The following is a 230,686-nucleotide window of genomic DNA, read 5'->3' on the forward strand; positions in this document are numbered from 1 at the left end:
GGGACACCGACCCGACGCACCCCGCGCCGGGGGGCGTGTTCTGGACCCAGGCGACCTGGAGCAGCGACCGCAACACGGTGTCCACGATGCCCGGAGCCCAGCTCGCGACCCGGCTGTACATGATCACGGGTGACGACGAGTACCTGCGCTGGGCCGAGCGCATGACGTCGTGGACGGATCAGCACCTCCTCGCGCCCAACGGGCTGTACTGGGACCACGTCGCGCTCGACGGCACCATCGAGAGGACGCAGTGGTCGTACAACCAGGGCGTGCCGCTCGGCACGTACGCCCTGCTGTACGAGGCGACGGGCGAGGAGGAGTACCTGCGCAGGGCGGAGGCGATCGCCAGAGCCTCGTACCGCTTCTTCGTCACGGAGGGCCGTCTCGAGGACCAGCCGATGTTCTTCAACTCCATCTGGTTCAAGAACCTCCTGCTCCTGGAGTCCGTGACCGGCGGCACCACCTACCGCGACGCGATGGCGGACTACGCGGACGCCCAGTGGCACGACGTGCGCGACCCCGAGACCGGCCTGTTCCCCGTCGAGGGCGGGACCACGGAGCTGCTCGGCCAGGCAGCGATGGTCCAGATCTACGCCACGCTGGCGTGGCCGCGAGGCAAGGCGTCGATCCTGTACTGAGCCCCGTACTGAGCCCTGTACCGAGCGCAGCACCTCGCGCCCTGGCACGCGACCCGTCCCACCGTCCTTCGACGGCGGCGCGGGTCGCGTGCCATGTCGCGCGTACGGGCTCTTGCTGCAATTTTCTGCAACCAGTACAGTCGGCCCCAGCCGTACGCTGAGAAGCGCCCGCCTCGGCCGACGTCGTCCGCTGCTGGTCCCGTCGTCCGACCACGCTCCTCGCGCGGCCCTCTGCACGCATCTCTTCGGACGAGGGAGTCCTCATGACCTCCACGCCGCGTCGTCGCTCACCGTGGCCGACCGCGTCGCCCCATCCGCTTCATCCGCACCGCTCACGGGCCTCCCGGGTGACCGCGTCGATCACCACGCTCGCGCTCGCGGGCTCGACGCTCGCCGGACTGACCGTGGCCGCTCTCGCCGCTCCCGCGGCCGGTGCCGACGCACGCACGCTCGCGCTCGTCGGCGACCTCCAGTCCGAGCTGGGCTGCGGCGCCGACTGGGACCCCGCGTGCGCCGCGACGGAGCTCGCGCCGACCGACACCGCGGGCGTCTGGTCCGCGGAGTTCGACGTGCCCGCCGGGACGTACCAGTACAAGGTCGCGTTCGACGACGCCTGGGACGAGGCGTACGGGCGTGACGGCAGCCAGGACAACGCGCCGCTCGTGCTCGGTGGAGACGCCACCGTGCGCGTCACCTTCGACGAGGCGACGAAGCGCATCGCGCTCACGCCGCTGGGCCTCGCGGGGGAGTACGACGACGCGACCGACGCCGCACTCGTCGTCCCGCCTGTGCGCCAGCCCGGGTCGGACGAGCGGTTCTACTTCGTCATGACCGACCGGTTCGCCAACGGCGACCCGTCGAACGACACCGCGGGGCTCGGCGACGACCCGTTGGTGTCGGGTTTCGACCCGACGAACAAGGGCTTCTACCAGGGCGGCGACATCGCGGGCCTGCGTCAGAACCTGGACTACATCGATGGCCTCGGCACGACGGCGATCTGGCTCACGCCGTCCTTCAAGAACCAGCCCGTCCAGGGCGAGGGCGTGAACGCCTCGGCCGGGTACCACGGGTACTGGATCACGGACTTCACGCAGATCGACCCGCACCTCGGCACCAACGCCGAGCTCGAGGCGCTCATCGACGAGGCGCACGACCGCGGGATCAAGGTCTACTTCGACATCATCACGAACCACACGGCGGACGTCGTCGACTACGAGGAGAATCAGTACTCGTACGTCGACCAGGTCACGTCGCCGTATCGTGACGCCGACGGCACCGTGTTCGACCCTGCGGACCACGCGGGCACTGACGCGTTCCCCGCGTTGGACGCCGCGACGTCGTTCCCGTACACGCCGTTCGTGCCCGCCGGCAAGGAGGACCTCAAGGTCCCGGCCTGGCTCAACGACCCGACGCTCTACCACAACCGCGGCAACTCGACGTGGACCGGGGAGTCGGTGACGTACGGGGACTTCGACGGCCTCGACGACCTCATGACCGAGCACCCGACGGTCGTCGACGGGTTCGTCGACGTCTACCAGGACTGGGTCGACCTCGGCATCGACGGCTTCCGCATCGACACCGTGAAGCACGTGAACTTCGAGTTCTGGGAGAAGTGGACCACCGAGGTCCTCGACTACGCGCACGCGCAGGGCAAGAACGACTTCTTCATGTTCGGCGAGGTGTACGACGCCGACGCGGCGAAGCTCTCGCCGTACGTCCGGAAGACCGACATGAGCTCGACGCTCGACTTCACGTTCCAGTCCGCCGCGACGAGCTTCGCGAGCGGAAACAGCGCCAAGGGCCTCGCGTCGCTCTTCGCGAGCGACGACATGTACACGACGCCGGACACGAACGCCCAGGCGCTGCCCACATTCCTCGGCAACCACGACATGGGCCGAGTCGGCTACATGCTGTCCTCCACGAGCGACCCGCTCGCGCGCGACGAGCTCGCGCACGAGCTCATGTACCTCACGCGCGGCCAGCCGGTCGTCTACTACGGCGACGAGCAGGGCTTCGCCGGCACGGGCGGCGACAAGGACGCGCGCCAGACCCTGTTCGCCACGCAGGTCGACGAGTACGCCGACCAACCCCTCGTCACGGGCGAGCAGGCGGGGAGCGTCGACCGCTACGGGACCGACGCCCCGCTCTACGCCCACATCGCCGAGCTCGCCGCGCTGCGCGAGGCGCACCCGGCGCTCGCCGACGGCGCCCAGGTCGAGCGCTACGTCGAGAACGGCGCGGGCGTGTACGCCTTCAGCCGCGTCGACCGCACGGAGAAGGTCGAGCACCTCGTCGCGCTGAACAACGCGGCCGAGTCGCGCTCGGCGACCTTCACCACGCTCACGCCGGGAGCCTCGTACGAGGTCCTGCACGGCGAGGGAGCGCAGCCCGTCACGGCCGACGCCGAGGGCAGCGTCACCCTCACGGTCCCCGCGCTGGGCGCCGTGGTCCTGCGCGCCGATCGTGAGGTCGGGGCGGGGTCGTCGGGCGAGATCGCGGTGTCCGTCCCGGCCGCCGGCGCCGCGGTGACTGGCGTCGCGCCCGTCGCAGCGGCGATCGACGCGGACGCGTGGGCCGAGACGTCGTTCGCGTGGCGAGAGGTCGGGTCCTCCGAGTGGCACGCGCTCGGTACCGCCGAGGACACCGCACCGCGCGTCTTCCACGACGTCGCCGGTCTGCCCGAGGGCACGCTCGTCGAGTACCGCGCCGTCACGACCGACGCGGACGGCGACCGCGCCGCCGCGTCGACGTTCGCGAGCGTCGGGGTCGACGTGAGCGGCGTCGTGGGCGAGGAGCCCGAGCCGGAGATCGACCTCGTCACCGTCGCCGGCAGCCACAACTCCGAGATGGGCTGCGCCGGCGACTGGGCCCCCGGCTGCGAGGCCGCGAAGCTCACGCAGCGCGCCGACGGCGTCTACGAGGGGACGTTCGACGTCCCGGCCGGGACGTACGAGTACAAGGTCGCGATCAACGGCTCGTGGACCGTCAACTACGGCGTCGGCGGCGTACAGGACGGCGGCAACGCGACGTACACGACGGTCGGTGGCCCGGTGACGTTCTACTGGGACCCGGTGAGCAAGGACTTCTCGAGCACCGCGCAGGGGCCGATCGTCACGCTCGCCGGCTCGTTCCAGGACCAGGTCGGCTGCCCCGGCTCGTGGGCGCCCGACTGCCTCGCGACCTGGCTCAAGGACCCGGACGGCGACGGCACCTACACCTGGTCGACCGACCGCCTCGCGGCCGGTGCGTACGAGGGCAAGGTCGCCCATGGGCTGAGCTGGGCCGAGAACTACGGCGTCGGCGGGGCTCCGGACGGCGCGAACTACCAGTTCTCCGTGGGCGACGGCGAGAACGTGACGTTCTCGTACGACCTCGCCTCCCACGTCCTGACGATCGAGGTCGCGAACCCGCCCCTGCCGGGCACCGGCCAGCAGGCCGCGCACTGGGTGCGCGAGGGTGTCGTCGCGTGGCCGGGCGACCTCGGCACCGGGGACGAGTGGACCCTGTGGGCTGCCCCAGAGGGCGGGCTCTCGGTCTCCCCGGGCAGCGCCGACGGTGAGGTGCAGGCACCGGAGGGCACGGCGTCGTACACGCTCGAGGTCGACCCGTCAGGCCTGCCCGACGACGTCGCGGCCGAGTTCCCTGCGCTCGCCGGGCACACCGCCCTGCGCGTGCTCGACGACGGCGAGCCCCTCGACCGCGGGGCCGTCGAGGCGGCGCTCACGGGCCAGCTCCTCGTCACGCGGGCCGACGACGGTGTGCTCACGGCCGCGACCGGCGTCCAGGTTCCCGGCGTCGTCGACGACCTGTTCGCCGAGGACGCGGCCGAGCGCGAGCTCGGCGTCTCGTGGCACCCGAACGGCAAGTGGGCGTCGTTCGCGCTCTGGGCGCCGACGGCGAAGGCCGTCACCGTCCTCGCCTGGCCCGCGGGGGCGTCGCTCGACGACGACCCGCGCCGGTTCGAGGCCGCGCGACAGTCCGACGGCACGTGGACGCTCGACGGCAAGGCGGCCGACAAGAAGCTCGGTGGCGCGGACGTCGGGTGGAAGGGGACGCGCTACCTCTACGAGGTGCAGGTCTACGTCCCGAGCACGGGGAAGGTCGAGACGAACGTCGTCACGGACCCGTACTCCGTCGGTCTGACGCTCGACTCCACGCACTCGGTGGCCGTCGACCTCGAGGACCCCGCGTTCCGTCCGACCACCTGGGAGGGCACGCCCGCCCCGGTCGTCGAGCGGTCGGTGGACCAGACGATCTACGAGCTGCACGTCCGCGACTTCTCGATCTCCGACGAGACGGTCCCCGCCGAGAAGCGCGGCACGTACCTCGCGTTCGCCGAGAAGGAGTCGGCCGGGATGACGCACCTGCGCGAGCTGGCCGACGCCGGCGTCACCACGGTGCACCTCCTCCCGACGTTCGACATCGCGTCGATCCCCGAGGACCGGACGGCCCAGGCCACCACGGGCGACCTCACCGGGTTCGCGCCGGACTCGCCCGAGCAGCAGGCGGCCGTCGCCGCGGTCCAGGCGCAGGACGGCTTCAACTGGGGCTACGACCCGTGGCACTTCAGCACGCCCGAGGGCTCGTACGCCGTCGACGCGGAGGGTGGCCCGCGCGTCGCCGAGTTCCGCACGATGGTCGGCTCGCTCCACGGCGCCGGGCTGCAGGTCGTGCTCGACCAGGTGTTCAACCACACCGCCGCGAGCGGGCAGGACGCCAGGTCCGTGCTCGACAAGGTCGTGCCGGGCTACTACCACCGCCTGAACCCGACGACCGGGACGGTCGAGACGAGCACGTGCTGCCAGAACGTCGCGACCGAGCACGCCATGGCCGGAAAGCTCATGGTCGACTCGGTCGTCACGTGGGCCAAGGACTACAAGGTCGACGGCTTCCGCTTCGACCTCATGGGCCACCACTCGAGGCAGAACATGCTCGACGTGCGCGCGGCCCTCGACGAGCTCACGCTCGCCGAGGACGGTGTCGACGGGGAGTCGGTCTACCTCTACGGCGAGGGCTGGGACTTCGGCGAGGTCGCGGGCAACGCGCTGTTCGAGCAGGCCACGCAGGGCCAGCTCGGCGGCACGGGCATCGGGACGTTCTCCGACCGTCTGCGCGACGCCGTGCACGGTGGCTCGCCCGTCGACGGCGCGACGACGTTCACGCAGGGCTTCGGCACCGGCCTGGCGACCGACCCGAACGGGCAGCCCGCCCGCTCGGGGGAGCCGGGCACGGTCAACGACGGGTCCGAGGACGAGCTCGCGACCCTCGGGCACGAGACGGACCTCGTGCGCCTCGGCCTCGCCGGCAACCTGCGCGACTACACGCTCGTCACGTCGACGGGCGAGGAGATGCGGGGCGACGAGATCGACTACCGCGGCGCACCCGCGGGGTACGCGGACTCGCCGGAGGAGGTCGTGACCTACGTCGACGCGCACGACAACGAGACGCTGTTCGACCTGCTCGCGCTCAAGCTCCCGTCGGACACCCCGATGGACGAGCGCGTGCGGATGAACACGGTCTCGCTCGCCACAGCGGCGCTCTCCCAGACGCCGTCGTTCTGGCACGCGGGGACGGACCTGCTGCGCTCGAAGTCGCTGGACCGCAACAGCTACGACTCGGGCGACTGGTTCAACGCGATCGACTGGACCGGTCAGGACAACGGGTTCGGCAAGGGCCTGCCGATGGCGGCCGACAACGAGGACAAGTGGCCGCTCATGGCCCCGCTCCTCGCCGACCCGGCGCTCACGCCGTCGCCCGACGACATCGCGACCGCGTCGGCCCAGGCGCAGGACCTCCTGCGGCTGCGGCACTCGACCGACCTCTTCCGGCTCGGCGACGCCGACCTGATCCGGGAGAAGGTCACCTTCCCCGGCGCGGGACCGGACCAGGTGCCGGGCGTGATCACGATGTCCGTGGACGACACGGCGGGTGCCGACGTCGACCCGGCCCTCGACGGCCTGCTCGCGGTCTTCAACGCCTCTCCCGAGCCGGCCACGGTGCCGGTCGCGGCGCTCGCGGGGCGCGACTACGTGCTCTCGCCGGTGCAGCAGCAGGGGAGCGACGCCGTCGTGCGCGAGACCACGTGGGACGCCGCGACGGGCACCGTGACGGTCCCGGCGCGCACGGTCGCGGTGCTCGTCGAGCCGGAGGCGGGCGCCGAGCTGCCCGTCTCGGTCGGCGTGCAGCCGCGGTGCCTCGCGGGCAAGGCGTACGTCGCCGTCCGGGCGACGAACGACGGCGCCGTGCCGGTGGACGTCTCGTTCGCCACCTCGTTCGGCGAGCGGTCCTTCGCCGACGTGGTGCCCGGGAAGAACGCCTACCAGTCGTTCGCGACCCGTGCGCGGTCGGTCGAGGCGGGGGAGATCACGGCGACCGCCACGGCGATGCTCGACGGCGAGGAGGTCACCTCGACCTTCACCGTCGCCTTCGAGGAGCTCACCTGCTCCTGATGCCGAGGTAGAACGCTGGTGAGCCGAGGTAGAGCCCTGGTCGTCGACCGGGGCTCTACCTCGTGCGACCGGAGCCCGCTCTCGTGCCGAGCAGGGGAGCACCACTCGGTGCGACCAGGGCTCGACCTCGAACGGCCGGAGAGTGCCGCCGCGGCTGCTACCGTCGCGAACCGTGGCCAGCTCTCCTGCCCCGAAGCACGCCCTCTCGACCGCGGCCGCCGGCGTCCCCGGCCCGACGGCGGCCCTCGTCTTCCGCGTCGCCGTCGCCACGGACCTGCCGCTCGTCGTCGAGCTCATCGCCGACGACGCGGTGGCAGCAGCGCGGACCGGGGAGCTCGGCCCGGAGCACGAGGCCGCGTTCGCCGCCATCGCGGCCGACCCGAACAACGAGCTCGTCGTCGTGGAGCACGGCGGCGCCGTCGTCGGCACCATGCAGCTCACGGTCGTGCCGGGCATCTCGCGGCGCGGCGCGTCCCGGTTGCTCGTCGAAGCCGTGCGCGTCGACCGGCGTCTGCGCGGCCAGGGTGTCGGTCGCGCGATGATGGCGTGGGCGCACGAGTGGGGCATCGAGCGCGGGTGCACCCTCGCACAGCTCACCTCGGACAAGCGGCGGGGCGACGCCCACCGTTTCTACCGCTCGCTCGGGTACGAGCAGTCGCACGAGGGCTTCAAGCTCGCCCTGGTGCCGCGAGGGAGCGCGGGCAGCGCGAGGTAGAGGCCCGGTCCACGGGATCACGATCGTCGTCTGACGTTCAGAGAGCGCTCCCGCGGATTCAGGTTCTGATCACGTGGGAGCGTTCTCGCCATGTTTGCGCTCACATCCGGGCGTGTTCCCGTGACCAAGGTCGCTGTTTGGTCACGGTTCCCGGAACCTTGCGTTCAGGAGTTGACGCCAAGACGAAGCCAGGAATAGCGTCGGCCCGGCTCGGGCGGCGCTGAGGGTGCCCGGGTACGCGGGCACTGGTGCGCCGCGACGTGTCCTCAGCAGGAGGAGGTCCGATGACGGACGAGCGCGTGATCCTCGAGATGCGAGGCATCACCAAGGAGTTCCCGGGCGTGCGTGCCCTCGACGACGTCAACCTGCGGGTGCGTGCGGGGGAGATCCACGCGATCTGCGGGGAGAACGGCGCGGGCAAGTCGACGCTCATGAAGGTGCTCTCGGGCGTGTACCCGCACGGGTCGTACACGGGCGAGATCCACTACGACGGCGAGGAGGTCCAGTTCAAGGACATCCGGTCGAGCGAGCACGCCGGGATCGTCATCATCCACCAGGAGCTCGCCCTCATCCCCGAGCTCTCGATCACCGAGAACATCTTCCTCGGCAACGAGGTGCGGGGCGCGTTCGGCATCGACTGGGGCGAGGCGCGACGCCGGGCCACGGAGCTGCTGGCGCGCGTCGGGCTGCAGGAGTCTCCGGACGCGATCATCAAGAACATCGGCGTCGGCAAGCAGCAGCTCGTCGAGATCGCCCGGGCGCTGGCCAAGGACGTGCGGCTGCTCATCCTCGACGAGCCGACCTCGGCGCTCAACGAGGAGGACTCCGAGCACCTGCTCGACCTGCTGCGCGGCCTGCGCTCCAAGGGCCTGACGAGCATCATGATCTCCCACAAGCTCAACGAGATCGAGGAGATCGCCGACTCGATCACGATCATCCGCGACGGGCACTCGGTCGAGACGCTCGACGTCGAGGGCGAGGGCGTCAACGAGGACCGGATCATCCGTGGGATGGTCGGCCGGTCGCTCGAGTCGCGCTTCCCCGACCACACCCCCAGCATCGGCGAGACCTTCTTCGAGGTCGAGGGCTGGACCGTCGAGCACCCGCAGGTCCCGGGGCGTCTCGTGTGCAACCGTTCGACGTTCCACGTGCGCCGGGGCGAGATCGTCGGGTTCGCCGGCATCATGGGCGCGGGCCGCACCGAGCTCGCGCGCTCCCTCTTCGGCCGCTCCTACGGCCGCTACCTGTCCGGGACCGTGCGCATGAACGGCGCCGAGATCCGGATGCCCACCGTGCAGTCCGCGATCGACCACGGGATCGCCTACGTCCCGGAGGACCGCAAGTCGCTCGGGGTCAACCTGCTCGACTCGATCCTCGACACGGTCGTCGCGGCGAACCTGCCGAAGATCTCGACCGCCACGGTCATCGACCAGGACGCCGCCTTCGTGGCGGCCGAGTCGTACCGCAAGTCGCTCGGCGTCAAGGCCCGCAGCGTGCACGAGGGGATCGCCAAGCTCTCCGGCGGGAACCAGCAGAAGGTCCTGCTCGCCAAGTGGATGTTCACCGAGCCGGAGCTCCTCATCCTCGACGAGCCCACGCGCGGCATCGACGTCGGTGCGAAGTACGAGATCTACGGGCTCGTGCAGAAGCTCGCCGACGCGGGCCGCGGCGTCGTCGTCATCTCCTCCGAGCTGCCCGAGCTGCTCGGACTGTGCGACCGCATCTACACCGTGTTCGAGGGCCGGATCACCGGCGAGGTGACCGGGGCCGAGGCCACGCAGGAAGGCCTGATGCGCCTCATGACCGGCGCCGTCGGCGACGGCCCCTCCGACGCCGCCGCCTGAGCGCGCCCCCACCACCCGCACACCTCATCGCAACCGAGAAGGAACCACCGACGATGTCGTCCATCAAGCAGCTGCTGAGCGGAGGGGCCCGCCAGTTCGGCATGCTCTTCGCGCTCCTCGCCCTGATCGTCTTCTTCCAGATCAGGACCGACGGGCGCGTCCTGACGCCGAGCAACGCCCAGAACCTCCTCAACGGCAACTCCTACATCCTCATCCTCGCCATCGGCATGGTGCTCGTGATCATCGCCGGGCACATCGACCTCTCGGTCGGCTCCGTCGCCGCGGTGACGGGCATCATCGTCGCGATCGCCATCCGGGACTGGGGCATCCCGTGGTGGCTCGGGATCCTGCTCGGCCTCTCGGTCGGTGCGGTGATCGGCGCGTGGCAGGGGTGGTGGGTCGCCTACGTCGGTATCCCCGGCTTCATCACGACGCTCGCGGGCATGATGATCTTCCGCGGGCTCAACCAGTACATCGGTAAGTCGAACTCCGTGCCGGTGCCCGAGGAGCTGCAGACGCTCGGGGGTGGCTACCTGCCCGAGTGGGGCCCGAACACCGGCCTGAACAACTCCACGCTGGTCCTCGGCGTGCTCGCGATCGCCGCCGTCGTGTGGTCGGAGCTGCGTCGGCGCACGAGCGCCCGCCGCCTCGGCGCGGAGGTGCCGCCGCTCTCCATCTCCGTGACCCGCGTCGTCCTCATCGGCGCCGTCATCGCCTACCTCACGTACCTCTACGGGTCCGGCCGTGTCGGCACGTCGTTCCCGATCCCCGCGGTCGTGCTCGTCTTCCTCGTCATCGTCTACCAGTTCGTCGCGTCGCGGACCATCACGGGCCGCCACGTCTACGCGGTGGGCGGCAACCGGCAGGCCGCCGCGCTGTCGGGCGTGAACATCCGCCGCACGAACTTCTTCGTCATGATGAACATGTCCATCCTCGCGTCGCTCGCCGGCATGATCTTCATCGGCCGCTCGACGGCGTCGGGCCCGTTCGACGGCACGAACTGGGAGCTCGACGCGATCGCGGCCGTCTTCATCGGCGGGGCCGCAGTGTCCGGCGGTGTCGGCACGGTCGTCGGGTCCGTCATCGGTGGCCTCGTCATGGCCGTGCTCAACAACGGCCTTCAGCTCATGGGTGTCGGCTCCGACATGACCCAGATCATCAAGGGCCTCGTGCTCCTCGTCGCCGTCGCGTTCGACGTCTACAACAAGGTCCAGGGCAAGCCGTCGATCATCGGGCTCATCTTCCCGACCCGCCGCGACAAGGGCACCGGCGCGGTGCCCGGTGCGGACGAGCTCAAGCCCGAGGTGCCCGTCGCCGACGGCGCCACGGCCGCGAAGGGCTGACGGCCGTCCGGGCCCCCGAACCGCACCACACCTCCAGCGAGACCCGCATCCGACGACGGATGCCTGACCAGAAAGTTGAACCCATGAAGAAGCTCACCACGGCGCTCCTGGCGCTGACGGCGGCGAGCGCGCTCGCGCTCTCCGGCTGCTCGTCCGACCGCGGCGGCTCGGGCGCCGAGGAGACCGGCGGCGAGGAGGCGGCGGCCGGCTTCGCCGCCGACGCGACCATCGGTGTCGCGCTCCCGCAGAAGACGTCGGAGAACTGGGTCCTCGCCGAGGAGCTGTTCAACGACGGGCTCACCGAGGCCGGCTTCAAGCCGATCGTCCAGTTCGCGAACGGCGGCGTCTCGGAGCAGCAGAACCAGATCCAGGCCATGATCGAGCAGGGCGCCGAGGTCATCGTCGTCGGCGCGATCGACGGCTCGCAGCTCGGCGCGCAGCTCGAGGCGGCTCACGACGCGGGCATCCAGGTCATCGCGTACGACCGCCTGGTGAAGAACACCGAGGCTGTCGACCTCTACGTCGCGTTCGACAACTTCAAGGTCGGCGAGCTCCAGGGCGAGGCGCTGCTCCAGGGGCTCGCCGAGCGCAAGGGTGCCGGCCCGTACAACATCGAGCTCATCGCCGGGTCGCCCGACGACGCGAACTCGACGCCGTTCTTCGAGGGCGCCATGAGCGTCCTGCAGCCGAAGATCGACGACGGGACGCTCACCGTCGTGTCCGGCCAGACCACGATGGAGCAGGCCGCCACGCAGGGCTGGAAGGCCGAGAACGCGCAGAAGCGCATGGACACGATCCTCTCCGGCTCCTACAGCGGCGGCACGGAGCTGCACGGCGTCCTCTCCCCGAACGACACCCTGGCGCGCGCCGCGCTCACCTCGGTGAGCCAGGCCGGGCTGCCCACGCCGGTCATCACCGGCCAGGACTCCGAGGTCGAGTCGGTCAAGTCGATCGTCGCGGGCGAGCAGTACTCGACGATCTACAAGGACACGCGTGAGCTCGTCGCCGAGTCCATCCGCCAGGTCCAGCTCGCCCAGGCGGGCGACGAGTTCGAGGCCAACGACACCGAGTCGTACGACAACGGCGTGAAGGTCGTCCCGGCCTTCCTCCTCGACCCCGTCATCGTCACGCAGGAGAACGCGGCCGAGGTCTACGCGAACGACCCGACGCTCGGCCCGCTCACCGAGGGCTGACAGGTCTGACGACCACAGCACGGCGCAGTCAACGCAGCCCCGCCACGTCCGGCAACGTGGCGGGGCTGCGGCGTGCTCGCGGCTCGGCGGAGCGGTCAGGGTCGGGCGCCGGGTCGACGTCGACGGGGCCGGCTCAGCGGAAGACGACGGTGCGGTGCCCGTCGAGCAGCACGCGGTGCTCGGCGTGCCAGCGCACCGCGCGAGCGAGGGTCTGGCGCTCGACGTCCTCGCCGATCGCGACGAGGTCCTCGACGCGGCGCGAGTGGTCGACGCGCGCGACGTCCTGCTCGATGATCGGCCCCTCGTCGAGGTCGCCGGTCACGTAGTGCGACGTCGCGCCGATGAGCTTGACGCCGCGGTCGTGCGCCTGCGCGTAGGGCCGCGCGCCCTTGAAGCTCGGCAGGAACGAGTGGTGGATGTTGATGATGCGACCCGGCATCTCGCGGCACAGGTCGTCCGACAGGATCTGCATGTAGCGCGCGAGGACCACGAGCTCGACGTCGAGCTCGTCGACGAGGCCGCGCAGCCGCGCCTCGGCTTCCGCCTTGGTGTCCCGCGTGACGGGCACGTGGAGGAAGGGCTTGCCGTAGAACGCGGCGATGTCCTCCAGGTCCCGGTGGTTCCCGACGACGCCCACGACCTCGATCGGCATGCCCTGGGACCGCTCGCGGTACAGCAGGTCCACGAGGCAGTGGGGTGCCTTCGAGACCATGAGCAGCGTCCGCACGCGCCGCCCGACGACGTCGAGCTGCCACGACATGGCGAAGCGGGCCGCGACCTCGGTGACCGCGCGTTCGAGCTCGTCGCGCGGGGCGTCCGCCGTGACCTGGACCCGCATGAAGAACAGCCCCGACAGCGGGTCGCCGAACTGCTGCGACTCGGTGATGTTCCCGCCGAGGCGCGCGAGGGCGCCCGCGACGGCGTGCACGATCCCCGGCCCGTCCGGGCACGAGAGCGTGAGGACCCAGTGGGTGGCGCCGCCGGTCACGGGCTGCTGCGGCGCGGCGCCGGCGACGCCGCGGGGTTCTGTCGTGGACACCCCACAGAGGGTAGTCGCGCGGCGCCGGGCGCGAGGCGGCGTCTCGCACGGGCGCCCGCGGACATCACCCGGACCCGCACGGTCCCGGGTCCTGATGTCTGACACGATGGGCCCATGAACGACGCGCAGATCACGACCCGCCTCGTCACCGACGCCGAGGCCGGGGAGCTCCTGACCCTGCGCCGGGCGGCGTTCGTCACCGAGGCGCAGCTGTACGAGGACCCGAACATCCCCCCGCTGACCCAGACGCTCCACGAGCTGCGCGACGACCTCGCGCGCGAGGACGTCGTGACGATCGGCGCGTGGCTCGGCCCGCGCCTCGTCGGCTCCGTCCGCGTGGAGATCGAGGATTCCAAGGCGACGCTGGGCCGCCTCGCCGTCGCGCCCGACATGCAGGGCCGCGGCATCGGCACGCAGATGCTCTTCGAGGTGCTCCCGTACCTGCCCGAGCAGACGTCGGAGATCTGGGTCTTCACCGGCAAGGACTCGAAGCAGAACCTCGCGATGTACACCAAGCACGGCTACGAGGAGCAGTACGACAAGGCGGCGGGCGACCTCACCTACACGTACCTGCGGCGCATCCTCGGCGCGGCCGAGGTGCGCGACGGCGCGGTCGAGGTCGGCGACGAGGCGGACCGTCGGGTCCCCGGCGTCCAGGACTAGCGTGCGGGTCGTGCGCTAGGATCGTGCGCGTCGCGACTGGCGCACCCCGCACCCACCGAAGCACGACTGGTGGTGGACGGGGAGGGTGGATCACCACCGGGGAGCGGCACGCTGTGCAGACGACGGGTCGTTCGCCTGGGCCCCGGGTCACCCCCTGGTGGGGCGTACCCGGCGAGCCGGGAACGTGACCACCGCCGACAACTGCCAGAACCCCGCGGAGGAGACGCCATGAGCGCCCAGCCAGCCGACAACGTCCTCGACACCCCGCTCGCCGAGCTCGACCCCGAGATCGCCGCCGTCCTCGACGGGGAGCTCGCGCGCCAGCGCGACACCCTCGAGATGATCGCGTCCGAGAACTTCGTCCCGCGCGCCGTCCTGCAGGCGCAGGGCTCCGTGCTCACCAACAAGTACGCCGAGGGCTACCCGGGCCGCCGCTACTACGGCGGCTGCGAGCAGGTCGACGTCGCCGAGAACCTCGCCATCGCGCGGGCCAAGGAACTCTTCGGCGCCGAGCACGCCAACGTCCAGCCGCACTCCGGCGCGACGGCGAACGCCGCCGTCCTGCACGCGCTCATCAACAAGGGCGACAAGATCCTCGGCCTCGAGCTGGCCCACGGCGGCCACCTCACGCACGGCATGAAGATCAACTTCTCCGGCAAGCTCTACGACGTCTCCGCGTACGGCGTGGACCCGCAGTCGTACCGCATCGAGATGGACGAGGTGCGCAAGCAGGCGCTCGAGACGCGCCCCGACGTCATCATCGGTGGCTGGTCCGCCTACCCCCGTCACCTCGACTTCGCGGCGTTCCGCGCGATCGCGGACGAGGTCGGCGCGAAGCTCTGGGTCGACATGGCGCACTTCGCGGGCCTCGTGGCCGCGGGCCTGCACCCGTCCCCGGTGCCCTACGCCGACGTCGTCTCCTCCACGGTCCACAAGACGATCGGCGGCCCGCGCTCCGGCTTCATCCTCAGCAAGGAGGAGTACGCCAAGAAGATCGACTCCGCCGTGTTCCCGGGCCAGCAGGGCGGCCCGCTCATGCACGTCGTCGCGGCCAAGGCCGTGTCGTTCAAGATCGCGGCGTCCGACGACTTCAAGGACCGCCAGGAGCGCACGCTGCGGGGCGCGAGCATCATCGCGGACCGCCTCGCACAGGCCGACGTCGCCGAGGCCGGCGTCTCCGTCCTCACCGGCGGCACCGACGTCCACCTCGTGCTCGTCGATCTGCGCCACTCCGCGCTCGACGGTCAGCAGGCCGAAGACCTCCTGCACGAGGTCGGCATCACCGTGAACCGCAACGCCGTTCCGTTCGACCCGCGCCCGCCGCGCGTCACGTCCGGCCTGCGTATCGGCACGCCCGCGCTCGCGACCCGTGGCTTCGGCGACGCCGAGTTCACCGAGGTCGCCGAGATCATCGCCGCGACCCTCAAGGCCGGTGCGGCCTCGGACGTCGACGCGCTGCGCGCCCGCGTGCAGAAGCTCACGGCCGACTTCCCGCTGTACCCGGGCCTGCACCAGTGAGCGCCCAGCTCCTCGACGGCAAGGCCACCGCCGCGGCGATCAAGGCCGAGCTCAAGGACCGGCTCGCGGTCCTCGCCGGGAAGGGCGTCGTGCCCGGCCTGGGCACGCTCCTCGTCGGCGACGACCCGGGCTCGCAGTGGTACGTCGCGGGCAAGCACCGCGACTGCGCCGAGGTCGGGCTCGCCTCGATCCGCGAGGACCTGCCCGGCGACGCGACCCAGGAGGAGATCGAGGCCGCCGTCCGCCGCCTCAACGAGGACCCGGCATGCACGGGCTACATCGTGCAGCTCCCGCTGCCGAAGGGCATCGACACCAACCGCGTGCTCGAGCTCATCGACCCGGCCAAGGACGCCGACGGACTGCACCCGACCAACCTCGGGCGCCTCGTCCTGCGCGTCAACGAGGAGGTCACGTCGCCGCTCCCGTGCACACCGCGCGGGATCATCGAGCTCATCGAGCGGCACGGGATCTCCCTCGCGGGCAAGGAGGTCGTGGTCGTGGGGCGCGGCGTGACCGTCGGCCGCTCGATCGGCCTGCTGCTCACGCGCCGCGCCGTCAACGCGACCGTGACGCTCACCCACACCGGGACGACGGACCTCGCCGCGCTCGTGCGGCGCGCCGACGTCGTCGTCGCGGCAGCCGGGGTGCAGGGCATCATCACGCGCGACATGGTCAAGCCCGGCGCCGTCGTCATCGACGTCGGCGTCTCGCGCGAGGTCGACCCCGCGACCGGCAAGAGCCGCGTCGTCGGAGATGCCGCACCGGACGTCGCCGAGGTCGCGGGCTGGATCTCGCCGAACCCGGGCGGGGTCGGGCCGATGACGAGGGCGATGCTTCTGGCGAACGTCGTCGACACGGCGGAGCGCGCTTCCGTCTGAGCCGGGCAACTCTCTCGGGTCACCTTGGCGGGAGGGTGCGGCGGCGCGTCGCGGGTCTACCATCCGGCCGCTCGTGCCTCGCGGCCTCCCGCCAGACCCACCACGACCCGCGACGCGCCGCCGCACCCTCCCTCGTCCATCTCACCTCGTGCGCGGCGTGGGGTGGGCACGGAACACTGCCCCCGCGGCCGTAGCGACGCCGCTGCCACAGGTGCCGACCTCCACGGAGCGCGCCAGCGGGCCGCTGGTCCGGGCGTGACTCGTGAGCGCTAGTCTGCGCGGGTGACGAGGACGCGCATCGCGACGACGGCGGCGTACGCCGTGCAGGGGTTCGGGTTCGCCGTGGTGCTGACCAGCATCCCGGGGTACAAGGACCGGCTCGGCATGGGCGACGACGTCGTGACGCTCGTCGTGCTGGGCGTGTGCGTGCTCGCGGGGCTGGGGAGCGCGCTGTCGGGGGTCCTGGCCGGGGCCCGGGGCGCGCGTTCCGTGGTCGTCGGCGGGCTGCTGCTCGCCGCTCTGGCGATCGCGGGCGTCGGGCTGGCGCCGACCTGGCCCGTGTTCTTCGTGGCGATCGGGCTCTACGGGCTCGCGCTCGGCGCCGTCGACGCGGCGATGAACATGCTCGGGATCGACATCGAGCGCGCGCACGGGCGGAGCCTGCTCGCGTCGTTCTACGCCGGGAACGCCGCGGGCGGGGTCCTCGGGGCGCTCGTCGTCTCGGGCAGCGCCCTCCTCGCGCTCGGCCAACCCGTCGCGCTGCCGGTCGTGGGCGTCGTCGTCGCGGTGACCGCCGTCGTGCTCGCGTCGCGGCTGCCCGACGGCGGCGCACCGGTCCCCGCGGCCGTCACCCCGGGCGGGGCGAGCGCGGGGGGTCCGAGCGGGACCGGCCTGGCCCTCCGGGTGGGCGCGGGCACGATCGCGCTGCTCGGCGCCGGCATGGTGGCCTTCCCGGTCGCGGACTCCGCCGTCTCGAGCTGGAGCGCCACGTTCTTGCGCGACGTCCTCCTGGCGAGCGCCGCCGCCGCGCCGCTCGGCTACGCGGCGTACCAGGCGGCGCTCATCGTGTCCCGCCTGCTCGGGGACCGGGTGGTGGAGCGGTTCGGTCGCGTCCGGGTGGTCCGGCTCGGAGGCGTGCTCGGTGCGTTGGGGTTCGTCGTGGTGGCTGCGGCGTCGGCCTGGCCCGTCGCCGTCCTGGGGCTCGCGGCGACCGGGCTCGGGCTCGGCGTCGTCGCGCCGCTCGCGTTCTCCGCGGTGGGCGACCGCGCGCGCGAGGCCGTCGTGGCCGGGGCGCCCATCCCTGCCGGGGTCGCGGTGGTCACGGACCGCGCGGTCGCACGGCTCAACGTCTTCACGTACGTCGGGGCGGTGCTTGGCGGCGTCCTCACGGGCGTCTTCGCGACCGCGGACCAGCTCCGCCTCGGTTTCGCCGTCCTGGCCGCGCTCGCCGCCGTCTCGGCAGTCCTCGCCGGTGCCTTCCGCACCGCGAGGTCCGTTCCCGCGGCCGTGAGCGAGACCACGCCGACCGCCTGACGTGGTTGTCGGGGGTGTGTGATGGGATGGCCCGCGTGCTGACGATCGCTACGGCGATAGTTCGAGAACGGGACTGTAGCAGGTCAGACGGCCCACTGGTCACCGGACCCTGGAGGTGACGGCCGGACGATCTCGGTTGCGACCTGCTTCGTTGAGCGGGCGCTATCGTGCGACACATGACCACTGGACGATTCCTCTGTGGCGAGCGAGGCTACGATGCTGACGCATCGGTCGCGAGGTCTGACAGTTGAACCGCGTGACGATTCGCGGGGAGCAAGTTCCGGGCGGCAAGCTGAAGGTGGCATGGTTCCACCGGCCGCCGGAGGCTGCGGACAGGGAGCGGCTGCTCGAGTCTGGTCTCGACGGAATCGGCATCGACACGGCCGCGCCACTGGAACGAGATTCGCTGGACTGGTTGGACGAGTTTCGGTGCACGTACCTGCATCTCAACAGCAGGGCTCTTCCGCCGATCCCCCCAGCCACGCAGCGTCGACTTGAGCACCTCTCCGTGTTCGGTCGGCTCGCCCGTCGTGACACGCTCCAGACGGAAGACCTCCGTGCCCTTCGCACGCTCTCGGCGGACGACGTCCATCTCGCCGGAGATTTGTCGCAGCTCGAGAAGCTTGAGGGCCTGCATCTCGGGAAGGTCCGTGACCCTGATCTTGCACGTCTGAGCGGATGTACTGGGTTGCGCCGACTTCGCTTCGAGTGCTCACTCACGAGTCCCAATCGTGTGGCGCGACTTGATCCTGGGACGGAGCTTTCACTTCTCTCAGAGATAGAGATTGATCGGGGACGCATCGTCACTTTGGATGGTGTCGAGCGGCTGCCAGCGCTTCGAGACCTCGTCATCGCCCCCACTTCCGTGCCCGAGGACGCGCCCCGAATCGACGTGAGACCGCTCGCGCGCTGTCGGCAACTCAACTGGCTGGCGATCGGACTGAACGGGCGCCTCGAGGGTGTGCGCTACCTTGAGTCTCTGCCCGACCTTCGACGCTTGACCGAGGTCGAGCAATGGTCCGAGGACTCGGTGCCTGAGTCTGTTAATCGGCGGTGGATCGCGCCACCCAGGCTCGTGCCTGCCGCCCAGGCGTGACACGTCTGCCGCGAAGGTCGCCAGGATCAGGAATGAGCAGCGCCATGCTCCGGGAAGCACGGTGCTTCGGGATGATCGCCTCGTGACGCGCGGTGCCTGGGCCACCCTGCGGCAACGCTGCCGCAATGTCTGAGGGGCCTGTTAGCGTTCGGAAGCTCCTCCGGAGTGCTCGGCGTCGTGCGCCGGGAAGGCCCTTCAGTGACAAGAGCACTGGGTGGGTTGCTCCGTCGTCTACATCGTCATGAAGGAAGATGCCGCTTGCTCGTCGTCGCAACGGCGACAGTGCGTGAACGGGACAGTAACGATCCGTTGGGCGAGGGGACAAAGTTCACGTCCCGCCACACTGGACGGCCTCTTCCGCGACGACGCTGTAACACGAGTGCGGACGCCTCAGCATCATTGATCCGGACCTGCGGTCTGGGCGAACTCCACGCCGGAGGCCGCCCGCAGCCGCACTGGCACGCGCGGGCTCAACGGACTGGTCACTCCAGTAGATCCCGGAGGATTCCTGCCTGTTGCCGGTCAACAGTCCCGTCCTCGAGGAACTCGTCGATCGTCGAGTCGGAGTACGGCCCGTACGAACGCCATGGGCTTGCTATCCCGTTGTCGATAGCGCGGAGGGCGTACTGACCCTTCTTCAGGATGACCTGACCGATGTCCGGGTCTAGTTCCAGAACATGCTTCCAGTGGACGACGATCGGCTGTGAGGTGTCGGGCTCCTGCGCAGAGAGATACATCCAGGTCTCTGAGGTTCGGAAGACACGAAGGATGGGCAGGTGGGAATCGAGGACCTCGGCACTCGTCACGACTGCCTGGCTCGCGATGGGGGTGGACGCGTTCTGGCGCCATCTCATACGGGTTGGCCCCTTCTCGTTGCTGCACTTCTCGCAGAGAGCACGCACTATTCGTTGGGCTGTTGTCTTCGCCCCTTGTGCGTGCCCGTTAGGTGGTGGAGATCGACCAGCCGCATTCCCCGTTCGACGAGGAGGAGCGCGATCTCGACGAGCTTCCGACGCGTTGGCGGCGGTAGTCACGAGAAGCGAAGGAGCCCCCCCGTCGGCGACCATCTCACGACCACGCCGTAGCGCGCGAACGCCGTAGAGAACAGCGTGCCAGTTGCCAGAGTGCAGTGGGAGCGCCGTCGGATCGCTGCGGGCCCGCCGCGGGACCAGCAGGGCGTGAACGGCGCCACCACATCTCTCTGACCGAGGCGTGGGCGGGTCGTGATGGGATGTCCCGGTGCTCACAACGATAGCCACCGCCAACGTGAACGGGATCCGCGCCGCCGTGCGCCGAGGGATGGACGCCTGGATCGCGTCCCGCACCCCCGACGTCCTGCTGCTCCAGGAGGTCCGCGCGCCCGACTCGGTCGTGAACGACCTGCTCGACGGCTGGCACGTCGCGCACCAGGCGTGCGACGTCAAGGGCCGCGCGGGCGTCGCCGTCGCGTCGCGCCTCCCCGTCGCCGCCGTGCGCGTCGGCCTCGGCGCGGGCGAGCCCGAGCCGCCCGCCGACACCGGCCGCTGGGTCGAGGCCGACCTCGAGCTCCCCGACGGCGGCCGCGTCACCGTGATCTCGGCGTACCTCCACTCGGGAACCGTGAGCCAGCCCGAGACGATGACCGCGAAGTACGCCTACCTCGAGAAGGTCACCGCACGCCTGCGCGAGCTCGCGGCGACGGGGGACCGGGTCGTGCTCGCGGGCGATCTCAACATCGCCCACCGCAATGTCGACATCAAGAACTGGCGGGGCAACCTCAAGAGCGCCGGGTTCCTCCCCGAGGAGCGCGCGTACGTCGACACGTGGCTCGACGGGATCGGCCTCGTCGACCTCGGCCGCACCCACGGCGGGGAGGGCCCGGGTCCGTTCACGTGGTGGTCGTGGCGCGGGCGCGCGTTCGACAACGACGCCGGCTGGCGCATCGACTACCAGCTCGCGACGCCCGCGCTCGCGGACCGCGCCGTCAAGGTCGAGGTCGACCGCGCGCCGTCGCACGAGGAGCGCTGGAGCGACCACGCGCCGGTCGTCGTCACCTACGACCTCTGAGGCGACGTCAGGCGACGCGCTCGGCCGGGGCGGACGGGGTGGCGATCAGGAAGCCCGGGGCGCCGAGGCCCTCGCGCTCGAAGGCCGCGCGGACGGCCTCGGCGACGGCCTCGACCTGGTCTGCGCGGACGAGGGCGATCGCGGAGCCACCGAAGCCACCGCCGGTCATGCGCGCGCCGAGCGCGCCGGCCACGCGTGCGGCCTCGACCGCGACGTCGAGCTCGACGCTCGAGACCTCGTAGTCGTCGCGCAGCGAGACGTGCGACGCGTTCATGATGGGGCCGATCGCGTCCGGGCGGCTGTCGCGCAGGAACGCGACGAGGTCGCGGACCCGGCCGATCTCCGTGACGACGTGCCGCACCCGGCGGCGCGCGACGTCGTCGGGCAGCTTCTCCAGGGCCGCCGCGAGGATCCCCGCCGGGTCGTCGCTCGTCGCGACGGCGTCCGCGAGCTCGCGCAGCGAGGTGAGACCCAGGGTGCGGGCGGCGTCCTCGCACGTGTCGCGGCGCGCGGCGTACTGCCCGTCGACGAGCCGGTGCTCCGCGCGGGTGTCCACGACGAGCAGCGCGAGCCCGGCGGCGTCGAGGTCGAACGGCACCTGCTCGGCCGACTCCACCGGGTCGAGACCGGGACGACAGTCGAGCAGGAGCGCGTGGCCGGCCTGCGCCCGCAGGGACGCGGACTGGTCCATGCCCCCGGTCGGGGCCCCCGCGATCTCGTTCTCCGCGCGGATGCTCGCCGCCGCGAGGGTCGCGCGCCCGGCGTCGCTCCTGGCGAGACCGAGGCCCGCGACCTCGTCGAGCGCGACGGCGGCCGAGCACTCAAGCGCGGCGGACGACGAGAGCCCGGCCCCGAACGGGACGCTCGAGTCGACGGCGGCGTCGAAGCCCGTGATCGAGGACGGCTCTGCGCCCTGGGCGCGGAGCTGCTCGCGCAGCGCCCACGCGACGCCCACGACGTACGACCCCCACCCGGCGACGGCGCCTGGGGCGACCTCCTCGAGGCGAGCCGTCCAGACCTCGCCCGGCGCCTGGGCCGACGCGAGACGGACGAGCGAATCGGTGCGCGGGCGCAGCGCGACGTAGGTGCGGTGGGGGAGCGCCATCGGCAGGCACAGGCCGGCGTTGTAGTCGGTGTGCTCGCCGATGAGGTTGACCCGGCCGGGTGCCGTCCACACACCGACGTCACCGCCGGACGTCTCGTCGCTCGCCGCGTCATGGCCGAACGCGTCCCCGAACACCGCGCGCGCCCGGGCGGCGCCGACGTCGTCGGACCAGGCGCGGACCCAGCCGCGCGCCTCGCTCGTCGGCGCGAGCTCCTGCAGCCGGGCGGCGATCCGCTCCGGGGTGGTGTCGCTGATCCACGCGCCCATGCCGGACTCCGACCCCGCGAGGTACTTGAGCCTGCCCGGCGCGCGCAGGACCGAGAAGACCTGCAGGTGCAGGCGCGCCAGAGTGACGTCGTCGGTGCCGCCGTCGGCGACCGAACGCCCCTCGCGCGCGGGTGCCTGGTGCCACGCGGCGATGTACGGGAGCGGGATGGGGTCGCCGTCGGCGGTCTCGAAGAAGCGGTCGAGGCGGCGCAGCAGCTCGAGGTACGCGGTCGCGAGGTCGTCGCGTTCGGCGTCGGTGAGCGCGGGCAGGTCGGGGACGTCGCGGCGCGGGGCGAGGTGCACCTCGACGGGCCAGCGCGCGGCGTACGGGACGTAGGCGACCCAGTGCTCGGTCTCCATGACGACGCGGCGACCGTCCGCGAGCTCGCCGTCGAGCACGTCGCGCAGGAGGTTGCGTCCGGTGCGCTCGTGGTGGGCGCGAGCCTCGGTCAGGAGGGCGCGCGTGCGCGGCGTGACGTACGGGTAGCCGTAGATCTGCCCGTGCGGGTGGTGCAGGGTCACGCCGATCTCCTGCCCGCGGTTCTCGAAGCAGAACACCTGCTCGACCCCGGGCTCGGCACCGAGCGCCGCGGTGCGGTCTGCCCACGCGTCGATGATCGTCCGCACGCGCTGCGGCGACAGCGCGCCGAACGAGGTGTGATGGTCGCTCGCGAAGCACACGACCTCGCAGCGGCCGGCCGCAGGGGCGTGGAGCTGGAGCGGGACGTCCTCCGCGACCTCGTCCGGGACTCCCGGGACGCGCTGCAGGGAGGGGAAGCGGTTCTCGAAGACGACGACGTCGTAGTCGGTGTCCGGGACCTCGCCGTCGGAGTAGGCGGCACCCGGCCGTGCCGGGCACAGCGGGCACGAGTCCGCCGCGGGGAGGAACGTGCGGTTCATCCGGTGCGCGGCGAGCGGCACCCAGTCGCCCGTGAGCGGGTCGCGACGCATCTCGGGCCCGGTGTACGGGCGAGGCGTCCCGTCGGCGCCGGGGACCGGGGCGAACCGGTCCGGCAACGGGCGAGGGTCGTCGAGGCGCCGCGTGCGCTCGCCGGAGACGTACTCGGGCGAGTCGTCGAAGTAGACGAGCTCGCGCCCGTCGGCGAGGCGGGTCGAGGTGCGGCGCAGGTGCTGGTTCATGCGTGCGGGTTCCGATCGCGGTGCTGGTGATGGTGGTGAGAGCGGGGCTCAGGCGACGACGAGCTGCTCGACGAGGTCCTCGACGCGAGCGCGCTCGTCCTCGGCGAGCCCGTCGTCGGTGACGAGCACGTCGACGTCGGCGAACGTCGCGAACACGCGCAGCCCCGTGGTGTGCCACTTCGTGTGGTCCGCGAGGACGACCGTGCGGCCCGCCGCGCGGATGAGGGCCCGGTTGGTCGCGGCCTCCTCGAGGTTCGGGGTCGTGAGCCCGATCTCCGGGTCGACGCCGTGCGCCCCGATGAACGCCAGGTCGACGCGCAGCCCCGCGAGCGCCGCTTCTGCGAGCGGGCCGACGAGCGCGTCGGACGGCGTGCGGCTGCCCCCGGTGAGGATCGTCTCGACCCGCGGGTCGCCCGCGCGGTGCAGCGTGTCGGCGACCGGGAGGGAGTTGGTCACGACGGTGAGCGGGCGCAGCGCGGGATCCGCCGCGATGCGCGCGGCGAGGAGGTGCGTCGTCGTGCCCGCGCTCAGCGCGATCGACGAGCTCGGGGTGATGAGCCGTGCCGCGGCGGTAGCGATCGCCTGCTTCTCCTCCGCCTCGCGCGAGCTCTTCGCCGCGAACCCCGGCTCGTGCGCGGTGGTGTGCGGGGCGACGGCGCCCCCGTGCACCTTGCGGACGAGCCCCTGGTCGGCGAGCTCGACGAGGTCGCGCCGGATCGTCATGTCCGAGACGCCGAGCTCACGGGTCAGGTCACCGATCCGGACCGCGCCGTGGTCGCGGATCTCCGTGAGGATGCGCTCCTGGCGCTGTGAGGCGAGCATGCAGGACAGTATTGTCCAGTTCCCCGAGAAATCCAACACGATCGAACACGACCCAACATCGACGAGTGGATCGACCGGTGCCGGTCAGTTGCGGTCTCAGTAGCGGATGGCGTCGATCACCTTGACGCGGACGGCGACGAGCGCGGGCAGGAGGCCTGCGAGCGCGCCGACTCCGACCGCGGCGAGCATGCCCGTCACGGCGGCGGAGAACGGGAAGCCCGGGCGGTCCTGCACGGCCGAGCCCATGAGCGAGTCGAGGGGAACGTTGTGGAGCACGACGACGGCGACGGTCACCCCGACGACGCCCGCCACGGTCGTAGCGACGACGCTCTCCATCATCACGGCGAAGAACACGCGGCCCGAGCTCGCGCCGAAGCTGCGGCGGATCCCGATCTCGCGGATGCGGTAGCGCACGGTGACGAGCGCGATGTTCACGAGGCCCAGTCCACCGAGCAGGAGCGCGATGGCGCTCACACCGATCACGACCCAGCGGATCGCGCCGTCGACGGTCGCGTACTCGGCCGAGTCGGAGCGGTAGACCTCTGCCTGGACCCCGCTGAGCGCACCCGCGACGTCGCGCTGGATCGCTTCCTGGAGGCCGTCGGCGAGGTCGTCGGGAACCCAGAGCTCGAGGCGCGGCGGCCCGGTCATCTCGAGCGACTCGGGCGTGACCCATGCCGCCTGCGCGTCGACGAGCACGTACGCCTGGGGCTCGGCGCCCGGCCAGTCGTCCGGGAAGGCCCCGACGACTGTCGCGACGACCGGGTTGTCGCCCCCGATGGTGACGGTCGGGTGCTCGGCGACGGTCCGGCCGCCGAGCGCGTCGAGGAAGGCCTGGTTGACGACGAGGGCGGGCGCGAGACGGTCGGCGTCGGCGTCGGTGAACCAGCGGCCGGACGTGACCTCGAACCGGTGCATCGTGGCCCAGTCGGCCTCGACGCCCGTGGTGTAGACCTCGCGCGTGCCGTCCGGGAAGCGCACCGGAGCCGGTGCGTCGCGCAGCATCGACGAGTGCTCGACGGCGTAGCGCTCGACGATCTCGTCGAACACCCGTGTGTACTCGTCGGGCGACGGCATGACGCTCCCGCCCTCGCCCGTGGGCCAGGCCGAGACCTGGAGGGTCGCGGCACGGCCCTGCCAGCGGTCGTTCTGCTCGGCGGAGACCTGGCGCAGCATCTCCCCGGCCGCGGAGATCGCGGTGATCGCGCACACCGCGACCGCGACGCCGACGAGCGCGAGCAGGACGCGCACCTTGTGGATGCGCAGCTCGTCCCACGCCTCGAGGACGGCGCCGACGAACCCGGTCACGCGGCGTCCCCCTCGTGCGACGGGCCGGCCGTCACGAGCGGTCGCGCGACGTGCTCGGCCTGCTCGTCCCCGGCCCTCCCCGGGCCGTACGGCCCGACACCGGCGCTCGGAGCACCGGTGCGCTCGCCGAGGGCGTCGAGCGCCGTGAGCGACCCTGCGCTGCGCGCGCTGATGGAGATCGGGGTGAGCACGCCGTCGGCGAGGCGGAACTGCCGGGCGGCGCGCGAGGCGACGGCGAGGTCGTGCGTGATGGCGATGAGCGCCGAGCCGTTCTCGCGCGCGATGGTGTCGAGCAGGTCCATGACCTCGGTGCCCGTGTCGACGTCGAGCGCGCCCGTGGGCTCGTCGGCGAGGATGACGCGCGGGACGCGGACGAGGGAGCGTGCGATCGCGACGCGCTGCTGCTCGCCGCCGGAGAGCTTCTCGGGGCGCGTGTCGAGGCGGTCGCCGAGGCCGACGCGCTCGAGCATCTCGGCGGCCAGGGTGCGCCGCTGCCAGAACTGCCGGCCGCGCGCGTACAGCAGCGGCGCGACGACGTTCTCGAGCGCGGTGCGGCCCTGGAGCAGGTTGAACTGCTGGAACACGAAGCCGAAGTCGGCACCGCGGCGCCGCGCGCGTGCGCGGCCGGAGAGCCGGCCGATGGGGACGCCGTCGAGCAGGTACTCCCCGGCGGTGGGCGCGTCGAGGAGGCCGAGGATGTTGAGGAGCGTGGACTTGCCGGTACCCGAGCGGCCGACGACCGAGACGTGCTCGCCCGCGGCGACCGTGAGGTCGATGCCGCGCAGGATCTCCAGCTCGCGGTCGTCGGGCAGCAGGACCGAGCGCGTCACCCCGCTCAGCTCGAGGAGGGTCATCCGACGAACACCTCGCCGCTCATCGGGTCGACGACGGGCTCGACGTCCTGACCGGGCACGAACTCGAGCACCTGGTCGCCCTCGGCCAGGCCCTCGGTGACCTGCACGACGGCGCCGTCGGTGATCCCGAGCGTGACGGCCCGCTCCTCGGCCTCGCCGTCCTCGCCGACGACCCACACCTTGCCCTGCTCGACGCGCCCGAGCACGGCGGTCACGGGCACGACGAGCGCGCCCTCGACGGACCCCGCCGTGACCTCCAGCTCGGCCGCGAGGCCGGCGAACACGGTGACGTCGCCGGGGACCGCGCACGTGATGCTCGCCGACGAGCCGCCGGCGGCAGGGTCGCCACCCGCGCCGTCCTCCGGTGTCCCGACCGGAGCCGCCGCCGCGCCCATGCGCAGGTTCGTGCACGTGAACGGTGCGGGGCCGCCGGTCACGGTGACCGTCGCCTCGGCGGGGATCTGCAGCAGGCGGAACTGCTGCTCGGCCACCATGCTCCCGGTCACGGACAGCGTCCCGGGCGAGATCGTCGCGAAGTCGTCGCCGACGGAGACCTCCTGGTCCTTGAGCGCCGTGTAGGTCGCGACGGTGCCGGCGACCGTGGCGGTGACGGTCTCCTTGGTGACCTTGGGCCGTCGCTCCGTGACGGTGACCTCGCCGGTCTCGAGATCGGTCTTCGTCAGCGGCTCCTGCGGCTCGGTGAGCGTCACCTCGAGCAGGGGCGCCCCGGCCTCGACGACGTCGCCGGGCTTGGCGAGCACCTCCGTGACCGTCCCGCGCTGGGTGACCTTCTGCGGCGCGGCCGGGTCGGCGACGACCTGACCGGTGACCGTCACGGTGTTGGTGACGTCGCCCGTGGTCACGGCGACCTGCGGCTCGACGAGCTCGGCGGACGGCACCGCCGGGTCGTCGGCGGGCTCGGGCGCGGAACGGAAGGCGATGACGGCGAGCGAGGCGGCGATGACGCCCCACACGAGGATGCGGAGGGCGGGGAAGACGAACCGGCGGGTGATACCCACGTGGGGGCTCCTGAGGGCGCTGGGCGACGGCGGACGAGCGTCGGGGTCGGGCGGTTGCTCGGGGACGGCCCGAGGCTAGGGCGGTCCGGGAGGCGCCGTCGTCATCCCTGGGGAGGAGTCTCGCCGCTTGTTCTCCCCCATGAGGTCACGGAGCGGTAACGCCGCCGTCGGTCGGGTGGTGGACGCACGTCGCCGGTGACAGCGGGAGCCGAGCGAGGCGGTGCAGGGCGACGGTGCACGTCGGAGCAGGAACAGGGCATGGCGGAGCGGCGGCATTGCCACTGCGTATCCCCCTCACCGGCCGGCCGGCCGTCCCCCCGGGACGAGATGCGGGCGAGACTATACCGTGGCGTGAGGAAAAGACAGGGAGCCTTCGAGAGGGCGGGACCGGTCGGGCCGCGCCGTGCGGGGCGTCGTGCTCCGCGTCGTGCTGTGAGCCGAGCTCAGGACGACACGACGGTGACGCCGAGCGAGCGCCCCGCGAGCCCGCGCGGGCGCCGCGCGAGGCGGAGCGCGACGTCGCGCAGCGCGACCGCGGCGGGCGCCCCGGGGTCGGAGAGGACGACCGGCGTCCCGCCGTCGCCCGCCTCGCGCAGCGTCACGTCGAGTGGCACCTGCCCGAGCAGCGGCACGTCCGTGCCCGTCGCGCGGGACAGGTTCGCGGCGACGCGCTCGCCGCCGCCCGCGCCGAAGATCTCCAGGCGCGACCCGTCCGGCTGCTCGAGCCACGACATGTTCTCCACGACGCCGACGACGCCCTGCTGCGTCTGCAGCGCGACCGACCCTGCACGCTCGGCGACCTCCGCGGCGGCGACCTGCGGCGTCGTGACGACGACGATCTCGCTGCCGGGCAGGAGCTGCGCGACGGAGATCGCGATGTCGCCCGTGCCGGGCGGCAGGTCGAGGAGCAGCACGTCGAGGTCGCCCCAGAAGACGTCGGCGAGGAACTGCTGCAGCGCGCGGTGCAGCATCGGCCCGCGCCACACGACCGGCTGGCCCGCGGGGACGAACATCCCGATCGAGACGACCTTCACGCCGTGCGCGATCGGCGGCAGGAGCATGTTGTCGACGCGCGTGGGCTGGCGGTCGACGCCGAGCATCCGCGGGATCGAGAATCCGTAGATGTCCGCGTCGACCACGCCGACGTCGAGCCCTTCCGCGGCGAGCGCGACCGCGAGGTTCGCCGTCACCGACGACTTGCCGACGCCGCCCTTGCCCGACGCGATCGCATACACCTTGGTGAGCGACTCGGGCTTGGCGAACGGGATCTCGGGCTCACCGACGCCGCCGCGCAGCATCGAGCGCAGCTCCGCGCGCTGCTCGGCGCTCATGACTCCGAGCTCGACCCGCACGTCCGCGACCCCGTCCACCGCGCGGACCGCGGCCGCGACGTCGCGCGTGAGCGTGTCGCGCATCGGGCACGTCGCGACCGTGAGGTCGACGCCCACCACGACGGTGGCCCCGGGCGCCCCCGGTTCGACGTCGACCGAGCGCACCATCCCGAGGTCCGTGACGGGCCGGCGGATCTCCGGGTCGAGGACCGTGGTGAGGGCGTGGCGGACGGCCTGCTCGAGCGGGTGCGCTGCGGGGTCGGGCATGGCTCCATCGTAGGCGCGGCGTGCGCCGGTCCCGCCGGGTCGTTGGTCCCGCGGGTGGTCGGTACTACGGTGCTCGGATGGACGCCCTCTCGTCGCTCGCGCGCGACAGCGAGCTCTTCGGTGACGCCGCACGCAGCGCGCCGCCCGACGCCCGCGTGCCGTCGTGCCCGGAGTGGACCGGGGCGGACCTGATCTACCACCTGGCCGAGGTGCAGGACTTCTGGTCGCGCGTCGTCGGGCCGGCGCCCGGGCAGGGCCTCGACGGCGACGACGTCCCGCCGTTGCCGCGGCCGGAGTCCGACGCGGAGCTGCCCGCCCTCCTGCAGCGCTCGACCAGCCGGCTCGTCTCCGCGCTGACCGGACGTGACCCCGCCGAGCCGTGCTGGTCGTGGCACGACGACGGCCGCCACGTGGGCTGGGTCGTGCGGCGCCAGGCGCACGAGGCGCTCGTCCACCGGGCCGACGCCGAGCTCACCGCCGGCCGCGACGTCACCCCCGCGGACCCGGGCGTCGCGGCGGACGGCGTCGACGAGGTCCTGACCGTCATGGTCGACGGCGTGCCCGGCTGGGGCGTCTTCACGCCCGACGGCGCGACGATCTCCGTGGTCGTCGACGGCCCGGCGGAGACGCCGCGGAGCTGGGAGCTCGCGTTCGGGCGCTTCACCGGCACGGGCCCCGAGTCGGGGACGGCCTACGACCTCGATGCCGCGCAGCTCGTGGACCTGCCCGGATCGACCACCACGCAGGTCGCCGGTCCGGCGTGGGCGCTCGACCTGTGGCTCTGGGGCCGCGGCACCGCGGACGGGCTCACGGTCGCGGGTGACCCAGCGCTCGTCGACCGCCTGCGCCGCGTCGCGGCCGAGGGCACCCAGTAGCCGGAACCGGTCAGTCGCGCGGTGCGGGTTCCTCGTCCTGGCGGGCGGACTTCTCCTCGAGCTCCTCGAGGAGGTTGCGGATCTCCGAGCGCACGAAGTCGCGCGTCGCGACCTCGCTCAGCGCGATGCGCAGGGCCGCCATCTCGCGCGCGAGGTACTCGGTGTCGGCGAGGTTGCGCTCGGCGCGCTGGCGGTCCTGCTCGGCGGTGACGCGGTCACGGTCGTCCTGGCGGTTCTGCGCGAGCAGGATGAGCGGCGCGGCGTACGACGCCTGGAGCGAGAGCATGAGCGTGAGCGCCGTGAAACCGAACTCGGCGGAGTCGAACCGCAGCCCCTCCGGACCCCACGAGTTCCAGATGATCCACACGGCGCAGAACACCGTGAGGTAGACGAGGAAGCGCGGCGTGCCGAGGAACCGCGCGATCCCCTCCGTCGCCGCCCCGACGGCGTCCTGGTCCACGCGGACCCGGGGGATGAGGGAGCGCCGGGCCGACTTGGGCGTGTCGAGGCGGTCAGCCACGGGCCACCCCCGACCCGTCGTTCGCGACGGAGCTGCGGGCGGCGTCGGTGTCGACGTCGTCGTCCGTCTCGCGCCAGTCGTCGGGGAGCATGTGGTCGAGCACGTCGTCCACGCTGATCGCGCCCAGCAGGCGCTTCTGCGGGTCGAGCACGGGGACGCACAGCAGGTCGTAGGTCGCGAGGATGCGCGTCACGCGGCCGAGCGGCGCGTCGGGGGTGACGCCCTCGACGTCCGAGTCGAGCACCGACCCGACGGCGGCGTGCGGGGGCTCGCGCAGCAGGCGCTGGAAGTGCGCGACCCCGAGGAACCGCCCGGTCGGGGTCTCGAGCGGCGGTCGGGCCACGAACACCATCGAGGCGAGCGCGGGCGCGAGGTCCTTGCGCCGGATCTGCGCGAGCGCCGTGGCGATCGTCGTCTCGGGGCCGAGCACGACGGGCTCGCTCGTCATGAGGCCGCCCGCCGTGTCCTCGTCGTACGCGAGGAGGCGGCGCACGTCGCGCGCGTCCTCGGGCTCCATGAGCTCGAGGAGCTGGGCCGCCTGCGCCTCGGGCAGCTCGTGCAGGAGGTCGGCCGCGTCGTCGGGCTGCATGGCCTCGAGCACGTCGGCCGCGCGGTCGTTGTCCAGCCCCGACAGGATCGCGACCTGGTCGTCCTCGGGAAGCTCCTCGAGCACGTCCGCGAGCCGCTCGTTGTCGAGCGCGCCCGCAACCTCGAGGCGGCGCGTGTCGCCGAGGTCGTGGATCACGTCGGCGAGGTCCGCGGGCTTCAGGTCGTCGTACGCGGCGAGCAGCATCGCGGCGCCCTGCGCCTGGGTGCTCCCGGCGAGCCCGGTGACGGCGTCGGCGTCGACCACGAACGCGTCACCGCGCCGGCGCAGGCTCAGCCCGCCCTTGTGCGGGGTCTGACGGCGCACGTAGAGCTTGGTCACGAGCCAGTCGCCGGTGCGCTGACGCTCGATCGCGAGGTCCTCCACCGTCGCCGAGCCGGACCCGTCCGCGAGCTGGACCGTGCGCTCGAGCAGCTCGCTCACGGCGAGCGACTCCATCGCGCGCTGCTCGAACCGGCGCATGTTCACGAGCCCGGTCGAGATGACCTGGCCGGAGTCGATGCTCGTCACGCGTGTGAGCGGCAGGAACACGCGGCGCCGCCCCGGCACCTCGACGACGAGCCCCACCGCGCGCGGCGCCCCCTTCGGGCGCAGCAGGACGACGACGTCCCGGACGCGCCCCACCTGGTCGCCGATGGGGTCGAACACGCTGGTCCCGGCCAGGCGCGCGACGAAGACGGTGGTGGCTGCACTCACGCGGCCAGCCTACGCACGCGCCGCCCGTGCCGCCGGACGCGTCGCGGCGCGCCCCTCGCGCCCGCGTGCGCAGTAGGACAGACTGGGCGAATGAGCATGACACGCCCGGGTGCCGTCCCCCGAGTCCCGACCCCGCCACGTGGTGAGCAGATCGCGTCGTACGCGACCTACCTCGAGGCGCAGAAGGCCGTCGACTACCTCTCGGACAACAAGTTCGCGGTCGAGCTCGTGACGATCGTCGGCACCGACCTCAAGATGGTCGAGCGGGTCACGGGGCGCCTCACCTACGGGCGCGTCGCGATCGCGGGCGCGGCGTCGGGTGCGTGGTTCGGCCTCTTCGTCGGCGTGCTGCTCTTCCTGTTCTCCGGCGACGGCGCGTTCGTCCTCACGGCGATCGGGATCGGCGCGGGCTTCGGCCTGCTCTTCTCGGTGCTCTCCTACGCGCTCACGCAGGGCAAGCGCGACTTCACGTCGCAGAGCCAGATCGTCGCGTCGGCCTACGGGATCCTCTGCGCGCCGGAGCGCGCCGGCGAGGCGCGCCAGCTCCTGTCCCGCATGCCCGAGGGTGCGGGCGGCGTCCGGGCCGCCGCCGCCCCCGCCAACCCGACCTGGGGCACGCCCGCGGGCCCGCAGGCGCCCGGTCAGGGTGGCGCCCCGACGGCGCCGCCTGCCCACGACGCGCCTCCCGTCCCCGCCGCGCAGCCGCAGTCGGGCACCGTGCCGCCCGCGGCACCGCCCCAGCCGGCCGCGCCGGCCCAGCCCACCCCTGCCCGGACCCCGGACCCGCGCTGGACCACTCCCTCGGGCGAGCCGCGCTACGGGGCGATGCGGCCGGCGTCGGACCAGCCGACCGAGCCGCCCCCGGCCCCGGAGCAGCAGTCGGACCAGCCGGAACGACCCGCCTGACGACGGCGAGGGCCGGGAGGCGGACACCTACGTCCGTCGCCCGGCCCTCGTCGCGCGCGTCAGCGCTCAGCCGCGGAGGCGGGCCATCCAGGCCTCGACGTCCTCGGGGCGGCGGGGGAGCGCCGCGGAGAGGTTCTCGTTGCCGTCCGCGGTGACGAGCACGTCGTCCTCGATGCGCACACCGATGCCGCGGTACTCCTCGGGGACGGCGAGGTCGTCGGCCTTGAAGTAGAGCCCGGGCTCGATGGTGAAGACCATGCCCGGCTCGAGCACGCCGTCGAGGTAGAGCTCGCGGCGAGCCTGCGCGCAGTCGTGCACGTCGAGGCCCAGGTGGTGGCTCGTGCCGTGCACCATCCAGCGTCGGTGCTGCTGGCCCTCGGGCGACAGCGACTCCTCGGCGCTCACGGGGAGCAGCCCCCACTCCTCGAGCCGCGCCGCGATGACCTCCATGGCCGCCGCGTGGATGTCGCGGAACCGCGCGCCCGGGACGGCGACGGCGAACGCGGCGTCCGCGGCGTCGAGCACCGCCTGGTAGATGCGGCGCTGCACCTCGGTGAACTCCCCGTCCACGGGCAGCGTGCGCGTGACGTCCGCGGTGTACAGCGAGTCGACCTCGACGCCCGCGTCGAGCAGCACGAGCTCTCCGGACCGGACGACGCCGTCGTTGCGGATCCAGTGCAGCGTCGTCGCGTGCTCGCCCGCGGCGGCGATGGTCTCGTAGCCGACCGTGTTGCCCTCGAGGCGCGCGTGCGCGTCGAACGTCGTCTCGATCACGCGCTCGCCGCGGCGGTGGCCGAGCGCGCGCGGCAGGTTCCGCACGACGTCCTCGAAGCCCGCGATGGTCGCCGCGACGGCCTCGCGCATCTGCTCGACCTCGTGCGCGTCCTTGACGAGCCGCAGCTCGGAGACGGCCTCGACGAGCGCGGCGTCGGTGCGGCGGTACGCCGCGTGCGCGCGCTCGAGCCACTCGGCCTCGGTGAGCTGCTCGTCCTGCGCCGCCTCGGCCGCCACCTCGCTCGACTCGGCCTCGTCGAGACCGGCCTCGGCGCGGATCGCCTCGACGAGCGCCTCGACGGCCTCGTCCGCGCCCGCGACGACGAGCAGCGTCACGCCGCCGGGGCCGACGTCCTTCGCGAGCGCGTCGCGCAGCTCGTCGACGTGGCGGGCGTCGATCCCGGTGGCCGTCGCGACGTCGTCGAGCGACGGACGCGCGCCGACCCAGAACTCGCCGTAGCGCGAGTCGGCGTAGAACTCCTCGGTGTCGCGCGCGGCGAGCGGGCGGACGTACAGCACGGCGTGGTGGTCGCTGCCGCCGTCGCCCGTGCCGGGCTCGACCGGGTGCAGCACGAGCACGGCGTCGGGCTCCTGGTCCGTGCCGTAGCCGGTGAGGTGCGCGAACGCGGAGTGCGGCCGGAACCGGTAGTCGGTGTCGTTCGAGCGCGTCTTCAGCGGGCCGGCGGGCACGACGAGGCGCGCGCCGGGGAACCGTGCCGAGAGCGCTGCACGCCGCTCTGCGGTGAACGGGGCGGCGGGGAGGGGCTCGACGTCGAGCTCCTCGCGCGGCGCCCAGCCGCTCGTGATGAAGGCCTTGAAGGCGTCGGAGTCCGGTCGCTGCGAGCGGTTGCTGCCGCGCGCGGCCAGGTCCTGGCCCTCGACAGGGCTGCCGTGCTCGGGGGACTCGGGAGTGACGGGGGTGGCGTCGGTCATGCACCCAGTCTCGCACCGCGCGCGCGGCCGAAGTCCGCGAGCGCGCGCCCGAGCACGTGGTTGAACGCGTCGGGAGCCTCGCTGTTGACGTCGTGGCCGGCCCGCGGGACGACGACGAGCGCGGCGTCCGCGGCCGCCGCGAGGTAGCGCTGCTCGTCGAGGCGCAGGTGGTCGCGCGCGCCGTTGACGAGCCACACGGGGACGTCGACGTCGCGCACGTGGGCGAGCCACGAGCGTCCCGCGAGCTGGGTGAGCGCGTCGGTGACGACGTCCCAGCCGGGCCGGTGGGCGGACGCCCGACCGGCGTCCGCGGGCCCCGAGAGCAGGTACGACGACGACGCGCCGCCCGGGAGCGTGCGGCCGGCCCGGGCGATCGTCCCCCACGCGCTCGTGGTCGTGCGCGCCGCCCAGCGAGCGCCACGACCGAGGCCTCCGCCGCCCGCGACGACGAGGCGGGCGACGTCGCGGAACAGAGCGACGGGCTTGCCCTTGGGGTCCGACGTGCACGCGGCCGCGACGACGCCCGCGAGGTTCGTCGGTCGGCGCGCCGCCCAGGCGAGCGACGTGTAGCCGCCGAGCGAGAGGCCGACGAGCACGACTCGCCGGTCCGCCCCGAAGGACGCCGCGGCGTCGTCGAGCACCTCGAACGAGCGGTCGAGCGTGAACCGCTCGTGCGCCCGCGTGCCGTGGGCGGGAAGGTCGACGGCGACGGCGTCGTGCCCGAGGTCCCGGACGTGGGCGACCTGGCGGTCCCAGATCGCCCCGGAGGTGCGCATGCCGTGGACGAAGACGACGGCGGGCGGCTCGGCCGAGGCGACGGCGGGGACGGGGGCTGGGGTCATCGAGGTCAGGCTCATCGACGACGACTGTGGCACCCCAGCCTGGGACGGCCATGATGAGGGGCGGTGGCCCGTGTGCACATCGTGTGCGGGTCCGGTGGCGCCCCGTCACTATCCTGGGGCTCGTGCGCATCGACCTCCACACCCACTCGACGGCGTCCGACGGCACGGACGCGCCGGGGCAGGTCGTCGCCGACGCGGCCGCTGCCGGGCTCGACGTCGTCGCGCTCACGGACCACGACACGACCGCCGGCTGGGCGCAGGCGACCGACGCGGCGCTGCGCCACGGCGTCGCGCTCGTGCGCGGCGCGGAGATCTCCGCACGCTCGGGCGGCATCAGCGTGCACGTGCTGTCCTACCTGCACGACCCGGCGCACGAGGCGCTGCTCGCCGAGCTCGACCGCACGCGCGACGCGCGCACGAGCCGCGCGCGCCGCATGGTCGACCTGCTCGGCGAGGACTACCCGATCACGTGGGAGGATGTGCTCGCGCAGACCGTCGAGGGCACGACGATCGGGCGGCCGCACATCGCGGACGCGCTCGTCGCCGCCGGGCACGTGGCCGACCGCTCGGCCGCGTTCGCGACGATCCTCGCGCCCGGCACCCCGTACTACGTGCCCCACTACGCACCCGGCGCGGTCGCTGCCGTGCGCGGCGTGCGTGCCGCGGGGGGAGTGCCCGTCTTCGCCCACCCGGGCGCGGACGGTCGGGGGCGCGTCGTCGCCGACTCCGTCATCGAGGAGATGGCGGCGGCGGGGCTCGCGGGGCTCGAGGTGTTCCACCGCGACCACGACGAGCGGCAGCGCACACGGCTCGAGGACCTGGCCCGCACCCTGGGCCTGTTCGTCACCGGGTCGAGCGACTACCACGGGGCCGGCAAACCGAACCGGCTCGGGGAGAACACGACAGCACCGACCGTGCTGGCGCAGATCGAGGAACAGGGACAGCTGGACGTGATCAGGTGAACGACTTCTTCGACGTCCGGCTGTTCACGGAGGTCTTCGTCACGCTGTTCGTCATCATGGACCCACCCGGCACGGTGCCGGTGTTCCTGGGCCTGACGAGCGCGATGGGCGCCAAGCAGCGCAACCAGGCCGCCCGGACCGCGATCCTCGTTGCGTTCGGCGTGATCGTGGCGTTCGCGGTGTTCGGCCAGCAGATCCTCAGCTACATGCACATCTCGCTGCCGGCGCTGCAGACGGCGGGCGGGCTGCTCCTCCTGCTCGTCGCGATGGAGCTGCTCACCGGCAAGATGGAGGAGCCGCAGCCGTCGGGCAACAAGGGCGTCAACGTCGCCCTCGTGCCGCTCGGGACGCCGCTGCTCGCGGGCCCGGGCGCGATCGTCGCGACGATGGTCTTCGTCCAGCGCGCGGGAGAGCGCGGCGGCGGGGTCGCGGAGTGGGTCGCCATCGTCGCGGGCGTCGTCGCCGTGCACCTGTGCCTGTGGCTGTCCATGCGCTTCGCGAACGTCATCAACCGCGTGCTCGGCGACTCGGGCACCATCCTCGTGACCCGCATCGCGGGTCTGCTGCTCGCCGCGATCGCCGTCCAGCTCGTCGCCGACGCGGTCACGCAGTTCATCGAGGCCGCATAGCCCGTCACGCGCCCGGGCGGCGCTCCGGACACAACGAAACAGGGGATGTTAGGTTCTTTCGGTGACCCAGCCGATCCTCCCTCCCCGCAAGGTCTCCGAGCTCGTCGTCGAACGCCTCAGCGAGCGCGTGGCGAGCGGTGAGTGGCCCGTGGGCACCCGCATCCCGCCGGAGCCGGAGCTCGTGGCCGAGCTCGGCGTCGGGCGCAACACCGTGCGGGAGGCCGTCCGGGCGCTCGAGCACGCCGGCATCCTCGAGCCCCGGCGCGGCGACGGCACGTACGTCCGCGCCGCCGACGGTCTCGACGCCGCCCTGACGCGCCGCGCCAGGACCACCGACGCGCTCCAGGTGCTCGAGGTGCGCGGCATCCTCGAGCGCGGGGCGGCACGAGCCGCGGGCGAGCGGTGCGACCCCGACGCCGTGGCGAGGCTCGAGGCGGCGCTCGCCGCGCAGGTCGCCGCGCGCGACGCCGACGAGGACGCGTTCCAGGCCGCCGACGTCGCGTTCCACGCCGAGGTCGTGCGCGCCGCCGGGAACCGCCTGCTCGCCGACCTCTACGACGGGCTGGACCACGCCCTCGTGCGGACGTTCCCGTCGGGCGAGCGGCGGCGGCACGATCGTGACGTCCCCGGCCACGAGGAGGTGGTCGCGGCGATACGGGCGCAGGACCCGGACGCGGCCGAGGCGGCGGTGGCCGCGACGATCGACGCGGTCCGGGCGCACCTCGTCGAGGCGGTCGCGCGCGGCGGGGCCGCGTGAGCGCGCTGCGCCGGCCGCTCGGCGTCGGCGCCGTCGTCGCGATCGTCCTCGCGGCGCTCAACCTGCGCCCGGCCGTCGTCGCGATCTCCCCGCTGCTCGGCGAGATCCAGGCCGAGGAGGGCCTCAGCGCGACGGCGGCCGGGGTGCTCACGACGCTTCCCGTCCTGTGCTTCGGGCTGCTCGCGCCGGTCGCCCCCGTGCTCGCGCGGCGATGGGGTCTGGAGCGTGCGCTCTTCTGGAGCCTCGTCGTGCTGTGCGTGGGCTTCGCGCTGCGCCTCGTCCCCGAGACGTGGGGGCTGTTCGCCGGGACCGTCGTCGCGGGCAGCGCGATCGGGCTCGGGAACGTGCTGCTGCCCGCGCTGATCAAGCGCGACTTCGCCGACCGCGTCGGTCTCATGACGGGCCTCTACTCGATGGCGCTCTCCGGCGGCGCGGCGCTCGCGGCGGGCCTGACTCTGCCCGTCGCGGCAGCGGCGGGGCTCGACTGGCGCGGCGCGCTGGCGAGCTGGGGCCTCCTGGCGGTGCTCGCCGTGGTGGTGTGGGTGCCGCGCGCGCTGCGTCCCGACCCGGTCGGCGCGACGGCGTTCCGACCGGTGCACGCCCCGGGCGGTGCCCGGTCCGTGTGGCGCAGCCCGCTCGCCTGGGCGGTGACGGTCGTCATGGGGATGCAGTCGCTGTCCTTCTACGCGGTCAACGCGTGGCTCCCGGCGATCATGGTCGGGCTCGGCCGGACACCGGAGGCGGGCGGCTGGCTGCTCGCGCTGTGCAACCTCGCCGGGATCGCAGGGTCGTTCGTCACCCCCGTCCTCGCCGGCCGGATGCGTCGTCAGCGGGGCATCGGCGTCGTGCTCGTCGTCCTGGTCGGGACCGGGCTCCTCGGCCTCGCGCTCGCGCCGGGGGCTGCGGTGGCGTGGGTCGTGCTCGTCGGTCTCGGGCAGGGCGGCGGCATCAGCCTCGCGCTGACCCTCATGGCGCTGCGCGCGCGGGACGCCGCCCGCACGTCCGAGCTCTCCGGCATGGCGCAGAGCGCCGGGTACCTCCTGGCGGCGGGCGGCCCCATCGGCCTGGGGTTCGCGCACGACGCCACGGGCTCGTGGACGCTCCCGCTGCTCCTGCTCGTGGCGGCCGCCGTCGTGCAGGGCGTCGCGGTCTGGTTCGCAGGGCGGGACCAGCATGTCGGCTAGGGCGGAATGACTGATCGTGAACGATTAGACGTCGTATCAGTCAGATATTGACACGCGACGCGTGCTCGGGCGAGGATGCCGGGAACCACGCCGACTCGACGAGGAGTGCCCGTGAACCCCCTGAACAGACCTCCCTCCCCTTCCCGACGACGGCCCGGGGGGCCGGCCGTTCGGGGGACCCGAGCCCTCGGCGCCGGGATCGCCGCCGTGCTCGCTCTCGGCCTGGCGCCGGCCGTGGCGCCCGCTACAGCGGCCGACGAGCCACCCGCCTCGGCGACCGAACTCGCCCTCGTCCCGCGCCCCGCCGAGGTGGCGGTCGGGGACGGGCCGGCCTTCGTCGTCGGCCCGACGGCGCACGTGGTCGCCCCCGGGGACGCCGCCCCGGTCGGGAAGTACCTCGCCACGCTCCTGCGACCGGCGACCGGGTACGAGGTCCCCGTGACGGACGCGGCCGGGGACGGTCCTGCCGTCGAGCTCTCCGTCGAGCCGGTCGCAGGCCTCGACGAGACGGAGACCGAGCGCTACACGCTCACGGTGACGGACGACGTCGTGCGCCTCGTCTCGCCGAGCACCGCGGGCCTGTTCCGCGGCGTCCAGACGCTGCGCCAGCTCCTGCCCGCGGCGATCGAGGCCGACACCGTCCAGGACGAGGACTGGTTCCTCCCGGCCGTCGAGATCACGGACGAGCCGCGGTTCGCGTACCGCTCGTCGATGCTCGACACGGCGCGCCGGTTCTACCCGGTCGAGGACGTCAAGCGCTACATCGACCAGATGGCGCTGTACAAGCTCAACACGCTGCACCTGCACCTCACGGACGACCAGGGCTGGCGCATCGTCGTGGACGAGCTGCCCGCGCTCACCGAGATCGGGGGACAGACGCAGAGCGGCTGGGCGCCGGGGACCAACTCCGGGGACCCGTGGTTCTACTCCAAGGCCGACTACGCCGAGATCGTCGACTACGCGGCGTCGCGGTACATCGAGGTCGTGCCCGAGATCGACGGTCCGGGGCACACGCTCGCCGCACAGGCCGCGATCGGGTCCCTCAACTGCGACGGCCGGCCCAGGGCGCCGTACTACGGGTTCGACGTCGGCAATCCCATGGTCTGCGCGACGCCCGAGAACGCCGCGAACGTGCGCGACTACCTCGAGAAGGTCATCGCGTCGGTCGCGGCGCAGAACCCCGGCCGCTACCTCCACCTCGGCGGTGACGAGGTGCCGGACCCGCCCGCCGGCTGGTACGAGGCGTACACGGCGATGGCCAACGAGATCGCCACGGCGCACGGGAAGACGATCGTGGGCTGGCACCAGTGGGCGCAGGGCTCCACGCTCCCGGCCGGCAGCCTCATGCAGTACTGGGGCGTCGCGTCCCGCAACCGCCCGACGATCGGCACCGCGAACGAGTCGGTCGACGTGCGGGAGGTGCGCTCGGCCCTCGAGGCCGGCGCGCGTCTCGTCGTCTCGCCCGCGGACCGCGCGTACACGGACATGAAGTACGACGCCTCGACGCCGTACGGCCTGCAGTGGGCGGCGATCGTCAACCTCCGTCGCGCCTACGACTGGGACCCGCTGACCGAGCTGTCGAGCACGGACGGCACCGTCCGGCTCGCCACGGAGGAGCAGGTCGCGGGAGTCGAGGCGTCGCTGTGGGCCGACCGTGCGTACCGGGGCAGCAGCAGCCTGCCGACGAGCCTCGACCAGTTCATCCCGCCCGCGGTCTACACCGACCACATGACGTTCCCGCGCATGCCCGCGATCGCCGAGGTCGCGTGGTCGCCCGCAGGACGCGACTACGACCAGTTCGTGCAGCGTCTCGTGCCGCACGGCGAGCGCTGGACCGAGCTCGGCTACGGCTGGTACCGGGCGCCCGACGTCGCGTGGGAGCCGGTCGAGCCCGTCGACCCGGAGCTCGCCCACCACTGGACGTTCGACGAGGGCGACGGAACGACGGCGCTCGACGCGGTCACGGGCGCGCAGGCCGCCGTCGACGGCGCCGGATGGGTCGAGGCGCAGCAGGGCGGCGGCATCGCGCTCGACGGCGTCGACGACGGCGTGCGGCTCGGGGCAGCAGCGGTCCAGGGACCGTGGACGCTCGCGGCCTGGGTGAAGCGCACCGACGCCCGTCGCAGCTCGGTCCTCGTCTCGGACACTACCGCGGGCGTCCGGACCGCCGTGAAGCTCGAGCAGTACCCCGACACCGGACGGATCGGGATCACCCAGCTCGGGGTCGCCGACCACGCCTCGCCGTACGCGACGCCGGTCGGCGAGTGGGTGCACCTCACGCTCACGGCGGACGGCGGCACGACCCGGGTCTACGTCGACGGCGTCGAGGTCGGCCAGGTGCCGGCGTCGCCTGCCCTGGGGATCGACCAGCTCGGCCGGCTCTGGGACGCGCCGGGCTGGCCCGGGGCGACCGACTCCGCCGCGGTGGAGGTCGACGACCTGCGCGTGTACACGGGCGCTCTCGGGTCCTCGGACGTGGCCGACCTGTACGCCGCGGTGCGGCCGGAGGACGGCCCCGACGTCCAGGTCGACGCGCAGGTGCGCTGCCTCGCGGGCCGCGCGGGCGTCGCCGTGCGGGTACTCAACACGGACGACGTCGCGCTCGACGTCGTCGTTACGACACCGTGGGGGACGCGGACCTTCGGGGACGTCGAGCCGGGGAGGTCGGCCTACCAGACGTTCACGGCGCGGTCGACGTCGGTCCCGGCGTCGACGGCGACCGTGACGGCGACGGCGGCGGGCGCGTCCGACGGGCCCGCCACGGCGGTGGACGTCGACTTGGCCGCGACCACCTGCGGCTGAGCCGGAGACGACGAACCCCGGGTCGCTCCCCACCGGTCGGTGACGGTGGGGGACCCGGGGTTTCGTCGTCGTACGGGCTACTCGCCGGGGATCGGCGTGGACGCCGGGGCGCCGCCCTGCTGCTCGACCGGCTTGCCGCCGCGCGTGCGACGACGGCTGCGCGAGCGACGACGGCGCTCGCCGCCCTCGGCGGACCCGCCGGGGTTCTCACCGGTCGCGGCCGCCCGGTCGCCGTCGGGACGCTCGGTGCGGGCCTGCTCGGCCGGACGGCTGCGCTCACCGCGGCCGCCACGCTCGGAGCGGCCGCGGTCGCCGCCACGCTCGCCCGAGCGCTCGCGCCCGCCACGGCCGCCCTGCTCGGACCGGCCGCCGCGCGACCCGCCCGCGGGCGTGTGACGCTTGCCCGTCTCGCCGAGGTCCTCGATCTCCTCCGCGTCCAGGCCCGCGAGCGTCCGCTGGTCCTTCGGCAGGCGACCCTTCGTGCCCTCGGGGATGTGGAGGTCGGTGTACAGGTGCGGCGAGCTCGAGTACGTCTCCGCCGGCTCGGGGATGCCGAGGTCGAGCGCCTTGTCGATGAGGCCCCAGCGGGGGAGGTCGTCCCAGTCCACGAAGGTCACCGCGGTGCCCTTGTTGCCCGCGCGGCCGGTACGACCCGTGCGGTGCAGGTACGTCTTCTCGTCCTCGGGGCACTGGTAGTTGACGACGTGCGTGACGTCGTCGACGTCGATGCCGCGTGCCGCGACGTCGGTCGCGACGAGCACGTCGATCTTGCCGTTGCGGAACGCGCGCAGCGCCTGCTCGCGCGCGCCCTGGCCGAGGTCGCCGTGGATGGACCCGGCCGCGAAGCCGCGGTCGACGAGCTCGTCCGCGACCTTCGCCGCCGTGCGCTTGGTGCGCGCGAAGACGATCGTGCGACCGCGGCCCTGGGCCTGGAGGATGCGCGCGAGGACCTCGACCTTGTCGAGCGCGTGCGCGCGGTAGACGACCTGCTCGATGTTCTTGACCGTCTGGCCGCCGTCGTCGGGGTCGTTCGCGCGGATGTGCGTCGGCTGCTTCATGTAGCGGCGGGCCATCGACACGACGGCGCCCGGCATGGTCGCGGAGAACAGCATCGTGTGCCGCTGGGCCGGCGTGCGGGCGAGGATCTTCTCCACGTCGGGCAGGAAGCCGAGGTCGAGCATCTCGTCGGCCTCGTCGAGCACGACCGTCGCGGCACGCGTGAGGTTGAGGTGCCCCTGGTTCATGAGGTCGATCATCCGGCCGGGGGTGCCGACGACGACCTCGACGCCGCGCGTCAGCGCCTCGACCTGCGGCTCGTACGCGCGCCCGCCGTAGAGCTGGACGATGCGCACCGAGCGGCGCCTCGACGCCGTGGCGAGGTCGTTCGCGACCTGGACCGCGAGCTCGCGCGTCGGGACGACGACGAGCGCCTGCGGCTTGCCGGGGGACGGCAGCTCGTCGAAGCCCGGCTCGCCCGGCGCGACGACACGGTGCAGGAGCGGGACGCCGAAGCCGAGGGTCTTGCCCGTCCCCGTCTTGGCCTGGCCGATGATGTCGTGGCCCGACATCGCGACCGGCAGCGTCATCGCCTGGATGGGGAAGGGGTGGGTGATGCCCGCGTCGGCGAGCGCCTCGACGATCTCGGGGCGCACCCCGAAGTCGGCGAAGGACGTGTTCGCGGCCTGCACGCTCGCGGCGACGGCGGTCGCGTCGGCGCTGACGTCAGGGGTGGCGTCCGTGGTGGACGCGTCGGTGGTGGTCACTGGGTGCCTCTGTCTCGTTCGGGCACGCGCGACCGTCCGCGGGCCCTCAGGCCCGGTCCCGGGAGGCTCCCGGTCGCGGTCGTACGCGCCTCGTGGCCGGCAGCCGATCGCGGGATGTCGTGGCGGGTCCGCGAGGCGGACCCGGCCTGCCGTCGTCGGGCGTCGTGCCGGACGACTGGAGTTCCTGGCGTGTGAGGTCTGGACGACCGGGCAACCGATGTACGCGGGCCATGATATCCGAGAACTATCCTGGCGGGATGAGCGACGCCGAGCACGCGACCGAGACGACCCTGCCGTCGGCGGAGGCCACCGACGTGACCGAGCTGCTCGGGCTCGTCGCGTACACCGAGCTCGCGGGCTTCGGCCGCCTCGCGGGAGATGCCGCGCACGCGCCGACGCTGCGCCAGCGCCAGGCTCTGTCCCGCCTGGCCGCGGCCATGCTCGACCGGCAGGAGTCGGTCCTCGACCGCGTGGCCGAGCTCGGGGGAGACCCCACGACGTGCATGGCCCCGTTCGACGGGATGTTCGACGACTTCGACGCGCGCACCCGGCCGAGCACGTGGTGGGAGGGCATCCTCAAGGGCTACGTGGGCCAGGGCGTCGCCGACGACTTCTGCCTGCTCGCGGCGCAGGGGCTCGACGAGCGGTCGCGCGGCGTCGTCGTCGACGCGCTCACGCAGGACACGCCGTCGCAGCGGTACGCGCCCGTCATCGCGGAAGCGGCGCAGGCGGACCCGGTGCTCGCGTCGCGCCTCGCGCTGTGGGGCCGGCGCCTCGTCGGGGAGGCGCTCGGCGTCGTCGGCGTGGTGCTCGCCGAGCGGCCCGCGCTCGCGCGGCTCGTCGCGCTGGGCGTCACCGAGGGCGACGCCGCGGCGGGCGTGGGCGCCGGCGGGACGAGCGGCCCGGCCCCGGCGACCCAGTCGTGGGTCTTCGCGCGGCTCACGGCGGAGCACACGCGGCGCATGGACCGCCTCGGCCTGGCGGCCTGACCGCGCCGGGCGCGGCCAGGCCACCTTCCTGACGGGTGCGCTCAGAGCGAGCCGAAGCCCACCCTGCGCTGCTCCTCGGTCCCGATCTCGACGTACCCGAGGGACGTCGTCGGGACGATCACGCGGCGACCGCGCGAGTCGGTGAGCTCGAGCGCGGGAGCGCCGCCCAGGGCGTCCGCGACCGCGGTCGCCACGTCCTCGGCGGACAGGTCCGTGTCGACGACGAGCTCGCGGGCCAGGTTCTGCACACCGATCGTGACTTCCACTTACATCTCCTCACAGTGGCCGCGCGCGACGCGCGGCGATGACGGCCCGGTGACGGACTCGACCGCCCGGAGGGCGGTCCCACCGGCGACAACGCGAACGATAGTAGTCAGATTCCCTCGGCACCGGCCGCGTCGGGCGTACCCGGGCGGTCCCGGCGCAGCATGCCGTGCACCCCGCGCCACACGAGCCGGGGGACGAGCCGCGTGACGTCGTCGGCGGTGGCGACGCCGTCGGGGCGCACGGCCTCGGTCGCCGCGGCGCGCCCGACCGCCGTGCACGTGCGCGCGACGACGAGCGCCTCGTCGGCGTGGAGCTCGGTGATCCGTGCGAGCACGTCGGCGAACGCGCCCGCGATGTGCGTGTCGGGCGCGAGCACCCGGGCGCGCACGACCGGGTCGCGCATGACGTCCGACTCGAAGAGCAGCGCCGCCGAGCGCCCGGCGGACCGCGCGTACGCGACGTAGGCGCGCACGATGCCCTCGATGACGGCGAGGCCGTCCACGGCGAGCGCGTCGAGGTCGCCGGGAGCCGTCCCGGGCGGGGCCTCGCGGAACGGGTCGAGCGTCGTCTCGACCGACCGCACGAGACGCTCGCCCTGCTCGTCGACGATCGCGAGGTAGAGGTCGAGCTTGGACGGGAAGTGCCGGTAGAGCACGGGCTTGCCGACGCCGGCGCGGTCGGCGATGTCGTCCATCGAGATGTGGTGGTAGCCGTGGGAGGCGAAGAGCTCCTCGGCGATGCTCAGGAGCTGCGTGCGACGCTCGTCGCGCGGCATCCGGGTGCGGGCGCCCGGCACGACGGTGGCCCGCGTGCCCCGCTCGTCGGCTCCCGTCATGGGGGGAGGATACGGAAACGGGCCGCGGTGTCGACCGGGCGTCGCGAGGAGTGGGACGATGGGTCGGTGCCCGACAGACATACCGTCCCGAACCGCCCCATCGGCACCGTCACCGGTGCTGCGCGCAGACCCGCACGGCGTCTCCGGCGGCTCACGGCGGTCGCGGCGTGCCTCGCCGTCGGGTTCTCGGCCGGTGCCGCGACGGCCGAGGTGTGGGACGTCCCGGCGCGTGCGCCAGGGCCCGTGGAGCCGGTTCCTGTGACCGCCGGTCGGGAAGCACCGCCGGAGCGTGACGACACCGTGGCGGCGAGCCGCTCGGGCGTGGAGCGCGCCGAGCACGAGGGCGACGGGCCTGGGCTGGTCGACCTCGTGTCGCCTCGACCGCAGCCGCTCGTCGCGCCGACGCCTCCTCCGTCTCCCGCTCCGACCGCCACACCCGAGCCCGCCCAGCCGACGGCTCCGGTCGTGCCGCTCCCCGAGCCGGGTTCGGGGCTCGTGGGCGACGTCACGGTCGTGCCGGACGTGGGCGGCGCGCTCGCCGCCGTGCCGGGCGAGGTGCCCGCCCCGGGAGCCGGCACCGTGCGCTCGGTCCGTGTCGAGGTCGAGGCAGGCCTGCCGGTCGACGGGGAGACGTTCGCGACCGCCGTCCTCGCCACGCTCAACGACCCTCGGGGCTGGTCCGGCCCCGACGGGGTCACGTTCTCCCGGACCGCCGCCGACGACGCGTCGATCCGCGTCGTCCTCGCGAGCCCCGCGACGACGGACCGCCTGTGCGCGCCCCTCGCGACCGAGGGGAAGTACTCGTGCGGCAACTCGGTCGCGGGTGTCGCGGTGCTCAACTTCGAGCGCTGGGTGGTCGGCGCGCCGGACTTCGGCGACGACGTCGCGACGTACCGCCAGTACCTCGTCAACCACGAGGTCGGGCACGTGCTCGGGCACGGGCACGAGGCGTGCCCGGCACCGGGCGCGGTCGCACCCGTGATGGTGCAGCAGACGATCTCCGCGGAGGGCTGCGTCCCCAACGGCTGGCCCGTCCCGTAGCGCCGCGCGCGGCGCTCCCACCGGTGGGCGTGCCGCGCCCGCGCGTGTGGGTGGCCCGTGATGGGATCGGGACCGTGCTCAGGACCCGACCCCCGCAGGGGCTCCGCCTCGTCGCGAGGCCCGGCGACCACGAGGCCGGCGTGGAGCTCGACGCCTCGCAGCGCGCCGCCGTCGCGGCGGCCGCGGGACCGGGAGCCACCCTGGTCGTCGGTGCGCCGGGGACGGGCAAGACGCTCGTCGCGCAGGAGGTCGTGCTCGCCGCGCTCGCCGATGGCGTCCCGCCCGAGCGCGTCCTGCTCCTCGCCTCGTCGCGCCGTGCCGCCGCGGCGCTGCGGGACCGCCTCTCGGCCCGGGCGCGCCGCACGGTGGGCGCCCCGATGGTCCGCACCGCCGCCTCCGTGGCGTTCGCCGTGCTGCACGAGCGGGCGGCCGCGCTGGGCGAGCCGCCCCCCACGCTCATCTCGGGGCCGGAGCAGGACCTCGTCCTCGCGGACCTCCTCGAGGGGCACCTCGAGGGGGAGGGCGCGCCGCTCGCACTTCCCCCCGGCGTCCCGGAGGAGGTGCTCGGCCTCCGCGGCCTGCGCCAGGAGCTGCGCGACCTGCTCATGCGCGCCGCCGAGCGCGGGCTCACGCCCGCCGACCTCGACGCGCTCGGTCGCCGGTACGACCGGCCCGAGTGGACGATGGGCGCGCAGCTGTTCGCGGAGTACCTCGACGTCACCGCGCTGCGCGCCGGCACGCCCGACGCCGGGGCACGGTTCGACCCCGCCGTCGTCGTCGACGAGGCGGCGGAGGCGCTGCTCGCCTGGGACGACGAGGTTCCTGACGCTCCCCGGCCGCGCTGGGACCTGGTCGTCGTCGACGACTACCAGGAGGCGACCGTCGCCACCGCGCGCCTCCTGCACGTCCTGCACGACGACGGGGCGCGGCTCGTCCTGCTCGGCGACCCGGACTCCGCGGTCCAGACGTTCCGCGGCGCGAGCCCCGGCCTCGTCGGCCGCGCGTCGGCGCCCGCGCGCCGGGACGGCGCGCGCCGTGGAGAGCTCGGCGCCCGCGTCACGGTCCTCGGGACGGCGTGGCGTCAGCCCGCCGCGCTGCGGGCCGTGACGCGACGCGTCACGGCGCAGGTCGGCACGGTCGCCGGCGCCCTCCACCGTGGCGCCGCGCCGCACCCCGACCCCGAGCGCACGACGGCGGAGCGCGACGGCACGGGGCACGCCGCCGACGCGGGTGACGACGTCGAGGCGGGTCGGGCGGTCGAGGTTGCCGTGCTCGCGGGCGCTGCGCAGGAGGCCGCGTACGTCGCGCGCGAGCTGCGCGCGGAGCACCTGCTGCACGGCACGCCGTGGCACCGCATGGCGGTCGTCGCCCGCACGGGGACGCGGCTGGCCGCTCTGCGGCGCGAGCTCGTCGCGGCGTCCGTCCCGGTCACGCTCCTCGGGTCCGACGTCCCGTTGCGCGACGAGCCGGCGGTCGCGCCGCTCCTGGCCGCGGTCCGCGTGTGCGTCGCGCCGCGCGCCGACGCGACGGACCCCGTCGGAGCCCTGGACCCCCTGACCGCCGCGGCGCTGCTCACCTCCCCGTTCGGCGGGCTCGACGTCGTCGCCCTGCGGCGGCTGCGCAGGGCGCTCCGCGCGGAGGAGCTCGACGGCGGCGGCGGCCGGTCGTCCGACACGCTGCTCGTCGAGGTGCTCGACGACCCGGCGCGCGCCGCGACGCTCCCCCAGGCGGTACGCCGAGGGCCGGTCGCGGTCGCGCGGGCGCTCGCCGCGGGTCGCGCCGCGGCGGCCGAGCCGGGCGCGACCGCGCAGACGGTGCTCTGGGCCGTGTGGGCGGCGACCGGGCTGGCCGAGCGCTGGCGGTCGACGGCGCTCGACGGAGGGCCCGCGGGTGCGCGTGCCGACCGCGACCTCGACGCGGTGCTCGCACTGTTCCGCGCGGCGGAGACGTTCGTCGACCGCATGCCGGGCGCTCCCGTGGGGGCGTTCGTCGAGTACCTCGCCTCGCAGGACCTGCCGGCGGACTCCCTCGCGGCCAGCGCGGGTGGTTCCGACGCCGTCGCGGCGCTCACCCCCGCGGGCGCGGCCGGGCGCGAGTGGGACGTGGTCGTCGTCGCCGGGGTGCAGGACGGCGTGTGGCCCGACCTGCGGCTGCGCGACTCGCTGCTCGGGTCGCAGGCGCTCGTCGAGCTCGTCGCGGGCCGGGCGCAGGACGCGCACGGCGTTGGTTCCGAGGCGCGTGCGCAGGTGCTCGCGGACGAGCTCCGCGGGTTCGTCGTGGCGACCTCGCGCGCGAGCCGGCGCCTCGTCGTCACGGCGGTCGACGACGCCGAGGAGACCCCGTCGGTGTTCTGCGACCTCGTCGTCCCGCCGGGCGACCCAGAAGGCGACCCGGCTGGCCCAGGAGGCGGGCTGGGCGGCGACGAGCCGGACGGCGGCGACGCGCCGGGCAGGGCCGGAGGTGGCGGACAGGGCAGCGGTGGCCGGCCCGGCCAGGACGTGCCGGGAGACCGCCGCCGGGTCCGTGTGGGCGCACCGCTCGACCTGCGCGGCCTCGTCGCGTCCGCGCGCGCCGTCCTCGTCGCCGACGCGGCCCGCGACCAGGCCGCCGGCCCGTCGGGCAGTGCGGTGCCTGCCCTCGACCCGCGGGCCGTGGCAGCGGCCACGCTGCTCGCCGACCTCGGTGCCCTGGGCGTCGCGGAGGCCCGGCCGGAGTCGTGGTACGGCGTCTCGGGCGTGTCCAGCACGGCGGCGCTGCGTCGCGAGGACGAGACCGTGACCGTCTCGCCCTCGAAGGTCGAGACCGTGACGACCTGCCCGCTGCGGTGGTCGCTCGAGGCCGCGGGCGGGACGGCGCCCGACGCGACGCACCAGAACCTGGGCACGCTCGTGCACTCGATCGCGGAGACCGCGCCGTCGGGCTCCCTGGCCGAGCTGAGGGCCGAGCTCGACCGTCGCTGGTCCGAGCTCGCCCTCCCGGAGGGCTGGCCCTCTCGACAGCTGCGCAAGCGGGCCGACCGCATGATCGAGAAGCTCGCGGACTACCTCGCGCAGGCGGGCGAGCCGCTGCTCGTCGAGCCGACGTTCGACGTGACCGTCGGCCGGGCGCGCCTGCGCGGCACGATCGACCGCGTCGAGGACGCCGGTGACGGGAAGGTCCGCGTCGTCGACCTCAAGACCGGGCGTCGGACGGCGACGAAGGCCGAGGGCGCCGAGCACCCGCAGCTCGGCGCGTACCAGCTCGCGGTCGAGGTGGGCGGGCTCGACGTGCCGGAGGGCACGCGCAGCGCGGGGGCGCAGCTCGTCTACGTGGGCAGCACGCACGTCGGGCCGGCGGTCGTCACGCAGCCCGCGCTCGACCCCGCGCCCGACGGCACGAGCTGGGCGCGCGACCTCGTCGACGACGCGGCAGGCACCATGTCGTCGGCGACGTTCACGGCGCGGGTCAACGGGCTGTGCGAGATGTGCCCCGTGCGCCGGTCCTGCCCGGTGCAGCCCGAAGGACGGAAGGTGGTGGCGTGAGCAGCGAGCTGTTCGAGCTCCCGGAGCCCGAGCCGCGGGTGCGGCTCGTGGCGGCGGACGAGGTGGCGGCCGGGCCGTCGACGGGCCCGGCGGCCGACCGGTTCCCGGCGCATGCCGAGCCGGCACGTCCGACGCTCTCCGCGACCCGCATCGCCGACCTGCTCGGCCGCCCGCGCCCCACGCCCGAGCAGGTCGAGGTCATCGAGGCGCCCCTCGAGCCCGCGCTCGTGGTCGCGGGCGCCGGGTCGGGCAAGACCGAGACGATGGCCGCGCGCGTCGTCTGGCTCATCGCCAACGGGCTGGTCGCGCCCGACGCCGTGCTCGGCCTGACGTTCACCCGCAAGGCGGCGGGGGAGCTCGCCGAGCGCGTCCAGGTGCGCCTCGCGCAGCTCGCGCGGGCCCGTGGCGGCGCGACCTCGGCGCTCTCGTTGCTCGACCGCCCGACCGTCGCGACGTACAACGCCTACGCGGCCTCGCTCGTCGCCGACCACGGCCTGCGGGTCGGCATCGAGCCCGGCTCCCGGCTCCTGGGCGAGGCGCAGCAGTGGCAGCTCGCCTCCGAGGTCGTCGAGGGCTGGGACGAGGACCTCGGCACGGACCGCGCGGTGAGCACCGTGGTGGCCGCGGTCCTCGGGCTCTCGGGCGCGCTCGGCGAGCACCTGCTCGAGCCGGGCGAGGCTCGGGACCGGCTCGTGGGGATCGTCGGGTCGCTCGACGCGCTGCCGCTCGCGCCGCGGCAGCGGGGGCGCACCAAGGAGGTCGAGAAGCTGATCGGCGACGTCGCGGAGCGGGTCCGGCTGCTCGACGTCGTCGCGGAGTACCGCCGGCGCAAGCGGGCGACGGACTCGCTCGACTTCGGCGACCAGGTCGCGCTCGCTGCGCGCCTCGCGCGCGACGTCCCGGTCGTCGGGACGACGGAGCGCTCGCGCTTCCGCGTCGTGCTGCTCGACGAGTACCAGGACACGTCCCACGCCCAGGTCGAGCTGCTCGCCGGCCTGTTCGGCGACGGGCACGCCGTCACCGCGGTGGGCGACCCGCACCAGTCCATCTACGGCTGGCGCGGCGCGAGCGCGGGCGGCCTCGCGCGGTTCCCGGAACGGTTCCGCCGGGAGGCGGGCCGTCCGGCCGCCGTGCACTACCTGTCCACGTCGTGGCGCAACGACGCGGCCGTGCTCGCGGCGGCGAACGTCACGGCCGCGCCCCTGCGCGCCGCCGCGGGTGACGTCGGACGCGACGGGGCTCCCGGTGCCCGGGTGGACGTCCCGCCGCTCGCGCTGCGCCCGGACGCGGGTCCGGGGGCGGTCACCGCGCACGTCGCCGCGACCGCCGAGGAGGAGGCGGCCGCGGTGGCCGAGTACGTCGCCGACCGCTGGCGCCCCGCGGGCGCTCCCGGCGGCCGGGTGACGGCCGCCGTCCTGTGCCGCAAGCGCAGCCAGTTCGCCGCGGTGGAGGTCGCGCTGCGCCGCCGCGGACTCCCCGTCGAGGTCGTGGGCCTCGGCGGGCTCCTGACGACGCCCGAGGTCGTCGACGTCGTCGCGCTCCTCGAAGCGGTGCACGACCCGTCGCGGGGGGACGCGCTCGTCCGCCTGCTCACCGGCCCTCGGGTCAACCTCGGCGCCGCCGACCTGCACGCACTGGGCAGCCGCGCCGCCGACCTCGCGAGGCGCGAGGAGAGGCTCGGCGCTCGCCGCTCGTCCGGTGCCGGGAAGGACGAGGGCCTGGTCGTCGTCGAGGGCGACGTGGCCGACCACCGGTCGATCGTCGACGCGCTCGACGACCTGCCCGAGCCCGGCGAGGCGGCGGGCGACGGGCGCACGCTCACGCCCGACGCTCACGCGCGGCTCACGGCGCTCTCCTCGACCCTGCGCACGCTGCGCGGGCTGACCTACCTCTCCCTGCCGGAGCTCGTCGTCGAGGCGGAGCGTGCGCTGGGTCTCGACGTGGAGGCCGCGACGAACGCGGCGCTCCTGCAGACGCACCGGCTCGTCGATCCCGACGCCGTGAGCGACCGCGCCCGCGAGCACCTCGACGGCTTCCGGGACGTCGCGGCGACGTTCGCGCAGACCGCGGACGTCGTGACGCTCGGGGCGTTCCTCGCGTGGCTCGGCGTCGCGGCGAACCGCGAGAACGGCCTCGACCTCCCGGTGCGCGAGCCGGACCCCGACGCGGTGCAGGTCATCACGGCGCACGCGGCGAAGGGTCTCGAGTGGGACGTCGTCGCGGTCCCCGGCCTCGTCGACGGGGTGTTCCCCACGGTCGCGCAGTCCTCGACCGGCGTCCGGGCGGACAGCGGCTGGCTGACCGACGTCTCCCAGCTCCCGTACCCGCTGCGCGGGGACGCCGCCGACCTGCCCGCGTTCCGGCACGACCTCGCCGGCGACACGAAGGAGCTCGTGACGCGCCGGGACGAGTTCCGTGCGGCGTGCGGCGAGCACCAGCTCGCCGAGGAGCGCCGGCTCGCGTACGTCGCGTTCACCCGCGCGCGCCGCGAGCTGTTCCTCACCGCCTCGTGGTGGCAGGGCGGCTCGCGGCCCCGCGTCGTGTCGCCGTTCCTCCTCGAGCTCGCCGAGGCTGGCGTGGTGCGGACCGACGGCTGGTCGGCGCCTCCCGGCCCCGACGACACGAACCCGCTCGAGGACGTCGAGGTCACGGGCACCTGGCCCACGCCCGACGACGCGGCGCCGGGTACGGCACGGTCGGTGCTCCGGGCGACCGGCCAGCGCGTGGAGAGCGCGACGCGCGAGCGTGCCGAGGGCACGGGCGACGCCCTCGGAGTCACGGCGCCCGAGGGGGTGCTCGTCGACGGTGACGGCCGCGACCTCGTCGCCCTCGCGCGGGTGCTCCTCGCGGAGCGGGCGGAGCGGTCCGGCCGGGACGTCGAGATGCCCGCGCACGTGTCGGCATCGGGGCTGGTCCGCCTCGCCGCCGACCGCGACGAGTTCGCGTTGCACCTGCGGCGACCGGTGCCCGGCGAGCCGACCGTGCACGCGCGCCGCGGCACGCGCTTCCACCTGTGGGCCGAGCGCTACTTCACGACGTCGTCTCTCCTCGACGTCGAGGACCTGCCCGGCGCGGACGACGAGGACCTCGACCCGGACCTGGACCTCGACCGGCTGCAGCGCACGTTCCTCGCGTCCGAGTGGGCGGCGCGCACGCCGATCGCGGTCGAGGTCGACGTCGAGACGCCCGTCGGGGTGACCGTGCTGCGCTCGCGCATCGACGCCGTGTTTCCCGAGGTGCCCGAGCACGCGCACGGGGCGCGGGACGCCGTCGTCGTCGTCGACTGGAAGACCGGCCGGGCGCCGTCCGACCCGGCGGCGCGCAGCGTGCGGGAGGTCCAGCTCGCCGTCTACCGGCTCGCCTGGTCGCGCTGGTCGGGGCTCCCGCTCGAGAAGGTGAGCGCGGCGTTCTACTACGTCGCGTCGGACGAGACGGTGCGACCGGAGCGGCTGCTGGGCGAGGCGGAGATCGAGGCCCTGCTGCAGACCTGAGCGGGTGTCAGTCCTCGACGGAGCGGGTCGAGTCCTCGAGGTCGGCGAGCATGTCGAGCGCGTCGGCCACGACGTCGTCGAGCCGGTGGCGCACGCCGTGCAGGAGCCAGCGCGCGAGCGCGAGCTCGCCCACGAGCAGGGCGCGCTCGACGAGGTTCTTGTCGGTGAGCTCGGTGCGGCGCAGCTGGTACGCCTCCATGATCGAGTCGATCGCCTCCGGGGGCGCGGAGACGAGCAGCCACGCGAGGTCGTCCGCGGGGTCCGCGACGCGTGCGCTCGCCCAGTCGGTCACGGCCGCGACCCGTCCGCGCGTCACGAGCACCTGCTCGGGACCCAGGTCGCCGTGCACGACGACAGGCTGGAACCGCCACAGCGACACGTCCTCCAGCGCCGACTCCCAGCGGCGCAGCAGGGCGGGCGGCACCTTGCCGGTCGCGGCCGCCTCGTCGAGCTCGGCCATGCGCCGTGCGCGGTACTCCTCGACGTCGTACCCCGGGAGGCCGGCGTCGTCGACGATCGCGCGGGGAAGCTCGTGGATCGAGGCGAGCACGCGACCGAGGTCCGCGGCGAGACCCGGGCCGGGCCGCAGGGTGTCGACGTCGAGCGGTGTCCCGTCGAGCGCCGGGTGCACGACGGCGCGCCCGCCCTCCGGCAGGAGCGCGGACCCGCTCACGCGGGGAACGGTGAACGACAGCACCCCCGCCTCGGCGTACAGCTGGAGCGACGCGAGCAGCTCCGCCTCCGCCTCGAGGGCGGCGCCGGCCTGGAGGCTCCGGGGCGCGCGCACGGTCCAGCGCGTGCCGTCGGCGTCCGTCACGACGGCCGTGTCGTAGTCGCCCGGGTCCTCGACGGGCTGCGCGGTGCGGGCGTCGAGGCCGGGGACGGCCGCCGTCGCGAGCGCGGCCAGGGTGAGCGGTGAACGAGGCACCCGACCACGGTAGTCGGTGCCTGGCGACTCCTCCCGGCCCCACGCCGGACCTGCCGTGGCCTACGGTCGGGGGGTGAGCTCCCCACGTCCCAGGACTCTGCCCCAGACCCCGCTGCTCGACCTCCCGATCCCGCTCGACGGCGCGGTCGTCGACCGTGCCGCGCACCGCCGGACCGAGCCGCACCTCGTGCGCGCGCTGCGCGCGGAGCCCACCACACGGGTGCTCCTCGTGCACCGCGGGCGCCTCGCGCTGGACGGCGACGGCGGGCTGGCCCTCCTCGCGCCGGGGGCCGTCGCGGTCGTCGACCCGGCGACGGACGACGAGCCGGCGCGCTGGCTGTTCCTCGGCCAGGAAGAGGGGACGTCGTACCTGGCTCTCGTGCTGCCCGAGGACGCCGACGCCGAGGAGGTGGACATCGAGGGGGTCGACGCGTCGGACCCGGCCGCGGTCCTCGTGCGCGGGCACGCCTGGTCGGGACTGCGCGAGCTCGTCGGGAGCCTCGGGTCACCGTCCGCGGGGCTCGCCACCGAGGCCGTCGCGCTCGCGGCGTGGCACGCGAACCACGAGCGCTGCCCGCGCTGCGGTGGGCGCACGACCGTCGAGAACGCCGGGTGGACGCGACGGTGCGTCGCCCAGGGCATCGAGATCTACCCGCGTACGGACCCGGCGGTGATCATGACGGTCGTCCACGGCGCGGGCGACGACGAGCGCCTCCTGCTCGGGCATGCCGCGCACTGGCCGGAGCGGCGGTTCTCGACGCTCGCCGGGTACGTCGAGCCGGGGGAGTCGCTGGAGAGCGCCGTGCGGCGGGAGGTGCTCGAGGAGGCGGGGGTCGTCGTCGGCGACGTCGTGTACCGCGGCAGCCAGCCGTGGCCGTTCCCCGCGTCGCTCATGCTGGGGTTCACGGCCCGGGCACGCACCAGCGAGATCCACGTCGACGGCGTCGAGCTCACCGACGCACGCTGGTTCACGCGCACCGAGCTCGACCGGGCCGCGCGCTCCGGCGAGGTGCTGCTCCCGGGCCGGACGTCGATCGCGCGCTCCCTCGTCGAGGACTGGTTCGGCGGTCGGCTCCCCGACGCCTGAGCGCGACCGGCCTCAGGCGGCCAGGCGCTGCTTGACCTCGGCGAGCGACGGGTTCGTCGCGGCCGACCCGTCCGGGAAGACGACGGTCGGCACCGTCTGGTTGCCGTCGTTGACGGACTCGACGAACTCCGCGGTCCCCGGCGTCTCCTCGATGTTCACCTCGGTGTAGCCGATGCCTGCCGAGTCGAGCTGCGTCTTGAGACGACGGCAGTAGCCGCACCAGCTCGTCGAGTACATGACGATCGAGCCGGACTCGGGAAGGGCGGGGGCGGCGGGCATCGGGAGCTCTCCTGGTTCGGGGGCGGACGGCGCCGGCCCCGCGTGAGGCGCGGGGCCGAGACGTGAACGTAACACCGGTACCGGGTGCGCTGTTCCCGGTGGACCGCGGCGTCCGCGGCGCGGCCGCGACCTGTGGATCCTCGGGGGCCGGTGTCACCGGAGCCTGCGAGAATCGCGGGTGATGTCCACGCCACCGGTCTCACGCCCGCCATCGCTCCGCTCCGCCGACGAGATCCTCGACGCTCTCGACCCGGACCAGCGCGACGTCGCGCTCGCCCTGCGCGGGCCCGTGTGCGTGCTCGCCGGCGCGGGGACGGGCAAGACGCGCGCGATCACTCACCGCATCGCGTACGGCGTGCGCACGGGGGTCTACGCCCCGACGAGCGTGCTCGCCGTGACGTTCACGGCGCGCGCCGCGGGGGAGATGCGCACCCGCCTGCGCGAGCTCGGGGCGACAGGGGTGCAGGCCCGCACGTTCCACGCGGCCGCGCTGCGCCAGCTCGGCTACTTCTGGCCCAAGGTCGTCGGCGGTGCGCCGCCGCGCATCCTCGAGTACAAGGCGCCGGTGATCGCCGAGGCGGCCCGACGCCTGGGGGTGGGCGTCGACCGCGTCGCCGTGCGCGACCTGTCCTCCGAGGTCGAGTGGGCGAAGGTGTCCCTCGTCACCGCGGACGACTACGTGCGCGCGTGCGAGGCGATCGACCGCGAGCCTCCCGCCGGCTACGACCACCAGACGGTCGCGCGCCTCATCACCGCGTACGAGGACGTCAAGACGGAGCGGTCCGTGATCGACTTCGAGGACGTCCTGCTCATGCTGGGCGACATGCTGTCGACGCAGGGCGCCGTCGCCGACGAGGTCCGGCGCCAGTACCGGCACTTCGTCGTCGACGAGTACCAGGACGTCTCGCCGCTCCAGCAGTTCGTCCTCGACCAGTGGCTCGGCGGCAGGGACGAGCTGTGCGTCGTCGGTGACCCGTCGCAGACCATCTACTCGTTCACGGGCGCGTCGCCGCACCACCTCCTCACGTTCTCGCGCACGCACCCGAAGGCCCAGGTCATCCGGCTCGTGCGCGACTACCGCTCGACACCGCAGGTCGTGAACCTCGCGAACCAGCTCCTCGCACGCGCCGGGAGAGCGGGCGGGGCGCACCAGGCGCTCGAGCTCGTCGCCCAGCGGCCTTCCGGCCCTCCCGTCGCCTTCACCGCGTACGACGACGACGAGGCGGAGGCCAAGGGCATCGCGCAGCGCGTCTCCCGTCTCCTCGCCGCCGGGACGCGCGCGAGCGAGGTGGCCGTGCTCTACCGCACGAACGCTCAGTCGGAGGCGTTCGAGTCGGCGCTCGCCGACGCAGGGATCGGCTACCTCGTGCGCGGCGGCGAGCGGTTCTTCCAGCGCAAGGAGGTCCGCGACGCGATCGTCCTCCTGCGCGGAGCAGCCCGCTCGGCCGACCCCGAGGTCCCGATGCCCGAGACGGTGCGCGATGTCCTCGCTGCCGCCGGCTGGGCTGCCGAGCCGCCCGCCGCGCGCGGCGCCGCGCGCGAGCGCTGGGAGTCCACGCAGGCGCTCGTCGCCCTCGCGGACGACGTCGCGGCGCTCGCGCAGGCGGCGGAGGGCCCGACCCCGACCGTCGCGACGTTCGTCGCCGAGCTCGACGAGCGGGCGGCGGCGCAGCACGCGCCGACCGTCGAGGGCGTGACGCTCGCCTCCCTGCACGCCGCGAAGGGTCTCGAGTGGGACGCCGTCTTCCTCGCGGGCATGAGCGAGGGGCTCATGCCGATCTCGCTCGCCGAGACGGACGAGGCGGTCGCGGAGGAGCGCCGGCTGCTCTACGTCGGCATCACCCGGGCGCGCGAGCACCTGGAGGTGTCGTTCGCCCGCTCGCGGAACCCGGGGGGCCGCGCCACGAGGCGTCGCACGCGCTTCCTGGACGGTTTGTGGCCGGACGACCCGAGCAGCGGGCCGACGCGCCGGTCGCGGGCCGGTCAGGCGAAGCTGCGCCTCACGGGCGAGTACGACCGCGAGCTCTTCGAGCGGCTGCGCGAGTGGCGCCTGCAGGTGGCGCAGGAGACGGACAAGCCGGCGTTCACGGTGCTCGTCGACACGACGCTCGCCGCCATCGCCGAGACGCGCCCGACGGACCTCCCCGGACTGGCCCGCATCAACGGCCTCGGCCCGGCGAAGATCGAGCGCTACGGCGCCGCGATCCTGGAGATCGTGGGCCGCGCCGGTTCGTGACCGCGGCCAGGGGCGGGGCCCGAAAAACTTGTCGAAGAAATCTCGGTAAATAAGTTGTGCGCCCCGCGAGGGGCGGCATATGGTCGACGAGTCCTGTTGGGGAGGGGCGCGCCGAGAGGCGGGTCCCTGAACGGAGAGAGGGGGTGGGAAAGCTGATGAAGAACCAGATCGCCATGGCGAACCTGCTGGATAACGCGACCGTGTACACGGGCACGCCAGGAGGACTCCGTCCGCGTGCAACCGCGCACCGCGGCGGCATCTTCGTCACCCGCCCCGCGCCCGACTCCGCCCCCAGGACGTTCCCGGTCTGATCCGACCGGAACCTTCCAGGCCGCGGAGTCCATCTCGGACCCGCGGCCTTCGTTCTCTCCAGAGCACGACTGCCGATGAGGATCACCGGTGTCTCCCGTCTTCACTGACGGGGACCGCGGTCCCTCGGGTCCTGTGACGACGACGTTCACACCCACGACAGGACATCACTGGAGGACATCGTGCGGCTCACCGCGCTGCTCGACAACATCACTGCCCAGGGCGGATCCGGCCCCTGGGTCCCGCACCAACCACTCACCACACCGCTCGGCGAGCAGGACGCCGCCGAGTTCGACCGACTCCTCGCGGGCCTGCTTCCGTGCCGCACGAACGACCCCGAGCTCTGGTTCGCCGAGCGTTCCACCGAGGTCGAGCAGGCCAAGGCCCTGTGCCGCACGTGCCCTCTCGTCGAGGGCTGCCTCGCCGGCGCGATCGAGCGCCGCGAGCCCTGGGGCGTCTGGGGCGGCGAGGTCTTCGTGGACGGCGTCGTCGTCGCGCGCAAGCGTGGCCGGGGCCGCCCGAGCAAGGCCGAGGTCCTCGCCCGCGAGGCCGAGCGCCAGGCTCAGGAGGCGTCCCGCGCCGCCGCCGAGACGTCAGTCGGCGTCGACGAACCTCGGCGGGCGGCGTGACATGCTGAGCGGCGCCCCGTCCGGGGGCGTGCGCGCGATCTCGCCGCACCCGCAGCGCGGGTGGCGTCCGGTCTCGCGCAGCCGCGGCACGGCATCGGGAGCAGGGATCTCGATGCATGCCGTGGCTGTGCGAGGCACCGCCCCGTCGAGGGCGGCGAGCACCTGGCCGGCAGCGAGCGCCGCCGCCGTGGCGGCGAGCACCGTCTCCTCGCGCGCCGGGCGCGCCGACCCGCGCAGCTGCTGAGCGACCTGCGGCCAGCACGGGTCGACGTCCGCCCGGTGCAGGTCGAGGCAGGTCAGGCACGGGCCGAGCCCGGGCCGCACGAACGGGCCGACGAGCACGTCGGCCTCGCGTACCACGACCGACAGGTGCGCCACGCCTTCTCCCACGAGCCGACGGAAGCTCTGCGCGTCCGCCGCGCCGTGCTCCACCACGACGACGACGTCCGGCGCCGGCACTCGGCCCACGTGGTGGCCGTCGGCCCGCGTCCCCTCCGGCGGCGAGGGTAGGTCCACGCCGGGTGCCACCTCGCCCACCACCCGCCGTACGGCGGCCTCACGCGCCGTCCCGACGTCGCGCAGCCGGAACGCCCCGAGACCGACGTCCGCGGCGAGCACCGGTGCCGGGTCGCGCAGCTCGAGGGTCCCGACGCCCGCCGTCGCGAGGGTCGTCGCGAGCGTGGCGCCGATGCGCCCGAGACCCAGGACGCCGACGACGGCGCGCCGCCGAGCGGCGAGGACCCGCGGCCCCGCACCGTCCGGCCGGATCGCGGAGAGCACGTCGAGGTCGGCCTCGCCGTGGCCCGGCGCCGGGGTGGTGGCCCGCCGCCGGCGCGGCACGAGGAGGTGGGCCTCGTCGAGCAGGCGCAGGAGCGCGTCCTGGCGCGATGCCGCGGGGCCGCGTCGCGCGGTCGTCGGGGACGACCGGGAGAGGTCGCGCAACCATCGCTCCTCGTCCGGCGCGAGGCCGACGAGCCGTACCGACCACCGCGGGTCCGTGCCGAACTGCAGTTCGCCGGGAGCGCGTCTCAGCACGGGGATGTCGGGGCGCAGGACGCTGCCTCGGGGCACGGTTCCTCCAGGGTCGACGGTGGGGCGCCCGCGTCGGGGCCCGCGGTCAGCGTGGCACGCGGGCGGTACCGGCCAGGGCTTGTCCACAGCCCGAGGCCAGTTGGTGCTCCTGGGGTGCCTGCTTGACCGTTCCGAGATGCCTCTCCCATGCCAGGCGCGCCGCACGGGGGGCGGATCGTCGTCAGGATGCGCCTCGACCGGCGGCCGCCCGGCGTGGACCCTGCCATTTCGTGGCGTGAACCAGTACGGTCTGAGCGTGGTCCGGGAGACGGTCGTGGAGGTTCGGCGCAGCCGCCGACGCAAGAGCACGGTGAGTGCGTACCGCGACGGCGAGCGCACGATCGTCGCCATCCCCGCGCGCTTCACACGCGCCCAGGAGCAGGAGTGGGTCCAGCGGATGCTCGACCGGCTCGCCGACTCCGAGCGTCGGCGACGTCCGTCGGACGACGAGCTCCACCGCCGAGCCGTCGAGCTGTCCGAGCGGTACCTCGACGGCCGGGCGCACCCGTCGAGCGTGCGCTGGTCGGGCAACCAGGACCGTCGCTGGGGGTCGTGCACGCTCATCGACGGCTCGATCCGCATCTCGACGCGCGTGCGGGGCATGCCGTCGTGGGTGCTCGACTACGTCCTGCTGCACGAGCTCGCACACCTGTTGCACGCGGGGCACGGACCGGGCTTCTGGAAGCTGCTCGAGGCGTACCCGCGCACGGACCGCGCGCGCGGGTTCCTCGAGGGCTTCTCCTACGCGCGCGACGCGGAGGTCGAGACCGACGACGACGCCGCCCTCGGGTCGGTCCGGGACGACGCCGACGTCTGAGCGGGTCGGCTCATCCGCGGCCGTCGTGCGCGTCGTCGTCCGGCTCTGAACCCGGCCCCGAGTCCTTCCCCGACTCCGGGCCCGCGGTGCGGAAGATCTCCTCGAGCGCGCGGTCGACGTCGGCCTCCTCGGCACGCGTCGCGGCGCGGCGGTCGGCGTAGCCCGCGGGGTCGTCGAGGTCGGCCGCGTCGGGCAGCAGGTCCGGGTGGTCCCACACGCCGTCGCGCGCGGCGCTCCCGGAGCGGGGCCCGGGCTGCGCCGCGATGAACGCCCACAGCGCCGCCGCGTCGCGCGACCGTCGCGGCCGCAGCTCGAGCCCGACGAGCGTCGCGAACGTGTGCTCGGCCGGCCCGCCGGCGGCGCGCCGTCGGCGCAGCATCTCCCGCAGCGGGACGGCGTGCGGCAGGTGCGGCAGCGCGGCTGCGGCCGTGACCTCGTCGACCCAGCCCTCGACGAGCGCGAGCGTGGTCTCGAGCCGCAGGAGCGTCGCCTGCTGCTCGGGGGTGTTCTGCACGCCGAACACGCCGCCGGACAGGGCGCGCTGGAGCGCGTCGGTGTCCGTCAGGTCGACGTCGGAGAGCTGCGACTCGAGCGCGGACAGGTCGATCGTGATCCCGCGCGCGTAGGCGTCGACGAGCCCCCGCAGGTGCCCACGCAGCCACGACACGTGCGTGAACAGGCGAGCGTGCGCGGCCTCGCGCAGGGCGAGGAAGAGGCGGACCTCCTCGGCGGGCGAGTCCAGCCCGTCCGCGAACGCCTCGACGTTCGTGGGCAGCAGGACCGTGGCGGGCTTGTCGAGCAGGGGCAGCCCGATGTCGGTCGCACCGAACACCTCGCGCGACAGCGTCCCGGCGGCCTGGCCGACCTGCATGCCGAACACGGCCGAGCCGAGACGCTGCATGAGGGCAGCCGGGTCGCCCGCGGGCATCCCCAGGGCGCCCGCGGGCATTCCCGGCACGGTGAACCCGACGCCGGGCAGCGCCGTCGGGCCGTCGTCGCCGAGTCCCTCGGGCAGCTGGTCGCGCAGCACGGTGGCGAGCGCGTCGACCACGGACGACGCGACCGGCGCCACGAGCTCGTTCCACGCGGGCAGCGTGTGCTCGACCCACTCCGAGCGGCTCCACGCCTGCGCGCGCCCGCCCGACGGCGGCAGGTCGGTCACGGCGTCGAGCCACAGCTCGGCAACCGACAGCGCGTCGGTGACCGCGCGCTGCTGCGCGCCCGTGACGGACGGGTCGCCCTCGGCGACCGCGACCTGGCGCGCGACGTCGTGCGAGACGTCCGTGTTGACGGGGCCGTCGCTCGGCGTCGACAGGAGCCGCTGGACCTGAGCGAGGACGTGCTGGAAGAGCTGGGGGTCGGCGGCGGGGCCGCCCGCGGCGGCGAGCGCCTGCGGGTCGAGGCCGCGGGCGCGCAGCTCGCGCAGCGCCTCGTCGGCGTCGGGGCCGAGCATCGAGCGGAGCAGCTCCTCGAACCGCGGGTCGAAGGGCGTGTCGTCATCCGGTCCGGGGGTGCGGTCCGGGGGCAGGCTGCTCATGGAGACTCCTCACGGTAGCGTCGGGAATCACCGTAACCACGATCGAGCGCCGAGAACGGGGGCTGAGCCATGTCCGAGGGCCCGGTTCGCTCACGGCGCAGCGCCGCGGCCGGCGCGGAGGGCGCACCCCCGCCCGACCCGGGGGACGTCCCCCTGCCCGGCCGCCCGGCGACCGGGCTGGCCCCGGAGCCCGGTCCCCGGGCCGTGGTCGTCGGGGTCGGGCAGGTCGCCGACGCGGTGCGCGCCGGGCTCGGTGCCGCGGAGGCGTCGCCGGTGGACGCCCTCACGTGGCCCGACGGCGCACGGCGGCTCGTCGTGGTCGCGCCCGCCGGGGAGTTCGGCACGCCGCGCGCGCGGACCGACGCCGAGCAGCGCGCCCGCCTCGCTCTCCTCGGCCGTCGGGCGGGGGAGGCCGCGGTCGCCGCCGGGATCGAGCACGTCGTCGCCGTGACGTCGGCCGCCGTCCACGGGGCGGCGGCCGGCCAGGGCGCGATAGACGACGACGCGCCCGTCGCGTCGCTCGACGGACCCGGCTTCGCGGGCGACCTCGTCGCCTTCGAGGACGCGCTGCGCGAGGCCCTCGGCGAGGTGCCGCTCGCGCTCGTGCGCCCGGCCGTCGTCGTCGGCCCGGGGGTGGACACGGTCCTCACCCGGCACTTCGAGGCGCCGCGCCTGCTCACGGTGCGCGGCGGGGAGCGCACGTGGCAGCTCGTGCACGTCGAGGACGTGGTCGGGGCCGTGCGGGTCGCGCTCGACCGGCGTCTGGTCGGCGGGCTCACCGCGGGCCCTCTGCGCGACGGCGTTCCTGACGAGCTCGACACCGAGACCGTCGCCGCCGCGGCGGGGATGCGCACCGTCCAGCTGCCGCCCGCGACGGCGTTCGGCGCCGCCGAACGCCTGCACCGCGTCGGCGTGCTGCCCTCGCCCGCGAGCGACCTCGCGTTCGTCGTGCACCCGTGGTCCGTCACGGCGCGGCGCCTGCACGACGCCGGGTGGTCGCCGGCCTGGTCCGGTGCGGCGGCGCTCGAGGTGCTGCTCGCGCAGGTGCGCGGGCGGGTCGGCGTGGGGGGCCGCCGCCTCGGGGGCCGCGACGCGGCGGCGCTCGGGGCCGCGGGGGCCGCCGTCGCCGTCCTCGGCACGGCTGCGGTGTGGCGCCAGGCCCGGGCGGGGAAATCCCAGCAACCTCGGGGATGATGTCCCGGTGAGCGACAGCCCCTCCTTCGACACCCTCCTCACCGAGGACGACTACGCCCCGCCGCCCGTGACGCGCCGTTCCCTCACCTTCGGGATCTCGCTCCTCGCGACGACGCTGCTCGTCGCGGGTCTCGCGATCCTCCCGGCCCCGTACGCCGTGCGGTCGCCGGGCCCGACGGAGGACACGCTCGGCGAGCAGGGCGGCACGCCCCTCATCTCGATCGCGGGTGCCGAGACGTACGACTCGACAGGCGAGCTGCGCCTCACGACGGTCTCGGTGGCGGGCGGACCGGGGTACCCGGTGAACCTCGCCCAGGTGGTCCAGGGGTGGTTCGACTCGTCGCGCTCGGTGCGTCCCGTCGAGGAGGTCTTCCCGCCGGACCGCACCAAGGAGGAGACCGAGGAGCAGGGCCAGGCGGAGATGATCAGCTCGCAGGAGAACGCGACCGTCGCGGCGCTCACCGAGCTCGGCTACGAGGTGCCGGCCACCCTCACGGTCCAGGACGCCGTGCCGGGGAGCGGGTCGGACGGCGTCGTGGAGCCCGGGGACGTCATCGTCGCGCTCGACGGGGCGCCGGTGCCGACGTACCAGGACCTCATCGACGGCCTCACCGACGTCCCGCCGGGCGACGACGTGACGCTCGGCGTGCTGCGCGACGGCGCCGAGACGGACCTCACGGTCACGACGACGGACGGCGGCGACACCGCCCTGCTCGGCGTGTTCATCGACCCGGCGTTCGAGTTCCCGGTCGACGTGACGATCCAGATCGAGGACATCGGCGGCCCGAGCGCCGGGACGATGTTCGCGCTCGGGATCATCGACCAGCTCACCCCGGAGGACGAGGCGAACGGTGTCGTTATCGCGGGCACGGGCACGATGAGCGTCGAGGGCGACGTCGGGCCGATCGGCGGCATCCAGCAGAAGCTGTACGGCGCCCTGCGCGACGGCGCGACGTGGTTCCTCGCGCCGCAGGCGAACTGCGGCGAGGTCGTGGGGAACGTCCCCGACGGGCTCCAGGTGGCCGCCGTCGCGACGCTCGCCGACGCGCGGGAGGCGATGGAGGCGATCGGCGCCGGCGAGGGTGGCTCCCTCCCGACGTGCGAAACCCGCCCCTGAGCCGCGCCTGCAGAGACCGTGGTTCGTCCCTCGCGTCAGTCCTCGAGGGTCGCGCGGAGCGCGGTGACGAGCCCGGGCACGAGGTCGGGCCCGCCGGCGACGTCCGTGGCGGTATCGTGCGCGCGCGAACGGACGGCGCACCAGCTCGCGCCACCGCGCAGGACGCCGACGGCGAGCCGGACGTCCTGACGGTCGGGGTGGGACGCGAGGTGCTCGAGCGCGGCGGCGGGGTCGTCGGGCACGCCCTCCTCCGCCGCCGGCGGCAGGACGATCCGCTCGACGACGAGCGCGGCGCCGTCGACGGTCGCGGGCCACGCGACGCGCGCGAGCGCCTCCTCGAGGTCACCGTCCGTGCCGAAGCCCTCCTGCTCGACCGAGAGCAGGTGGTGCGGGTCGGCGGCCGCCGCGGCGACGACGTCGGGAGGGAGCCGGTCCGCGAGCGTCGGGTCCGCGGCGAGCGCGCCCGCGGTGGCGACGAGCGCGAACAGGCGCGGCGCGGCGTCCCAGCCGTCGTCCGCGGCGTGCGCCTCGACCTCGTGCACCGCGAGCGCGAGCGCGTGCTGCGGCGTCGGGCCGCCGGGTGCGACGGGGGAGGGGCCAGGGGAGGGGGAGGGGCGCGGTGCGTCGGGAGCGGTCTCGTCGTGGGGCATGGACCTATCGTCGCGCATCGTTCCCCACGCCACGCCACCGCGTGGGAACCTTGGGGGAGGACCGGGCGTTGACCCCGGTGCACGCCCGAGCCACGACCTGAAGAGGTATACCCACCGTGTCATTCGCCGCAGCGCCCCGCCGGCCGTCCTCCGGGGCGCGGCCCTCCCGGCGCCGGAGCCCGATCGGGATCGCGATCGCCGTCGTCGGCGCTCTCGTGGTCCTCCTCCTCCTGCTCGCCCAGTTCTGGACCGAGGTGCTGTGGTTCACACAGCTCGACTTCGCGTCGGTGCTGTGGACTCAGTGGGGCACTCGCATCGCGCTGTTCGTCGGGGGCTTCCTCGTCATGGGCGGGCTCGTGTTCCTGTCGTTCTCGCTCGCCTACCGGTCGCGGCCGATCTACGCGCCGTCGACGCCCGAGCAGGCGACGCTCGACCAGTACCGCGAGGCCGTCGAGCCCCTGCGCAAGGTCGTGATGATCGTCGCGCCCGCGCTCGTCGGGTTCTTCGCCGGCGCCGCGGCCGCCTCGCAGTGGCAGACGGTCCTGCTCGCGATGAACTCGGTGCCGTTCGGCACGAGCGACCCGCAGTGGGGGATCGACCTCTCGTTCTACGTCTTCACCCTGCCGGCGCTGCGGTTCGTCGTGAGCTTCCTCATGGCGGTGGTCATCATCTCCGGCATCGCCGCGGTCGCGACGCACTACCTCTACGGCGGCCTGCGCATCGGCGGCGGCGCCGACGCGGGCCCGCGCACGACGAAGGCGGCGCGCGTCCAGCTCGCGGTCATCGCCGCGCTGCTCATGCTGCTCATCGGTGCGAACTACTGGCTCGACCGGTACTCCATCCTCACCTCGGCCGGCTCCCGGTTCGACGGTGCGTCGTACTCCGACGTGCACGCCGTCATCCCGTCCAAGGCGATCCTCACCGCCGTCGCGGTGTTCGTCGCGGCGCTCTTCGTGGTCGCCGCCGTGCGCGGCAACTGGCGCCTGCCGGCGATCGGCGTCGGCCTCATGGTCGTCTCGGCGATCGCGATCGGCGGCATCTACCCCTCCGTCGTCCAGCGCTTCCAGGTCTCGCCGAACGCGCAGGAGTTCGAGGAGCCGTACATCCAGCGCAACATCGACGCGACGAAGGCGGCCTACGGCATCGCCGACGTCCAGACCGAGGCGTACAACGCCAAGACCGAGGCCGAGGCCGGCGCGCTGCGCGAGGACGCCGACACGACGGCGTCGATCCGCCTGCTCGACCCGGAGGTCGTCAGCCCGTCGTTCAGCCAGCTCCAGCAGAACAAGCAGTACTACCAGTTCTCCGACTCGCTGTCCGTCGACCGCTACACGATCGACGGCGAGAGCCGGGACACCGTCATCGCGGTCCGCGAGCTCAACCAGGAGGGCCTCGGCGCGGACGCCCGCAACTGGGTCAACGACCACACGGTCTACACGCACGGCTTCGGCGTCGTCGCGGCGTACGGCAACCAGATCGGCCCCGACGGCCGACCGGCCTTCTACGAGGGCTCCATCCCGTCGACGGGCGCGTTCACGGAGGCAGGCGGCTACGAGCCCCGCATCTACTTCTCGCCCGAGGCGCCGCAGTACTCGATCGTCGGGTCGCCCGAGGGCACGGAGCCGTGGGAGCTGGACTACCCGGTCGACGACGACGCCGGGCAGGTCAGCAACACGTTCCCGACCCAGGACGTCGAGGCCGGGCCGAGCGTCGGCTCCTTCCTGAACAAGGTGCTCTACGCCCTGAAGTTCGGGTCCGAGGAGATCCTGTTCTCCGACCGCGTCACCGCGGACTCGCAGATCATGTACGACCGCAGCCCGCGTGACCGCGTCGCGAAGGTGGCCCCGTACCTCACGCTCGACGGGCGCGTGTACCCCGCCGTCGTCGACGGGCGGGTCAAGTGGATCGTGGACGGCTACACGACGTCGAACGCCTACCCGTACTCGACGTCGGAGTCGCTCGAGGACTCGACCCGCGACTCCCTGGTCGCGGCCAACTCCGTCGAGGCGCTGGCCCCGCAGCAGGTGAACTACATCCGCAACTCGATCAAGGCGACGGTCGACGCGTACGACGGGTCGGTCGACCTCTACGCGTGGGACGCCGAGGACCCGATCCTGCAGGCGTGGAGCCAGGTCTTCCCCAGCACGGTCAAGCCGATCTCCGAGATCTCGGGCGACCTCATGAGCCACCTGCGCTATCCCGAGGACCTGTTCAAGGTCCAGCGCACGCTGCTCTCGGCCTACCACGTCGAGGACGCGAACGAGTTCTACACGCAGCAGGACTTCTGGCGCATCCCCGAGGACCCGACGGTCGGCGGGACGCCCAAGCCCGCGCAGCCGCCGTACTACCTCACGCTGCAGATGCCGAGCCAGGACGCCCCGACGTTCTCGCTCATGTCGACCTACATCCCGGGCGGTGGCTCGGACCGCAACATCCTCACGGGGTTCCTCGCGGTGGACGCGGAGCCGGGGAGCGAGGCGGGCGTGCGGTCCGAGGACTACGGCACGCTGCGGCTCCTCGAGCTGCCGCGCAACGCGACCGTGCCCGGACCGGGGCAGGTGCAGAACAACTTCAACACCGACCCGACCGCCGCCGACGGCCTGCTCGCCCTGCGGCGAGGCGACTCGACGGTGATCAACGGCAACCTGCTCACGCTCCCCGTGGGCGGCGGCCTGCTCTACGTCCAGCCGGTCTACGTGCAGTCGACCGAGGGCACCCGGTTCCCGCTCCTGCGCAAGGTGCTCGTCTCGTTCGGCGACGAGATCGGGTTCGCCGACACGCTGGACGAGGCGCTCAACCAGGTGTTCGACGGCGAGTCGGGCGCGTCCGCCGGCGACGCGGACGGCGGGGTCGACACCGAGGTGCCGGACCAGCCCGCCGACGGCGGGACGGCCGATCCCGGGACGACCGACCCCGGCACCGAGGAGCCGGGCACCGAGGAGCCCGGGACCGAGGAGCCGGCGCCGCCGGCCGACGGTGGCACGGTCGACGGCGACGCCCGGGCGCAGCTCGACCAGTCGCTGCAGGCGGCGCAGCAGGCCATCGAGGACGGCCAGGCGGCTCTCGCCGAGGGCGACTTCGCGGCCTACGGCGAGGCGCAGACCCGCCTGCAGGAGGCGCTCGAGTCCGCGCTCGCCGCGGAGGAGGCGCTCGACGCCGCAGCCCAGGGCTGAGCGGGCCGCACGGCCGACGACGACGGGCGGGACCACCAGGTGGTGGACCCGCCCGTCGTCCGTCCGGGCGAGTTGTCTTTTCCCTCCCCGCACGCGAGGATCGCTCCTCGTGACCTCTGCAACGGTTTGCAGCAACGCTTTCAGCGTGGCTGATGACATCGTGCCCGCCGGCGGGCCGGACGGCGTCCCCGCCGTGCGCCTCCGACACCCCTCCGGCGCAGAGCTCGTCGTGGCGCTGCACGGAGCGGCCGTGCTCGCGTGGCGTGCGCCGTGGCGCGGGACCGATGGAACCTCGACGATCGAAGACCTCGTCGACGGGTATGCCGACGCGGAGGAGCTGGCGAACCACGACGCGGCGCGCTCCGCGATCATGGCGCCGTTCGTCAACCGCCTCGCGGGCGGTTCGTACGTGTTCGACGGCGTCCGCCACCACGTGCCGCCCGTCCTGCCGTGGGAGCCGCTCACCATGCACGGCTTCGCCCGCACGCTCGACTGGGTCGTCGAGAGCGGTCCGGAGGTCGCGCACGGTCCGGCTGACGGGACCGACACGTCCGTGTCGGTCACCCTGCGGGCCACGGCGACCGCCGAGACCTTCCCGGGCTACCCGTTCGACGTGGTCCTCGCGGCCCAGTACACGCTCCGCGCCGCCGGGCTGGACGTCGTGCTGCGCGCCCACAACGTCGGTGACGTCGCGGCTCCGGTGTCCCTCGGGTGGCATCCGTACCTCCGCGTGCCGGGTCGCACGAGCATCGACGGTCTCGAGCTCACGATCCCGGCCCGCCGGGCTGTCGTGACCGGCGGCGACCTGCTTCCCCTCCCCGGGTCCGCCGCGTACGCGGAGATCGACGGGCTCGGTCCGGTCCCGCTGGCGGGGATGCGGCTCGACGACGCGTTCGGCGACCTGCACCCCGATGCCGACGGCCTCGCGCGGACGCTCGTGCGCGATCCGGCGACCGGGCAGGGGCTGGCCGTCTGGCAGGACCGGGGTCTCGTGCACGTCTACACCGGTGACGGGCTCGAGCGAAGGGAGCGTGCCGCGCTCGCCGTCGAGCCGGTCGAGACGCTCACGGACGCGTTCAACCGTCCGGACTGCGCCGGCGCCGTCCGGCTCGAGCCGGGGGCTGGACGGGCCTTCGCGTTCGGTGTCGAGGTCCTGTCGTGACCCGCGCGACCCGGCGTGACCCACGTCTCGTCCACCCGATTTGGCCGGGTCCGAAACCTCACGTAGAGTAGTGATCACCGACGCGGGGTGGAGCAGCTCGGTAGCTCGCTGGGCTCATAACCCAGAGGTCGCAGGTTCAAATCCTGCCCCCGCTACTCAGGACCGAAGGCCCTCGATCATCAGATCGAGGGCCTTCGGCATGTCCGGGCCACCGCGACGACGAGGTGCGGGGTGCATGCCGCTGTGACGCGGCCCACCTGTCGTCCGGCTCACGCGGGAAGTCCCGGGGTGCGGGTCGGCGTTATCGTCAGTGGCCGGCGTCCCCACCAGTGGGCGCCCGACACCCGGAAGGTCACCATGCGCCGTCTGCGTACCCGTCCCGTCTCCCTCGCCGCGCTCACCGCGGCCACCGCGCTCACGCTCGCGGCGTGCTCGTCCGGCGGCACGGACGGGGGCGACGCCGAGGACCCGGCGGGCGCCGCGTCGTCGGACACCGCGCAGTGCGAGCCCGGTGCTCTCCCCACGCTCACCGACGGCGTGCTGACCGTGGGTGCCGGCGAGGCGTACTCGCCCTGGTACGTGGGCGAGCACGACTCGGGCGAGGGCTTCGAGTCGGCGCTGATCTACGCCGTCGCAGACCGTCTGGGCTACGCCGCCGAGGACGTGCAGTGGGAGGTCGTGACGTTCGAGCAGATCGTCAGCCCCGCCATCAAGCCGTTCGACGTCGCGGCGTACCAGACGTCGATCACCGACGAGCGCAAGCAGGCCGTCGACTTCTCCAGCCCGTACCTCACGACGCGCCAGGGCGTCATCGTCATGGAGGACGGCCCGTACGCGGGCGCGACGACGCTCGCCGAGCTCGACGGCGCGCGCATCGGCGTGACGGCCGCGCAGACGAGCCTCACGCTCACCGAGGCCGCGTGGGGCGAGGACGCCGACATCTCCCCGTACAACGCCGCGGGCGACGGCATGCAGGCGCTGCAGTCGGGCACGATCGACGCGATGGTCATGGACGTCGACCAGGGCGTCGCCGCCTCGACCGAGTACTTCCCCGACTCCGTGGTCATCGGCACGCTGCCCGACCAGGGCGTCGTCGAGCAGTACGGCCTCGTGCTCGACCTCGACTCCGAGCTGACCGAGTGCGTCTCGCAGGCGGTCGACGACCTCGAGGCGGACGGCACGCTCGCCGAGCTGCGCACGACGTGGCTCAAGTCGGACGACGTCCCCGTCCTCGAGTGATCCGGCCGTGACCGTGCCCGACGACGTGTGGTCGCCGTCCCCGCTCGCGCTCGAGCGGGCGGCGTTCCGGCGTACCCAGCGACGACGGTCGCTGCTCGTCGCGCTCGTGAGCACGGTCGTCGTCGTCACCACGGTCGTCCTCGTGGTCGTCAACGCGCCCGGGTGGGAGCGGGCGCGCACGGCGTTCTTCGACCCGGCGAACGCGTGGGAGTCGTTGCCCGCGATCCTCGAGGGGCTGTGGCTCAACCTGCGCGTGTGGGTCGTGGCGGGCGTCGTGGGCACGCTGCTCGGGCTCGGTCTGGCGATCGCGCGCACGAGCCGCATCCCTGCGCTGTTCCCGCTGCGCGCGTTCGCGACCGCCTACGTCGACCTGTTCCGTGGCGTCCCGCTCCTGCTCGTGCTGCTGCTCGTCGGCTTCGGCCTGCCGGCGCTGCGCCTGGAGTGGCTGCCGACGTCGGGTGCGTTCCTCGGCGCGCTCGCCATCGTCCTCACCTACACGGCGTACCTCGCCGAGGTGTTCCGCGCCGGCATCGAGTCCGTGCACCCGTCGCAGGTCGCGGCGGCCCGCTCGCTCGGGCTCACGCGCGCGCAGACGACGCGCCGCGTCGTGCTGCCCCAGGCGGTGCGGAACGTCACCGCGCCGCTCGCGAACAACCTCGTGTCGCTCCAGAAGGACTCGGGGCTCATCTCGGTGCTCGGTGCGGTCGACGCGATCCGCGCGGCGCAGATCGCGACGACGGGCAGCTACAACTTCACGCCCTACGTGGTCGCGGGGGTGCTGTTCTTCCTCGTGTCGTTCCCGCTCACCCGTGCGGTCGACGCCTACCAGGCGCGGCGCGGGTGGGGCCGGTCGCTCGCGACCGTGAGCGGGGCGGGGGACATCCGATGACGGCAGCGGGCCGCGGGGCGGACGGGGCGTCGGACCACCTGCTGTCCCTGCGGGGCGTGCGCAAGACGTACCCGGCCGCGGGCGCCCCCGGCGGGCGGCGGGTCGTGCTGGACGGCGTCGACCTCGACGTCGACGTGCACCGCTGCGTCGTGCTCGTCGGGTCGTCCGGGTCCGGGAAGTCGACGCTCCTGCGCGTGGTGAACCTGCTCGACGAGATCGACGACGGGCAGATCCTCCTCGACGGCGAGGACGTCGCCGACCCGCGGCTCGACGCGAACGCCGTCCGCGCGCGCATGGGCCTGGTGTTCCAGGCGTACAACCTCTTCCCGCACCTGCGGGTGCTCGACAACGTCACGCTCGCGCCGCGCCTCGTGCACGGCCGCTCGCGCGCGGAGGCCGAGGCGGAGGCCGTCGAGATGCTGCGCCGCGTGGGGCTCGCGCACAAGACCACGGCCTACCCCGACCAGCTCTCCGGCGGCGAGCAGCAGCGCGCCGCCATCGCGCGGGCGCTCGTCAACTCACCCGAGCTGCTCCTGCTCGACGAGGTGACGTCGGCCCTCGACCCCGAGCTCGTCGGCGAGGTGCTCGACCTGCTGGCCGAGCTGCGCGCCGAGGGACGCACGATGCTCGTCGCGACCCACGAGATGGGCTTCGCGCGGCGGGTGGCCGACGAGGTGTGCTTCCTGCACGACGGGCGCGTGCACGAGCGCGGTACGCCCGAGCAGGTGCTCGACGACCCTCAGCGCGACCGCACCCGCGAGTTCCTGCGCCGCCTCCACGCCTGAGGACCCCTGCCGTCGCCTGCTAGGGTCCTCGTCAGCGTCGCGTGCCGGTGGCGGACCGCGTCAGGCATGGAGGCGCCGAACCCGGAAGGGGGCACCCGATGGATCGGGCCCTTTCCTCGTTCCTCACCGGTGAGTGAGGACGAGAGGACCAGGCTCGTGGCCTGGTACGACGAGATGGCTGCGGTGCACGGCCGGTTGCGGCGCGCGCTCGCGTTGGTCCGCGAGACGGCCGAGACCGCTGCGACTGCCCCGACGACCGGCGCCGACCCGGCCGCCGACCTGCTGGTCTACTGCCGCGGCTTCTGCACCGCGCTGAGCAGGCACCACCGGGCCGAGGACGTGGTGCTCTTCCCGGAGCTCGAGGCGCGGCACCCCGAGCTCGGCGACGTCCTGCGGCGGCTGCGCCAGGACCACGGCATGATCGGCCACCTGCTCGGCGACCTCGAGCTCGCGCTCGACCGGGCCGGCGACCCGGCGGCGTCGCGCGCCGCCGTCGAGCGCCACCTCGACGGCATCGGGGCGATCATGGAGTCGCACTTCCGGTACGAGGAGAAGGCGCTCGGGTCCGTGCTCGCCGCCCTCGACCTCGACGCCGACCGCGACACCGTCCTCGGTCCGCTGTGACCGCGCGTGCGGGGCACCGCCCGGCGAGAGTGGGGGCATGAGCAACCGCCTCGCCGACGCCGTGAGCCCCTACCTGCGCCAGCACGCCGACAACCCGGTCGAGTGGTTCCCGTGGGGCGCCGACGCGTTCGCGGAGGCACGCCGCCGCGACGTGCCGGTCATGGTCTCGGTCGGGTATGCCACGTGCCACTGGTGCCACGTCATGGCGCGCGAGAGCTTCTCGGACCCGGAGATCGGCGCGCAGCTCGGTCGGCGGTTCGTCGCCGTGAAGGTCGACCGCGAGGAGCACCCCGACGTCGACGCGAGCCTGCTCGCCGCGGCGAGCGCGTTCACGCCAGACCTCGGATGGCCGCTCACGGTGTTCACCACCCCTGACGGCGCGCCGTTCTATGCGGGCACCTACTGGCCGCCCGTGCCGGTCGCCGGGCGACCGGCGTTCCGGGACGTGCTCGACGCCGTCGCGCAGGCCTGGGAGCAGCGGCGCAACCAGGCGCGGGAGACCGGAGAGGCGATCCGTGCAGCGCTGCGCGACGCGGCGGCAGGCCGTCGGCCGGGCGTCCGGGCCGACGGTTCTTCGGGTCTCGTCGACGACCTCTCGCCGCACGCGCGTGCCGTCGTCGACCGGCTTGAGGCCGCCGAGGACCGCGTGCACGGGGGTTTCGGCGGGTCCCCGAAGTTCCCCGTCGTCCCCGCGCTGGAGCTGCTCCTCGACGTCGCGGCGTCCTCGGTCGTCGACGACGACGTGGCGCGCCGGGCCCTCGTGCTCGCCGGCCGCACGCTCGACGCGATGGCGGCGAGCCCGCTGCGCGACGTCGACGGCGGGTTCTTCCGCTACGCGACCCGGCCCGACTGGTCGGAGCCCCACTACGAGCGGATGCTCTACGACAACGCGCAGCTGCTGTCCGCGTGCACGACGCTCGCGGTCCTTCGCCGCACCGACCGCCACGCCGTCCCCCGGCTCGGCGACGATGCGCCGGACGAGGCCGCAGTTCCGGGCGGGACGACCGCCGAGGTCGCGGCCGGCGTCGGTCGCTTCCTGCTCGACGTGCTGCGCCTGCCCGGCGGCGCGTTCGCGAGCGCGCAGGACTCGGAGTCGACGATCGACGGCGAGCGCGTCGAGGGCGGGTACTACCTGCTGCCGCAGGACGAGCGCGCCGGCCACGAGCCGCCGCCGCTCGACACCAAGGTGCTCACCGGCTGGAACGGGCTCGCGATCGAGGCGCTCGCGCGGGCCGGGCACCACCTCGACCTGCCCGAGCTCACGGACGCCGCGCGAGCCGCGGCCGACCACCTGCTCGCGACCCACGTCCGTCCCGACGGGACGCTCGTGCGGGCGTCGGAGCGCGGCGTCGTCTCGGCGGCCGTCGCGACGCTCGAGGACCACGGCACGTTCGCCACGGCGCTGCTGACCCTCGGCGGCCTCTCGGGGGAGGCGCGCTACGTCCGGGAGGGCTTGCGGCTCGTCGGCTCGACGGTCGGGCCGGACGGGCGGCTTCGGGCACCCCAGGGCGCGGACCCCGTGCTCGTGTCGCTCGGGCTCGACGCCGGGGCCACGGCCGACCCGTCCGAGGGTGCCGTCCCCTCCGGCCCGACGGCGGCCGCCCGGGCCGCGCTGCTCGCCCACCTCGCGACGGGAGAGCCGCGCTACCGCGAGGCGGCGCTCGCGCACGTCGCGACGTCCACGCCGCAGGGGGCGAGCGACCACCCGCTCGGCGCGGCCGGGGTGCTGCGCGTCGCCGTCGGGCTCGCCGAGCCCCCGCACCAGCTCGTGCTCGTCGCGGACGACGCACCGCGCGAGCAGTTCCGGACCGTCGCGCGGGACTGGTACCACCCCGCGGGACTGCTGCTCGCGGCTGCGCCGGCCGACGCCGCCGCCCTCGCCGACGAGGGCGTAGGACTCCTGGCGGGACGCGGCCCGGGCGCGTACCTCTGCGCAGACTTCGTGTGCCGCCTCCCTGCACCCGACGCCGACTCGCTGCGCGCCCAGCTCGCCGGCTGACCGCTCCCGGCGACGGAGCGCGAGGGTGCGCCTGGAGACGCCCGGTCGCATGATGGAAGGAGGGGCGCGGGGTCACGACGGGGCGGCTCCGCGGGGCCAACCAGTCGCGGGAGGGGCCATGAGGGCATCGGTCGGAGACAGGATCGTCACCGCCGCGGGGGTCGTCGGCGGCGCGGTGCGCGACGGGGTCGTCGTCGAGCTGCGGCACGACGACGGGTCGCCGCCCTACCTCGTCGAGTGGACGGACACCGGCGAGCGCACGCTCGTGTACCCGGGGTCGGACAGCTACGTCGAGCACGTGCCCGGTGCCGAGACCGGCGCGGGCACGGACGCGACCAAGATGTGGCGCGTGCAGATCAGTGTCGTGGAGTCGGAGGGGCGCACGACGGCGGAGGCCGTCCTCGTCGCGGAGACCCCCGAGCACGTGCGGACCGTGGGCCGTGCGCGCCGTGACCCGCACGACACGGACGTCCCGCTCATCGGCGACGAGATCGCCGTCGGGCGCGCGCTGCGCCGGCTCGCGGACCGGCTGCTCGACGACGCGGAGTCCGACATCGAGTCGTCCACGGGCGCGCCCGCGCACGTGCACCTGTGACCCGAGCGGGCGACGGGCCGACGACGCGCGTGCGCGCCGTCGTGCACGGGTACGTGCAGGGCGTCGGGTTCCGCTGGGCGACGCGCGAGCGCCTCGCCGTCCTGGGACTCGACGGGGAGGCCGTCAACCAGGCCGACGGCACGGTCGAGGTCGTCGCGACCGGCGCTCCGGAGGCCGTCGACCGGCTCGTCGCCTGGCTGCGCGACGGCCCGACGCCGGGGCGCGTCGCGCGCGTCGACGTCGACACGTCTCCGGAGCCCTGAGGCGGTTCGGACGACGTGCGGGCGGTCAGCCGGCCTGGGCGCCGACCCCGTCGTCCACGCGAGCCAGCACGGACTCCCAGTGCCACGGCTCGGGCACGCGCCCGTCGGGCTCGGCGAACTCGGGGTGCGTCCAGCCGAACGCCTCGGCGTTGGCCTTGAGCCAGTCGTACTGGGGTGTGCCGAACGCCTGCACGCCGCCACCGAGGTCGACGGCGAACCCGAGGCCGTGGTTCGAGCAGCCCGGTGGTGCGGCGATCGGCGACGACGGGTCGTAGAGGCCGGCCTGCTCGTCGAACGTGCGGTACGACGAGTTGATCGTCAGGTGCTCGCCGAACCGCGCGGCGTACGCGGCGTCGAGCGCGACCAGCCCGTCGAGCACGTCGGCCCGCACGCGGTCCGTGGGCGACCACGGGATCGCGGCGAGAGCGGAGTCGGGCACGCGACCGCTGTCGGGATCCCACACCTGGTCGGGCGCGGGGCACGAGACGGCGTCCTGCGCGGTGGTGAGCTCCTCCGTCGACACGGCGACGTCCGACAGGCTCGCCTCCAGGTCGAGCACCGCCCGCTCCAGCGCGGCGAGGTCGTCGCCCGCGAGCCCGGACTCCGCGGAGCCGGACGTCGTCGCTGCGGCGTCGAGCGCCTCGCGCAGCCGGGCGCGGACGGCCTCGTCGGCGCCCAGTCCCTCCGTGGCGGCGAAGATCTTCTCGCCCTGCTCCTCGACGGGCGCAAGGCTCGCCCGGGCCGTGGCGACCTCGGACCGCGCGTGCTCGAGCATCGACGCGTGCACGGCGCCCGACGTCGACGCCAAGGACACGCTCGCCTCGGTCGTCCCCGTGGTCATGCGGGTGAGGAACGACGCGTCCAGCAGGTCGCGCGCGTCGTCCACCTCGGTCGCCAGGGTGTCCCGGACCGCGGGATCGGCCACCTTCCCGTCGGAGGTCGCCAGCAGCTCCTGCGCGGACGCGGCCTGGACCGCCAGCTCGTCGTACGTCGACCCCCGGTACCAGACCAGCCCGCCTCCGGCCGCACCCAGGAGCAGCGCGAGCGTCACGACCACGGCGATCCACGCGCCGCGGTGGCGGCGCGAGCCACGAGCGTGCCGTCGCTCCGTCCCGGTCGGGAAGCCCGAGGGGTCGGTGGAGGGCGCGGTGCTCGTCACGGTCACATCGCCAGAACCTACGCCACGGGGCAAGCCCTCTCGGACCGTTCGGCCGGTGATGGCGGACACGCTCACCGAAGGCTCACGATCCCGGCGCACGGACCGCCGTCGTGCATCACCGTGGGTGCCGCTGCACTCCCCACATGATGTCCCTCGGCGACGGTGCCGGGGCGGTCACAGGAGGGGTCATGAAGCGTCTGGTGCTGTGCTGCGACGGCACGTGGAACTCGCCGGTGAACGCGAGCGTGTCGAACATCGAGAAGATCGCCCGCTCCGTCCACACCGGCATCGGTCCGGACGGCGTGCAGCAGATGGTGTTCTCCGTCGAGGGCGTCGGAGCGCAGGGATACCTCGTCGACCGCCTGCTCGGCGGCGCGTTCGGGTATGGCCTCACGCGCAACGTCGTCGCGGGCTACCGGCACATCGCGCTCAACTACGAGCCCGGCGACGAGATCTACGTGTTCGGGTTCAGCCGCGGCGCCTACACCGCGCGCAGCGTCGTCGGCATGATCGCGACGGTCGGGCTCGTCACGCAGGACGCGCTCGTGCGCGACAAGCTGTGCGACGCCGAGCGCATCTACCGGCTCCGTGACCCCGACGAGCGGTCCGTGCGGGCCGCGGAGTTCCGCGCGGAGCACTGCCACCCCCGCGTCCCCGTCGCCTTCCTCGGCGTGTTCGACACGGTCGGCGCGCTCGGGGTCCCCGGCCTGTCGCGACGGCGCAGCAGGTTCCACGACGTGCGCCTGTCGACCGACGTCGAGTGCGCACGCCAGGCGCTCGCCATCGACGACCGCCGCATCACGTTCGAGCCGTGCCTCTGGGACGTCCCTGCCTCGATGGCGTCGCGCGTCAAGCAGGTCTGGTTCCCCGGAGGGCACAGCGACGTGGGCGGAGGCGCGACGGCGCGCGCGCTCTCCGACACGGCGCTGCTGTGGATGGTCGGCGAGGCGATCGCCCGCGGCCTGACGTTCGACGAGGACCACCTGTTCGCCCAGCTCCGCCACGAGGACGAGTTCGTGTGCCGGTTCCGGCCCGGGCTGCTCTTCGGCACCCTCAACCTCGTCAAGCGCGTGCGCCCCCGGCCGCGGTTCCGCGGCGACCGTCGCGTGCTCGCCGGGGTGCCGACGCCCCCGGAGACGGTCGACGCCGTCTACCTCGCGGAGACCGCCGCACGCCTCGTGGTCGACGACACGTCCGAGTACGCGCGGCACGCGCAGAACATCGCGTGGTGGCGCGAGACGGCGGGCACCGACCTCGACTACCTCGTCGAGCCCGTCCCCGGCGCCAGCACGGAGGACCGGCCGCTGATCCTCGCCTGAACGCGCCGGCGCGGCGCGCGTCCGCGCGTGCCATGCTGAGACGCGTGACCGAGCAGACCGACGACCAGGCCCCGATCCCCGCCGACAGGCTCGTCCCCGCCGACGCCCACGTGCTCGGCGACCCGGCCGCGCCGGTGACCATCGTCGAGTTCGGCGACCTCGAGTGCCCCTACTGCGCCGCGGCCGCCCCCGTGCTGCGGCAGGTCGTCGAGTCGTCGGCCGGACGCGTACGCCTCGTCTTCCGGCACTTCCCCCTGTTCGAGATCCACCCGCACGCGCTCAGCGCCGCGCTCGCCGTCGAGGCCGCGGCGGCGCGCGGGCGCTTCTGGGAGATGCAGGCCGCGCTCTTCGAGCACCAGGACCAGCTCGGCGAGGCAGGCCTCGCCGAGCGTGCCGAGGAGCTCGGGCTCGACGGCGCGTTCGTCGTCGGTGACGACGCCCAGCAGTACGCAGGCGCCGTCCAGCGCGACTACGCCGACGCCCTCGCCGTCGGCGTCCAGGGCACCCCGACCCTGTTCGTCGACGGGGTCCGCTACCGAGGCCGCGTCACCCCGGAGGGCCTGCGCGCCGCGATCGAAGCGGCCGCCCCGCCCAAGTAGAACCCCGGTCCGCCGAGGTAGAACGCTGGTCGGCCGAGGTAGAACCGTGGTCTGCCGAGGTAGAACCGTGGTTCTTTGTCGGACGGCGTGTGGTGGGCTTGGGTGTCGGGGTGGGTGGGGGCGCCGCGTCTTCCATCCGCCGCTCGTTCCTCGCGGCTCCCGCCAGGCCCGACCACGACGCGGCGCCCCCACCCACCCCTCCGGCGTCGTCCCACCCTGGTCTTGGCTCACCTGGGCGACCGCCCTCGGGTGTTGCGCCGAGCATGTCGTTGTGGCTCGTCCTGGGCTCCTGACGGGCGACAACCGCATGCTCGACCTGCCGGAACCGCATGGTCGCCACGAGCCCAGGCGCGAACCGAGGCCCGATACGGTCGCCGCACCCGTGCGCGGCGGTCCGGCCGTCGTCGGACAGCAGTTCTACCTTGGCGGACCAGGGTTCCACTTCGCGCGACCACGGTTCTACTTCGCGCGACCACGGTTCTACCTCGGCCGACCACGGTTCTCCTTCGGCGCGACTTGGCCACCTGGCCGGGGTGACGCGGCGGCTGAGCGGGTGGGGCGGCGTCGGATGCGAAGGGCGTCAAGGCCGCGCTCCCCAGACCCACGCCCGACCGACCGCGGTGACGGCGCCGACAGCCCGAGCACCGACGCCGCCCCGCACGCGCACCCGACCACAGCACGCCCAACCCGGCCCGAGCACCGGCGCCGCCCGCACGCGGACCCGACCACAAGCAGCCCGGCGGCCCGCAGACCGTCAGGCGGGGGCTGGAGGGTGCCAGGGGAGGGGTGGGAGCTCGGGCGGGGGGCCGGCGGCGCCGGGGGAGCACAAGGGCCAGCGCTCGCCGAAGAGCCGCAGGGCGAGGGAGCCGAGCACGGCGGCGACGAGCGAGCCGGCGAGGATGCCGATCTTCGCCTGCTCGATGAGCGACTCGTCGTCGAACGCGAGCTCGGCGATGAAGAGGGAGATGGTGAAGCCGATGCCGGCGAGGATGGCGCCGCCCAGGAGGTGCGAGTAGCGCACCCTGCCCGGAAGGTCGCCCAGCCTGAGCCGCAGGGCGAGGGCTGAGGCACCGAAGATGCCGATCGCGTTGCCGGCGACGAGCGCGACGGCGACGCCGATGGTCACGGGCGAGGTCGCGGCGACGCGCAGCGACTCGGCGTCGAGCCGCACGCCGGCGTTCGCGAGGCCGAACACGGGCACGACGACGTACGCGCTCCACGGGTGCAGCACGCGCTGCAGGCGTTCGCTCGTGGGCACGGCCGCGCGTGCGGCGAGCTCGGTGAGGTGCTCGCGCTCCGCCGTCGTCTCCTGGGCGAGGCGCTTGGCGTACTTCGGCACGACGGCGACGTCCGCGGGCCGCGACGAGCGGGAGGGGATCAGCAGCCCGACCAGCACGCCCGCGAGCGTCGCGTGCACGCCCGACGCGTAGACCGCGCCCCACAGCGCGACGCCGACGAGGACGTACGGCGTCAGGCGCCACACGCCGAGCCAGCGCAGGGCGAGGAACACGGCGACGAGCACGGCAGCGACGACCAGCCCCGGGATCCACAGGTCGTCGGTGTAGAAGACGGCCATGACGGTGATCGCGCCGATGTCGTCGACGACGGCGAGCGTGAGGAGGAAGAGCCGGAGCTGGTCGGGGCAGCGCGGGCCGAACAGCGCGAGGATGCCCACGAGGAACGCCGTGTCGGTCGACATGACGACGCCCCAGCCGTGCTGCGCGGGCGACCCGGCGTTGAAGGCGAGGTAGATGAGGGCGGGCACGGCGAGACCACCCAGCGCGCCGAGCGCGGGGACGGCGACGGTCCGGCGGTTGCGCAGCTCGCCGCTCGTGACCTCGCGGTTGATCTCGAGGCCGATGACGAGGAAGAAGACCGCCATCGCGGCGTCGTTGACCCAGTGGTGCAGGTCCATCTCGAACGTCCAGGACCCGACGTGCCAGCCCGCCGTCGCCGACCACAGCGCGTCGTAGGCGCCGGACCACGCCGAGTTGGCCCACACGAGCGCGATCACGGTCGCGGCCAGCAGCAGCATCGCGCCGCCCGCCTCGGTCGCGAGGAACGAGCGCAGCGACGGCGCGACGGGACGGAGCTGGAAGCGTAACGGCGGCCCGGGGTGCGACGGGACGCGCACGATCGGGAACGACGACGGTGCGACGGGTTCGGTCACGGCACCTCCGGGTGGGCGAGCGGGAGGAGGCCCGCCGGTGACAGGCTCCGCCGGGTGACAACTCTCGCGGGCGTGCGATGCTTCCGCAACGGGTCTCCGGACGGTGACGGCCACGACCCCATCCGCCCCGTCCGCATCGTGGAAAAGTTATTCCAAAACTCTTGTGTCCCACGTCACCCGCTGCTAGCGTTCCAGATGCCAACGGCGGGCCCGGGCCGAGCGAGAGCTCGGTGGTCGACACGTTCGACCCGACACCGGCAGCTACCAACCAGGCGGACAAGAACACTCGCCTGCAGCGCCCGCCGCCCGCCCCGGTCTCGACGTCGAGCCCGTCCACCGGTCGGATCCACCGGGTCGCTGCCCGAACCGTGGAGACTCACCATGGACACTCTTGCCGTGGACGCAGCACACCTGGACCGAGCCGTCGCCCTCGCGGTCGACAGCGTCGCGAACGCCGGAGGACCCTTCGGCGCCGTGATCGTGACCGCCGACGGGCAGGTCTTCGAGGGCAACAACCGGGTCACGCAGGACAACGACCCGACGGCCCACGCCGAGGTCACCGCCATCCGGCGCGCGTGCAGCGCGCTCCGGACGTTCGACCTCACCGGCGCGACGCTCTACTCGAGCTGCGAGCCGTGCCCCATGTGTCTCGCGTCGGCCCTCTGGGCGCGCGTGGACGCCGTGTACTTCGCGGCCGACCGTCACGACGCCGCGCACGCAGGCTTCGACGACGCCGCCTTCTACGAGTTCTTCGAGGGCGACCCGGCGGACCGCACGATGCGGGTCGTGCACGAGCGCACCGCGTCCGCCACCGCGCCGTTCGACGCCTGGCGCGTCCTCGAGTCCCGGATCGAGTACTGACCGGCCGCGGCCGGTCGGTACCGACGATCCAGCACCGAAAGGACACAAGGACGTGACCCTCCTCGGCATGCGGCGGGACACCGCCGAGAACGACGACCCCCGCGGCACGACGCAGGCCCCGAGCCGGCTCGACCGCTTCTTCCGGATCACCGAACGTGGCTCGACCACGGGGCGCGAGCTCCGCGGCGGCCTGGTGACCTTCTTCGCGATGGCGTACATCGTCATCCTCAACCCCCTCATCCTCGGCGGCACGAGCGCCGAGAACGCGCCCGTCGACGTCGCGGGCGGGTGGCTCCAGACGGCGCAGGTCGGGGCGATGACCGGTCTCGCGGCCGGTGCCCTCACGATCCTGTTCGGCCTCGTCGCGAACCTCCCGTTCGCGCTCGCGGCCGGGCTCGGCATCAACTCGTTCCTCGCCGTCGCCGTCATCGGCGACGTCACGTGGCCCGAGGCGATGGGCCTCGTCCTGATCAACGGCCTGCTCATCGTGCTGCTCGCCGTGACGGGCGCGCGATCGGCGATCTTCAACGCCGTCCCCCGGGAGCTCAAGGCCGCGATCACGGTCGGCATCGGCCTGTTCATCGCGTTCATCGGGTCGTCGACGCCGGGTTCGTCACCCGGACCCCGGGTGGACCTCCGGTGCAGCTCGGCGACGGCGGGTCGATCACCTCGGTCCCGACGCTCGTGTTCGTCGTCGGCCTGGTCACGATGGGCGTCCTCGTGGCGCGCAAGGTCAAGGGCGGCCTGCTCATCGGGCTCGTCGCGACGACCGTCGTCGCGATCGTCGCCGAGTCGGTGCTGCAGCTCGGGCCCGCCTCGGACGACAACCCTGGCGGCTGGCACCTCACCGTGCCGGCGCTGCCCGGCTCGCTCGTGTCCGTCCCGGACCTCAGCCTCTTCGGGCAGTTCTCGTTCGGCGCGTTCGACCGTATCGGCGCGCTCGCGGCGACGATGCTCGTCTTCACGCTGTTCTTCACGAACTTCTTCGACGCGATGGGCACGATGACGGGGCTCGCCAAGCAGGGCGGCCTCGCCGACGCCGACGGGAACTTCCCGCGGATCAGGTCGGCGCTCGTCGTCGAGGGCGTGGGCGCCGTGGTCGGCGGTGCGACGTCGTCGTCGTCGAACACGGTGTTCGTCGACTCGGCGGCGGGCGTGGGGGAGGGGGCCAGGACCGGGCTCTCCTCGGTCGTCACGGGCGGGCTGTTCCTCGTCGCGATGTTCCTCACGCCGCTCACCGCCGTCGTGCCCATCGAGGTCGCGAGCGCGGTGCTCGTCGTGGTGGGCGCGATGATGATGCGCGAGATCAAGGAGATCGACCTCGGCGACTTCAGCGTCGCGCTGCCCGTCTTCCTCACGATCGTGACCATGCCGCTCACGTACTCGATCGCCAACGGCATCGGCATCGGGTTCGTCACGTGGGTCCTGCTGCGGTTCGCGTGCGGCAGGGCGCGTGACGTCCACCCGCTCCTGTGGGTGGTGGCCGCCGGGTTCGTCGTGTACTTCGTGCGCGGACCGCTGACCGCGGTCGTGGGAGGCTGAGCCTCGACATCGACCGCAGAGGGCACGCACGGCGAGGAGGACCGGACATGGGCGTGGACGCCGCGGCGCGGGTGAGCGTCGACCAGCACCGCGCCGACGTGGCGGCGCTGCTCGCGACGCTCGTGGACGCGGCCCGACGGCGCACGCGCACCGAGGAGGTCGTCCTCGCCGACGCGCTCGGCCGGGTCCTCGCCGGCGATCTCGTCGCACCGGTCGCGATCCCGCTGTTCCGCAACTCCCAGATGGACGGGTACGCCGTCCGGGCCGCGGACGTCGCCGGGGCGAGCGCCGCCGCTCCCGTGCGGCTCGCCGTCGCGGCGGAGATCCCCGCGGCGCCGGGCGTCCCCGCCCCGCTCGCCCCGGGGACGGCCGCCCGCATCATGACCGGTGCTCCCGTGCCCGACGGCGCGGACGCCGTCGTCCCGGTCGAGGACACGGCCGCAGGGACCTTCGCCGGAGCGCCGCGCCCCGATGTCGTGGGTCCTGTCGGAGGTGCCCCGGCCGGCCCCGTCGCGAGCCAGGTCGTCGAGGTCCGCGTGGCACGCTCGGCGGGGGACTTCGTCCGGGACGCGGGCTCCGACGTCCGCCCCGAGGACGTGCTCCTGCGCGACGGCACCGTCCTCGCGCCGCACCACCTTGCCGCCGCGGCGGCGTGCGGGGTGGGGCGCGTGCGCGTGGTCGCCCGGCCGCGCGTCGCCGTCCTCTCGACGGGGTCCGAGCTCGTGGGCCCGGGGGAGACACCGGGGCCGGGGCAGGTCTTCGACGCCAACGCGGACGCGCTGGGCGCCGCCGTGCGGCGCGCGGGCGGAGAGGTCGTGCTGACGGTCCGCTGCGGCGACGACGCCGGACGTTTCGCCGCCGTGCTCGCCGAGGCGACCGCGGCCGCGGACCTCGTCGTCACGTCAGGGGGTGTGTCCCAGGGGGCGTACGAGGTGGTCAAGGACGTGCTCGGAGGCGCTGCGAGTCCCGGCTCTCGCGACGCCGGCCCGGGTCCGTCGTCGGGCGTGACGTTCCGGTCGGTCGCGATGCAGCCCGGCGGGCCGCAGGGGTTCGGCACGGTGCACGGCACGCCCGTCCTCACGTTCCCGGGCAACCCGGTGAGCGCGCAGGTCTCCTTCGCGATGTTCCTGCGCGAGCCGCTCGAGCGCGCGGCAGGGCTGCCCGTCGTCGACAGGGTGCGCACGGCGGTCCTCGCCGACGCTCTCACGTCGCCCGCGGGGAAGCGTCAGCTCCTGCGGGGGGCGACCGGACCCGACGGCACGGTGCGCGTCGTCGGGGGCGCGGGCTCGCACCTCGTCGCGTCGATGGCGCGGGCGGACGTGCTCGTGGACGTCCCCGCCGACGTGACACAGTGGGACGCCGGGACCGAGGTGGAGGTACGAGAGCTGTGAGCGAGACGCAGGACGTGAGCCGCGTGACCACCGACGTGCTCGACGACGCCGTGTCGCGCGCCGTCGAGGACGCGGTCGCGAGCCCGGAGTGCGGCGCCGTCGTGACGTTCCGCGGGGTCGTGCGCGACGTCGACGGCGGCCGTGGGGTGAGCGGCCTCGACTACGAGGCCCACCCCGACGCGAGCGCCGTCATCCGCCGGTGCGTCGCGGCCGTCGCCGCCGAGACCGGGCTGCGCGTCGCCGCCGTGCACCGGTACGGGAGCCTGGGGATCGGTGACGTGGCGCTCCTCGCGGCGGCGGCTGCCGGTCACCGCCGCGAGGCGTTCGAGGCGTGCTCGCTGCTCGTCGAGCGCATCAAGGCCGAGGTGCCGATCTGGAAGCGCCAGCACTTCGACGACGGCGTCTCGGAGTGGGTCGGGCTCTAGCCCTGGGCAGCCGCCGGCACGACGGGCGTCAGCGCGCGGCGGGGCGGTTGTCGAGCAGCATCCCGACGCCGAGGCCCACGGCCGCGCCGAGGACGAGGCCGAACCAGCTCAGCACGACGGTCCCGACGATCGCGCCGACCGCCACGCCGAGGACGCTCTTCGTCCCGGCCTTCCAGCTCTGGGAGCGCTCGTCCTGGCGGTAGATCGGCAGCGCGGAGCTGCTGTTGTCGGGGGTCTCGGGGGAGGTGGTCGTCGGCCGGTTCGTGGGCGCGGGAGAGATCGTCGTCACGACGTCCATGGTAAGGAGCGACGTTTCGCCTGACCTGGGAGAACGCCTCGCGGTGACCGGCTTCACCCTATGACGTGCACGACAGTGGACGGCATCCCCGTGTCGAACCCCGGGCGTGCGTCCGGCGGGTCTAGCCGCCGATGGCGCCCATGCTGCGCGACGTCGGCGCGAACGCGTCGGCGGCGAGGGTCGGGGTGTCGCTGCCGTGGGCGAGCGGCTTGCGCCACATGGCGCCCTGCCACGCCCGGGCGACCGCGTCGTCACGTGCGTCCTCGTCGAGGTCCGGCGAACGCAGGATCTCGCGCAGGTCGGTCTCGTCGTCGCCGAACAGGCACGAGCGCACCGTGCCCTCGGCGGTGAGACGTGTGCGGTCGCACGCGCCGCAGAACGAGCGCGTGACCGACGCGATGATCCCGACCGTCTGCGGGCCGCCGTCGACCAGCCATTCCTCGGCAGGTGCCGACGGGTCGTCCCGGCCGACCTCGAGCAGGTCGAAGCGGTCGCCGAGCACGCCCAGCAGGTCACCGGCCGAGACGAGGTCGTCGCGCGTCCACCGACCGTCCGCGTCGAGCGGCATCTGCTCGATGAACCGCAGGTGGCAGCCGTGCTCGACGGCCCACGCGAGCAGGTCCGCCGCGCCCGCGAGGGTCTCGGGCATGAGGACCGCGTTGAGCTTGACCGGGGCGAGTCCCGCGGCGAGCGCCGCGCGGATCCCCGCCTGCACGTCGGCGAGGCGGTCCCGGCGCGTGAGGCGCGCGAAGTCGGCACGGTCGACCGAGTCGAGCGAGATGTTCACGCGGTCCAGCCCCGCGGCGACGAGCCCGTCGACGCGCTTGTCGAGACCGATCGCGTTGGTGGTCATCGAGAGCGACACGTCGGGGGCTGCCGCGCGGGCGGCCCGCAGGATGTCCTCGAGGTCCCGCCGCATGAGCGGCTCCCCGCCCGTGAACCGGACGTCGGTGATGCCGAGCCGGCCCACGGCGACGCGGACGACGCGCCCGATCTCCTCGGGCGTGAGCAGGTTCTCCCGGGCGATCGACGGCAGCCCTTCGGCCGGCATGCAGTACGTGCAGCGCAGCGAGCACTTCTCGGTGATCGAGATCCGCAGGTCGCGCGCGACGCGGCCGTACCGGTCGACCAGCGCGTCGGTCTCGGGGCGACCCTCGGTGGAGCCGGCGCCGCGCGCGGCCGGGCGCGGTCTGGGCATCCCGAGGGAGACGGCGGTCATGCCCCCGATCGTAGACAGGGTTGCGAGGGTGGCGCCGTACGCCGACGCGGGCTGGGCGACGACGAAGCCCGGGCCGGAGTCGGCGGGAGGTGTCTGCCCGACCATGGGGTCGTGACCTGCGCGTCGCATCGTGCTAGCGTGGACTTCGCTGTGTGGAACCCAAGTTCCGTCCAGCGGAAGTTCGAGTGAAACGCTCGCAAGCAGTCCACAGGCGGATTCAAGCCCTGTGTTTCCGGCGCGTCACAGCGGACGCCGGCCCGGACACGCAGGGGACTCACCGCAAGGGTTCACTGGGAGGACGCCGGTACGCCGGCACCCTGGCGGAAGCGAGATCCACGATGCTCCACATCGTCGACCAGATCGTCCCGTGGCTCGGCCCGGGGCAGCCCCCGTTCGCCGTCGCGACGGTGGTCGCGGCGTCCGGCTCCGTGCCGCGACCCGTCGGCACCGCGATGGCCGTGCGGGCGGACGGCGCCGTCGTCGGCAGCCTGTCCGGCGGGTGCGTCGAGGGCGCGGTGCACGCCGCCGCGCTCGACGCGATCACGTCGGGCGCGTGCCACCGCGAGACGTTCGGCTACAGCGACGACGACGCGTTCGCCGTCGGCCTGAGCTGCGGAGGGACGCTCGACGTGCACGTCCAGCCGGTCTTCCCCGGGGATGACGTCGCGCGCGCCCTCGCCGCGCTCGCGTCTGGTCCTGACGGCGGAGGGGACGCGGGCCCGGACGCCGCCGAGGGGCGTGCCACCGGTGGGGTCGGCGCCGTCCCGGCCGCACGAGCGGTCGTCACCCGCCCGACGGCGGCACTCGTGCGCCGCATCGACGGGCCCCGTCGCACGGCGGTCGTCGTGGACCCACGCACCGTCGACGAGCGCTCGGTCTCCGTCGCGCTGCGGGATCTCGTCGGGCGCGGACCGCTGGACGCGGCTGCCGCCCAGGTCGTGGCCGTGCTCCGTGCCGGCGGCACGGCCACCGTGCACGCGGCGCACGGAGCGCCCGGCGCAGCGAGCACCGGGGAGCGACCGGGGACGGTGTGCGACGACGAGGCCACGGAACCCGTGACTCTGCTCGTCGAGACCCGCCTGCCCGCGCCACGGTTCCTCGTGTTCGGCGCTAACGACTTCGCCGGTGCGCTCGTGCGCAGCGTGCGGCTCCTCGGCTACCGCGTGACGCTCGTCGACGCACGGGAGGTCTTCGCCGACGCGCGCCGCTTCCCCGAGGCGGACGGCGTCGTCGTCGAGTGGCCCGACCGCTACCTCGCGGGCGAGGCAGCAGCCGGACGCGTCGACGCGCGCACCGCCGTCGCCGTCCTTACGCACGACGCCAAGTTCGACGTGCCGCTCCTGCGGCTCGCGCTCGACCTGCCGCTCGCGTACGTGGGGGCGATGGGCTCGCGACGCGCGCACGCGCAGCGCGTGGAGTCGCTCCGTGGCGAGGGCGTCGGCGAGGCGGCGCTCGCGCGGCTGCGCTCGCCCATCGGGCTCGACCTCGGTGCCGTGACGCCCGAGGAGGTCGCGGTGTCGATCACGGCCGAGCTGGTCGCGACCCGCCACGGCCGCGCCGGCGTCGTGCCCCTGAGCAGCACCGACGGCCCGCTCCATGCGTTACCCACCGACCCGCCTCCCACGGCGCCGACAGCCACCGCGACCTCGGAGGAGACCTCCTCATGGACCTGAGCACCGTCACCGACCTCGTCCCGACCGCCGACCCCGCCGACTGGCGCGAGGGCGACGCGTGGCTAGCAGGCGGGACCGTCCTGTTCTCCTACGGCAGCCAGACGCTGCGGCGGCTGCTCGACGTCACGAGCGCCGGCTGGCCCGGCCTCACCGTGACCGACGACGGTCTCGAGATCGCGGCGACGTGCACCGTCGCGGAGCTGTGGGCGTTCGAGGAGACGGCGGCGGGCGCGGCCGCGCGCGAGCGCTGGACGGCGCTCGACCTCGTGCGGCCGTGCTGCGACTCCTTCGTCGCGTCCTTCAAGATCTGGAACACGTCGACCGTCGGCGGGAACGTCTGCACGTCGCTGCCCGCCGGGCCCATGATCTCGCTCACCGCCGCGCTCGACGGCGTCGCCGAGGTGTGGGGGCCCGGTGGCACGCGGCGGACGCAGCCCGTCGCCGAGCTCGTCACCGGGGAGCTGCGCAACACGCTCGCACCGGGCGAGCTCCTGCGCGCGATCCGGGTCCCTGACCACGCCCTGCGGTCGCGCACCGCGTTCCGCCGCCTGTCCCTGTCGAACCTCGGGCGCTCGGGCGTGCTGCTGATCGGGCGCGTCGACCCGCCCGACGGCGAGTCCGACGCCAGGGGAGCCCTCGTCCTCACCGTCACCGCCTCCACGCGCCGCCCCGTGCAGCTCCGGTTCGCCGCGGACGACCCGCCGACCGCGGCGGACCTCGTCGCGGCGCTCGACGACGCGATCCCGTTCGACCTCTACCACGACGACATCCACGGCCTGCCGGAGTGGCGCCGGGACATGACCTACCGCCTCGCCGAGGAGATCCGTGCGGAGCTCGTCGACGACATCGCGGACGGAGGCCCTCGATGACCACGCCCCCCACGACGACCCCGCCCACGACGCCGTCTCTGCCTCCGGGCGCGCCAACCTCGAGCGTGCGGCCGATCGTCGTCGACGGCCGCCCCGTCGAGGCCGTGCCCGGCGCGGGTCAGTGCCTGCGGACGTTCCTGCGCGAGCAGGGCGCGCACGGGGTGAAGAAGGGCTGCGACGCCGGAGACTGCGGTGCCTGCACCGTGCACGTCGACGGCGTCCCCGTGCACTCGTGCGTGTACCCGGCGCGGCGCGCCGCGGGGCACGACGTGACGACGATCCAGGGCCTCGCGGCGTCGGCGTGCCACGGCGACGGTGCCACTGCCGACCGCGACGGCGGCTCGTGCGACCACGCGCCGCACGGCCCGCAGGACGCGCTGCACCCGGTGCAGCAGCAGTTCCTCGACGCGCAGGGGTTCCAGTGCGGGTTCTGCACCGCCGGGATGATCATGACCGCGGCGACGTTCGACGACACCCAGCGCGAGAACCTGCCCCGCAACCTCAAGGGCAACCTGTGCCGCTGCACGGGCTACCGCGCGATCGAGGACGCCGTCCTCGGCAGGGGCGACACGACCGGGACCGGCTCCGGCACGGGCGAGCGGGCGACGTCGGGCGACGGCCAGGGTCCTCTCACGCCGGACCAGGGGTCTCCTTCGGCCGGGCGGGCGTTCGGGTCCGACGTGCCGGCGCCCGCGGGCCGCGGGGTCGTCACGGGGACGGTGCGTTACACGCTCGACGTGGACCCGGCCGACTACCCCGGGCTCGCGCACCTCAAGCTCGTGCGGTCGCCGCACGCGCACGCGCGGGTCGTGGCGATCGACACCTCGGCCGCGCTCGCGGTGCCGGGCGTGCTGGCCGTCTTCACGCACGAGGACGCCCCGACGGCCCGCTTCTCGACCGCCCAGCACGAGCTGTTCACCGACGACCCCGACGACACGCGCGTCCTCGACGACGTCGTGCGCCACGTCGGCCAGCGCGTGGCCGCGGTCGTCGCGGAGACGGTCGCGGCCGCCGAGGAGGGCGTGCGGAGGGTGCGCGTCGAGTACGACGTGCTGCCCGCCGTCGTCGACCCGGAGGAGGCGATGGCCGCCGGTGCGCCGCTCGTGCACCCCGACCTCGACGCGACGCAGGCGCGCGTCTCCAGGCCTGAGGCGAACGTCGTCGCGGAGGTGCACTCCGAGCTCGGCGACGTCGAGCGCGGGCTCGCGGAGGCCGACGTCGTGCACGAGGCGACGTACCGCACCCACCGTGTGCAGCACGCGGCTCTCGAGACCCACAGCTCGATCGCCTCGCTCGACGACGACGGGCGCCTCGTCGTGCGCTCGTCCACGCAGGTCCCGTTCCTCGCACGGCGCCACCTCGCACGCGTCCTCGACCTCGACCCGGAGCGCGTGCGCGTGCACTGCGAGCGCGTCGGCGGCGGGTTCGGCGGCAAGCAGGAGGTGCTCACCGAGGACGTCGTGGCCCTCGCGACGCTGCGCCTCGGGCGGCCGGTGCAGCTCGAGCTCACGCGCTCGGAGCAGTTCGTCGGCACGACGACGCGCCACCCGTTCCGCATCCGGGTGCGCGCGGGCGCGCGCCGCGACGGGACGCTCACCGCGCTGCACCTCGACGTGCTGACCAACACGGGCGCGTACGGCAACCACGGGCCCGGCGTCATGTTCCACGGGTGCGGCGAGTCGCTCGCGGTGTACCGGTGCGAGAACAAGAAGGTCGACGCGCACAGCGTGTACACGAACACGGTGCCCGCGGGAGCGTTCCGCGGCTACGGGCTGTCGCAGATGGTCTTCGCCGTCGAGTCGGCCGTCGACGAGCTCGCACGGCAGCTCGGCATGGACCCGCTCGAGCTGCGGCGGCGCAACGTCGTGCTCGAGGGCGAGCCGATGCTCTCGACCCGGCCCGAGCCCGAACGGGACGTCCTGTACGGCAGCTACGGCCTCGACCAGTGCCTCGACCTCGCCCGCGACGCGCTCGACCGCGGGCGGGCGCGCGACGTCGCGGCGTACGGGGTGGCTCCCGTCCCCCATGGCCGCGACGCCGGAGGGGCCGCGATGCCGTGGCTCGGCGAGGAGTGGGGCGTCGGCGAGGGGGTCGCGCTGTCGATGATCGACACCGTGCCGCCCCGCGGCCACTACTCGCACTCGCGCGTGCGGCTGCGTGCCGACGGCGTCGTCGAGGCCGAGGTCGGGACCGCCGAGTTCGGCAACGGCACGACGACGGTCCACGCCCAGCTCGTCGCGAGCGCCCTCGGGCAGGACGCCGCGGCGGTCGTGGTGCGTCAGTCCGACACCGACCTCCTCGAGCACGACACCGGCGCGTTCGGGTCCACCGGAACGGTCGTCGCGGGCAAGGCGTCGCTCGCCGCGGCGGAGGACCTCGCGGAGGCCGTGCTCAAGGTCGCGGCCGGCGTCGCTGGGACGGCACCCGGTGACTGCCGGCTCGTGCCCGGCGGCGTCGACTGCGCCGGGACGGCGGTCCCGCTCGCGGACGTCGCGCGTGCCGCCGCCGAGGCCGGGATCGAGCTCGTCGCCGACGGCCGCTGGGGCGGCACGCCCCGCTCGGTCGCGTTCAACGTCCACGGCTTCCGCGTCGCCGTCCACCACGGCACGGGCGAGATCCGCATCCTGCAGTCCGTCCAGGCCGCCGACGCCGGCGAGGTCGTCAACCCGCGCCAGTGCCGCGGGCAGGTCGAGGGCGGCATCGCGCAGGCGCTCGGCGCCGCGCTCTACGAGAACGTCGTCGTCGACGAGACGGGCCGCGTCACGACGGACATCTTCCGCCAGTACCACCTGCCGACGTTCGCGGACACCCCACGCAGCGAGGTCTACTTCGCCCGCACGTCGGACAGCACGGGTCCGCTGGGCGCGAAGTCCATGAGCGAGAGCCCCTTCAACCCCGTCGCACCGGCGCTCGCCAACGCGATCCGGGCCGCGACGGGCGTGCGGTTCACCGAGCTCCCGCTCGCCCGGGACCGCGTGTACCTGGGCATCAAGACCGCCACCCCCCGCTGAGTGCATGACATAGCCGCGGCCGAACGCGTTCGGCGCGACCATTTCATGCACTCAGCGATGCCCGGGGTCGAGGAGGTCGAGGTCGGCCTCGGTGTCGAGGTCGCGGCCGTCGCCCGGGTGGTCGACGACGTCGATCAGGTCGGCGTGGGTCCGCAGGAAGTCTCGCGCGCCGTGGTCGCCGTGGGCGCTCGCGGCGGCCGGTGCCGCGAGCGCCGCGTCGAGGACGAGCGGGTGGGCCCAGCCGGGCCGGTCGTGCTCGCCCTGCCCGACGGCGGTCGTCCAGCGCGACGCCGTGACGCGGCCGGGCCGGTGGGTGGCGAGGAGGCGCGCGACGTCGTCGGGCAGGACGCCGGGCTGGTCCACGTGGGCGACCACGACGCGGTCCGGGCCCTGGGCGAGCGCGGCGGTCACGCCGACGCGCAGCGACGTGCCCATGCCCGAGCCCCAGTCCGGGTTGACGACCACGTCGACGCGCGGGCGGTCGAGCTGTGCCTGCGCGCGCACGCGCTCGGCCTCGGCGCCGAGCACCGTCACGACGACGTCGCACCCGCCGTCGAGCAGGACGCGCGCGACGTGCTCGACGAGCGGACGGCCCCGGTGGGGGAGCAGCGCCTTGGGGCCCCGGCCGAGGCGCGTGCCCGCGCCGGCCGCGAGCAGGACGGCGACCGTGCGGGGAGCGGACGGGGACGCCGACGGGGGAGCCACCCGGCCAGGATAGGCCGCCGCAGGACCGCGGAGCGGGCGTCGCGCCGAACCCGGGGTCGGAGGTCACGCCGGAGCCCGGGTGGCGCGCAACCCCGGGTTCGGCGGGAGCGCGCGCCGCGCTGGGACCTGGCGACTTTGCCGATGCTTGGCGTGTTCATCATCGGGCACGGGGGCCGCTATGCTCACCCCGCCGGGACGGTCGCCGCCGCCTGCCAACGACATCGAAGGAGTCCGGATGAGCTTCATGGAGAAGCTGCGTGGACAGCTGATCGACATCATCGAGTTCCTCGACGAGAGCCGCGACACGATCGTCTGGCGGTTCCCGCGGCAGGGCAACGAGATCAAGAACCAGGCGAAGCTGGTCGTCCGCGAGGGCCAGACGGCCGTCTTCGTCAGCGAGGGCCGCCTCGCCGACGTCTTCGGTCCCGGCACGTACACGCTCGAGACGAAGAACCTGCCGGTCCTGTCCACGCTCCAGGGCTGGAAGTACGGGTTCAGCTCGCCGTTCAAGGCGGAGGTCTACTTCGTCGCCACGCGCCAGTTCACGGACCTCACGTGGGGCACCCAGAACCCCGTGATCCTGCGCGACCCCGAGCTCGGCGCGGTACGGCTGCGCGCGTTCGGCACCTACGCGCTGCAGGTCGTCGACCCCTCCGCGCTGCTGCGCCAGCTCGTGGGCACCGACCCGCAGTTCCGCACCGACGAGATCGGCGACTACTTCCGGCGCCTCGTCGTCGGCCAGCTCGGCCCCGCGCTCGCGGAGGCGGACGTCGCCGCGATCGACCTCGCCGCGAACCAGCGCGAGATCGCCACGCGCCTCGCGGGCCAGCTCTCGGAGGACCTGTCGGAGTACGGCATCGCGGTCCGCCGCTTCGTCATCGAGAACGTCTCCTTCCCGCCCGAGGTCGAGGCGGCGCTCGACAAGCGGACGCAGATGGCCGTCGTCGGGAACCTCGACCAGTACACGAAGTTCCAGGCCGCGAACGCTCTCGAGACCGCCGCAGGGAACCCGGGAGGCGCGGGCGACGGACTCGGGCTCGGCGCGGGCATGGGGCTCGGTGCCGCCATGGGCCAGCAGCTCGCCCAGTCCCTCGCGCCGACGGCGTCCCAGCCCGCGCCTGCCGTGTCGCCGCCCACGGCACCTGCCGCCGGGCCGCCGCCCCTGCCCGCCACGGAGTCGCCGTGGTTCTGGGCCGTCGGCGGGACCCAGGCCGGCCCGGGCTCGACCGCGGACCTCACCGCACGGGTCCGCGCCGGCGAGGTCACACGCACGTCGCTCGTGTGGCAGCAAGGCATGGCGTCGTGGACCGCGGCCGGTGAGGTGCCCGCACTCGCGTCGCTGTTCGCCGCGACCCCGCCGCCGCTGCCGTGAGCGACACCCGGGGCGAGCTCGTCCGCACGCGGTGCGACGCGTGCGGGTCGCAGCTCGCGTACGCGCCGGGCACCCGGCACCTGCGGTGCGTGGCGTGCGCCGGCACGGTCGCGATCGTGCATGCGCCGGGCGACTCCGTCGACGAGCACGCGTTCGACGCGTGGGCTGCCGCGCAGGGCGGCGTGCGCGCCGGGATCCTCGACGCCCGCACGCTCACGTGCGACGGGTGCGGAGCGACGACGCAGGGCACCGACCTGTCGGTGGCGTGCCGGTTCTGCGGCGGGCACCTCGTCGCGGCGGTCGAGGCGGACGGGCTGGTGCAGCCCGAGGCGGTCGTGCCGTTCGGCGTCGAGCAGGCGCAGGCGCGCGAGGCGTTCCGGAAGTGGGTGCGCTCGCGCTGGTTCGCTCCCGGCGAGCTCAAGAAGGTCGGCGACACCGAGTCGCTGCACGGCTCCTACGTGCCGCACTGGACGTTCGACGCCCGCACGGCGTCGGCCTACGACGGCGCTCGCGGAGACGCGTACTACGTCACCGTGAAGCACGGCGACGAGGAGCGCCAGGAACGGCGGGTGAGCTGGACGCCGGTGTCGGGCCGTGTCGCGCGGGACTTCGACGACGTCCTCGTGCCGGCCTCCTCGCAGGTCGCCGAGCGGGATCTCGCCCGGCTCGGCCCGTGGCCGCTCGAGCGCGCCGTCCCCTTCCGCCCCGAGTACCTGGCGGGCTTCTCCGCCACGCGCTACGAGGTCGAGCCGCCCGCGGGCCTCGACCGCGCGAAGCAGAAGATGGCGCCGGTCATCCACGACGACGTCCGGAGCGACATCGGTGGAGACGAGCAGCGGGTCGGCTCGATCCGCACCGCCTACGCGGACGTGATGTTCAAGCTCGTGCTGCTCCCACTGTGGATCGCGACGTACGTGTACGCCGGCAAGCAGTGGCAGGTCATGGTCAACGCCAACACGGGCCAGGTCGTCGGCAAGCGTCCCTACAGCGCGTGGAAGATCACGCTCGCCGTGCTCGTCGGGCTGCTCGTCGTCGCGGCCCTCGCCTTCTGGTACGTGCGCTCGCAGACGTGAGAGCCGGCGTGGTCACCGCGTCCCGCGGTCGTCGTACGCCTGCTGGGAGGCGGTGACCTCGTCGACCGCGCCCTCGAGCACGTCGATGAGTCCGGCGAGGCTGTCGGCGACCCGGCGCCCGAGGTCCGTGAGGGAGTACTCGACGTGCGGTGGGATGGTCGTCCGCACCTCGCGGACGACGATGCCGTCGCGCTCGAGGGACTGGAGGGTCTGGGCGAGCATCTTCTCGCTCACGCCGTCGATGCGTCGCCGCAGCGCGTTGAAGCGGACGGCGCCGTCCCGCAGGCCCGCGACCGTCAGAACTCCCCAGCGTCCCGTCACCGCCTCGAGCACGTGCCGGGACGTGCAGCCGCGCTGGAACACGTCGGCCACCATCGCGTCGGTGGGTCCGATGTCCTCGACGGGTCGGGCGTCGGTCGTCATCGGTCCAGGATAGGCCGCAGCCGCTTGGCGAGTGCTGTGATTCATATCGCACACTCTGCCGGTTGGCACTATCGAAAAGTAAGTGCACCCTGGGATGGATGCGCCCGACCGGGCGCGTCGACCACCATCCTGAGGAGCGTCACCATGACCATCGCCGTCACCGGAGCCAGCGGCCACCTGGGCCACCTCGTCGTCGAGTCGCTCCTCGCGCACGGGGCGGAGCCGACCGAGGTCGTCGCCGTCGCGCGCACGACCGGCAGGGCCGCCGACCTCGCCGGGCACGGCGCCGTCGTCCGCGAGGGTGACTACGGTCGCCCGGAGACGCTTGCTGCCGCGCTCGCGGGCGTCGACGTCCTCGTCCTCGTCTCGGGCTCGGAGGTGGGGCGCCGCGTCGAGCAGCACCGCAACGTGGTCGAGGCGGCCCGCGCCGCCGGCGTCTCGCGCGTGATCTACACGAGCGCCCCGCACGCGACGACGTCCGCGCTCGTGCTCGCCCCCGAGCACAAGGCGACCGAGGAGCTCCTCGCCGCGTCGGGTCTCGCGACGACGATCCTGCGCAACGGCTGGTACACGGAGAACTACGCGGCCGACGTGCAGCGTGCCGCCGGGACCGGGGAGATCGTCGCGAGCGTCGGGGACGGCCGGGTCGCGAGCGCGAGCCGCGCCGACTACGCCGAGGCCGCGGCCGTCGTCGCGCTCGCCGCGCACGCCGACGCGTCCGCGCACGCCGGGGCGGTCTACGAGCTCTCGGGCGACGTCGCGTGGACGTTCGACGACCTCGCCGCGGCGGCGGGCGACGTGCTGGGGCGGCCCGTGGCCTACCGGCGGCTGACGCCCGACGAGCACCGCGAGGCGCTCCTCGGCGCGGGGCTCGACGAGGGGACCGCGGGCTTCGTCGTCGCGCTCGACGGCAACATCCGCGACGGGCTCCTCGCCGAGACGTCGGGCGACCTCGCGCGCCTCCTGGGCCGCCCGACGACGCCCCTCGTCGACGGCCTGCGGGCCGCCGTCGCGCAGGGGACTCAGGGCTGACGGGTCGGTGTCGTCACGGGCGGGGAATACCGCCCGTGGCACAACGGTTGAAGATACAACTAACATCGTGCGCTCGAGAGGACCGTCATGAGCCAGCCGTCAGTCGCCCCCGCACCGTCCGCTCACGGACGTGCCGGGACCGCGCCCCGTAGTGCCGCCGACCTCCTCGCCGCCGAGACGCGCATGGACGCCGTCACGCTCCACGTGCGCGACCTCGACCTCATGACGCGCTACTACCGCGACGCGCTGTCGCTCGCCGTCCTGCCGACGCCCGACACGCTCGAGCTGCCCGACGGAGCCCACCGAGCCGAGACGGTCGTGCTCGGACGTCGCGAGACGCCGCTCGTCGTGCTGCACCGCGCGCGCGACCTGCCTGCGCCGGCGCGTGGCGAGGCCGGCCTCTTCCACACGGCCGTGCTGTTCGACGACGAGCCGGCGCTCGCGCACGCGCTGGCCTCCGTGGCGACGACGGCGCCGAGCACGTTCGTCGGCAGCGCCGACCACCTGGTCTCGCAGGCCTTCTACTTCACCGACCCGGAGGGCAACGGCGTCGAGCTCTACGCCGACCGTCCTCGCGAGACCTGGGGCTGGGACCAAGGGGGCGTGCGCATGGACACGATCTACCTCGACCCGAACGCGTTCCTCGCGGACCACCTGAGCGACACGTCGCGCGACGCCCTCGCGGGCGACCGCACGGCTGTCGCGGCCGCCAGCCCGGTGAGCACCGCCGTGGGTACCGCGCCGGGCGCCGGGGCCGTGGTCGGCCACGTGCACCTCCAGGTGGGCGACGTGCCCGCGGCGCGCGCGTTCTACGTCGACGCGCTCGGGTTCGAGGAGACGGCGACCGTCCCCGGGGCGCTGTTCGTCTCCGCGGGCGGCTACCACCACCACATGGCGATGAACACGTGGAACAGCCGCGGCGCCGGTCCGCGGGCGTCGTCGCTCGGCCTCGGGAAGGTCGCCATCACGGTGCCCGGGGCGGACGACGTCGGCGCGCTGCGCGAGCGGCTCGCGCGGGCGGGTGTGGCGGTCCGCGACGACGGCGCGACCCTGCGCTTCGACGACCCGTGGCGCAACCTCCTCGAGGTGCGCGCGGACGGCTGAGCCGGGCGCGTCAGTGCGTCGCCTTGACCACCAGGACGGGGACGGGCGAGTCGAGCAGGACGCGCTGCGTGGTGCTGCCGAGCAGGAACTTGCCCACGGGCGACCGCTTGCGGGCGCCGACGACGACGAGCTCGGGCTGCGTGCGCTCGGCCTCGTCGATGATCGACTCGGCCGGGTCGACGTGCTCGGGGCGGTACGTGATCTCCGGCCGGGCCAGCTCCGACGGCAGGGTGTCGAGGAGGTGTGCGAGGCTCGCGGGCACCCCCGCCTCGGGGTCCTGCGGGGTGAGCACGAGGACCGCGAGCGCGGTCTCGCGGTGGACCGCCTCGGCGACGGCCGCCCGGAGTGCGGTCTCGCCCTGCGGGGAGTCGTTGTACGCCACGAGGACGGTCATCGCACGGGCCCTTCCGTCATTCCGTCGTGCTGCCGTTGAACTCTCTCACACGGCTGCGTCGGTCGCTGCCCGACGCGGGTCGGCGCGACGCGGCGGCAGCGACGTCGGCGGCGAGCTTGCCCGGCACCGCCAGGGTGGCCGGGAGCAGCGGCGGGACGACGTCGCGCAGGATTGCCTCGATCTGGCGCCGGCGGCGGGCGCCGAGCCGCTCGGCCGGCGCCGTCACGCTGACCGCCGCGACCGACTGCCCCCCGCGCAGGACCGGGACGGCGACACAGCTGATCCCTGGCTCGTTCTCCTCGTCCTCGGTCGCGAACCCGTCGGCCCGGACGCCGTCGCAGATCTCTCGCAGCGCGGCGGGGGAGACCGGGTGGTCCTCGGGCGTGGCGTCGGCGTACCAGGCCAGCAGGCCCTCGTCGAGCGGGCGGTAGGCGAGCAGGGCGCGCCCGAGCGCGGTCGTCGCGGCGGGCCTGCGTCGGCCGACCGCCGACCACACGCGCACCGGGCGCGCGGGCTCCACCTTGTCGAGGTAGACGATCTCGGTGCCGGCGAGCGCGCCGAGGTGCACGAGCTCGTCCGTCGCCCGGCACACGGCGACGAGCGCGGGGTGCAGGAGCGCCGGGAGGTTCTCCTCCCCGAGGTACACGGTCGCGAGCGCCGTCGCGGCGGGCCCGAGGCGGTAGTCGCCCGTGACCGCGTCCTGCTCGGCGTACCCGCGGTAGCGCAGCGCCGCGAGCGTGCGGTGCAGCGACGCCTTGTGCAGGCCGAGCGCCCGCGCGAGCTCACCCAGCACGACCCCGCCAGGCCCGGCCGCGGCGAGCGCCTCGAGCACGACGAGCGCCTTGTCGACGCTCCCGAGCGGGCTCCCGAGCGCCACGTCCTCGCCCTTCGTCGTGCTCGACGGCGTGGTCCCGGCTTCCGTCATCGTCGACCCTTCACCTAGAGTGCGTTCCGTAGTGAACAACAGGCGTTCACCATAGCGAAACGGAGTGAGCATGTCACCCCACGGACCCCTCGAGACGATCCGGCGCGCCCGGGTCGTCCCCGTCGTCGTCGTCGACGACGCCGCCCAGGGCGTCGGCGTCGCCACCGCGCTGCGCGACGGCGGCCTCCCGGTCGCGGAGGTCACGTTCCGCACCGCCGGCGCCCGCGCGGCGATCGAGGCGATCGCGAGCGAGGTGCCCGACGTCCTCGTGGGCGCGGGCACGGTCGTGCGGCCGGACCAGGTCGACGAGGCCGTCGCCGCGGGCGCCCGGTTCCTCGTCTCGCCCGGGCTGTCGGCCGCCGTCGTACGCCGCGCCCAGGAGCTCGAGGTGCCGGTCCTGCCCGGCGTCGCGACGCCGTCGGACATCATCGCGGCGCTCGACCTCGGCCTCGACGCGGTGAAGCTCTTCCCCGCGAACGTCGTGGGCGGCCCGGCCGCCGTGAAGGCGTTCTCCGCGCCGTTCCCCGGCCTGCGGTTCGTGCCCACGGGCGGCGTCAGCGCCGCGAACCTCCTCGACTACCTCGCCCTGCCGTCGGTGCTCGCCGCCGGCGGGTCCTGGATGGTCGACGCCACCCTCGTGCGCGCGGGCGACTGGACCGAGGTCGCGCGCCGCACGCGCGAGGCCGTCGACCTCGCCGCGACCCTGCCGACCGCCCGCACCGCCGAAGGAGCCTGACCCGTGACCGACACCACCGCCACCCAGCCCCCGCTCGACGTGCGTCCGGCGGACGAGTGCACCTACGACGTCGTCGCCCTCGGCGAGGTCATGCTGCGCCTCGACCCGGGCGAGCGCCGCATCAAGACCGCCCGCAGCTTCGACGCCTGGGAGGGCGGGGGCGAGTACAACGTCGCGCGCGGGCTGCGCCGCTGCTTCGGGCTGCGCGGCGCCGTCGTCACGGCGCTCGCGGACAACGAGGTGGGGCGCCTCGTCGAGGACCTCATGCTCACCGGCGGGCTCGACACGAGCCACGTGCGCTGGGTCCCCTACGACGGCATCGGCCGCACGGTGCGCAACGGGCTCAACTTCACCGAGCGCGGGTTCGGCGTGCGCGGCGCGGTCGGCGTCTCCGACCGCGGCAACACCGCGATCGCCCAGATGCGGCCCGACGACGTCGACTGGGACGCGCTGTTCGGCCGGGGCGTGCGCTGGTTCCACACGGGCGGCATCTTCGCGGCGCTGTCGGAGTCGAGCGCCGACGTCGCCGAGGCGGCGATGGCGGCCGCGCGCCGCCACGGGACGGTCGTGTCCTACGACCTCAACTACCGCCCGTCCCTGTGGCAGGGCATCGGCGGCGTCGAGCGCGCGCAGGAGGTCAACCGTCGCCTCGCACGCTACGTCGACGTGATGATCGGCAACGAGGAGGACTTCACGGCGAGCCTCGGGTTCGAGGTCGAGGGCGTGGACGAGAACCTCACCGACCTCGACACCGCCGCGTTCCGCGCGATGATCGCGCGAGCGGCCGAGGAGTACCCGAACTTCCGGGTGATCGCGACGACCCTGCGCGGCGTGAGGACCGCGACCGTCAACGACTGGGGTGCCATCGCGTGGTCGCGCGTGCAGGGCTTCGCCGAGGCGACGCACCGTCCGGGCCTGGAGATCCTCGACCGCGTGGGCGGCGGCGACTCGTTCGCGTCCGGCCTGGCGTACGGGCTCATGGAGCTCGGGTCCATCGCCGAGGCCGTGGAGTACGGCGCCGCCCACGGCGCCCTCGCCATGACGACGCCGGGGGACACGTCGACGGCGTCGCTCGCCGAGGTGCGCAAGCTCGCCTCGGGCGGGAGCGCGCGCGTGCAGCGCTGACGCCGACGCCTCACCTCCTCCCCGGCGCGCCGAGGTCTCGGGCTCAGCGCGCCGGGGAGAGCATCCGCCCGGACAGCGTGACGATCGCGCGCGTGGGGGCCAGTCGCGTCGCGAGCGTCTGGAGCCGGTTGCCGAGCCCGGGCACGACGCCGGGGGGAGCGTCGCGGCGGTCGAGCGCGCGCAGGGCGTCGTGCACGACCTGCTGGGCGCTGCGCACCTGGCCGATCTTCGCCTCGTCGGCGCCGACGACTTCGAAGAACTCGGTCGGGACCGGGCCAGGCGACAGGGCGAGCGTGCGCAGTCCCGTGCCCCGTGTCTCGTACCACAGCGCCTCGGTGAAGGAGCGGACGAACGCCTTCGTCGCTCCGTACACCGCCATGCCGGGCGTGGCCTGGAAGGAGGCGGTGCTCGCGACGTTCACGAGCGCGCCGCGCCCGGTCTCGACGAGCTGGGGCAGGAACGCGCGCGTCAGGTCGACGAGGCTCGCGACGTTCACCTGCACCTCCGCCGCGACCCGGTCGGGGTCGGCGTCGGCGAGCGCGCCGTGCGAGCCGAAGCCGGCGTTGTTGACGAGCGTGCCGAGGGTGATGCCGCGCTCCTGGAGCGTCTCGGCGAGCGCCCGGCCGGGCCGGTCCGTCGCGAGGTCGTGCGGGAGCACCGTCACGTCCGCGCCCGTCCGCGAGCGCAGCCGGGCCGCGAGGCCCTCGAGCCGGTCGGCGCGTCGCGCGACGAGCACCAACCCCGCGCCACGCTCTGCCAGACGGGACGCGAACTCGGCGCCGAGCCCGGAGCTCGCTCCCGTGACCAGGGCGGTGGTGCCGGCGTAGTCGATGGGCATGGTGGTCCTCTCGTCGGGTGGCGATAATGGGTGTACACCCGTTCACCTACTATGGTGAACAGGTGTACACCAGTGATGTCGAGGACGCAAGGCTCGGGGGTGCACCATGACCACGACCGAGGGCCGTCGTGCGCCCCACGCGCGTGGTCAGGGTGACCGCCTGCGCCACGAGCTCGTCGAGGCCGCGGCCGCGCTGCTCGCGCGCCCCCGGACCGTGCCGGCGCCGTCGCTGCGTGCGGTCGCGCGCGCCGTCGGGGTCTCGCCCGCGGCGGTCTACCTCCACTTCGCCTCCCAGGCCGACCTCGTGTGGGCCGTCCTCGAGCGCCACCTCGACGGCCTGGCGGCGGCGCTGCACGCGGCCGACGACCCCGCGCTCGACGTCCGCGAGCGCATGCACCGGGGCGCCGCGGCGTACGTCGCATGGGGCGTCGAGCACCCGGGTGCGTACCAGCTCCTCTTCGAGAGCGTCGACTCGCTCGGCATCGACGGCGGGCAGGACGTCCCTGGCGACCGGCTCGTCGAGGAGACCGCCGAGATCCTCGTCGACGGCGGGGTGGCGGTCGACGCTGCGCGCCGCGCCGCGACCCGCACGTGGATGGCACTGCACGGGCTCGTGTCCCTGCGCCTGCACAAGCCGCACCAGGAGTGGCCCGACGGCCTCGACCGCGACCGCCGGGCGCTCGTGGACGCGATGCTCGACACGGTCCTGGAGCGTAGGACCGGCCGATGACCGCGCGGGTGCGCGGCGACATGACCGCACCCGGGGCAGGTCCGGCCGTCGTCCAGCCCCCGGGTTAGGGTGGTCGGACGCATCGGGGGCGGTGGGAGGTGTCGTCGTGTCGGGTAGGCCGCAGGCCGCACGGAGCCTGCCCCGACGGCGCGTCGACCCGGCTCCGGACCTGGCGCGCGCCGTCGAGCACGCTCGGATCCTGCGCGGCGCCGGCGATGCCGCGGGAGCCGCTCGGGTCCTCGACCGCGCGTTCGACGCCGAGGGCGTGCGCGCCCGCACCGTCTCCGAGTCGCTGCGGTTCCGCGCCCTCGTCCTGCGTGCCGACCTCGCGCTGCGCCTGCACGACGACGCCGGCGCCGCCCGGTTCCTCGCCGGTGCCGACGCGCTGCCTCTGCTCGCGGACGCGCTCGCGAGCCTCGACGACGAGGTGCACCGCGCGGAGGAGCTCCGCGAGCAGCTCGTCGGCGAGGGTGACGGTTGAGCACTCGGGAACCGGTTCGGGCCTGCCGGCGTTGGACTGCGCAGCACCATCAGCCGCTCCCGGCAGTGTCCCGGCGGCGATCCGAGCACCATCCGAGCAGGAGGACCCGCATGCTGTGCCCGACCGACCAGACCGTGCTCGTCATGACCGACCGCAAGGGCGTCGAGATCGACTACTGCCCCACGTGCCGCGGCGTGTGGCTCGACCGTGGTGAGCTCGACAAGATCATCGACCGCTCGCTCGAGACCGAGATCGCCGCAGAGGCGGCCGGGCCCGCCGCGGCCGCGCCAGTACCTCCGGTCGCACCCGCGCCGACGTCGTACCCGCCGGCGCCGGCTGCCGACTACGGCACGCCGGGCTACGGCCAGCGTCCGCCGGCGCGAGGCGACGACCGCCGGTACGACGACCGGGACCGCTACCGCGACGAGCGCTACCGCGACGAGCGCTACCGCGACGAGCGCTACCGGGACGAGCGGGACCCCCGCTACGACGGCCGCGACGGCAACCGTGAGGGCTACGACCCGCGCTACCGCAAGCGCAAGAAGAAGGAGTCGTGGCTCGAAGACCTCTTCGACTTCTGAGCCGTCGGTGAGATGGCGCCGTCGTCGCGCGAGCACGACGAGCACGACGCATGACCGGCCGGGTCGGACGACACCGGGGACGCTCACCGTCGTGGTGCTCGTCGACAAGCGGAGGGGGGCCGTCCGCCGTGAGAGCCAGCTCCGGAACCTGCGCAGGATCCACGACATGACGCCGGTCGTCACCGTCGCCGGGGGCTAGGCTCGCTCCTTGTGCGTGCCGTGCTGAGCCGATGGGTCGACCCGTTCGTCGTGACCCTGCTCGTCGTGCTCGTGCTCGGGCTCGTCGTGCCGGTGAGCGCGGAGGCCCAGCGGGTCGTCGACGTCGTCGCGGACGTCGCGGTGACCGTCCTCTTCCTCGTCTACGGCATGCGCCTGTCGACGCGCGAGGTGTGGGCGGGGCTGCGGAACTGGCGGTTGCAGGGCGGCATCCTCGCCTCGACGTACGTCGTGTTCCCTCTGCTCGGGCTCGTCGTGGCCTGGGTGACGCAGCCGCTGCTCGGCGAGGGTCTGGCGGCCGGTCTGCTGTTCCTGTCGCTGCTCCCGTCGACGGTGCAGTCGTCCGTGGCGTTCACGTCGGTCGCGCGCGGCAACGTCGCGGGCGCGATCTGCGGCGCGACGGTGTCGAACGTCGTCGGCATGGTCGTGACGCCCCTGCTCGTGCTGTGGTTCATGACGAGCGCCGGGTCGGGCGCCACCGGACCGGCCGGCGGCCTCGGCGGGCTGCGCACCGTCCTGCTGCAGCTCCTCGTGCCGTTCGTGGTCGGCCAGCTCCTCCAGCCGTTCGTGGGCGACTGGATCCGCGCGCGGCGCTGGCTCACGCTCGGCGTGGACCGCGGGACGATCCTCGTCGTCGTGTTCGGTGCGGTCGCCGCGGCGACGTCCGCGGGTGTGTGGGCGAGCGTGTCCGGGTGGTCGATCGTCGGGCTGCTCGTCGTGAGCGCGGTCCTGCTGGCGGTCATGCTCGCCGTCACGTGGTGGGGCGGCGCGGCGCTGCGACTGTCGACCGAGGACCGCATCGCCCTGCTCATGTGCGGCTCGAAGAAGTCGCTCGCGACAGGGCTGCCCATGGCGAGCGTGCTGTTCCCCGTCGCCGTCGCGGGTGTCGTCGCGGTCCCGGTGATCGTCTTCCACCAGCTCCAGCTCGTCGTGTGCGCGGTGCTCGCGCGCCGGCTCGCGCTGCGCGCCTGACCCCGCGCGGGGGCCGTTCGCACCACGACGCCCGGAAGGCCCGGGAGGCGACGTCGGACTGCCGCCTCCCGGACCTCCCGGACCTCCCGGTCTCCCGTCAGCCGCAGGCGAGCGCGGCGTGCGCGACGTCGGCGGCGAACTCCCGTCCGTCGCCCCCGGCGCTCACGTGCGCCGACCCGGCAGCGACCGACGTGGACCGGACCGCGAACGCCTGGTAGGCGCTCGCCCCCGGCGCGACGCCCGTGACCGTCCGGGTGCCGAACGGCGTCGTGAGGGTGATGTCCGCCGGGACGGTGTCGTCGTTCGTCGCCCGGACCGCCACGTAGGCCTTGCCCGCGAGGCAGCGCGGCTCGACCACGGTCGAGATCGCGAGCTCCTCGGGCGCCGGCTCGACGGAGACGCCGTCGCCGACGAGCTCGAACAGGTTGACGTTGGCGATGTAGTGCGTGCCCGTCGCCCGGAAGACGAGGACGAGCGTGATGGGTCCGCCCGGGTCGGTCACGGGGGCGTCGAACCACCGGTACGACTGTCCGCCGCCGGTGCTGGTGATCGGCACCGAGCCGATCAGCGCGCCGTCCTTCGTCCCCGCACGGAGCTCGAGCGTGCCGCCGATGCTGCTGGAGGCCATGCGGAAGCGGACGGTGTCGATGCCCGCGAGGTTGACGTCCGCGTAGCTGATCGACGCGCCGTCCTTGAGCCAGCCGACGTTGAGCCCGCCGCCGATCGAGTCGCCCGTCGGCTCCGTCCGGACCGTCGAGTCGGCGTGCTCCGCCTCGATCAGCGACGGCTGCAGGCGCACGCTCGTGCGCGCCTGGGCCAGGTTGCGCACCTCGCCGTCGTGCCCGCCGCGGGCGTACACGACCTCGAGCTCGTACCGCAGGCGGTCCGTCGGCCCCGCGTCCTCGGGCCGCTCCATCGTGACCAGGCCCGAGCAGCCGTCGGTCGGCTCGCCGCGCCACGTGCGGTCGCCCGCCGTGACGACCAGGCGGGCGCGGACGTCGGCGCAGTCGGCCCCTGGGTCCGCGACCGCGGCCTCGTACCGCACGGCCCTGCCGAACGGCACGACGCCCCCGAGCGGCGGGTCGCTCAGCGTGATCTGCGGTCGCTGACCGCTCGGGCTCGCGAACCGCACGCTCTTCCAGGGCTCGGCGTTCCCCGCGGTGTCGGTCGAGCGGTACTCGACGACGTGCTCGCCGTCGCCGCTCACCGTCACGGTGCCGTCGTAGGCGACCTCGTCGCCGCCGTCGACCCGGACGGTCGTCGCCGCCACGCCGGACGTGGCGTCCGTCGCGTCGAGCGTGACCGAGACGTCTCCGGTGAAGGTGTCGCCCTCGGTCAGCGCCGTGAGCTCGGCGATCGTCGCCGGCGCAGTCCCGTCGACCTGGACCACGACGGTGCCGCGGTTGGAGACGTCCTCGCCGCGCACGGCCCGGAACGCCACCTCGTAGCGCCCGTCCTCCTCGAAGACCACCGGGTCGGTGTACGGGGTCCAGGCCCCGGTCGCTCCCGCCTGGTACTCGACCGCGTCGCCTGCCGGCGACGCCAGGGAGAGGGTCACGGCGTCGCGGTACCAGCCGCCGGCCTCCGGCTCGGCCGGGGAGACCTCGGCGACCGGCGTCGGCACGACGAGCGGCGGACCGCCTGCCGCACCCTCGCCGACGACGTCGAACCAGTTGAGGTTGAGCAGGTACCCGTCCGCGCCCTTGAACAGCAGCACGAGGTCGAACGTGCCGCCCGGGTCGTCGACCGTGGCCTCGACCCAGTCCCAGGCCTGGAAGCCCCCGGTCCGCGGCACGGCCGCGGTCCCGAGCAGCTCGCCGTCGGCGGAGTCCTTGCGGATCTCGATGCGGCTCGTGTCGTTCGGCGACGCGACCCGGAAGCGCAGGGCGTCGACGTTCGCGAAGTTGAAGCCCTCGTACGTCATCGCGCTGCCGTTGCGGATGAACCCGACGTTGAGGTCGCCGCCGAGCGGGTCGGCCGTCGCCTCGCTGCGGACCTCGGCGCCGAGCGTGTAGTGCTCGGCCTGCTTGCGCGCGGGCTGCATCGCGACGACGTCACGACCGGTGAGCGGCGCGACGACGCCCGCGGGGGAGCCGCCGTCGGTGTACCGGGCCTCGATCGCGTAGGTGATGCGGTCGGTGTCCGTGTGACCGCTGTCGGGCTCGAGGACGAACGAGCCGGAGCAGCCGAACGCCTCCTTCATCGGGTGCCCGTGGTCGTCGTGGCCGAGGATGAGCTCGACCGTGATCTTCGAGCAGTCGATGTCGCCGGCGGCCGTGGAGCCCTCCTCGGCGTCCGTCACCGCGACCTCGAAGTCGACCGTGTCGCCGTAGGTGAAGACGGTCCCGTGGGCGGGCCACAGGACGTCGACCTCGGGCGCCGTGTTGCCCACCGAGATGCTCGTGTTCGCGGTCCCGGTGCGGCCCTGGACGTCCGTCACCGTGAGGACGGCCGTGTAGTCGCCCTCGGCCGTGTACGTGTGCGTGGGGTTCGGGTCGGTCGACGTCGCGCCGTCGCCGAAGTCCCACGCGTAGGTGAGGTCGCCGCCCTGCGGGTGCGCGGTCCCCGCGCTGGAGAACTCGACCACGAGCGGGACGCCGCCCGACCGGGGCGTCGCCGTGACCTTCGCGAGCGGCCGGTCGTTGCCTCCCGTGTAGTCGATGCGCACCACCTGGGCGTCGGGGTTGTTGCCGCCGAAGCCGGAGCCCCACTCGATGAGGTACATCGCGCCGTCGTGCTCGCCGAAGACCATCGCGTGCGGCCGGGTGAGCTGCATGGACGCCAGCACCCGGGTGATGTCCGTCCTCGCGCCGGCCTCGTCGAGGTGCAGCTGGTAGAGGCGGTTCTGGCCCCACTCGTAGAAGAAGGGCTTGTCCGCCATCGACCGCGGCCACTGGCGGTCCGACTCGAGCGTCTCGTCGAACGTGTACGCCGGGCCGCCCATGGGCGCGCCGCCCGTGCCGACGTCCGGGTCGCGCAGCGAGCGCCCGTACGACGTCAGCGGGTCGATGACCGGGGGGAGGTTCGCGAGCCCGGTGTTGTTGGGGGAGTCGTTCACCGGGGCGGAGCAGTCGAACTCCGCGCCCGCGACGTTCGTCGCGTAGTCGAAGTCGACGTACGCGCCCCCGCCGTGGCAGTACGGCCAGCCGTAGTTGCCCGGCTCGGTCATGACGTTCCACTCGACGCGGCCGTCGATGCCGCGGGCGTCGGCGACGCTCGCGTCAGGCCCGTAGTCGCCGAGGTAGACGGCGCCCGCCTGGTCGACGGCGAAGCGGAACGGGTTGCGCAGGCCCATGGCGTAGATCTCGGGACGGATCTTGGTCGTGTCCTGCCCGGCGGCCCACTCGGTGTCGACGAGGTTGCCCGGCGGGACCGTGTACGTGCCGTCGTCGGTCGGGGTGATCTGCAGCAGCTTGCCGCGCAGGTCGTTCGTGTTGGCCGAGCTGCGCTGGGCGTCGTAGACCTCGCTGCCGGGACGCTCGTCGATCGGCGCGTAGCCGCCCGGCGCACCACCGGGCGACGAGTCGTCGCCGACGGAGATCCACAGGTCGCCGTCGCCGTCGAAGTCGAGGTAGCCGCCGGAGTGGCAGCACTCGTCGCGCTGGTGCGGGATCTGGAGCAGGATCTTCTCGCTCGCGAGGTCGAGCGTGTCGCCCTCGAGCGTGAACCGGGACAGCCGCTGGTGCGGTGCGTCGATCAGGTCGCCGTGCGGCGTGTAGAAGAGGTAGACCCAGCCGTTGGTCGCGAAGTCGGGGTCGAGCTCGATGCCGAGCAGGCCGTTCTCCTGCGCGGAGTGGACCTGGAGGCGGCCCGCCGTCGACGTCGTCCCGGTGACGGGGTCGATGACGCGCAGCTGGCCTGCGCGCTCGATGTACAGGACACGCCCGTCGGCGGCGACCTGGAGGCCCATCGGGCTCGCCACCTCGTCGTCGAGGACGACCTTCTGGTAGTTGGCGTCGATGGTGCCGCCGCAGTCGTTCGACGCCGCGCCGGTCGCCCAGAGGATCCCGCCGGTCAGGTGCTCGACGAACGCGGGCTCCACGAAGCTCTCGGGAGTGTGCCCGAGGCCGGTGTACCAGGAACGACCGCCCTCGTGGTACTGGCACCAGGCGAGCGGGTGGTCGGCGCCCATGCCGCCGCCGGAGTACGACGTCTCGTCGAGCGTCAGGAGGACGTGCACGTCGCCCCGCGGGTTGTCGCCGAAGTTGTACCACTCGTCGGTCCGCTCCCAGCGCTGCGGCAGGTGCGCGGTGGACGGGTGGGTGCGGTCCTCCACGTGGAGGGCGGCAGGCTGGACGGCGGGGTGGCCGCTGAAGTACGCGCCGACGAGGTCGCCGTACCAGGGCCAGGTGTACTCGGTGTCGCTCGCGGCGTGCACCCCGACGTAGCCGCCACCCGCACGGATGTACTCCTCGAACGCGGCCTGCTGACCGTCGTCGAGCACGTCCCCGGTGGTCGACATGAAGGCCACCGCGTCGTAGTTCGCGAGGTTCTCGGGGGTGAAGGCGGCGGCGTCCTCGGTCGTGTCGACCGCGATGCCGTTCTCGAGGCCTATCGCCTCGATGGCGGCGACGCCCTGGGGGATCGAGCCGTGGCGGAACGCGGCCGTCTTGGAGAAGACGAGCAGGCGTTGCTCGGCCTCCACCGGCGCCGGGGGTGGGGTGGGTCGTCGGCCGCCGCCGCGGGCGGCGCGAGGAGCGTGCCGACGACGACGAGCGAGAGGGACGACACGAGCGCCAGAGCGCGTCGGACTGGTTGCATGGCGATCGACACCTTTGTGATCGGAACAGCGTGACGACCGCGATAATGTCAATCCGCTGAACTATCCACAAGGCCTATTGTGCGCATTCGCCGAACAATTTCCGTGGAAACCGATGTCGATACCGATAGCTGGGCTCGTCGGCCCCTCCCGCGCAGATCAGCCGCGCGACGCGACCTGCTCGCGGACCTGTCGCTTGGCGCGGGTGAGCATGCCGTTCATGCCGCCGATGCGCAGGGGGCTGACGGCGCGTGTGAGGCCGATCGACATGGGGAAGTCGTCGGGGACGTCCAGAACTTCCTGGACCGTGAGACCGGAGAGGCCCTGCGCGAGGATCGACGCGAAGCCGCGCGTGGTCGGCGCCTCGGCGGGCGCGGTCGCGAAGAAGTGCACGACGCCGTCGCCGTCGACCTCCGCGAACGCACGGACGGGCGACTGGCACTCCTCGATGCGCTCGAGCAGCCCCGGGGCGCTCGCGTACCGCTCCGGGAGGTCGGGGAGCTCGTTCGCGAACTCGAGCAGCAGCTGCAGCCGCTCACGCTCGGGCAGCGCGAGGAAGTCCTCGCGGATCTCCGCGAGGGACGCTGGCAGGGACGGCGAGGAGTCGGCGGAAGAACTCATGGTGTCGATCCTCGCACCGGCACGCGGTGTCGGGGGAGAGGTCCCACGGTGCGGAACGCCGACGGCGCGCGGCCCGGTCCCGTCAGGGAGACCCGGCCGCGCGCCGTCGGGCACGCGGGGCGTGCGGTGCGTCAGCCGAGCGACGCGGGGGCCTCGCCGGCCTCCTCGCCCTTGACGATGGGCACGCGCACGGCGTTGCCCCACTCCGTCCACGAGCCGTCGTAGTTGCGGACCTTGTCGAAGCCGAGCAGGTACGTCAGCGCGAACCACGTGTGGCTCGACCGCTCGCCGATGCGGCAGTACGTGACGACCTCGTCGTCGGTCGCCAGGCCGAGGCCGCCCTCCTGGTAGATCGCCTCGAGCTGCTCGCGCGACTTGTACGTGCCGTCCTCGGCGACCGCCGTCGCCCACGGGACGTTGCGCGCCGTGGGGATGTGGCCGCCGCGGAGCACGCCCTCCTCGGGGTAGTCCGGGATGTGCAGGCGCTCGCCCGTGTACTCCTGCGGGGAGCGGATGTCGACGAGCGGGCCGTTGCCGATGTGCGCGAGGACGTCCTCCTTGAACGCGCGGATCGTCACGTCGTCGCGCTCGACGACCGGGTACTCGACGCCCTCGGGCTCCGGGGCGTCCGTCGTGGTCTCGCGGCCCTCGGCGATCCACTTGCCGCGGCCGCCGTCGAGCAGGCGCACGTCCTCGTGGCCGAACAGCGTGAAGACCCACGCGGCGTACGCGGCCCACCAGTTGTTCTTGTCGCCGTAGACGACGATCGTCGTGTCGCGCGCGATGCCCTTGCTGCCGAGGAGCTGGGCGAAGCCCTTGCCGTCGATGTAGTCGCGCGTGTCCGGGTCGTTGAGGTCGGTGTGCCAGTCGATCTTCACGGCGCCCGGGATGTGGCCGGTCTCGTAGAGCAGGACGTCCTCGTCGGACTCCACGACGACGATGCCCGGCTGCCCGAGGTGCTCGGCGAGCCAGTCGGTGCTCACGAGCCGGTCGGGGTGGGCGTACTGCGTGATCTTCTCGGTGGTGTCGAGCGGTGCAGGCATGGGTTCCTCCGTGCGCGGGCTGATGGGCCGGTCCGAGCGTCAGGCTAGGTCGGGTGTCCGCATCACGGAAGCGCCGTCGCGCATGGTGAGACGGTGTAACGCGCGGCCCGACCCTCCTCGGTCCAGCGCCGCCTCCGTCGGGCAGACTGGCGGACGTGACGTCCTCCGTCCCCGCCCGGATCCTGCGCGCGGTCGACCTCCTCGACCTGCGCGGTGGCGAGCGCGTGCTCGAGATCGGGCCGGGCCCCGGCGTCGCCGCCGAGGTGGTGCTCGCGCGCCATCCAGGAGTGCGGTACGTGGCGCTCGACCGGTCCGCCACGGCGGTCACCCGGACGACGGCGCGCAACCGCTCCGCGGTCGACGACGGCCGGCTCGTCGTGCGGGAGGGCGACGTCGCCGAGCCGGGCCTCGCGGACGCGCTCGGCGGGCCGTTCGACGTCGCCTTCGCGGTGAACGTCAACGTCTTCTGGACCCGGACGGCGCTCGCGGAGGCGAGCGCCCTCGCGGGGCTGCTCGTCCCGCGCGGTGCGCTCTGGCTCGTCTACGAGACGCCGCACGGCGACGACGACCTGCGCGTCGTCGACGCGGTCCGGGCGTCGCTCGCCGTCCCGGGGCTGGGCGAGCCGGTCGTGGTGCGCGACGGCGTGCTCGTCGTCGGCGCCCGCCGCACCCCGGCCTGAGCGGACCTATCCCAGGAGCTCGCGCGACGCGTCGCCGAGCGCCTGGTCGAGGAGGCCGAGGCCGACGTCGAGCTCGTCCTCGGTGATGGTGAGCGGCGGGGCGATGCGGAAGACGCCGCCCATCCCGCGCAGCTGGACGACGTTCATGTGCAGGCCGAGCTCGAGCGCGCGACGTGTGACGAGCGCGCCGAGGGCGTCCGCGCCCTCCTTCGTCCCGCGGTCGAGGACGAGCTCGATGCCCTGGAGCAGACCTCGACCCCGCACGTCCCCGATCACGGCGTGGCGGTCCTGGAGGTCGAGCAGGCCGGCGCGGAGGCGGTCGCCGAGCACCCGGACGCGGGCGTCCATCCGCTCCGTCTCGAGCACGTCGAGCACGGTGTTCCCGACCGCCGCGACGAGCGGGTCGGAGACGTGCGTCGTGAAGAAGAGGAAGCCGCGCTCGTGCGCGCGCTCCTCGATCTCCGCGCTGGTCACGACGGCCGCGAGCGGCAGGCCCGCGCCGAGCGTCTTGGAGAGCGTGAGGATGTCCGGGACCACGGGCTCCTCGTCCGGCCGTCCCTCGAACGCGTACCAGGAGCCGGTCCGGCACAGTGCCGTCTGCGCCTCGTCGAGGATCAGCAGCATCCCGCGCTCGTGGCACTTCTCGCGCAGCGCCGCGAGGTAGCCCGGCGGGAGCTCGACGATCCCGCCCGAGCTGAGGATCGGCTCGACGATGCACGCGGCGAGGCTGCCCGTGGACTGGACGTCGACGAGGTCGAACGCGAGGTCGAGCTGACGGCGCCAGTCATGGTCGCCGTCCGGGGTCAGGTGGTCGGGGCGGTAGGCGTTCGGGACCGGGATGACGAGGTTCCCGGGCGCCGTCGGGCCGTACCCGCGGCGGCCGGCACTGTACGTCGCGGCGGCCGCCGCGTGCGTCATGCCGTGCCACGACCCGGCGAGCGAGACGACCTCGTGCCGGCCCGTGACGAGCTTGGCCATCCGGATCGCGGCCTCGTTCGACTCGGCGCCGGTCGTGAGGAGGAGGACCTTCTCGAGCGGGTCGGGCAGCGTGTCGGCGAGGCGGCGCGCGAGGTCGACGACGGGCCGCGAGAGCATCCCGCTGAACAGGTGGTCGAGCGTGCCCACCTGCCGGCGGACCGTCTCCACGATCGCCGGGTGGCTGTGGCCGAGGATCGCGCTCATCTGTCCCGAGGTGAAGTCGAGGATCCGGCGACCCTCGGCGGTCGTGACGAAGCTGCCCGCCGCGCTCTCGACGATCTCGGGCGTGAACGGCCCGCCGTACCGCACGAGGTGCTGGTCGACGTCGGACCAGAAGCGACCGGGGGAAGTCGCCGGCGCTGCAGGCTCCGGGGGAGCGGCGGCAACGGCGGCGGTGGGCGGGACGGCAGTCATGTCCCGAGCGTAGAGAGCGCCCCTGTGCGCGTACAGCACCGGTTCTCGTACAGTCTGTGCAGGTATTCCCGACAGTGGTCCGGACGACGAGGAGGACCGTGCTCAACGCCGCGCGCCTGGAGATGCTCAGCCGGCTCGAGAGCCTCGGGACCGTGCGCGCCGTCGGCGCGTCGTTGCACCTGAGCCCGTCCGCCGTCTCCGCACAGCTCGCCGCGCTCGAGGCCGAGACCGGCGCGAGCCTGCTGGAGCGGTCGGGGCGTCGTGTCCGGCTGACGCCCGCCGGGCGCACGCTCGCGCGCCACGCACGGGTGATCCTCGACCAGATGGCGCTCGCCGAGGCCGAGCTCGCGCACCCCGACGGAGAACCCGCGGGCACCGTCCGCGTCGCCGCATTCTCCAGCGCGGTACGCGCGCTGGTCATCCCGCTCGCGCAGCGACTGGCGCGGGAGCACCCGCAGGTCGGGATCGACGTCGTCGAGCTCGACCCGCGGGAGAGCGGCCCGGCGCTGCGGCGCGCGGACGTCGACGTGGCCGTCACCGCCGACCTGCTCGAGGGAGCCCGCCCGACCGGCCCCGACGTGCGGACGGTCCCGCTGCTCGACGACCCGATCCTCCTCGTGGCACCGTCGGGCGCGTCGTCGGGCGCGTCGTCGGAGCAGCCGACGGGCGCGGTGGACCTGGCCGCGCTCGCCGACGCCTCCTGGGCCTCCGACCTGCCCGGCACCTACCTGTCGACGCTCGTCGAGAGCGTGTGCCGCGGCGCCGGGTTCGAGCCCCGGGTCGTCGCGCGCCTGCCGAGCCACGAGCTGCTGCTCGCGCACGTCGAGGCAGGGCTGTCCGTCGCGCTCCTGCCCGGGCTCGCGGTCGTCGACCGGTACGGCGTCGTCGCGAGGCCGCTCCGCCCGGCCCGCACCCGCCACGTGTACGCCGCGGTCCGCCGCGGCGCGCCGACCACTACCGCCACCGAGCTCGTGGTCGCCGGGCTGCGCCGCGCCGCGCGCGCCCACCTCGCGCCGACCTGACCGCGGCCTACACTGGCCGCACCATCGCCCGACGAGGCCGGAGACCCCATGCCGCGGACGTCAGAGCCGGCACCGCGCGTGGGTGCGCCCGTGCCCGGACACGATGCGCGCGGGCCGGAGGTCCGACGCGACGCACGCTCCGTCCGGGCCGCGTACGCGTCGTTCCTCGACAGCGGCATCCCGCCCACCGACGTCGACCCGGTCGTCGCCGCCTCCTGGTCGCGTTCCGTGCGCAACGGTGTCGATCCCGACCGCCCGTACACCGAGACATCCTTCTCGGGCGACGACCTCGCCGCGTACCGCGACGCCGACCCGCTCGCCGCCCTCATGCCGGTGGTGCGCGAGCTCGTCGTCGACGTCGCGGCGGACGACGGCCTCGTCGTCGCCGTGTCCGACGACGCCGGCCGGCTCCTGTGGGTCGAGGGCAACCGGGCCGTGCGCGACGAGGCCGCGCGCGTCGGGTTCGTCGAGGGCTCCGTCTGGCGCGAGGACCGGGCGGGTACGAACGCACCGGGCACCGCGCTCGCCGCCCGCAGCCCGGTCCAGGTGCTCGGCGCCGAGCACTTCGCGCGTCCCGTGCAGGCGTTCAGCTGTGCGGCCGTGCCGATCCACGAGCCCGGGACCGGGCGCGTCCTCGGCACGCTCGACGTCACCGGTCGCCGCGGCGCGGCCGCGGGCGCCGCGGTCCTGCCGCTGCTGGGCGCCGCCGTCCTCAGCGTCGAGCGCGAGCTGGCCCGTGGAGCCATCGCGCGCCGGGCAGCCGCAGGCCCGACCGCGGCACCGGCCGGGGAGCGCGGCGCGCGCGTCGCCGAGCTCGACGTGCTCGGCACAGCTCCGGTCCTGCGCCTCCGGCGAGGCGTCCGGCACAGCCTCCCGCTCCTGCACGCCGAGATCCTCGTGCTGCTCGCCGCGCACCCGCAGGGCCTGTCGGCCGACGAGCTCGCCGTGCTCCTGCAGCCCGGCATCCCCTCCGGCGCCGCGATCCGGGCCGAGGTCGCGGCGCTGCGCCGCGTCGTCGGCCCGCTCGTCGTCGGGTCGCGGACGTACCGCCTCGGGCGACCCCTGCTCACCGACGCAGACGCCGTCCGCGACCTCTTCGCCGTCGGGGACGTCCAGGGCGCCCTGCGCCGCTACCGCGCACCGCTGCTCGCCCGGTCCACGGCCCCGGCGGTCGAGGCGCTGCGCTTCGCGCTCGCCGCCGAGGTCCGGGCGGCCGCCGTGTCGTCCGGCGACCCGGACTCGCTCGACGCCTGGACCCGCACCGACGACGGCGCCGAGGACCGTGTCGCGTGGGTACGGCTCGAGCACGTGGCCGACCACGGCAGCCCGCTCTGGGCGCGCGCCCGTGCTCACGCGGAGCTGCTCGACGGCGAGCGCGCCTGACGGTACCGATCCCCGCGGGCCGTTCGGGTCCGTGTACCGTGTGCGCCGGGCGCCGCGTCTCTCGCGATGCGCCCTGCAGCCGGACGGCTTCCCTCAGGGGTCGGCTCCTCCTGCTTCGGCACCGCACCCGAGAAGGAGCCGCATGACCGTCGCCGCGCCGCCCACCGTCGACGACGTCCTCGGGTTCGAGGCCCACCGCGGCCGGTTCACGGGCAACGACCACCACGTCGTCGCCACGCTCGAGCTGCGTGCCCGCGGGTACGACGTCGTCGCCGCGCCGACCGCCCAGAGCATCGCCGTCGACGAGGCCACGGGCGCCAGCAGGGTGGCCTTCGAGGGCCGCACCCTCCGCGCGATCGCCGCCGACTGGGCCGAGCCCGGTGGGCGGCGGCGCGAGTTCGCGCCCCTCTCGACGACGGGTGCGGCCACGCCCCGGGAGGCGCTCGACGCTGCCACCGCGTCGTGGCCCGTGGGGGCGCGGGGCTATCTCGCGGGCACGTGGACGGTCACCTACGGAGCGCGCGTCCTGACGCTCCTCAAGGAGGCCGCGGGCCTGCGCGTCTCCGACGCCCTCGTCGGCCTCACGGACGCGGCACCGTACCTGTCGGCGATGTACTTCGGCCCGCAGGCGGCCCACGTCGGGATCGACCTCGCGGTCCTGCGGGTCGACGACCTCGAGCCGACCGACGCCGTGCTGCGGACCTCGCTCGCCCGCGGCTCCGCCGAGGAGTCGCTCACCGTCGGCTGGGGGGCGCAGCCGGAGACCACGGAGCGGGGCGTGCAGTTCCTGCAGCGCGAGGTCGGGGTCGGGGCTCGTTGGCAGGAGCGCAACGCGGCGCTCGCCGCCGAGCTCGCCGCCGTCGAGGCCGGTCCGGGCACGACCCCTGCGGCCCGTGCGGCCGCGGCCGACGAGCGCACCTGGCTCGAGGCCCAGAGCCGCCGGCTCGCCGATCTCGCGACCTGGCTCGGGGCCGTGATCGCGGGCGACGCGACGCGCGCACCGTGGTGGCTGCGCCCGCGCGAGGCCGCCGCACCGCGCTCGAGCAGCCCGCGCGCACTCGTCGAGAACTGGCTCACCGAGCACCCGCCGGCCCTCGCCGGGACGCTCGCGATCGGCCCCGGATGGTACGAGGACGACGTGTCGTACCTGCCCGTCTGGGGCGCGCGCGAGTTCCTCACCGAGGGACGCGCAGGGTTCGCCCGCCGCGACGACGTCGTGCTCTTCCTCGACAAGCGCACCGGCGAGGTGCGCGTCGACACCCACACGGCGAACGTCGAGCGCATCGCGGCCATGGCACCCGTCGCCGTCGACGCCTGAACCGACGGCGACGGCGTCGACTCAGAACGTCCAGGCGTCCTCGACCGTCGTGTAGACGACGTCGACGTGGTCCCAGTCGACCGAGACGCTCATCGTGAGGTCGGCGGGGTCGCTCACGCCGAACCCCTGCTTCCAGCTGATCGACTGTCCCGGCAGCAGCGGGGCCGTGGGCGCGCCGCCGTAGCCCTGGCCGGAGTCGTAGACCTCCTCGCCCGCAGCGCCGGCGCTCGTGATCTGCGTGTACCCGGACGACGTCCACGTCGTGCTCGTCCCGTTCGTCACGGTGAACGTGAAGCTCAGGTACGTGGGGAAGTCGCCCACCGCCGCCCACTCGCTCGGGGTGAAGTAGCCGTCGTTGGTGACGGTGAGGGTGAGCCCGTCCTCCCACTCCATGGGCGTGCCGAAGGACGTCACGGGGTTCTTCGTGGCGGCCTCCGCCTCGTCCTTGCCCGTCGTGTACCCGGCGTCGTAGCCGTCGCGGAACTCCGCGGTCCGTTCGGACAGGAAGTCCGTGCCGGCCCGGGCGCCGGTGGTGGAGCCGTGCTCGTACCCGAGGTCGTAGCCCTCCTGGTAGGTCCCGATGAGGGTCGCCTCCGGGTCGGCGCTCGCGGGCGTGGTCCGGGTCGTGGCGGTGGACGAGGTGTCGGCGCCGGGGGACGCGGGGGCCACGACGCCGCACGCCGTGAGGGACGCGACGAGCGAGAGTCCGGTCGCGACGGTACGGAGGGTGCGCGGGCGGACGGACAGGGGCTGGGTGTACGGGGACATGGTGGTTCTCCTTCTCGGGAGTGCTCAGTGGCGGGGGAGACGCAGGAGGTTGTCGGACTCGATGCCGTTCGCGACGGTCGCGATGTAGCGGGTGCCGCGGGGGCTCACGCGGGCGACGACGTCGGCCTGGTTGTGGGTGACCTCGTCGAAGGTGCGGAAGCGCTCGCCTCGGCGGATCGCGGCGTGCACGTTCTCGCGGGTGCCGGCGCGCAGCGGGCCGGTCGTGGTGGTCGAGTAGCGGACCTCGACGACGTGCTCGTTGGCGGTACCTGGGTGCGCGACCCGGACGGAGCGGATGAACGGCATGGTGGCCTCCTCGTGGCTGGCTGGCTGGCTGGGTTCGGGTTCAGCTCTCGACGACGTGCTCGACGGGCGGCGTGCGGTCGGGCGGGGCGCTGAGCGACACGCAGCGCGGGCACAGCCCTCGTCCGTCACGGAGCGGGTAGATGAGCCCGCACCGGCACCGCACGTGGCTGACCTGGTTCATGCGTTCCTCCTCGTGTCGCTCTCGACCGCCGTGGTCGGGCAGGAGGAGACTTGCAGCAGGGATCGCGGGCGGACACGAGGAATGGCGATAAGGGCCTATATCAACGCCCCGGCGCAGAGGGAGCGGCAACTCGCTAGAGTCGGGCCGACCGTCCGTCCGAAGGTCCACGTTCCGAGCGAGGAGGCCCCGTGCCCATCCCGACCGCATCGCTGCTCGCGGACCTGCGGCTGACCCTTGCGGACGTCGCGGAGCTCGCTCGCGTCCGGCGGCCGGTGGTGTCCGTCTGGAGGCGGCGGCACGCGAGCGGCCCGACGCCGTTCCCCGCGCCGGTCCCTCCGTCGGTCCAGGTGCCCGGCAGCGCGCCCGCCATGACCCGCCCCGACCCCCTGCGGTTCCGCGCGTCCGACGTGGCGGACTGGATCGAGGCGAGCGGCCTCGGGAACAACCGCGCCTTCCGCGCTGACCTGGCGCTGCGGGCCGTGCTCGACGACGCGGCCGGCCCGCCCGACGACGTCGCCTTCCCGGGTCTCACCGCGCTGCTGCGGCTCCAGGCGTACGCGTCGGAGCCGCTCGCGTCCCTGGATACCGACGAGATCCTCGACCTGGCCGACGAGCTCGACCCCGACGACGACGCGCTCTACGCCGAGGTCGAGGCGCTGGGTGCGCACGTCGAGCGGTTCGGCGCGCTCGCCGACCTCGCCGCCGGGTCCGCGTACACGCCGGGTGCGGCGGTCGAGGCTCTTCTCGCGGACCGGTTCCGCGCGGGCCGTCCCGAGCTCACCCGGTCGGCGCTCGCCCCGGCAGCGCTGGCGCTCGTCGCCGACCTCGCCGGGTCCGTCGTGGGTGACCGCGCGGCGTCGGGCATCACGGTGGCGAGCGCCGTCGCGGACCCGCACCCCGGCTGCGGCGACCTCGTAGCCGCCGTCCTCGGGCGCGGCGAGGTCGTCGAGACCCCGACGGCCTACCTCCCGCCCGGGGACGCGCACCGCCTCGCGCGGCGCCGGCTCGGGGCGCACGGCTGGTCGGTGCGGACGCTGGAAGCCGAGGATGCAGCCGGGTCACGCGATGGCGAGCTGCCGCTCGTGGTGACGCAGGTGCCGCCGGTCGGCTCGGGCGTGCTCGACGACGTCGCCGTGCTCGAGGCCGTGGAGGAGGTCGTGCTGGGTCTCGCGCGGGGTCAGCACGCGCTCGTGGTCGGGCCGGCGAGCGCACTGGTCGACGCGTCGTCGACGCCCGAGGCGGAGTCGGTGCGCTCCGCACTGCTGCGCACGAACCGCCTGCGCGCCGCGGTCCTGCTTCCGGCCGGCCTCCTCGTGGAGCGCTCGCGCGAGCGCCTCGCGCTGTGGGTCCTGGGGGACGGCGACCCGGACGTCGACATCGCGGACCGGTGGACGATCGTCGCCGACCTCTCCGGGGTCCCGCCCGTGGCCGGGGCGTTCCCGCGCGCGGTGGTCGAGGACCTCGCGACGGACGTCGTCGCCGCGCTCGGCACCCGGGACGACGTCGCGCGGCACGCGTTCCGGTTCGCCCGGTTCGTGTACACACGGGAGGTGCTGGCGTCCCGACGCGGCCTCGTGGAGGTCGCGCGCCCGGTCGTGCGGGGCGCCCGCGACGACGGCGGCGCGGCGGCCGTCCGTCTGGGTGAGGTCGTCGGGCTGCTCGACGGCGCCCCACGGCCCCCGCTCGACGTGCGCGTCGAGCGCGGTGAGGCCCGGGCGGTGCGCCGCGCACGGCTGGGAGACCTGGTCGAGCGCGGCGTGGTGCGGCGTGTGCCGGGGAACCGGCTCCGCGAGGCCGACGTGCGGGCGCCGGGAGCCGATCCCGCGCGCGAGTCGCGCGTCCTCGGCGTCCCCGAGCTGTTCGGGGACACGGAGGTCGGGGCTCGGGTCGTCGACCGCTTGGAGTTCGCCGCGCGCTACCCCGCGGGTCGTGTCACCGAGCCGGGTGACGTCGTGTTCTGCACGTCGCCGCGCCCCGCCGCCGTCGTCGACACCGCCGGCTTCTCCGTCGTCGCGTTCCCCGCACGGGTCCTGCGCGTGCGCGGGGCGGAACCGGACCACCCGCGACGACCGGACACCGCGCGGGGCGCCGTGCGGGACGAGGCGCCCGACGCCGTCGGGCCCGGGCGCCTCGTGCCCGACGTGCTCGCGCGCGACGTCGCGGCGCAGGCCCGCGGGTCGTCGTGGCGTTCGTGGGAGGTGCGGCTCGTGCCGGCCGACGAGGCGGACGACGTCGCGGCGGCCCTCGTGCAGGTGCGCGCGCGGCAGGCCGCAGCCCGGCTCGAGCTCGCGCGGCTCGAGGAGCTGGAGCGGGTGCTGGTCGACGGCGTCACGGCCGGTGTCATACGTATGCGCAAGGATGAGCCCGGCTCGTGAGCAGGGCTGTTCACGAGAACCATTCGAGGAAGCGAGCTGAAGTGCCCCCGAGGACGAAGCAGGCGGTGGCGACGCCGAGCACGGCGACCACCATGAAGGAGCTCAAGGACACGCTGTGGAAGGCCGCGGACAAGCTCCGCGGCTCCATGGACGCGAGCCAGTACAAGGACGTGGTCCTCGGGCTCGTGTTCCTCAAGTACCTGTCCGACGCGTTCGAGGAGCGCCGCGCCGCGATCCTCGCCGAGTGCGTCGCGGACGGCCTGAGCGAGGAGGACGCGCAGCCGCTCCTGGAGGACCCGGACGAGTACCGCGGGTCCGGCGCGTTCTGGGTCCCGACGCGTGCGCGCTGGGGCTACCTCGCGCAGCACGCGAAGGGTCGTGCCGCGACCCTGGAGGAGCACGACGCGTCGATCGGCGAGCTCGTCGACGACGCGATGGTGCACATCATGGGGTCGAACCCGTCGCTCGCCGCGACCCTGCCGACGATCTTCAACTCGAACAGCGTCGACCAGCGCCGGCTCGGCGAGCTCGTCGACCTGTTCAGCTCCGCGCGGTTCACCGGCGTCGGCGCGATCCGCGCGCGCGACGTGCTCGGTGAGGTGTACGAGTACTTCCTCGCGAAGTTCGCCGCCGCCGAGGGCAAGCGCGGCGGCGAGTTCTACACGCCCCCCGGCGTGGTGCGCGTGCTCGTCGAGGTGCTCGAGCCCTACTCCGGGCGTGTGTACGACCCGGCTTGCGGCTCCGGCGGCATGTTCGTCCAGGCGGAGAAGTTCCTCGAGCGCCACGGCGCCGACCCCCAGGCGATCTCCGTGTACGGGCAGGAACTCAACGAGCGCACGTGGCGCATGGCGAAGATGAATCTCGCCGTCCACGGTCTCACCGGCCAGCTCGGCGCGCGCTGGGGCGACACGTTCGCGCGTGACCTGCACCCCGACGTGCAGATGGACTACGTCATGGCCAACCCGCCCTTCAACATCAAGGACTGGGCCCGCACCACCGACGACGCCCGCTGGCGGTACGGCGTCCCGCCTGCCGGGAACGCCAACTACGGCTGGATCCAGCACATCCTGTCCAAGCTCGCCCCCGGCGGCTCCGCCGGCGTCGTCATGGCCAACGGCTCCATGTCGTCCAACTCCGGCGGCGAGGGCGACATCCGCGCCCAGCTCGTCGAGGCCGACCTCGTCTCCTGCATGGTCGCGCTGCCCACGCAGCTCTTCCGGTCGACCGGCATCCCCGTGTGCGTGTGGTTCTTCGCCAAGGACAAGGCGGCAGGGGAGCGCGGCTCCGTCGACCGCACAGGGCAGGTGCTGTTCCTCGACGCGCGAAACCTCGGCCACATGGTCGACCGCGCCGAGCGCGCACTGTCCGACGACGACATCGCCAAGATCGCCGGCACGTTCCACGCCTGGCGCGGTACCAAGTCCGCGGTCGACCAGGGGCTGACGTACGAGGACGAGCCCGGTTTCGCCTACTCCGCCAGCCTGGCCGAGATCAAGGACGCCGGCTACGCCCTGACCCCCGGGAGGTACGTCGGCGCCGCCGAGGTCGAGGACGACGGCGAGCCCGTCGAGGACAAGATTGCACGGTTGACGAAGGAACTCTTCGAGCAGTTCGAGGCGTCGGCCCGGCTTGAGCAGGTCGTCCGCGAGCAGCTGGGGCGCGTCAATGGCTAGGGCCACGACGACCGGTGGTCGAGAGGCAACGACAGCGGTGATCCCCGGCAAGTACGCCTTCAGCATCGGAAATCCGGGGACCCCGCCGCCAGATGGATTCGCGTGGCGAGCACTCTCAGACTTGGCTCGCCTGGAGAGCGGCCACACACCGAGCCGAGCCAAGCCCGAGTACTGGGACGGTGAGATTCCTTGGGTTGGCATTCGAGACGCGACCGGGAATCACGGGCTTACCATCCGCGACACTGCGCAGCACGTCTCGCAGCTCGGAATCGAAAACTCCTCGGCTCGGGTGCTCCCGGCCGGAACGGTCTGCCTTTCTCGCACCGCATCCGTCGGGTACGTCGTGACGATGGGTGTCCCGATGGCAACCAGCCAGGATTTCGTCAACTGGGTATGTGGGCCGGAACTGGATCACCGGTATCTGCACTATCTCCTGGTGGGCGAGCAGGAGAGCATCCGGCGGGTCGCGTACGGCTCTGTCCACGCGACGATGTACTACCCAGACGCCAAGGCGGTGCACGTCTGTGTTCCGGACATCCGCGAACAGGGCGCGATCGCGGATGTCTTGAGCGCACTCGACGACAAGATCGCGGCAAACAACCGCCTCGCCGCCACTGCCGACGACCTCCTCCGGCTCTCAACTGAACGGCTCGCGATCTCGGGTGCCCTTGTTCCCCTGAGCTCAGTGGCACGGTTCGTCAACGGCCGAAACTTTACGAAGGACGCGTCCGGAACCGGACGCATGGTGATTCGGATCGCCGAACTCAACTCGGGCCGCACTGGCTCTACGGTCTTCAATGACGTTGACGCCAGTGATGACAACACCGCCCGGCCTGGCGACATCCTCTTTGCGTGGTCCGGTTCGCTGACGCTTCGGCGTTGGTTCCTCGACGAAGGCGTGGTGAATCAGCACATCTTCAAGGTCTTGCCGAACGACGGCGTTCCGCAGTGGCTCGCGCACCAGCTTGTCCTGCAGAAGCTCGCTGAATTCAAAGCGGTCGCTGCTGACAAGGCGACGACGATGGGCCACATCCAGCGCAAGCATCTGGACGAGATGGTTCGACTTCCACGCGCGGCAGATGTCCGTACCCACGATCGAGAACTGTCCGCGCTGTGGGACCGCGCACTCCTGGCTGAACGCGAGAACCTGACGTTGGCGGCGACGCGCGACATGCTGCTGCCGCAGCTCATGTCGGGGAAGCTGCGGGTGCGTGAGGCAGCGGAGATGGCGGGGCTGTGAGCGCGCCGACCGGCCCGACGGCCCCGTCGCGTCGCGGCTGCCCGGTGTGCGGGCGTGCGCTCGCCGCGAACCCGGACGGATCGTGGCCGCCGCACCTGGACGCGGGAGGTACCGCGTTCTGCGCCGGCCCCGCCCGCCGCGCGGGGCGACAGACCTCGGCGGGCGAGGCTGCGTCGTCGGGCACCGGAGCCACCGGCTACCCGGGCCAGGACGCTCTGGCCGAGACCCCGCGCCGTCGTACCCGGGACGAGACCGACGCCGACCGCCCGGCGTACCTCGAGCGCCGGGAGGCGCGGTTCCGCGAGCGCGCGATCCTCGACCTCGACGACGCCCCGGCCGGCGAGGACCTCGACGACACGCTCTACCGCGCCCGCGAGTCCCGCGGCGGCCTCCCGACCCTGGGGAGCCGCCGCCGGTAGCCGCCGAGCGCTGCTGTTCTGCGAAGGGGGAGGAACATGCTGGTCGAGATCGCGTGCCTGGCGCTGGGGATGGCGACGGTCGCCGGAGCCGTCGTCGCCCTGGGGACACTGGGAGGGCTGTACGGGACGCCGTGGAGCCGGGTGCGTCGTCAGGAGCTGCTCCGTGTTGTACTTGCCGAGGGGTTCCGCTGGGAGCCAGGAGACCCGGTCCACGACGGCTGGGCTGCACCGATGAGCCGCGCCTTCCGCGAGCACGAGATCGTGCCGGACGCGGAGGATCGACGGCTACAGCTGATCGCCCTCGGCCTGCGGCTCCAGGGGAAGGAGCCCACCTCGGCCGCAATCAACGAGGTGGCGTACCGCGCTGAGGTGCTCGAGGCCCGAGCACTGAAGCGCGTGGCGGACGCGTTGGTGACGGCGCCGAGCATCTCGGCACTGCTCGCCGCATGGCGGAGGGAGTGCGTGATCGAGGACGTGCGTTCCGTCCTGGGCAGCCTGCGCCTCACGCTGCCGTCGACGCTCCAGCGGATCGGTGTGCGAGCGGCCACGTTGATCGGGCTCGGGAGCGCCGCAGCGGTCGTGGCCGCCGTCATGGCGTGGGCGCTCGTCGAGATCCGAACACCGCTGGTCGACCTCGCCGGGCAGTGGGTCGCTGTCGTGTCGGTCGTCATGGTGGGACTTCTGGTCGTGCTCGAGGCCCGGGACCATCTGCTTCCAGAGCTGGCGCGAGGGGGTCGGTTGGGGGCCTGGATCCTCGTCGTCCCGCTGGTGCTCGGCCTCCCGGCAGCCGTCGCTCTGGCTCAGCGTCGAGGGTGGCTCGCTTCCGCCGCCCAGGTGCTCGATGACCGCGTCGGGACATGGGCGGCCTCGCCGGCCGTCGGGGCCGTCGCCGTCTCCCTCCTCGTGCTGCTCCCCATCGCCGGTGCCATGCAACGGTCATGGCGCTGGCGAGCTTCCCCAGCGAACCGTTCTGCTCCCGGGCAGCGCTCTGATCGAGCCGAGGCGATCGCCACCGCGACGGGATTCGCGTTGCTCGCTGCGCTCGTGATCACCGCGGTGGCCGAGGTCGGGGCGCTCTTCCTTCCCCTCAGCATGGCGTTCTTCGGCGTCGCCGTTCTCGGATTTCTCGTCGTCAGCGTCCTGAGGTTCGTTGAGCACCGCGGACGTACCAAGGACCTCGGGCAAGCAGGCGAGGACCCCGACCGTGGCACGTTCCGGTGGTGGATCGTCGGACTCGCGGTCCTCGGACCGATGGTCCTTGATCCCCTAGCTCTGGCGATCGGTCTGATCGTGGAGAGGTCAGGAGCGGCGCCCGGTGGCACGGTCCGAGCGCTCGCTCTCTCGATGGTGTTCACGCTCGTCGTGATAGTCGCGGCCTTCGCGGTTCCCGGGGTGCTCGTCTGGCAGGGCGCTGCCGCGCTGCGCCGGTACCAGCGGGTGCTTCGTCGCCACCGTGCGATGGTGTGGGAGATGCAGGTCCACGCGCGGCGCGAACGGGAGTATGCACGACTGCAGGACCGTGAGCAGGCGCACCTCCGCGCGGAGTTCGCCTCAGGGCTGGCTTCCGGCCCCCGGACGTCGGTTCCTGCCTGAAGGCCTTGGCGAGGGTGGATGTCGCTCAGGCGGCCGAACGTGCGAATGCCGTGGCCCTCTCGTCCACCAGGCCGGGAATCTGGGCCAGGGGGAGGGCGACATCGACGTCGTCGAGCCCGCGCTGAACGGCCTGCGCGGTCTCGACGACGACCTCGACCGCCTCGCTGCGGCGCATTCCCCAGGTGGTCGTCTCGCCGACCAGGTGCGCACCCGTGATGAGGTCGAGGCGGTTGCGCCCCGCGACGGCGAGCCCGGAGTGACGGTACGTCGACGAGGCGAGGTAGACCGGGGCCGCGTCGTACAGGGGTGCGACGCTGTACGACGCCTCGGCGTCGACCAGCAGCGAGTAGTTCTTCGCATGGGCGTCACCGTTGCCGATGATCAGGTTGAACGTGACGAGCCGGAGCAGGTCACGGCGGAGCGCCACGGCATCGACCGCTTCTGCGGATGCCGTGCGCGCCACGGCCGCGAGCCGGCCGGGAGACTGGCCTGAGGGCTCGTACTTGTCCTGAGCCGCGAGGCCGAGAGCCTGCGCGAGGTCCTCCTGGTGCGTTCGACGGCCACCCGTGCGGTCGTACCGTTCGACGACGATCGCCTCGCGGCCGTCGATCTCGAGCAGCTCGGTCCGTGCGGCCGGGATGCCGCTCGCACGGGCGAGGCACAGGGCCCAGTGCTCTAGGCGAACCAAGCCCTCGATCCCCGTCCCGCCGAGCGGTTCGGGCTTGACGATGTGGGTGGACAGGGCGCCGTCGGCAGGCCACGACCAGCCGGACCCGGACCGGTGCAGCAGCACCTTGGCCTGCACCCCGCCCAAAGACGCGGTCACGACGAGACCGTCCGGAGGCTCGAGCGTCGGGAGCCCGGTCACCAGCGCCGCGAACTCGGCACCGTCCAGCGGGCGAAGGAATCCGTCCCCGGGTGCGGAGCCATCCGGGACGAGCTGTACGGCGCCCGCGCACTCGGCGCCCAGGTGCGCGAGCAGCGCGAACGTGTCGGAGGGTGCGACGTCGTGCTCGCGCTCGAGCGCCGCGCGGACCGGGCCTTCCGGGAGGAGGTTGTCCAGGAACCGGTGGACGAGGGCACCGTCGACCCGGCGGGGGGAGAGCGGCAGCGACAGCGAGAGAGGTCGGCTTCCTTCGCCCCAGCGGTCGAGTGCCTCGTCGCGGTACTGCAGGCGGAGCCGCCCGTTCCTCAGGCGGCGCACCGTGCCGATCTGGTCACCCCGCAGGTAGATGGTCAGCGCGTCCGGCGGGCTCACGGTTCACCGTCGCGCGGGCGTGCCTCGATGGTGATCCTGGCCCCGCGCGGGACGAGGACGACCTCGTAGCCGCATGCCGCGGCGACGTCGAGCAGCGTCGAGCTCGCCACGGCCGTGCCGCGCTCGAGGCGGGAGACCGTCGGGCGCGAGGTCGACGCCCGTCGAGCGAGCTCGTCCTGCGACAAGACCGCAACCTGCCGAGCACGTCGCACCGCGGAGCCCAGGGCATCCGTGGTGCGTGCGCGGAACCACGGCATGGCAGCGCTCATATCTGATTCGTCCCGTCGTGTTCGTGGTGGCGAATCATTTCTGATTCAACATCAGACTAGCGCGCAGTTGAATCAGATGCGATGCAAGCCAGTCCACGGCAGAATCGCGACCGCGTGACGATGCCGCGTGACTCCGTCCGTCACGCCTTCCCGGGCGGCCTGGATCCGACGCGCGAGGACGGCTCGATGGTTGGATGCGGTCGTGGACGTCGTCATGGCTGATGAGGTGGTCAGGACCGACTACGGGCAGGTCGATCTCCTGTGGTCGCCCGAGGCCGGCTTCGACGGAGACGCGCCGCGATTCTTCGCTCGTCAGGTCAACGGCCTGGTCGGTGCGGCCGACCCGAAGGGCGTGTACCTCCATCTCGGCCGCCGGTCAGGAGGATCCGCAGTGCAGATCGTCCTGCGGGACCGCGTGCCCGAAGTGGGCGCGCCATGGGAGGACGTCGTCGAAGTATCGACGCTGATCCCGCAGGACGCGGACCCCCGGTGGGCGACGTGGGCAGGTGAGACCGTCGGCCCGCTCGACGAGCTCGCGCCTGGGATCTACCGTCTGCGAGTCAGCGCGACCGGCCGTGATGCGGGGCGCGCAGGCGAGTTCGCCGAGGCGATCGTCGACACCTACCTCCTCGAGATCTGGCCCGAGACGGCTCTTCGGCCCGACGACATCCTCCGTGTGGGCAGCGCGGACGCCGAGTACTGGCACCGCGAGTGGGGTGGGAACCGGTGACGGACATGGAGTTCTGGCCCGAGTACGGCGGCGGGCCGCGCGCAGGACAGGTGTTCGAGGAAGCCGAAACGCTCTCCGCGGAGCCGGACGGGACGATCGTCGGTGAGGACCGTTGCACGGCCGTGGCGTCCGCCGGTCTGGCGTGTAGTGCTAGCGTCCGGCCCGTGCAGGGACACCCACGTGTGGCGCAGTCTGCCGTCGGGCTGCTCGTTCTCGCCGTCTCCGCCGCGGGATGTGCAGGAGGCACGGACTGCCCGGGGATCGACCCGAGCGACCTGCTGACGGTCGTGGTCGAGGGGGATCTCGCGCCCGGGTCGGCGATCGTCATGGGGTGTGAGGCCCAGCAGTCGTGCTCCGCAGCAGGGGAGACCGTCGTCGAGGGTGGCGCAGCGTCGCGCTCGTTCGACTTCTTCGACACGACCACCGACGAGATATCGGTGACGGTCCGGGCGCCCGACGGCGAGGTGCTGCTCACCCGCACGACGGGGATCCCCTGGCTCGAGGAGAATGCCGGCTCGTCCTGTCCCACACGGTCGACCGCGCGAGTCTCCCTCGACGTCTAGGGCGGAGATTCCTCAGGGTCTAGCACTCACCGAGACCGTGGCGGGGTCTATTCTGGCCGGGACCGACGACGTGTGCCGACCGGAGGTGAGCCGTGACCGACATGCTCCTCGTCGGGCGTGACCTCTCGTCGTCGCTCGCGCTCCTGCTGGGGGCGCACTCCCTGGCGACCACGCTCTTCCTCCTCGGGGCTGCCGCTCTTGTGGCCGCGGTGGCGGCGATGTGCACGCAGCAGGGGACACCGCTCGTCCTCGGCGTGGCCGCACGCCCAGCGGGCCGCCTCCGTGACGCGGCCGACGTCGGCCCCGTCGTCACGCAGAGCGATCCCGACGCGCCAGGGCGCGCCCGTCCCAGGGCGCCCGGTCTCATCCTCGGCTGATCACCCCAGGCCGAGGCTCGTCATCTGCACCCGCGCACCGCCGCGGCGTGCCGCTGCCCGCTGGACGCGGGGTGATCGGCGAACGCTTACACCACACGTTCGACCGAGGACACCACCATGGACCTGTTCGCCTTTCCCCCTGTCGCCGCGGTGCTCGACACCGCCTACCGCGCCCTGATGGGCTTGTCCGACCTGCTGGAACCCGTCGCCGGAGGAGCGGCTGCCGCGGCAGCCGTCGTCTTGCTGACGCTCGCCGTGCGCGCCCTGCTCGTCCCCGTGGGCGTCTCCCAGGCCAGGGCCGAACGTGACCGAGCCCGCCTCGCCCCGCGGCTCGCGGAGATCCAGCGGCGCCACCGGAACGACCCCGAGAAGCTGCAGCGCGCGATGCGCGACCTGTACGCCCAGGAGGGCACGACGCCGTTCGCCGGCTGCCTGCCGATGCTCGCCCAGGCGCCGGTCGTCGGGGTCGTCTACGCACTCTTCCTCCATGCGCAGATCGCCGGGCACGGCAACGAGCTGCTCGGCCACACGCTCTTCGGAGCACCGCTCGGGTCGAGCCTCGTCGGCTCGCTCGGCGCCGGGGTCGCGGCGCTCCCGACCGTCGCCGTCATCGGCGCGGTCGTGGTCGCCATCGCGCTCATCGGGGAGCTGACTCGCCGCGCCTCCCGCCCCGGTGGCCGGCTCGCCGTCCCTGGCGCGGCCGTCGCGGCCGGCACGACGACGGCCGCGCCCGGCGCCGCCGCACCCAACCCCCTCGCTGGGCCGGGTATGCAGAACGCGCTCGGTGCGCTGCAGTTCATGACGGCGGTGATCGCGTGCTTCGTGCCCCTCGCCGCGGGGCTCTACCTGCTCGTCACGGTGACGTGGACGCTCGGGCAACGCGTCGTCCTACGCCGCCGGTACCCGATCGAAGCCGCGATGTAGGCGGTCAGCCGCCGACGTCGTCCGGAGCCAGAGGCCGCACGCACCCCGCGGTCGCGAGGAAGATCCCACGCAACCGGACACCGCGCTGCGCCGCGGACGCGTGCAGGGCGGAGAACCACCGGCCGTCCGCGATCGTCACGGCGTCCGTGCCGGGGCGTTCGAGCGTGAGCGCCGCGCTCCCGCCGGGCGCCTGGTCGTCGATCACTTCGTGCAGCACGTCGACGAGGTTCGTGACGATCTCCGCGTCCGGCGACGCCGGGACGTCGTCGATCGGGGACGACGGCGCGTAGCGGGCGGTCGTCAGCGTCGAGGAAGGTGAGCCACAGCGAGAACCGGTGCGGGGGGACATCTTGGTGCAGGAAGCGCGCCCAGGCGAGGAGGGCCTCGTCGTCAGGGAGTCGGTCGCCCGGCCGGGTGGTGTCTGTTCGCGTCGTCATCGCGCCAGCGTGGCAGCTCTGATCCTGCCGGAGGGTCGCCCTCCACAGCTCTTCGGAGCTTCGATGCCACAAACCTTCTATCCACAGCCTTGGGCGTCGACCCAGCGGTGCCCGCTGCGTGGATCAGGACGCCCGGACCTGTTCCAGCGGGCCCTACCCGTCGAGCGCGAGAGCGTTGGCGAGTTCCTCCTCTGTGACCTTTTCCGGAACGACGATCGCCTCGCGCAGGACCGTCTTCTGCTGCAGGAGGCGGTCCAGGTTGAGGTCGAACGACGTCATGTCGGGGTGCAAGGCTGCCGGCAGGTACACCGAGACAGGTCTGGTCTGGCCGATGCGGTAGACGCGGTCGGTGGCCTGCGCCTCCTTCGCCGGATTCCAGTGCCGTTCGAGATGGATCGCGTGGTTCGCGCCGACGACGGTCAGGCCGACCCCGACCGCCAGGGGCGACATGATGATGACGTTGAAACCGGGGCGCTGCTCGAACCTCTCGATGATGCGCTTGCGCGTCGGCGAGGACCCGGTGGTCACCGCGGCGGTGTCACCGTTCACGACCGACACCGGGAGGCCGTACCGGTCCTGGAGCCACAGTGCGAGGCTGCGTTGCACCTTCTTGTTGATGACGAAGACGATCGCCTTCTCACTCTTGTCGCGGACCTCGTCGAGGACCCGGAGCGTGGCCGCCATGCGGGCGGAGAGCGCGAGGGCACCGGGATCCGTCCCCAGCTCGCCGTCGCCTCGTGCGGCCGGATGCAGGCTCACGGCGCGCAACCCCTGGACGGCCTTCAGCGCAGCCCCCTGCATCCCCGTGTTGCGCTGGTAGTCGCGCAGGACGTCGTCGTACACGTCGCGCTGACCCGGCGGCATCTGGACACCGAGCTCGGGGCGGGCCACGCGTGATGGACCCTGCTCGGGCCCGTAGACGGTCTTCGGTGGCAGGTCGGTGAGGTGGTCCTCCTTGACGCGTCGTAGCATGAACGGCCCGACGAGTGCGCGCAGCTCCTCGCCGATGCGCACCTTCTCCTGTGGGTCGGCGTCCTTCATCGATGCGACCCATCGCGATCGGAAGTCCGGCCACGAACCGAAGAGCCCCGGCTGCGCGGTGTCCATGAGGCACCAGAAGTCGAGCATGGAGTTCTCGACCGGGGTGCCGGTCGCAAGAAGCTTGAATCGTGCCTTGAGCGCCTTCGCTGCTCGGGTCGCGAGCGTGTCCGGGTTCTTCACCGTCTGCGCCTCGTCGAAGACGACGGTGCCCCAGTCGACCTGCGCCAGGGACAGTTGGTACGACCGGAGGGTGTCGTACGTGGTCAGCACCAGACGCCCCGGCATGTCGAGCCGGCGGTCCCCGTGATCGGGGCCGACGCGCAACGAGAAGCGGATCGCCTCGTCACGCACCATCCCGCGGTCGTCAAGGGAAGCGATCGACGCCGTCGTCTCCCTTCCGGCGCCGGTGAGCCGGAACCGTGGCAGATCGCGACCACCCTGCAGCACGACGAGGTCGCCGAACGGCGACTCGGGGAACGTCGCTGCGAGCTCGGCCTCCCAGTTCTCGATGAGGGCGACGGGCAGGACGGCCAGCGTCGGGCGCGGATCCTCGCCCAGCGCGCGCTCCGCGGCCATGAGCTCGCGCAGCGCGACCAACGTCATGTAGGTCTTCCCGAGCCCCATGTCGTCGGCGAGGACCGCACCCTGCACACGGGTGGGGGACGACTCGTGGCCGTGGGTCGACGCCGCCATCAGCGCCGCCATCCACTCGACACCGTCGCGCTGGTGAGGGTACGGCGACCTCGACAGGGAGTCGTAGTCCACCGGGCGGATCGGACGGGCCGCGACGGCTGCGCGGCGCAGCGCGTCCGCGACGTCCTCCGCGTCGGCGACGTGCACGCCCACCTGCACACGTCGGGCGGGTTCTTCGGGAGCCGGGGCGTCGCCGTCCGCTGCCGACGGGTCCGACGACGCGCGCGCGTCCTCCTCGAGGCGGTTCCGCGCGTCGTGCAGGGCCTCGGCGGTGGCCCGCTCGTCGCCGATGTCGACGACCTGGTCCCCGACCGCGACCGCGGTCCGTCCGGCCTCTCGCGCGGCCTCTACGTCGCGTTCAACCTGCTCGAGCCTCGGGAGGGAGTCGATGAGCCCGGCGAGGACGTCGGCGGGTCGCAGAGCTGGGTCGCCTCCGAACCACGAGATGCCGGACTCGCTCGCGTCAGTGAACGTCTGCGGGACGATGATCCCGATACCCGCGACGCGCACCCCGAAGTGCAGGTCGACGTCGACCCTGGTCGGGTCGTAGTAGTCGCCCGGCGCGCGGTAGAAGTCCTGCTTCTCCTCGGCGGGGATGCGCGGGCGGCGGAGGACCTCGCGGAGGCCTTCTGCCTGTGCCTCCTCGAGCATCACGAGCTGTTTGCCCACCCGTAGGACGCTCGCGCCCTCGTCCTCGACGTGGTGCTGTCGTGACACCAGCGCGCTCGGGTCGACGTCGGCGCCCAGGTCGGGGGTGACCGCGAGGGAACCGTCGGGCTGCTCCTCGACGAGCAGGCTCACCGACGTGGGCGAGACGGTGGTGAACTCGTCGAGGTGGCCGAGCGCGAAGGAGACCCCGTCCGGCGGGCCCGCATTCTTCTGTGCGGCCTGGATCTCCGCCACCAAGCGGACGTTGTCCGCCTCGGACCGGCGGCCCGCCTCCAGGGACGCGTGCCGTTCGACGGCGCGGATCACCCGGAGCGCGCGGGGAGACAGCCGGTACTGGGTCGTGGCGCCGATGGCGACCACCGGGCCCGTGCGACGGCAGGGCTCGTCACCGTCGTCGAGCACGACGCGGAGCGAGACGTCGAAGTGGCGGGACGTCGTGTTGTGTCGGATCTTCGGCTCGAGCCGGCCGGGGAGAAGCGGCGGAAGGCCGAGGATCGTCGCCTCCTCCGGACCCATCGCCGCGACGTCCTGGGAGCGCACGGCGTACCCGTTGGGGAGCAGAAGGGCAGCGCCGGCCTCCTCCATCATCTCCAGGACGAGGAACTGCTCCTGTGTCGACCGCTGGCCCTCGCCCCGGCGCAGCGTGTCGAGATCCTCCGGGGTCGTGACGAAGTTCGCGCCGTCGTCGTCATACGTGACCTGGAAGCGGCGCATGGGTGCCGCCTCGTCGTCGGGCCGCATCCGGAGTCGGGAGAGCCTGTCCTTCAGGCCCATCCGTCTCGCCTCCGCAGCGGTCGCGAGGCGACGACGGGGATGCCGAACCGGCTCTTCAGGTCGTCGTAGTCCTCTCGCGTGAGCAGCTTCGACAGATTGAGCGGCACCCCGACCTCCTCGACGATGAACTCGAGCGCGCGGCGCTGCCAGAGCCCGTTGTGGCTGATCCCGACGTGGCCGGCGGCTCCGCTCCCGTGCCGCCGGGCGTGCTCCGCGGGGACGTCGATGCGCAGCTCCTCGCGGGTGAACCACCGTTTGCCCCGGTCGGTGAGGAGGTCGACCGGCCGACCGTCGTAGACCCACAGCTTGAACAGGTGAGAGCCCTCGACGAGGTGGAACCGGCCGCAGTCGACGTAGATGATGGCCGTGTCCGGAGACTTCTGGAGCGAGGCGACGTCTACGCGCAGACGCCCGAGCTGGTGCTGCACCGACGCACGGGCCTGGCTGCCCAGGATCACCCGCGTCTCTCGGATCAGACCCTGTTCGTACAGCCCCCACAGGAACTTCTTGCGCGCGGGGAACATGCGGATCATGTCCTGGTTGCGCGTCTCACGCGCATAGGTCTCGACGGCCTCGAGGAAGAGCCTCAGGTCCTCGGCGCTCATCCACCGTACGGCCTGCTCGCGGGCAGCTGGGGGCAGCGGCTCCCACCACCGGTTCCACTGCGGCGAGCGCAGGAGCCGGGGGTCGCCACCGATGTCGACGAGCGCGCCGAGCCACTCGTCGCACGGTACGCCGCCGGACCGGGTCGTCATCGCCTCGAGCACGTCGTGCCCGAAGAACCGGCCGTCGCTCCCCGCTGCCTCGAGCACCTGCTTCGTCGTGACCTCGTCCAGGAAGCCCAGCCCCGCCGCGGACGTATGGTTCGCGCGGGCGATGCGCTCGAGGTGGACCGACTGACGTACGAGCAGGCCGAATCGACCCGAGTCGTAGCCTGCCAAGCCCCTGGCGTGGATCCAGTCGTCGAGGGGGCGCGGGGCGCCAGCCGGTCCCGTCTCCACGAGCAGGTGCGCAACCCGCTGTGGCGAGGACCGATCGAGCAGCTCTTCGGGGTGGTCGCGAGCGACGTCCGCAACATCGGCGAGAATCCGGGGACGCGAAGGTGCCGGGGCGAGAGCCGCGGCGCGCCGCGTGGCCCTGGAAGTCGCGTCGAAGAGCCCGGCCGTCCAGTCGTCGAGGCGGTCGAAGTGTCGGAGCAACAGATCGACGAGCGCACGGACGAGCAGGCGGGAGGGATACGGGTCCTGCCGATCGACGACCTGCCGCACGAGGTCCGGGGTCATCGACACCCGGGCCCGCTCGACGTCGTGGCTCCAGACGTAGACGAGCGCGCGCGCGACTCTGCGCTCGTGCAGCCGGGTCACGATCGCGTCGATCTCGCCGCGGTCGATCGCGGCGCGGATCTCGTCCATCAGTGCGGTGAAGGCCTTTCCGCTTCCCGCTTCCCGTCGCTGACGCGACGCCTTCGCCACGAGACCGGTCCACGAGCCGAGAGCCGCTTCGGGCCATTCGGGAAGGTCGAACGTCGCGGTGGGACGCACGATCAGCTTCCCTCGGCGGGGGCTTCGTCCAGCAGACGAGAGAGATCCTCCGCCGTGGGGCGGATGACGGTGAACCGGATCTCGATCCGGCGGTTCACGGCCCGTTCGGCGTCGGTCGTCTGCTGCGGAGTCACCGGCCGCGTCTCGCCGTACCCCGACACGGAGAACAGCGGGCTCCCGTCGGACCGCTGCAGCGCCGCGAGCTGGTGGTCGGCAGGCAAAGCAGCCTCCCAGTACCGCCACAGCGAAATCGCCCGGAACGTCGACAGGCCCCAGTTCCCGGTGCCCTCCACCCCGTCGAACTGGTTGTTGTCGGTATGGCCCTCGACGAAGACGGTGTCGATGTACCGGAACCGGTCGTCGGTGCGAAGGGCGGCAGAGACCGCCTCGCCGATCTGTAGGGCGACCGCCTGGTGCTCGGGGCGCAGCTCCCACTGGGAGCTCTCGAAGCCGAGCAGCTCCGTCGGGATGCTCAGCACCGAGTTGTCCTCGCTCACGTGCACGGCGAGGCCCTGGGACTGGAGTCCGTCGGCGATCTCGAGGAGCATCTGCGCCCGGACGTCCTCGGCACGGCTCAAGTCCGCGATGTGGCTGCTGAATTCGTCGCGCTCCTGGTCTGCGGCCTCCTGTTGCGCCGCGAGCGCCTGCTGCTCCTGGGTGACCTGCAAGACGAGCGCGACGACGGCGAGCATGAAGACCGCGAGCAGTGCGGTCATGAGGTCGGTGAACGAGACCCAGTACGGGTTGTCGGCGTCCGAGGCGTCCCCGGGGCGGCGTCGCCCCCTACGCACGCGCCTTCTCCTTCGACCTCATGTCGATCTCGTCGACGACTTCCGCCAGCGCCTGGCTGGTCTGCAGCATGTGGGCCGCGAACTCCCGCGTGTGCGCGTCCCAGGTCTCGAGCCGGTCCCTGGTCTGGTGGTGGACCTTGTCGCCGTACTCGTCGAGCCAGTCGCGCAGCACGGCGCTCTGGTTCTCGACCCGCTGCTGCAGGTCGTCGAGGAACTGGCGCTGCGACGCCCGCAGGGTGTCGAAGGACGTGTTCGCCGACTGCGCGGCGGTGAGCAGCTTGCCGGCCGTCGCCGCGGTGGTCTCCGTGAGGCGGTCGAGCTCGGTCGTGTGGCGCTCGAGCAGCTCCGCCGCCTGCTGGTGCGCCTCGGCAGTCCCCGCGAGCGCGGCGGCGCCCGCGTCGAACGACTCCTCGAGGCGTCGGCTCGTCGATTCGAACGCACGGGATGTCGAACCGAGCACCTCCGACGAGCGCTGGAGGCCGGTCGTCGCAGCCCCGAGCTTGCCGGCGGCCGCGTCCATCCCGACCGCGAGCGCGCTCAACGATCCGTCCAGGATCTTGGCCTGGCTCGTCACGAGCTCGGTCAGCGTCGACATCTCGACCTCGAAGGCTTGCGTCCGCTGAGACATCTGGGAACGGAACGCCTCCTCCTGCTCGGCGATCTTGCGCTCCTGGGCCTCTGTCTGGGCAGCCGTCGCCGCGGCCTGGGCGGCCGCGGCTTCCTGCATCGAGGACACCGCGGCGCCGACGCGGTCCGAGACCCCCGTCAGCGCCGTGTCGAGCGTCTCCGACGCCATCCCGAGCTCCGCCGCCTGGCGCTCGCCGATACCGCGGAAGCTCTCGGTGAACTTGTCCACGAGGTCCTCGAAGACCTGGGCCGACTGGTTCGAGGTACGTTCTGCCAACGCGTTCATCGACGGTGCGACTGCGGTCTCGATCGCGCGAGCGAGGGCTGACTGCATCTCCTCCGACAGGCCGGTGACCGCCTCCTGGAACTTCGTGCCGATCTTCTCGTGCAGCTCCGAAAGTGCCGTCGCCGAGTCCTGTGTGAACTGCTCGATCCGGACGAGCGAGTGCTCCGGCGTCTGGAGGAGGAACACGCGGTCGACCTGATCGCGAACCGTGGCGGAGCCCTTCGAGATCGACCGTGAGCAGAACTTCTCGAGGATGTTCACGACGAGGCTGCAGAGAACGCCCCACACGGAGGCGATGAATCCGAGCCCCGCTCCCTTGACGAGTGCCTCGATCCCGATGCGCATCTCGTCAGCGGTCGCAGCCTGGCTGAGGTTCAGTCCGTTGAGTCCGACGGCGAGCCCGATGAACGTCCCGAGAAGTCCCAGCGCGGTGAGGATCGACGGTGCAGCGCCGAGCAGGCGGTTGCGTACGAGTTCGGGTGCCAAGCGGTCCGAACTGAAATAGTGCTCGGCCTCGACCGTGTTGCTGAGCCGGTTGTCGTCCAGGACGACGAGAGTCTCGTCGAACTCGCGCCACAGCGCGTTCCCGCGCCCTGGAGCCATGGCGCGGTTGCGCAGCTCCCGGCGGAGTGCGGCAGCGTTCCCTTCGTCGAGGTCGGCGATGAGCGTGCGTACCTGAGCGATGGCCCTCACACCCAGCATGTACGCCCGTACGGTATAGGCGGCGGCCCAGACGGCGACGAGGACGATCAGGGCGACAGCGACGCAGATGATGATCGCGTGACCATCGCCCTCGAACGCTTCGGAGACCAGGGTGACCGGGTTCACTCTTCGTAGCAGCCTCTCGTGCACGGCCGTACTTCGAGCGACCGGAGTGGCCGAGCACGGACCAACAGGTTGTGAGCACCGGACGGCTCGACGGTGCGGCGCGTCCGGATCGTACGGCTTCGGACGCACGGGCGAGAAGTCCGTCCGGGGTGAAGTTCGGGTGCTACGGCTCGGGGCCGTAGCGATTACGGAGAGTGCTACAGAAGGTGTCGGTCGGGGCGGCTGGTAGCGATAACCCCTTCTATCGCCGCGACCCGCGACTGCTGCCGGCCGTAGCGACATCGTGAGGTTTCGCAAGCCCGACCAGTAGTCTCACGACCAGCCGACGACCGGCCCACACGCCACGGAGGAACAGTGCGCAGCAACGAAGCCGAGTGGGAGCACCTCGCGCTCGACCACCTCGCCGGGATCGGGTGGCAGCATCTCGAGGGCCGGGCGGTCGCGCCGGGGGCGACGTCCGCCGTCGGGCACCCGGGGTACGCGACGAGCGGCGAGCCGCTCGCGCAGCGCGAGTCCTGGGACGAGCTCGCGATCCCGACGCGCGTGCGGGCCGCGCTGCGGCGCCTCAACCCGGCCGTCCCGCGCGAGTACCTCGAGCAGGCCCTGGTCGAGATCCTGCGCCCGACGTCGCAGGACGCGATCACCGAGAACAAGCGGGTCCACGACGTCCTCGTCGGCGGCTACCGCGGCATCACGTACGTCGAGGACGGGCGTCAGCACACGCCGACCATCCGTCTCGTCTCGTCGCGCGAGGACGAGAACGAGTGGCTCGCCGTCAACCAGGTCCGCGTGGTGGACGGCGACGTCGAGCGCCGCTTCGACGTCGTCCTGTACGTCAACGGGCTGCCGGTCGTCGTCATGGAGCTCAAGGACGCGGGCAGCGCCCGGGCCGACGTCGCGGCCGCCCACGCCCAGCTGACGACGTACGTGCGCGAGCTGCCGATGGCGTTCCGCGCATGCGTGCTCACAGTGATCAGCGACGGGATCGTCGCGAAGTACGGGACGCCGTTCACGCCGCTCAACCACTACGCGCCGTGGAACGTGGACGACGACGGCCGCGTGGTCGGACCGAGCGGCGCACCGGTTCCCGTGGTCACCGACGCGCACGAGGCGGCCGACCGCGACGGGCGTGCGGTGGACGGCATCACGGACGACGTCGTGGACGGCGAGGTGACGATCGCGTCACCGCTCGAGACCATGCTCGACGGACTCTTCAACCCCCAGCGGTTCGTGCAGCTGCTCCGCGGGTTCGTCGCGTTCGACGAGGGCGAGGACGGCCTCACCAAGCGGGTGGCCAAGCCCCACCAGTACTTCGCGGTGAACCGTGCCCTGGAGGCGACCATCCGGGCCGTCGAGACCGACGGCCGCGCGGGCGTCGTCTGGCACACGCAGGGCTCCGGGAAGTCGATGGAGATGGAGCTCTACGCGGCGCACGTGGCGCGGCACCCCCAGCTGTTCAACCCGACGATCGTCGTCGTCACCGACCGGACCGAGCTCGACGGCCAGCTCTACGAGACGTTCGCGCGTTCGCGGCTCCTCACCGAGGCGCCGCGGCAGATCAGGCGGCGGGCCGAGCTGCGCGACGAGCTGGCCTCGCGGCAGACGGGCGGCATCTACTTCACCACGCTGCAGAAGTTCGGTCTCACGGCCGACGAGAAGGGCGCCGGGGCGCGGCACCCGGTGCTCTCGGACCGGCGGAACGTCGTGCTCGTCGTCGATGAGGCGCACCGGTCGCACTACGACGATCTCGACGGCTACGCGTGGCACCTGAAGAACGCGCTGCCGAACGCGACCCTCATCGCGTTCACGGGTACGCCGATCTCGACGGCAGACCGCGACACCGAGAAGGTGTTCGGCGACGTCATCGACGTGTACGACCTCACGCGCGCAGTCGAGGACGGCGCGACGGTGCCCGTGTACTTCGAGCCGCGGCTCGTCAAGGTCGCGTTCGCCGAGGGGCTCGACGCCGAGACGATCGACGCCGCGGCCGACGAGGCGACGTCGGGTCTCGACGACGTCGAGCGCGACCGCGTCGAGAAGTCCGTCGCCGTCGTCAACGCGGTCTACGGCGCGCCGGCGCGCCTGCGGGAGCTCGCGGCCGACCTCGTCGGGCACTGGGAGGAGCGACGGGACGCGATGGCCGAGCTCGTGCGGTCCGACGCCTCGGGTGCCGGTACGGCTGCGGGAGCAGCGGAGTCCGCACCGGGCAAGGCCATGGTCGTCGCGGCGACGCGCGACATCTGCGCGCGCCTCTACGCGGAGATCGTCGCGCTGCGTCCCGACTGGCACTCCGACGACCTGCACGCGGGGAAGATCAAGGTCGTCTACTCCGGCACCGCGACGGACCAGCCGCCGATCGCCGACCACGTCCGACGTGACTCGGAGAACGCCGTCGTCAAGAAGCGGCTCAAGGACCCCGACGACGAGCTCGAGATCGTCATCGTCAAGGACATGATGCTCACGGGCTACGACTCGCCCCCGCTGCACACGCTCTACCTCGACCGCCCCATGCGGGGCGCGCTGCTCATGCAGACCCTCGCCCGGGTGAACCGCACCTTCCGGGGCAAGAACGCCGGACTCCTCGTCGCGTCCGCGCCCATCGCGGAGAACCTGCGAGCGGCGCTCGCGGAGTACACCGTGCGCGACCAGGGGGCGCGCCCGGTCGGGCGGACCGTCGACGACGCTGCCGAGGTGGTGGCCGACCTGGTCGCGCAGCTGCGCGACCTCGTCGATCCGTCCGGGTGGCGGGCGCGTCTCGCGTCCGCGCGCGCGGCCGGCGCCCGGCGCGGCTACCTCGACACCGTCCTGATGACCGTGGCCTGGCTGCGCGACCCGCACACGCCCGGGAACGCCGTCCGCGCCGAGGGCGAGGAGACGCGCGGGGCCGCGTTCCGCCGTCGGGCCGCCGCGCTCGCCCGTGCCTGGGCGATCGCGGGCCGGTCCGACGACGTCGCGGACCTGGCCGAGGACGCGCGCTTCTACGAGCAGGTGCGCGTCTGGATGGGCAAGCTGGACGCCGAGGAGCGCCAGGCGCGCGGCGAGCCCGTACCCGACGACGTGCAGCGCCTCCTCAACCAGCTCATGGCCACAGCCGTCGTCTCCGGCGAGGTCGTGGACGTCTACGCGGCGGCAGGTCTCCCGCAGCCGCGGCTGGACCGGATCGACGACGACTTCCTCGCCGGCGCGCAGGCCGCACCGAACCCCCAGCTCACCATCGAGGCCCTGCGCAAGCTCGTCACGGAGGAGGCACGACGCCTCACGCGAGGCAACCTCGTGCGGCAGCAGGTCTTCTCGGAGCGGCTGCAGGCGATCATGACGCGGTACGTGAACTCCAACCTCACGTCCGCCGAGGTCATCGCCGCGCTCGTCGAGATGGCCAAGGAGGTCGCGGCGGAGGAGTCGCGCGGGCAGCGGTTCGAGCCGCCCCTGGACCGCGACGAGCTCGCGTTCTACGACGCGGTGTCGACCAACGAGTCCGCCGTCGACGTGCAGGGCGAGGACGTGCTCGCGCAGATCGCGCGCGACCTCGTCGCGGTGATGCGGCGTGACGTCAAGACCGACTGGACCGTGCGCGACGACGTGAAGGCCAAGCTGCGGGCGTCGATCAAGCGGCTGCTCATCAAGCACAGGTACCCGCCGGACAAGCAGCCCGAGGCGATCGTCCTCGTCATGCAGCAGATGGAGTCGATGGCGCCGCGCTACGCGGCGTGAGCGCGCGTCGAAGGCCTGGTCAGAGGGCAGTGCCTCGTGCGAGGGTGTCCGGTATGAGCGATGTGCCCACGTACCTGGAATCTCACGACGACGTCGAGGTCCCCCTGCTCGGTGGTGACGTGTCGGACGGGATCGTCCGCCGTGGCGACACCGTGCGGCGACCTCGCGGCCCGCACAGCCCTGCCGTCGAGGCGTACCTCCTGCACCTGGAACGGGTCGGGTTCGAGCGCGCGCCGCGGTTCCTCGGCATGGACGACGACGGTCGCGAGGTCGTGTCGTTCCTGCCCGGCGAGATGGGTGGGCGCCCGCCGCACCGCTGGGCGCTGGACGAGGACGTGCTGGTCCAGCTCGGCCAGTGGCAGCGTGCCCTGCACGACGTGTCGCGCGACGTCGTGCTGCCCGACGGTGTCGCGTGGCCAGAGCGGGCCCAGTTCCCCGAGGTGCCGGACGTGTTCGACGTGCCGGACATCGTCGGGCACAACGACCTCACCGTGGAGAACGCGCTGTTCGTGCCCGCCGGGGACGACCCGCAGGGGCCGCACCGGCTGGTCGGGGTGATCGACTTCGACATGGCGGCGCCCACGACGCGCCTGCTCGACGTCGCGACGACGCTGCTCTACTGGGCGCCGATCAGCCCGCCCGAGGCACGCCCGGACGTGACGCGCGACCTGGACGCGGGGCGTCGCGCGCGCATCCTCACGGAGGCGTACGGGCTGGACCGGTCGGAGCGGCTCGCGCTCCTCGACGTGCTCGCCCAGCGGTTCGCCCGCAGCTGGTACGCGATGCGGCATCACGCCGCGACGCGCGGGGGCGGCTGGCAGCGGATGTGGGACGACGGCGTCGGCGACCGCATCCGGGAGAACGAGGCGTGGTTCGCGGCGGAACGCGGGGAGCTCGTGCGCGAGCTCGGGTAGCTCGCCCGACCGACCCCCGGGGGCCGGGGACCGCGGTCGCTGGCGAGAACGACGTTCCGCGCCGTCGAGCACGACCTTGGTGTCGTCATCGGGCGGATGACGACACCAAGGTCGTGTTCGGCGGGAGAACCCGGGTTACGGCTGGTCGACGTCCGAGCCCACGAGGAACTGCGAGTACGCGCCGATCGTGAGGAACGTCGGGAAGTCCTCGGCGAGCGCGACCGCGCGGAACACGTGGGCCGCGTCGTCGATGCGGTTGCCCGGGGTGCGCGGCAGGTCGTCGACGATCTCGGCGAGCAGGGCCTCGACGCGCTCGCGGGTGATCGGCACGCCGTTCTCGGTGCGCGTGCCGGACGCGATCCACTGCCACACCTGCGACCGTGAGATCTCGGCCGTGGCGGCGTCCTCCATGAGGTGGTCGATCGCCGCGGCGCCGACGCCGCGCAGCCACGACTCGACGTACCGCACCCCGACGGAGACGTTGGACCGCAGGCCTGCGGCGGTCACGGTCGCTCCGGCCCGGCGGGCCGAGCCGATGTCGAGCAGCTCGTGCTGGCCCACCCGGACGTCGTCGCGCAGCCGCGAGACCTGGTTCGGCGCGTCCCCCAGCACCGCGTCGAACTCGCCGCGCGCGACGTCGATGAGGTCGGGGTGCGCGACCCACGTCCCGTCGAACCCGTCGCCGGCCTCGCGGGCCTTGTCCGCGCGCACCTGCTCGAACGCGCGCTCGGTCACCTCGGGCCGACGGCGGTCGGGGATGAAGGCGCTCATCCCGCCGATCGCGTGCGCGCCGCGCCGGTGGCACGTGGACACGAGCAGCTCGGTGTAGGCGCGCATGAACGGCGCCGTCATGGTCACCTGTGCGCGGTCGGGCAGGACGTAGGAGTCGCCGCGCGTGCGGAACGCCTTGATCACGGAGAACAGGTAGTCCCAGCGACCGGCGTTGAGCCCGGCGCAGTGGTCGCGGAGCTCGTGGAGGATCTCCTCCATCTCGAACGCCGCGGGCAGCGTCTCGATGAGCACGGTCGCGCGGATCGTGCCCTGCGGCAGGCCGAGGTACTCCTGGGCGAGCACGAACACCTCGTTCCACAGCCGCGCCTCGCGGTAGCCCTCGAGCTTGGGCAGGTAGAGGTACGGTCCCCGCCCGCGCTCGACGAGCTCGTGCCCGTTGTGGAAGAGGTAGAGCCCGAAGTCCACGAGCGACGCGGACGCCGACACGCTCACCCCGGCCCGGTCGACGTACCGCATGTGCTTCTCGATGAGGTGCCAGCCGCGCGGGCGGAACACGATCGTCGGCAGGTCGGTGAGCGTGGTCGAGCGCAGGCGGTACTGCTTGCCCTCGTGACTCGTGTGCTCGAGCGAGCCGCGGATCGCGTCGTGGAGCGCGAGCTGGCCCTCGACGACGTTGCGCCACGTCGGGCTGGAGGCGTCCTCGGCGTCGGCGAGCCACACCTTGGCGCCCGAGTTGAGGGCGTTGATCGCCATCTTCGGGTCGGTCGGGCCCGTGATCTCGACGCGGCGGTCCTCGAGCCCGGGAGCGCCGGTCGAGCCGGCGACGCGCCACGACGGGTCGTCGCGCACGGGCCGCGTCGACGCGCGGAAGTCGGGGTCGATCCCGTCGGCGACGTCCTGCCGGCGCTGCTGGCGGTCCATGAGCAGCTCGTGCCGGCGGGCGACGAACCGGTCGTGCAGCAGCGTGAGGAAGTCGAGCGCCTCGGGCGTGAGGATCTCGCGGTAGCGCTCGCCGAGCGTCCCGGTGACGCGCAGGCTGCCGCGCTGAGGACCCTGCCGCGGGTGGGCCGGGCGGTCGGCGTGCGGGCCGCCGTCGTGCCGGGTCCCGGACGAGCCCGACGTGGGGGGAGAGGTGGACGTGGTCAGGGTGGTCATGGCGTGCTCCGAAGGTCGAGAGGGGCTTAGTGGAACTGGGCGGTCTCGGTGGACCCGGCGAGCGCGAGGGTGGCGGCGTCGGGGTTGAGAGCCGTGGCGACCCGGTCGAAGTAGCCGGTGCCGACCTCCCGCTGGTGGCGGGTGGCGGTGTAGCCGTCGGACTCGGAGGCGAACTCGGCCTCCTGCAGCTCGACGTAGGCGGTCATCGCGCGCTCGTTGTAGCCGCGCGCGAGCTCGAACATGGAGTGGGAGACGGCGTGGAAGCCGGCCAGGGTGATGAACTGGAACGCGTAGCCCATGGCGGCGAGCTCCTTCTGGAAGCTCGCGATCTGCGCGTCGTCGAGGTGCTTCTTCCAGTTGAACGACGGCGAGCAGTTGTACGCGAGCTTCTTGTCCGGGTACTGCGCGTGGATCGTCTCGGCGAAGGTCCGGGCGAGCTCGAGGTCGGGCTCGCCCGTCTCGACCCAGATGAGGTCGGAGTACGGGGCGTACGCGAGGCCGCGCGCGATCACGGCGTCGAGGCCCGGCCGGACGCGGTAGAAGCCCTCGGACGTGCGCTCGCCCGTGAGGAACGGCTGGTCGCGCTCGTCGACGTCGGACGTGAGGAGGTCCGCGGCGAGCGAGTCGGTCCGGGCGATGATCACCGACGGCACGCCCGCGACATCGGCCGCGAGGCGCGCCGCGTTGAGCGTGCGGATGTGCTGGCTCGTGGGGACGAGCACCTTGCCGCCGAGGTGGCCGCACTTCTTCTCCGAGGCGAGCTGGTCCTCCCAGTGCACGCCCGCGGCGCCCGCGGCGATCATCGAGTGCATGAGCTCGTAGGCGTTGAGCGGTCCGCCGAACCCGGCCTCGGCGTCGGCGACGATCGGGGCGAGCCAGTCGCGACGCGGCTCCTCTCCGGCGGACCCCGAGCGCTCCGCCGTCTCGATCTGGTCCGCGCGCAGGAGCGCGTTGTTGATGCGGCGCACGACGGCAGGCACGGAGTTGGCGGGGTAGAGCGACTGGTCGGGGTACGTCTGGCCGGACAGGTTGGCGTCGGCCGCGACCTGCCACCCGGACAGGTAGATCGCCTTGAGGCCCGCCCGCACCTGCTGCACGGCCTGGTTGCCGGTGAACGCGCCGAGCGCGGCGACCCACTCCTCGGTGTGGATCTGCTCCCACAGCTTTTCGGCGCCGCGCCGGGCGAGGGTGTGCTCCTCGCGCACCGAGCCGCGCAGCGCCACGACGTCCTCCGGCGTGTAGTCGCGCTGGAGCCCGGCCCAGCGCGGGTCCGTCGCCCACCGGTGGGCGAGCTCTGCGGCGGTCTCGGTCTGGTCGCCGGCGCGGTGCCTCGCGCCCGACGGCGTGGAGTCGCCCGGGAGGGAGCTGGTCGGGCCGCCCGTCGCCGTCGTCGCGACGGCGCCGAGCGGACGGGCGCCGCCCGCGTACTCGGACGGGGAGCGGCGGCTGACGATGGTGGGCCTGTTCACGGGTGCCTCCTGGTGGTGCGCCGGCCCGCTGGGAGCGGGCCGGACGGGCCGGTCGGTGGACCTCGGCGAGGTCCGTGCTTCGACCTTCCTCCCACCGGCAACCCCGTCTCAAGCCAGATTCAGCGAAAGAATCGACGTTCTTCTCTTGTGCGGAAGGAGTGGCGCGTGTCACTCTCAGTCATGGCTATCCCGACGACGCGACCGGCCGGAATCGCGGAACATGCGGAAATCCCGCTCGAGAGCGAGCCCGACGCGCTCACGATCGGCCGTCGGATCCGGCACCTGCGGACTGCGCGGGGCATGACGCTCGACGACCTCGGCGCGGCGATCGGCCGCGCGCCGTCGCAGGTGTCGCTGCTCGAGAACGGCAAGCGCGAGCCCAAGTTCGCCCAGCTCCAGGCCGTCGCCCGTGCCCTCGGCGCGAGCCTCGACGACCTGCTCTCGGCCGAGGCACCCTCGCGCCGCGACGCCCTCGAGATCGAGCTCGAGCGGGCGCAGCGCGGTCCGCTGTTCGACGCGCTCGGGCTGCGCGGCGTCCGAGTCGGCAAGTCGCTGCCCACGGACGCGCTCGAGACGATCGTCGCGCTCGAGCGCGAGCTCCAGCGCCTGCACACCGAACGCGCGGCGACGCCCGAAGAGGCGCGCCGCGCCAACGCGGAGCTGCGCGCCACGATGCGCGCGCAGGACAACTACTTCCCCGAGCTGGAGGACGCCGCCGCCGAGCTGCTCGACGGCGTCGGGCACGCGGGCGGGCCGCTCCCGCAGCGCGTCGCGGCCGACATCGCGGCGCACCTCGGGTTCACGCTGCACTACGTCGGCGACCTGCCGCACTCGACGCGCTCGGTGCTCGACCTGCGCCACCACCGCGTGTACCTCCCGAGCAACGGCATGCGCGGCCGGTCCAACGCGACGTCGGCGCTCCTCCAAGCCCTGGCACCGCACGTCCTCGGGCACGCCGAGCCGCACGACTACCGCGAGTTCCTGCGCCAGCGCGTCGAGGCGAACTACCTCGCGGCGGCGCTCCTGCTGCCGGAGCGCCACGCGGTCAAGGCCCTGCGCGCGGCGAAGGACGCGCGGGAGATCTCCATCGAGGACCTGCGCGACGCGTTCGCCGTGTCGTACGAGACGGCGGCGCACCGGTTCACGAACCTCGCGACCAAGCACCTCGGGATCCCGGTGCACTTCATGAAGATCCACGAGTCCGGCGTCATCCACAAGGCCTACGAGAACGACGGCGTGCGCTTCCCTGCCGACCCGCTGGGCGCGGTCGAGGGTCAGTACGTGTGCCGGAGCTGGACCGCGCGCACGGTGTTCGCGGTCGAGGACCGGCTCAGCCCGTTCAGCCAGTACACCGACACCCCGAGCGGCACGTACTGGTGCACGTCGCGCGTCCAGGGCTCCGCGGACGGCGAGTTCTCCGTGAGCGTCGGCGTGCCGTTCGCGCACGTCAAGTGGTTCCTCGGGCGCGACACGACCGAGCGGCTCGTGTCGCGCTGCCCCGACGGCGCGTGCTGCCGCCGCCCGCCCGACGCGCTCGCGGACCGGTGGGCGGGGCAGGCGTGGCCGAGCGCGCGGCCGCACGCGTCGATGCTGGCCGCGATGCCGACGGGCGCGTTCCCCGGGGTCGACACCACCGAGGTGTACGCGTTCCTGGAACGGCACGCGCCCGTGGCATAGCCCGGCGTCAGTCGTGCCAGGCGCCGACCCACTCGTCCCAGCGGGGGCCGTCCGTGAGCGCGACGCCCGCGGCGGCCTCCTCGCGCAGCCCGCGGACCACGAGCGCGAGGTAGCGCAGGTGCAGCGCGTCCGACTGCTCGCGGGAGTACGGCAGCGGGGGGCGCAGGTGGACGACGAGCTGCATGACGTCGGCGGCGGTGAAGCCGTCGGGCACGCGGTGCGCGGCACGGTCGATCGCCACGAGCCGTTCCAGCCCCGCACGGAGGCGGTCCGAGGCTTCGGCCAGCTCCGGAGGGATGGGGCTCTGGGCGCCCGGCGGGCGGAGCAGGGGACCGGTCGCCTCGGTGATGTGGCGCGCGAGGAACGCGGCGACCGCGCCGTCGTCGGACCCGTCGCTACCTGGATCCCGGGCGTCGGCCACCGCCGCGGCGAGGTCCGCGACCTCCTGCACGGCTGAGACGTGCAGGGCCTCGACGAGCGCCTCCTTGGTGGGATAGCGCCGGTACACCGAGCCGACCCCCACCCCGGCGCGCTGCGCGACGTCGGCGACCGAGGCGCCGTGGCCCTGAGCGGCGAAGACCTCCCGCGCCGCGGCGAGGATCGCGGTGTCGTTGGCCCGGGCCTCGCGCTGGCGGCCGGGCAGGGCCGGGGGGTCGGTGACGTCGGGCATGCCGTCACGGTAGCCGGGTCGGGGTACGATGGCGAATCGGAACGAATATTCCGTTCCGATTCATCGTGACTCCCCTCTTCGAGAGCGAGAACCCCGTGCCCTCCGGACCCACCGCGACGTCCGACGCCGCCCCGCCCCGCAGCGCGACCGACTCGCACGGTGCCGTGCCCTCCTCGGCGGTTGCCGCCGACCGCGCTGCGGGCTCGCGACCCGGCCTCGTGACCGCGGCGCTCAGCGTGGTCGTGCTCGCGTTCTCGCTCATGCAGACGCTCGTCGTGCCCGCCCTGCCGACGCTCGGCCGCGAGCTCGGCGCCGGTCCGCAGGGGACCGGCTGGATCCTCACGGCCTTCCTGCTCGCGGGCGCCGTCCTTGCCCCGGTGGTCGGCAACCTCGGCGACCGGTTCGGCCACCGACGCGTGCTGCTCGGGACGCTCGCGGTCTTCGCCGCCGCGACGCTCGTCGCCGCGGCAGCGCCGAACCTCGGCGTCCTGCTCGGGGCGCGCGTCGTGCAGGGCGTGAGCACGGCGACGTTCCCGCTCGCGCTCGCGCTCGCCCGCAACCTCCTGCCGGCGCCCCGGGCCGCCGCGGCGTTCGGGTGGATCTCCGGGATGATCGGGCTCGGCGCGGGGGCGGCGCTCGTCCTGGGCGGCGTGATCGTCGAGGCGCTGTCGTGGCGGTGGATGTTCGTGCTCGCAGCCGTCCTCGTGGTGCTCGCGGCCGGGCTGGTGCTCGCCTGGGTCCCGACGGCGGCCGTCCCGCGGGTGCGTCGTCGCACCGACTGGCCGGGCATCGTGCTGCTCGCCGGCGGTCTCGTGGGCGTCCTGCTCGCCGTGTCCCAGGGCGGCGCGTGGGGGTGGGGTTCGCCGCGCACCGTCGTGGCGGGCGCCGTGGGCGTCGTCCTGCTCGTACTGCTCGTGCTCGTCGAGCTGCGGCAGGAGGCCCCGCTCGTCGACGTGCGCACGTTCCGGCACGGGCCGCTCGCGCTCGTGAGCGTCCTCACCGTAGCCGTCGGCTTCGTCCCCTACGTCTGCTACGTCGCGCTGCCGGTGCTCATGCAGGCGCCGACGAGCACCGGCTACGGGCACGGGCTCGACGTGACGGCGTCGGGGCTCGCGATGCTGCCGAGCGCCGTCCTCGTCTTCCTGGGCGGCCGGTTCACGCCGGCGCTCGTCGCACGCGTCGGTGCCCCGGTGACCTCGGGCGTCGCCGTGGGGGTCATGCTCGTCGGGTCCGTCGGGCTGGCCCTGTGGCCGACCGTGCCGTGGGTCGTCGTCGTCGCGTTCTCGGTCCTCGGGCTCGGCAACGGCATCGGGTACGCGATCTGCGCCCAGCTCGTCGTCGCGTGGTCCCCGCCCGAGGAGATCGGGGCCGCGACGGGCCTCAACAGCGTGATCCGGACCGTCGGTTCCGCGGCCGCAGCCCCCGTGGTCGCGGCGCTCCTCGCTGTGGGCGCCACGAGCGCCGACCCGGGCCGGCCGTTCGCCGAGGCGTTCTGGGTCGCGACGGCGGTCAGCGCGGTCGGCGTCGTCGTCGCCGTGGCGCTCGTCGTCCTCAACCGCAGGAGCCGCCCCGGCACGGGGCGCACCCCGCGCGCCTGAGCCCGGCACGCGGCGCCCGGAGCTGTACGGTCCGTCGATGATCACCCTCGCAGCCATCTCCGACGTCCACGGCAACACCCCGGCCCTGCGGGCCGCGCTCGCCGCGGTCGAGCGCGAGCGGCCGGACGTCGTCGTCAACCTCGGGGACGTCGCCTCGGGCGGGGTCGACCCGCGCGGCACGCTGGACCTGCTGCGCGCGCGCCCGGACGTCGTGACCGTGCGGGGCAACCACGAGCGCCAGCTCCTGACGGTGCCGCCGGAGCGCATGAGCCGCTCCGACCGCCTCGCGCACGACCTGCTGGACGGCGAGGACCGCGCGTGGCTGCGCGCACTGCCCCTCACCAGCGAGCCCGCCCTCGGGGTCCTCGCCTTCCACGGCGCCCCGGACGACGACCTGACGTACCTGCTCCAGACCGTCGACCACGGCCTGCGGGAGTCGAGCGACGCGGAGGTGCACGAACGGCTGGGCGACCACGCGGGGCGGTGGTCCCTCTACCTGTGCGGGCACACCCACCTGCAGCGCACCCGCGTCCTCCCCGACGGGTCCGTCGTCGTGAACCCCGGCAGCGTCGGGTGGCCGGCCTACGACGACGACCTCCCGGAGCCCCACGTCGTCGAGGCCGGGACGCCGCACGCGCGCTTCAGCGTCGTGACGGGCGAGCCCGGGTCGTGGCGCGTCGTCGAGCACGCCGTGGAGTACGACGTCGAGGAGGCGGTCGCCCTGGCGGAGCGGAACGACCGTCCGGACGTCGCGCACGCGCTGCGGACCGGCCGGGTCCGACCGACGTGAGGACGCCGCCCGTCAACCGATGGAACCGCCCTGGACGGGGGCGTCCATCGCGGCCTTGAGGAGCGCCGTGTCGGCCTCCGTCCAGCCGTCCGGCGCGTGCAGCGCCGCGAAGCCGTCGGCGTACTCGAGCTTGTAGACGTGGCCGTGCCCGGGAGGGATGTCGGACGCCGCCGCGACGAACAGGTCGCCGGTGAGCTGCCAGAACGTGACGAACGGGTACCAGTTGACGTCGCCGAGGACGTCTGGACCGCGCGGTTCGCGCAGCCAGTCGGGCTCGGACCACAGCGTGTCGGGCGACCACCACGTGACGCCGTCGGACGCGTGCTGAAGGTAGACGACGCGTGGGTCCTCCCACCGCGGACCCGGGCCCCACAGGTCCGCGACCCCGGTGCGGACGGGGTCGCCCCAGCGGACCTGCCGGCCGCCGTCGAGCACGGGTGAGTACTCGAACGAACCGGGGTCGCGCGCGTCGGTGAGCTCGCGCCACAGGGGCGTGAACCCCGGGGTGCCGGTGAACATCGCGCCGTCGGTGCGCGCCTCGACGTCCTGCACGCCGCTGAACGCGCCCTGCATCCCGAAAGACCCGAGCGAGATGCCGAACGCGAGCAGGCGCGGGCGCTCGTCCTCCGGGAGCTCGGACCAGCGTGCGTACACCGCCTCGAACAGGGCCTTGCCCGCGGCGGGCGGTGTGGACCGGTCGCCGACGAAGCTGATCCAGCTGGGCAGGTACGAGTACTGCATGCTCGCGATCGCGGTGTCGCCGCCGTGCATGAGCTCGAGCGCCTCGGTCATGCCCGGGTCGACCCAGCCGGTCCCGGTGGTCGTCGCGACCACGAGGACGGACCTGTCCCAGGCGTCGGTCCGGTCGAGCTCGTCGACGACGCGCGCTGCCGTCGCGTCGAGGTCGCCGTCGGCGTCCAGCCCCGCGTAGGCGTGGATCGGCTCGCGCACGTCCGCCGGGTCGACGACGTCGCCCGCCTGCGCGAACGCGCGCAGCTCGTCGAGGGTGGGGCCGGAGACGACGAACTTGCGACCCTCGGCGCCGAGCGAGTCCCAGGACTCCGGAGAGGCCTCGGATCCGGACCGCTCGGGCTGGGTCGGCGGCGAGAGCCGGGGGTCGATCTCGACGTTCTGTGCCGCGAAGACCCCGTTGAGCGCGTTCAGCACGCCGGACCAGATCACGCCGTTGAAGACGAGCACGACGACGACCGCGACGGCCACGCCGCTGACGAACCGCGCCACGGGGGCCGGCACGACGTTGTCGACGAGCAGGCTCAGCCAGTGCGCCAGCCGCCGCAGGCCGCGCGCCGCCTGGAGCACGAGCAGCGCGACGACGAGCGCGAGGAGGAGCGTCACGACCTCGCGCCCCGGGACGTCCTCCGACATGCCGAACAGGTGCCGCAGCTCGATCTGCCGCCGCGCCCCGAGGACGAGCGAGAGCGGCACGAGCACGACCGTCGCCCCGGCGAGCACCCACCACGCGACGCGGCTAGCGCGCGCGGTCCACCGGATCCGCAGCCCGACCTTCACGGCGAACCACTCGACGAGCGCCCCGACCCCGTACCCGCCGATCGCGCTCACGCCCGAGATCACCGCCTGGTAGTACCAGGCGCGCGGGATGAGCGACGGCGTGAAGGACACGCAGAACCACAGCAGCGCGAGCGCGAGCCCGGTCGCCGAGAACCGCCGCACCCACCGCCCCCACACCCCGTGCCGAGGACGCTCCTCGTCGACGGGCTCAGGAACGCGGGTCTCCGTCACGGTGGGCTGCACCCCGTGAGCGTAGGCGCACGACCAACGATCGACCTGCCGAACATCGCGAGCGGCCGCGCGCCCGGACCAGGGTTCTACCTCGCCGGACCAGGCTTCTACGTCGCCAGACCAGAGTTCTACCTCGGCGCAGGGCGTTGCTGCCCACCCACCCCGACACCCAGGGCGACCGAGACCGCAGCAGAACTCACGCCTCGAGCAGCAACGCCTCTCCCTGCCCGCCGCCCCCGCAGAGCCCGACCGCGACCCGCCCGCCGCCGCGGCGCGCGAGCTCGTGCGCCGCGTGGACGGCGAGCCGGGCGCCGGACGCGCCGATGGGATGGCCGAGCGAGATGCCCCCGCCGTGGACGTTGACGATCTCGGGGGAGACGCCGAGGACGCGCGTGGACACCGCGACGACGGTCGCGAACGCCTCGTTGATCTCGACGAGGCCGAGGTCGTCGACGGTCCAGCCGGCGCGGTCGAGCGCCTGCCGGATCGCGCGGGCGGGCTGGGAGTGCAGCGACGTGTCGGGTCCCGCGACCTGGCCCCACGTGCGCACGGTCGCGAGCACGGGTGCGCCCGCAGACTCGGCGCGGGCGCGCGTCGTGAGGACGAGCGCCGCGGCGCCGTCGGAGATCTGCGACGCGTTGCCCGCGGTGATGGTGCCCTCGGGGTCGAACGCGGGGCGGAGCCTGGCGAGGCTCTCGGTGGTGGTGTCGGGGCGTACGCCCTCGTCGTCGCGCACCTCGACGGGCTCGCCGCGCCGCTGGGGGACGCTCACGGGCGCGAGCTCGGCGTCGAACAGCCCGTCCTTCGCCGCTGCCGACGCGCGCTGGTGCGAGGCCGCGGCGACGACGTCCTGCTCCTCGCGCGAGACGAACACGTCGCCGGTGTTGGTGCGCTCGGTCGAGACGCCCATCGAGGCGCGGTCGAACGCGTCGGTCAGCCCGTCCCGCGCGACGGAGTCGACCAGCGTCGTGTCGCCGAACGCGAACCCGGCCCGTGACCCGGGGAGCAGGTGCGGGGCGTTGGTCATCGACTCCTGGCCACCGACAAGCACGACCTCGGCCTCGCCGGACCGGATCATCCGTGTCCCGTCGATCACGGCGGTGAGCCCGGACAGGCACACCTTGTTCACCGTGACGGCCGGCACGTCCCAGCCGACGCCGGCTCCGGCGGCGGTCTGGCGCGCGGGGTTCTGGCCGGCCCCGGCCTGGAGGACCTGGCCGAACACCACGGCGTCGACGGCGTCCGCGCCGAGCCCGGAGCGCTCGATCGCGGCGCGGGCGGCGACCGCGCCGAGGTCCACGGCGCTCAGCGCGGCGAGCGAGCCCTTGAGCCGTCCCTGCGGGGTGCGGGCGGCGGAGACGACGACGACGTCGTCCGGGCGGACGGTGGGAGTGACGTCTCGGCGGGTGCCGGGGGAGTGGGACGTGGTGCTCACTGCTGGACCTCCAGGGGTGCGGACGGCGGTGTCTGCGCGGGCGCCGGGGGTGTGGCGCCCGCTCGTGCGGCGGCGTCGTCGACGAGCCCGACCAGGAGCCCGAGGAACACGTCCGGCTCCTCGAGATGGGGGCTGTGCCCGACGCCGGGCCGCACCTCTTCACGGTACGCCCCGCCGGCCGCCGCGTAGGCGTCGAGGACGGCCCTCGTCTGGGCGACCATCGGCTGCGGCGGGTGCGTCTCGGCGCCCGGCCAGCCGGGCACGGCGCCGAGCGCGCCGAGCTGCGCGAGGTCGAACAACGACGCGTCCGACACGATCGCGTCGGCGTCGCCGCGCACCCACAGCACGGGCGCGGTCGCGCCGGACGCCGCGAAGCCGGAGAGGTCGCAGTACCTGGCGCTGATCGCGTTGTTCATCCCGCGCGTGCCGGGCGCGACGCCTGGCCACGTGCCCGACGGCGCCTGGTCGCCCGGGTAGTTGTCGTCGCCCGTGCGCGTGGACAGCACCGAGTCGAGCAGGAGCTCCTCGAGCGCGCCGAGGGGCTCGCCGAGCGACGCGGCGTCAGCGACGTAGAAGCGGCGCAGGACGTCGCGCGGGGACCCGGGCTCCTCGCTGCGGTCACCAGCGGTGAGTGCGGCGACGAAGGCGGGGTTCGCCGTCCCGCCGCCGGAGCCGGCGAAGTCGGGCGACAGGGGCGTGCCCTCGACGTCGCGCGTGCCACCGAACCCGTACGGCGACATGGGCGCCTCGAGGAGGATCGCGTCGAACAGGTCGGGCCGGTCGGTCGCGAGCTGGAGCACGACCCCCGCACCGGCCGAGTGCGCCACGGCGACGAGCGGGTGTGCGAGGTCGAGCGCGTCGACCAGGGCCGCGACGTCGTCCGCGTAGTCCCGCACGCCGCGCGTGGCGTCGACAGGGCGCACCTCGGCGTCGCCGTACCCGCGCAGGTCGACGGCGACGCCGCGGACGTCGCCGGGCAGGGCGCGCAGCAGCGGGTCGAAGAACGCCGAGGACGAGCAGTTCCCGTGCACGAGCAGGACGGTCGCGCGCGCCTCGCCCGCCGCGGCGGCCTCGCGCACGTGCTCCCGCCCGCGCGGCGTCGGCACGTCGTGGCGGAGCACGGCTCGTCCCGCCGTCGCGCCTGCGGCCGACCCGAGCACGTCGTGCGTCACGACGGCGTCCCCGTCGCCTGCGTGGACGGGCCGGGGCGTGCGTCGGTGACGTCGAGCGTAGCCGGGTCGAGCGCGACGGTCAGCGCGGGCTCCGTGGCGGCGCGGACCTCGTCGACGCTCACGCCGGGTGCGGTCTCGCGCAGCACGAGGCCGTCCGGCGTCACGTCGAGCACGGCCAGGTCGGTGATGATCCGGTGCACGACGCCCCGCCCGGTCAGCGGGAGCGAGCACGAGCGCAGGATCTTGGGCGACCCGTCGCGCGCGACGTGCTCCATGAGCACGACCACCCGGGCCGCACCGTGCACGAGGTCCATCGCGCCGCCGGGGCCCTTGACCATCTTGCCGGGGATCATCCAGTTGGCGAGGTCACCGGCCTCGGAGACCTGCATGCCGCCGAGGATCGCGGCGTCGATCTTCCCGCCGCGGATCATGCCGAAGCTGAGCGCCGAGTCGAAGAACGCGGCGCCCGGCAGGACGGTGACCGTCTCCTTGCCGGCGTTGATGAGGTCGGGGTCGACGGCGTCCTCGGTCGGGTAGGGCCCGACGCCGAGGATCCCGTTCTCCGACTGCAGCACGAGGTGCTTGTCGGCCGGGACGTGGTTCGGCACGAGGGTGGGCAGACCGATGCCCAGGTTGACGTACCAGCCGTCCTGGAGCTCGCGCGCGGCGCGCGCGGCCATCTCGTCGCGGGTGAGCGGCATGTCTCAGCCCTCCTGGTTCGTGGTCGACGGGGCGGGCCGGACGGTGCGGCGCTCGATGCGCTTGGGCGCGTCGGGACCGACCTCGACCACGCGGTGCACGAACACGCCGGGCAGGTGCACGGCGTCGGGGTCGATCTCGCCGGGCTCGACGAGCTCCTCGACCTGAGCGACGCACACGCGGCCCGCCATCGCGGCGAGCGGGGAGAAGTTGCGCGCCGAGCGGTGGAACACGAGGTTGCCGTGCCGGTCGCCGCGCAGCGCGTGCACGAGCGCGTAGTCGGTCGTGATGGCGTCCTCGAGGACGAACTCGGCCTCGTCGGCGTGCGACCCGTCGCGACCGCGCGGCCCGACGCCGAACGTGCGCACCTCCTTGGGCGCGCTCGCCTGCGCGACGCCGCCCGCGCCGTCGTACCGCTGGGGCAGGCCGCCCTCGGCGACCTGCGTGCCGACGCCCGTGCGCGTCCAGAACCCGGCGATGCCCGCGCCGCCGGCCCGCAGCTTCTCGGCGAGCGTGCCCTGCGGCGTGAGCTCCAGCTCGAGCTCGCCCGAGAGGAACTGGCGCTCGAACTCCTTGTTCTCCCCGACGTACGAGCTCGTCATCCTCCGGATCCGGCCCGCGCCGAGCAGCACGCCGAGCCCCCAGTCGTCGACGCCGCAGTTGTTGCTCACGACCCACAGGTCGCGCGTGCCCTGGGCGAGCAGCGCCTCGATCAGGGCGATCGGGTTGCCGCACAGGCCGAACCCGCCGACGGCGAGCGACGCGCCGTCGGGCACGTCGGCCACCGCCTCGGCCGCCGACGCGACCACCTTGTCCAGCCCGGTCCCTCGTGGGGACGTGGTCGTGGGGCTCATGCCGTGACCTCCTCGTCACTAGCCCGCGCGCCGCTCGTGACGGCCCGCAGGGTCTCGCCCGCGACGGCCTCGACGCCGACCGGGCTCATGATGATCGTGTAGTGATTGATACCCGCAACGTCGCGGGTCTGCAGCACGGGCAGCCGGGCGCGCCACGCGGCGAGGTGCTCGGGGGAGTAGAGCGCCTGCGGCTCGTCGAGCAGGCCGCGCGGCGCCCGCAGGAGCGTCATCGGGACCTCGAGCGGCCGCCCGCCCGCGAGCGCGTCGGCCAGCGGGCCGCCCTCGTAGAGCTCGAGCGAGTCGGCCGAGACGGCGGCCGCGGACGACGCCGGGCGCAGCGCCGGGGCCTCGCCGACGAGGTCGTAGTCGACGTAGTCCGCGACGACGTCGGCCCACGGCTCGTCCCAGGCGCCGGCGAACGCGGGGTGCGCGCGCCAGAAGTCCCGGTACGCGTCACGGTCGGCGAACGTGCGCTCGAGCCGCTCGACCGCCGGCCCGAGGAGCGCGCGCAGGACCGTGTCGTGGTCGGAGTCCGCGGGCAGTCCCGCGGGCAGCGGGAGCGGGATCCCGCCGTCGACGAGCACCAGCCGCGACACGCGCCCGGGGTGGCGGTGCGCGAGCACGACCGACACGAACCCGCCCATCGAGTGGCCCAGCGCGACGACGCTCTCGATCTCCAGCGCGTCGAGCACCGCGGCGAGGTCGTCGGCGTGCGCGCCCATGCCGTAGGGGCCGGGGAGCGCGTTGCTCCGCCCGCGCCCGCGCAGGTCCGGCGCGATCACGCGGACCCCCGGCAGCGCGGCGACGACGGCCGGCCAGGCCCGGTGCGACGCGGTGATGCCGTGCACGGCGAGGACGGTCGGCGCCCCCTCGGCGGCGTCCCGCGGGTCCCAGACGCCGACCCGCAGCCGACCGCCCGCGACGGGGACGTCGAGCGTCGCGTACGTGTGGGTCGCGGTGGTGACGTCGCGGGAGATGTCGCGCGAGGTGGCCGCGCTCATCGCGCGCTCCAGCCGCCGTCGATGGTCCACGAGGCGCCGGAGACCATCGACGCGTCGGGACCGGTGAGCCAGCCCACGAGCGATGCGACCTCCTCGGGCTCGACGAGGCGCTTGACCGCGGACTCCGCGAGGAGCACGGTCGCGAGCACCTCCGACTCGGGGATGCCGTGCACGCGCGCCTGGTCGGCGATCTGCTTCTCGACGAGCGGGGTGCGCACGTAGCCGGGGTTGACGCACACGCTCGTCACGCCGTGCGGACCGCCCTCGAGCGCGGTCACCTTGGACAGGCCCTCGAGCCCGTGCTTCGCGGACACGTACGCCGACTTGAACGGCGACGCGACGAGCCCGTGCACCGACGACACGTTGACCACGCGCCCGAACCCGCGCGCGTACATCCCGGGCAGAGCCGCCCGGACGAGCAGGAACGGCGCCTCGAGCATGATCGCGTGCAGGAGCCGGAAGTCGTCGGGGCGGAAGTCCTCGATCGGGCTCACGCGCTGCACGCCCGCGTTGTTGACGAGCACGTCGACGTCGAGCGTGAGGTCGTCGAGCGCGCGCGTGTCGGCGAGGTCGACGACCCACGCCTCGCCGCCGAGCTCGTCGGCGAGCCGCTTCGCGCCGTCCGGATCGACGTCGGCCACGGTCACGTGCGCTCCGCGCGCGGCGAGCTCGCGCGCGCACGCGGCGCCGATGCCGCTCGCGCCGCCCGTGACGAGCGCGCGGCGCCCGGCGAGCGTCGCTCCGGTGGTTCTCGAGGGGGCGGTGGCGGGGACGGTCACTGCGCGTCTCCTTGGGTCTGGGTCTGGGTCTGGGTCTGGGTCTGGGTCTGGGTCTCGGTCTCGGCCTCGGTCCGGTCGGCGGGCCGCGGTGCCGCGAGCGCGCGCTCGATGAACTGCATGGTCTGCTCGAAGACGTGCGGCGGGACCTCGGCGGCCGCCGCGTCGTACGCCGGCGGCTCGGCCCCCTCGTCCCAGCGGCCGCCCCACAGCACCCAGCGCATCCCGACGATCTCGCCGATGCCCATGAGCGCCCACGCGGCGACCTCGGGGTCGACGTCGTGGCCGACCTCTCCGTTCGCGCGAGCCTTGTCGAGGCCGGTCATGTAGCCCTCGACGATGCGCGAGTAGTGGCGGCGCAGCGCACCGGGGGAGACGAACTCGGCCTGCCGCACGATGCGGTAGAGCGCCGGGTGCTCGGCGGTGAACCGGAAGAACGCCTCGAACCCGGCCCGCTCGGCCGCGAGGCGCGTCGTCGCCTGGGAGCTGCCCTCGATCATCGCGTGCCGGACGCGGCGGTTGAGGTCGTCGACGAGCTCGTCGAACACGTCGATCTTCGACTCGAAGTACAGGTAGAACGTGCCCTGCCCGACGCCGGCCGCCTCCGTGATCTTGACGATCGACGCGTCGTGGTACCCGACCTCGGCGAACACCTGCTCGGCCGCGGCGAGGATCCTGGCCCGCGTGCGGTTGCCGCGGGCGGTGCGGGGCTGGGTGCTCATGAGTCCTCCGGGACGGTCACGCGCTCGACGAGCGAGCGGCGCGACACCTTGTGCAGCGACGTGCGGGGCAGGGACGGGACGAGGTCGAACCGGCGCGGGACCTTGAAGTGGGCGAGCTCGCGGCGGCAGAACGCCTCCAGGTCCTCGGCGTCGGTGGGGTGGCCCGCACGCGGCACGACGAACGCAGCGCCGACCTCGCCCCAGCGGTCGTCGGGCACGCCGACGACGGCGACGTCCGCGACCCCGGGGTGGCGCCGGAGGACGGACTCGACCTCGGACGGCGTGACGTTCTCGCCGCCGACGATGAAGACGTCCTTGATCCGGTCGACGACGCGGTAGTACCCGTCGGCGTCGCGCTCGACCAGGTCACCGGTGTGCAGCCACCCGTCACGCAGGACGGCGGCCGTCGCGGCGTCGTCGCGGAAGTAGCCCGCGAACACGCTCGGGCCGCGCACGAGCAGCTCGCCCGTCGCGGGGCCGTCGAGGATCCGCCCGGTCACGGGATCGGCCACCGCGACCTCCACGTGCGGGTACGGCGTCCCGGCCGAGCCGATGCGCTCGCGCGCCTGGTCGTCGGGCAGGCACAGCACGTTCGGCCCGGCCTCGGTGAGCCCGTACCCCTGCGAGAGCGCGACGCCGCGCCGGTGCCACGTGCGCAGGAGCGGCTCCGGCATGGGCGCGCCGCCCACGACGGCGTGGCCCAGCGACGACAGGTCCGCGTCCGCGAAGCCGGGGTGCTCGGCGAGGAGCAGGTAGTTCGTCGGGACGCCCATCATCGTCGTGACGCGCCGCTCGGTGATGAGCTGGAGCACCCGCTCGGGCTCGAACGTGCGCTCGAGCACGACCGTCGCGCCCGTCCACCACGCGAGCAAGGGCTGGATGTTCCACCCGCCCGCGTGGAACTGCGGCAGCACGCTGAGCACGACGTCGTGGCTCGTGAGCTCGACCGTGCGCGAGAGCGACAGGTTCGTCCAGAAGCAGCTCGCGTGCGTGAGCAGAGCGCCCTTGGCGGCGCCCTGCGTGCCGGACGTGAAGACGAGGAGGAGCGGGTCGTCGTCACGCACGGGGCGGCGCTCGGGGGAGGGCGTGACGGCCGCGCCGGCTGCACCCGACCGGCCCACGACGGGCCGGCGCGACGGCGGTGGCACGAGGGCCTCGACGCCGCTGCGCCCGAGCTCCGTGCGCCGCGGCGGCAGGACGAGGCGGTCCAGCGGGTCGAGCCGATCAAACGCGGAGTCGGCGAGACCCGAGAATTCTTGCTCGACGAGCACGAGCGCCGGGTCGGCCTGCTCGAGCTGCGCCGCGAGCTCGCCGGGCGACAGCCGCCACGACAGCGGCGCGAGCACGAGCCCCGCCTGCGCGCACGCGAAGAACAGCACGACCTGGTCGGCACTGTTGCCCGTCACCGTCGCGACGCGGTCCCCGACGCCGTACCCCGCGTCGCGGAACGCCGTCGCCAGGGCGCTCGCCCGCTCGTGCAGGTCGCGGTACCGCAGGGTGACGCCGCGGTCGTCGACGGCGACGCGGTCCGGCGTCGCGAGCGCGCGGTCGCGCGTCCAGCGCCCGAGCGTGTGCAGGCCGTCCTGCGAACCGGAAGGGTGGGCCGTCGTCGTCATGCCACCTCCTCGAGGCGCTCGCGGGACTTCTCCCGATCCTCCCGCGGGCGGCGCCGCGCGGCGAGGCGCGACGCCGCCCCGGCGATGCCGCCGGGCAGGAACATCACGACGAGGATGAACAGGGTGCCGAGGAGGAACAGCGGCTCGCTGAGCGGGACGCGCAGGACGGCGGGCAGGCCGGCGACGGCGTCGGAGCTCGCGAGGGTCCCGAGGCGCTGGTCGAGGATCGTGTAGAGCACCCCGCCGACGATCGCGCCCCAGCGTGACCCGACGCCCCCGAGCACGACCATGACGAGCAGCGTGAGCGTGAAGTCGGCGGACGTCGCGCGGGGCACGGCCCCGGACTGCAGCAGCAGGTACGCCATCCCGACGACGGTCGCGAGCGTCGCGGCGAGCACGAAGACCAGGAGCTTGACGAGGTACGGGCGCCCGCCGATGACGCGCACACGCATCTCGTTCTCGCGCGTGGCGGCAGCGACGTGCCCGGCACGCGAGCGCTCGACCCACAGCACGACGAGGTAGACCCCGACGAGCACCGCGAGCGCGAGCCAGTAGAGGTTCCGCGTGTTGAGCACGCCGACGAGCCCGTCCGGGACGTTCGCCGTGGCGAGCGCGAGCCCTTCCTCACCACCCGTGACACCGCCCGGGTTCCGGCGCACGAGCACGTTGCCCGCCTGGGCGAACGCGAGGGTGACCATCGCGAAGGAGATGCCGGTGACGCGCAGCGAGATCGCGCCGACGACGTGCGCGAGCACGATCCCGCCGACGAGGACCAGCGCCGCGGCGGGCAGGAGCGGGATCTCGGTCGTGTCGAGCACGACCGCGAGCCCGTAGACGCCGGCCGCGAAGTACAGCGCGTGCCCGAAGCTCAGCAGGCCTGCCACCCCGAACAGCAGGTGGTAGCTCAGCGCGAGCGCCCCGATGAGCCAGCACAGCGCCATCATCTGCAGCGCGCCGGGCGTGTAGGTGGGGCCGGGCAGGACGCCCGGGACGTGGATCGCCAGCAGCGGGAGGCACGCGAGCAGCGCGACGAGGGCGACGCCCGCGAGGGTGCGGACCAGCGTGCCCGACGGCGCCCGGCGGGCGGGTCGGTCGGCGCGCGGCGCGTCGTCGGCGGAGGCCGCCGGGGCCGGGGGAGCGGTCTGGGTGGTCATGCGGCTGCCCTCCCGAGGAGGCCGGTGGGACGGACGAGGAGCACGAGCGCGAGCAGCAGGACGACGATGAGGTCGCCGTACCCGAGGTAGTAGTTCGCGAACTGCTGCAGGACCGCCACGAGCACGGACGCGACCGCGGCGCCGGTCAGGGAGCCGAGCCCGCCGATCACGGTGACGATGAACGCGAAGATGAGCAGCGACCCGCCGAGGTGCGGCGAGACGTAGCCGAAGTACTGCGACGCGAGCACCCCGCCGAGCCCGGCGGCGGCGCCGCCGACGGCGAAGACGAGCGTGAACGCCCTGCGCACGTCGATCCCGAGCGCCGTGACCATGGACCGGTTCTCGACGCCCGCCCGGATGATGAGTCCGTAGCGCGTGCGCTTGAGGAACAGCACGATCGCGCCGAGCACGAGCGCCGCGGCGGCGATCGCGACGAACCGGTCGTTGGGGATCGGGGCGCCCGCGAGGTCGGTCGTCCCCTTGAGCCACGTGGGGCCGGAGATGAACTCGGGGTCCGAGCCCCACATGCCCTCGAACAGCGCGACGGACGCGAGCGAGAGGCCGACGGTGACGAGCACCTGCTCGATGTGCCGCTCGTAGAGCGGGCGGATGAGCAGGAGCTCGGTGAGCGCCGCCGCTCCCGCGCCGACGACCGCACCGGCGAGGAGCGAGAGCGCGAACACGCCCCACGAGTCCGCGCCGAGGGTGCGCGCGACGAACCAGCCGCCGAATGCGCCGAGGGTCAGGAACGAGCCGTGCGCGAAGTTGAGGACGCCCATGAGCCCGTAGATGAGGGACAGGCCGGACGCCACGAGGAAGTAGAGCGCACCGAGGCCGAGCCCGGTGACGAGGAGCAGGACGATCGTGCTCATCGGGCGACCTCCGAGGTCGGGTCGGCTGTGGTCGGGGTGTCTTCGGCGGCCGGCGGCCTGTCGGCAGGCACGGGCTCTGCCTCGGCGTGGACGCCGAGCAGCCGCTGGACGCGCTCGGGGTCGTCGAGCAGCTCGCGCGCCGGGCCGGTGTGCACGACGCGCCCGGCGTCGATCACCACGACGCGCTCGGCGAGCCGCTCGATGACCTCGAGGTTCTGCTCGACGAGCAGGATCGGGACGGTGCGGGCGGCCTCGGCGAGCGCGTCGGAGACCTCGCCGACGATCCGCGGCGCCAGCCCCTTGGTGGGCTCGTCGACGAGGAGCAGACGGTTCGCGTTGAGCAGCGCCCGCGCGAGCGAGACCATCTGCTGCTGTCCGCCGGACAAGGTCCCCGCACGCTGGGCGGAGCGCTGCACGAGGTCGGGGAACAGCTCGGCGACGAGCTCGCGGCGCGGGTGCGCGTCGCGCTCGGCGAGGCGCAGGTTCTCCGCCACGGTGAGCCCGGCGAAGACCTCACGGTCCTCGGGGACGTAGCCGACGCCGCGGCGCACGATGCGGTCGGTGCGCTCGCCGTCGACCCGCTCGCCCGCGAGGAGGACCTCGCCCCGGCGCTCGATCAGGCCGAGCACCGCCTTGAGCGTCGACGTCTTGCCGACGCCGTTGCGGCCGAGCACCGCGGTCACGCCGGTGGAGGGGACGGAGAACGTCACGTCCTCGACGACCTGCTGGCCCGCGATGCGCGCGGACAGGCCGCGGACCTCGAGGACGGGCGTGGGGTCCGGGGCGTTCATGCGGCGTCTCCTGCGCTCTCTCCTGCCGTGACGCCCAGGTAGGCGCTCTGCACGGTCGGGTCGGCCATGACGGCCTCCGGGGTGTCGCACGCGAGCAGCTCGCCGTGGTGCATGACGGCGACGCGGTCCACGAGCCCGAGCACGACGTCCATGTGGTGCTCGACCATGAGGACCGTGCAGCCTGTCGCGTGCAGGTTGCGGATGACCTCGACCAGGCCCGGCACGTCGGCCGACGACACGCCCGCCATGGGCTCGTCGAGAAGGACGACGCGGGGCTCGGTCGCGAGCAGCACCGCGATCTCCAGCTTCCGCTTGTCGCCGTGGGAGAGGTCGCCCGCGGCGGCCTCCGCGCGGTGCGCGAGGCCCACGGTCTCGAGGTGCTGGTCCGCCTCCCGCGTCGCGGCGTCGCCGCGACGCGGGAAGCGCAGCACCGACAGGGCGCCGCCGAGGCGCCCCTGCGCGGCGAGCCGCACGTTCTCCCGGACGCTCAGGCGCGGGAACAGGCTCGACGTCTGGAACGTCCGGCCCAGCCCGGCGCGGGCCCGCGCGGCCACCGACGTCGTCGTCACGTCCGCGCCCTCGAGGAGCACCGTCCCGCTCGTCGGGCGGTGGATCCCCGAGACCAGGTTGAACAGCGTCGTCTTGCCCGCGCCGTTCGGCCCGATCACCCCGAGCATCTCGCCCTGCCCGACGGCGAGGCTCACGCCCTGCAGGATGCGCGCCCCGCCGATCTGCAGGCCCAGGTCGCGGACCTCGAGCGCGGGGAGCGCGTGCGGCTCGCCCACGTCAGCCCGCCTCGGCCGGCGCGACGTCCTCGGCCGGCACCTCGGCGACGAGCTCGGGGACCCACGCGTCGCCGTCGGCCACCAGCTTGACCTGGTACATCGGCTGGACGAGCGCGTGGTCGGACGCCCGGACGGTCGTGGTGCCCTTGGGGCCCTCGAAGCTCCAGCCCTCGAGCGCGTCGACCATGGCGTCGACGTCGTCGCCGCCCTCCTCGATCGCGTGCACGATCATCTGCGCGGCCACGAACCCGTCCGGCGTGAAGAGGTCCGGCTGCTTGCCCGCGGCCTCGACGGCCTCGAGCATCGCGGCCTCGACGTCGGTGCCCGACGCGCCCGGGAAGTAGTGGTTGAGGAAGTCGACCTTGCTCGCCGCGGCGCCGTACGCACCGTAGGTGGCGACGTCGCCGAGGCCCGTGACGACGGTCGTGGAGTCGAGCACGCCCTGCTGGTCGAGGCCCTGCCACATGGCACCGGACGTGGCGCCCGCCCACGCGACGAACACGAGGTCCGGCGCGGCGTCGACGATCTGGTGCGCGAACGGCGTGAACTCCGTCGCGTCCTCGGGCACCAGCACGCTCGTCACCTCGGCGCCCTGCGCGCCGAGGACCGCCTCGACCGCGGCGAGGTTGCCCTGGCCGAACGCGTTGTCCTGCGCGAACACGACGACCTTCGCGCCGTCCGGGTCGACGAACGTGCCCGCCGTCGCGACGTCCTGGAGCGACTGGCGGCCCGAGCGGAACGTGTAGTCGTTGATGCCCGTGAGCCCGTCGACCGCGGCGGGGCCCGAGATGTAGAGGACCTTGTTCTGCTCGGCCTGCTCCGCGAGCTTGAGCGCGACGCCCGACACGACCGTGCCGCCGAGGATCTGGTAGCCCTTGCCGATGAGGTCCTTGGCCTGACCGACGGCCTTGTCCGGGTCGCCGCCGTCGTCGTGGAACGTCACGTTGAGCGGTCGGCCGTCGACCTCGCCCGTGCCGCCGGTCGCGTGGTCGAGGCCCGCCTGGAAGCCCTCGTAGTACGCCTCGCCGTACGCGGCGAGCGGGCCGGTCTTCGAGTAGATGATGCCGACGTCGACCGGCTCGCTGCTCGCGCTCGTCTCGCCGCTGGCGTCCTGGCCGGTGTCGCCGCCGGTCGCGTCCGTCGGCGCGCACGCGGCGAGCGCGAGGCTCGCGACCGCGAGCGCCGCGACGACGAGTGCCGGCCGCTGGGACTTCTTCGTCCGCATGACTTCGCCCTTCGTTGGGTGGTCCTGGGGAGCCGCCGCTCGAACATGAGAGGCGATTCAGGTTGCGGGAATCATGCGGCGGCACCGGCCCCGGTGTCAACCCGCGGCCGACGCCGCGAGGTCACGATCGGGGAACGGCGCGGCGCGCACAGTGTTGACAGGTGATTCAGGTCACACGTAACGTCCGGTCCGCCCGGGTCCGGTGCGCAACGGTGCGCACGGCGGTGCGGTCCTGTCCGCCGGCGGCCCGACCTCGACGTGGAGGTTCACATGGTCAGGCACTCCCTCGTACGCCGCGCCCGCGCTCACCGGGCCGCCGTCGTGCTCGCCCTGGTCGCGGCGCTCGCCGTCGTGCTCGCCCCGCTCGTCACCGCCCCGGCGACGGCCGCCGGGTCGTGGTCCCAGCGGTCAGCCGGGGGCATGACGGTCGAGCTGTACCGTCCGACGACGGCGCCCGCCCTACCCGCCGGGCGGGCGCTGATGATCTCGCTGCACGGGTGCGCCCAGACGTCCCAGGTGATCAGGAACGCCGGCAACTGGGCCGCGACGGCCGACGAGCACGGGATGGTCGTCGCGGTGCCGGCGGCCCCGAACGGCGGCGTCCTGCTCGGGTGCTGGGACTACTACGACGCGAACCACAGCCGCGCGAATCCGGCCCGGCACGACGACAACCTGCTTGCCCTGGTGTCCTCGCTCCTCGCCGACACCTCGCTGGGCATCGACCCCGACCAGGTCTACATCAGCGGACTGTCGTCCGGCGGCGGGCAGGCGATGGTCATGGGCTGCCTCGCGCCCGACGTGTTTGCCGGCGTGGGGATCGCGGCTGGCCCGACCGTCGGCACGACGTCGGGCCAGATCGGCTCGGTCGCGACGACGCTCTCCCAGGCGCGGACGACGTGCCGGACGTTCGCCGGGTCGCACAGCGCGGGCTTCGGCTCGCAGGTGACGTCCGTCGTCTTCGGGAGCGCCGACACGACCGTCGCGACCGGCTACGGGACGCTCAACGCGCAGGTCATGGCCGACCTCTACGGGGCGGGCACGGCGTCGTCGTTCTCGCTCGCCGGGCTCGCGGGGACGAACACCGCGGGGACGGGGTCGCTCTGGTCGGACGCCGACGGTCCGCGCGTGTCGCTGATCCGGAACACCGGTCTGGCCCACGCGTGGCCGGCCGGCGGAGGGCCAGGCGGGTCGTACGTGTCGACGAACAGCGTCGACTACCCCGCGTACCTCACGGACTTCCTGTTCGAGAACAACCGCCGCGTCGAGCGCGGCGACCCCGGGCCCGGCCCGGACCCCGACCTCACTCCGCCCACGGTGTCGATCTCGACACCGTCGGCGGGCGCGACGGTCTCGGGGGTCGTGCGGGTCGAGGTCGCCGCAGGGGACGACCGGGGCGTGGACCGCGTCGAGCTCGCTGTCGACGGCGCCGCCGTCGCGACGCTGCGCACCGCGCCCTACGCCCACGACTGGGACACGAGCGGGCTCGCCGCGGGCGGGCACGTGCTCACCGCGCGGGCGGTCGACGGCGCGGGCAACGCGACGACGGCGCAGGTCGCCGTGACCGTCGAGTCGCCGTCGGGACCGTGGTGCGGGACGGCGACCAACGCCCAGCACCAGGCTGCCGGGCGCGCGATCTCCTACGGCGTGAACCCCTACAACCCGTACTACGCCGTGGGGTCCCTGGCCTACCTCGGGCAGGGGGACGCGACGGTGACGACGCTGCGCGAGGTCTCCGCGGGGCGGTACGAGGTCGCGACGGGCTGCTGAGCCCGCCACCTGTGGCGGCCGAACCCGGGGTTGCGAGTCATGCGGACCGCGTCCTGCCCCGCAACCCCGGGTTCGACAGCGCCGAGGCCGGCCCACGCCGACTGCCGGTCCGACTGCCTCAGTGCTCGAGGCGGTCCTTCTCGTCCCCGATGAACTCCGTGACCTCGTCCGGGAGGTCGTCGCGGTTCATGTCGTCCGTGCGGGGGTGCCGTGCGTCCCAGCGCAGTGCGACCGCCGCGAGCACCGCCGCGATCGTGGATGCCGCGAGGATCGCAATCTTGGCGCCGTCGGTGTGCTCGGCGTCGGGGAAGGACAGCTCGGCGATGAGGAGGGAGACCGTGAACCCGATGCCCCCGAGGAAGCCCACGGGCAGCAGGTCGCGCACACCGATGCCGGCCGCGAGACGCAGCGGCGTGAAGCGTGTGACGAGCGCGGTGACCCCGAGGACGCCGATCAGCTTGCCCAGGACGAGCCCGAGGACGATGGCGGGAACGACGGGCTGGGTCAGGACCTCGCCGACGGGAGTCTCCCCGCCGACGATCGACACGCCCGCGGCGAAGAACGCGAAGACCGGGAGCGCGATGCCTTGGGAGATCGGCCGCATGGTGTGCTCGAACCGGTGGGTGCGCGACTCCCTCTCGCCGTGGACGAGGAGCGCCGGGACCGTGAAGCCGAGCAGGACCCCGGCGATCGTCGCGTGCACGCCGGACTCGTGCATGAACGCCCACGCGACGACGGCGACCGGCAGCAGGAACCACCAGCGCGGGCGCCGCACCCGGACGAGCACCCCGTACAGCGCGACGGCGAGCAGCGCGAGAGCGAGGTACCCCCACTTCAGGTCCTCGGTGTAGAAGATCGCGATCACGACGATCGCCAGCAGGTCGTCGACGACGGCCAGCGTGAGGAGGAAGGTCCGGATCGCGACGGGCAGACCGCGCCCGAACACGGCCAGCACACCGAGCGCGAAAGCGATGTCGGTCGCCGTCGGTATCGCCCACCCGTGGAGCGCGCTCGAGTCGCCCGCCACGAGAAGCACGACGACGAAGATCAGCGCCGGCACGATCATCCCGCCGACAGCCGCGAGCATGGGGACGCCGGCCTGCTTCGGGTTGCGCAGGCTCCCGGCCACGAACTCCTGCTTGAGCTCGACGCCCACGACGAAGAAGAAGATCGCGAGCAGGCCGTCGGCCGCCCAGGTCTCGAGGGTGAGGTCGAGGTGCAGCGGCGACGACGGGCCCACGACGGTGTCCGACAGGGTGAGGTACGCGTCGCGCCACGGGGAGTTCGCCCACAGCAGCGCGAGGAGAGCGGCGCCGATCAGCAGGGCGCCCCCGGTCGTCTCGCGGCTCACCCACCGGCGAAGCCGGCTCCCGGCGCCGGGCGGAGAGGTCGCGTGGGGTGTCGACGGGGTGTCGCTCATGGTGCTCCTGGGGTCGTGAGACGGCAGCACGGCGCCGCACGTCGCGAGACCGTGGCCGACCAGACTTCCCGGCACACCGCACTCGATCCTACGGGCTCGGTACGCCCGAAGAGTGACCTGTCCGGCTCGCGGTCATCCTCGCGGGCGACGTGGCCGGACGCCACCCCGAGGGACGATGCCGGGCGTGCCCGACGCCGTCACGCCCGACTCACCCGACATCCCGCCGCCCGTCGTGGTCGGTCCGACCAGCCTCGATCGTCTGCTCCTGTGGTGCGGTTCGCCCGCGCTCGGCGCGCTGCTCGCATACGGGTTGCTCCGGCTCGCAGGCTGGATGACAGGGCTGCCCTGGGCGCCCTTCCAGGGTCCGGCGCGCCTCGTCGACGAGCTGCTCGGTGAACGAGGAGCCCTGGGCGTCGCGATCTGCGCCGGCCTCGGGGTCGTCGCCGGAGCGATCTTCGCGGCGCACGCGGTGGGCGAGATCGCCGTCGTGACCGTGGACGGCGACCGCCTGGACATCGTGCTGGGCGACGCCCGCACCGAGCTCGCGCGCCAGCACGTGACCGACGTGTTCGTCGACCGCAAGGACCTCGTCGTGCTCGGCATGCGCCCCGGCACGGAGTCGTCGGACCGGACCGCCGCTGACGACGGCCCGGCCGCCGGTCGCGTCCCTGCGTACGGAGCGCCCGACGCACTCGTCGTCGAGCTCGCGCACGTGCGCACCGAGCTGGCGACGGCCCGGCTCGCCGACGCCTTCAGGGCCGCGGGCTGGCCATGGAGTGACGCCGACCCGCACGCCTCACGCTTCCGCCGCTGGGTCTCAGGAGACCCGGCCCTGCCGCCGAGCGCCGACGCCGTGCTCCGCGCGCGCGCCGCGATGCTGCAGGCGGGCAAGGCAGCCGACGCCGCCGACCTGCGGAGGGAGCTGTCCCGCCTCGACGTCGTCGTCCGCGACCTCGACCAGACCCAGCACTGGCGCCCCGCCACCCCGCCGAGCGAGCACCCTGGGCTGCCGAGGTAGAACCGTGGTCGCGCGAGGTAGAACCGTGGTCGCGCGAGGTAGAACCGTGGTCGCGCGAGGTAGAACCGTGGTCGCACGAGGTAGAACCGTGGTCGCACGAGGTAGAACCGTGGTCGCACGAGGTAGAACCGTGGTCTTGGGGTCGACGGCGGTGGTCACCCTGGGTGTCGGGGTGGGTGGGGGCGCCGCGTCTTCCATCCGCCGCTCGTTCCTCGCGGCTCCCGCCAGGCCCGACCACGACGCGGCGCCCCCACCCACCCCTCCCGGTTGTCGTCCCACCCTGGTCTCGGGTCACCGGGGCACGACCCCGGTGTCGTGCCGAGCATGTCGTTGCGGCCCGTCCTGGACGCCTGAGGGGCCAACAACGGCATGCTCGACCGGCCCGGACCGCATGGTCGCCACCAGCACGGCTAAACCGCCTCGCCCGGGCACGGCCGCGCCAGCCGTCGCCGTCGCCGGACCACGGTTCCACTTCGGTGGACCGGCGTTCTACTTCGGCGGACCACGGTTCTACCTCGGCAGACCGCGGTTCTACCCCGGCGAACCTCGGTTCTACCTTGGGTCGGGGGTCTGCTCGGCGAGCTCAAGGAGGCGCGTGACGGTGTTCCAGTTGCGGCCGGTGACAGGGGTTCCGGCGGCCTTGGACAGGACGGGTGCGGTGAGCTTCGACCTCCCGATCCCGTCCGGGTAGGCGACGTAGAGGACGCCGTTCGCGACCGCGGCGCGTTCGCTCCCCGGTCGCGCTTCCAGCGTCGTCGCGGCGTCGGGGTCGACCGGCGCCTCGCCCACGAGGACGAGCAGGCCCGCCGGGCGCTCGCGGGCGTCGTCGGGCAGCGGGTTGCCCACCACGATCTTGCGCAGCCGCTCGGTGGTGAGCACGGCGACGGCCGCGTCGACGCCGAAGCGCTCGGCGACACCGTCGTGGAGGAGCCGGGCGACGTCGTCGGGCGCCTTCGCGCCGGACGACCCGGGTGCGACGACGAGGTTGCCGCTGTTGACGACCGTGCGTGCGTCGGTGAACCCGAGGTCGCCGGCGAGCGTGCGGAGCTCCGTCGACGGGACCTTGCGGCCCCCCACGTTGACGGCGAACAGGAGCGCGACGTACGCGGTCACAGGGCCTCCCCGGGTCGACGGTCGGACCACGGGTCAGCCTGCTCGAGCTGCGCGGCGAGCGCGAGCAGGAGGGCGTCGTCGCCGTGGTCGGCGCCCAGCATGACACCCACGGGGACCGTCCGTCGCGCGTGTCCCGGGTCGGCGACCTCCGCCTCGCCGAGCGGCAGGGAGATCGCGGGACGTCCGGTGAGGTTCCACACGCTCGTCCAGGGCGTGAACGCGGTCTGCGCCGCGAAGTCGGCAGCGGGGTCGTCGTCGAGGCGCTGGCTGCCGACCAGTGCGGGGGGCTGCGCGAGCGTGGGGGAGAGGACGACGTCCACGCCCGCCCACGCCGCGGCGACCTCGCGCGTGAGCTGCTGCACCCCGGCCAGCGCGGTCGCGAACTCGACCCCGCTCACCGCGCGTCCCTGCTCGCGGAGCCATCGCGTGAGCGGCACGAGCAGGTGCTCGCGGTCCGGCGGGACGGGCGCCTGCAGAGCCCCGACCGACCAGAGCGCCGCGAACGCGTCCCAGCGCTCCGCGCCGAACGGCGGCGCGACCTCGACGACGTCGTGCCCGAGGCCCGCGAGGAGCGCCGCCGTCGCGCGGGCCGCGTCGGTGCACGCCGGGTGGACGGGCGCGCCCGCGGAGATCACCGGGTCGAGGAGGAGACCGACCCGCAGCCGTCCGGGCGTCCGGGCGCTCGCGGCGCGGAACGTCCCGGGCAAGGACCCGTCGTCGCCGAGGGCGCGGAGGGTCGAGCTGCCCGCAGGCAGGTGCCGTCCGTCCGCGGAGGCGCCGACGAACGTGTCGCCCGGCCACGGGCGGGCGAGGATGTCGAGGAACGCTGCGGTGTCGCGCACCGACCGGGTGAGGACGCCGTGCGTGGCCAGCCCGGCGCCGTCGACCCCGTACGGCCCGGGGCTCACGAGCCCGCGGGACGGCTTGAGCCCCACCAGGCCGCACGCGCTCGCGGGGATGCGCAGCGACCCGCCGCCGTCGCTGCCGTGCGCCACGGGCACGACGCGCGCGGCGACCGCCGCGGCGGCACCGCCGCTCGACCCGCCCGCGGACCGCGCGAGGTCCCACGGGGTGCGGGCGGTCGGGCCGACGTCGGGCTCGGTGTAGCACGGCAGGCCGAGCTCGGGCGTCGAGGTCTTCCCGACCATGACCGTGCCCGCTGCGCGCAGGAGCGTCACGACGCCGTCGTCGTACGGCGCGGGGAACGGGTCGATCGCCCCGGACCCGGCCCGGATCGGCACGCCCTCGACCATCGTGAGGTCCTTGACCGGGCACGGGACGCCGAGGAACGGCGGCAGCCCGTCGGCGTCGAACGGCCCGTCGGCGGACACCCGCGCGACGCCCTCACGCCGGGCGGCGACGAGCGCAGCCTCGGCCGCGACGGCCTGCTTCCGAGCGAGGTCGGCGGTGACGACCGTGAACGCGCCGACCGTCGCGCCTGCGACTGCGGCGGCCTCGAGCGTGGCGTCGAGCGCCTCGGTCGGGGACGTGTCGCCCGCGCGCCGCGCGGTCGACAGGCAGGAGATCGAGGCGTATATTCCGACAGGAATATTCCTCTCGGACGCAATCCCTCGGTTGCCCCGTCCGACTCCCGACTCGTCTCCCGGAGCCACCGCGTGCCCGCACCGCGTCTCAGCCCCGCCGCCACGCTCGTCCTCAGCGTCCTGCGCGACGGGCCCCTGCACCCGTACGAGATCCTCGTGCGGCTCCGCAGGCGTCGCGACGACCGCCTCGTCCGCCTCAACCCCGGCGCGGTGTACCACGCCGTGGACCGGTTGGAGCGCGACGGTCTCGTCGAGCGGGCCGGCGTCGAGCGCGACGGCAACCGGCCCGAGCGCACCACGTACGCGATCACCCCTGCCGGGGCGGCGGCCCACGCCGCGCGCAGCGTCGAGCTCGTGCGCGACACGTCGCCCGAGTACCCGGGGTTCCCCGTCGGGCTGGCGCTGCTTCGCGACGTCGGGCGCGAGGACGCGGTGGCCGCGCTGCGCGCACGACGCGACGCTCTCGCCGCGACGGTCACCGGCCACGGCGAGAGCGTCGACCAGCTCGTCGCCGACGGGCTGCCGCGCCGGTTCCTGCTCGACGTCTCCTACGAGCTAGACATGGTGCACGCCGAGCTCGCCTGGATCGACGCGACGCTCGGGGAGATCGAGTCCGGCGCACTGAGCTGGACCGACGAGCCGTCCGCGAGGTTCCGCTTCCCGACGGCTCCCCGAGCCACCACCGACACCCCTGAGCACCAGGAGAACCCGTGACCACCCCCGCAACCCCGGCCGCGCCGACGAAGACCCCCGTCGTGCCGCTCGTCGACCTGCACGGCCGCAGCGCCTGGAGCATCCTCCCGCCGCTGATCCTCGGCTTCTTCATGATCATGGTCGACACCACGATCGTGAACATCGCCGTCCCCACGCTCCAGACGGAGCTCGACGCGTCGCTCGTCGCGGTCGGCTGGGTGAACAGCGCCTACCTGCTCTCCTACGCGGTGCTGCTCCTGCTCGCCGGGCGCCTCGGCGACCGGTACGGGCCCAAGCCGGTCTTCGTCGTCGGGCTCGTGGTCTTCACGCTCGCGTCCGCGTGGTGCGGGCTGTCGGGCAGCATCGGCATGCTCATCGCCGCGCGTGTGGTGCAGGGCGTCGGCGCCGCGCTCATGACCCCGCAGACGATGGCGATGATCACGCGCGTCTTCCCGCCCCGTCAGCGCGGCGCGGCCATGGGGCTGTGGGGCGCGACCGCGGGCGTCGCGACGATCGCGGGCCCGCTGCTCGGCGGCGTCTTCGTCGAGACCTGGGGCTGGGAGTGGATCTTCTTCGTCAACGTCCCGGTCGGCGTCGTCGCGCTGTGGTTCGCGTTCCGGCGGCTCCCGCGCCTCGCGACGAACAAGCGCTCGTTCGACGTGCTCGGGGTCATGCTGTCGGTGGTCGGGCTCTTCGCCGTGGTCTTCGGCCTCCAGGAGGGTGAGACGTACGACTGGGGCACCATCACCGGGCCGATCACCGTCTGGGGGACGATCGGTGCCGGGCTGCTGGTGCTCGTCGCGTTCGTCCTGTGGCAGCGGCACCTCGGCGACGCCGCCCTGCTCCCGCTGAAGCTGTTCCGCTCGCGCAACTTCTCGCTCGCCAACGTCGCCGGCATGTCGGTCTCGTTCGCGATGATCGGCATCTTCTTCCCGCTGACGCTCTTCCTGCAGTCGATCCTCGGCCTGTCCCCGTTGCACGCGGCGCTCGTCAACCTGCCCGGCTCGCTCGTGTCGGGGATCGTGGCCCCGCTCGCCGGGCGCCTCTCGGACCGCGTGCCCGCCAAGTGGGTCGTCGCGACCGGCTTCGGCGTGCTCGCGGTGGCCGTCGCGTGGCTCGCGGCGGTCGTCGGGCCGGACGTGCCGGTCGTGACGATCGTCCTGCCCATGACGCTCTTCGGCATCGGCACCGGGTGCGTGTTCTCGCCGCTCGCCAACCTCGCGACGTCGGGCCTCGACCACCGCACGGCCGGCGCCGGCGCGGGCGCGTTCAACACGACGCGCCAGGTGGGCGGCGTCATCGGGTCCGCAGCGATCGTCGCGACGCTCACCGCGCGCCTGTCCGTCACGCTGCCCGCGGCCGCGCAGGAGGCGGCGGCCTCGCTGCCCGAGCAGCTCCGCCAGCCCTTCCTCGACGGTTTCGCGGGCGCGGGCGGCTCGCTCGAGGGTGGCGCGCCGCGGCTCCCGCCCGGGGTGCCCGACGACGTCGCGCGCCAGGTCTCCGACGCCGCCACGACCGCGTTCCACCAGGGCTTCGCCACCGCCGCCGGCCAGACGCTCGCGGTCACGGCGGCGGTGCTCGTCGTCGGGTTCGTGTGCGCGCTCGCGATGGCACCTCGGCACGTCGAGCACTGACCTCTCGCGAGTGCAGGAGGGCGTCGCGTGAACGTCGGGTTAAACCTCGACGACGCGCGCGCGCCGGGCTGGTGATCGGAATCACACGGGCGTAGTTTCGTCAGGGACGGACGGCACCACCGTCGTCCTCCGGGAGGCCAGCCGATGGGGTTCACGCTCCGCTCAGGAGGGCCGGCACCGGCGCTGCTGAGCCGTGGCTCTGACGGTCCAGCGGCCGGTCGCCTGCCACACCCTGCACGAGCACGGCGCTCACGCGCCGGAGGGGAGCCCTCGTGGTCCATTCCTCACCCACCCCCCGCCCCGGTACGTCACCCACCCCCGGTACCGCCGGGCAGGACGGCGCCGACCCGCGCCGCACGTTCGTCGTCGACACGTCCGTCCTGCTGAGCGACCCTCGGGCGATCGGACGGTTCGCCGAGCACGACGTCGTCCTGCCGGTAGTCGTCATCACCGAGCTCGAGGCAAAGCGCCACCACGCCGAGCTCGGGTACTTCGCGCGCAGCGCGCTGCGCATGCTCGACGAGCTGCGCGTGAAGCACGGTCGCCTCGACGCGCCGATCCCGGTCGGCGACGTCGGCGGGACGCTGCGTGTCGAGCTCAACCACACGGACCCGGGTGTGCTGCCCGCCGGGTTCCGGCTGGGCGACAACGACACGCGCATCCTGTCCGTCGCGGCCAACCTCGCGGCGGAGGGCCACGACGTGACGGTCGTGTCCAAGGACCTGCCGATGCGGGTCAAGGCGTCGGCCGTCGGGCTGCGCGCGGAGGAGTACCGGCACGAGCTCGCCGTCGACTCGGGCTGGACGGGGATGAGCGAGATCTCGTTCACGGACGAGGAGACCGCGGCACTGTGGGAGCACGAGTCCGTCGAGGTCGCGAGCCTGGACCCCGCCGTCGTGGAGGCGGCAGGCCCGCTGCACTGCCACACGGGGCTCGTCGTGCACTCGCCGCGCGGGTCCGCGCTGGGCCGCGTCACGGCGGACAAGCACGTGCAGCTCGTCCGCGGCGACCGCGAGCTGTTCGGCCTGCACGGGCGCTCGGCCGAGCAGCGGGTCGCGATCGACCTCCTGCTCGACGAGAGCATCGGCATCGTGTCTCTCGGCGGCCGCGCCGGCACGGGCAAGTCGGCCCTCGCGCTGTGCGCGGGGCTCGAGTCGGTGATGGAGCGCCGCCAGCACCGCAAGGTCATGGTGTTCCGACCCCTGTACGCGGTGGGCGGCCAGGAGCTCGGCTACCTGCCGGGCTCCGAGGCGGAGAAGATGAATCCCTGGGCGCAGGCGGTGTACGACACGCTCGGCGCGCTCGTCTCCCCGCAGGTGCTCGACGAGGTGATCGACCGCGAGATGCTCGAGGTCCTGCCTCTCACCCACATCCGCGGGCGCTCGCTGCACGACGCGTTCGTCATCGTCGACGAGGCCCAGTCGCTCGAGCGCAACGTGCTGCTCACCGTGCTCTCGCGCATCGGGCAGTCGTCGCGCGTTGTCCTCACGCACGACGTCGCGCAGCGCGACAACCTGCGCGTGGGCCGGCACGACGGCGTCGCGGCCGTCATCGAGGCGCTCAAGGGCCACCCGCTGTTCGCCCACGTCACGCTCACGCGGTCCGAGCGCTCACCGGTGGCTGCGCTCGTCACGGAGATGCTGGAGTCGATCGAGGTGTGACCTCGCGAGGTGGAGCCCGGGTCAGCGACCCGGGCTCCACCTCGCGGAACCACGGCTCAGCTCGCGGTGGCGGACGGCGGGCTCGGCGCCGGCGTGCGGCGTCGGGCGCCGGGGTGGACCAGGACGACGGCGAGGACGCCGACGACGGCGCCCAGCACGGTGTCGAGCGCACGGTCGAGGGCGAGCGCGCCGGGGTTCGCGGGATGCGCGAGCGACGTCATGAGCAGGGCCATCGGGGTGATGGTGAGCATCGCGAGCCCGTAGTGGCGGCCCACGACCACCTCAGTGACCGTCTGCAGCACCACGACGACGGCGGCCGTCCCCCAGAACCCGAGGGGGGCGGCGAGCAGCGGCCAGGCCAGCAGGGCGCCGGCCACCGTGCCCGCGCCGCGCTGGAGCGCCCGGACGACGGCGTGTCGGGCCGAGGTGCCCTGGAGCACCGCGGTCGAGCCCATCGTTGCCCAGGCCGCGTGACCGAGCCCGGCGGCGGACGCCGCGGCACCGGCGACGACGCCGGCCACCGCGACCCGGCCCGTCGGGAGCCGCCACGGACCGGGCAGGTTCGCGCGGGCCTGCGCCCGCAGGGTCGTGCGCTCGGTCGACGGCTCGGGTGATCGCTCGCTCGGTCGCGTCCGGCCGGAGGCGCGGGCCAGCACCCCGGCCATGCACACGACCCACGCGATCGCGGCGCCGAGCGCCGTCGCGCCGGACCGGAGCCCGACGTCACCGAGGCCTGGGGCGCCGGCGAGCGCGGCGCCCGCGGCGAAGACGACGATCGTGGCGCCCGGCGGGCCCGTGCGCACCAGGAGGCAGGCCGCCGTCGTGCCGGCGGCGAGCGCGGCGACGCCGGCGAGCAGCACGAGGTCCGGCACCCCGAGCGCGGCGAGCACCGAGAACGCTGCGACGGTCGCCGTCATGAGGAGCCCGACGCCGGCGAGCAGCGACGCGCGGCGCCGGTACGGGTCGTGCCGACCGTAGAGCGACGTGAGGGCGCCGAGCGACGCGAACGCCGAGAGCTCGGGGCGCCCGAGGAGTGCGGGGACGACGAGTGCGAGGGCGAAGGCCGCGCCGCACCGCAGCGCCGGGGCGAGCGTCGCCTCGGCGGGCGTCACGCGCAGCGCGGCGCGCAGGTGGGCAGGGTCGACGACGTCGCGCGCGGCGGCGCGGACCGGCGTCAGGATACGAAGGGTGCTGGCGGGGGCGTGGGGCATCGTCGTCCAGCCTATCGGTGGTTCAAAGGTGTTTCACTAGTGAACTACTGTGACGCTCGCCCTAAACTGGCGTCGTGGACTACGTCGACCGCGTGCGCGCCCAGTGGGCCGAGCAGCGCCCTGACCTCGACACGACGACCTCGGCGGTCGGCGCGCGGCTGCGGCGCGTCGCAGGCCTTCTCGACGGCGCGCTCGAGGCGTCGGCGGCGCAGCACGACGTCTCGCGGACGGAGTTCGACGTGCTCGCCGCACTGCGCCGCGCGGGGCGACCGCTGCGCGCGGGGGAGGTCACCACGATGACCGGCGCGCCCGGTGCGTCCATCACCAAGCGGCTGGACCGGCTCGAGCGTGCCGGCCTCGTCGAGCGCACCGTGGCCGAGCGCGACCGCCGAGGCGTGCTCGTCGCGCTCACCGACGCCGGGACCGCGCTCGTCGACGAGGTCTTCCCCCACCAGCTCGACCGGGAACGGGCCGCGCTGGTCGACCTCGACCAGGGCGAGCGTGCGGAGCTCGCCCGGCTGCTCGCCGTCGTGCTGCGTCGCCTCGACCCGGTCGAGTACTGACGCGCGAAGGCCGCCGTCGCCCACGGCGGCCCGGCAGGACGATCGGGGCGCGGCCCGTGCGGCGAGCGATGGCGGCCGTGATCGACGTCACCTCGGCTGGGACGGGCGGGAGAGGCGCCCGGCGGGCTAGGGTTGCCCGTCTGTCCGACCCCGCGGTTGGAGCGGCCGGGTCTCCGCGCAGTGCGCGTGACGACCGGGTCCGGGCTGGAAACCCCATGATCCTCCCCACCCGCGCAAAGGTCGCCTCATGTCCTCCAGCCCCGCCCCGGCACGCCTCGACGAGCCCACCTCCGGACGGGCGCTCGCGTCCGCTCCCGCGACGACTCTCACGACACCGCCGGCCGACGGCCCGCCAGACCGTTCTGCGAGTCGGTGGTGGATCCTCGTCGTCCTGGCCGCCACGCAGCTCCTCGTCGTCCTCGACGGCACGATCGTCAGCATCGCGCTCCCGCAGGCGCAGGCCGAGCTCGGGCTGTCCGACTCCCAGCGCCAGTGGGTCGTCACGGCGTACGCGCTCGCGTTCGGCGCGCTCCTCCTGCTCGGCGGGCGGATCGCCGACTACTGGGGGCGCAAGCGCACCTTCCTGCTCGGCATGGTCGGGTTCGGCGTCGCCTCGCTGCTGGCCGGCTTCGCGCGCGACGGCGTCGAGCTGGTCGCCGCGCGCGGGCTCCAGGGCGCGTTCGCCGCGCTGCTCGCCCCGGCCGCGCTCGCGCTGCTCACCGTCTCCTTCCCGAGCGGCAAGGAGCGCAACACCGCGTTCGCCGTCTTCGGCGCCATCGCGGGAGTCGGCGCCGCGGTCGGGCTCGTGCTCGGCGGCGCGCTCACCGAGCTCGCGGACTGGCGCTGGTGCCTGTGGGTCAACGTCCCCGTCGTGGTCGTCGCGTTCGTGGCCGGCAAGCTCCTCGTGACGGAGAGCCGGGCGGAGGGCGACAACCGCTACGACGTGCTCGGGACGGTCGTCGTCGTGCTCGGTCTCGGCGCGCTCGTCTACGGCCTCACGCTCGCCGAGCACAGCTGGACCGCCCCGGGGACCGTCGCGTGCCTCGCGGGCGGCGCCGTGCTGCTCGCCCTCTTCCTCCTGGTCGAGTCGCGCGTGGCCCAGCCGCTGCTCCCGCTGCGGATCGTGCGCGACCGCGTCCGGGCGGGCGCGTTCCTCCTCCAGGCGATCGTGGGCGCGCTCATGATCGGCGCCCTGCTCTACCTGTCGTTCCACCTGCAGGTCGTCATGGGCCTCTCGCCTCTGCGCGCGGGGCTCGGCTCGGTCCCGATGACGCTCGTCATCCTCGTGCTCGCGCCCGTCGTCACGACCTTGCTCCCCAGGGTCGGGCCCAGGCCGCTCATGATCGCCGGGCCGGTGATCGCCGCAGCGGGTCTGCTCCTGCTGAGCCGCGTCACGGTCGGCGGCTCGTACGCCGCGGAGATCCTGCCCTCCCAGCTCGTGCTCGGTGTCGGCCTCGCGCTCGTCCTGGTGCCCCTGCAGAACGTCGCCCTCGCGGGCGTCGCCCCGCACGATGCCGGCGCGGCGAGCGCCACCGTCAACGCGGCCATGCAGATCGGCGGCTCCGTCGGCCTCTCGGTCTTCACCGCCGTCTACGCCGGCGCGCTGCCCACGGCGTCCGCGCCGGACCTGACGGACCTCGTCGACGGCTACTCCGCCGTCTTCGTGGCTGCGGCGATCACGATGGCGATCGGCGCCGTCCTCGCCGCGCTCCTCGTCCGCGGCCCGAAGGAGAAGCTCCTCCCGTCGGGCGACCACCACGCCGTCCACCTGGGCTGACGGGCCCGGTCCAGCCCGCCTGGACCACGGTTCTACCTCGCCGGGTGGGTGAGCGCCGACGAGGGTGAGACGACGGTGGCCGGGTGGGGTGGGGGCGCCGGTCGTGGCGGGTCTGGCGGGAGCGGGCGAGGAACGAGCCCGCGGATGGGAGACCGGCGCCCCCACCCCACCCGGCCTCCCAGGTGGAGCGAAGAACGAACGAAAGGTCAGCCCTGCGGCGGACGCGTCATCGACAGCACGTCGAGCGCCGCGTCGAGCTGCTCCTCGGTGACCTCGCCACGCTCGACGAAGCCGAGGTCGATCACTGCCTGGCGCACGGTGACGCCCGCCTTGACGGCGTGCTTGGCGACCTTCGCCGCTGCCTCGTAGCCGATGACGCGGTTGAGCGGCGTGACGATCGACGGCGACGACTCGGCGAGAGCACGCGCCTTCTCGACGTTCGCGGTGATGCCGGAGACGGTCTTGTCGGCGAGCACGCGCGACGCGTTGGCGAGGAGGCGGATCGACTCGAGCACGCCCTGCGCGATGACGGGGATCTGCACGTTGAGCTCGAACGAGCCCGAGGCGCCGGCCCACGCGACGGTGGCGTCGTTGCCGATCACGCGCGCGGCCACCATGAGCACGGCCTCGGGGACGACGGGGTTGACCTTGCCCGGCATGATCGAGCTGCCCGGCTGCAGGTCGGGGATGAAGATCTCGCCGAGGCCCGTGTTGGGGCCGGAGCCCATCCAGCGCAGGTCGTTGCAGATCTTGGTGAGCGACACGGCGATGGTGCGCAGGGCACCGGAGAGCTCGACGAGCCCGTCGCGTGCGGACTGCGACTCGAAGTGGTCGCGTGCCTCGGTGAGCGGCAGGCCGGTGTCCTCGACGAGGAGGGCGATGACGCGCTGCGGGAAGCCCGCGGGCGTGTTGATGCCGGTGCCGACGGCGGTGCCGCCCAGCGGGACCTCGGCGGCGCGGGGGAGCGCGGCCTGGAGGCGCTCGACCCCGTAGCGCACGGCGGCGGCGTACCCGCCGAACTCCTGGCCGAGCGTCACGGGCGTGGCGTCCATGAGGTGGGTGCGGCCGGACTTCACGACGGTCGCGAACTCGGCCGACTTCGACTCGAGCGCCTCCGCGAGGTGCGTGAGGGCGGGGACGAGGTCGCGCACGACGCCGGCGGTCGCGGCGACGTGGACCGACGTCGGGAACACGTCGTTCGACGACTGCGACGCGTTGACGTGGTCGTTGGGGTGCACGCCGCGCCCGAGCGAGCGCGTCGCGAGCGTCGCGAGCACCTCGTTGGTGTTCATGTTCGACGACGTCCCGGAACCGGTCTGGTAGACGTCCACGGGGAAGTGCGCGTCGTGGGCGCCCGACGCGACCTCGTCGGCGGCGGCGACGATCGCGGCGGCGACGTCCTCGTCGAGCACGCCGAGCTCGGCGTTGGCGCGCGCGGCGGCCTTCTTCACGCGGGCGAGGGCCTCGATGTGGCCGCGCTCGAGCGGGGTGCCGGAGATCGGGAAGTTCTCCACAGCGCGCTGCGTCTGCGCGCGGTACAGGGCGTGCGCGGGGACGCGCACCTCGCCCATCGTGTCGTGCTCGATGCGGTACTCGGTCGTGGACGCGGCCGTAAGTCGGGTCTCGCCGGCGGCGGCGCCGGGGGCCTCGGGAGATGCAGTCATGAGGCCATCCTGCCGCACCGCGCGAGGGCTCCTGCAACCCGCGTGAGCGACGTCACGACGGGCGACGGTGGGTGCGAGACCCGGGCCCCGGGCGGCTCAGGCGTCGGCGACGGGCCGCTCGCCGACGTCGCCCACGACGTCGACCAGGCGCGCCCGGCCCTCCGCGAAGTCGTACTCCACGCCGACGATCGCGCAGCGGCCCTCGGCGACCGCGGCCGCGAGCCCGGCCGAGTAGGAGTGCAGCATGTCGACCGTGTTGCGCACGTGCTCGCGGCGCAGGACGTCGGGGTCGATGCTCTCGAGCGAGCCGCCCCCCACGCTCGTGATCTTGGCGATGGACGGGATGACCCGGTCCACGACGGCGCGCACGAAGCCGTCGGCCTGGGCGCCCGTGGTGAGGGTCTCGACCGCTGCCGCGACGGCGCCGCACGAGTCGTGCCCGAGGACCACGACGAGCGGGGCGGACAGGACGTCCACGCCGTACTCGATCGAGCCCAGCACGGTCGTGTCCACGACGTGCCCCGCGGTCCGCACGACGAACATGTCTCCGAGGCCCTGGTCGAAGACGATCTCGGCCGCGACGCGCGAGTCCGAGCACCCGAACAGCACCGTGTGCGGGTGCTGCGCCGCGGACGTCTCGCGGCGCCGGTCCGCGCCCTGGGAGGGGTGCAGCAGGGCGTCGGCGACGAAGCGGGCGTTGCCCTCGCGCAAGGTCGCCCAGGCTTCGGCCGGGGTGAGAGGAGCAGGGGTCGGCGTCGGTGCGGCAGCGGTCATGACGCTCATCATCGCGCACTCCGGCAGGCCCCCGACGTGCCCGTTCGCATGGCGGGCCGAGCCGCGGGGGTGTAGCCATGGAGGGGACACCCCGGAGACGGGGAAGCCGCGACCGAGGGGAGCCGACGTGCGCCGACGCACCCGAGCACTCGCCGTCCTCGTCGCCTTGGGGACGGTCGCGCCGCTCGCGGCGTGCGGCCCCGGTGACGACGGGACGCCGGTGCTCACGTGGTACATCAACCCGGACAACGGGGGCCAGGCGGACATCGCGGCCTCGTGCACCGAGGCCGCGGACGGCGCGTACCGCATCGTGACGGAGCTCCTCCCGCGCGACGCCGCGTCGCAGCGCGAGCAGCTCGCCCGCCGCCTCGCGGCGAAGGACTCGTCGATCGACATCATGAGCCTCGACCCGGTGTTCATCGCCGAGTTCGCGGAGGCCGACTTCCTCGCGCCGGTGCCCGACGAGGTCGCCGACGCGACGACCCAGGACGTCGTCCAGGGCGCGATCGACGCGTCGACGTGGAAGGACGAGCTCGTCGCCGTCCCGTTCTGGGCGAACACGCAGCTCCTCTGGTACCGCAAGTCGGTCGCCGAGGCCGCGGGGCTCGACATGTCGCAACCCGTCGCGTGGGACCAGCTCATCCAGGCGGCGGGGGACCAGGACAAGCTGCTCGCCGTCCAGGGCGCGAAGGCCGAGTCGCTCACGGTCTGGATCAACGCGCTCGTCGAGGGCGCGGGCGGGCACATCCTCGAGAACCCGGAGGCCCCGGCGGACGAGGTGAAGCTCGGCCTCGACACCGATGCGGGCACGGCTGCGGCGCAGATCATCGGTGACATCGGCACCTCGGGCGTCGGCGGCCCGGGGCTCCCGAGCGAGGACGAGCCCGCGTCGCTCACGAAGTTCCAGGGCGACCGCGGATCGTTCATGGTCAACTGGCCGTTCGTCTGGTCCTCGACGCAGGGCGCGGTCGACGCCGGCTCGCTCGACCAGTCGCTGCTCGACGACATCGGCTGGGCGATGTACCCGCAGACGGTCGAGGGCGAGGACGCCCGCCCGCCCTACGGCGGCATCTCGCTCGGCATCGGCGCGTTCGGCAAGCACACCGACTTCGCGTACGAGGCGGCGCAGTGCATCGTCAGCCCGGAGAACCAGGCGGAGTACTTCGTGACCAACGGGAACCCGGCCGCGAGCATCGAGGCCTACGACGACCCGGACGTGCAGGAGGCGTTCCCGATGTACGACGTCATCCGCGACTCGCTCGACCAGGCGGCACCACGACCGCAGACGCCGTTCTACAACGAGGTCTCCACGGGCCTGCAGCAGACGTGGTACCCGCCCGCGGACGTCGACCCCGAGACGACGCCGCAGCAGTCCACCGAGTTCATCACCGCCGTCCTGCGAGGGGAGCGACTCCTGTGAACGCCGGACCTCCCGCCGAGCCCGCACCCCGCGGCCGGCACGCCTCCACGCCGTCGACCACCACCGAGGACGTGCCGACGACCCGCCGCGGCGCCGCGTCCCGAGAAGCTTCCCACGGGGCGCCCGACGCCGCCGCGAAGGCCGCGCGCAGCGACCGGTCCCGGGCCGAGGCCCGCCTCGGGTGGTACCTCGCCGGACCGGCGTTCGTCGTCATGCTCGCCGTGACGCTGTACCCGATCCTCCAGGCGGTCTACGACTCGCTCTTCAACTACAAGCTCACCGCGCCGGACGACCGATCGTTCGTCGGGCTGAACAACTATCTCGTGATCCTCACCGACGCGGTCTGGTGGAAGGCCTTGTGGGTCACCCTCCTCATCACGGTCATCACGGTCGTCATCGAGCTCGTCCTCGGCTTCGCTCTCGCGCTCGTCATGCACCGCGCGATCAAGCGGCTGCGCGGGCTCCTGCGCACGGCGATCCTCGTGCCGTACGGGATCATCACCGTCGTCTCGGCGTTCGCCTGGTTCTACGCCTTCGACATCACGTCGGGGTACGTCAACCACTGGTTCGACTGGGTGCCGGGCATCGGCCCCGACCTCAACTGGTTCGCCCAGCAGGGCACGAGCCTGTTCGTCATCATCGCGTCCGAGGTCTGGAAGACGACGCCGTTCATCTCGCTCCTGCTCCTGGCAGGGCTCGCGCAGGTGCCCGGTGACCTCGAGGAGGCCGCCAAGGTCGACGGCGCGACGGCCTGGCAGCGGTTCACGCGCGTGATCGTGCCGAACATGAAGGCCGCGATCATGGTCGCCGTCCTGTTCCGCGCGCTCGACGCGTTCCGCATCTTCGACAACGTCTTCATCATGACGAACGGCGCGAACGGCACCGAGGTGCTCTCCCTCCTCGCGTACCGCACGTCGATCGGGCAGCTCCAGATCGGCATGGGCTCGGCGATCTCCGTGCTGCTGTTCCTGTGCGTCGTCCTCATCTGCTTCGTCGCGATCAAGCTCTTCAAGGTCGATCTCGCCGGCGCGAGAGGGGAGAAGTGATGGGCAGCGTCCTGAGCACCCGGGCCAAGGTCTGGTGGGCCGTCATCACCGTCGTCGTCCTCGTCGGGGCGCTGTTCCCGATCGTGTCGATCTTCATGACGAGCTTCAAGGCCTCGAGCGACATCAACTCCGGGACGTTCCTCCCGCCGCGGTGGAGCACCGAGAACTACGAGCAGATCCTCGCCACCGGCGGCTCCGCGCAGGAGCTGTTCCTGTCCGCGCTGCGCAACTCGATCGGGATCTCGCTCATCGCGACCGTCATCGCCGTCGTCCTCGCCACGCTGTGCGCCTACGCGATCGCGCGCCTCGACTTCCCGGGCAAGCGCGTCATCCTCACCACGGCGCTCGGCGTCTCGATCTTCCCCGTCGTCTCGATCGTCACGCCGCTGTTCAACCTCTGGCGCAACATCGGGCTGTACGACACCTGGCTCGGCCTGATCATCCCGTACCTGTCCCTGACGCTCCCGATCTCGATCTGGACGCTCGCCGCCTTCTTCCGCCAGATCCCGTGGGAGCTCGAGCAGGCCGCGCAGGTCGACGGCGCGACCCCGTGGCAGGCGTTCCGCAAGGCGATCGTCCCGCTCGCCGCACCCGGCGTCTTCACGACGGCGCTCATCGCGTTCTTCATCGCGTGGAACGACTTCGTCTACGGCATCTCGCTCACGTCGACGAGCGCCGCGCGCCCCGTCCCGGCCGCGCTCGCGTTCTTCACCGGGGCGTCGTACTTCGAGGAGCCGACGGGCGCGATCTCCGCGGCGGCCGTCGTCGTGACGATCCCCGTCGTGGTGCTCGTCGTCCTGTTCCAGCGCCAGATCGTCTCCGGACTGACCCAGGGGGCGGTCAAGGGATGAGCACCCCGTACCGCGCCGACCACCGCACCCGAGGAGAGAGCTGATGGCGTCGATCACCCTCAAGGACATCGTCAAGCGCTACGGGGACGGCTTCCTCGCCGTGGACGACGTGAGCCTCGACATCGCCGACGGCGAGTTCGTCATCCTCGTCGGCCCCTCCGGCTCGGGGAAGTCCACGGTCCTGCGCATGATCGTCGGGCTCGAGGACATCACCGCGGGGGAGCTCGAGATCGACGGCGTGCGGGTCAACGAGAAAGCCCCGCGCGAGCGCGACCTCGCGATGGTCTTCCAGAACTACGCCCTGTACCCGCACCTCACGGTCGCCGAGAACATCGCCTTCCCCCTGCGCCTCGCCAAGGGCAAGCACAACGAGGAGGAGATCCGCGAGAAGGTCGAGCGCGCGGCCGACATGCTCGACCTGCGCGAGCACCTCGACCGCAAGCCAGCGAACCTGTCCGGCGGTCAGCGGCAGCGCGTCGCGATGGGGCGGGCGATCGTGCGGGACGCCAAGGCGTTCCTTTTCGACGAGCCGCTGTCGAACCTCGACGCCAAGCTGCGCGGGCAGACGCGCACCGAGATCGCGCGGCTCCAGCGCCGGCTCGGCACGACCACGGTGTACGTGACCCACGACCAGACCGAGGCCATGACGCTCGGCGACCGGGTCGCGGTGCTGCGCCGCGGCGTGCTGCAGCAGGTCGCGAGCCCGCGCGGGCTCTACGAGCAGCCCGTCAACCTCTTCGTCGCGGGCTTCATCGGCACCCCGCCCATGAACTTCCTCCCTGGCGAGGTCTCGGGCGGGAGGATCACGCTGCCGTTCGGGGAGTTCGACCTGCCGGAGAGCCTCGCGTCCGCCGTCGGCGACCGCGGGCTCGTCATCGTCGGGCTGCGGCCCGAGCACTTCGAGGACGCGCGCCTCGTCGACCCGTCGAAGAAGGACCGCGGCCACACGTTCGAGATCCAGATCGACGTCACCGAGTGGCTCGGCGCCGAGCTCTACGCGTACGTGCCGTTCGACATGCACGAGTCGGTCAGGGGCCAGCTCGAGGAGCTCGACCGCGAGCTCGACGGCGAGGGCATGCGCTCGCAGTTCGTCGTCGCCCTGGACTCGACGTCGCGCGTCCGTGACGGCGACACGACCGAGCTGTGGTTCGACCCGACGAAGATGATGATCTTCGACCCCGAGACCAGCGAGAACCTCACCCGCGACGACGCCGAGGCGGAGCGGATCGAGCAGGAGAACGCGGAGGACCGCAAGCGGTCGCTCGAGCGCGCGCAGAAGCAGGAGGCGCAGGTCTGACCGTCGCGCGGGCGTCAGGCCGAGGTGAGCTCCGCGCGGCGTGGGGGGTTGGCGCCGGCGCGGGAGACCGTGACGGCCGCGACCGCGACGCAGCGCTCGAGCAGGTGCGCGAGCGTGTCCGGGTCGACGGCGCGCAGCTCGTCGCGACGGTCGGCGCCGAGGAGGCCGACCTCCCAGAGGCCGTCGATGAGGGCACCCATGAAGGAGTCGCCCGCGCCGACGGTGTCGACGACCGTGACGCGGGGCGCCGCGACCCGCTGCTCCCCGCGGCTCGTCACCGCGACGGCGCCCTCGCCGCCGAACGTCACGACGACGAGCGCCGGGCCGAGCGCGAGCCACTCGCGCGCGACCGCGACCGGGTCCGCGCCCGGCACGAGCCACGCGACGTCCTCGTCGCTCACCTTGACCACGTCGGCGAGCGCGACGAGCTCCTCGATCCGGCCCCGCGCGTCGGCCGGCTCGCCCATGAGGGCCGGACGGGCGTTGGGGTCGTAGGTGATCGTCGCGCTCGTGCGGGCGGCCGCGACGAGCGCGCGCACGTCGGTCGCGCCGGGCTCGAGCACCGCGGCGATCGAACCGGTGTGGACGGCGAGCGTCCCGGCGTCGGGCGCGGTACCTGCCGGGACGCGCCACTCCAGGTCGAACTCGTACGTCGCTGCTCCGTGCTCGTCGAGGTGGGCGGTCGCGACGCTCGTCGCGGCGGCTCCCGTGCTGCCCGGAGCGAGCGTCACGGTCGAGTCGTCGAGCCAGGAGCGGATCGCGTCGCCGTGGGAGTCGTCGGCGATCCAGGTCGCCAGGCGTGCGTCGCGGCCGAGCCGGCCGAGCGTCAGGGCGACGTTCGCGAGGCTGCCCCCCGGGTGCTCGTCGACGGTCCCGTCGGCGCGGTGCACGACGTCGATCAGCGCCTCCCCGACGACGAGCACGTGGTCGCGCGCTTCCGAGCCGTCGGGACGGACGCCGTCCTGAGCCGGGTGGGCCGTGCCTGACGCGCCGTCGCGCGTGGTGCCGGGGGCGGGCGGGGTGCTCATCGGTCGTCTCCGGTGGGATCGAGGTTCGTGGTGGTGGCCTGCTCCTCGCGGGCGCGCGCGGCGTCGAGCCGTGTGCGGGCGCCGTCGAGCCACTCCTGGCATCGCGCGGCGAGGGCCTCGCCGCGTTCCCAGAGCGCGAGCGACGCCTCGAGCGGCTCGCCGCCGGCCTCGAGCCGGGCGACGACCTGCACGAGCTCGTCGCGCGCCTGCTCGTAGGACAGTGCCGCGAGGTCAGGCGTGACAGCGTTGTCAGAAGAAGTCACGGCAGTATTCAACCCCATTTGGTCGTGGTGATGACGCCCTGTGTCCGGCACGCGGACGCCGGGCGTCTGGCGGATGGTGCGGCGTCGTGGTCATGGTGCGTCCGCCGTCGTGCTCGGCGAGGTGGCAGCGTCGGGCCCACGTGCGGCGTCCACGGTCGCGTCGAGCTCCCCGTGCGCGAGCCGCAGGCGTACCGGGTCGCCCGCCGCGACCTCGTCGGGCGAACGCACCACGTGCCCGTCCCCGCGCTGCACGACGGCGTAGCCGCGCTCGAGCGTCGACGCCGGCGACAGCGCACGCACCTGGGCCTCGAGCCGGCCGACCTCGCCGGACGCCCGCACGAGCCGCGTGTCCAGGGCGCGTCGCGCGCGGTCGCGCAGCCCGGCGACGCGCTCCTCGCGGTCCGTGAGCATGACCCCGGGCGACGCGAGCACGGGTCGTGAGCGGATCCCGTCGAGCCCCGCCTGCTCCCTGGCCACGCGGGCGGCGACCGCCGCGCGCAGGCGCTGGCGTGACTGGCCCACCCGGGCGCGCTCCTCGGACACGTCGGGCACGACGCGCTTAGCCGCGGCGGTCGGTGTCGAGGCACGGTAGTCAGCCACGAGGTCGAGCAGCGGGCAGTCCGTCTCGTGGCCGATCGCGCTGACGAGGGGCGTGCGGCAGGCGGCGGCCGCGCGCACGAGCGTCTCGTTCGAGAACGGCAGCAGGTCCTCGACCGCGCCGCCACCGCGCGCGACGACGATCACCTCGACGTCGGGGTGCGCGTCGAGCTCGCGGATCGCGTCGCCCACCTGCTGGACGGCGTGCGCACCCTGCACCGCGACCTCACGGATCTCGAACCGGACCTGCGGCCAGCGCGCACGGGCGTTGACGACGACGTCGTGCTCGGCCTTCGACTCCCGCCCGCACACGAGCCCCACGACCTCGGGCAGGAACGGCAGCGGTCGCTTGCGGTCCGCGTCGAACAGCCCCTCGGCGGCCAGCACCCGCTTGAGGTGCTCGATCCGCGCGAGCAGCTCGCCCACGCCCACGGGGCGGATCTCGCGCGCCTGGAGCTGGAGCGTCCCGCGGCGCGTCCAGAACACCGGCTTGGCGTGCACCACGACGTGCGCGCCCTCCTCGACGGGCGCGCCGTCGAGCACGCGCACGGCGGCCGACACGGGCAGCGACATGTCCAGGTCGGTGTCGCGCAGCGTGAGGAACGCCGTCGACGTCCCGGGGCGGCGGTTGAGCTGCACGACCTGCCCCTCGACCCAGACGGGGGCCATCCGGTCCACGTACTGCTCGATCTTGCGCGACAGGAGCCGCACGGGCCACGGGTGCTCGGCGCTCGTCTCGAGGGCCCGGGCGGGCAGCGGCCCACGCGAGACCTGACCGGCACCTGCATCGACTCGCGGCGCGCCGGAGGGCGGTGCGTCGTCGGGCAGGGGGAGCGAGGCGGTCACGGGACCAGCCTGCCCCATGCCACCCACGGGCACGGCGCGGGCGGACCCTGCCGACGGGATCGCGCCCCGCGCTGCGAGGCCCGGCGCGTCGGAGGAGCCCCCGTGTGGGCAGACCGTGGAGCCCGCGCGGGGACCGGGTGAGGAGATGTCGGGGCGCGGCTCGTGAGTGCCTCGTCACCCGGCCTCGCCGCCGTCCGACGGCGGGTGCTCACCTAGACTGGCAGGCGTGAGTGCCCTCCCCGCAGCCCCGTCCGAGCGCCCGTCCGCCGACCGCTCCGTCGCGACCGTGGCCGACGCGCCCCGCAAGCGCGTCCTCCTCGCGGCGCCGCGAGGCTACTGCGCGGGCGTGGACCGTGCCGTGGTCGCCGTCGAGAAGGCGCTCGAGCACTACGGCGCCCCGGTCTACGTGCGCAAGGAGATCGTGCACAACAAGTACGTCGTCGAGACGCTGAGCGACCGCGGCGCGGTGTTCGTGGACGAGACGGACGAGGTGCCCGAGGGCGCGCGCGTCGTGTTCTCCGCGCACGGCGTCTCGCCCGCGGTCAAGGCGGCCGCCGCCGCGCGCAACCTCGACACGATCGACGCGACGTGCCCGCTCGTGACCAAGGTGCACAAGGAGGCCGTGCGCTTCGCGAAGGACGACTACGACATCCTGCTCATCGGCCACACGGGCCACGAGGAGGTCGAGGGCACGGCGGGCGAGGCTCCCGACCACGTCCAGGTCGTCGACTCCCCGGACCACGTGGACGGCGTCGTGGTCCGCGACCCCGACAAGGTCGTGTGGATCTCGCAGACCACCCTGTCGGTCGACGAGACGATGGAGACCGTGCGTCGGCTGCGCGAGAAGTTCCCGACGCTGCAGGACCCGCCGAGCGACGACATCTGCTACGCGACGCAGAACCGCCAGGTCGCGGTGAAGAAGCTCGCGCCGGAGTGCGACGTCGTCATCGTCGTCGGCTCGGCGAACTCGTCGAACTCGGTGCGCCTCGTCGAGGTCGCCCTCCAGGCGGGCGCCGGCGCGTCGTACCGCGTCGACCACGCCAAGGAGATCGACCCCGCGTGGCTCGACGGCGCGACGACGGTCGGCGTGACGTCCGGTGCGTCCGTCCCGGAGATCCTCGTCGACGACGTCCTCGCGTATCTCGCGGAGCGCGGGTTCGGGGACGTGGACGAGGTCCGCACCGCGACGGAGGACCTCATGTTCTCCCTGCCGCGCGAGCTCCGCTCGGACCTCAAGACGTCCGGGTCGGACGGCGGTCGTCCCACCCGCGGCGGCCGCACGTCGCTCTCGGTCCAGCCCGTCTGAGCGCCGGGCTCAAGCCCGTCTGAGCACCGCGCGGCCCGTCGCACGGGCCGCCGGGGCTCCGGTCAGGCGCTCGCCTCGTCCGCACCGCGCTCGGCCGCGGCCCGGTCGCGGTCCGAGGGACGCTCGTCGATCGCGACGAACGCCTCGCTGACCGAGGCGAGGAGCTCGGGGGCGCTGATCGCGCTGAGCTGCGGGTTCACCGTCGCGGGCGTCGCGAGGTCCTCGTCGACGACGTGCAGGTCCGCGAACCGCCGTGCGCTCACGAGCACGCGCGTCTCGAGCGAGCCGACCGTGCGGTTGTACGCGTCCGACGCGCTCTGGAGCTGACGGCCGAGCTTCGCGAGGTGCGTGCCCATGACGGCGAGGCGCCCGTGGAGCTCCTTGCCGAGCGAGAGCACCTGCTGCGCGTTCGTCGCGAGCGCGTCCTGGCGCCACGCGTACGCGATCGTGCGGAGCATGGCAACCATCGTCATGGGCGTCGCGATGACGACGTTCCGCGCGACCGCGTGCTCGAGCAGCGACGGGTCCTGCTCGACCGCGGCCGACAGGAACGACTCGGCGGGGACGAACATCACGACGAACTCGGGCGCCGGCGCGAACTGGTCCCAGTAGCGCTTCGCGCCCAGGTCGTCCACGTGCTTGCGCATGTGCCGGGCGTGTGCCGCGAGCCGGTCGGCGCGCACGGCCGGGTCCGTCGCGCCCTGCGCGTCGAGGTACCCGAGGAACGCGACCTTGGCGTCGACGACCACCTGCTTGCCACCGGCGAGCTTGACGACCATGTCGGGCCGCAGCGCGCCGTCGTCGGTGGCCACCTGGTCCTGCTCGACGAAGTCGACGTGGGGGAGCATGCCCGACGCCTCGACGACGCGCCGCAGCTGGAGCTCGCCCCACGCGCCCCGCACCTGCGACGAGCGCAGGGCCGTGACGAGCTGGGACGTCTCGGCGCGCAGCAGGTTCGACGCGTCGCGCACGCCGCGCACCTGCTCGGCGAGGCTCCCGTGCGCCGCGAGGCGTGCCCGCTCGGCCTCCGCGACCTCGGCGCGGACCTTGTCGAGCGCGCCGGCGAGCGGCTCCACGAGGTGGCGCACCGCCTCCTCGCGCTTCGCGAGCTCGGCGGCACCGACCTCCTGGCTGCGCCGCAGCCGCTCCTCCGCCTGGACGAGGAACTGCTCCGTGCCCGCGGCGAGCACCTTGCTCGAGAGCGCTTCGAACTGCGCCTCGAGCTGGCGGTGGTCGCCCTGGATCTCGGCGACCCGGCGCGCGGACGACTCCCGGAGCTCGGCGAGCTGCTGCTCGTACGACGCGCGCGCGAGGTCGAGCCGCTCGTCGGCGCTGCGCTGCGCCGCGTCGAGCTCGCGGACGAACCCGGCGCGCTCGGCGTCGAGCCGCTCCGCGAGGCCCGCTGCCCGCGCAGCCTCCTGCTGCGTCTGACCGAGGAGCGCGGTGAGACGGTCCACCTCGGCGGTCGCGGCGTCGGGCGACGCGCGGCGCACCGCGAGCACGAGCACGACACCCCCGACGAGCCCCAGCACGAGGCCGACGGCGAAGAGCAACCCTCCCGAAACGTCCATGCCCGCACCTTCCCACGGGGTACCGACAGGACCGCGCAGACACGGCGGGTCCGCCGAGGACAGCCCCTGACAGCCCATGACAAAACGCACCCCGTGACGGCGAAGACCTCGACTACGTTTGCTCCCATGGTCGAACCCACGTACGAGCCGCCCGTGGCGCCCGGGACGGCGCCGCAGGCGCCCCCGACACCCCGCCATCCGGCTCCGGACCCGACGGCCGCGCTCTCGCTGCGCGGTCTGTGGAAGCGCTTCGGCGAGAAGATCGCCGTCGCCGGCATCGACCTCGACGTGCCTGCGGGCTCGTTCTACGGGCTCGTCGGTCCGAACGGCGCCGGCAAGACGACCACGCTGTCCATGGGCACGGGCCTGCTTCGGCCCGACGCGGGCACCGCGCACGTGCACGGGACGGACCTGTGGGCCGACCCGGCCGCGGGCAAGCGTCAGCTGGGCGTCCTGCCCGACGGCGTGCGCCTCTTCGACCGCCTCACCGGTGCCCAGCTCATCACCTACGCGGGCCTGCTGCGCGGCATGGACCGGGACACCGTCGCCGAGCGCACGACCGAGCTGCTCGCGGCCCTCGACCTGGCGAACGACGCGAACACGTTCGTCGTCGACTACTCCGCCGGCATGACGAAGAAGATCGCGCTCGCGACCGCCCTCATCCACGCGCCGCGCACGCTCGTGCTCGACGAGCCGTTCGAGGCCGTCGACCCGGTCTCCGCCGCCAACATCCGCGACATCCTCTCCGGGTACGTCGCGAGCGGCGGCACGGTCGTCGTGTCCTCGCACGTCATGGACCTCGTCCAGCGCATGTGCGACCACGTCGCCGTCGTCGCTGGCGGCCACGTCCTCGCCGCGGGGACGGTCGACGAGGTGCGCGGCGACCAGAGCCTCGAGGACCGTTTCGTCGACCTCGTCGGCGGCCGTCAGAGCACGGAGGGCCTCGCGTGGTTGCGCAGTTCGTAAGGCTCAAGCTGACCCTCATGGGCAACGCGTTCCGGCGGAGCATGTGGCAGACGATCGGCTTCGTCCTCGGCTCCCTGTACGGCCTGTTCGTGGTCGGGATGCTCGTCGTGGGGATGGTCCTGCTCGGCACCGACGACCCGGGTCTCGCGGGCTCGCTCATGGTCCTCGGCGGCGCGTTGGCGGTCCTCGGGTGGTGGGTGATCCCGCTCTTCGCGTTCGGCGTCGACGCGACGCTCGACCCCCAGCGCTTCGTGCTGTTCGGCATCCCGCAGCGCCGGCTGCTCGCCGGGCTCGCCGTCGCGGGCGTGGTATCGATCCCCGGCATCGCCACGGCGCTCACCGCGCTCGGCGTCTCCTTCGCCTGGTGGCGCACCCCGCTCGCGGTGCTCGCCGCGCTCGTCGGCGCGGTGCTCGCGGTCGCGCTGTGCGTCGTCGGCTCGCGTGCCACCACCACGGCGCTCGCGCCGCTCCTCGAGTCCCGGCGCTACCGCGAGGTCGTGACGATCGCCGCGTTCGTCCCGCTCATGCTCGTCGGGCCGGCCTTCGGCTGGGCCGCGTCGCAGCTCGACGGGGGCCCCGTCGACGGCGCGGCGGTGCAGGGCCTGCTCGCCCGGCTGGCCGACGTCGTCGCGTGGACGCCGTTCGGCGCCCCGTGGGGTCTCGGTCTGGCCGTGCACGACGGCGCGTGGGGCCTCGCGCTCGCGCGTCTCGTCGTCGCGCTGGTCTCCCTCGCCGTCGTCTGGGTCGTGTGGGACCGGTCGCTCGCCCGCGCCCTGGTGAACCCGCCGACGTCGGGTGCCGGGGGCCGCGCCAAGGGGCTCGGACTGTTCTCGCGGTTCCCGGCGACCCCGACCGGGGCGGTCGCGGCGCGGACCGCGACGTACTGGTTGCGCGACCCGCGGTACTCCGGGTCGATCGCCGTCGTGCCGCTCATCCCCGTCGTGCTCCTCGTCGCGGGCGGCGGCTCGGGCTCGGACATCTTCCTGGTCCTCGCCCCGCTCACCGCGTGGATCCTCGGGTTCTCGATCTCCGCGGACGTGGCGTACGACCACACCGCGTTCGCGCTCCACGTGTCGACCGGCGTGCCGGGCCGTGCGGACCGCTGGGGCCGGGCGATCCCCGTGCTGGTAGCCGGTGGCGTGGTGTCGTTCGCCTTCGCGACCGTCTCGGTGGCCGTCGTCGGGCGCTGGGACGCCCTGCCGGCCCTCCTCGGGCTGACGGCGGGCACGCTCCTCGTCTCGACCGGGGTGTCGAGCGCGACGTCCGCGCGGCTCCTGTACCCCGTGCCGAAGCCGGGGGACAGCCCTTTCAAGCAGCCCCAGGGCGCGGCGATGGCGACGCTGGTCGCCCAGACCGTCGCGATGGCCGTCGTCCTGGCGGCGTCGCTGCCGTTCCTGGTCCCGGGCGTGCTGGCGATCGTCTGGCCGGACGCCGCGGCGAACGGGGTGCTGGGATGGGTGACGCTGGTCGTCGGCCCGGTGGTCGGCGCGGTGGCGCTGCTGATCGGCGTGCGCTGGGGTGCGCGGATCTACGACCGCCGCACCCCGGAGCTGCTGCAGCAGGTCCTGTCGTACGCGTGACGCCGTAGACTCGGCCGACGTGGCTCTCACTATCGGCATCGTCGGCCTGCCCAACGTCGGCAAGTCCACCCTCTTCAACGCCCTGACGCGCAACCAGGTCCTTGCGGCGAACTACCCGTTCGCGACGATCGACCCGAACGTCGGCGTCGTCTCGCTCCCGGACCCGCGGCTCGACAAGCTGGCGGAGATCTTCGGCAGCCAGCGCGTCCTGCCCGCGACGGTGTCGTTCGTCGACATCGCCGGCATCGTGAAGGGTGCGAGCGAGGGGGAGGGCCTCGGCAACAAGTTCCTCGCGAACATCCGCGAGGCCGACGCGATCTGCCAGGTCACGCGCGCGTTCTCGGACCCCGACGTCGTCCGCGTCGAGGGCTCGACGGACGCCGAGGGCGACATCGAGACCATCAGCACCGAGCTGATCCTTGCCGACCTCCAGACGCTCGAGAAGACGCTGCCGCGCCTCGAGAAGGAGGTCAAGATCAAGAAGGGCGACGCCGCGCTGCTCGAGGCCGCGAAGACGGCGCAGTCGCTGCTGGAGTCGGGGACGACGCTCTTCCAGGGCGCGGCCGGTGCCGGGCTCGACCTCGCCGACGTCGCGAGCCTCCAGCTCCTCACCGCCAAGCCCTTCATCTACGTCTTCAACACGGACGACGACGGCCTCGCCGACGACGCGATGCAGGAGCGCCTGCGTGCGCTCGTCGCGCCCGCGCAGGCGATCTTCCTCGACGCCAAGTTCGAGTCGGAGCTCGTCGAGCTCGAGCCCGACGAGGCGAAGGAGATGCTCGCGGAGTCCGGCCAGACGGAGGCGGGGCTCGACCAGCTCGCCCGGGTCGGTTTCGACACGCTCGGTCTGCAGACCTACCTCACGGCCGGGCCGAAGGAGGCCCGCGCGTGGACCATCCACCAGGGCTGGACCGCGCCGCAGGCGGCCGGGGTCATCCACACGGACTTCGAGCGAGGCTTCATCAAGGCCGAGATCGTGTCGTTCGAAGACCTCGTCGCGACCGGGTCCGTCGCCGCGGCCCGCGCCGCCGGCAAGGCCCGGATCGAGGGCAAGGACTACGTCATGGTCGACGGCGATGTGGTCGAGTTCCGCTTCAACGTGTGACGCTCGCCACCTTCGGCGGGCTGAGCGATATCGGGCGCATCGGACTGCCCTCGTGCGGGCATGCGCCGGAATCTCGCGTCAGTGTCCAGCTTCGGACGAGGCGGGCGTGGAGCATGCCACCAGATCGATCGGGTCGGACGTCGTCACGCGGTGATGCCGTCCAGCTCTGCGACGTCCTCCGCTGACAGGCGCAGCGCGGCTCCCGCGATGTTCTCCCTGAGATGCGTCACCCGGGACGTTCCCGGGATCAGCAGGATGTTCTCCGACCGCTGCAGCAGCCATGCGAGCGCCACGGACATCGGCGTCGCTTCCAGTCGTGCTGCCACAGACGACAGAGCGTTCGCCTGCAGCGGCGTGAAGCCGCCGAGCGGGAAGAACGGGACGTAGGCGATGCCGTCCGCGGCGAGCTGGTCGACGAGGTCGTCGTCGTCGCGATGGGCAAGGTTGTACATGTTCTGCACGCAGACCACCGGCGCGATCCTCCGTGCATCGGCAACCTGGTCGGCGGTCACGTTGCTGACGCCGAGGTGCCTGATCAGGCCCTGCTGCTGGAGCTCGGCGAGAGTCTCGAACGCCTCGGCGATCGAGCCTGGCTGTGGCCCAGACGCGTCGCCCATCCGCATGTTCACCAGGTCGAGGGAGTCCACCTGGAGGGACTCGAGGTTCTCGCCCACCTGCCGGCGCAGCGACTCCGGGTCCCGGGCGGTGGGCCAGCCGCCCTCGGCGTCGCGGGTCGCTCCGACCTTCGTCGCGATGAGGACGGACCCGGGGTAGGGGTGCAGTGCTTCGCGGATGAGCCGGTTGGTGACCCGGGGTCCGTAGGCGTCGCTGGTGTCGATGTGCGTGATGCCCTGCTCGACGGCTTCACGAAGGACCTCGACGGCTCCGTCGTGGTTGGCGGGCGGGCCCATGACCCACGGTCCGGCCAGCTGCATCGTTCCGTAGCCGAAGCGGGTCACGGTGCGGTCGCCGAGCGTCCAGGTTCCGCCGGGGAGCGTGGTGGTGGTGGTCATCGATCGCCTTTCTCGTGGAGGAGGCGGTGGCGAAGACGCCGCCGCGTGCACCAGCCTCGGAGAGCAGCACTACTTTGGGGAAGTACGCACCTGAAGGTGCGTTTCGCACTGGGACAGGAGATCAACGTGGCGACAGCCAGTGCCGCCGAGAGACGCGACGAGGCCAGGACGGCCTACAACGCGTTCCTCGAAGGCTGCCCCAGCCGGGGCCTGCTCGATCGGGTCTCCGACAAGTGGGTCGTCCTGGTCCTGTGTGCGCTCGGCGGTGACAGCAGCGACCCGACGCCCGCTCCGCTTCGATACTCGGAGCTCGCGCGCATCATCGCTGGTGTGAGCCAGAAGATGCTCACCCAGACGCTGCGTGGCCTGGAACGCGACGGCCTCGTCACCCGGAAGGTCACGCCCACGGTTCCCGTCACCGTCCACTACGCGCTCACGGAACTTGGCCACTCGCTCCATCGGACCATGCGACTGGTCCGTTCCTGGGCGCAGGAGCACATGGACGAGGTGCAGGCGCACCGCGACACGTACGACGGCGACGCGTAGGCGGTCTGGCGCGAGGGCCGATGAGAAGCTGCCGTCGGACAAGGCGACGTCGCTGGATGCCGAGCACGCCGACGGTCGTCGACTCGAGACGGAGGAGCGGACGTGGGCAAGCGAAAGACGCCCGAGGAGAAGGCGGACGACCTGAGGCGGGACGCGCTCGCTCGCGCGGCGCGCACCGACGAGGACTTCGAGCCGCTGCTCGTCGACCGGAACCAGGGGATCCGCAGCAGGGCGGCGATGAACCGGCACGCCGGCGCTGAGGTTCACGACCGCTTCGCGCAGGACAGCTTCTGGGGCGTGAGGGTCGTGGTGGCGCAGCACCCGAACGCGTCGCGCGAGACCCTTCTTCGCCTCCTCGAACGTGACACGCGCCGGCGCCGCCTCGCATCAGGGTGATCGCAGAGCGACCTAGCTGCTGGCCGGCGTCCTCACGACGATCTCGAAGGGGACCGCTCCGTCGTCGGCGGTGGCCAGGAGCTTCCGGATGCGCTCAGCGACGTATCGAGCCCGGTCAGCAGCCGGGCGGGATCGGTGAACGCGTCGAAGTCCGGGTTGGCGGCCAGTGCGAACGTGACCGACGAGAGCCGCCCACGGTCCACGCGCAGCTCGACACCGTGCGACGGTGCCAGTAGTCGCGTCGTCCCCGCATCGTCGGTCTCCTCGAGGTCCCCACCGACCCGAGCCTGCGCCAGCGCGAGCGCCGCGGTGTGCTCGGGGGCGCGCGTGTCGGCCGACACGCCCGCCAGCAGAGTGCGCAGCTCCGTGGTCACGTGGTCGTCGGGAACGGCATGCCAGCACTTGCGGAGTACGTCGGCGACGCCACGGGTCTCGTACGGATCGCGAAACCCGGGGCCGCCGGACGACTCGTGCGGGTAGCCTCGCGCCATGACGATCGGCAGCGAGTCGCGCCACCCCGCCGAGGAGCGCGTGCAGGCGTTCATGGCCGAGTTCGACGCGCAGTGGCGGATCGCGGCTCCCGCCTTCGAGAATCGTGATCCTGCCGATCCGCGGGGCCGGTTCGAGCTCTGGGGCGGCCTCATGGCCCAGACTGCGCGGAACCACTTCACCGACTCGTCCTCCATCAACCTCGGGCAGTCCTTCGGCCGGCCGGCCGAGCACGGGCCCGACGCGGAGCGGTTCCTCCGGTCGGAGGTGCACGACGACGTCGCCTACGTGCTGACCCGGAGCACGTCCCCGCTCGCGAGGTTCCACGAGTACACGGTGCGCAAGCACGGTGCGGACTGGCGGATCTCGGCGATCACCGACCATTCCGGCGACCCCACGCAGCCGTTCGTGGATCGCGCGAGCATCGACGAGCGTGTGCGGCAGTGCGCTGGCGACGCACCGTTCACCGAGATGCCCGAGGCGCAGGCGCGGCTGGACGAGGTCCGCAACTTCACGGACCGCGAGGTCACTCGCGCGCGCGACGGCGAGACTGCGCACGCGGAGGTCTCCGGGATCGGAACCCTCGTCACGGGCACCGGGGTGCTGACGGTCCTGGACTTCGGCTACGGCAACGACGATGCCCGGCCGCTCTCCCGCACGGTCGCGCCGGGCGCCTACCCGGTCGACCGGGTCACCGCATTCGGGCGCAACGCCGCCGTGCGCGTGCGCTTCAGCGACCAGGCGCCGGTCGCCTGGCACCCGGCGTCCATCCCCGGCAGCGGTCACGTGGTCGGCGTCGACGCGGGGTGCGTCGTCATCGCTGACTATGTCGCCTACGCGTCGATGACGCGGCGCGAGAAGGCCGCGGCGTTCGACCGTCTCGCCGCGGTCGAACGACCCGCGACGCTCGGCTTCCCTCTCGGCGGCGCCGAGGTGGGCCTGGCGGCGGACTCCGGGTACGGCGACGGCAGCTACCCCGTGTACTGGGGCGAGGACGCGAACGGCGACGTCGCCCAGCTCGTCGTCGACTTCATGGTGCTCGTGGCGCCGGACGACGACGGCGTCCTCTCACACCTGTAGTGCCGGTACCTATGATCGTCACCATGGTCACGACCGGCGACGACGACCTGGCGCTGGAGTTCACGCCCCCGCTGCTCGCGCTCCTGCTGGCCGCCGAACGGTCGAAGGGTGTTCCTCTCACCGAGGAGGAGGTCGTCGGGGTGCGTGACGGCGCGACGTGCGTCCGGCTGCGAAGGTCAACGGCCGAGGCGATGGCGGAGCAGCGTGGGTATGCCGACCTCGACCCGGAGCGTTGCTGGGAGCAGTGGCAGGCCGTCCGGACGCAGCTCGACGTCTGAGCCGGCGTGCGAGACATGGCGAGGCCCGCCGAGCCGGCGGCCGAGGACGGTGGGCAGGCATGAGCGACTGGGACACTCTGCAGCGAGAGAGATCGCGGTGCCTGTCGATCATGAGCGTGCTCGAGGAGGCCCTCGAGCGGCAGCTCTCCCGGAAGACGCCGCAGTGGGCCGGGCTCGGGCTGACGGTGGTCGACCGGGGCGCCTTCGCGATCTTCCCGCTCGCGATGGCTGTCGTCACCGACGGGCGCGACTCCGACGAAGAGACGCTCCTGTCGGAGCTCGAGGGTGCGCTCTGGCAGCACTGGGGGTACTGGTACGGCGGCCACGACTACCGCCTCGGGTCGTTCGGCCCCGACGACGAGTACGGCCGCAGGCTCACCGCGGCAGGAGCCCACGGTCGAGGGCCGCGATGGTGGAGGGTCAAGGACTTCGCCGTCGTCTTCGTGCGCTCGTTCGACGAGCTTCGAGAGCTGGAGACCCTCGCCCTGCACGCGATCCCGCTCGACTGGGCCCGGGAACCGATCAACGCGGGGAAGAAGCGCGACGGGTCGCGCTATCGGCGGACCCTGCGGCGGCTGCACGAGGCCGACGTGGTCTGGTCGTGGCCGGCCGCGCAGCCCGGCGTCGACCACTGAGACGCAGGTCACAGCATCGCAAGCGCGTCGCATCGTGAGACGCGGCTGGCGGCGCACCGTCACGGGCGGTCCCGGGCGCGGACGTTTCAGGGCAGTTTCCGGCGGGATGCGGCCCGGAAACAGAGCCGTACCGGCCAGTATCAACTCGGTAACGATCGCCCGTCGCAACCGGGCAAGGGGGAGATCCTTCGCAACTTGGTCTGTAGCGTGGCCTCAAACCGTGGTGGGCTTGCCCGTCCACGCGCGCCGACACTGTCCGAGCGCGCGGGCGGCGGGGCGGCCGGGGGGCTAACGACGCCCTCTCGGACGTGCTCACCATCCCTTGGAGGAGGAACATTGAAGATCAGGCGCACCAGTGCCGCCCTCGCCGTGACGGTCACGGGGGCACTGCTGTTCTCCGCGTGCAGCGGCACGTCGGGTGAAGGCGAGACCGAGACGGACGACTCCGGTATCAACACCGAGTCCGCGGTCACCGTCGCGTGGGAGGCCCCGCTCAACGAGCTCAACCTGAGCTCGTCGAACGGCAACGCGACCCAGAACGCGATCATCAACTACATGCTCAACTCGGGCTTCAACTACTACGACGCCGACCTGAACATCGTCAAGGACGAGTCGTTCGGCACGTACGAGAAGCTGTCGGACGACCCTCTGACGGTCAAGTACACCTTCGGCGAGGACACCAAGTGGTCCGACGGCACGCCCGTCGACGCGACGGAGATCCTGCTGGACTGGGCCGGTCAGTCCGGCAAGTTCAACAACGTCGAGGCTGTCATCGACGAGGAGACCGGCGAGGTCACGAACCAGGCGGAGCTGGACGCGGGCGTCTACTTCGACGGGTCGGACCCCGGCATCGCGCTCATCTCGCAGAACCCCGAGATCTCCGAGGACAACAAGTCCATCACGGTCGTCTACGACAAGCCGTTCGGTGACTGGGAGCTCAGCTGGACGAACGAGTTCGTCCCGGCGCACGTCGTCGGCCAGAACGCGCTCGGCATCGAGGACCCGGAGGAGGCCAAGGCGGCCGTCCGCGACGCGATCCTCAACAACGACTCCGCGGCGCTGTCGAAGATCTCGCAGTTCTGGAACTCGGGCTTCGAGTTCACCACGCTGCCCGAGGACCCGGCCCTCTACGTCTCGAACGGTGCCTACACCCTCGAGGAGTACGAGGAGAACCAGTACCTGACCCTCAAGGCGAACCCGGACTACAAGGGCACCAACAAGGGCTCGGTGGACACCATCACGGTGCGCTACATCGAGGACCCGATGGCCCAGGTCCAGGCGCTGCAGAACGGCGAGGTGGACCTCATCGGCCCGCAGGCCTCCGCTGACGTCCGCACCGCGCTCGAGGCGCTCGACGGTGTCGAGACCCACTCGGGCATCGAGGGCACGTACGAGCACGTCGACCTCGTCTTCGAGAACGGCGGCCCGTTCGACCCCGCGACCTACGGTGGCGACGCGGAGAAGGCCAAGGCCGTCCGCCAGGCGTTCCTCCTGACGATCCCGCGCCAGACGATCGTCGACAACCTCATCAAGCCGCTCAACCCGGACGCCGAGGTGCGCAACTCGAACATCCTCATCCCGGGCTCGCCGAACTACGACGAGATGGTCGCGGAGAACGGGTCGGACTTCTACCCGGCCGAGGGTGACATCGCGAAGGCGCAGCAGCTCCTCGCCGACGCGGGCGTCGCGACGCCGATCAACGTGCGTTTCGCGTACAACAACGAGAACACGCGCCGCGTGAACGAGCTCGCGCTCATCACCGACACGGCCTCCCAGGCGGGCTTCACGATCGTCGACACGGGCCGCCCGGCCGCCGAGTGGGGCACCCTCCTCGCGACCGGTCAGACCGAGTACGACGCGTCGCTCTTCGGCTGGCAGTCCACCTCGACGGCCGTCACCGAGTCGGACGCGAACTTCCGCTACGCGCCGAACCGTGGCGTGAACAACTACGGCATCTACAACAACCCCGCCGTGGACGCCGCGCTCGACAAGCTCCAGGTCGCCACCGACCCGGAGGAGCAGTTCCAGCACCAGCTCGAGGTCGAGAAGAACCTGTGGGCTGACGGCTTCGGCGTGACGATCTTCCAGTTCCCGGCCATCCAGGGCTGGAACGAGAACCTGAAGGGCGTCGAGTCGATCACGATCAGCCCGACGATCTTCCACGGGTTCTGGAACTGGACGTTCGAGGGCTGAGTGCCCTGACGGTCTGATGCGCCCCGCGTCGTCCTCGGACGGTGTCGGACCGCGTCGGACGTGTGAGACCGGGGGTCCCTGGCGGCTCGTCCGCCCGGGGCCCCCGGTCCTCGCATGCTGACAGCCCCTGACGTCTCCCCACCGACAGGTCCCGAGACCGTCGATTCACGAGCACGCGAGACCCGCGCGTAGAATCGATCGGCCCCAGACCGGGGTCCCTAACGACCAGCGAGGTAAGACCTCCGATGTTCTCCTTCATCTCGCGACGTGTGCTCGCAGGGTTGGCGACCCTCCTCGTGTCCACGTTCGCGATGTACCTGCTCGTCAGCGCCGCGATCCGGCCGTACATCTTCATGGATCTCGAGGGCAGCACGGCGAGCAACAAGCAACAGCTCATCGACCAGCGCACCCTCGATCTCGACCTCAACACCCCCGTCGTGGTCCGCTACTTCAAGTGGCTCGGCGACTTCGTGCAGGGCGACCTGGGTGTCGCCTGGCGCAGTGGCCAGCAGGTGACGACCCTGCTCCAGGGCGCGATCATCTCGACCATCCAGCTCGTCGCCGCAGCAACGGTGCTCGCGGTGATCTTCGGCGTCATGGTCGGCATCGTCAGCGCTCTGCGCCAGTACAGCACCTTCGACTACCTGACGATCTTCGTCTCGTTCGTGCTCTACTCGCTCCCCGCCTTCTGGGTCGCGGTCCTGCTCAAGCAGTGGGGCGCGATCGGCTTCAACGACTTCCTGCGGGACCCGAACCTCTCGATCCTCGCGATCGCGGTGGTCGGCGTCGTGATGGGAATCATGTGGTCCCTCGCGTTCGGCGGCTCCGCCCGTCGCCGCATCACCGTCTTCGGCATGGGGTTCGCCGCGAGCGCCCTCGCGCTGCTGTACCTCCAGCTCTCCGGCTGGTGGGAAGAGCCGAACCTCGGCCCCGTCATCATCGTCGTCACCGGTGGCGCGCTCGCGTTCGCGATCACCGCGCTCGTGTCCGGTCTGAAGAACCGCCGGGCGCTCTACGCGTCGCTGACCACGGTGGTCGTCGGTGTCGTCGTCTACTTCCCGATCCAGTCGGTCCTCAAGCAGGTCGACAACTGGTGGCTCGTCCTCGGGCTCGCCGTCGTCACCGTCGCCGTCGGCATCGGGATCGGGTACGCGTGGGGCGGGCCCGACAGGGGCGTCTCCGCACGTGCAGCCGCGATCACCGCGTTCCTCGTGGGCTCGATGATCTTCGTGGACAAGGTGATGTCGGTGTGGCCGGCGTACTTCGATGCGCCCGCCATCAACGGGCGACCTATCCCGACGATCGGCAACAGCACGCCGAACCTCGGCGGCAACTTCTGGGTGCAGACGCTCGACCAGTACACCCACCTCCTGCTGCCGACGCTCGCGCTCGTGCTCATCCAGTTCGCCGGGTACACGCGCTACTCGCGCTCGAGCATGCTCGAGGTGATGAGCCAGGACTACATCCGCACCGCGCGGGCGAAGGGACTGCCGGAGCGCACCGTCGTCATGCGGCACGGGTTCCGCAACACTCTCATCCCGCTCGCGACGATCGTCCCCATCGACGTCATCACGCTCCTGGGCGGCGCGATCATCACCGAGCAGGTCTTCGGTCGACCCGGCATGGGCCTGCTCTTCCTGCGATCGCTCAAGGGCGGCGAGATCGACCCCGTCATGGCCTACCTCGTCATCGTCGCGGCCCTCGCCATCATCGCCAACATCGTGGCTGACCTCATCTACGCAGCCCTCGACCCGCGGATCCGGGTGAACGCATGAGCAACACAACGAACGACGCGCCGCAGGGCGGCGCGCTCGAGAACCAGATCGAGCTGCTCGAGGTCGAGGGCCTGTCGCAGGGCCAGATCGTCCGGCGACGGTTCTTCCACCACAAGGGCGCCGTCGTCGCGCTGATCGTCCTCATCGGCATCATCCTGCTCGCGATCACGTCCATCGGCATCGGCGGATGGCACGGGTGGTACGAGTACAAGGCGTCCGGCCAGGGCTCGACCTACCCGCTGGTCAACGGCGGGCGTCCCTCGTCGGAGCACATCTTCGGGCAGGACGAGGCGGGTCGTGACGTGTTCGCGCGCGTCATGCAGGGCACGCAGACGTCGCTCCTGGTCGTGCTGGCCGTGGGCGTCATCTCGACGCTCATGGGCGTCCTCGTCGGCTCGCTCTCGGGCTACTTCCGCGGCGCGACCGACTCGTGGCTCATGCGGTTCACCGACCTGGTGATCACCATGCCCGTCATCGTCATCGGCGCGGTGCTCGCGCTGCTGTCGGGCGGGAGCAACGCCCTGATCCTGGGCGGGTTCCTCGGGCTCGTCCTGTGGCCGCCGCTCGCCCGCCTCGTCCGCGGTGAGTTCCTCAGCCTGCGCGAGCGCGAGTTCGTCGACGCCGCACGGGTGGCCGGGGCGAGCAGCGGGCGGATCATCTTCAAGCACATGCTGCCGAACGCCGTCGGCGTGATCATCGTCAACGTGACGCTGCTCATGAGCGCCGCGATCCTGCTCGAGACGGCGCTGAGCTACCTGGGCGTGGGGATCCAGGCCCCGGCGACCTCGCTCGGCAAGCTCATCAGCGACTACCAGGAGGCGTTCGCGACGCGTCCGTGGCTGTTCTGGTGGCCGGGCCTGTTCATCGTCGCGATCGCGCTGTGCGTCAACTTCATCGGCGACGGCCTGCGTGACGCGTTCGACCCGCGGCAGAAGCGCATCCCCTCGGAGCGCAAGATGGCTCGGGCGAAGCGCGTCGCCCGCCCGACCGCCACGGTCGTGGCGGACGCTCCTGGCTCGGCCGACGGGCCCGGGACACGCTGATGACCACGCACGACGTCGCCCGTCCGGGGGGTCCGGGACCCCTCGGACGGGGCGGCGCCCCGGCGCGGTCGTCAGGCCGTGAGCGCGGCGACGGTCGCAGCGACCAGCGCGGCGAGCACGCCGAGCTCCACGACGTGCCACGTCGTGCGGGCTCCCGGCGCGCCGGGGAGCTCACGGTCGAGGTGCCCCGCGGCGGCCAGCCCGGCGCGGCGGTCCACGACGGCGTCGGCCACGGACTCGGCGTTCGCCCCGGCCACGACCCTGGTCGGGTCGGCGGGCCGACGTCGGGACGTGCGCAGCCACCGGGCCGACGCGCTCGAGCGGGGCGCGGCCCACGCGGTCACGTGACCGCCCGCGTACCGCACCTCGAGGGAGTAGCGGGTCTCGACGCCCTCGTACGCGGTCCACGGCACGTGGACCGTGCGGGCGACGTTGCGCACCTCGATCCCGCCGTCGGACACCTCGACGGCGGGTCGCCAGAACAACATCCAGACGAGGTACGCCACGAGCGCTCCGGGGGCCGCCGCTCCCGCCACGGCGCCGAGGTCCCCCGTCAGTGCCGTGGTCACCACCAGCGCGACGGCGACGACGCCCGTCGCCACCGTGAGCACTCGGCCGAACGTCGAACGGAACACCAGCGTGGGACCCATGCGCCCATGCTCGCAGAGTCGCGGCGCCACGAGCGCCCGCGCTCGCTCCAGCAGGAAGGACACTGATCAGCGTGGCCAACGAGACGTCTCCCGCGGCCCCGGCCGCGCGCCAGGGCAGCCCTGTGCTGACCGTGCGCGACCTCGGCGTGGACTTCTACGTCGACGGGTCCTGGTACCCCGCTGCCTCGGACATGAGCTACGACCTGCACTCCGGTGAGGTCCTGGCGATCGTCGGCGAGTCGGGTTCCGGCAAGTCCCAGTCGTCCCTCGCCCTGCTGGGCCTCCTCCCGCCGAACGGTCGCGCGCGCGGCTCGGCGAAGCTGGGGGACCGCGAGCTCATCGGGGCGTCGCACGGCGCGCTGCGCCACGTGCGCGGCCGGGAGATCTCCATGATCTTCCAGGAGCCGATGACGGCGCTCAACCCCGTCTACACCGTCGGGTTCCAGATCGTCGAGACGATCCGGACGCACTTCAACGTCGGCCCGGCCGATGCGAAGAAGCGCGCGATCGAGCTCCTGCGCCTCGTCGAGATCCCCGAGCCCGAGCGCCGCTTCGACGCCTACCCGCACCAGCTCTCGGGCGGTCAGCGCCAGCGCGCCATGATCGCGCAGGCCCTCGCGTGCGACCCGAAGCTGCTCGTCGCGGACGAGCCCACGACGGCGCTCGACGTCACCGTTCAGGCGGAGATCCTCAAGCTCCTGCGCGACCTGCGCTACCGCGTCGACGCCGCGATCATCCTCATCACGCACGACATGGGCGTGGTGGCCGACATGGCCGACTCGATCATGGTCATGAAGGACGGCCAGGTCGTCGAGCGCGGGACGTCGGCGGACATCTTCGCCCGCCCGCAGCACCCGTACACGATCCGCCTGCTCGACGCCGTCCCGCACCTGGGCTCGAAGGGGCACACGACCACGGTCACGGACCGCCCGCCGCAGTCCAGGGCCGACGACCGCAAGGTCGTCCTCGACGCGGAGAACATCGTCATCGAATACCCCGGACGTCGCCGTCAGGCTGCGTTCCGCGCGGTCGACGACGTGTCCCTGCGGATCCACCAGGGTGAGGTCGTCGGCCTGGTGGGCGAGTCGGGCTCGGGCAAGACGACGATCGGCCGCGCCGCGGTCGGGCTGCTGCCGGTCACGGGCGGCGCGCTGCGCATCGTGGGCACCGACATGGTGGGGGCCAAGCCCAAGGACCTCAAGCCGCTGCGCACCGAGGTGGGCATCGTCTTCCAGGACCCGGGCTCCTCGCTCAACCCGCGACTGCCGATCGGCGAGTCGATCGGCGAGCCGCTCATGCTGCACAAGGGCACCAAGGGCAAGGAGCTCAGCCGCGAGGTCGAGCGCCTGCTGGACCAGGTCCAGCTCCCTCGGGCCATGCGCAACCGCTACCCGCACGAGCTGTCGGGGGGCCAGCGCCAGCGCGTCGGCATCGCCCGCGCGCTCTCGCTCGAGCCCAAGCTGCTCGTCGCCGACGAGCCGACGTCCGCGCTCGACGTGTCGGTCCAGGCGACGGTCCTCGACCTCTTCACGGACCTGCAGCGCGAGCACGGGTTCGCGTGCCTCTTCATCTCGCACGACCTCGCGGTCGTCGAGATGCTCTCGGACCGGATCGCGGTCATGCACAAGGGCAAGCTCGTCGAGGTGGGGGAGACGTCGCAGGTCGTCCACGCGCCGCAGCACGCCTACACCCAGCGACTGCTCGCCGCGGTCCCCGTGCCGGACCCGGAGGCGCAGCGTCAACGTCGTGCCGCCCGCGACGCCCTGCTCGAGGCAGCCGCCCGCGACATCGCGAACGACGGCGCCACGGCGCTGGCCGACGAGGAGCGCGCGCTCGCTGCGGCGCGGGACGACATGGACCACGAGCGGGCGACCCCGCCGACCGCCGGCGCCGGGTTCTGACGACCGGACGCACCGCAGAGGCCGCCCGGGGCGACCACCGTCACACACTGACGGTGGTCGCCCCGCGGCGTTCCGGTTGCCGGAGGACGTCCGCACGGCAAGCCTGGGTGTCATGACCCGCGCGGACGACGGAGCCGACGACCCAGGGACCGGCGCGGACGCGCCCGTCGCTCACGGCGTCGGGGACACCGCTGGGCCACCCTCCGGGCAGACCGCGGTATCGCCGGCACGACGGGCCGCGGAGGACCACGAAGGGCCGCGCACGGGTCGGCCGGACCCTCGGGTCTTCTACCCGGCGGCGGGGATCATCCTCGTGTTCGTGCTGCTGGCGGTGCTCTTCACGGACACCGTGACGGCGGTGATGAACACCCTGCAGCGCGACGTGATCGGCGTGTTCGGGTGGTACTACGTGATCGTCGTCGCGGCGTTCGTCGTCTTCTCCCTCTGGATGGGGCTCAGCCGGTTCGGCGACATCGTCCTCGGCAAGGACGAGGACGAGCCGCTCTTCCGGCTCCCGGTCTGGTTCGCGATGCTCTTCGCGACCGGCATGGGCATCGGGCTGGTCTACTGGGGCGTCGCCGAACCCCTGTCGCACTACGTGAACCCCAAGCCGGGTGTGGAGGGCAGCGACGCCCAGCTCGCGCAGGCAGCGATGGGCCAGAGCTACCTGCACTGGGGCATCCATGCCTGGGCGATCTACGTCGTCGCGGGGCTCGCCCTCGCCTACTCGATCCACCGCAAGGGTCGCCCGGTGTCCATCCGCTGGGCGCTCGAGCCCCTTCTCGGCGACCGGGTCCGCGGACGCCTGGGCGACGCCATCGACGTCGTCGCGGTCATCGGCACGGTCTTCGGCGTCGCGACGTCGCTCGGCTTCGGCGTCCTCCAGATCGCGGCCGGCCTCGGGTACCTCGACGTCGTCGAGCCGAGCACGGCGCTCGAGATCGGCCTCATCGCGGCGATCACGGCGCTGGCGACGATGTCCGTCGTGTCCGGGCTCGGCAAGGGCATCAAGTGGTTGTCGAACGGCAACATGGTCCTCGCGGGCGTGCTGCTCGTCGTCGTCCTGATCCTGGGTCCGACGCTCTTCGTGCTGCGCGAGTGGGTGCAGTCGCTCGGGTACTACCTGCAGAACATCGTCCGCCTGACTTTCGACACCACGGCCTTCCAGGGCCAGGCGGGGCTCGAGTGGCAGTCGTCGTGGACGATCTTCTACTGGGGCTGGTGGATCTCCTGGGCGCCGTTCGTCGGCGTCTTCATCGCCCGCATCTCGCGCGGGCGCTCGGTGCGCGAGTTCGTGCTGGGGACGCTGCTCGTGCCGACGATCGTCACGACCCTCTGGTTCTCGGTCCTGGGCGGCACGGCCCTGTACCGCGAGCTCACCGATCCGGGCAGCATGCTCGTCGACGGTGAGGTCGACACCGACACGGCGCTCTTCCAGCTGCTCGGCGGCCTGCCGTTCCCCGCTGTCCTCTCCGTCGTCGGGATCCTCCTGATCGTCATCTTCTTCGTGACGTCGGCGGACTCCGGCTCCCTCGTGGTCGACATGCTTGCGAGCGGGGGGAACCCGAACCCGCCGACGTGGAGCCGCATCTTCTGGGCGTCCCTCCAGGGGCTCCTCGCCATCGCGCTGCTGCTCGCCGGCGGGCTGCAGGCCCTGCAGACCGCGGCGATCCTCATCGCGCTGCCGTTCTCCGTGGTGATGATCGGTATGGCGGTCTCCACCGTGCGGGCGCTGCGAGCCGAGCACGCGGCACTCCTGCGCGCGGAGCGGCGGCAGGCGCGCGCCGTCCTGACCGAGCACGTGACCAGCCGGGTCACGGAGTCGATCTCGGAGCAGTGGGAGGAGCTGTACCCCGACCGCCCCGACCGCTGGAGGCCCCTCGTGCGACGTGGCCGCAAGGAGCCGCCGCCGTCGTGACGGTGGTGTCCGGGACGTGCGGACCCGGCGTCGAGCACGTGGTGGGTGACGTGCGTCATGGAGGCGTTCGCGTCGACCCGGTAGGATAGCCCTGCCCGGGAGACGGCCCGAGCGCCGACGGACCTCCCCTCACGGGCGAGGCCCGGCCTCAGGCGGGCCGTCGTCCCCCTCGAACCCCACGAAATGAGAACCGTAGATGTCTGTGCGCTCCGACCTGCGCAACGTGGCGATCGTCGCCCACGTCGACCACGGCAAGACGACGCTCGTCGACGCCATGCTGCGCCAGTCCGGCGCCTTCAGCGCGCACCAGCACGTGGACGACCGCGTCATGGACTCCGGTGACCTCGAGCGCGAGAAGGGCATCACGATCCTCGCGAAGAACACCGCGGTCCGCTACGCCGGTCCCGCGGCGGCCGCGGTGGGCGAGCCCGACGGCATCACCATCAACGTCATCGACACCCCCGGCCACGCCGACTTCGGCGGCGAGGTCGAGCGCGGCCTGTCCATGGTCGACGGCGTCGTGCTGCTCGTCGACGCGAGCGAGGGCCCGCTCCCGCAGACGCGCTTCGTGCTGCGCAAGGCTCTCGCGGCGAAGCTTCCCGTGATCATCGTCGTGAACAAGGTCGACCGGCCGGACTCGCGCATCACGGAGGTCGTCGCCGAGGCGACCGACCTGCTGCTCGGCCTCGCGAGCGACCTGGCGGACGAGGTCCCCGACCTCGACCTCGACGCGATCCTCGACGTCCCCGTCGTCTACGCGTCGGCCAAGGCCGGTCGCGCCTCGCTCGACCAGCCGCTCGACGGCGGTCTCCCGGCGAACGAGGACCTCGAGCCGCTCTTCTCGACCATCCTCGAGAAGATCCCCGCCCCGACGTTCGAGGAGGGTGCCCCGCTGCAGGCGCACGTCACCAACCTCGACGCGTCGCCGTTCCTCGGCCGCCTCGCCCTCCTCCGGGTCTTCAACGGGACCCTGCGCAAGGGCCAGGTCGTCGCGTGGGCGCGCCACGACGGCACCATGCAGAACGTGAAGATCACCGAGCTCCTGGAGACGAAGGCGCTCGACCGCGTCCCGACGGACTCCGCGGCCCCGGGCGACATCGTCGCCGTCGCCGGCATCGCCGACATCACCATCGGCGAGACGCTCACCGACCCCGACGACCCGCGCCCTCTGCCTCTCATCACGGTCGACGACCCGGCGATCTCCATGACGATCGGGATCAACACGTCCCCGCTCGCGGGCAAGGGCGGCAAGGGCCACAAGGTCACGGCGCGCCAGGTCAAGGACCGCCTCGACGCCGAGCTGGTCGGCAACGTGTCGCTGCGCGTCCTGCCGACCGACCGTCCCGACGCCTGGGAGGTCCAGGGCCGTGGCGAGCTCGCGCTCGCGATCCTCGTCGAACAGATGCGCCGCGAGGGCTTCGAGCTCACGGTCGGCAAGCCGCAGGTCGTCACCCGCACGATCGACGGCAAGACGCACGAGCCGATGGAGCGCATGACGATCGACGTGCCGGAGGAGTACCTCGGCGCCGTCACCCAGCTCCTCGCGCAGCGCAAGGGCCGCATGGAGACCATGTCGAACCACGGCACCGGCTGGATCCGCATGGAGTTCATGGTCCCGGCGCGCGGCCTCATCGGGTTCCGCACGCGCTTCCTCACCGAGACGCGCGGCACCGGCATCGCGTCGTCGATCTCCGAGGGCTACGAGCCGTGGGCGGGCCAGATCGAGACCCGCACGACCGGCTCGCTCGTGGCGGACCGCGCCGGCAAGGTGACGCCGTTCGCAATGATCAACCTCCAGGAGCGCGGCTCGTTCTTCGTCGACCCCACGCAGGAGGTCTACGAGGGCATGATCGTCGGTGAGAACTCGCGCAACGAGGACATGGACGTGAACATCACCAAGGAGAAGAAGCTCACGAACATGCGGTCCTCGACGGCCGACAACTTCGAGAACCTCATCCCGCCGCGCCACCTCACGCTCGAGGAGTCGCTCGAGTTCGCGCGCGAGGACGAGTGCGTCGAGGTCACGCCCGAGGTCGTGCGCATCCGCAAGGTGCTCCTCGACCAGACCGAGCGCGCCCGCGCGACGTCGCGCGCCAAGCGCGCCTGACGCCGCGCCCCAGGTGAGCGTGGGACCGGGCGAGCCGTCCGTCGTCGTGCCCGACGGCGGGCTGCTCGCCGTCCACGCCCATCCCGACGACGAGACGCTCGCCACGGGCGCGCTCCTCGCGACGTGGTCGCGGGCGGGGGAGCGCGTCACCGTCGTGACCTGCACGCGCGGCGAGCAGGGCGAGGTGATCGACACCCCGGCGCACCCGACCGGCGTCGGGCACCTCGAGGGGGACGGGCCCGCGCTGGCCGCGCACCGCGAGGGTGAGCTCGCGAGCGCGCTCGCCGCGCTCGGGGTGACGGACCACGTCTTCCTCGACACCGTCCCGCCGGCGGGAGCCCGGTCCGTCGCGGTGCCGGAGGTCGTACCCGACGACGTCGCGCCCGCCCGGTACGAGGACTCCGGCATGGCGTGGGCAGCGCCGGGAGTCGCCGGTGCCGCCGCGCACCTCGCGCCGGGGGCGTTCGTCGCCGTCCCGCTCGACGAGGCCGCCGCGCACCTGGCCGCAGTGGTCCGGGACCGCCGGCCCGCCGTCGTCGCGACGTACGAGGCCGGTGGCGGCTACGGGCACCCCGACCACGTGCGCACCCACGAGGTGACCGTCCGTGCCCTGGAGCTCCTCGCGGAGGCGGGCGAGGAGGTGCCCCCGCTGTGGTGCGTGGTCGCGCCGGAGGGTCGCGTGCGCGCCGCGCGTCGCGCCCTCGCGGAGTACGAGGGCGTCCAGGAGCTGGTCGCCGCGGACGAGACCACCGTCCTCCCGGACGCCACCGGGGAGCTCCCGCCGTTCGCCCGCCCGGACGTCTCCCTGAGCGGCGTCGTCGCCGTGCCCGTGGCGCCCGTGCTCGACGCGCTCCTCGCTGCGATGCGCGCGCACGCGACCCAGGTCCAGCACGTGACCGCCGCACCGGACGCCGGGCCGGACCACCCGCTCCTCGGGTGGTACGCGTTGAGCAACGACGTGCTCGCCCCGGTCCCTTCACACGAGTTCTACGCACCCTCCCGCGGGGCTCTTCCGCTCGACCCCGGTCGTGCGGCGGGCTCCCGGTAGCCTGGGCCGGTGGAGACTGGGATGGGGCGGCTCGTCGCCCGCGGCATGGCGTGCGCGCTGATCGGTGCGATCGTCGGTCTCGTCGGCACCGTGGCGCACCGCGCGACCCCCCTCGGGATCGTGCTCCCGGGCGGGTTCGGTCTCGGCTTCGTCCTCGCACTCCTCGCGGTCCTCGCGGCCGGGGTCCTGTCCCGCGCCTGGGGCGCGATGGCGGGGCTGCTCGGGTACGGGATCGGGTGGGTCGTCGTCGTGCAGCTCCTCTCGTTGCAGGGCCCCGGAGGTGACGTGCTCGTGCCGAGCCAGCCCGTCGGGTACGCCTGGATCTACGGCGGTCTGGTGGTCGTCGCAGCGGTCGCGTTCCTCCCCCGCTCGTGGTTCAGCGAGCGCGCCGTCCGCCCAGCGCTCCACGAGCGCACCACCGGGCAAATCGGACCAGAAGCGTAGGTCCGACCCGCTAGAATTCGCCGTGCGGCCCTCGGCCGCACGAACCCCTCGTCACCGCGCGACATCGCGCGCCTTTCGTCACGGAGACAGTGGATGGGTCAGCCGACCGAGCGAGACGCCGATCTCGACACCTCCCAGGACGCCACGACGACGCCGGTGGCGCCCGACGCGTCGGCGAGCGCTCCCGAGACCCTCGAGACGAGCGCCGCTCCGGCACCGGCCGAGGAGCCCGCGTCCGCCGAGGAGGCGAGCGAGGCGTCCCCCGCAGAAGCCGCCGGAACCGAGGCCGCGGCTCCGGCCGACGCGGGGCCGGCGGAGTCCGAGCCTGTCCAGTCGATGGAGCCCACCGGCACCGAGGACGCGGCCGTGGTGGAGTCGGCAGAGGACGAGCCCACCGGGACCGTGGAGCCCGTGGAGGCCGCCGAGCAGGCTGAGAGCGCGGAGCCGGCCGGGACGGAGCCCGCCGAGCAGGCTGAGAGCGCGGAGCCGGCCGAGGCCGCCGAGCAGGCCGAGAGCGCGGAGCCGGCCGAGACGGAGCCCGTCGAGGCCGCCGAGCCGGCCGGGAGCGTGGAGCCTGACGAGACCGAGCCGCTCGAGGCGGCGCCCGGGCCCGTGGCGACGGCCCGGAGCGACCAGCAGGACGTCGCGGAGACGGCGTCCGCCGCCGCGTCCCAGCAGGACGACGACGTGGACGAGGACGAGGACGACGACGAGCCGTACGTCCCGCGGGTCTTCGCGTTCGACCCGGACGTCCCCGCCGTCCTTGTCCCCGTCGCCGGGGCGGACCCCGAACCGGCCACCGCGCCGCAGCCGACCGCCGAACAGCCGGACGAGGCGGAGCCGGCCGAGCCGAGCCCGGCCGGGGCGCAGCCCGACGCGCCGACGTCGGCCGAGCAGCAGCCGGCCGAGGGGGCGCCCTCCGCGCCTGAGGTCGCGCCGGTTCCTGCGACGGGTGGCGGCGACGCTGACGAGACGGCCGTCGTGCCGGTGGTCCCGCCGTCGTCCGAGGAGGTGCCCGCCGCCGCGACGCAGGTGATCCCGCCGGTCGACCCGTGGGCGCGCCCCGCTCCGGTGGTGCGCACCTCGGTCCGCCCGAGCGCCGCGACGCCGGATTCCCCCACGGCACCGGGCGGCACCACCGCGACCCCTGCCTCTGGCGCAGCGACCGGCGCCGCCGCGGCGTCCGGCGCGCCGAACCTCGTGGGGGCGTTCGGTCCCGTCCCGCCCGACGAGTCGCGCGAGGCGTCGCCGTTCGAGGGGTTCGAGGAGGACCCGCCCCGCCGCGGGTGGGCCCGCGGCCTGATGTGGACCGGCATCGGCGTGCTCGTCGTGGGCGGGCTCTACACCGGCGCCCAGTGGTTCTTCTCGGACAAGGTCCCGAGCGGCACCACCGTCGCGGGCGTCGACGTCGGCGGCCTGACCCGCACGGCCGCGCAGGAGGAGCTGGAGGCCCGGCTCGGCCCGCGCGCCGCGGAGCCCGTCACGCTCACGGCGGGCGAGGCGTCCACGACGCTCGACCCGGCGGCCGCGGGACTGACGTTCGACGCCGCCGCCACCGCGGAGGAGCTCACGGCCTTCTCGATGAACCCGGCGCGCCTGTGGGAGCACCTGTTCGGCGGCGAGGACGAGGCCCCCGTGGTCACGGTCGACGACGCGGCGCTCGACGCCCAGGTCGAGACGTTGCGCGGCAGCCTCGAGGCGGCGCCCGTCGACGGGACGGTCCAGTTCGTCGACGGCGCGCCCACGAGCACGCCGGCCGCTGACGGGACCGCGCTGGTCGCGGACGAGGTGCCCGGCACCATCACGTCGAGCTGGCTCGTCACCGACGGGCCGGTCGCGCTGCCGACCGAGCCCGTCTCTCCGGACATCACGCAGGAGGAGACGGACGCGGCGCTCGTCGAGGCGCAGAAGGTCGTGTCCGCGCCCGTCGTCGTCTCCGTGGGCGGTCAGCAGCCCGAGCTCCCGCCGGAGGCGCTCGCGAGCGCCGCGTCGTACGCGGCGACCGACGGTGCGCTGACCCTGAGCCTCGACGGCGAGAAGCTCGTGGACGCCGTCGTCGACCGCACGAGCGACCTGCTCACGGCCGCAGACGACGCGCACTTCGTGTTCGCGGGCGGGGTTCCCGTGATCGAGGGCGGCGAGCCCGGCACGACGATCGACCCGGCCGCGATCTCGACGGCGGTCGCGACGGCCGCGGTCGGGGACGAGCGCACGGCCACCGTCGAGCTCGTCGAGTCCGACCCCTCGCAGTCCCGCGCGGCGCTCGAGGCGCTCGGCATCAAGGAGAAGGTCTCGGAGTTCTCCACACCGCTCCCGAACGTGCCGATCCGCACGGAGAACCTCCGCGTCGGGGCGAGCAAGGTGACCGGCACGCTCGTCAAGCCCGGTGAGACGTTCTCCCTGGTCGACACGCTGTCCCCGATCACGCTCGAGGGCGGTTACTTCGCCGCGGGAGTGGTGGAGAACGGCAAGCACACCGAGGGTGTCGGCGGCGGCCTCTCGCAGATGGCGACCACGACGTACAACGCCGGGTTCTTCGCGGGGCTCGACGACGTCGAGCACCGGCCGCACAGCTACTGGTTCGAGCGCTACCCGGCCGGTCGCGAGGCGACGATCTACGTGGGCTCGATCGACATGAAGTTCAAGAACGACACCCCCTACGGCGTGCTCATGCAGTCGTGGGTCGGCGGCGGCCAGCTCCACGTCGCGATCTGGAGCACCAAGCACTACGACGTCGAGACGTCGGCGAGCGGCAAGTCGAACGTCGTGCAGCCGTCGACCGTCACCCACACGGGCCCGGACTGCGAGCCCACGCCCGCAGGCAGCCCCGGCTTCTCCATCACGAACTACCGCAAGGTCTACCACGCGGGCGAGCTCGTCAAGGACGAGTCGTACCGCTGGACCTACAAGCCGGACAACGAGGTGGTCTGCGCTCCCTGAGCGCGGGCCGGGACGAGGAGTGCACATGCTCGGACGCAGCGAACGGGAGTCGGGCGCGCAGGCGTTGCTCGCGGCGAGCAGCGCAGGCTGGGTCGACCCGGCCGACGCCGAGGCGCTGCTCGACCTCGGGTCGACGACGGCCACGCTGTCGACGGTCGCGAGCATCGACGGCCTGTCGGCCGTCGTCCACCTCGGGCACCCCGCGCAGCCGTCCCACGAGCTCGAGCGTGCCCTGCTCGCGGCCCCGCCGTCGCTGGTCCTCACGGGCGCCGTCGGGGTGCCTGCGCAGTGGGCGTGGGTCGGCCGCTCGGCCGGTGCGCACGACGTCGCTGGCCACGTCGTGGTCGACGAGGCGGGGATGCGCGACCGGCGGCACGTGCTGCGCACGATGGGTGTCAGCCCGCGGCTCGTCCCGACCCGCACGACCCTCGAGGAGCGCGTGGCGCTCGCGGGCTCCGACGGGAGCCTCGTCGTCGAGCGCGGTGTTGCGCGGGCCTCGCTCGCGCCGCTCGGCTTCGTCGAGCTGCCGGGCAGCGAGCGCCTCGCCGAGGGGGCCCCGGTCTGGTACGGGCTGCTCGAGTCGCGGCCGTCCGCCCCGCACGTGGACGGCAGCGCCCAGGTGTGGCTCGCGTTCGGTCCGCGTGACGACCACCGCGGCTCGCTCCAGCAGACGCTGGGCCTCTTCGCTGACGCCGGCATCGACCTGCAGCACCTGCGCAGCCACCGCTCCCAGGCCGGTCCGCACATCTTCTTCGCGGCGTTCTCGTGCCCCGACGCCTCCGCGCTGGACGGGCTCGTCGGCGGGTTCGCCGAGCGCGGGGTCGCGTACCGGGTGCTCGCAGTCCTGCCGGGCCAGGAGTTCGTGCCCGGCCCGGACGCGCTCGAGCCGCGCTGGGCGGTGGCGTCGTCAGACGTGGCGGCGTCGAGCATCCCGTCGGATCCCGTGCGCGCGTGAGCGGCGTCGGGTACCTCGGGCCGCAGGGGTCGTTCACGCACCAGGCGGCGGCCACCTGGGCGCGCACGCAGCCGGGGGCGCTCGACCTCGTCGCGTCCGCCAACGTCGCCGAGGTCTTCACCCACGTGGCTGCGGGCCGGCACGAGCGCGGCGTCGTCGCGATCGAGAACACGGTCGAGGGATACGTCGTGCCGTCGCTCGACGCGATCGTCGGGAGCCCGTCCGTCGTCGCGGTGGACGAGGTCGTGCTCGACATCTCGTTCGACGCGTTCGTGCGACCGGACCACGGCGACCTCGCCGAGGTGACCGCGCACCCGCACGGTCTCGCGCAGTGCCAGCGGTTCGTCGACCGGACGGGGCTGCGGCCGCTCCCCGCGGAGTCCAACGCCGCCGCATGCCGCGACGCCGGGGCGCACCAGGTCGCGCTCGGGCCGACCATCTGCGGAGAGCTCTACGGGCTCGACACCTTCGAGCGGGCGGTCGAGGACTTCGCCGGCGCGCGCACCCGCTTCCTCGTCCTGGCGCCGCGGGCGGAGGCAGCGGGCATCCTCGCCCGTGCCCGCGACGGCGGTGACGCGCCGTGGCGCACGATGCTCGCGGTGACGCCCGTCGTCACCGGGCCAGGCGTCCTCGCGCGCATCACGCGCTCGTTCGGCGAGCGCGGGGTGAACCTCTCGAGCCTCATCACGCGCCCGATCAAGAACGTCGCGGGAACCTACGTGTTCGTCGTCACCGTCGACGGCGCCCCGTGGGACGCACCGGTGCGTGCGGTGCTGGACGACCTCGTGCGCGCGGGCGACTCGCTCAAGACCCTCGGCGTCGTGCCGGCGGGCCGCGAGCTGGACGAGACGCCCGACGAGGCGCACGTCGACGTCGACGCCGCGCACGTGCCGGTCGGGAGCGTCGGCGCCGGGTCGGACGCGGACGCGCTCGCGACGGGGCTGCTCTGGTGAGCGTCGTGCGTCCCGAGCGCGGGCCACGGAGTGTCGCGGTCGTCGGCCTCGGCCTCGTCGGCGGCTCCGTCGCCCGGCTCCTGCGCGAGAACGGGGTGGCCGTCACCGGGTACGACGCGACGGCCACGACGCGGGCGGCGGCGTGCGCCGCGGGCCTGCGGGTCGCCACGGACCTGGCCGACCTGTGCGCCGACGAGCCGGACGTGCTCGTGCTGGCCGTGCCGCTGCGCGCCATGCGTGCCGTCGCGACCGAGCTCGCGCGCCACGTGCGGGGTGCGACCGTCGTCACGGACGTGGGGAGCGTCAAGGGCGCGGTGCGCGACGCCGTGCGCACGGCCGGCCTCGCGGCGCGGTACGTCGGCGCCCACCCGATGGCGGGCACGGAGCACTCGGGGTTCGAGGCGTCGGACGCCGGGATGCTGTCGGGCGCACGGTGGGCGGTGACCGTCGACGCGACGACGTCGCGCACCGCGTTCACGACCGTCCTGCGGCTGGTCACCGGTCCGCTCGGCGGGACGGTGCACGTCCTCACCGACGACGTGCACGACGAGTCGACCGCGCTCGTCAGCCACGTCCCGCACGTCCTCGCGACCGAGCTGCTCGGGGTCGTGGCCGACGCGCCGGTCCGGGAGGTCGCGCTCGGGCTGGCCGCGGGGAGCTTTCGCGACGCGACGCGCGTCGGGCGCACGGACCCGCGCCGGACGGAGGCGATGGTCACGGACAACGCGGCGTGGGTGGCGTCCGCGCTGCGCGTCGTCGTGCGCGACCTCGAACAGCTCGTGCGCGCGCTCGAGTCCAACGCGCCGGTGGGGGAGTTCTTCGACCGCCCGGAACCGGTCCGCGGTCCCGCGCCGGCGTCGATCGACGCACCCGAGCGCGTCGTGCTCGACGACGACGGCGCCTGGCGCACCGCGCTCACCGCGGCGGGTGCACGTGGGCGGGTCGTGGTGAGCGTCGAGGACGACGCCGTCGCGGTCGCCTGAGCGGCGCGGGTCAGGCGGGTCGGCGCGGCGGCCGCGGGGGGACGCGCTTGCCGGCGACGATCGCGTCGAGCGGGACGACGACGAGCGACGGCTGCGCGTCGTGCTCGCCATGGCCACGGTGCGGCGGGACGCTCCCGCCCGCGTCCTCGCGCAGGACCAGGTCGGTGGGCGTCGTGCGCACGACGACCCCGATGACGTCGGTGAGCGGCTTGCCCGCGGCTGCGGCCTCGTCGTCGGGCAGGCGCCGCCGGACGACGACCCGGGTCCCCGGCGCCCACGTCGACCACGGGGTGTCAGGCACGTGGTCGGCTCCTCGTCGTGGTCGTCCGGGCAGGTGGGGATCGTGTGACGTTCGTCCACGGGCTGGTCAGCGATGGTCGGATCCGGCCCGACCTGAGCGATACTAGTCGGGCATGCCCCTGTCGTGACCTCGCCCCTCGCCGGGCAGGGTCCGGACGAATCCAGAAAGGTACCCGGTCGTGACTTACGTGATCGCCCAGCCGTGCGTGGACGTCAAGGACAAGGCGTGCATCGAGGAGTGTCCTGTCGACTGCATCTACGAGGGCAAGCGGTCGCTGTACATCCACCCCGACGAGTGCGTCGACTGTGGTGCGTGCGAGCCGGTCTGCCCCGTCGAGGCCATCTACTACGAGGACGACGTCCCGACGGAGTGGAGCGACTACTACCGCGCCAACGTCGAGTTCTTCGACGACCTCGGCTCGCCCGGCGGTGCCGCGAAGATGGGTCTCATCGAGAAGGACGACCCGATGATCGCCGCGCTCCCGCCGCAGGCCTGAGCACCCGCACCCCGCACGTGGGACTCGCCGACCTCTCCGGTCTCGCCTATCCCTGGGACACGCTGACCCCGCTCGCGGAGCGCGCCCGCGCACACCCGCGCGGCGTCGTGGACCTGTCGATCGGCACGCCGGTCGACCCGACACCCGCCGTCGTGCGCGAGGCGCTCGCGGCAGCGTCGGACGCCCACGGCTACCCGACGACGCACGGCACCCCGGCGCTGCGCGAGGCCGTGGCCGCCTGGTTCGACCGGCGCCGTGGCGTCCCCGGTCTCGACCCCGACGCCGTGCTCCCGACCGTGGGCAGCAAGGAGCTCGTCGGCCTCCTGCCGTCGCTCCTGCGCCTCGGGCCGGGCGACGTCGTCGTGCACCCGCGCACCGCCTACCCGACGTACGACGTCGGCGCCCGGCTCGCGGGCGCGACCCCGCTCGCGACGGACGACGTCGACGCGTGGGCGGGCCGTCCCGACGTCCGGCTCGTGTGGGTCAACTCCCCGAGCAACCCCACGGGGCGCGTGCTCGACGCCGCCCACCTCGCGCGCGTCGTCGCCGCGGCCCGCGAGATCGGCGCGGTCGTGGCGAGCGACGAGTGCTACGCCGAGCTCGCGTGGGCCGAGCCGTACACGACGAGCGGTGTGCCGAGCCTGCTCGACCCTGCCGTGACGGGCGGCTCGCACGACGGGCTCCTCGTCACCTACTCGCTCTCCAAGCAGTCGAGCATGGCGGGCTACCGGGCCGCGTTCGTCGCGGGCGATCCGGCGCTCGTCGCGGACCTGCTCGCGACCCGCAAGCACCTGGGGATGATCGTCCCCGCCCCGGTCCAGGCGGCGATGGTCGCGGCGCTCACCGACGACGCGCACGTCGCCGCGCAGCGCGCCGTCTACGCGCGCCGCCGCGAGGTGCTCGTCGGGGCGCTCGGCGCCGCAGGACTGGAGATCGACCACTCCGAGGCGGGCCTGTACCTGTGGTCGCGACCCGCCGGAGGCGGCGAGCAGGACTGCTGGCAGACGGTGTCGGACCTCGCCGACCTCGGCATACTGGTCGGACCAGGAGCGTTCTACGGACCGGAGGGCGCCGGGCACGTGCGCGTCGCCCTGACCGCGACGGACGAACGCGTCCACGAGGCCGCCGCTCGACTGTCCGGAGCCTGATCGCTGACGTGACCTGCCTCACGTTCGTGTGGCGTTCTCGTGACGGTTCCGGATTGGTCACGTGCGGGTGAAGCGGGGTACGGTCGACCGCGCGGCAACGGCGCGAGCAGCAGCAGGAAGGGAACCATGACCACCACACAGCAGCGGACGGTCCGCCTCCTCGTCGACGACCAGGCGCAGGACCTGCCCGTGGTCGCGGCGACCGACGGCAACGACGGCATCGTCGTGTCCTCCTTGCTCAAGTCGACCGGCCTCGTGACCGTCGACCCGGGCTTCATGAACACCGCGTCGTGCGAGTCGAGCATCACGTACATCGACGGCGACGCCGGCATCCTGCGGTACCGCGGGTACCCCATCGAGCAGCTCGCCGAGCAGTCGAGCTTCCTCGAGGTCGCGTACCTGCTCATCCACGGCGAGCTCCCCGACACCGCGACGCTCGAGGCGTTCGTCGAGCGCGTCAACCGCCACACCCTCGTCCACGAGGACTTCCGCACGTTCATGGGGACGTTCCCGCGCAACGCGCACCCCATGGCCGTCCTGTCCTCGGCGATCAACGCGCTGTCGACGTTCTACCCCGAGTCGCTCGACCCGTTCGACGACGAGACGGTCGAGCTCGCGACGGTCCTGCTCCTCGCCAAGACACGCACCATCACGTCGTACCTGCACCGCCGCCGCGTCGGCGAGCCGCTGCTCTACCCGGACTACTCGCGCGGGTACGTCGACGACTTCCTGCGCATGACGTTCGCGACGCCGTACCAGCAGTACGAGGCCGACCCCGTCGTCGTCGACGCGCTCGACAAGCTGCTCATCCTGCACGCCGACCACGAGCAGAACTGCTCCACCTCGACCGTGCGCGTCGTCGGCTCCTCGCACGCCAACCTCTACGCGTCCGTCGCGGCCGGCGTCAACGCGCTCTCCGGCCCTCTGCACGGGGGCGCCAACGAGTCCGTGCTGACGATGCTCGACAAGATCGCCGGCGCCGAGTACGACGTCGACACCTTCATGAAGAAGGTGAAGAACAAGGAGGACGGCGTCCGCCTCATGGGCTTCGGCCACCGGGTCTACAAGAACTACGACCCGCGCGCCGCCATCGTGAAGAAGTCCGCCGACGCCGTGCTCTCGACCCTCGGCAAGAAGGACCAGCTCCTCGACATCGCCATGGGCCTCGAGGAGATCGCGCTCAACGACGACTACTTCATCGAGCGCAAGCTCTACCCGAACGTCGACTTCTACACCGGCCTCATCTACAAGGCCATGGGCTTCTCGCCCGCCATGTTCACGCCGCTCTTCGCGCTCGGCCGCATGCCCGGCTGGATCGCGCAGTGGCGCGAGATGATGAAGGACCCCCAGACGAAGATCGGCCGCCCGCGCCAGGTCTACGTCGGCGAGACCGAGCGCGACTACGTCCCGGTCTCCGACCGCTGACGCCTGCCTCCCCGGACGCCGCGTCGCTCGCCTCACGGTGAGCGGCGCGGCGTCCGTCGTGTGCGGGTTGCGTTCGGGAGGGGGTGGGGTGTGCGGCGCCGCACACCCCACCCCCTCCCTCGGAGGTCCGTCACCACAGTCCGGGCTCGCCCACCCACGGCACCACGGCCCGGCCCGGGTCGGCCGCCGCCCCGGCGCGGCTCGATCGGCGTGACGTCGGCCCCGGCCACGGCGCGCGCCCACGTCCGTGAGTCAGCTCGGCGGCGGGAGGGGCTGCTCGGCGCGCGGCTGGGCCGTGCGTGGGCGATCAGCGCACGAGGTGGGCTGGTGCAGCAGCCTCCGGTCCCGACACCCGAGGCGACCACGACGCGCGACAGCAACGGATCAGGAGGGGTCGGGCGTCGCGACCGTGAGGCGGACCGTGCCGGGGGCGGGTGGGGGAGCGGCGCCGTCGGCGGACGGGTCGACCGCGGTCCAGGTCGGGTCGTCGCGGGTCCAGCGCTGGTCGGCTACCTCGACGGCGACGACGTTCGTCGCGTTCGCGGTGGCGACGGCCCACTGGGCGACGGCCCAGGCCGCGCGCCCGGCGTCGCCGTCGCGCGCCGCCGGTGGGAGGGACGCGGTGTCCACGACGACGGTCCCGCGCGTCGGGTCGGTCTCGTCGACGACGGCGGGCAGCTCGCCCAGGTCGCGCGCGACGCGGGCGGTGAGCAGTGCGGTCGGCTCGCCGTCGGCGGGGACCTCTGTCGCGGCGACGGGCGCGAGGTCGCACGTGAGGGACGCGGGGGAGAACCCGGTGAGCGCGGACGCCCAGGCGCGCGAGCGCGGCTCGTGCTGGGCGTAGGCGTCGGGGAAGCCCGACCGCTGGACGGCCTGCGCGGCGACGGTGACCTCGAGGGTCTCGTAGCCGTCGATCGTCTCGAGCACGTCGTAGAACGCGTTGGTCGAGTAGACGGGGTCCATGATCTGCTCGACGCTGCCCCAGCCCTGGGACGGGCGCTGCTGGAAGAGGCCGACCGAGTCGCGGTCGCCGTAGTCGATGTTGACCAGGCGGGACTCCTGGAGCGCGGTCGCGAGCCCGATCGTGGCGGCGCGGGCGGGGTACCCGCGCCGGACCGCCGTCGCCGCGACGAGCGCGGCGTTGTCGGACTGCGTGAGGGAGAGATACCAGGTGCGCCCGTCGGCGGTCGCGGCGCAGCGCTCGGCGACGGGGGTCTCCTCGTCGAGGCGGTTGAGCGCGACGACGACGCCGCCCACCGCGACCGCGGTCACCGTGAGGAGGGTGACCGCGGCGCGCAGCGGGCGGCGTCGGGTGCGCGCACGCCCGGTCGTCGCGCCGCGTGGGCGCGGGGACCGGGGCTCGCTCATGGTCGGCCTGCGTCGATCAGTTCGCGTGCAGCGCGGCGTTGAGTTCGACGCCCGCGCCGGTGCGCGAGACGGCCTCGACACCACCGGTGAGCGAGTTGCGGCGGAAGAGGATGCCTGAGCGTCCGGCGAGCTCGCGGGCCTTGACGACGAGCGGCGCGCCGGCGCCGTCGGTCTGCCCCACGACGCTCACCTTGGTGCCGGCGGTGACGTAGAGGCCGGACTCGACGACGCAGTCGTCGCCGAGCGGGATGCCGAGCCCGGCGTTGGCGCCGAGGAGGGAGCGCTGACCGACGGAGATGACCTCGCGGCCTCCGCCGGAGAGCGTGCCCATGATCGAGGCGCCGCCACCGATGTCGGACCCGTCGCCCACGACGACGCCCGCGGAGATGCGGCCCTCGACCATCGACGTGCCGAGCGTGCCGGCGTTGAAGTTGACGAAGCCCTCGTGCATGACGGTCGTGCCGGGGGCGAGATGGGCACCGAGGCGCACGCGGTCGGCGTCGGCGATGCGGACGCCCGAGGGGACGACGTAGTCGACCATGCGGGGGAACTTGTCGACGCCGTACACGGTGACGGGCTGCCCCGTCGCGCGCAGCCGCAGGCGCGTCTCCTCGAAGCCGTCCGTCGCGCACGCGCCGTGGTTCGTCCACACGACGTTGACCAGCACGCCGAACAGGCCGTCGAGGTTGAGCGTGTGCGGGGCGGCGAGCCGGTGCGAGAGCAGGTGCAGGCGCAGGTACGCGTCGGCGGTGTCGGCGGGCGGGGCGTCGAGGTCGATCTCGGTGCGGACGACGACGACGTCCACGCCGCGCAGGTCGTCGCGCTCGGCGAGCGCGACGAGGGACGCGGGGACGGTCGTGTCCCTCGGGGCGTCGCCGAGCGCCGGCGCGGGGTACCAGACGTCGAGGGTCGTGCCGTCGTCGGTGACGGTCGCCAGGCCGAAGCCCCACGCCGTACGCGGCTCGGACGCGGTCGCCGAGGGGGCGGTCGCGGGGGTCGCAGAAGTCATGCGCACCACCCTATCCGCCGCCGGTAGGGTGCTGGCGTGACCTCTCCCACGCCCGTCGCCCCGCCCGCGATCCCGCCCGTGCTCGACCTCACCGGCGACCTCGTCGCGCTGTTCCGGGCGGTGTGCGACACGCCGTCGGTGAGCGGGGACGAGCGCGCTTTGGCTGATGCCGTCGAGGTGGCCCTGGGCGCGTTCTCCCATCTCGAGGTGGTGCGCGACGGCAACGCGGTGGTCGCGCGCACGAACCTGGGCCGCGCGCGCCGCGTGGTCGTCGCGGGTCACCTCGACACGGTGCCGCTGACGGACCCGCCGAACCTGCCGACGCGCGTGGTCGGCGACGGCCCGCACGCGGAGGTCTGGGGTCGCGGCACGGTCGACATGAAGGGCGGGGTCGCGGTGGCGCTCGCCCTCGCGGCCGAGCTCGTGGAGCCGGTGCCGGACGTCACGTGGGTCTTCTACGACCTCGAGGAGGTCGACTCGGACCTCAACGGGCTCGGGCGCCTCGTCCGGAACCGGCCCGACCTGCTCGCGGCGGACTTCGCGGTCCTCGGCGAGCCGACGGCGGCCGGGCTCGAGGGCGGCTGCAACGGGACCCTGCGGGTCGAGGTGCGCGTGCCCGGCGTCGCGGCGCACTCGGCACGGGCCTGGACCGGGCTCAACGCGATCCACGCCGCGCACGAGGTGCTCGACCGTCTCGCGGCGTACGTCCCGCAGGAGGTCGAGGTCGACGGCCTCGTGTACCGGGAGGGGATGAACGCCGTCGGGATCCGTGGCGGCATCGCGGGGAACGTCGTCCCGGACGAGTGCGTGGTCACGGTGAACTTCCGCTTCGCGCCGTCGCGCTCGGTCGCCGACGCCGAGCAGCACGTCCGCGAGCTGTTCGCGGGCTTCGACGTGGTCCTCACCGACGCGGCGCCCGGCGCGCGGCCCGGGCTCGACGACCCGCTCGCGGCGGAGTTCGCGGCCGCGGTGCTCGCCGTCACGGGCGGGGCGCCCGGGCCCAAGTACGGCTGGACCGACGTCGCGCGCTTCGCCGAGCTCGGGGTCCCGGCCGTGAACTTCGGCCCGGGAGACCCGCTCCTGGCGCACAAGGACGACGAACGCGTGCCGGCCGGGCAGCTCGCGCTGTGCCGCGACGCGCTGCGTGCGTGGCTCACCGGCTCGTCCGCGGCATAGGCTCGTGACCATGAGCGACACAGGGCGGGAGCAGGCGCGCGACGCGGCGCACGGGGACGCGCGCGACGACGTGGCGACGCGGGGCTCGCAGCAGGGCTCCGACGACGGCGTGCCGCAGGCGGGGTCCGGTTACCGGAAGGGGCCGGTGCTCCTGCGCGGCGACCAGATCCCGCGGCAGACGACGGACCAGCGCCTCCTCGACTCGCGCGGGAGCGCGGACTGGGTGCACTCCGACCCGTGGCGCGTCATGCGGATCCAGAGCGAGTTCGTCGAAGGCTTCGGCGCGCTCGCGGAGATCGGGCCCGCGGTCTCGGTCTTCGGCTCGGCCCGCACCCGGCCCGACCACCCGGACTACGCGATGGCCGAGGAGGTCGGGCGGCTCCTCGTCGAGGACGGCTTCGCGGTCATCACCGGCGGGGGCCCCGGCATCATGGAGGCGGCGAACAAGGGCGCCAACGAGGCAGGGGGCCGTTCGGTCGGCCTCGGCATCGAGCTGCCGTTCGAGCAGGGCATGAACCGCTACGTCAACCTCGGCGTGAACTTCCGGTACTTCTTCGCGCGCAAGACGATGTTCGTCAAGTACGCGCAGGGCTTCGTCGTGCTCCCCGGCGGGTTCGGCACGTTCGACGAGCTGTTCGAGGCGCTCACCCTCGTCCAGACGCACAAGATCACCGAGTTCCCGCTCGCTCTCATCGGCACCGACTACTGGGGCGGCCTGCTCGAGTGGGCCGGCTCGGCCGCCGTCGGGCGCGGCATGATCAGCGCGCAGGACATCGACCTCGTGCACCTGTGCGACGACCCTGCTGAGGCCGTCGCCTACGTGCGCGAGCGCGGCGCCGAGCTGCGCGCGGAGGAGCTCGAGGCGACCCAGGAGCTCGCCCGCGCGAGCGCCGGCGACGCGAGCTGACGGGGTCGCGGCGCCGATGCCCGCACAGGTCCCGGCCGAACCGACCGGGTCGCCCGCCGAGCGCCGCGCCGGGGGCGGACCGCAGGGGGCGCTCCCGCCCCTCGGCGTCCCGCCGCGCGGGACGTCGCTCGTGCTGCGCGGGCGTGAGCTCGACCAGCCGGCCGTCATGGCGATCGTCAACAGGACCGACGACTCGTTCTACGCGGGCGCGCGCCAGCTCGACGACGGCGCGGCGCTCGCGGCGGTCGCGCGCGCGGTCGAGGAGGGTGCCGAGATCGTCGACGTGGGCGGCGTCCGCGCGGGCGTCGGGCCCGAGGTGACGCCCGCCGAGGAGATCCGCCGCGTCGTGCCGTTCGTGGGCCGAGTCCGCGAGCAGTTCCCCGACCTGCTCGTGAGCGTCGACACGTGGCGCGCCGAGGTCGCGCACGAGGCGGCGCTCGCGGGCGCGGACCTCGTCAACGACACGTGGGCCGGGCACGACCCGCGCCTCGTCGAGGTCGCGGGGGAGCACGGCGTCGGCGTGGTGTGCTCGCACACGGGCGGGGCGACGCCCCGGACGGACCCGTTCCGGGTCGCGTACCCGGCCCGGCCGGGAGCGGCGGACCCGCGCGACGGCGTCGTGCAGGACGTCGTGGCCACGCTGCGTACCGCCGCGGAGCGCGCGGTCGCGTGCGGCGTGCCACGGGCGTCGGTCCTCGTCGACCCGACGCACGACTTCGGCAAGAACACGTGGCACTCGCTCCATCTCGTGCGGCGCACGGAGGTCCTCGCCGCGCTCGGGTTCCCGCTGCTCGTCGCGCTGTCCCGCAAGGACTTCGTGGGCGAGACGCTCGACCTGCCGCCCGACGAGCGGCTCGAGGGGACGCTCGCCGCGACGGCGCTCTCCGCCTGGCTGGGTGCGCGGGTGTTCCGCGCGCACGACGTCGCCGCGACCCGGCGCGTGCTCGACCTGGTCGCCGCGGTCCGTGACGAGACCGCGCCTGCGGCGGCACTCCGAGGGCTCGCGTGACCGTGGGCAGGACGTCGCCCGCGCCGGCGCGTGGGCGCGTGCTGCACCCGTCGACGTGGCCCTGGTGGGTCCAGGTCCTCGCCGTCTACGGGCTGGCCCGCGGGGTGAGCGCCGCGATCCTCGTCGTCGTGGCGCGTGCGCAGGAGGCGAACCTCTGGACGGACGCCGCGCCGTCGTACGTGGCGTACACGGCGCGCATGTGGGACGCGAGCTGGTACGAGCAGATCTTCACGTCCGGCTACCCCGACACCCTGCCCGTCGACGCGGACGGCGTGGTCGAGCAGAACGTCTGGGCGTTCTTCCCGCTCTACCCCGCGCTCGTGCGGGCGATCGACGCGGTGACCGGTCTGGGCTGGGACGTGCTCGCACCGAGCGTCGCGCTCGCGTGCGGCGCCGGTGCCGTGCTGGTGATCCACCGCCTCGTCGCGACGGCGGGCGCCGCGGCGGTCGAGCGCCGGCCCGGGCTGCCGCTCGCGACGGTCCTGCTCGTGAGCGTGTTCCCCTCGAGCCCGGTGCTCCAGGTCGCGTACACGGAGTCGCTCGCGCTGCTGCTCGTCGCCACGTCGCTGCTCCTCCTCGCGCGCCGTCGCTACGGCTGGGCGGCGCTCGCGATCGTCCTCCTGGGGTTCTCGCGCGCCGTCGCGCTCCCGATGGCGGCGGTGGTGCTGTGGCACGCCCTCGCCCGGTGGCGCCGCGGCGACCTGCGCGGGCCGGACGCCGCCCGCCTGGCGGGGCTCCTCGCCGTCGCCCTGGGCAGCGGGCTCGCGTGGCCGTGGGTGTGCAGCCTCGTCACGGGGGTCGACCAGGGGTACTTCCGCACGCAGGAGGCGTGGCGCGGGGGTGGGGAGGTCGTCCCGTTCGTGCCCTGGGTGGACGTCTCGCGCTGGCTCTTCGACGGCGCGGGCCTGTGGGTCCTCGCCCTCGTCCTCCTCGCGACGGCGGCGCTCGTGCTCAACCCGGTCGCGGCCCGGCTCGGCCCGGAGATGCACGCGTGGTCCGGGGCGTACCTCGCGTACCTCGTCGCGGCGATCCAGCCCGGGACGTCGATCGTCCGGTTCCTGGTCCTCGCGTTCCCGCTCGCTGCGGTCACGGTCGGCTGGACGCGGTCGCGCGCCTGGCTGGCCGCCGTCGTCGTCGCCTTCGTCGCGGGGCAGGTCTGGTGGCTGTGGTCCCTGTGGCGGCTCGTACCCCCCTCGGGCTGGCCGCCGTGAGGTGCGGCCCGCCGGGCGAAGCGCCCGTGGGGGTCGCTCGCCGAGCCGCCCGGGATGTCGGTCCGGGTGAACTAGACTGTCCGGCGGGCGTCGTCCGAGGTCGGACGCCCCTCCCCGCGTGCGCGGGGTGGACTCGGGACAACGGAATGGAGAGCCATCGATGGCTGCGATGAAGCCGCGGACGGGTGACGGCCCGCTGGAGGTCACCAAGGAAGGGCGAGGCATCGTCATGCGAGTCCCGCTCGAGGGCGGTGGACGGCTCGTGGTGGAGCTCAACGCGACCGAGGCCAGCGAGCTGGGTGAGGCGCTCCAGGCCGTGGTGGGCTGATTGGCCTCACGTGAGCACGACGCCGGCCGTCCCGAGCTGCCGAGCCCGCTCCCGGAGGTCGTGGGTGCCCACGGCCGCCTGAGCGACACGCCGCTGCTGGTCGACGGCGAGGTCGCGGCCGTCGTCGTGGCAGTCGCTCCGGCGAACGAGGCGCGGGACGGCCTGCAGCCGCGCGCGGGCACGGTCGACGCCGCCGTGCGGTACGGCATCGACCTCGCCGAGCTGGCCGAGCGGTCGGGCGGTCAGGGTTTCCGTGGCGCCGCGGGCGACGTGGTGCGCATCGACCTCCCGCGCGCGCACGTCGGGTCCACGGCCCGGCTGCCGTGGGCGGGTCTGCCGCCGCGGCTCGTGCTGCTCGGCGTCGGCGCCGGCTCCCCTGCCGAGCTGCGACGCGCGGGTGCCGCGCTGGCTCGCGAGACGCGCGGGCTCGAGCGCGTCGTCAGCGCGGTGACTGGCGACGCGGGCGCCGACGAGGTGCGCGCGTTCGTCGAGGGATACCTCCTGGCCGCGTACCGGCAGCCCCGCCGTCGCACCGCCGCCCCCGGCCCGACGGGGGCACGTCGGTCGAGCACGGCTCCAGAGCCCGAGGCCGTGATCGGTGAGGGCGCGGGCCCCGTGCCCGACGCTCCCGCCGAGCAGCTCGTGCTCCTCGCCGGCGCGGCGCGCCCGGACCCCGCGGCAGCGATCGAGGCTGCGGCGCGGGCCGCCCGTGCGACCTGGCTCGTCCGCGACCTCGCCAACACCCCCTCGGACGTCAAGGACCCCGCGTGGCTCGCCGGCCGCGCACGCGAGCTGGGC

192 protein-coding genes, 1 tRNA gene, 2 pseudogenes and 1 riboswitch (2 of these 196 only partly in view) are annotated in these 230,686 nt (G+C 73.4%); of the genes and pseudogenes, 118 read left to right on the forward strand and 77 right to left on the reverse strand.

Annotated features, from left to right (window positions below; translation table 11 throughout):
• The 6 genes from ACMXGY_RS06450 to ACMXGY_RS06475 form a co-directional block, all read left to right on the forward strand.
• Positions 1 to 638, forward strand: the 3' portion of a protein-coding gene (locus ACMXGY_RS06450) for a glycoside hydrolase family 76 protein (RefSeq protein WP_483776033.1). Its footprint begins 559 nt before the window's first position; 638 of the gene's 1,197 nt are visible here — the last part of the coding sequence; its start codon lies beyond the left edge, outside the window; its stop codon occupies positions 636 to 638.
• A 263-nt stretch (positions 639 to 901) separates the two neighbouring features.
• Positions 902 to 7,087, forward strand: coding sequence for a pullulanase-type alpha-1,6-glucosidase (pulA, locus tag ACMXGY_RS06455; protein WP_483776034.1), 6,186 nt, complete (start codon positions 902 to 904; stop codon positions 7,085 to 7,087).
• Between the two features lie 172 nt (positions 7,088 to 7,259).
• On the forward strand, positions 7,260 to 7,802 hold the full coding sequence (locus ACMXGY_RS06460; RefSeq protein WP_483776035.1) for an N-acetyltransferase family protein: 543 nt from the start codon (positions 7,260 to 7,262) through the stop codon (positions 7,800 to 7,802).
• 284 nt (positions 7,803 to 8,086) lie between these two features.
• Complete coding sequence (gene mmsA, locus ACMXGY_RS06465) at positions 8,087 to 9,646, forward strand: multiple monosaccharide ABC transporter ATP-binding protein (RefSeq protein ID WP_483776036.1); 1,560 nt, start codon at positions 8,087 to 8,089, stop codon at positions 9,644 to 9,646.
• Between the two features lie 53 nt (positions 9,647 to 9,699).
• Entirely contained in the window at positions 9,700 to 10,989 is a 1,290-nt protein-coding gene (gene mmsB, locus ACMXGY_RS06470; RefSeq protein WP_483776037.1) for a multiple monosaccharide ABC transporter permease, read from the forward strand.
• A gap of 83 nt (positions 10,990 to 11,072) precedes the next feature.
• The gene (locus tag ACMXGY_RS06475; RefSeq protein WP_483776038.1) at positions 11,073 to 12,182 is read left to right on the forward strand and encodes a substrate-binding domain-containing protein; all 1,110 of its coding nucleotides are present in this window, start codon (positions 11,073 to 11,075) and stop codon (positions 12,180 to 12,182) included.
• A 133-nt stretch (positions 12,183 to 12,315) separates the two neighbouring features.
• On the opposite strand, the gene purU is transcribed toward ACMXGY_RS06475, so the two are convergent.
• On the reverse strand, positions 12,316 to 13,170 hold the full coding sequence (gene purU, locus ACMXGY_RS06480; RefSeq protein WP_483776803.1) for a formyltetrahydrofolate deformylase: 855 nt from the start codon (positions 13,168 to 13,170) through the stop codon (positions 12,316 to 12,318).
• Positions 13,171 to 13,335: 165 nt separating this feature from the next.
• Between purU and ACMXGY_RS06485 the strand changes: the two genes are divergently transcribed.
• The 5 genes from ACMXGY_RS06485 (at position 13,336) to ACMXGY_RS06505 (ending at position 18,909) form a co-directional block, all read left to right on the forward strand.
• Positions 13,336 to 13,884 (forward strand): GNAT family N-acetyltransferase, encoded by a 549-nt coding sequence (locus tag ACMXGY_RS06485; RefSeq protein WP_483776039.1) that lies wholly within the window; start codon positions 13,336 to 13,338, stop codon positions 13,882 to 13,884.
• 22 nt (positions 13,885 to 13,906) lie between these two features.
• A riboswitch (ZMP/ZTP riboswitch) is annotated at positions 13,907 to 14,032 on the forward strand.
• Between the two features lie 80 nt (positions 14,033 to 14,112).
• Positions 14,113 to 15,402: a serine hydroxymethyltransferase gene (glyA, locus tag ACMXGY_RS06490; protein WP_483776040.1), complete on the forward strand. Its 1,290-nt coding sequence runs from the start codon at positions 14,113 to 14,115 to the stop codon at positions 15,400 to 15,402.
• On the forward strand, positions 15,399 to 16,280 hold the full coding sequence (locus ACMXGY_RS06495) for a bifunctional methylenetetrahydrofolate dehydrogenase/methenyltetrahydrofolate cyclohydrolase (RefSeq protein WP_483776041.1): 882 nt from the start codon (positions 15,399 to 15,401) through the stop codon (positions 16,278 to 16,280). The genes glyA and ACMXGY_RS06495 overlap by 4 nt, the downstream gene beginning before the upstream one ends.
• Before the next feature lie 282 nt (positions 16,281 to 16,562).
• A complete protein-coding gene (locus ACMXGY_RS06500; RefSeq protein ID WP_483776042.1) occupies positions 16,563 to 17,813 on the forward strand; it encodes an MFS transporter in 1,251 nt (416 codons plus the stop codon).
• Positions 17,814 to 18,060: 247 nt separating this feature from the next.
• Positions 18,061 to 18,909, forward strand: coding sequence for a hypothetical protein (locus ACMXGY_RS06505; protein WP_483776043.1), 849 nt, complete (start codon positions 18,061 to 18,063; stop codon positions 18,907 to 18,909).
• 482 nt (positions 18,910 to 19,391) lie between these two features.
• Here the strand turns inward: ACMXGY_RS06505 and ACMXGY_RS06510 are convergent, their stop codons facing one another.
• Entirely contained in the window at positions 19,392 to 19,715 is a 324-nt protein-coding gene (locus tag ACMXGY_RS06510) for a hypothetical protein (RefSeq protein WP_483776044.1), read from the reverse strand.
• Positions 19,716 to 20,148: 433 nt separating this feature from the next.
• On the opposite strand from ACMXGY_RS06510, the gene ACMXGY_RS06515 reads away from it, so the two are divergent.
• Positions 20,149 to 20,955 carry an exodeoxyribonuclease III gene (locus tag ACMXGY_RS06515; RefSeq protein WP_483776045.1) on the forward strand — a complete coding sequence of 269 codons (807 nt, stop codon included), beginning with the start codon at positions 20,149 to 20,151 and terminating at the stop codon, positions 20,953 to 20,955.
• A gap of 7 nt (positions 20,956 to 20,962) precedes the next feature.
• Here ACMXGY_RS06515 and galK read toward each other — a convergent pair whose 3' ends face one another.
• The 7 genes and pseudogenes from galK to ACMXGY_RS06550 form a co-directional block, all read right to left on the reverse strand.
• The gene (galK, locus tag ACMXGY_RS06520; protein WP_483776804.1) at positions 20,963 to 22,195 is read right to left on the reverse strand and encodes a galactokinase; all 1,233 of its coding nucleotides are present in this window, start codon (positions 22,193 to 22,195) and stop codon (positions 20,963 to 20,965) included.
• Between the two features lie 69 nt (positions 22,196 to 22,264).
• Positions 22,265 to 23,467: pseudogene (gene galT, locus ACMXGY_RS06525) on the reverse strand (galactose-1-phosphate uridylyltransferase); the annotation flags it as partial.
• Positions 23,468 to 23,515: 48 nt separating this feature from the next.
• Positions 23,516 to 24,289: a DeoR/GlpR family DNA-binding transcription regulator gene (locus ACMXGY_RS06530; RefSeq protein ID WP_483776046.1), complete on the reverse strand. Its 774-nt coding sequence runs from the start codon at positions 24,287 to 24,289 to the stop codon at positions 23,516 to 23,518.
• Between the two features lie 96 nt (positions 24,290 to 24,385).
• The gene (locus ACMXGY_RS06535) at positions 24,386 to 25,597 is read right to left on the reverse strand and encodes an ABC transporter permease (protein WP_483776047.1); all 1,212 of its coding nucleotides are present in this window, start codon (positions 25,595 to 25,597) and stop codon (positions 24,386 to 24,388) included.
• The gene (locus ACMXGY_RS06540) at positions 25,594 to 26,451 is read right to left on the reverse strand and encodes an ABC transporter ATP-binding protein (protein WP_483776048.1); all 858 of its coding nucleotides are present in this window, start codon (positions 26,449 to 26,451) and stop codon (positions 25,594 to 25,596) included. Before ACMXGY_RS06540 ends, ACMXGY_RS06535 begins: the two co-directional genes overlap by 4 nt.
• On the reverse strand, positions 26,448 to 27,470 hold the full coding sequence (locus tag ACMXGY_RS06545; protein ID WP_483776049.1) for an efflux RND transporter periplasmic adaptor subunit: 1,023 nt from the start codon (positions 27,468 to 27,470) through the stop codon (positions 26,448 to 26,450). The genes ACMXGY_RS06540 and ACMXGY_RS06545 overlap by 4 nt, the downstream gene beginning before the upstream one ends.
• A gap of 443 nt (positions 27,471 to 27,913) precedes the next feature.
• The gene (locus tag ACMXGY_RS06550) at positions 27,914 to 29,068 is read right to left on the reverse strand and encodes an Mrp/NBP35 family ATP-binding protein (RefSeq protein ID WP_483776050.1); all 1,155 of its coding nucleotides are present in this window, start codon (positions 29,066 to 29,068) and stop codon (positions 27,914 to 27,916) included.
• Positions 29,069 to 29,145: 77 nt separating this feature from the next.
• Between ACMXGY_RS06550 and ACMXGY_RS06555 the strand changes: the two genes are divergently transcribed.
• Entirely contained in the window at positions 29,146 to 29,943 is a 798-nt protein-coding gene (locus ACMXGY_RS06555) for a maleylpyruvate isomerase N-terminal domain-containing protein (protein ID WP_483776051.1), read from the forward strand.
• Between the two features lie 10 nt (positions 29,944 to 29,953).
• Here the strand turns inward: ACMXGY_RS06555 and ACMXGY_RS06560 are convergent, their stop codons facing one another.
• Together ACMXGY_RS06560 and ACMXGY_RS06565 are read right to left on the reverse strand one after the other, a co-directional pair.
• Positions 29,954 to 30,463, reverse strand: coding sequence for a DUF1003 domain-containing protein (locus ACMXGY_RS06560; protein WP_483776052.1), 510 nt, complete (start codon positions 30,461 to 30,463; stop codon positions 29,954 to 29,956).
• Positions 30,456 to 31,766, reverse strand: a complete 1,311-nt coding sequence (locus ACMXGY_RS06565) for a magnesium transporter MgtE N-terminal domain-containing protein (protein WP_483776053.1) — start codon at positions 31,764 to 31,766, stop codon at positions 30,456 to 30,458. The genes ACMXGY_RS06560 and ACMXGY_RS06565 overlap by 8 nt, the downstream gene beginning before the upstream one ends.
• Before the next feature lie 90 nt (positions 31,767 to 31,856).
• Between ACMXGY_RS06565 and ACMXGY_RS06570 the strand changes: the two genes are divergently transcribed.
• A complete protein-coding gene (locus ACMXGY_RS06570) occupies positions 31,857 to 32,672 on the forward strand; it encodes a YflT domain-containing protein (RefSeq protein ID WP_483776054.1) in 816 nt (271 codons plus the stop codon).
• Positions 32,673 to 32,738: 66 nt separating this feature from the next.
• Here the strand turns inward: ACMXGY_RS06570 and ACMXGY_RS06575 are convergent, their stop codons facing one another.
• On the reverse strand, positions 32,739 to 34,379 hold the full coding sequence (locus tag ACMXGY_RS06575) for an aminopeptidase P family protein (RefSeq protein WP_483776055.1): 1,641 nt from the start codon (positions 34,377 to 34,379) through the stop codon (positions 32,739 to 32,741).
• On the reverse strand, positions 34,376 to 35,221 hold the full coding sequence (locus ACMXGY_RS06580) for an alpha/beta fold hydrolase (protein WP_483776056.1): 846 nt from the start codon (positions 35,219 to 35,221) through the stop codon (positions 34,376 to 34,378). The genes ACMXGY_RS06575 and ACMXGY_RS06580 overlap by 4 nt, the downstream gene beginning before the upstream one ends.
• Positions 35,222 to 35,343: 122 nt before the next feature.
• Here ACMXGY_RS06580 and ACMXGY_RS06585 point away from each other — a divergent pair, with 122 nt between their 5' ends.
• The 5 genes from ACMXGY_RS06585 to ACMXGY_RS06605 all read left to right on the forward strand — a co-directional run bounded on the left by ACMXGY_RS06585 (position 35,344) and on the right by ACMXGY_RS06605 (position 41,555).
• Entirely contained in the window at positions 35,344 to 36,183 is an 840-nt protein-coding gene (locus ACMXGY_RS06585) for a PHP domain-containing protein (protein ID WP_483776057.1), read from the forward strand.
• Positions 36,180 to 36,812 carry a MarC family protein gene (locus ACMXGY_RS06590; RefSeq protein WP_483776058.1) on the forward strand — a complete coding sequence of 211 codons (633 nt, stop codon included), beginning with the start codon at positions 36,180 to 36,182 and terminating at the stop codon, positions 36,810 to 36,812. Before ACMXGY_RS06585 ends, ACMXGY_RS06590 begins: the two co-directional genes overlap by 4 nt.
• A 61-nt stretch (positions 36,813 to 36,873) precedes the next feature.
• Positions 36,874 to 37,569, forward strand: a complete 696-nt coding sequence (locus tag ACMXGY_RS06595) for a FadR/GntR family transcriptional regulator (protein ID WP_483776059.1) — start codon at positions 36,874 to 36,876, stop codon at positions 37,567 to 37,569.
• A complete protein-coding gene (locus ACMXGY_RS06600; protein ID WP_483776060.1) occupies positions 37,566 to 38,753 on the forward strand; it encodes a CynX/NimT family MFS transporter in 1,188 nt (395 codons plus the stop codon). Before ACMXGY_RS06595 ends, ACMXGY_RS06600 begins: the two co-directional genes overlap by 4 nt.
• A 207-nt stretch (positions 38,754 to 38,960) precedes the next feature.
• Entirely contained in the window at positions 38,961 to 41,555 is a 2,595-nt protein-coding gene (locus ACMXGY_RS06605; protein WP_483776061.1) for a family 20 glycosylhydrolase, read from the forward strand.
• A 77-nt stretch (positions 41,556 to 41,632) separates the two neighbouring features.
• Here the strand turns inward: ACMXGY_RS06605 and ACMXGY_RS06610 are convergent, their stop codons facing one another.
• Positions 41,633 to 43,318 carry a DEAD/DEAH box helicase gene (locus ACMXGY_RS06610; RefSeq protein WP_483776062.1) on the reverse strand — a complete coding sequence of 562 codons (1,686 nt, stop codon included), beginning with the start codon at positions 43,316 to 43,318 and terminating at the stop codon, positions 41,633 to 41,635.
• Between the two features lie 257 nt (positions 43,319 to 43,575).
• Here ACMXGY_RS06610 and ACMXGY_RS06615 point away from each other — a divergent pair, with 257 nt between their 5' ends.
• A complete protein-coding gene (locus ACMXGY_RS06615; protein ID WP_483776063.1) occupies positions 43,576 to 44,307 on the forward strand; it encodes a ferritin-like fold-containing protein in 732 nt (243 codons plus the stop codon).
• 41 nt (positions 44,308 to 44,348) lie between these two features.
• Here the strand turns inward: ACMXGY_RS06615 and ACMXGY_RS06620 are convergent, their stop codons facing one another.
• Positions 44,349 to 44,573: a DUF3107 domain-containing protein gene (locus ACMXGY_RS06620; RefSeq protein WP_483776064.1), complete on the reverse strand. Its 225-nt coding sequence runs from the start codon at positions 44,571 to 44,573 to the stop codon at positions 44,349 to 44,351.
• A 107-nt stretch (positions 44,574 to 44,680) separates the two neighbouring features.
• Positions 44,681 to 45,409 (reverse strand): TetR/AcrR family transcriptional regulator, encoded by a 729-nt coding sequence (locus ACMXGY_RS06625; RefSeq protein WP_483776065.1) that lies wholly within the window; start codon positions 45,407 to 45,409, stop codon positions 44,681 to 44,683.
• 66 nt (positions 45,410 to 45,475) lie between these two features.
• Between ACMXGY_RS06625 and ACMXGY_RS06630 the strand changes: the two genes are divergently transcribed.
• The 3 genes from ACMXGY_RS06630 (at position 45,476) to ACMXGY_RS06640 (ending at position 53,462) form a co-directional block, all read left to right on the forward strand.
• Positions 45,476 to 46,450: a DUF3152 domain-containing protein gene (locus ACMXGY_RS06630; protein WP_483776066.1), complete on the forward strand. Its 975-nt coding sequence runs from the start codon at positions 45,476 to 45,478 to the stop codon at positions 46,448 to 46,450.
• Between the two features lie 140 nt (positions 46,451 to 46,590).
• A complete protein-coding gene (locus ACMXGY_RS06635; protein ID WP_483776805.1) occupies positions 46,591 to 49,971 on the forward strand; it encodes a PD-(D/E)XK nuclease family protein in 3,381 nt (1,126 codons plus the stop codon).
• Positions 49,968 to 53,462 carry an ATP-dependent helicase gene (locus tag ACMXGY_RS06640; protein WP_483776067.1) on the forward strand — a complete coding sequence of 1,165 codons (3,495 nt, stop codon included), beginning with the start codon at positions 49,968 to 49,970 and terminating at the stop codon, positions 53,460 to 53,462. Before ACMXGY_RS06635 ends, ACMXGY_RS06640 begins: the two co-directional genes overlap by 4 nt.
• A 7-nt stretch (positions 53,463 to 53,469) precedes the next feature.
• On the opposite strand, the gene ACMXGY_RS06645 is transcribed toward ACMXGY_RS06640, so the two are convergent.
• The gene (locus ACMXGY_RS06645) at positions 53,470 to 54,390 is read right to left on the reverse strand and encodes a phosphotransferase (RefSeq protein ID WP_483776068.1); all 921 of its coding nucleotides are present in this window, start codon (positions 54,388 to 54,390) and stop codon (positions 53,470 to 53,472) included.
• A 73-nt stretch (positions 54,391 to 54,463) separates the two neighbouring features.
• On the opposite strand from ACMXGY_RS06645, the gene nudC reads away from it, so the two are divergent.
• Complete coding sequence (gene nudC, locus ACMXGY_RS06650) at positions 54,464 to 55,477, forward strand: NAD(+) diphosphatase (protein ID WP_483776069.1); 1,014 nt, start codon at positions 54,464 to 54,466, stop codon at positions 55,475 to 55,477.
• 12 nt (positions 55,478 to 55,489) lie between these two features.
• Here nudC and ACMXGY_RS06655 read toward each other — a convergent pair whose 3' ends face one another.
• Positions 55,490 to 55,756 (reverse strand): mycoredoxin, encoded by a 267-nt coding sequence (locus tag ACMXGY_RS06655; protein ID WP_483776070.1) that lies wholly within the window; start codon positions 55,754 to 55,756, stop codon positions 55,490 to 55,492.
• Positions 55,757 to 55,937: 181 nt separating this feature from the next.
• Between ACMXGY_RS06655 and ACMXGY_RS06660 the strand changes: the two genes are divergently transcribed.
• The 3 genes from ACMXGY_RS06660 to ACMXGY_RS06670 all read left to right on the forward strand — a co-directional run bounded on the left by ACMXGY_RS06660 (position 55,938) and on the right by ACMXGY_RS06670 (position 58,930).
• Positions 55,938 to 57,992 carry an ATP-dependent helicase gene (locus tag ACMXGY_RS06660; RefSeq protein ID WP_483776071.1) on the forward strand — a complete coding sequence of 685 codons (2,055 nt, stop codon included), beginning with the start codon at positions 55,938 to 55,940 and terminating at the stop codon, positions 57,990 to 57,992.
• A 143-nt stretch (positions 57,993 to 58,135) separates the two neighbouring features.
• On the forward strand, positions 58,136 to 58,303 hold the full coding sequence (locus tag ACMXGY_RS06665) for a hypothetical protein (protein WP_483776072.1): 168 nt from the start codon (positions 58,136 to 58,138) through the stop codon (positions 58,301 to 58,303).
• 180 nt (positions 58,304 to 58,483) lie between these two features.
• A complete protein-coding gene (locus ACMXGY_RS06670) occupies positions 58,484 to 58,930 on the forward strand; it encodes a WhiB family transcriptional regulator (RefSeq protein ID WP_483776073.1) in 447 nt (148 codons plus the stop codon).
• Here the strand turns inward: ACMXGY_RS06670 and ACMXGY_RS06675 are convergent.
• Positions 58,895 to 60,001 carry a ThiF family adenylyltransferase gene (locus ACMXGY_RS06675; RefSeq protein ID WP_483776074.1) on the reverse strand — a complete coding sequence of 369 codons (1,107 nt, stop codon included), beginning with the start codon at positions 59,999 to 60,001 and terminating at the stop codon, positions 58,895 to 58,897. The genes ACMXGY_RS06670 and ACMXGY_RS06675 overlap by 36 nt on opposite strands.
• Before the next feature lie 256 nt (positions 60,002 to 60,257).
• Here ACMXGY_RS06675 and ACMXGY_RS06680 point away from each other — a divergent pair, with 256 nt between their 5' ends.
• The gene (locus ACMXGY_RS06680) at positions 60,258 to 60,818 is read left to right on the forward strand and encodes a YgjP-like metallopeptidase domain-containing protein (RefSeq protein WP_483776075.1); all 561 of its coding nucleotides are present in this window, start codon (positions 60,258 to 60,260) and stop codon (positions 60,816 to 60,818) included.
• Positions 60,819 to 60,828: 10 nt separating this feature from the next.
• On the opposite strand, the gene ACMXGY_RS06685 is transcribed toward ACMXGY_RS06680, so the two are convergent.
• Positions 60,829 to 62,355, reverse strand: coding sequence for a zinc-dependent metalloprotease (locus tag ACMXGY_RS06685; protein WP_483776076.1), 1,527 nt, complete (start codon positions 62,353 to 62,355; stop codon positions 60,829 to 60,831).
• A 69-nt stretch (positions 62,356 to 62,424) separates the two neighbouring features.
• Between ACMXGY_RS06685 and ACMXGY_RS06690 the strand changes: the two genes are divergently transcribed.
• Positions 62,425 to 63,549, forward strand: a complete 1,125-nt coding sequence (locus ACMXGY_RS06690) for an NAD-dependent epimerase/dehydratase family protein (RefSeq protein WP_483776077.1) — start codon at positions 62,425 to 62,427, stop codon at positions 63,547 to 63,549.
• Positions 63,550 to 63,556: 7 nt separating this feature from the next.
• On the forward strand, positions 63,557 to 64,666 hold the full coding sequence (locus tag ACMXGY_RS06695; RefSeq protein WP_483776078.1) for a YlbL family protein: 1,110 nt from the start codon (positions 63,557 to 63,559) through the stop codon (positions 64,664 to 64,666).
• A 35-nt stretch (positions 64,667 to 64,701) separates the two neighbouring features.
• Here ACMXGY_RS06695 and ACMXGY_RS06700 read toward each other — a convergent pair whose 3' ends face one another.
• Positions 64,702 to 65,316, reverse strand: a complete 615-nt coding sequence (locus tag ACMXGY_RS06700) for a PPA1309 family protein (protein WP_483776079.1) — start codon at positions 65,314 to 65,316, stop codon at positions 64,702 to 64,704.
• 116 nt (positions 65,317 to 65,432) lie between these two features.
• Between ACMXGY_RS06700 and ACMXGY_RS06705 the strand changes: the two genes are divergently transcribed.
• The 10 genes from ACMXGY_RS06705 (at position 65,433) to ACMXGY_RS06750 (ending at position 76,045) form a co-directional block, all read left to right on the forward strand.
• Entirely contained in the window at positions 65,433 to 68,489 is a 3,057-nt protein-coding gene (locus ACMXGY_RS06705; RefSeq protein WP_483776080.1) for a UPF0182 family membrane protein, read from the forward strand.
• 145 nt (positions 68,490 to 68,634) lie between these two features.
• Positions 68,635 to 69,651: an aldose epimerase family protein gene (locus ACMXGY_RS06710; RefSeq protein ID WP_483776081.1), complete on the forward strand. Its 1,017-nt coding sequence runs from the start codon at positions 68,635 to 68,637 to the stop codon at positions 69,649 to 69,651.
• Between the two features lie 81 nt (positions 69,652 to 69,732).
• Positions 69,733 to 69,806 (forward strand) — tRNA-Met (locus ACMXGY_RS06715).
• Positions 69,807 to 70,008: 202 nt separating this feature from the next.
• Complete coding sequence (locus ACMXGY_RS06720) at positions 70,009 to 70,890, forward strand: ABC transporter substrate-binding protein (protein WP_483776082.1); 882 nt, start codon at positions 70,009 to 70,011, stop codon at positions 70,888 to 70,890.
• A 7-nt stretch (positions 70,891 to 70,897) separates the two neighbouring features.
• A complete protein-coding gene (locus ACMXGY_RS06725) occupies positions 70,898 to 71,779 on the forward strand; it encodes an amino acid ABC transporter permease (RefSeq protein WP_483776083.1) in 882 nt (293 codons plus the stop codon).
• Positions 71,776 to 72,564, forward strand: coding sequence for an amino acid ABC transporter ATP-binding protein (locus ACMXGY_RS06730; protein ID WP_483776084.1), 789 nt, complete (start codon positions 71,776 to 71,778; stop codon positions 72,562 to 72,564). Before ACMXGY_RS06725 ends, ACMXGY_RS06730 begins: the two co-directional genes overlap by 4 nt.
• A gap of 156 nt (positions 72,565 to 72,720) precedes the next feature.
• Positions 72,721 to 73,188, forward strand: coding sequence for a hemerythrin domain-containing protein (locus tag ACMXGY_RS06735; RefSeq protein WP_483776085.1), 468 nt, complete (start codon positions 72,721 to 72,723; stop codon positions 73,186 to 73,188).
• 37 nt (positions 73,189 to 73,225) lie between these two features.
• The gene (locus ACMXGY_RS06740; RefSeq protein ID WP_483776086.1) at positions 73,226 to 75,187 is read left to right on the forward strand and encodes a thioredoxin domain-containing protein; all 1,962 of its coding nucleotides are present in this window, start codon (positions 73,226 to 73,228) and stop codon (positions 75,185 to 75,187) included.
• A gap of 118 nt (positions 75,188 to 75,305) precedes the next feature.
• Positions 75,306 to 75,782, forward strand: a complete 477-nt coding sequence (locus ACMXGY_RS06745; protein ID WP_483776087.1) for a dsRBD fold-containing protein — start codon at positions 75,306 to 75,308, stop codon at positions 75,780 to 75,782.
• Complete coding sequence (locus tag ACMXGY_RS06750) at positions 75,779 to 76,045, forward strand: acylphosphatase (RefSeq protein ID WP_483776088.1); 267 nt, start codon at positions 75,779 to 75,781, stop codon at positions 76,043 to 76,045. The genes ACMXGY_RS06745 and ACMXGY_RS06750 overlap by 4 nt, the downstream gene beginning before the upstream one ends.
• A gap of 25 nt (positions 76,046 to 76,070) precedes the next feature.
• Here ACMXGY_RS06750 and ACMXGY_RS06755 read toward each other — a convergent pair whose 3' ends face one another.
• Entirely contained in the window at positions 76,071 to 77,204 is a 1,134-nt protein-coding gene (locus tag ACMXGY_RS06755) for a M15 family metallopeptidase (RefSeq protein ID WP_483776089.1), read from the reverse strand.
• Between the two features lie 188 nt (positions 77,205 to 77,392).
• On the opposite strand from ACMXGY_RS06755, the gene ACMXGY_RS06760 reads away from it, so the two are divergent.
• On the forward strand, positions 77,393 to 78,523 hold the full coding sequence (locus tag ACMXGY_RS06760; protein WP_483776090.1) for a DUF2235 domain-containing protein: 1,131 nt from the start codon (positions 77,393 to 77,395) through the stop codon (positions 78,521 to 78,523).
• Between the two features lie 44 nt (positions 78,524 to 78,567).
• Positions 78,568 to 79,122: a DsbA family protein gene (locus ACMXGY_RS06765; protein ID WP_483776091.1), complete on the forward strand. Its 555-nt coding sequence runs from the start codon at positions 78,568 to 78,570 to the stop codon at positions 79,120 to 79,122.
• 754 nt (positions 79,123 to 79,876) lie between these two features.
• Here the strand turns inward: ACMXGY_RS06765 and nhaA (ACMXGY_RS06770) are convergent.
• Positions 79,877 to 81,292, reverse strand: coding sequence for a Na+/H+ antiporter NhaA (nhaA, locus tag ACMXGY_RS06770; RefSeq protein WP_483776092.1), 1,416 nt, complete (start codon positions 81,290 to 81,292; stop codon positions 79,877 to 79,879).
• 381 nt (positions 81,293 to 81,673) lie between these two features.
• On the opposite strand from nhaA (ACMXGY_RS06770), the gene ACMXGY_RS06775 reads away from it, so the two are divergent.
• The 4 genes and pseudogenes from ACMXGY_RS06775 (at position 81,674) to ACMXGY_RS06790 (ending at position 85,511) form a co-directional block, all read left to right on the forward strand.
• On the forward strand, positions 81,674 to 82,153 hold the full coding sequence (locus tag ACMXGY_RS06775; protein ID WP_483776093.1) for a nucleoside deaminase: 480 nt from the start codon (positions 81,674 to 81,676) through the stop codon (positions 82,151 to 82,153).
• Between the two features lie 67 nt (positions 82,154 to 82,220).
• Positions 82,221 to 83,695 (forward strand): annotated as a pseudogene (locus tag ACMXGY_RS06780) (NCS2 family permease).
• 47 nt (positions 83,696 to 83,742) lie between these two features.
• Positions 83,743 to 85,086: a molybdopterin molybdotransferase MoeA gene (locus tag ACMXGY_RS06785; protein WP_483776094.1), complete on the forward strand. Its 1,344-nt coding sequence runs from the start codon at positions 83,743 to 83,745 to the stop codon at positions 85,084 to 85,086.
• Positions 85,083 to 85,511, forward strand: a complete 429-nt coding sequence (locus tag ACMXGY_RS06790) for a molybdenum cofactor biosynthesis protein MoaE (RefSeq protein ID WP_483776095.1) — start codon at positions 85,083 to 85,085, stop codon at positions 85,509 to 85,511. Before ACMXGY_RS06785 ends, ACMXGY_RS06790 begins: the two co-directional genes overlap by 4 nt.
• A gap of 28 nt (positions 85,512 to 85,539) precedes the next feature.
• Here the strand turns inward: ACMXGY_RS06790 and ACMXGY_RS06795 are convergent, their stop codons facing one another.
• Together ACMXGY_RS06795 and moaA are read right to left on the reverse strand one after the other, a co-directional pair.
• Positions 85,540 to 85,800: a hypothetical protein gene (locus ACMXGY_RS06795; RefSeq protein WP_483776096.1), complete on the reverse strand. Its 261-nt coding sequence runs from the start codon at positions 85,798 to 85,800 to the stop codon at positions 85,540 to 85,542.
• Positions 85,801 to 85,930: 130 nt separating this feature from the next.
• A complete protein-coding gene (gene moaA, locus ACMXGY_RS06800) occupies positions 85,931 to 87,028 on the reverse strand; it encodes a GTP 3',8-cyclase MoaA (RefSeq protein WP_483776097.1) in 1,098 nt (365 codons plus the stop codon).
• Between the two features lie 338 nt (positions 87,029 to 87,366).
• Here moaA and ACMXGY_RS06805 point away from each other — a divergent pair, with 338 nt between their 5' ends.
• From ACMXGY_RS06805 to ACMXGY_RS06815, 3 genes are read left to right on the forward strand one after another with little or no spacing between them, the layout of a single operon-like run.
• On the forward strand, positions 87,367 to 88,701 hold the full coding sequence (locus ACMXGY_RS06805) for an XdhC family protein (protein ID WP_483776098.1): 1,335 nt from the start codon (positions 87,367 to 87,369) through the stop codon (positions 88,699 to 88,701).
• Positions 88,692 to 89,570: an FAD binding domain-containing protein gene (locus ACMXGY_RS06810; protein ID WP_483776099.1), complete on the forward strand. Its 879-nt coding sequence runs from the start codon at positions 88,692 to 88,694 to the stop codon at positions 89,568 to 89,570. Before ACMXGY_RS06805 ends, ACMXGY_RS06810 begins: the two co-directional genes overlap by 10 nt.
• Positions 89,567 to 92,581, forward strand: a complete 3,015-nt coding sequence (locus tag ACMXGY_RS06815; RefSeq protein ID WP_483776100.1) for a molybdopterin-dependent oxidoreductase — start codon at positions 89,567 to 89,569, stop codon at positions 92,579 to 92,581. Before ACMXGY_RS06810 ends, ACMXGY_RS06815 begins: the two co-directional genes overlap by 4 nt.
• A gap of 51 nt (positions 92,582 to 92,632) precedes the next feature.
• Here the strand turns inward: ACMXGY_RS06815 and ACMXGY_RS06820 are convergent, their stop codons facing one another.
• Positions 92,633 to 93,286 (reverse strand): nucleotidyltransferase family protein, encoded by a 654-nt coding sequence (locus ACMXGY_RS06820; RefSeq protein ID WP_483776101.1) that lies wholly within the window; start codon positions 93,284 to 93,286, stop codon positions 92,633 to 92,635.
• 235 nt (positions 93,287 to 93,521) lie between these two features.
• On the opposite strand from ACMXGY_RS06820, the gene ACMXGY_RS06825 reads away from it, so the two are divergent.
• Together ACMXGY_RS06825 and ACMXGY_RS06830 are read left to right on the forward strand one after the other, a co-directional pair.
• Positions 93,522 to 94,658, forward strand: coding sequence for an SPFH domain-containing protein (locus ACMXGY_RS06825; protein ID WP_483776102.1), 1,137 nt, complete (start codon positions 93,522 to 93,524; stop codon positions 94,656 to 94,658).
• A complete protein-coding gene (locus ACMXGY_RS06830) occupies positions 94,655 to 95,731 on the forward strand; it encodes a hypothetical protein (protein WP_483776103.1) in 1,077 nt (358 codons plus the stop codon). The genes ACMXGY_RS06825 and ACMXGY_RS06830 overlap by 4 nt, the downstream gene beginning before the upstream one ends.
• A gap of 12 nt (positions 95,732 to 95,743) precedes the next feature.
• Here ACMXGY_RS06830 and ACMXGY_RS06835 read toward each other — a convergent pair whose 3' ends face one another.
• Positions 95,744 to 96,154, reverse strand: coding sequence for a winged helix-turn-helix transcriptional regulator (locus ACMXGY_RS06835; protein WP_483776104.1), 411 nt, complete (start codon positions 96,152 to 96,154; stop codon positions 95,744 to 95,746).
• Between the two features lie 144 nt (positions 96,155 to 96,298).
• On the opposite strand from ACMXGY_RS06835, the gene ACMXGY_RS06840 reads away from it, so the two are divergent.
• Together ACMXGY_RS06840 and ACMXGY_RS06845 are read left to right on the forward strand one after the other, a co-directional pair.
• Positions 96,299 to 97,186, forward strand: coding sequence for an SDR family oxidoreductase (locus ACMXGY_RS06840; RefSeq protein WP_483776105.1), 888 nt, complete (start codon positions 96,299 to 96,301; stop codon positions 97,184 to 97,186).
• A 183-nt stretch (positions 97,187 to 97,369) separates the two neighbouring features.
• Complete coding sequence (locus ACMXGY_RS06845) at positions 97,370 to 98,290, forward strand: VOC family protein (protein ID WP_483776806.1); 921 nt, start codon at positions 97,370 to 97,372, stop codon at positions 98,288 to 98,290.
• A gap of 10 nt (positions 98,291 to 98,300) precedes the next feature.
• On the opposite strand, the gene ACMXGY_RS06850 is transcribed toward ACMXGY_RS06845, so the two are convergent.
• Positions 98,301 to 98,684 (reverse strand): universal stress protein, encoded by a 384-nt coding sequence (locus ACMXGY_RS06850; protein ID WP_483776106.1) that lies wholly within the window; start codon positions 98,682 to 98,684, stop codon positions 98,301 to 98,303.
• Positions 98,685 to 98,700: 16 nt separating this feature from the next.
• Positions 98,701 to 99,609 (reverse strand): IclR family transcriptional regulator, encoded by a 909-nt coding sequence (locus tag ACMXGY_RS06855; RefSeq protein WP_483776107.1) that lies wholly within the window; start codon positions 99,607 to 99,609, stop codon positions 98,701 to 98,703.
• A 70-nt stretch (positions 99,610 to 99,679) separates the two neighbouring features.
• Between ACMXGY_RS06855 and eda the strand changes: the two genes are divergently transcribed.
• Both eda and ACMXGY_RS06865 read left to right on the forward strand, forming a co-directional pair.
• Entirely contained in the window at positions 99,680 to 100,345 is a 666-nt protein-coding gene (gene eda / locus ACMXGY_RS06860) for a bifunctional 4-hydroxy-2-oxoglutarate aldolase/2-dehydro-3-deoxy-phosphogluconate aldolase (protein ID WP_483776108.1), read from the forward strand.
• 3 nt (positions 100,346 to 100,348) lie between these two features.
• The gene (locus ACMXGY_RS06865) at positions 100,349 to 101,470 is read left to right on the forward strand and encodes a PfkB family carbohydrate kinase (protein WP_483776109.1); all 1,122 of its coding nucleotides are present in this window, start codon (positions 100,349 to 100,351) and stop codon (positions 101,468 to 101,470) included.
• A gap of 43 nt (positions 101,471 to 101,513) precedes the next feature.
• On the opposite strand, the gene ACMXGY_RS06870 is transcribed toward ACMXGY_RS06865, so the two are convergent.
• Positions 101,514 to 102,308: an SDR family NAD(P)-dependent oxidoreductase gene (locus ACMXGY_RS06870; RefSeq protein WP_483776110.1), complete on the reverse strand. Its 795-nt coding sequence runs from the start codon at positions 102,306 to 102,308 to the stop codon at positions 101,514 to 101,516.
• A 106-nt stretch (positions 102,309 to 102,414) separates the two neighbouring features.
• Here ACMXGY_RS06870 and ACMXGY_RS06875 point away from each other — a divergent pair, with 106 nt between their 5' ends.
• The 4 genes from ACMXGY_RS06875 to ACMXGY_RS06890 all read left to right on the forward strand — a co-directional run bounded on the left by ACMXGY_RS06875 (position 102,415) and on the right by ACMXGY_RS06890 (position 105,288).
• A complete protein-coding gene (locus ACMXGY_RS06875) occupies positions 102,415 to 103,038 on the forward strand; it encodes a TetR/AcrR family transcriptional regulator (protein WP_483776111.1) in 624 nt (207 codons plus the stop codon).
• 106 nt (positions 103,039 to 103,144) lie between these two features.
• On the forward strand, positions 103,145 to 103,519 hold the full coding sequence (locus ACMXGY_RS06880) for a hypothetical protein (protein WP_483776112.1): 375 nt from the start codon (positions 103,145 to 103,147) through the stop codon (positions 103,517 to 103,519).
• A gap of 110 nt (positions 103,520 to 103,629) precedes the next feature.
• Positions 103,630 to 104,100: a TFIIB-type zinc ribbon-containing protein gene (locus tag ACMXGY_RS06885; protein WP_483776113.1), complete on the forward strand. Its 471-nt coding sequence runs from the start codon at positions 103,630 to 103,632 to the stop codon at positions 104,098 to 104,100.
• Positions 104,101 to 104,319: 219 nt separating this feature from the next.
• Positions 104,320 to 105,288 carry a bile acid:sodium symporter family protein gene (locus ACMXGY_RS06890; RefSeq protein ID WP_483776114.1) on the forward strand — a complete coding sequence of 323 codons (969 nt, stop codon included), beginning with the start codon at positions 104,320 to 104,322 and terminating at the stop codon, positions 105,286 to 105,288.
• A 97-nt stretch (positions 105,289 to 105,385) separates the two neighbouring features.
• On the opposite strand, the gene ACMXGY_RS06895 is transcribed toward ACMXGY_RS06890, so the two are convergent.
• The 3 genes from ACMXGY_RS06895 to ACMXGY_RS06905 all read right to left on the reverse strand — a co-directional run bounded on the left by ACMXGY_RS06895 (position 105,386) and on the right by ACMXGY_RS06905 (position 111,711).
• On the reverse strand, positions 105,386 to 109,933 hold the full coding sequence (locus ACMXGY_RS06895; RefSeq protein WP_483776115.1) for a ThuA domain-containing protein: 4,548 nt from the start codon (positions 109,931 to 109,933) through the stop codon (positions 105,386 to 105,388).
• A gap of 273 nt (positions 109,934 to 110,206) precedes the next feature.
• Positions 110,207 to 110,668 (reverse strand): SufE family protein, encoded by a 462-nt coding sequence (locus tag ACMXGY_RS06900; RefSeq protein WP_483776116.1) that lies wholly within the window; start codon positions 110,666 to 110,668, stop codon positions 110,207 to 110,209.
• A 131-nt stretch (positions 110,669 to 110,799) separates the two neighbouring features.
• The gene (locus ACMXGY_RS06905; protein WP_483776117.1) at positions 110,800 to 111,711 is read right to left on the reverse strand and encodes a sulfurtransferase; all 912 of its coding nucleotides are present in this window, start codon (positions 111,709 to 111,711) and stop codon (positions 110,800 to 110,802) included.
• A 155-nt stretch (positions 111,712 to 111,866) separates the two neighbouring features.
• On the opposite strand from ACMXGY_RS06905, the gene ACMXGY_RS06910 reads away from it, so the two are divergent.
• Positions 111,867 to 112,391: a class I SAM-dependent methyltransferase gene (locus ACMXGY_RS06910; RefSeq protein ID WP_483776118.1), complete on the forward strand. Its 525-nt coding sequence runs from the start codon at positions 111,867 to 111,869 to the stop codon at positions 112,389 to 112,391.
• A gap of 6 nt (positions 112,392 to 112,397) precedes the next feature.
• Here ACMXGY_RS06910 and ACMXGY_RS06915 read toward each other — a convergent pair whose 3' ends face one another.
• On the reverse strand, positions 112,398 to 113,783 hold the full coding sequence (locus ACMXGY_RS06915; protein ID WP_483776119.1) for an aspartate aminotransferase family protein: 1,386 nt from the start codon (positions 113,781 to 113,783) through the stop codon (positions 112,398 to 112,400).
• Positions 113,784 to 113,881: 98 nt separating this feature from the next.
• Here ACMXGY_RS06915 and ACMXGY_RS06920 point away from each other — a divergent pair, with 98 nt between their 5' ends.
• From ACMXGY_RS06920 to ACMXGY_RS06930, 3 genes are all read left to right on the forward strand, one after another.
• Positions 113,882 to 114,805 carry a LysR family transcriptional regulator gene (locus ACMXGY_RS06920; RefSeq protein WP_483776120.1) on the forward strand — a complete coding sequence of 308 codons (924 nt, stop codon included), beginning with the start codon at positions 113,882 to 113,884 and terminating at the stop codon, positions 114,803 to 114,805.
• A 90-nt stretch (positions 114,806 to 114,895) separates the two neighbouring features.
• On the forward strand, positions 114,896 to 116,188 hold the full coding sequence (locus ACMXGY_RS06925; RefSeq protein ID WP_483776121.1) for a transcriptional regulator: 1,293 nt from the start codon (positions 114,896 to 114,898) through the stop codon (positions 116,186 to 116,188).
• Positions 116,189 to 116,330: 142 nt separating this feature from the next.
• A complete protein-coding gene (locus ACMXGY_RS06930; protein WP_483776122.1) occupies positions 116,331 to 117,506 on the forward strand; it encodes a hypothetical protein in 1,176 nt (391 codons plus the stop codon).
• 21 nt (positions 117,507 to 117,527) lie between these two features.
• On the opposite strand, the gene ACMXGY_RS06935 is transcribed toward ACMXGY_RS06930, so the two are convergent.
• Genes ACMXGY_RS06935 through ACMXGY_RS06945 form a run of 3 tightly spaced genes read right to left on the reverse strand, consistent with a single transcriptional unit; the run spans position 117,528 to position 118,761 of the window.
• Positions 117,528 to 118,274, reverse strand: coding sequence for a hypothetical protein (locus ACMXGY_RS06935; RefSeq protein ID WP_483776123.1), 747 nt, complete (start codon positions 118,272 to 118,274; stop codon positions 117,528 to 117,530).
• 24 nt (positions 118,275 to 118,298) lie between these two features.
• Positions 118,299 to 118,580 carry a DUF3892 domain-containing protein gene (locus tag ACMXGY_RS06940; RefSeq protein WP_483776124.1) on the reverse strand — a complete coding sequence of 94 codons (282 nt, stop codon included), beginning with the start codon at positions 118,578 to 118,580 and terminating at the stop codon, positions 118,299 to 118,301.
• Positions 118,581 to 118,620: 40 nt separating this feature from the next.
• Positions 118,621 to 118,761, reverse strand: coding sequence for a hypothetical protein (locus ACMXGY_RS06945; RefSeq protein WP_483776125.1), 141 nt, complete (start codon positions 118,759 to 118,761; stop codon positions 118,621 to 118,623).
• 188 nt (positions 118,762 to 118,949) lie between these two features.
• On the opposite strand from ACMXGY_RS06945, the gene ACMXGY_RS06950 reads away from it, so the two are divergent.
• From ACMXGY_RS06950 to ACMXGY_RS06970, 5 genes are all read left to right on the forward strand, one after another.
• Positions 118,950 to 121,136, forward strand: a complete 2,187-nt coding sequence (locus ACMXGY_RS06950) for a hypothetical protein (protein ID WP_483776126.1) — start codon at positions 118,950 to 118,952, stop codon at positions 121,134 to 121,136.
• A gap of 92 nt (positions 121,137 to 121,228) precedes the next feature.
• On the forward strand, positions 121,229 to 122,809 hold the full coding sequence (locus tag ACMXGY_RS06955; RefSeq protein WP_483776807.1) for a class I SAM-dependent DNA methyltransferase: 1,581 nt from the start codon (positions 121,229 to 121,231) through the stop codon (positions 122,807 to 122,809).
• Positions 122,802 to 124,049 (forward strand): restriction endonuclease subunit S, encoded by a 1,248-nt coding sequence (locus ACMXGY_RS06960; protein ID WP_483776127.1) that lies wholly within the window; start codon positions 122,802 to 122,804, stop codon positions 124,047 to 124,049. The genes ACMXGY_RS06955 and ACMXGY_RS06960 overlap by 8 nt, the downstream gene beginning before the upstream one ends.
• Positions 124,046 to 124,468, forward strand: coding sequence for a hypothetical protein (locus ACMXGY_RS06965; protein WP_483776128.1), 423 nt, complete (start codon positions 124,046 to 124,048; stop codon positions 124,466 to 124,468). The genes ACMXGY_RS06960 and ACMXGY_RS06965 overlap by 4 nt, the downstream gene beginning before the upstream one ends.
• Positions 124,469 to 124,504: 36 nt before the next feature.
• A complete protein-coding gene (locus tag ACMXGY_RS06970; RefSeq protein ID WP_483776129.1) occupies positions 124,505 to 126,061 on the forward strand; it encodes a hypothetical protein in 1,557 nt (518 codons plus the stop codon).
• 25 nt (positions 126,062 to 126,086) lie between these two features.
• Here the strand turns inward: ACMXGY_RS06970 and ACMXGY_RS06975 are convergent, their stop codons facing one another.
• Positions 126,087 to 127,319, reverse strand: coding sequence for a type II toxin-antitoxin system HipA family toxin (locus ACMXGY_RS06975; RefSeq protein ID WP_483776130.1), 1,233 nt, complete (start codon positions 127,317 to 127,319; stop codon positions 126,087 to 126,089).
• Positions 127,316 to 127,588: a helix-turn-helix domain-containing protein gene (locus tag ACMXGY_RS06980; RefSeq protein WP_483776131.1), complete on the reverse strand. Its 273-nt coding sequence runs from the start codon at positions 127,586 to 127,588 to the stop codon at positions 127,316 to 127,318. Before ACMXGY_RS06980 ends, ACMXGY_RS06975 begins: the two co-directional genes overlap by 4 nt.
• 214 nt (positions 127,589 to 127,802) lie before the next feature.
• Here ACMXGY_RS06980 and ACMXGY_RS06985 point away from each other — a divergent pair, with 214 nt between their 5' ends.
• The 4 genes from ACMXGY_RS06985 to ACMXGY_RS07000 all read left to right on the forward strand — a co-directional run bounded on the left by ACMXGY_RS06985 (position 127,803) and on the right by ACMXGY_RS07000 (position 130,182).
• A complete protein-coding gene (locus ACMXGY_RS06985; RefSeq protein WP_483776132.1) occupies positions 127,803 to 128,318 on the forward strand; it encodes a hypothetical protein in 516 nt (171 codons plus the stop codon).
• A gap of 164 nt (positions 128,319 to 128,482) precedes the next feature.
• Entirely contained in the window at positions 128,483 to 128,881 is a 399-nt protein-coding gene (locus ACMXGY_RS06990) for a hypothetical protein (RefSeq protein ID WP_483776133.1), read from the forward strand.
• Between the two features lie 101 nt (positions 128,882 to 128,982).
• A complete protein-coding gene (locus ACMXGY_RS06995) occupies positions 128,983 to 129,258 on the forward strand; it encodes a DUF6412 domain-containing protein (RefSeq protein ID WP_483776808.1) in 276 nt (91 codons plus the stop codon).
• 117 nt (positions 129,259 to 129,375) lie between these two features.
• Positions 129,376 to 130,182, forward strand: a complete 807-nt coding sequence (locus ACMXGY_RS07000) for a YidC/Oxa1 family membrane protein insertase (RefSeq protein WP_483776134.1) — start codon at positions 129,376 to 129,378, stop codon at positions 130,180 to 130,182.
• A 4-nt stretch (positions 130,183 to 130,186) separates the two neighbouring features.
• On the opposite strand, the gene ACMXGY_RS07005 is transcribed toward ACMXGY_RS07000, so the two are convergent.
• The 5 genes from ACMXGY_RS07005 to zorA form a co-directional block, all read right to left on the reverse strand.
• A complete protein-coding gene (locus ACMXGY_RS07005; protein ID WP_483776135.1) occupies positions 130,187 to 130,531 on the reverse strand; it encodes a hypothetical protein in 345 nt (114 codons plus the stop codon).
• Between the two features lie 241 nt (positions 130,532 to 130,772).
• Positions 130,773 to 133,763: a DEAD/DEAH box helicase gene (locus tag ACMXGY_RS07010; protein WP_483776136.1), complete on the reverse strand. Its 2,991-nt coding sequence runs from the start codon at positions 133,761 to 133,763 to the stop codon at positions 130,773 to 130,775.
• Between the two features lie 23 nt (positions 133,764 to 133,786).
• Positions 133,787 to 135,208 (reverse strand): EH signature domain-containing protein, encoded by a 1,422-nt coding sequence (locus tag ACMXGY_RS07015; protein WP_483776137.1) that lies wholly within the window; start codon positions 135,206 to 135,208, stop codon positions 133,787 to 133,789.
• Positions 135,209 to 135,339: 131 nt separating this feature from the next.
• A complete protein-coding gene (locus ACMXGY_RS07020) occupies positions 135,340 to 136,128 on the reverse strand; it encodes an OmpA/MotB family protein (protein WP_483776138.1) in 789 nt (262 codons plus the stop codon).
• Positions 136,121 to 137,893 (reverse strand): anti-phage ZorAB system protein ZorA, encoded by a 1,773-nt coding sequence (gene zorA / locus ACMXGY_RS07025; protein ID WP_483776139.1) that lies wholly within the window; start codon positions 137,891 to 137,893, stop codon positions 136,121 to 136,123. Before zorA ends, ACMXGY_RS07020 begins: the two co-directional genes overlap by 8 nt.
• Positions 137,894 to 138,223: 330 nt before the next feature.
• On the opposite strand from zorA, the gene ACMXGY_RS07030 reads away from it, so the two are divergent.
• Together ACMXGY_RS07030 and ACMXGY_RS07035 are read left to right on the forward strand one after the other, a co-directional pair.
• Entirely contained in the window at positions 138,224 to 141,580 is a 3,357-nt protein-coding gene (locus tag ACMXGY_RS07030) for a type I restriction endonuclease subunit R (RefSeq protein WP_483776140.1), read from the forward strand.
• 53 nt (positions 141,581 to 141,633) lie between these two features.
• On the forward strand, positions 141,634 to 142,494 hold the full coding sequence (locus ACMXGY_RS07035; RefSeq protein ID WP_483776141.1) for a phosphotransferase: 861 nt from the start codon (positions 141,634 to 141,636) through the stop codon (positions 142,492 to 142,494).
• Positions 142,495 to 142,629: 135 nt separating this feature from the next.
• On the opposite strand, the gene aceB is transcribed toward ACMXGY_RS07035, so the two are convergent.
• Together aceB and aceA are read right to left on the reverse strand one after the other, a co-directional pair.
• Entirely contained in the window at positions 142,630 to 144,381 is a 1,752-nt protein-coding gene (gene aceB, locus ACMXGY_RS07040) for a malate synthase A (RefSeq protein ID WP_483776142.1), read from the reverse strand.
• 26 nt (positions 144,382 to 144,407) lie between these two features.
• A complete protein-coding gene (aceA, locus tag ACMXGY_RS07045) occupies positions 144,408 to 145,850 on the reverse strand; it encodes an isocitrate lyase (RefSeq protein WP_483776143.1) in 1,443 nt (480 codons plus the stop codon).
• Between the two features lie 180 nt (positions 145,851 to 146,030).
• Here aceA and ACMXGY_RS07050 point away from each other — a divergent pair, with 180 nt between their 5' ends.
• Positions 146,031 to 147,527, forward strand: a complete 1,497-nt coding sequence (locus ACMXGY_RS07050) for a helix-turn-helix domain-containing protein (RefSeq protein ID WP_483776809.1) — start codon at positions 146,031 to 146,033, stop codon at positions 147,525 to 147,527.
• A 7-nt stretch (positions 147,528 to 147,534) separates the two neighbouring features.
• On the opposite strand, the gene ACMXGY_RS07055 is transcribed toward ACMXGY_RS07050, so the two are convergent.
• Positions 147,535 to 148,197: a TetR/AcrR family transcriptional regulator gene (locus ACMXGY_RS07055; protein ID WP_483776144.1), complete on the reverse strand. Its 663-nt coding sequence runs from the start codon at positions 148,195 to 148,197 to the stop codon at positions 147,535 to 147,537.
• 95 nt (positions 148,198 to 148,292) lie between these two features.
• Between ACMXGY_RS07055 and ACMXGY_RS07060 the strand changes: the two genes are divergently transcribed.
• Both ACMXGY_RS07060 and ACMXGY_RS07065 read left to right on the forward strand, forming a co-directional pair.
• Positions 148,293 to 149,795, forward strand: a complete 1,503-nt coding sequence (locus ACMXGY_RS07060; protein ID WP_483776145.1) for an MFS transporter — start codon at positions 148,293 to 148,295, stop codon at positions 149,793 to 149,795.
• 37 nt (positions 149,796 to 149,832) lie between these two features.
• Positions 149,833 to 150,585 (forward strand): metallophosphoesterase family protein, encoded by a 753-nt coding sequence (locus ACMXGY_RS07065; protein WP_483776146.1) that lies wholly within the window; start codon positions 149,833 to 149,835, stop codon positions 150,583 to 150,585.
• A 12-nt stretch (positions 150,586 to 150,597) separates the two neighbouring features.
• Here the strand turns inward: ACMXGY_RS07065 and ACMXGY_RS07070 are convergent, their stop codons facing one another.
• The 14 genes from ACMXGY_RS07070 to ACMXGY_RS07135 all read right to left on the reverse strand — a co-directional run bounded on the left by ACMXGY_RS07070 (position 150,598) and on the right by ACMXGY_RS07135 (position 165,448).
• Positions 150,598 to 152,358, reverse strand: a complete 1,761-nt coding sequence (locus tag ACMXGY_RS07070; protein ID WP_483776147.1) for an alpha/beta hydrolase — start codon at positions 152,356 to 152,358, stop codon at positions 150,598 to 150,600.
• A gap of 184 nt (positions 152,359 to 152,542) precedes the next feature.
• Positions 152,543 to 153,781: an acetyl-CoA C-acetyltransferase gene (locus ACMXGY_RS07075; protein WP_483776148.1), complete on the reverse strand. Its 1,239-nt coding sequence runs from the start codon at positions 153,779 to 153,781 to the stop codon at positions 152,543 to 152,545.
• Entirely contained in the window at positions 153,778 to 154,953 is a 1,176-nt protein-coding gene (locus ACMXGY_RS07080) for an alpha/beta fold hydrolase (RefSeq protein ID WP_483776149.1), read from the reverse strand. Before ACMXGY_RS07080 ends, ACMXGY_RS07075 begins: the two co-directional genes overlap by 4 nt.
• Entirely contained in the window at positions 154,950 to 155,654 is a 705-nt protein-coding gene (locus tag ACMXGY_RS07085) for a CoA transferase subunit B (RefSeq protein ID WP_483776150.1), read from the reverse strand. The genes ACMXGY_RS07080 and ACMXGY_RS07085 overlap by 4 nt, the downstream gene beginning before the upstream one ends.
• A 3-nt stretch (positions 155,655 to 155,657) precedes the next feature.
• Positions 155,658 to 156,506: a CoA transferase subunit A gene (locus ACMXGY_RS07090; RefSeq protein WP_483776151.1), complete on the reverse strand. Its 849-nt coding sequence runs from the start codon at positions 156,504 to 156,506 to the stop codon at positions 155,658 to 155,660.
• Positions 156,503 to 157,507 carry an alpha/beta fold hydrolase gene (locus tag ACMXGY_RS07095; protein WP_483776152.1) on the reverse strand — a complete coding sequence of 335 codons (1,005 nt, stop codon included), beginning with the start codon at positions 157,505 to 157,507 and terminating at the stop codon, positions 156,503 to 156,505. The genes ACMXGY_RS07090 and ACMXGY_RS07095 overlap by 4 nt, the downstream gene beginning before the upstream one ends.
• Positions 157,504 to 158,286, reverse strand: a complete 783-nt coding sequence (locus ACMXGY_RS07100; RefSeq protein WP_483776153.1) for a 3-hydroxybutyrate dehydrogenase — start codon at positions 158,284 to 158,286, stop codon at positions 157,504 to 157,506. The genes ACMXGY_RS07095 and ACMXGY_RS07100 overlap by 4 nt, the downstream gene beginning before the upstream one ends.
• Positions 158,283 to 159,005, reverse strand: coding sequence for a TetR/AcrR family transcriptional regulator (locus ACMXGY_RS07105; RefSeq protein WP_483776154.1), 723 nt, complete (start codon positions 159,003 to 159,005; stop codon positions 158,283 to 158,285). Before ACMXGY_RS07105 ends, ACMXGY_RS07100 begins: the two co-directional genes overlap by 4 nt.
• Positions 159,002 to 160,621: a class I adenylate-forming enzyme family protein gene (locus ACMXGY_RS07110; RefSeq protein ID WP_483776155.1), complete on the reverse strand. Its 1,620-nt coding sequence runs from the start codon at positions 160,619 to 160,621 to the stop codon at positions 159,002 to 159,004. Before ACMXGY_RS07110 ends, ACMXGY_RS07105 begins: the two co-directional genes overlap by 4 nt.
• Positions 160,618 to 161,775: a branched-chain amino acid ABC transporter permease gene (locus tag ACMXGY_RS07115; RefSeq protein ID WP_483776156.1), complete on the reverse strand. Its 1,158-nt coding sequence runs from the start codon at positions 161,773 to 161,775 to the stop codon at positions 160,618 to 160,620. Before ACMXGY_RS07115 ends, ACMXGY_RS07110 begins: the two co-directional genes overlap by 4 nt.
• Entirely contained in the window at positions 161,772 to 162,647 is an 876-nt protein-coding gene (locus tag ACMXGY_RS07120) for a branched-chain amino acid ABC transporter permease (RefSeq protein WP_483776157.1), read from the reverse strand. Before ACMXGY_RS07120 ends, ACMXGY_RS07115 begins: the two co-directional genes overlap by 4 nt.
• Positions 162,644 to 163,438: an ABC transporter ATP-binding protein gene (locus ACMXGY_RS07125; protein ID WP_483776158.1), complete on the reverse strand. Its 795-nt coding sequence runs from the start codon at positions 163,436 to 163,438 to the stop codon at positions 162,644 to 162,646. The genes ACMXGY_RS07120 and ACMXGY_RS07125 overlap by 4 nt, the downstream gene beginning before the upstream one ends.
• The gene (locus tag ACMXGY_RS07130) at positions 163,435 to 164,223 is read right to left on the reverse strand and encodes an ABC transporter ATP-binding protein (protein ID WP_483776159.1); all 789 of its coding nucleotides are present in this window, start codon (positions 164,221 to 164,223) and stop codon (positions 163,435 to 163,437) included. Before ACMXGY_RS07130 ends, ACMXGY_RS07125 begins: the two co-directional genes overlap by 4 nt.
• 1 nt (position 164,224) lies before the next feature.
• Positions 164,225 to 165,448 (reverse strand): substrate-binding domain-containing protein, encoded by a 1,224-nt coding sequence (locus ACMXGY_RS07135; protein WP_483776160.1) that lies wholly within the window; start codon positions 165,446 to 165,448, stop codon positions 164,225 to 164,227.
• A 270-nt stretch (positions 165,449 to 165,718) separates the two neighbouring features.
• Here ACMXGY_RS07135 and ACMXGY_RS07140 point away from each other — a divergent pair, with 270 nt between their 5' ends.
• Complete coding sequence (locus tag ACMXGY_RS07140) at positions 165,719 to 167,215, forward strand: extracellular catalytic domain type 1 short-chain-length polyhydroxyalkanoate depolymerase (RefSeq protein ID WP_483776161.1); 1,497 nt, start codon at positions 165,719 to 165,721, stop codon at positions 167,213 to 167,215.
• Between the two features lie 118 nt (positions 167,216 to 167,333).
• On the opposite strand, the gene nhaA (ACMXGY_RS07145) is transcribed toward ACMXGY_RS07140, so the two are convergent.
• Positions 167,334 to 168,635 (reverse strand): Na+/H+ antiporter NhaA, encoded by a 1,302-nt coding sequence (nhaA, locus tag ACMXGY_RS07145; protein WP_483776162.1) that lies wholly within the window; start codon positions 168,633 to 168,635, stop codon positions 167,334 to 167,336.
• A gap of 184 nt (positions 168,636 to 168,819) precedes the next feature.
• On the opposite strand from nhaA (ACMXGY_RS07145), the gene ACMXGY_RS07150 reads away from it, so the two are divergent.
• Positions 168,820 to 169,653 carry a YqeB family protein gene (locus ACMXGY_RS07150; protein ID WP_483776163.1) on the forward strand — a complete coding sequence of 278 codons (834 nt, stop codon included), beginning with the start codon at positions 168,820 to 168,822 and terminating at the stop codon, positions 169,651 to 169,653.
• A gap of 552 nt (positions 169,654 to 170,205) precedes the next feature.
• Here ACMXGY_RS07150 and ACMXGY_RS07155 read toward each other — a convergent pair.
• Together ACMXGY_RS07155 and ACMXGY_RS07160 are read right to left on the reverse strand one after the other, a co-directional pair.
• Positions 170,206 to 170,766 carry a DUF1697 domain-containing protein gene (locus ACMXGY_RS07155; RefSeq protein WP_483776164.1) on the reverse strand — a complete coding sequence of 187 codons (561 nt, stop codon included), beginning with the start codon at positions 170,764 to 170,766 and terminating at the stop codon, positions 170,206 to 170,208.
• Positions 170,763 to 172,379 carry an amidase gene (locus ACMXGY_RS07160; protein ID WP_483776165.1) on the reverse strand — a complete coding sequence of 539 codons (1,617 nt, stop codon included), beginning with the start codon at positions 172,377 to 172,379 and terminating at the stop codon, positions 170,763 to 170,765. Before ACMXGY_RS07160 ends, ACMXGY_RS07155 begins: the two co-directional genes overlap by 4 nt.
• A 3-nt stretch (positions 172,380 to 172,382) precedes the next feature.
• Between ACMXGY_RS07160 and ACMXGY_RS07165 the strand changes: the two genes are divergently transcribed.
• The 3 genes from ACMXGY_RS07165 (at position 172,383) to phoH2 (ending at position 176,298) form a co-directional block, all read left to right on the forward strand.
• On the forward strand, positions 172,383 to 173,024 hold the full coding sequence (locus ACMXGY_RS07165; RefSeq protein WP_483776166.1) for a PadR family transcriptional regulator: 642 nt from the start codon (positions 172,383 to 172,385) through the stop codon (positions 173,022 to 173,024).
• On the forward strand, positions 173,021 to 174,637 hold the full coding sequence (locus ACMXGY_RS07170; RefSeq protein ID WP_483776167.1) for a DHA2 family efflux MFS transporter permease subunit: 1,617 nt from the start codon (positions 173,021 to 173,023) through the stop codon (positions 174,635 to 174,637). Before ACMXGY_RS07165 ends, ACMXGY_RS07170 begins: the two co-directional genes overlap by 4 nt.
• Before the next feature lie 272 nt (positions 174,638 to 174,909).
• A complete protein-coding gene (gene phoH2, locus ACMXGY_RS07175) occupies positions 174,910 to 176,298 on the forward strand; it encodes an RNA 5'-3' helicase PhoH2 (protein WP_483776168.1) in 1,389 nt (462 codons plus the stop codon).
• A gap of 56 nt (positions 176,299 to 176,354) precedes the next feature.
• Here the strand turns inward: phoH2 and ACMXGY_RS07180 are convergent, their stop codons facing one another.
• A complete protein-coding gene (locus ACMXGY_RS07180) occupies positions 176,355 to 177,509 on the reverse strand; it encodes an FUSC family protein (RefSeq protein ID WP_483776169.1) in 1,155 nt (384 codons plus the stop codon).
• Between the two features lie 74 nt (positions 177,510 to 177,583).
• On the opposite strand from ACMXGY_RS07180, the gene ACMXGY_RS07185 reads away from it, so the two are divergent.
• Complete coding sequence (locus ACMXGY_RS07185) at positions 177,584 to 178,072, forward strand: MarR family winged helix-turn-helix transcriptional regulator (RefSeq protein ID WP_483776170.1); 489 nt, start codon at positions 177,584 to 177,586, stop codon at positions 178,070 to 178,072.
• 247 nt (positions 178,073 to 178,319) lie between these two features.
• The gene (locus ACMXGY_RS07190) at positions 178,320 to 179,849 is read left to right on the forward strand and encodes an MFS transporter (RefSeq protein WP_483776171.1); all 1,530 of its coding nucleotides are present in this window, start codon (positions 178,320 to 178,322) and stop codon (positions 179,847 to 179,849) included.
• A 206-nt stretch (positions 179,850 to 180,055) separates the two neighbouring features.
• On the opposite strand, the gene ACMXGY_RS07195 is transcribed toward ACMXGY_RS07190, so the two are convergent.
• Complete coding sequence (locus ACMXGY_RS07195; protein ID WP_483776172.1) at positions 180,056 to 181,513, reverse strand: class II fumarate hydratase; 1,458 nt, start codon at positions 181,511 to 181,513, stop codon at positions 180,056 to 180,058.
• Positions 181,514 to 181,609: 96 nt separating this feature from the next.
• Entirely contained in the window at positions 181,610 to 182,287 is a 678-nt protein-coding gene (locus ACMXGY_RS07200; RefSeq protein ID WP_483776173.1) for a carbonic anhydrase, read from the reverse strand.
• A gap of 127 nt (positions 182,288 to 182,414) precedes the next feature.
• On the opposite strand from ACMXGY_RS07200, the gene ACMXGY_RS07205 reads away from it, so the two are divergent.
• The 4 genes from ACMXGY_RS07205 (at position 182,415) to ACMXGY_RS07220 (ending at position 186,901) form a co-directional block, all read left to right on the forward strand.
• On the forward strand, positions 182,415 to 183,707 hold the full coding sequence (locus ACMXGY_RS07205; RefSeq protein ID WP_483776174.1) for an extracellular solute-binding protein: 1,293 nt from the start codon (positions 182,415 to 182,417) through the stop codon (positions 183,705 to 183,707).
• 71 nt (positions 183,708 to 183,778) lie between these two features.
• Entirely contained in the window at positions 183,779 to 184,753 is a 975-nt protein-coding gene (locus tag ACMXGY_RS07210) for a carbohydrate ABC transporter permease (protein ID WP_483776810.1), read from the forward strand.
• A complete protein-coding gene (locus ACMXGY_RS07215; RefSeq protein WP_483776175.1) occupies positions 184,753 to 185,604 on the forward strand; it encodes a carbohydrate ABC transporter permease in 852 nt (283 codons plus the stop codon). The genes ACMXGY_RS07210 and ACMXGY_RS07215 overlap by 1 nt, the downstream gene beginning before the upstream one ends.
• Before the next feature lie 43 nt (positions 185,605 to 185,647).
• Positions 185,648 to 186,901, forward strand: a complete 1,254-nt coding sequence (locus ACMXGY_RS07220) for an ABC transporter ATP-binding protein (RefSeq protein ID WP_483776176.1) — start codon at positions 185,648 to 185,650, stop codon at positions 186,899 to 186,901.
• 14 nt (positions 186,902 to 186,915) lie between these two features.
• Here ACMXGY_RS07220 and ACMXGY_RS07225 read toward each other — a convergent pair whose 3' ends face one another.
• From ACMXGY_RS07225 to xseA, 3 genes are all read right to left on the reverse strand, one after another.
• The gene (locus tag ACMXGY_RS07225) at positions 186,916 to 187,929 is read right to left on the reverse strand and encodes a carbohydrate kinase family protein (protein WP_483776177.1); all 1,014 of its coding nucleotides are present in this window, start codon (positions 187,927 to 187,929) and stop codon (positions 186,916 to 186,918) included.
• Complete coding sequence (locus ACMXGY_RS07230; RefSeq protein ID WP_483776178.1) at positions 187,926 to 188,210, reverse strand: exodeoxyribonuclease VII small subunit; 285 nt, start codon at positions 188,208 to 188,210, stop codon at positions 187,926 to 187,928. Before ACMXGY_RS07230 ends, ACMXGY_RS07225 begins: the two co-directional genes overlap by 4 nt.
• A gap of 72 nt (positions 188,211 to 188,282) precedes the next feature.
• The gene (gene xseA, locus ACMXGY_RS07235; protein ID WP_483776179.1) at positions 188,283 to 189,635 is read right to left on the reverse strand and encodes an exodeoxyribonuclease VII large subunit; all 1,353 of its coding nucleotides are present in this window, start codon (positions 189,633 to 189,635) and stop codon (positions 188,283 to 188,285) included.
• Positions 189,636 to 189,921: 286 nt separating this feature from the next.
• Between xseA and ACMXGY_RS07240 the strand changes: the two genes are divergently transcribed.
• Entirely contained in the window at positions 189,922 to 190,941 is a 1,020-nt protein-coding gene (locus ACMXGY_RS07240) for a 4-hydroxy-3-methylbut-2-enyl diphosphate reductase (RefSeq protein WP_483776811.1), read from the forward strand.
• A gap of 62 nt (positions 190,942 to 191,003) precedes the next feature.
• Here the strand turns inward: ACMXGY_RS07240 and ACMXGY_RS07245 are convergent, their stop codons facing one another.
• The gene (locus ACMXGY_RS07245) at positions 191,004 to 192,512 is read right to left on the reverse strand and encodes a DNA recombination protein RmuC (RefSeq protein WP_483776180.1); all 1,509 of its coding nucleotides are present in this window, start codon (positions 192,510 to 192,512) and stop codon (positions 191,004 to 191,006) included.
• Between the two features lie 126 nt (positions 192,513 to 192,638).
• Here ACMXGY_RS07245 and ACMXGY_RS07250 point away from each other — a divergent pair, with 126 nt between their 5' ends.
• Genes ACMXGY_RS07250 through ychF form a run of 3 tightly spaced genes read left to right on the forward strand, consistent with a single transcriptional unit; the run spans position 192,639 to position 196,163 of the window.
• The gene (locus tag ACMXGY_RS07250; protein ID WP_483776181.1) at positions 192,639 to 193,478 is read left to right on the forward strand and encodes an ABC transporter ATP-binding protein; all 840 of its coding nucleotides are present in this window, start codon (positions 192,639 to 192,641) and stop codon (positions 193,476 to 193,478) included.
• A 17-nt stretch (positions 193,479 to 193,495) separates the two neighbouring features.
• Positions 193,496 to 195,058, forward strand: a complete 1,563-nt coding sequence (locus ACMXGY_RS07255; RefSeq protein WP_483776182.1) for a hypothetical protein — start codon at positions 193,496 to 193,498, stop codon at positions 195,056 to 195,058.
• A gap of 19 nt (positions 195,059 to 195,077) precedes the next feature.
• Positions 195,078 to 196,163 carry a redox-regulated ATPase YchF gene (gene ychF, locus ACMXGY_RS07260; protein WP_483776183.1) on the forward strand — a complete coding sequence of 362 codons (1,086 nt, stop codon included), beginning with the start codon at positions 195,078 to 195,080 and terminating at the stop codon, positions 196,161 to 196,163.
• A gap of 143 nt (positions 196,164 to 196,306) precedes the next feature.
• On the opposite strand, the gene ACMXGY_RS07265 is transcribed toward ychF, so the two are convergent.
• Positions 196,307 to 197,176: an aldo/keto reductase family oxidoreductase gene (locus tag ACMXGY_RS07265; RefSeq protein ID WP_483776812.1), complete on the reverse strand. Its 870-nt coding sequence runs from the start codon at positions 197,174 to 197,176 to the stop codon at positions 196,307 to 196,309.
• 96 nt (positions 197,177 to 197,272) lie between these two features.
• On the opposite strand from ACMXGY_RS07265, the gene ACMXGY_RS07270 reads away from it, so the two are divergent.
• Both ACMXGY_RS07270 and ACMXGY_RS07275 read left to right on the forward strand, forming a co-directional pair.
• Positions 197,273 to 197,722, forward strand: coding sequence for a winged helix-turn-helix transcriptional regulator (locus ACMXGY_RS07270; protein WP_483776184.1), 450 nt, complete (start codon positions 197,273 to 197,275; stop codon positions 197,720 to 197,722).
• A gap of 102 nt (positions 197,723 to 197,824) precedes the next feature.
• Positions 197,825 to 198,118 (forward strand): hypothetical protein, encoded by a 294-nt coding sequence (locus tag ACMXGY_RS07275; protein ID WP_483776185.1) that lies wholly within the window; start codon positions 197,825 to 197,827, stop codon positions 198,116 to 198,118.
• A 32-nt stretch (positions 198,119 to 198,150) separates the two neighbouring features.
• Here the strand turns inward: ACMXGY_RS07275 and ACMXGY_RS07280 are convergent, their stop codons facing one another.
• Positions 198,151 to 198,492 carry a hypothetical protein gene (locus ACMXGY_RS07280; protein ID WP_483776186.1) on the reverse strand — a complete coding sequence of 114 codons (342 nt, stop codon included), beginning with the start codon at positions 198,490 to 198,492 and terminating at the stop codon, positions 198,151 to 198,153.
• 115 nt (positions 198,493 to 198,607) lie between these two features.
• Here ACMXGY_RS07280 and ACMXGY_RS07285 point away from each other — a divergent pair, with 115 nt between their 5' ends.
• From ACMXGY_RS07285 to ACMXGY_RS07310, 6 genes are all read left to right on the forward strand, one after another.
• The gene (locus ACMXGY_RS07285) at positions 198,608 to 199,687 is read left to right on the forward strand and encodes a DUF4241 domain-containing protein (protein ID WP_483776187.1); all 1,080 of its coding nucleotides are present in this window, start codon (positions 198,608 to 198,610) and stop codon (positions 199,685 to 199,687) included.
• 23 nt (positions 199,688 to 199,710) lie between these two features.
• Complete coding sequence (locus ACMXGY_RS07290) at positions 199,711 to 199,965, forward strand: hypothetical protein (protein ID WP_483776188.1); 255 nt, start codon at positions 199,711 to 199,713, stop codon at positions 199,963 to 199,965.
• 59 nt (positions 199,966 to 200,024) lie between these two features.
• The gene (locus tag ACMXGY_RS07295) at positions 200,025 to 200,600 is read left to right on the forward strand and encodes a hypothetical protein (protein WP_483776189.1); all 576 of its coding nucleotides are present in this window, start codon (positions 200,025 to 200,027) and stop codon (positions 200,598 to 200,600) included.
• Positions 200,601 to 200,936: 336 nt separating this feature from the next.
• Positions 200,937 to 202,793, forward strand: a complete 1,857-nt coding sequence (locus ACMXGY_RS07300; RefSeq protein WP_483776190.1) for an ABC transporter family substrate-binding protein — start codon at positions 200,937 to 200,939, stop codon at positions 202,791 to 202,793.
• 245 nt (positions 202,794 to 203,038) lie between these two features.
• The gene (locus tag ACMXGY_RS07305; protein ID WP_483776191.1) at positions 203,039 to 204,568 is read left to right on the forward strand and encodes an ABC transporter permease; all 1,530 of its coding nucleotides are present in this window, start codon (positions 203,039 to 203,041) and stop codon (positions 204,566 to 204,568) included.
• Positions 204,565 to 205,611, forward strand: coding sequence for an ABC transporter permease (locus tag ACMXGY_RS07310; RefSeq protein WP_483776192.1), 1,047 nt, complete (start codon positions 204,565 to 204,567; stop codon positions 205,609 to 205,611). The genes ACMXGY_RS07305 and ACMXGY_RS07310 overlap by 4 nt, the downstream gene beginning before the upstream one ends.
• A gap of 71 nt (positions 205,612 to 205,682) precedes the next feature.
• On the opposite strand, the gene ACMXGY_RS07315 is transcribed toward ACMXGY_RS07310, so the two are convergent.
• Positions 205,683 to 206,261 (reverse strand): PH domain-containing protein, encoded by a 579-nt coding sequence (locus ACMXGY_RS07315; RefSeq protein WP_483776193.1) that lies wholly within the window; start codon positions 206,259 to 206,261, stop codon positions 205,683 to 205,685.
• Between the two features lie 71 nt (positions 206,262 to 206,332).
• On the opposite strand from ACMXGY_RS07315, the gene ACMXGY_RS07320 reads away from it, so the two are divergent.
• The 9 genes from ACMXGY_RS07320 to ACMXGY_RS07360 all read left to right on the forward strand — a co-directional run bounded on the left by ACMXGY_RS07320 (position 206,333) and on the right by ACMXGY_RS07360 (position 219,510).
• Complete coding sequence (locus ACMXGY_RS07320) at positions 206,333 to 208,162, forward strand: ABC transporter ATP-binding protein (protein ID WP_483776194.1); 1,830 nt, start codon at positions 206,333 to 206,335, stop codon at positions 208,160 to 208,162.
• Positions 208,163 to 208,274: 112 nt separating this feature from the next.
• On the forward strand, positions 208,275 to 210,080 hold the full coding sequence (locus ACMXGY_RS07325) for a BCCT family transporter (RefSeq protein WP_483776195.1): 1,806 nt from the start codon (positions 208,275 to 208,277) through the stop codon (positions 210,078 to 210,080).
• Between the two features lie 196 nt (positions 210,081 to 210,276).
• Entirely contained in the window at positions 210,277 to 212,187 is a 1,911-nt protein-coding gene (gene typA / locus ACMXGY_RS07330) for a translational GTPase TypA (RefSeq protein WP_483776196.1), read from the forward strand.
• A gap of 13 nt (positions 212,188 to 212,200) precedes the next feature.
• Positions 212,201 to 213,235 (forward strand): PIG-L family deacetylase, encoded by a 1,035-nt coding sequence (locus ACMXGY_RS07335; RefSeq protein ID WP_483776197.1) that lies wholly within the window; start codon positions 212,201 to 212,203, stop codon positions 213,233 to 213,235.
• A gap of 9 nt (positions 213,236 to 213,244) precedes the next feature.
• Positions 213,245 to 213,679 carry a hypothetical protein gene (locus tag ACMXGY_RS07340; protein ID WP_483776198.1) on the forward strand — a complete coding sequence of 145 codons (435 nt, stop codon included), beginning with the start codon at positions 213,245 to 213,247 and terminating at the stop codon, positions 213,677 to 213,679.
• A 93-nt stretch (positions 213,680 to 213,772) separates the two neighbouring features.
• Positions 213,773 to 216,619 (forward strand): VanW family protein, encoded by a 2,847-nt coding sequence (locus ACMXGY_RS07345; protein WP_483776199.1) that lies wholly within the window; start codon positions 213,773 to 213,775, stop codon positions 216,617 to 216,619.
• Positions 216,620 to 216,644: 25 nt separating this feature from the next.
• On the forward strand, positions 216,645 to 217,574 hold the full coding sequence (locus tag ACMXGY_RS07350; RefSeq protein ID WP_483776200.1) for an ACT domain-containing protein: 930 nt from the start codon (positions 216,645 to 216,647) through the stop codon (positions 217,572 to 217,574).
• Positions 217,571 to 218,527, forward strand: coding sequence for a prephenate dehydratase (locus tag ACMXGY_RS07355; protein WP_483776201.1), 957 nt, complete (start codon positions 217,571 to 217,573; stop codon positions 218,525 to 218,527). Before ACMXGY_RS07350 ends, ACMXGY_RS07355 begins: the two co-directional genes overlap by 4 nt.
• Complete coding sequence (locus tag ACMXGY_RS07360) at positions 218,524 to 219,510, forward strand: prephenate dehydrogenase (protein WP_483776202.1); 987 nt, start codon at positions 218,524 to 218,526, stop codon at positions 219,508 to 219,510. The genes ACMXGY_RS07355 and ACMXGY_RS07360 overlap by 4 nt, the downstream gene beginning before the upstream one ends.
• A 10-nt stretch (positions 219,511 to 219,520) precedes the next feature.
• Here the strand turns inward: ACMXGY_RS07360 and ACMXGY_RS07365 are convergent, their stop codons facing one another.
• Positions 219,521 to 219,811, reverse strand: coding sequence for a putative acetyltransferase (locus tag ACMXGY_RS07365; protein WP_483776203.1), 291 nt, complete (start codon positions 219,809 to 219,811; stop codon positions 219,521 to 219,523).
• A gap of 178 nt (positions 219,812 to 219,989) precedes the next feature.
• Between ACMXGY_RS07365 and fdxA the strand changes: the two genes are divergently transcribed.
• From fdxA to ACMXGY_RS07380, 3 genes are all read left to right on the forward strand, one after another.
• Positions 219,990 to 220,307 carry a ferredoxin gene (fdxA, locus tag ACMXGY_RS07370; protein ID WP_024841122.1) on the forward strand — a complete coding sequence of 106 codons (318 nt, stop codon included), beginning with the start codon at positions 219,990 to 219,992 and terminating at the stop codon, positions 220,305 to 220,307.
• Between the two features lie 17 nt (positions 220,308 to 220,324).
• Complete coding sequence (dapC, locus tag ACMXGY_RS07375) at positions 220,325 to 221,455, forward strand: succinyldiaminopimelate transaminase (RefSeq protein WP_483776204.1); 1,131 nt, start codon at positions 220,325 to 220,327, stop codon at positions 221,453 to 221,455.
• 126 nt (positions 221,456 to 221,581) lie between these two features.
• Positions 221,582 to 222,880 (forward strand): citrate synthase, encoded by a 1,299-nt coding sequence (locus tag ACMXGY_RS07380; protein ID WP_483776205.1) that lies wholly within the window; start codon positions 221,582 to 221,584, stop codon positions 222,878 to 222,880.
• Between the two features lie 384 nt (positions 222,881 to 223,264).
• Here the strand turns inward: ACMXGY_RS07380 and ACMXGY_RS07385 are convergent, their stop codons facing one another.
• Both ACMXGY_RS07385 and dapD read right to left on the reverse strand, forming a co-directional pair.
• The gene (locus ACMXGY_RS07385; RefSeq protein WP_483776206.1) at positions 223,265 to 224,248 is read right to left on the reverse strand and encodes a hypothetical protein; all 984 of its coding nucleotides are present in this window, start codon (positions 224,246 to 224,248) and stop codon (positions 223,265 to 223,267) included.
• Positions 224,249 to 224,264: 16 nt separating this feature from the next.
• Positions 224,265 to 225,257 (reverse strand): 2,3,4,5-tetrahydropyridine-2,6-dicarboxylate N-succinyltransferase, encoded by a 993-nt coding sequence (gene dapD / locus ACMXGY_RS07390; RefSeq protein ID WP_483776207.1) that lies wholly within the window; start codon positions 225,255 to 225,257, stop codon positions 224,265 to 224,267.
• A gap of 36 nt (positions 225,258 to 225,293) precedes the next feature.
• Between dapD and dapE the strand changes: the two genes are divergently transcribed.
• From dapE to ACMXGY_RS07420, 6 genes are all read left to right on the forward strand, one after another.
• Positions 225,294 to 226,433 (forward strand): succinyl-diaminopimelate desuccinylase, encoded by a 1,140-nt coding sequence (gene dapE / locus ACMXGY_RS07395; RefSeq protein WP_483776208.1) that lies wholly within the window; start codon positions 225,294 to 225,296, stop codon positions 226,431 to 226,433.
• A 10-nt stretch (positions 226,434 to 226,443) separates the two neighbouring features.
• Complete coding sequence (locus ACMXGY_RS07400) at positions 226,444 to 227,340, forward strand: LOG family protein (RefSeq protein ID WP_483776209.1); 897 nt, start codon at positions 226,444 to 226,446, stop codon at positions 227,338 to 227,340.
• A gap of 16 nt (positions 227,341 to 227,356) precedes the next feature.
• Entirely contained in the window at positions 227,357 to 228,349 is a 993-nt protein-coding gene (gene folP / locus ACMXGY_RS07405) for a dihydropteroate synthase (RefSeq protein ID WP_483776210.1), read from the forward strand.
• A 38-nt stretch (positions 228,350 to 228,387) separates the two neighbouring features.
• Positions 228,388 to 229,560: a hypothetical protein gene (locus ACMXGY_RS07410; protein WP_483776211.1), complete on the forward strand. Its 1,173-nt coding sequence runs from the start codon at positions 228,388 to 228,390 to the stop codon at positions 229,558 to 229,560.
• Positions 229,561 to 229,720: 160 nt separating this feature from the next.
• Positions 229,721 to 229,888 carry a DUF3117 domain-containing protein gene (locus ACMXGY_RS07415; protein ID WP_064506638.1) on the forward strand — a complete coding sequence of 56 codons (168 nt, stop codon included), beginning with the start codon at positions 229,721 to 229,723 and terminating at the stop codon, positions 229,886 to 229,888.
• Positions 229,889 to 230,686: the 5' portion of a leucyl aminopeptidase family protein gene (locus ACMXGY_RS07420; protein ID WP_483776212.1), read on the forward strand. 894 nt of this gene lie beyond the right edge of the window; the window shows 798 of its 1,692 coding nt (coding positions 1-798); it begins with the start codon at positions 229,889 to 229,891; its stop codon lies beyond the right edge, outside the window.

It is taken from the genome of Cellulosimicrobium sp. G4 BAM 1002, assembly GCF_057126935.1.

Coding starts and splice junctions, on each gene's coding strand:
- moaA (WP_483776097.1), bottom strand. CDS start 87,028: ATGACCGCCGTCTCCCTCGGGATGCCCAGACCGCGCCCGGCCGCGCGC.
- ACMXGY_RS07120 (WP_483776157.1), bottom strand. CDS start 162,647: ATGAGCACGATCGTCCTGCTCCTCGTCACCGGGCTCGGCCTCGGTGCG.
- ACMXGY_RS06730 (WP_483776084.1), top strand. CDS start 71,776: ATGACGGCAGCGGGCCGCGGGGCGGACGGGGCGTCGGACCACCTGCTG.
- ACMXGY_RS07385 (WP_483776206.1), bottom strand. CDS start 224,248: ATGAGCGAGCCCCGGTCCCCGCGCCCACGCGGCGCGACGACCGGGCGT.
- ACMXGY_RS06700 (WP_483776079.1), bottom strand. CDS start 65,316: ATGCCCCACGACGAGACCGCTCCCGACGCACCGCGCCCCTCCCCCTCC.
- ACMXGY_RS06995 (WP_483776808.1), top strand. CDS start 128,983: ATGCTCCTCGTCGGGCGTGACCTCTCGTCGTCGCTCGCGCTCCTGCTG.
- ACMXGY_RS06970 (WP_483776129.1), top strand. CDS start 124,505: ATGCTGGTCGAGATCGCGTGCCTGGCGCTGGGGATGGCGACGGTCGCC.
- ACMXGY_RS06940 (WP_483776124.1), bottom strand. CDS start 118,580: ATGCCGTTCATCCGCTCCGTCCGGGTCGCGCACCCAGGTACCGCCAAC.
- ACMXGY_RS06540 (WP_483776048.1), bottom strand. CDS start 26,451: ATGACCCTCCTCGAGCTGAGCGGGGTGACGCGCTCGGTCCTGCTGCCC.
- ACMXGY_RS07315 (WP_483776193.1), bottom strand. CDS start 206,261: ATGGGTCCCACGCTGGTGTTCCGTTCGACGTTCGGCCGAGTGCTCACG.
- ACMXGY_RS06870 (WP_483776110.1), bottom strand. CDS start 102,308: ATGCCCATCGACTACGCCGGCACCACCGCCCTGGTCACGGGAGCGAGC.
- ACMXGY_RS07180 (WP_483776169.1), bottom strand. CDS start 177,509: ATGCCCCACGCCCCCGCCAGCACCCTTCGTATCCTGACGCCGGTCCGC.
- ACMXGY_RS07305 (WP_483776191.1), top strand. CDS start 203,039: ATGTTCTCCTTCATCTCGCGACGTGTGCTCGCAGGGTTGGCGACCCTC.
- ACMXGY_RS07265 (WP_483776812.1), bottom strand. CDS start 197,176: ATGACCACCACCACCACGCTCCCCGGCGGAACCTGGACGCTCGGCGAC.
- dapD (WP_483776207.1), bottom strand. CDS start 225,257: ATGACTTCTGCGACCCCCGCGACCGCCCCCTCGGCGACCGCGTCCGAG.
- ACMXGY_RS06805 (WP_483776098.1), top strand. CDS start 87,367: ATGCTCCACATCGTCGACCAGATCGTCCCGTGGCTCGGCCCGGGGCAG.
- ACMXGY_RS07050 (WP_483776809.1), top strand. CDS start 146,031: ATGGCTATCCCGACGACGCGACCGGCCGGAATCGCGGAACATGCGGAA.
- ACMXGY_RS06475 (WP_483776038.1), top strand. CDS start 11,073: ATGAAGAAGCTCACCACGGCGCTCCTGGCGCTGACGGCGGCGAGCGCG.
- ACMXGY_RS06660 (WP_483776071.1), top strand. CDS start 55,938: ATGTCCACGCCACCGGTCTCACGCCCGCCATCGCTCCGCTCCGCCGAC.
- ACMXGY_RS07035 (WP_483776141.1), top strand. CDS start 141,634: ATGAGCGATGTGCCCACGTACCTGGAATCTCACGACGACGTCGAGGTC.
- ACMXGY_RS06915 (WP_483776119.1), bottom strand. CDS start 113,783: ATGACTGCCGTCCCGCCCACCGCCGCCGTTGCCGCCGCTCCCCCGGAG.
- glyA (WP_483776040.1), top strand. CDS start 14,113: ATGAGCGCCCAGCCAGCCGACAACGTCCTCGACACCCCGCTCGCCGAG.
- ACMXGY_RS07400 (WP_483776209.1), top strand. CDS start 226,444: ATGAGCGACACAGGGCGGGAGCAGGCGCGCGACGCGGCGCACGGGGAC.
- ACMXGY_RS06810 (WP_483776099.1), top strand. CDS start 88,692: ATGGACCTGAGCACCGTCACCGACCTCGTCCCGACCGCCGACCCCGCC.
- ACMXGY_RS06980 (WP_483776131.1), bottom strand. CDS start 127,588: ATGAGCGCTGCCATGCCGTGGTTCCGCGCACGCACCACGGATGCCCTG.
- ACMXGY_RS07110 (WP_483776155.1), bottom strand. CDS start 160,621: ATGACGACGACGGCCCACCCTTCCGGTTCGCAGGACGGCCTGCACACG.
- ACMXGY_RS07140 (WP_483776161.1), top strand. CDS start 165,719: ATGGTCAGGCACTCCCTCGTACGCCGCGCCCGCGCTCACCGGGCCGCC.
- ACMXGY_RS06900 (WP_483776116.1), bottom strand. CDS start 110,668: ATGAGTTCTTCCGCCGACTCCTCGCCGTCCCTGCCAGCGTCCCTCGCG.
- ACMXGY_RS07380 (WP_483776205.1), top strand. CDS start 221,582: ATGACCACCACACAGCAGCGGACGGTCCGCCTCCTCGTCGACGACCAG.
- ACMXGY_RS07225 (WP_483776177.1), bottom strand. CDS start 187,929: ATGAGCACCCCGCCCGCCCCCGGCACCACGCGCGACGGCGCGTCAGGC.
- ACMXGY_RS06960 (WP_483776127.1), top strand. CDS start 122,802: ATGGCTAGGGCCACGACGACCGGTGGTCGAGAGGCAACGACAGCGGTG.
- ACMXGY_RS07250 (WP_483776181.1), top strand. CDS start 192,639: ATGGTCGAACCCACGTACGAGCCGCCCGTGGCGCCCGGGACGGCGCCG.
- ACMXGY_RS06905 (WP_483776117.1), bottom strand. CDS start 111,711: ATGCCTGCACCGCTCGACACCACCGAGAAGATCACGCAGTACGCCCAC.
- ACMXGY_RS07135 (WP_483776160.1), bottom strand. CDS start 165,448: ATGCGGACGAAGAAGTCCCAGCGGCCGGCACTCGTCGTCGCGGCGCTC.
- ACMXGY_RS06530 (WP_483776046.1), bottom strand. CDS start 24,289: ATGCTCGCCTCACAGCGCCAGGAGCGCATCCTCACGGAGATCCGCGAC.
- ACMXGY_RS06785 (WP_483776094.1), top strand. CDS start 83,743: ATGGGCGTGGACGCCGCGGCGCGGGTGAGCGTCGACCAGCACCGCGCC.
- ACMXGY_RS06745 (WP_483776087.1), top strand. CDS start 75,306: ATGAGGGCATCGGTCGGAGACAGGATCGTCACCGCCGCGGGGGTCGTC.
- ACMXGY_RS07215 (WP_483776175.1), top strand. CDS start 184,753: ATGGGCAGCGTCCTGAGCACCCGGGCCAAGGTCTGGTGGGCCGTCATC.
- ACMXGY_RS06625 (WP_483776065.1), bottom strand. CDS start 45,409: ATGACGGGAGCCGACGAGCGGGGCACGCGGGCCACCGTCGTGCCGGGC.
- ACMXGY_RS07125 (WP_483776158.1), bottom strand. CDS start 163,438: ATGAACGCCCCGGACCCCACGCCCGTCCTCGAGGTCCGCGGCCTGTCC.
- typA (WP_483776196.1), top strand. CDS start 210,277: ATGTCTGTGCGCTCCGACCTGCGCAACGTGGCGATCGTCGCCCACGTC.
- ACMXGY_RS06740 (WP_483776086.1), top strand. CDS start 73,226: ATGAGCAACCGCCTCGCCGACGCCGTGAGCCCCTACCTGCGCCAGCAC.
- ACMXGY_RS06840 (WP_483776105.1), top strand. CDS start 96,299: ATGACCATCGCCGTCACCGGAGCCAGCGGCCACCTGGGCCACCTCGTC.
- ACMXGY_RS06825 (WP_483776102.1), top strand. CDS start 93,522: ATGAGCTTCATGGAGAAGCTGCGTGGACAGCTGATCGACATCATCGAG.
- ACMXGY_RS07190 (WP_483776171.1), top strand. CDS start 178,320: ATGTCCTCCAGCCCCGCCCCGGCACGCCTCGACGAGCCCACCTCCGGA.
- ACMXGY_RS07115 (WP_483776156.1), bottom strand. CDS start 161,775: ATGACCACCCAGACCGCTCCCCCGGCCCCGGCGGCCTCCGCCGACGAC.
- ACMXGY_RS06835 (WP_483776104.1), bottom strand. CDS start 96,154: ATGACGACCGACGCCCGACCCGTCGAGGACATCGGACCCACCGACGCG.
- mmsB (WP_483776037.1), top strand. CDS start 9,700: ATGTCGTCCATCAAGCAGCTGCTGAGCGGAGGGGCCCGCCAGTTCGGC.
- ACMXGY_RS06855 (WP_483776107.1), bottom strand. CDS start 99,609: ATGACGGAAGCCGGGACCACGCCGTCGAGCACGACGAAGGGCGAGGAC.
- ACMXGY_RS06775 (WP_483776093.1), top strand. CDS start 81,674: ATGGACACTCTTGCCGTGGACGCAGCACACCTGGACCGAGCCGTCGCC.
- ACMXGY_RS07010 (WP_483776136.1), bottom strand. CDS start 133,763: ATGCGGCCCGACGACGAGGCGGCACCCATGCGCCGCTTCCAGGTCACG.
- ACMXGY_RS06570 (WP_483776054.1), top strand. CDS start 31,857: ATGAGCATGACACGCCCGGGTGCCGTCCCCCGAGTCCCGACCCCGCCA.
- ACMXGY_RS07245 (WP_483776180.1), bottom strand. CDS start 192,512: ATGGACGTTTCGGGAGGGTTGCTCTTCGCCGTCGGCCTCGTGCTGGGG.
- ACMXGY_RS06655 (WP_483776070.1), bottom strand. CDS start 55,756: ATGCCCGCCGCCCCCGCCCTTCCCGAGTCCGGCTCGATCGTCATGTAC.
- ACMXGY_RS06885 (WP_483776113.1), top strand. CDS start 103,630: ATGCTGTGCCCGACCGACCAGACCGTGCTCGTCATGACCGACCGCAAG.
- folP (WP_483776210.1), top strand. CDS start 227,357: ATGCCCGCACAGGTCCCGGCCGAACCGACCGGGTCGCCCGCCGAGCGC.
- ACMXGY_RS07105 (WP_483776154.1), bottom strand. CDS start 159,005: ATGAGCACCCAGCCCCGCACCGCCCGCGGCAACCGCACGCGGGCCAGG.
- aceB (WP_483776142.1), bottom strand. CDS start 144,381: ATGACCACCCTGACCACGTCCACCTCTCCCCCCACGTCGGGCTCGTCC.
- ACMXGY_RS06685 (WP_483776076.1), bottom strand. CDS start 62,355: ATGAGCAGCCTGCCCCCGGACCGCACCCCCGGACCGGATGACGACACG.
- ACMXGY_RS06845 (WP_483776806.1), top strand. CDS start 97,370: ATGGACGCCGTCACGCTCCACGTGCGCGACCTCGACCTCATGACGCGC.
- ACMXGY_RS06575 (WP_483776055.1), bottom strand. CDS start 34,379: ATGACCGACGCCACCCCCGTCACTCCCGAGTCCCCCGAGCACGGCAGC.
- nhaA (WP_483776162.1), bottom strand. CDS start 168,635: ATGAGCGACACCCCGTCGACACCCCACGCGACCTCTCCGCCCGGCGCC.
- eda (WP_483776108.1), top strand. CDS start 99,680: ATGTCACCCCACGGACCCCTCGAGACGATCCGGCGCGCCCGGGTCGTC.
- ACMXGY_RS06930 (WP_483776122.1), top strand. CDS start 116,331: ATGACCGTCGCCGCGCCGCCCACCGTCGACGACGTCCTCGGGTTCGAG.
- ACMXGY_RS07085 (WP_483776150.1), bottom strand. CDS start 155,654: ATGCCGCTCACCCGCGACGAGATGGCCGCGCGCGCCGCGCGCGAGCTC.
- ACMXGY_RS07220 (WP_483776176.1), top strand. CDS start 185,648: ATGGCGTCGATCACCCTCAAGGACATCGTCAAGCGCTACGGGGACGGC.
- ACMXGY_RS06875 (WP_483776111.1), top strand. CDS start 102,415: ATGACCACGACCGAGGGCCGTCGTGCGCCCCACGCGCGTGGTCAGGGT.
- ACMXGY_RS07000 (WP_483776134.1), top strand. CDS start 129,376: ATGGACCTGTTCGCCTTTCCCCCTGTCGCCGCGGTGCTCGACACCGCC.
- ACMXGY_RS06550 (WP_483776050.1), bottom strand. CDS start 29,068: ATGCCCGACCCCGCAGCGCACCCGCTCGAGCAGGCCGTCCGCCACGCC.
- ACMXGY_RS07095 (WP_483776152.1), bottom strand. CDS start 157,507: ATGAGCGCGGCCACCTCGCGCGACATCTCCCGCGACGTCACCACCGCG.
- ACMXGY_RS06985 (WP_483776132.1), top strand. CDS start 127,803: ATGGCTGATGAGGTGGTCAGGACCGACTACGGGCAGGTCGATCTCCTG.
- ACMXGY_RS06935 (WP_483776123.1), bottom strand. CDS start 118,274: ATGTCCCCGTACACCCAGCCCCTGTCCGTCCGCCCGCGCACCCTCCGT.
- ACMXGY_RS06485 (WP_483776039.1), top strand. CDS start 13,336: ATGAACGACGCGCAGATCACGACCCGCCTCGTCACCGACGCCGAGGCC.
- ACMXGY_RS06955 (WP_483776807.1), top strand. CDS start 121,229: ATGAAGGAGCTCAAGGACACGCTGTGGAAGGCCGCGGACAAGCTCCGC.
- ACMXGY_RS06720 (WP_483776082.1), top strand. CDS start 70,009: ATGCGCCGTCTGCGTACCCGTCCCGTCTCCCTCGCCGCGCTCACCGCG.
- pulA (WP_483776034.1), top strand. CDS start 902: ATGACCTCCACGCCGCGTCGTCGCTCACCGTGGCCGACCGCGTCGCCC.
- ACMXGY_RS06615 (WP_483776063.1), top strand. CDS start 43,576: ATGAGCGACGCCGAGCACGCGACCGAGACGACCCTGCCGTCGGCGGAG.
- ACMXGY_RS07345 (WP_483776199.1), top strand. CDS start 213,773: ATGGGTCAGCCGACCGAGCGAGACGCCGATCTCGACACCTCCCAGGAC.
- ACMXGY_RS06850 (WP_483776106.1), bottom strand. CDS start 98,684: ATGACCGTCCTCGTGGCGTACAACGACTCCCCGCAGGGCGAGACCGCA.
- ACMXGY_RS06815 (WP_483776100.1), top strand. CDS start 89,567: ATGACCACGCCCCCCACGACGACCCCGCCCACGACGCCGTCTCTGCCT.
- ACMXGY_RS07015 (WP_483776137.1), bottom strand. CDS start 135,208: ATGGACGAGATCCGCGCCGCGATCGACCGCGGCGAGATCGACGCGATC.
- ACMXGY_RS07090 (WP_483776151.1), bottom strand. CDS start 156,506: ATGAGCCCCACGACCACGTCCCCACGAGGGACCGGGCTGGACAAGGTG.
- ACMXGY_RS07350 (WP_483776200.1), top strand. CDS start 216,645: ATGCTCGGACGCAGCGAACGGGAGTCGGGCGCGCAGGCGTTGCTCGCG.
- ACMXGY_RS07200 (WP_483776173.1), bottom strand. CDS start 182,287: ATGACCGCTGCCGCACCGACGCCGACCCCTGCTCCTCTCACCCCGGCC.
- ACMXGY_RS07290 (WP_483776188.1), top strand. CDS start 199,711: ATGGTCACGACCGGCGACGACGACCTGGCGCTGGAGTTCACGCCCCCG.
- ACMXGY_RS07310 (WP_483776192.1), top strand. CDS start 204,565: ATGAGCAACACAACGAACGACGCGCCGCAGGGCGGCGCGCTCGAGAAC.
- ACMXGY_RS07230 (WP_483776178.1), bottom strand. CDS start 188,210: ATGGGGTTGAATACTGCCGTGACTTCTTCTGACAACGCTGTCACGCCT.
- ACMXGY_RS06580 (WP_483776056.1), bottom strand. CDS start 35,221: ATGACCCCAGCCCCCGTCCCCGCCGTCGCCTCGGCCGAGCCGCCCGCC.
- ACMXGY_RS06760 (WP_483776090.1), top strand. CDS start 77,393: ATGAAGCGTCTGGTGCTGTGCTGCGACGGCACGTGGAACTCGCCGGTG.
- mmsA (WP_483776036.1), top strand. CDS start 8,087: ATGACGGACGAGCGCGTGATCCTCGAGATGCGAGGCATCACCAAGGAG.
- ACMXGY_RS07255 (WP_483776182.1), top strand. CDS start 193,496: ATGGGCAACGCGTTCCGGCGGAGCATGTGGCAGACGATCGGCTTCGTC.
- ACMXGY_RS06555 (WP_483776051.1), top strand. CDS start 29,146: ATGGACGCCCTCTCGTCGCTCGCGCGCGACAGCGAGCTCTTCGGTGAC.
- ACMXGY_RS07325 (WP_483776195.1), top strand. CDS start 208,275: ATGACCCGCGCGGACGACGGAGCCGACGACCCAGGGACCGGCGCGGAC.
- ACMXGY_RS07005 (WP_483776135.1), bottom strand. CDS start 130,531: ATGTCCCCCCGCACCGGTTCTCGCTGTGGCTCACCTTCCTCGACGCTG.
- ACMXGY_RS07055 (WP_483776144.1), bottom strand. CDS start 148,197: ATGCCCGACGTCACCGACCCCCCGGCCCTGCCCGGCCGCCAGCGCGAG.
- ACMXGY_RS07065 (WP_483776146.1), top strand. CDS start 149,833: ATGATCACCCTCGCAGCCATCTCCGACGTCCACGGCAACACCCCGGCC.
- ACMXGY_RS07415 (WP_064506638.1), top strand. CDS start 229,721: ATGGCTGCGATGAAGCCGCGGACGGGTGACGGCCCGCTGGAGGTCACC.
- ACMXGY_RS07195 (WP_483776172.1), bottom strand. CDS start 181,513: ATGACTGCATCTCCCGAGGCCCCCGGCGCCGCCGCCGGCGAGACCCGA.
- ACMXGY_RS06945 (WP_483776125.1), bottom strand. CDS start 118,761: ATGAACCAGGTCAGCCACGTGCGGTGCCGGTGCGGGCTCATCTACCCG.
- ACMXGY_RS07285 (WP_483776187.1), top strand. CDS start 198,608: ATGACGATCGGCAGCGAGTCGCGCCACCCCGCCGAGGAGCGCGTGCAG.
- ACMXGY_RS07295 (WP_483776189.1), top strand. CDS start 200,025: ATGAGCGACTGGGACACTCTGCAGCGAGAGAGATCGCGGTGCCTGTCG.
- ACMXGY_RS06690 (WP_483776077.1), top strand. CDS start 62,425: ATGTCCGAGGGCCCGGTTCGCTCACGGCGCAGCGCCGCGGCCGGCGCG.